At 64.4% G+C, this 229,763-nt stretch carries 192 protein-coding genes, 6 pseudogenes and 2 riboswitches (2 of these 200 only partly in view); of the genes and pseudogenes, 90 read left to right on the forward strand and 108 right to left on the reverse strand.

Features of this window, described 5'->3' with window-relative positions; translation table 11 throughout:
* The 8 genes and pseudogenes from ACIQYU_RS12415 to ACIQYU_RS12450 all read right to left on the reverse strand — a co-directional run.
* Positions 1-800, reverse strand: the 5' portion of a protein-coding gene (locus ACIQYU_RS12415) for a D-glycerate dehydrogenase (protein ID WP_207832637.1). The gene continues 163 nt to the left of window position 1, outside the view; only the first 800 of its 963 coding nucleotides appear in the window; the start codon lies at positions 798-800; its stop codon lies beyond the left edge, outside the window.
* A 12-nt stretch (positions 801-812) separates the two neighbouring features.
* Entirely contained in the window at positions 813-2,105 is a 1,293-nt protein-coding gene (locus ACIQYU_RS12420) for an MFS transporter (RefSeq protein ID WP_207832635.1), read from the reverse strand.
* Between the two features lie 58 nt (positions 2,106-2,163).
* Positions 2,164-3,114, reverse strand: a complete 951-nt coding sequence (locus ACIQYU_RS12425; RefSeq protein WP_233687682.1) for a sugar kinase — start codon at positions 3,112-3,114, stop codon at positions 2,164-2,166.
* Positions 3,107-3,895, reverse strand: coding sequence for a TIM barrel protein (locus ACIQYU_RS12430; RefSeq protein WP_207832631.1), 789 nt, complete (start codon positions 3,893-3,895; stop codon positions 3,107-3,109). Before ACIQYU_RS12430 ends, ACIQYU_RS12425 begins: the two co-directional genes overlap by 8 nt.
* 67 nt (positions 3,896-3,962) lie before the next feature.
* Positions 3,963-4,982 (reverse strand): transcriptional regulator PtxS, encoded by a 1,020-nt coding sequence (ptxS, locus tag ACIQYU_RS12435; protein WP_233687681.1) that lies wholly within the window; start codon positions 4,980-4,982, stop codon positions 3,963-3,965.
* Between the two features lie 272 nt (positions 4,983-5,254).
* On the reverse strand, positions 5,255-6,499 hold the full coding sequence (locus ACIQYU_RS12440; protein ID WP_063914174.1) for a cytochrome c: 1,245 nt from the start codon (positions 6,497-6,499) through the stop codon (positions 5,255-5,257).
* 12 nt (positions 6,500-6,511) lie between these two features.
* A pseudogene (locus ACIQYU_RS12445) lies at positions 6,512-8,296 on the reverse strand (GMC family oxidoreductase).
* A 3-nt stretch (positions 8,297-8,299) separates the two neighbouring features.
* A complete protein-coding gene (locus tag ACIQYU_RS12450) occupies positions 8,300-9,040 on the reverse strand; it encodes a gluconate 2-dehydrogenase subunit 3 family protein (RefSeq protein WP_063914176.1) in 741 nt (246 codons plus the stop codon).
* 276 nt (positions 9,041-9,316) lie between these two features.
* On the opposite strand from ACIQYU_RS12450, the gene ACIQYU_RS12455 reads away from it, so the two are divergent.
* The 8 genes from ACIQYU_RS12455 (at position 9,317) to ACIQYU_RS12490 (ending at position 18,030) form a co-directional block, all read left to right on the forward strand.
* Positions 9,317-10,006 carry a histidine phosphatase family protein gene (locus ACIQYU_RS12455; protein WP_233687680.1) on the forward strand — a complete coding sequence of 230 codons (690 nt, stop codon included), beginning with the start codon at positions 9,317-9,319 and terminating at the stop codon, positions 10,004-10,006.
* A gap of 2 nt (positions 10,007-10,008) precedes the next feature.
* Positions 10,009-10,827 (forward strand): phosphatase PAP2 family protein, encoded by an 819-nt coding sequence (locus tag ACIQYU_RS12460; protein WP_233687679.1) that lies wholly within the window; start codon positions 10,009-10,011, stop codon positions 10,825-10,827.
* Positions 10,828-11,145: 318 nt separating this feature from the next.
* Positions 11,146-12,474 carry a hypothetical protein gene (locus ACIQYU_RS12465; RefSeq protein ID WP_207832621.1) on the forward strand — a complete coding sequence of 443 codons (1,329 nt, stop codon included), beginning with the start codon at positions 11,146-11,148 and terminating at the stop codon, positions 12,472-12,474.
* Between the two features lie 32 nt (positions 12,475-12,506).
* Positions 12,507-14,744: an Ig-like domain-containing protein gene (locus tag ACIQYU_RS12470; protein WP_233687678.1), complete on the forward strand. Its 2,238-nt coding sequence runs from the start codon at positions 12,507-12,509 to the stop codon at positions 14,742-14,744.
* Positions 14,745-14,759: 15 nt separating this feature from the next.
* Positions 14,760-15,233 (forward strand): curlin, encoded by a 474-nt coding sequence (locus tag ACIQYU_RS12475; RefSeq protein ID WP_207832617.1) that lies wholly within the window; start codon positions 14,760-14,762, stop codon positions 15,231-15,233.
* A 16-nt stretch (positions 15,234-15,249) separates the two neighbouring features.
* Positions 15,250-16,695 carry a curlin gene (locus ACIQYU_RS12480; RefSeq protein WP_207832615.1) on the forward strand — a complete coding sequence of 482 codons (1,446 nt, stop codon included), beginning with the start codon at positions 15,250-15,252 and terminating at the stop codon, positions 16,693-16,695.
* A gap of 230 nt (positions 16,696-16,925) precedes the next feature.
* The gene (gene alkB, locus ACIQYU_RS12485) at positions 16,926-17,573 is read left to right on the forward strand and encodes a DNA oxidative demethylase AlkB (protein ID WP_207832612.1); all 648 of its coding nucleotides are present in this window, start codon (positions 16,926-16,928) and stop codon (positions 17,571-17,573) included.
* 169 nt (positions 17,574-17,742) lie between these two features.
* The gene (locus tag ACIQYU_RS12490; protein WP_207832611.1) at positions 17,743-18,030 is read left to right on the forward strand and encodes a hypothetical protein; all 288 of its coding nucleotides are present in this window, start codon (positions 17,743-17,745) and stop codon (positions 18,028-18,030) included.
* Between the two features lie 99 nt (positions 18,031-18,129).
* Here ACIQYU_RS12490 and ACIQYU_RS12495 read toward each other — a convergent pair whose 3' ends face one another.
* From ACIQYU_RS12495 to ACIQYU_RS12515, 5 genes are all read right to left on the reverse strand, one after another.
* On the reverse strand, positions 18,130-18,390 hold the full coding sequence (locus tag ACIQYU_RS12495; protein WP_063914185.1) for a DUF1652 domain-containing protein: 261 nt from the start codon (positions 18,388-18,390) through the stop codon (positions 18,130-18,132).
* Between the two features lie 184 nt (positions 18,391-18,574).
* Entirely contained in the window at positions 18,575-19,504 is a 930-nt protein-coding gene (locus ACIQYU_RS12500) for a DNA-3-methyladenine glycosylase (protein ID WP_233687677.1), read from the reverse strand.
* A 256-nt stretch (positions 19,505-19,760) separates the two neighbouring features.
* Positions 19,761-20,648 carry a pirin family protein gene (locus ACIQYU_RS12505; RefSeq protein ID WP_207832607.1) on the reverse strand — a complete coding sequence of 296 codons (888 nt, stop codon included), beginning with the start codon at positions 20,646-20,648 and terminating at the stop codon, positions 19,761-19,763.
* A 96-nt stretch (positions 20,649-20,744) separates the two neighbouring features.
* Positions 20,745-21,617 carry an alpha/beta fold hydrolase gene (locus ACIQYU_RS12510; RefSeq protein ID WP_233687676.1) on the reverse strand — a complete coding sequence of 291 codons (873 nt, stop codon included), beginning with the start codon at positions 21,615-21,617 and terminating at the stop codon, positions 20,745-20,747.
* A gap of 20 nt (positions 21,618-21,637) precedes the next feature.
* Positions 21,638-22,267, reverse strand: coding sequence for a LysE family translocator (locus ACIQYU_RS12515; protein WP_207832603.1), 630 nt, complete (start codon positions 22,265-22,267; stop codon positions 21,638-21,640).
* Between the two features lie 125 nt (positions 22,268-22,392).
* Between ACIQYU_RS12515 and ACIQYU_RS12520 the strand changes: the two genes are divergently transcribed.
* From ACIQYU_RS12520 to ACIQYU_RS12555, 8 genes are all read left to right on the forward strand, one after another.
* The gene (locus tag ACIQYU_RS12520; RefSeq protein WP_207832601.1) at positions 22,393-22,872 is read left to right on the forward strand and encodes a GNAT family N-acetyltransferase; all 480 of its coding nucleotides are present in this window, start codon (positions 22,393-22,395) and stop codon (positions 22,870-22,872) included.
* Between the two features lie 218 nt (positions 22,873-23,090).
* Positions 23,091-23,315: riboswitch (cobalamin riboswitch) on the forward strand.
* Positions 23,316-23,407: 92 nt separating this feature from the next.
* Positions 23,408-23,596 carry a CbtB domain-containing protein gene (locus ACIQYU_RS12525; RefSeq protein WP_025339304.1) on the forward strand — a complete coding sequence of 63 codons (189 nt, stop codon included), beginning with the start codon at positions 23,408-23,410 and terminating at the stop codon, positions 23,594-23,596.
* Positions 23,597-23,605: 9 nt separating this feature from the next.
* On the forward strand, positions 23,606-24,292 hold the full coding sequence (locus tag ACIQYU_RS12530; RefSeq protein ID WP_233687675.1) for a CbtA family protein: 687 nt from the start codon (positions 23,606-23,608) through the stop codon (positions 24,290-24,292).
* Positions 24,292-24,678, forward strand: a complete 387-nt coding sequence (locus ACIQYU_RS12535; RefSeq protein WP_207832597.1) for a cobalamin biosynthesis protein — start codon at positions 24,292-24,294, stop codon at positions 24,676-24,678. The genes ACIQYU_RS12530 and ACIQYU_RS12535 overlap by 1 nt, the downstream gene beginning before the upstream one ends.
* Before the next feature lie 31 nt (positions 24,679-24,709).
* Positions 24,710-25,489, forward strand: coding sequence for a precorrin-4 C(11)-methyltransferase (cobM, locus tag ACIQYU_RS12540; protein ID WP_207832595.1), 780 nt, complete (start codon positions 24,710-24,712; stop codon positions 25,487-25,489).
* Between the two features lie 39 nt (positions 25,490-25,528).
* Entirely contained in the window at positions 25,529-25,771 is a 243-nt protein-coding gene (locus tag ACIQYU_RS12545; RefSeq protein ID WP_013972792.1) for a DUF1272 domain-containing protein, read from the forward strand.
* Between the two features lie 221 nt (positions 25,772-25,992).
* Positions 25,993-26,607 carry a response regulator transcription factor gene (locus ACIQYU_RS12550; protein WP_233687673.1) on the forward strand — a complete coding sequence of 205 codons (615 nt, stop codon included), beginning with the start codon at positions 25,993-25,995 and terminating at the stop codon, positions 26,605-26,607.
* 13 nt (positions 26,608-26,620) lie between these two features.
* Positions 26,621-29,893, forward strand: coding sequence for a transporter substrate-binding domain-containing protein (locus ACIQYU_RS12555; protein WP_402800116.1), 3,273 nt, complete (start codon positions 26,621-26,623; stop codon positions 29,891-29,893).
* Here the strand turns inward: ACIQYU_RS12555 and ACIQYU_RS12560 are convergent.
* From ACIQYU_RS12560 to ACIQYU_RS12570, 3 genes and pseudogenes are all read right to left on the reverse strand, one after another.
* Positions 29,868-30,362 carry a methyl-accepting chemotaxis protein gene (locus ACIQYU_RS12560; protein ID WP_402800378.1) on the reverse strand — a complete coding sequence of 165 codons (495 nt, stop codon included), beginning with the start codon at positions 30,360-30,362 and terminating at the stop codon, positions 29,868-29,870. The genes ACIQYU_RS12555 and ACIQYU_RS12560 overlap by 26 nt on opposite strands.
* A gap of 42 nt (positions 30,363-30,404) precedes the next feature.
* Positions 30,405-31,223 (reverse strand): annotated as a pseudogene (locus ACIQYU_RS12565) (PAS domain-containing protein); the annotation flags it as partial.
* A 291-nt stretch (positions 31,224-31,514) separates the two neighbouring features.
* Complete coding sequence (locus tag ACIQYU_RS12570; RefSeq protein WP_207832587.1) at positions 31,515-32,534, reverse strand: LacI family DNA-binding transcriptional regulator; 1,020 nt, start codon at positions 32,532-32,534, stop codon at positions 31,515-31,517.
* Positions 32,535-32,740: 206 nt separating this feature from the next.
* Here ACIQYU_RS12570 and ACIQYU_RS12575 point away from each other — a divergent pair, with 206 nt between their 5' ends.
* The 3 genes from ACIQYU_RS12575 (at position 32,741) to ACIQYU_RS12585 (ending at position 35,122) form a co-directional block, all read left to right on the forward strand.
* Positions 32,741-33,280 carry a gluconokinase gene (locus ACIQYU_RS12575; protein ID WP_402800118.1) on the forward strand — a complete coding sequence of 180 codons (540 nt, stop codon included), beginning with the start codon at positions 32,741-32,743 and terminating at the stop codon, positions 33,278-33,280.
* 111 nt (positions 33,281-33,391) lie between these two features.
* Positions 33,392-34,744 carry a GntP family permease gene (locus tag ACIQYU_RS12580; RefSeq protein ID WP_063914215.1) on the forward strand — a complete coding sequence of 451 codons (1,353 nt, stop codon included), beginning with the start codon at positions 33,392-33,394 and terminating at the stop codon, positions 34,742-34,744.
* 84 nt (positions 34,745-34,828) lie between these two features.
* Complete coding sequence (locus ACIQYU_RS12585) at positions 34,829-35,122, forward strand: hypothetical protein (RefSeq protein WP_207832585.1); 294 nt, start codon at positions 34,829-34,831, stop codon at positions 35,120-35,122.
* A 170-nt stretch (positions 35,123-35,292) separates the two neighbouring features.
* Here the strand turns inward: ACIQYU_RS12585 and ACIQYU_RS12590 are convergent, their stop codons facing one another.
* From ACIQYU_RS12590 to ACIQYU_RS12605, 4 genes are all read right to left on the reverse strand, one after another.
* Positions 35,293-36,720, reverse strand: a complete 1,428-nt coding sequence (locus ACIQYU_RS12590; protein ID WP_207832584.1) for a sigma-54 dependent transcriptional regulator — start codon at positions 36,718-36,720, stop codon at positions 35,293-35,295.
* Entirely contained in the window at positions 36,689-38,182 is a 1,494-nt protein-coding gene (locus tag ACIQYU_RS12595) for a HAMP domain-containing sensor histidine kinase (protein WP_207832583.1), read from the reverse strand. Before ACIQYU_RS12595 ends, ACIQYU_RS12590 begins: the two co-directional genes overlap by 32 nt.
* A gap of 287 nt (positions 38,183-38,469) precedes the next feature.
* Positions 38,470-39,939: a HAMP domain-containing sensor histidine kinase gene (locus tag ACIQYU_RS12600; RefSeq protein WP_233687670.1), complete on the reverse strand. Its 1,470-nt coding sequence runs from the start codon at positions 39,937-39,939 to the stop codon at positions 38,470-38,472.
* Between the two features lie 175 nt (positions 39,940-40,114).
* Positions 40,115-40,699: a lytic transglycosylase domain-containing protein gene (locus ACIQYU_RS12605; RefSeq protein WP_207832581.1), complete on the reverse strand. Its 585-nt coding sequence runs from the start codon at positions 40,697-40,699 to the stop codon at positions 40,115-40,117.
* Between the two features lie 184 nt (positions 40,700-40,883).
* Between ACIQYU_RS12605 and gspG the strand changes: the two genes are divergently transcribed.
* The 7 genes from gspG (at position 40,884) to ACIQYU_RS12640 (ending at position 51,593) form a co-directional block, all read left to right on the forward strand.
* Positions 40,884-41,309, forward strand: a complete 426-nt coding sequence (gspG, locus tag ACIQYU_RS12610) for a type II secretion system major pseudopilin GspG (protein WP_063914221.1) — start codon at positions 40,884-40,886, stop codon at positions 41,307-41,309.
* Between the two features lie 11 nt (positions 41,310-41,320).
* Positions 41,321-42,511, forward strand: a complete 1,191-nt coding sequence (locus ACIQYU_RS12615; protein WP_402800130.1) for a type II secretion system F family protein — start codon at positions 41,321-41,323, stop codon at positions 42,509-42,511.
* 190 nt (positions 42,512-42,701) lie between these two features.
* The gene (mexE, locus tag ACIQYU_RS12620) at positions 42,702-43,943 is read left to right on the forward strand and encodes a multidrug efflux RND transporter periplasmic adaptor subunit MexE (protein WP_046614310.1); all 1,242 of its coding nucleotides are present in this window, start codon (positions 42,702-42,704) and stop codon (positions 43,941-43,943) included.
* Between the two features lie 12 nt (positions 43,944-43,955).
* Positions 43,956-47,135: an efflux RND transporter permease subunit gene (locus tag ACIQYU_RS12625; RefSeq protein ID WP_207832575.1), complete on the forward strand. Its 3,180-nt coding sequence runs from the start codon at positions 43,956-43,958 to the stop codon at positions 47,133-47,135.
* On the forward strand, positions 47,132-48,547 hold the full coding sequence (locus tag ACIQYU_RS12630; protein WP_207832574.1) for an efflux transporter outer membrane subunit: 1,416 nt from the start codon (positions 47,132-47,134) through the stop codon (positions 48,545-48,547). The genes ACIQYU_RS12625 and ACIQYU_RS12630 overlap by 4 nt, the downstream gene beginning before the upstream one ends.
* 276 nt (positions 48,548-48,823) lie before the next feature.
* Positions 48,824-49,879 carry a tetratricopeptide repeat protein gene (locus ACIQYU_RS12635; protein WP_207832573.1) on the forward strand — a complete coding sequence of 352 codons (1,056 nt, stop codon included), beginning with the start codon at positions 48,824-48,826 and terminating at the stop codon, positions 49,877-49,879.
* 79 nt (positions 49,880-49,958) lie between these two features.
* On the forward strand, positions 49,959-51,593 hold the full coding sequence (locus tag ACIQYU_RS12640) for a response regulator (RefSeq protein WP_402800137.1): 1,635 nt from the start codon (positions 49,959-49,961) through the stop codon (positions 51,591-51,593).
* A gap of 6 nt (positions 51,594-51,599) precedes the next feature.
* On the opposite strand, the gene ACIQYU_RS12645 is transcribed toward ACIQYU_RS12640, so the two are convergent.
* Positions 51,600-53,669, reverse strand: a complete 2,070-nt coding sequence (locus ACIQYU_RS12645; protein WP_402800140.1) for a response regulator — start codon at positions 53,667-53,669, stop codon at positions 51,600-51,602.
* 171 nt (positions 53,670-53,840) lie between these two features.
* Here ACIQYU_RS12645 and ACIQYU_RS12650 point away from each other — a divergent pair, with 171 nt between their 5' ends.
* Positions 53,841-54,527 (forward strand): type 1 glutamine amidotransferase domain-containing protein, encoded by a 687-nt coding sequence (locus ACIQYU_RS12650; protein WP_233687667.1) that lies wholly within the window; start codon positions 53,841-53,843, stop codon positions 54,525-54,527.
* A 133-nt stretch (positions 54,528-54,660) separates the two neighbouring features.
* Positions 54,661-55,467, forward strand: a complete 807-nt coding sequence (locus ACIQYU_RS12655) for a CSS-motif domain-containing protein (RefSeq protein ID WP_207832569.1) — start codon at positions 54,661-54,663, stop codon at positions 55,465-55,467.
* Positions 55,468-55,489: 22 nt separating this feature from the next.
* Here the strand turns inward: ACIQYU_RS12655 and hppD are convergent, their stop codons facing one another.
* Positions 55,490-56,566 (reverse strand): 4-hydroxyphenylpyruvate dioxygenase, encoded by a 1,077-nt coding sequence (gene hppD, locus ACIQYU_RS12660; RefSeq protein WP_025339331.1) that lies wholly within the window; start codon positions 56,564-56,566, stop codon positions 55,490-55,492.
* A 298-nt stretch (positions 56,567-56,864) separates the two neighbouring features.
* Here hppD and ACIQYU_RS12665 point away from each other — a divergent pair, with 298 nt between their 5' ends.
* Both ACIQYU_RS12665 and rarD read left to right on the forward strand, forming a co-directional pair.
* On the forward strand, positions 56,865-58,451 hold the full coding sequence (locus ACIQYU_RS12665) for an EAL domain-containing protein (RefSeq protein ID WP_207832567.1): 1,587 nt from the start codon (positions 56,865-56,867) through the stop codon (positions 58,449-58,451).
* 32 nt (positions 58,452-58,483) lie between these two features.
* A complete protein-coding gene (rarD, locus tag ACIQYU_RS12670) occupies positions 58,484-59,371 on the forward strand; it encodes an EamA family transporter RarD (RefSeq protein ID WP_207832565.1) in 888 nt (295 codons plus the stop codon).
* Here the strand turns inward: rarD and ACIQYU_RS12675 are convergent.
* Positions 59,334-60,905 carry a TerC family protein gene (locus ACIQYU_RS12675; RefSeq protein WP_233687666.1) on the reverse strand — a complete coding sequence of 524 codons (1,572 nt, stop codon included), beginning with the start codon at positions 60,903-60,905 and terminating at the stop codon, positions 59,334-59,336. The genes rarD and ACIQYU_RS12675 overlap by 38 nt on opposite strands.
* A 490-nt stretch (positions 60,906-61,395) precedes the next feature.
* Between ACIQYU_RS12675 and ACIQYU_RS12680 the strand changes: the two genes are divergently transcribed.
* A complete protein-coding gene (locus ACIQYU_RS12680) occupies positions 61,396-61,977 on the forward strand; it encodes a LysE family translocator (RefSeq protein WP_063914233.1) in 582 nt (193 codons plus the stop codon).
* Positions 61,978-62,104: 127 nt separating this feature from the next.
* Here ACIQYU_RS12680 and ACIQYU_RS12685 read toward each other — a convergent pair whose 3' ends face one another.
* The 3 genes from ACIQYU_RS12685 to ACIQYU_RS12695 form a co-directional block, all read right to left on the reverse strand.
* Positions 62,105-62,887, reverse strand: a complete 783-nt coding sequence (locus tag ACIQYU_RS12685) for an AraC family transcriptional regulator (protein WP_063914234.1) — start codon at positions 62,885-62,887, stop codon at positions 62,105-62,107.
* Positions 62,888-62,931: 44 nt separating this feature from the next.
* Positions 62,932-64,050, reverse strand: coding sequence for a glycosyltransferase family 61 protein (locus ACIQYU_RS12690; RefSeq protein WP_207832561.1), 1,119 nt, complete (start codon positions 64,048-64,050; stop codon positions 62,932-62,934).
* A gap of 73 nt (positions 64,051-64,123) precedes the next feature.
* On the reverse strand, positions 64,124-65,278 hold the full coding sequence (locus tag ACIQYU_RS12695; RefSeq protein ID WP_207832558.1) for a hypothetical protein: 1,155 nt from the start codon (positions 65,276-65,278) through the stop codon (positions 64,124-64,126).
* Positions 65,279-65,616: 338 nt separating this feature from the next.
* Here ACIQYU_RS12695 and ACIQYU_RS12700 point away from each other — a divergent pair, with 338 nt between their 5' ends.
* From ACIQYU_RS12700 to ACIQYU_RS12715, 4 genes are all read left to right on the forward strand, one after another.
* Positions 65,617-69,441, forward strand: coding sequence for a leucine-rich repeat domain-containing protein (locus tag ACIQYU_RS12700; protein ID WP_343584844.1), 3,825 nt, complete (start codon positions 65,617-65,619; stop codon positions 69,439-69,441).
* A gap of 148 nt (positions 69,442-69,589) precedes the next feature.
* A complete protein-coding gene (locus ACIQYU_RS12705; protein WP_207832554.1) occupies positions 69,590-71,209 on the forward strand; it encodes an NADP-dependent glyceraldehyde-3-phosphate dehydrogenase in 1,620 nt (539 codons plus the stop codon).
* Between the two features lie 110 nt (positions 71,210-71,319).
* Positions 71,320-71,793, forward strand: a complete 474-nt coding sequence (locus ACIQYU_RS12710) for a VOC family protein (protein ID WP_233687664.1) — start codon at positions 71,320-71,322, stop codon at positions 71,791-71,793.
* 56 nt (positions 71,794-71,849) lie between these two features.
* Positions 71,850-73,031 carry a hypothetical protein gene (locus ACIQYU_RS12715; RefSeq protein WP_207832550.1) on the forward strand — a complete coding sequence of 394 codons (1,182 nt, stop codon included), beginning with the start codon at positions 71,850-71,852 and terminating at the stop codon, positions 73,029-73,031.
* Positions 73,032-73,133: 102 nt separating this feature from the next.
* Here the strand turns inward: ACIQYU_RS12715 and ilvA are convergent, their stop codons facing one another.
* Both ilvA and ACIQYU_RS12725 read right to left on the reverse strand, forming a co-directional pair.
* Positions 73,134-74,693, reverse strand: a complete 1,560-nt coding sequence (gene ilvA, locus ACIQYU_RS12720; protein ID WP_402800155.1) for a threonine ammonia-lyase, biosynthetic — start codon at positions 74,691-74,693, stop codon at positions 73,134-73,136.
* A gap of 180 nt (positions 74,694-74,873) precedes the next feature.
* On the reverse strand, positions 74,874-75,305 hold the full coding sequence (locus ACIQYU_RS12725) for a PACE efflux transporter (RefSeq protein WP_063914242.1): 432 nt from the start codon (positions 75,303-75,305) through the stop codon (positions 74,874-74,876).
* Between the two features lie 193 nt (positions 75,306-75,498).
* Here ACIQYU_RS12725 and nrfB point away from each other — a divergent pair, with 193 nt between their 5' ends.
* The 4 genes from nrfB to ACIQYU_RS12745 all read left to right on the forward strand — a co-directional run bounded on the left by nrfB (position 75,499) and on the right by ACIQYU_RS12745 (position 82,747).
* Entirely contained in the window at positions 75,499-77,673 is a 2,175-nt protein-coding gene (nrfB, locus tag ACIQYU_RS12730; protein ID WP_207832544.1) for a cyclic di-3',5'-guanylate-activated glycosyltransferase NrfB, read from the forward strand.
* The gene (locus tag ACIQYU_RS12735; RefSeq protein ID WP_241105602.1) at positions 77,670-80,675 is read left to right on the forward strand and encodes a phage receptor; all 3,006 of its coding nucleotides are present in this window, start codon (positions 77,670-77,672) and stop codon (positions 80,673-80,675) included. Before nrfB ends, ACIQYU_RS12735 begins: the two co-directional genes overlap by 4 nt.
* Entirely contained in the window at positions 80,675-81,514 is an 840-nt protein-coding gene (locus ACIQYU_RS12740) for a DUF4434 family protein (protein WP_402800159.1), read from the forward strand. The genes ACIQYU_RS12735 and ACIQYU_RS12740 overlap by 1 nt, the downstream gene beginning before the upstream one ends.
* 141 nt (positions 81,515-81,655) lie before the next feature.
* Entirely contained in the window at positions 81,656-82,747 is a 1,092-nt protein-coding gene (locus ACIQYU_RS12745) for a diguanylate cyclase (protein ID WP_241105604.1), read from the forward strand.
* Positions 82,748-82,863: 116 nt separating this feature from the next.
* Here the strand turns inward: ACIQYU_RS12745 and ACIQYU_RS12750 are convergent, their stop codons facing one another.
* Both ACIQYU_RS12750 and ACIQYU_RS12755 read right to left on the reverse strand, forming a co-directional pair.
* Entirely contained in the window at positions 82,864-84,162 is a 1,299-nt protein-coding gene (locus ACIQYU_RS12750) for an ATP-binding protein (RefSeq protein ID WP_207832533.1), read from the reverse strand.
* Between the two features lie 6 nt (positions 84,163-84,168).
* Entirely contained in the window at positions 84,169-84,870 is a 702-nt protein-coding gene (locus ACIQYU_RS12755; protein ID WP_003259958.1) for a response regulator transcription factor, read from the reverse strand.
* Between the two features lie 272 nt (positions 84,871-85,142).
* Here ACIQYU_RS12755 and ACIQYU_RS12760 point away from each other — a divergent pair, with 272 nt between their 5' ends.
* From ACIQYU_RS12760 to mobA, 3 genes are all read left to right on the forward strand, one after another.
* Complete coding sequence (locus tag ACIQYU_RS12760) at positions 85,143-86,318, forward strand: efflux RND transporter periplasmic adaptor subunit (protein ID WP_207832532.1); 1,176 nt, start codon at positions 85,143-85,145, stop codon at positions 86,316-86,318.
* 11 nt (positions 86,319-86,329) lie between these two features.
* Positions 86,330-89,458: an efflux RND transporter permease subunit gene (locus ACIQYU_RS12765; RefSeq protein ID WP_233687662.1), complete on the forward strand. Its 3,129-nt coding sequence runs from the start codon at positions 86,330-86,332 to the stop codon at positions 89,456-89,458.
* 61 nt (positions 89,459-89,519) lie between these two features.
* Complete coding sequence (mobA, locus tag ACIQYU_RS12770) at positions 89,520-90,095, forward strand: molybdenum cofactor guanylyltransferase MobA (RefSeq protein ID WP_207832530.1); 576 nt, start codon at positions 89,520-89,522, stop codon at positions 90,093-90,095.
* A 129-nt stretch (positions 90,096-90,224) separates the two neighbouring features.
* On the opposite strand, the gene ACIQYU_RS12775 is transcribed toward mobA, so the two are convergent.
* From ACIQYU_RS12775 to peaA, 5 genes are all read right to left on the reverse strand, one after another.
* Entirely contained in the window at positions 90,225-91,898 is a 1,674-nt protein-coding gene (locus tag ACIQYU_RS12775; RefSeq protein ID WP_233687661.1) for a fatty acid CoA ligase family protein, read from the reverse strand.
* 138 nt (positions 91,899-92,036) lie between these two features.
* Positions 92,037-93,158, reverse strand: coding sequence for a quinohemoprotein amine dehydrogenase subunit beta (gene peaD, locus ACIQYU_RS12780; RefSeq protein WP_063914252.1), 1,122 nt, complete (start codon positions 93,156-93,158; stop codon positions 92,037-92,039).
* A gap of 32 nt (positions 93,159-93,190) precedes the next feature.
* Positions 93,191-93,514, reverse strand: coding sequence for a quinohemoprotein amine dehydrogenase subunit gamma (qhpC, locus tag ACIQYU_RS12785; protein WP_004375838.1), 324 nt, complete (start codon positions 93,512-93,514; stop codon positions 93,191-93,193).
* Between the two features lies 1 nt (position 93,515).
* Positions 93,516-94,946, reverse strand: a complete 1,431-nt coding sequence (peaB, locus tag ACIQYU_RS12790; RefSeq protein WP_025339352.1) for a quinohemoprotein amine dehydrogenase maturation protein — start codon at positions 94,944-94,946, stop codon at positions 93,516-93,518.
* 49 nt (positions 94,947-94,995) lie between these two features.
* On the reverse strand, positions 94,996-96,561 hold the full coding sequence (peaA, locus tag ACIQYU_RS12795; protein ID WP_233687660.1) for a quinohemoprotein amine dehydrogenase subunit alpha: 1,566 nt from the start codon (positions 96,559-96,561) through the stop codon (positions 94,996-94,998).
* A 494-nt stretch (positions 96,562-97,055) separates the two neighbouring features.
* Here peaA and ACIQYU_RS12800 point away from each other — a divergent pair, with 494 nt between their 5' ends.
* On the forward strand, positions 97,056-98,549 hold the full coding sequence (locus tag ACIQYU_RS12800; protein ID WP_402800173.1) for an aldehyde dehydrogenase family protein: 1,494 nt from the start codon (positions 97,056-97,058) through the stop codon (positions 98,547-98,549).
* 153 nt (positions 98,550-98,702) lie between these two features.
* Positions 98,703-100,016 (forward strand): hypothetical protein, encoded by a 1,314-nt coding sequence (locus ACIQYU_RS12805; RefSeq protein ID WP_207838216.1) that lies wholly within the window; start codon positions 98,703-98,705, stop codon positions 100,014-100,016.
* Positions 100,017-100,154: 138 nt separating this feature from the next.
* Here the strand turns inward: ACIQYU_RS12805 and ACIQYU_RS12810 are convergent, their stop codons facing one another.
* From ACIQYU_RS12810 to mdcA, 36 genes and pseudogenes are all read right to left on the reverse strand, one after another.
* Positions 100,155-101,447: an NAD(P)/FAD-dependent oxidoreductase gene (locus tag ACIQYU_RS12810; protein WP_233687657.1), complete on the reverse strand. Its 1,293-nt coding sequence runs from the start codon at positions 101,445-101,447 to the stop codon at positions 100,155-100,157.
* On the reverse strand, positions 101,440-102,117 hold the full coding sequence (locus ACIQYU_RS12815) for a peptidase S8 and S53 subtilisin kexin sedolisin (protein WP_207833375.1): 678 nt from the start codon (positions 102,115-102,117) through the stop codon (positions 101,440-101,442). The genes ACIQYU_RS12810 and ACIQYU_RS12815 overlap by 8 nt, the downstream gene beginning before the upstream one ends.
* The gene (locus tag ACIQYU_RS12820; protein ID WP_233687655.1) at positions 102,107-103,840 is read right to left on the reverse strand and encodes an ABC transporter ATP-binding protein; all 1,734 of its coding nucleotides are present in this window, start codon (positions 103,838-103,840) and stop codon (positions 102,107-102,109) included. The genes ACIQYU_RS12815 and ACIQYU_RS12820 overlap by 11 nt, the downstream gene beginning before the upstream one ends.
* A 1-nt stretch (position 103,841) precedes the next feature.
* Complete coding sequence (locus tag ACIQYU_RS12825; RefSeq protein WP_063914257.1) at positions 103,842-105,752, reverse strand: sigma-54-dependent Fis family transcriptional regulator; 1,911 nt, start codon at positions 105,750-105,752, stop codon at positions 103,842-103,844.
* A 456-nt stretch (positions 105,753-106,208) separates the two neighbouring features.
* Positions 106,209-106,955 (reverse strand): RHS repeat-associated core domain-containing protein, encoded by a 747-nt coding sequence (locus ACIQYU_RS12830; protein WP_402800179.1) that lies wholly within the window; start codon positions 106,953-106,955, stop codon positions 106,209-106,211.
* A 1,305-nt stretch (positions 106,956-108,260) separates the two neighbouring features.
* Positions 108,261-108,471: pseudogene (locus tag ACIQYU_RS12835) on the reverse strand (RHS repeat-associated core domain-containing protein); the annotation flags it as partial.
* 700 nt (positions 108,472-109,171) lie between these two features.
* On the reverse strand, positions 109,172-109,357 hold the full coding sequence (locus tag ACIQYU_RS12840) for a hypothetical protein (protein ID WP_325176034.1): 186 nt from the start codon (positions 109,355-109,357) through the stop codon (positions 109,172-109,174).
* 224 nt (positions 109,358-109,581) lie between these two features.
* Complete coding sequence (locus tag ACIQYU_RS12845; RefSeq protein ID WP_207833365.1) at positions 109,582-110,385, reverse strand: RHS repeat-associated core domain-containing protein; 804 nt, start codon at positions 110,383-110,385, stop codon at positions 109,582-109,584.
* A gap of 357 nt (positions 110,386-110,742) precedes the next feature.
* On the reverse strand, positions 110,743-111,591 hold the full coding sequence (locus ACIQYU_RS12850; RefSeq protein ID WP_207833363.1) for a CsgG/HfaB family protein: 849 nt from the start codon (positions 111,589-111,591) through the stop codon (positions 110,743-110,745).
* Positions 111,592-111,624: 33 nt separating this feature from the next.
* Positions 111,625-112,038, reverse strand: coding sequence for a curli assembly protein CsgF (locus ACIQYU_RS12855; RefSeq protein ID WP_087501724.1), 414 nt, complete (start codon positions 112,036-112,038; stop codon positions 111,625-111,627).
* Positions 112,035-112,436, reverse strand: a complete 402-nt coding sequence (gene csgE, locus ACIQYU_RS12860) for a curli production assembly/transport protein CsgE (RefSeq protein WP_207833361.1) — start codon at positions 112,434-112,436, stop codon at positions 112,035-112,037. Before csgE ends, ACIQYU_RS12855 begins: the two co-directional genes overlap by 4 nt.
* The gene (locus ACIQYU_RS12865) at positions 112,433-112,960 is read right to left on the reverse strand and encodes a type II secretion system protein (protein WP_063914262.1); all 528 of its coding nucleotides are present in this window, start codon (positions 112,958-112,960) and stop codon (positions 112,433-112,435) included. Before ACIQYU_RS12865 ends, csgE begins: the two co-directional genes overlap by 4 nt.
* Positions 112,935-113,309 (reverse strand): type II secretion system protein, encoded by a 375-nt coding sequence (locus ACIQYU_RS12870; RefSeq protein WP_063914263.1) that lies wholly within the window; start codon positions 113,307-113,309, stop codon positions 112,935-112,937. The genes ACIQYU_RS12865 and ACIQYU_RS12870 overlap by 26 nt, the downstream gene beginning before the upstream one ends.
* A 5-nt stretch (positions 113,310-113,314) precedes the next feature.
* Complete coding sequence (locus ACIQYU_RS12875) at positions 113,315-113,794, reverse strand: type II secretion system protein (RefSeq protein ID WP_015270589.1); 480 nt, start codon at positions 113,792-113,794, stop codon at positions 113,315-113,317.
* Positions 113,791-115,656: a secretin N-terminal domain-containing protein gene (locus ACIQYU_RS12880; RefSeq protein WP_207833358.1), complete on the reverse strand. Its 1,866-nt coding sequence runs from the start codon at positions 115,654-115,656 to the stop codon at positions 113,791-113,793. Before ACIQYU_RS12880 ends, ACIQYU_RS12875 begins: the two co-directional genes overlap by 4 nt.
* Positions 115,653-116,162 carry a hypothetical protein gene (locus ACIQYU_RS12885; protein ID WP_402800188.1) on the reverse strand — a complete coding sequence of 170 codons (510 nt, stop codon included), beginning with the start codon at positions 116,160-116,162 and terminating at the stop codon, positions 115,653-115,655. Before ACIQYU_RS12885 ends, ACIQYU_RS12880 begins: the two co-directional genes overlap by 4 nt.
* Positions 116,162-116,725 (reverse strand): type 4a pilus biogenesis protein PilO, encoded by a 564-nt coding sequence (gene pilO / locus ACIQYU_RS12890; protein ID WP_207833356.1) that lies wholly within the window; start codon positions 116,723-116,725, stop codon positions 116,162-116,164. The genes ACIQYU_RS12885 and pilO overlap by 1 nt, the downstream gene beginning before the upstream one ends.
* Positions 116,712-117,254 carry a PilN domain-containing protein gene (locus ACIQYU_RS12895; RefSeq protein WP_207833354.1) on the reverse strand — a complete coding sequence of 181 codons (543 nt, stop codon included), beginning with the start codon at positions 117,252-117,254 and terminating at the stop codon, positions 116,712-116,714. The genes pilO and ACIQYU_RS12895 overlap by 14 nt, the downstream gene beginning before the upstream one ends.
* Before the next feature lies 1 nt (position 117,255).
* A complete protein-coding gene (locus ACIQYU_RS12900) occupies positions 117,256-118,047 on the reverse strand; it encodes a hypothetical protein (RefSeq protein WP_207833353.1) in 792 nt (263 codons plus the stop codon).
* Positions 118,031-119,836 (reverse strand): GspE/PulE family protein, encoded by a 1,806-nt coding sequence (locus tag ACIQYU_RS12905; RefSeq protein WP_233694490.1) that lies wholly within the window; start codon positions 119,834-119,836, stop codon positions 118,031-118,033. The genes ACIQYU_RS12900 and ACIQYU_RS12905 overlap by 17 nt, the downstream gene beginning before the upstream one ends.
* 60 nt (positions 119,837-119,896) lie before the next feature.
* Entirely contained in the window at positions 119,897-120,430 is a 534-nt protein-coding gene (locus ACIQYU_RS12910; RefSeq protein ID WP_063914269.1) for a response regulator, read from the reverse strand.
* A 248-nt stretch (positions 120,431-120,678) separates the two neighbouring features.
* Positions 120,679-121,320: a SurA N-terminal domain-containing protein gene (locus ACIQYU_RS12915; RefSeq protein ID WP_207833351.1), complete on the reverse strand. Its 642-nt coding sequence runs from the start codon at positions 121,318-121,320 to the stop codon at positions 120,679-120,681.
* A 12-nt stretch (positions 121,321-121,332) separates the two neighbouring features.
* The gene (locus tag ACIQYU_RS12920; protein ID WP_233687650.1) at positions 121,333-122,823 is read right to left on the reverse strand and encodes an ABC transporter substrate-binding protein; all 1,491 of its coding nucleotides are present in this window, start codon (positions 122,821-122,823) and stop codon (positions 121,333-121,335) included.
* Between the two features lie 236 nt (positions 122,824-123,059).
* Positions 123,060-123,725, reverse strand: a complete 666-nt coding sequence (locus ACIQYU_RS12925; RefSeq protein ID WP_207833348.1) for an SCO family protein — start codon at positions 123,723-123,725, stop codon at positions 123,060-123,062.
* On the reverse strand, positions 123,722-124,378 hold the full coding sequence (locus tag ACIQYU_RS12930; protein ID WP_207833346.1) for an SCO family protein: 657 nt from the start codon (positions 124,376-124,378) through the stop codon (positions 123,722-123,724). The genes ACIQYU_RS12925 and ACIQYU_RS12930 overlap by 4 nt, the downstream gene beginning before the upstream one ends.
* Positions 124,375-126,351, reverse strand: coding sequence for a YncE family protein (locus ACIQYU_RS12935; RefSeq protein ID WP_207833344.1), 1,977 nt, complete (start codon positions 126,349-126,351; stop codon positions 124,375-124,377). The genes ACIQYU_RS12930 and ACIQYU_RS12935 overlap by 4 nt, the downstream gene beginning before the upstream one ends.
* A gap of 18 nt (positions 126,352-126,369) precedes the next feature.
* Positions 126,370-132,216: a manganese-oxidizing multicopper oxidase MnxG gene (gene mnxG / locus ACIQYU_RS12940; RefSeq protein ID WP_402800195.1), complete on the reverse strand. Its 5,847-nt coding sequence runs from the start codon at positions 132,214-132,216 to the stop codon at positions 126,370-126,372.
* Positions 132,217-132,781: 565 nt separating this feature from the next.
* Positions 132,782-133,546: a malonate transporter subunit MadM gene (madM, locus tag ACIQYU_RS12945; protein WP_024087229.1), complete on the reverse strand. Its 765-nt coding sequence runs from the start codon at positions 133,544-133,546 to the stop codon at positions 132,782-132,784.
* Positions 133,547-133,548: 2 nt separating this feature from the next.
* Positions 133,549-133,971, reverse strand: a complete 423-nt coding sequence (gene madL / locus ACIQYU_RS12950; protein ID WP_207833338.1) for a malonate transporter subunit MadL — start codon at positions 133,969-133,971, stop codon at positions 133,549-133,551.
* 201 nt (positions 133,972-134,172) lie between these two features.
* Positions 134,173-135,093 (reverse strand): malonate decarboxylase subunit epsilon, encoded by a 921-nt coding sequence (gene mdcH, locus ACIQYU_RS12955; RefSeq protein ID WP_207833336.1) that lies wholly within the window; start codon positions 135,091-135,093, stop codon positions 134,173-134,175.
* On the reverse strand, positions 135,090-135,704 hold the full coding sequence (locus ACIQYU_RS12960) for a malonate decarboxylase holo-ACP synthase (protein ID WP_207833334.1): 615 nt from the start codon (positions 135,702-135,704) through the stop codon (positions 135,090-135,092). Before ACIQYU_RS12960 ends, mdcH begins: the two co-directional genes overlap by 4 nt.
* Position 135,705: 1 nt before the next feature.
* On the reverse strand, positions 135,706-136,497 hold the full coding sequence (gene mdcE / locus ACIQYU_RS12965) for a biotin-independent malonate decarboxylase subunit gamma (protein WP_207833332.1): 792 nt from the start codon (positions 136,495-136,497) through the stop codon (positions 135,706-135,708).
* Positions 136,494-137,342: a biotin-independent malonate decarboxylase subunit beta gene (locus ACIQYU_RS12970; RefSeq protein ID WP_207833330.1), complete on the reverse strand. Its 849-nt coding sequence runs from the start codon at positions 137,340-137,342 to the stop codon at positions 136,494-136,496. Before ACIQYU_RS12970 ends, mdcE begins: the two co-directional genes overlap by 4 nt.
* Positions 137,335-137,634 (reverse strand): malonate decarboxylase subunit delta, encoded by a 300-nt coding sequence (locus tag ACIQYU_RS12975; protein WP_207833328.1) that lies wholly within the window; start codon positions 137,632-137,634, stop codon positions 137,335-137,337. Before ACIQYU_RS12975 ends, ACIQYU_RS12970 begins: the two co-directional genes overlap by 8 nt.
* 1 nt (position 137,635) lies before the next feature.
* Positions 137,636-138,580, reverse strand: a complete 945-nt coding sequence (locus ACIQYU_RS12980; RefSeq protein WP_243434207.1) for a triphosphoribosyl-dephospho-CoA synthase — start codon at positions 138,578-138,580, stop codon at positions 137,636-137,638.
* A complete protein-coding gene (gene mdcA, locus ACIQYU_RS12985; protein WP_207833326.1) occupies positions 138,580-140,241 on the reverse strand; it encodes a malonate decarboxylase subunit alpha in 1,662 nt (553 codons plus the stop codon). The genes ACIQYU_RS12980 and mdcA overlap by 1 nt, the downstream gene beginning before the upstream one ends.
* Positions 140,242-140,545: 304 nt before the next feature.
* On the opposite strand from mdcA, the gene ACIQYU_RS12990 reads away from it, so the two are divergent.
* The gene (locus ACIQYU_RS12990) at positions 140,546-141,616 is read left to right on the forward strand and encodes an enoyl-CoA hydratase/isomerase family protein (RefSeq protein ID WP_233694481.1); all 1,071 of its coding nucleotides are present in this window, start codon (positions 140,546-140,548) and stop codon (positions 141,614-141,616) included.
* Between the two features lie 16 nt (positions 141,617-141,632).
* Positions 141,633-142,784 carry an acyl-CoA dehydrogenase family protein gene (locus tag ACIQYU_RS12995; protein WP_207833323.1) on the forward strand — a complete coding sequence of 384 codons (1,152 nt, stop codon included), beginning with the start codon at positions 141,633-141,635 and terminating at the stop codon, positions 142,782-142,784.
* A gap of 162 nt (positions 142,785-142,946) precedes the next feature.
* Here the strand turns inward: ACIQYU_RS12995 and ACIQYU_RS13000 are convergent, their stop codons facing one another.
* Positions 142,947-143,879: a LysR family transcriptional regulator gene (locus tag ACIQYU_RS13000; RefSeq protein WP_207833321.1), complete on the reverse strand. Its 933-nt coding sequence runs from the start codon at positions 143,877-143,879 to the stop codon at positions 142,947-142,949.
* Between the two features lie 125 nt (positions 143,880-144,004).
* Between ACIQYU_RS13000 and ACIQYU_RS13005 the strand changes: the two genes are divergently transcribed.
* Positions 144,005-144,268 (forward strand): DUF2790 domain-containing protein, encoded by a 264-nt coding sequence (locus tag ACIQYU_RS13005; protein WP_233687646.1) that lies wholly within the window; start codon positions 144,005-144,007, stop codon positions 144,266-144,268.
* Between the two features lies 1 nt (position 144,269).
* Here ACIQYU_RS13005 and ACIQYU_RS13010 read toward each other — a convergent pair whose 3' ends face one another.
* Complete coding sequence (locus ACIQYU_RS13010; RefSeq protein ID WP_402800203.1) at positions 144,270-144,962, reverse strand: tRNA (adenine(22)-N(1))-methyltransferase; 693 nt, start codon at positions 144,960-144,962, stop codon at positions 144,270-144,272.
* 136 nt (positions 144,963-145,098) lie between these two features.
* Between ACIQYU_RS13010 and ACIQYU_RS13015 the strand changes: the two genes are divergently transcribed.
* Together ACIQYU_RS13015 and ACIQYU_RS13020 are read left to right on the forward strand one after the other, a co-directional pair.
* Positions 145,099-145,479, forward strand: coding sequence for a RidA family protein (locus tag ACIQYU_RS13015; protein ID WP_015270613.1), 381 nt, complete (start codon positions 145,099-145,101; stop codon positions 145,477-145,479).
* A gap of 204 nt (positions 145,480-145,683) precedes the next feature.
* Positions 145,684-147,684, forward strand: a complete 2,001-nt coding sequence (locus ACIQYU_RS13020; RefSeq protein WP_207833284.1) for a U32 family peptidase — start codon at positions 145,684-145,686, stop codon at positions 147,682-147,684.
* 112 nt (positions 147,685-147,796) lie between these two features.
* Here ACIQYU_RS13020 and ACIQYU_RS13025 read toward each other — a convergent pair whose 3' ends face one another.
* On the reverse strand, positions 147,797-149,122 hold the full coding sequence (locus tag ACIQYU_RS13025; RefSeq protein ID WP_207833282.1) for a sigma-54 dependent transcriptional regulator: 1,326 nt from the start codon (positions 149,120-149,122) through the stop codon (positions 147,797-147,799).
* 341 nt (positions 149,123-149,463) lie between these two features.
* On the opposite strand from ACIQYU_RS13025, the gene ACIQYU_RS13030 reads away from it, so the two are divergent.
* Complete coding sequence (locus tag ACIQYU_RS13030; RefSeq protein WP_013972506.1) at positions 149,464-149,730, forward strand: hypothetical protein; 267 nt, start codon at positions 149,464-149,466, stop codon at positions 149,728-149,730.
* Positions 149,731-149,836: 106 nt separating this feature from the next.
* Here the strand turns inward: ACIQYU_RS13030 and ACIQYU_RS13035 are convergent, their stop codons facing one another.
* From ACIQYU_RS13035 to cobW, 4 genes are all read right to left on the reverse strand, one after another.
* Positions 149,837-150,403, reverse strand: coding sequence for a VWA domain-containing protein (locus ACIQYU_RS13035; RefSeq protein ID WP_207833280.1), 567 nt, complete (start codon positions 150,401-150,403; stop codon positions 149,837-149,839).
* A gap of 101 nt (positions 150,404-150,504) precedes the next feature.
* On the reverse strand, positions 150,505-151,527 hold the full coding sequence (locus tag ACIQYU_RS13040) for an ATP-binding protein (protein ID WP_402800208.1): 1,023 nt from the start codon (positions 151,525-151,527) through the stop codon (positions 150,505-150,507).
* A 1-nt stretch (position 151,528) separates the two neighbouring features.
* On the reverse strand, positions 151,529-155,290 hold the full coding sequence (gene cobN, locus ACIQYU_RS13045) for a cobaltochelatase subunit CobN (RefSeq protein WP_233694467.1): 3,762 nt from the start codon (positions 155,288-155,290) through the stop codon (positions 151,529-151,531).
* A gap of 3 nt (positions 155,291-155,293) precedes the next feature.
* Positions 155,294-156,361 carry a cobalamin biosynthesis protein CobW gene (cobW, locus tag ACIQYU_RS13050; protein WP_207833274.1) on the reverse strand — a complete coding sequence of 356 codons (1,068 nt, stop codon included), beginning with the start codon at positions 156,359-156,361 and terminating at the stop codon, positions 155,294-155,296.
* A 99-nt stretch (positions 156,362-156,460) separates the two neighbouring features.
* Positions 156,461-156,674, reverse strand: a riboswitch (cobalamin riboswitch).
* Positions 156,675-156,863: 189 nt separating this feature from the next.
* Between cobW and ACIQYU_RS13055 the strand changes: the two genes are divergently transcribed.
* On the forward strand, positions 156,864-157,883 hold the full coding sequence (locus tag ACIQYU_RS13055) for a branched-chain amino acid aminotransferase (RefSeq protein ID WP_046614378.1): 1,020 nt from the start codon (positions 156,864-156,866) through the stop codon (positions 157,881-157,883).
* Positions 157,884-158,101: 218 nt separating this feature from the next.
* Here the strand turns inward: ACIQYU_RS13055 and ACIQYU_RS13060 are convergent, their stop codons facing one another.
* Complete coding sequence (locus ACIQYU_RS13060) at positions 158,102-158,530, reverse strand: multidrug/biocide efflux PACE transporter (RefSeq protein ID WP_233687643.1); 429 nt, start codon at positions 158,528-158,530, stop codon at positions 158,102-158,104.
* A gap of 92 nt (positions 158,531-158,622) precedes the next feature.
* Here ACIQYU_RS13060 and ACIQYU_RS13065 point away from each other — a divergent pair, with 92 nt between their 5' ends.
* Both ACIQYU_RS13065 and ACIQYU_RS13070 read left to right on the forward strand, forming a co-directional pair.
* The gene (locus ACIQYU_RS13065) at positions 158,623-159,477 is read left to right on the forward strand and encodes a LysR family transcriptional regulator (protein WP_233687642.1); all 855 of its coding nucleotides are present in this window, start codon (positions 158,623-158,625) and stop codon (positions 159,475-159,477) included.
* 323 nt (positions 159,478-159,800) lie between these two features.
* Entirely contained in the window at positions 159,801-160,133 is a 333-nt protein-coding gene (locus ACIQYU_RS13070) for a YegP family protein (RefSeq protein ID WP_207833267.1), read from the forward strand.
* 176 nt (positions 160,134-160,309) lie between these two features.
* Here the strand turns inward: ACIQYU_RS13070 and ACIQYU_RS13075 are convergent, their stop codons facing one another.
* A complete protein-coding gene (locus ACIQYU_RS13075; protein WP_233687641.1) occupies positions 160,310-161,203 on the reverse strand; it encodes a DUF2950 domain-containing protein in 894 nt (297 codons plus the stop codon).
* Positions 161,200-162,663 carry a DUF3300 domain-containing protein gene (locus ACIQYU_RS13080; RefSeq protein ID WP_402800215.1) on the reverse strand — a complete coding sequence of 488 codons (1,464 nt, stop codon included), beginning with the start codon at positions 162,661-162,663 and terminating at the stop codon, positions 161,200-161,202. The genes ACIQYU_RS13075 and ACIQYU_RS13080 overlap by 4 nt, the downstream gene beginning before the upstream one ends.
* Positions 162,664-162,868: 205 nt before the next feature.
* Between ACIQYU_RS13080 and ACIQYU_RS13085 the strand changes: the two genes are divergently transcribed.
* Positions 162,869-163,114: a hypothetical protein gene (locus tag ACIQYU_RS13085; RefSeq protein ID WP_207833260.1), complete on the forward strand. Its 246-nt coding sequence runs from the start codon at positions 162,869-162,871 to the stop codon at positions 163,112-163,114.
* Between the two features lie 11 nt (positions 163,115-163,125).
* Here the strand turns inward: ACIQYU_RS13085 and ACIQYU_RS13090 are convergent, their stop codons facing one another.
* The gene (locus ACIQYU_RS13090; RefSeq protein ID WP_207833258.1) at positions 163,126-163,785 is read right to left on the reverse strand and encodes a VIT1/CCC1 transporter family protein; all 660 of its coding nucleotides are present in this window, start codon (positions 163,783-163,785) and stop codon (positions 163,126-163,128) included.
* A 130-nt stretch (positions 163,786-163,915) separates the two neighbouring features.
* Here ACIQYU_RS13090 and ACIQYU_RS13095 point away from each other — a divergent pair, with 130 nt between their 5' ends.
* The gene (locus tag ACIQYU_RS13095) at positions 163,916-164,167 is read left to right on the forward strand and encodes a hypothetical protein (RefSeq protein WP_207833256.1); all 252 of its coding nucleotides are present in this window, start codon (positions 163,916-163,918) and stop codon (positions 164,165-164,167) included.
* Between the two features lie 113 nt (positions 164,168-164,280).
* Here ACIQYU_RS13095 and ACIQYU_RS13100 read toward each other — a convergent pair whose 3' ends face one another.
* Together ACIQYU_RS13100 and ACIQYU_RS13105 are read right to left on the reverse strand one after the other, a co-directional pair.
* Positions 164,281-165,153 carry a DMT family transporter gene (locus ACIQYU_RS13100; RefSeq protein WP_402800218.1) on the reverse strand — a complete coding sequence of 291 codons (873 nt, stop codon included), beginning with the start codon at positions 165,151-165,153 and terminating at the stop codon, positions 164,281-164,283.
* Between the two features lie 108 nt (positions 165,154-165,261).
* Positions 165,262-165,672, reverse strand: a complete 411-nt coding sequence (locus tag ACIQYU_RS13105) for a RidA family protein (RefSeq protein ID WP_063914306.1) — start codon at positions 165,670-165,672, stop codon at positions 165,262-165,264.
* Between the two features lie 222 nt (positions 165,673-165,894).
* On the opposite strand from ACIQYU_RS13105, the gene ACIQYU_RS13110 reads away from it, so the two are divergent.
* Positions 165,895-166,215 carry a hypothetical protein gene (locus ACIQYU_RS13110; RefSeq protein ID WP_207833252.1) on the forward strand — a complete coding sequence of 107 codons (321 nt, stop codon included), beginning with the start codon at positions 165,895-165,897 and terminating at the stop codon, positions 166,213-166,215.
* Positions 166,216-166,257: 42 nt separating this feature from the next.
* Here the strand turns inward: ACIQYU_RS13110 and ACIQYU_RS13115 are convergent, their stop codons facing one another.
* Positions 166,258-166,470: a PLDc N-terminal domain-containing protein gene (locus tag ACIQYU_RS13115; protein ID WP_063914308.1), complete on the reverse strand. Its 213-nt coding sequence runs from the start codon at positions 166,468-166,470 to the stop codon at positions 166,258-166,260.
* A 152-nt stretch (positions 166,471-166,622) separates the two neighbouring features.
* The gene (locus ACIQYU_RS13120; RefSeq protein ID WP_233694463.1) at positions 166,623-167,093 is read right to left on the reverse strand and encodes an FAD/FMN-containing dehydrogenase; all 471 of its coding nucleotides are present in this window, start codon (positions 167,091-167,093) and stop codon (positions 166,623-166,625) included.
* Positions 167,094-167,254: 161 nt separating this feature from the next.
* Here ACIQYU_RS13120 and ACIQYU_RS13125 point away from each other — a divergent pair, with 161 nt between their 5' ends.
* The gene (locus tag ACIQYU_RS13125; RefSeq protein ID WP_063914310.1) at positions 167,255-168,262 is read left to right on the forward strand and encodes a GlxA family transcriptional regulator; all 1,008 of its coding nucleotides are present in this window, start codon (positions 167,255-167,257) and stop codon (positions 168,260-168,262) included.
* Positions 168,263-168,408: 146 nt separating this feature from the next.
* Here the strand turns inward: ACIQYU_RS13125 and ACIQYU_RS13130 are convergent, their stop codons facing one another.
* Positions 168,409-169,092, reverse strand: coding sequence for a TetR/AcrR family transcriptional regulator (locus ACIQYU_RS13130; RefSeq protein ID WP_207833248.1), 684 nt, complete (start codon positions 169,090-169,092; stop codon positions 168,409-168,411).
* A 175-nt stretch (positions 169,093-169,267) separates the two neighbouring features.
* Between ACIQYU_RS13130 and ACIQYU_RS13135 the strand changes: the two genes are divergently transcribed.
* The 5 genes from ACIQYU_RS13135 to ACIQYU_RS13155 all read left to right on the forward strand — a co-directional run bounded on the left by ACIQYU_RS13135 (position 169,268) and on the right by ACIQYU_RS13155 (position 173,676).
* Complete coding sequence (locus ACIQYU_RS13135; RefSeq protein WP_402800225.1) at positions 169,268-169,426, forward strand: hypothetical protein; 159 nt, start codon at positions 169,268-169,270, stop codon at positions 169,424-169,426.
* Positions 169,427-169,621: 195 nt separating this feature from the next.
* A complete protein-coding gene (locus ACIQYU_RS13140; protein WP_402800228.1) occupies positions 169,622-170,566 on the forward strand; it encodes an aliphatic sulfonate ABC transporter substrate-binding protein in 945 nt (314 codons plus the stop codon).
* Positions 170,567-170,579: 13 nt separating this feature from the next.
* Positions 170,580-171,971, forward strand: coding sequence for an LLM class flavin-dependent oxidoreductase (locus ACIQYU_RS13145; RefSeq protein ID WP_402800231.1), 1,392 nt, complete (start codon positions 170,580-170,582; stop codon positions 171,969-171,971).
* A 106-nt stretch (positions 171,972-172,077) separates the two neighbouring features.
* Positions 172,078-172,914: a bifunctional allantoicase/(S)-ureidoglycine aminohydrolase gene (locus ACIQYU_RS13150; RefSeq protein ID WP_013972924.1), complete on the forward strand. Its 837-nt coding sequence runs from the start codon at positions 172,078-172,080 to the stop codon at positions 172,912-172,914.
* A 162-nt stretch (positions 172,915-173,076) separates the two neighbouring features.
* Positions 173,077-173,676, forward strand: coding sequence for an START domain-containing protein (locus ACIQYU_RS13155; RefSeq protein ID WP_207833242.1), 600 nt, complete (start codon positions 173,077-173,079; stop codon positions 173,674-173,676).
* An 86-nt stretch (positions 173,677-173,762) separates the two neighbouring features.
* Here the strand turns inward: ACIQYU_RS13155 and ACIQYU_RS13160 are convergent, their stop codons facing one another.
* Complete coding sequence (locus ACIQYU_RS13160; protein WP_207833240.1) at positions 173,763-174,185, reverse strand: Lrp/AsnC family transcriptional regulator; 423 nt, start codon at positions 174,183-174,185, stop codon at positions 173,763-173,765.
* Positions 174,186-174,372: 187 nt separating this feature from the next.
* Here ACIQYU_RS13160 and ACIQYU_RS13165 point away from each other — a divergent pair, with 187 nt between their 5' ends.
* On the forward strand, positions 174,373-175,425 hold the full coding sequence (locus ACIQYU_RS13165; protein ID WP_233694461.1) for an ornithine cyclodeaminase: 1,053 nt from the start codon (positions 174,373-174,375) through the stop codon (positions 175,423-175,425).
* A 51-nt stretch (positions 175,426-175,476) separates the two neighbouring features.
* On the opposite strand, the gene ACIQYU_RS13170 is transcribed toward ACIQYU_RS13165, so the two are convergent.
* The 3 genes from ACIQYU_RS13170 to pobA all read right to left on the reverse strand — a co-directional run bounded on the left by ACIQYU_RS13170 (position 175,477) and on the right by pobA (position 179,644).
* Positions 175,477-176,358, reverse strand: a complete 882-nt coding sequence (locus ACIQYU_RS13170; protein WP_063914323.1) for a LysR substrate-binding domain-containing protein — start codon at positions 176,356-176,358, stop codon at positions 175,477-175,479.
* 69 nt (positions 176,359-176,427) lie between these two features.
* Positions 176,428-178,218 (reverse strand): gamma-glutamyltransferase, encoded by a 1,791-nt coding sequence (gene ggt, locus ACIQYU_RS13175; RefSeq protein WP_207833235.1) that lies wholly within the window; start codon positions 178,216-178,218, stop codon positions 176,428-176,430.
* A 238-nt stretch (positions 178,219-178,456) separates the two neighbouring features.
* Positions 178,457-179,644, reverse strand: a complete 1,188-nt coding sequence (gene pobA, locus ACIQYU_RS13180) for a 4-hydroxybenzoate 3-monooxygenase (protein ID WP_133972016.1) — start codon at positions 179,642-179,644, stop codon at positions 178,457-178,459.
* 172 nt (positions 179,645-179,816) lie between these two features.
* Between pobA and ACIQYU_RS13185 the strand changes: the two genes are divergently transcribed.
* The 3 genes from ACIQYU_RS13185 (at position 179,817) to ACIQYU_RS13195 (ending at position 182,151) form a co-directional block, all read left to right on the forward strand.
* Positions 179,817-180,695 (forward strand): helix-turn-helix domain-containing protein, encoded by an 879-nt coding sequence (locus tag ACIQYU_RS13185; RefSeq protein ID WP_233687636.1) that lies wholly within the window; start codon positions 179,817-179,819, stop codon positions 180,693-180,695.
* Positions 180,696-180,833: 138 nt separating this feature from the next.
* Positions 180,834-181,232: a MerR family DNA-binding transcriptional regulator gene (locus tag ACIQYU_RS13190; RefSeq protein WP_013972930.1), complete on the forward strand. Its 399-nt coding sequence runs from the start codon at positions 180,834-180,836 to the stop codon at positions 181,230-181,232.
* Positions 181,233-181,251: 19 nt separating this feature from the next.
* Positions 181,252-182,151: a hydroxymethylglutaryl-CoA lyase gene (locus ACIQYU_RS13195; protein ID WP_207833229.1), complete on the forward strand. Its 900-nt coding sequence runs from the start codon at positions 181,252-181,254 to the stop codon at positions 182,149-182,151.
* A gap of 531 nt (positions 182,152-182,682) precedes the next feature.
* Here the strand turns inward: ACIQYU_RS13195 and ACIQYU_RS13200 are convergent.
* Positions 182,683-183,201 (reverse strand): MgtC/SapB family protein, encoded by a 519-nt coding sequence (locus ACIQYU_RS13200; RefSeq protein ID WP_233687634.1) that lies wholly within the window; start codon positions 183,199-183,201, stop codon positions 182,683-182,685.
* Positions 183,202-183,451: 250 nt separating this feature from the next.
* Here ACIQYU_RS13200 and ACIQYU_RS13205 point away from each other — a divergent pair, with 250 nt between their 5' ends.
* The 5 genes from ACIQYU_RS13205 to ACIQYU_RS13225 all read left to right on the forward strand — a co-directional run bounded on the left by ACIQYU_RS13205 (position 183,452) and on the right by ACIQYU_RS13225 (position 190,147).
* Entirely contained in the window at positions 183,452-183,691 is a 240-nt protein-coding gene (locus ACIQYU_RS13205) for a DUF3203 family protein (RefSeq protein ID WP_402800241.1), read from the forward strand.
* Between the two features lie 121 nt (positions 183,692-183,812).
* Positions 183,813-185,216 carry a cytochrome c oxidase accessory protein CcoG gene (gene ccoG, locus ACIQYU_RS13210; protein ID WP_207833223.1) on the forward strand — a complete coding sequence of 468 codons (1,404 nt, stop codon included), beginning with the start codon at positions 183,813-183,815 and terminating at the stop codon, positions 185,214-185,216.
* A gap of 50 nt (positions 185,217-185,266) precedes the next feature.
* Positions 185,267-186,676, forward strand: a complete 1,410-nt coding sequence (mapR, locus tag ACIQYU_RS13215; RefSeq protein ID WP_025338884.1) for a GntR family transcriptional regulator MpaR — start codon at positions 185,267-185,269, stop codon at positions 186,674-186,676.
* Positions 186,677-186,733: 57 nt separating this feature from the next.
* Positions 186,734-188,389 (forward strand): ATP-binding protein, encoded by a 1,656-nt coding sequence (locus tag ACIQYU_RS13220; RefSeq protein ID WP_333957253.1) that lies wholly within the window; start codon positions 186,734-186,736, stop codon positions 188,387-188,389.
* Between the two features lie 63 nt (positions 188,390-188,452).
* Positions 188,453-190,147: a response regulator gene (locus tag ACIQYU_RS13225; RefSeq protein ID WP_207833218.1), complete on the forward strand. Its 1,695-nt coding sequence runs from the start codon at positions 188,453-188,455 to the stop codon at positions 190,145-190,147.
* 9 nt (positions 190,148-190,156) lie between these two features.
* On the opposite strand, the gene ACIQYU_RS13230 is transcribed toward ACIQYU_RS13225, so the two are convergent.
* Together ACIQYU_RS13230 and ACIQYU_RS13235 are read right to left on the reverse strand one after the other, a co-directional pair.
* Positions 190,157-190,903: an SDR family oxidoreductase gene (locus ACIQYU_RS13230; protein WP_233694454.1), complete on the reverse strand. Its 747-nt coding sequence runs from the start codon at positions 190,901-190,903 to the stop codon at positions 190,157-190,159.
* 123 nt (positions 190,904-191,026) lie between these two features.
* Positions 191,027-192,043 (reverse strand): FAD:protein FMN transferase, encoded by a 1,017-nt coding sequence (locus tag ACIQYU_RS13235; protein ID WP_207833214.1) that lies wholly within the window; start codon positions 192,041-192,043, stop codon positions 191,027-191,029.
* 252 nt (positions 192,044-192,295) lie between these two features.
* On the opposite strand from ACIQYU_RS13235, the gene rsxC reads away from it, so the two are divergent.
* Positions 192,296-193,696: an electron transport complex subunit RsxC gene (gene rsxC, locus ACIQYU_RS13240; protein ID WP_241105620.1), complete on the forward strand. Its 1,401-nt coding sequence runs from the start codon at positions 192,296-192,298 to the stop codon at positions 193,694-193,696.
* Complete coding sequence (locus ACIQYU_RS13245) at positions 193,693-194,640, forward strand: RnfABCDGE type electron transport complex subunit D (RefSeq protein ID WP_207833210.1); 948 nt, start codon at positions 193,693-193,695, stop codon at positions 194,638-194,640. Before rsxC ends, ACIQYU_RS13245 begins: the two co-directional genes overlap by 4 nt.
* Positions 194,641-194,673: 33 nt before the next feature.
* Here ACIQYU_RS13245 and ACIQYU_RS13250 read toward each other — a convergent pair whose 3' ends face one another.
* From ACIQYU_RS13250 to ACIQYU_RS13270, 5 genes are all read right to left on the reverse strand, one after another.
* Positions 194,674-196,209 (reverse strand): DHA2 family efflux MFS transporter permease subunit, encoded by a 1,536-nt coding sequence (locus ACIQYU_RS13250; RefSeq protein WP_241105621.1) that lies wholly within the window; start codon positions 196,207-196,209, stop codon positions 194,674-194,676.
* Positions 196,206-197,399, reverse strand: a complete 1,194-nt coding sequence (locus tag ACIQYU_RS13255) for an HlyD family efflux transporter periplasmic adaptor subunit (protein ID WP_207833206.1) — start codon at positions 197,397-197,399, stop codon at positions 196,206-196,208. Before ACIQYU_RS13255 ends, ACIQYU_RS13250 begins: the two co-directional genes overlap by 4 nt.
* A gap of 30 nt (positions 197,400-197,429) precedes the next feature.
* Entirely contained in the window at positions 197,430-197,903 is a 474-nt protein-coding gene (locus ACIQYU_RS13260) for a MarR family winged helix-turn-helix transcriptional regulator (protein WP_207833204.1), read from the reverse strand.
* Positions 197,904-198,252: 349 nt separating this feature from the next.
* Entirely contained in the window at positions 198,253-198,891 is a 639-nt protein-coding gene (locus ACIQYU_RS13265; RefSeq protein WP_233687632.1) for a response regulator transcription factor, read from the reverse strand.
* A 6-nt stretch (positions 198,892-198,897) separates the two neighbouring features.
* Positions 198,898-200,304 carry a sensor histidine kinase gene (locus ACIQYU_RS13270; protein ID WP_233694450.1) on the reverse strand — a complete coding sequence of 469 codons (1,407 nt, stop codon included), beginning with the start codon at positions 200,302-200,304 and terminating at the stop codon, positions 198,898-198,900.
* Between the two features lie 194 nt (positions 200,305-200,498).
* Between ACIQYU_RS13270 and ACIQYU_RS13275 the strand changes: the two genes are divergently transcribed.
* The 3 genes from ACIQYU_RS13275 (at position 200,499) to ACIQYU_RS13285 (ending at position 205,323) form a co-directional block, all read left to right on the forward strand.
* The gene (locus tag ACIQYU_RS13275) at positions 200,499-202,121 is read left to right on the forward strand and encodes an acyl-CoA synthetase (protein WP_207833199.1); all 1,623 of its coding nucleotides are present in this window, start codon (positions 200,499-200,501) and stop codon (positions 202,119-202,121) included.
* A gap of 135 nt (positions 202,122-202,256) precedes the next feature.
* Positions 202,257-204,026, forward strand: a complete 1,770-nt coding sequence (locus tag ACIQYU_RS13280; protein WP_233694449.1) for an acyl-CoA dehydrogenase C-terminal domain-containing protein — start codon at positions 202,257-202,259, stop codon at positions 204,024-204,026.
* A gap of 289 nt (positions 204,027-204,315) precedes the next feature.
* Positions 204,316-205,323, forward strand: coding sequence for a FecR family protein (locus ACIQYU_RS13285; protein ID WP_333957249.1), 1,008 nt, complete (start codon positions 204,316-204,318; stop codon positions 205,321-205,323).
* Positions 205,324-205,337: 14 nt separating this feature from the next.
* Here the strand turns inward: ACIQYU_RS13285 and ACIQYU_RS13290 are convergent, their stop codons facing one another.
* Positions 205,338-206,657 carry a Na+/H+ antiporter family protein gene (locus ACIQYU_RS13290; protein WP_063914345.1) on the reverse strand — a complete coding sequence of 440 codons (1,320 nt, stop codon included), beginning with the start codon at positions 206,655-206,657 and terminating at the stop codon, positions 205,338-205,340.
* Between the two features lie 829 nt (positions 206,658-207,486).
* On the opposite strand from ACIQYU_RS13290, the pseudogene ACIQYU_RS13295 reads away from it, so the two are divergent.
* Together ACIQYU_RS13295 and ACIQYU_RS13300 are read left to right on the forward strand one after the other, a co-directional pair.
* Positions 207,487-208,452, forward strand: a pseudogene (locus ACIQYU_RS13295) (HAMP domain-containing protein); the annotation flags it as partial.
* 102 nt (positions 208,453-208,554) lie between these two features.
* The gene (locus ACIQYU_RS13300; protein WP_370464244.1) at positions 208,555-209,310 is read left to right on the forward strand and encodes a methyl-accepting chemotaxis protein; all 756 of its coding nucleotides are present in this window, start codon (positions 208,555-208,557) and stop codon (positions 209,308-209,310) included.
* A gap of 32 nt (positions 209,311-209,342) precedes the next feature.
* Here the strand turns inward: ACIQYU_RS13300 and ACIQYU_RS13305 are convergent, their stop codons facing one another.
* Positions 209,343-211,238 (reverse strand): S8 family peptidase, encoded by a 1,896-nt coding sequence (locus ACIQYU_RS13305; protein WP_233688289.1) that lies wholly within the window; start codon positions 211,236-211,238, stop codon positions 209,343-209,345.
* A gap of 164 nt (positions 211,239-211,402) precedes the next feature.
* Here ACIQYU_RS13305 and ACIQYU_RS13310 point away from each other — a divergent pair, with 164 nt between their 5' ends.
* The 5 genes from ACIQYU_RS13310 (at position 211,403) to ACIQYU_RS13330 (ending at position 216,365) form a co-directional block, all read left to right on the forward strand.
* Complete coding sequence (locus ACIQYU_RS13310) at positions 211,403-212,419, forward strand: ABC transporter substrate-binding protein (protein ID WP_207833188.1); 1,017 nt, start codon at positions 211,403-211,405, stop codon at positions 212,417-212,419.
* A complete protein-coding gene (locus ACIQYU_RS13315) occupies positions 212,416-213,264 on the forward strand; it encodes an ABC transporter permease (RefSeq protein WP_402800258.1) in 849 nt (282 codons plus the stop codon). The genes ACIQYU_RS13310 and ACIQYU_RS13315 overlap by 4 nt, the downstream gene beginning before the upstream one ends.
* Positions 213,265-213,393: 129 nt before the next feature.
* Positions 213,394-214,257, forward strand: a complete 864-nt coding sequence (locus ACIQYU_RS13320) for a LysR family transcriptional regulator (RefSeq protein WP_207833183.1) — start codon at positions 213,394-213,396, stop codon at positions 214,255-214,257.
* A 133-nt stretch (positions 214,258-214,390) separates the two neighbouring features.
* Positions 214,391-215,308: an AEC family transporter gene (locus ACIQYU_RS13325; protein ID WP_233688286.1), complete on the forward strand. Its 918-nt coding sequence runs from the start codon at positions 214,391-214,393 to the stop codon at positions 215,306-215,308.
* A 205-nt stretch (positions 215,309-215,513) separates the two neighbouring features.
* On the forward strand, positions 215,514-216,365 hold the full coding sequence (locus ACIQYU_RS13330; protein WP_085623371.1) for a CAP domain-containing protein: 852 nt from the start codon (positions 215,514-215,516) through the stop codon (positions 216,363-216,365).
* Positions 216,366-216,511: 146 nt separating this feature from the next.
* Here the strand turns inward: ACIQYU_RS13330 and ACIQYU_RS13335 are convergent, their stop codons facing one another.
* Positions 216,512-217,483 (reverse strand): GlxA family transcriptional regulator, encoded by a 972-nt coding sequence (locus tag ACIQYU_RS13335; RefSeq protein WP_207837757.1) that lies wholly within the window; start codon positions 217,481-217,483, stop codon positions 216,512-216,514.
* A gap of 105 nt (positions 217,484-217,588) precedes the next feature.
* On the opposite strand from ACIQYU_RS13335, the gene ACIQYU_RS13340 reads away from it, so the two are divergent.
* The gene (locus ACIQYU_RS13340) at positions 217,589-218,200 is read left to right on the forward strand and encodes a LysE family translocator (protein WP_233688284.1); all 612 of its coding nucleotides are present in this window, start codon (positions 217,589-217,591) and stop codon (positions 218,198-218,200) included.
* Between the two features lie 117 nt (positions 218,201-218,317).
* Here the strand turns inward: ACIQYU_RS13340 and ACIQYU_RS13345 are convergent.
* Both ACIQYU_RS13345 and ACIQYU_RS13350 read right to left on the reverse strand, forming a co-directional pair.
* Positions 218,318-218,446: pseudogene (locus ACIQYU_RS13345) on the reverse strand (MFS transporter); the annotation flags it as partial.
* Between the two features lie 72 nt (positions 218,447-218,518).
* Positions 218,519-218,799: pseudogene (locus ACIQYU_RS13350) on the reverse strand (LysR family transcriptional regulator); the annotation flags it as partial.
* Positions 218,800-218,916: 117 nt separating this feature from the next.
* On the opposite strand from ACIQYU_RS13350, the gene ACIQYU_RS13355 reads away from it, so the two are divergent.
* From ACIQYU_RS13355 to ACIQYU_RS13365, 3 genes are all read left to right on the forward strand, one after another.
* Complete coding sequence (locus ACIQYU_RS13355) at positions 218,917-219,267, forward strand: cupin (RefSeq protein ID WP_402800265.1); 351 nt, start codon at positions 218,917-218,919, stop codon at positions 219,265-219,267.
* A 217-nt stretch (positions 219,268-219,484) separates the two neighbouring features.
* Complete coding sequence (locus tag ACIQYU_RS13360) at positions 219,485-221,902, forward strand: glucose/quinate/shikimate family membrane-bound PQQ-dependent dehydrogenase (protein WP_063914359.1); 2,418 nt, start codon at positions 219,485-219,487, stop codon at positions 221,900-221,902.
* A 126-nt stretch (positions 221,903-222,028) separates the two neighbouring features.
* The gene (locus ACIQYU_RS13365; RefSeq protein ID WP_402800269.1) at positions 222,029-223,297 is read left to right on the forward strand and encodes a carbohydrate porin; all 1,269 of its coding nucleotides are present in this window, start codon (positions 222,029-222,031) and stop codon (positions 223,295-223,297) included.
* 119 nt (positions 223,298-223,416) lie between these two features.
* Here ACIQYU_RS13365 and argE read toward each other — a convergent pair whose 3' ends face one another.
* On the reverse strand, positions 223,417-224,577 hold the full coding sequence (argE, locus tag ACIQYU_RS13370) for an acetylornithine deacetylase (RefSeq protein WP_207837748.1): 1,161 nt from the start codon (positions 224,575-224,577) through the stop codon (positions 223,417-223,419).
* The gene (locus ACIQYU_RS13375; RefSeq protein WP_207837746.1) at positions 224,570-225,247 is read right to left on the reverse strand and encodes a DUF1028 domain-containing protein; all 678 of its coding nucleotides are present in this window, start codon (positions 225,245-225,247) and stop codon (positions 224,570-224,572) included. Before ACIQYU_RS13375 ends, argE begins: the two co-directional genes overlap by 8 nt.
* Before the next feature lie 304 nt (positions 225,248-225,551).
* Between ACIQYU_RS13375 and ACIQYU_RS13380 the strand changes: the two genes are divergently transcribed.
* Positions 225,552-226,871, forward strand: a complete 1,320-nt coding sequence (locus ACIQYU_RS13380; RefSeq protein ID WP_207837744.1) for an NAD(P)/FAD-dependent oxidoreductase — start codon at positions 225,552-225,554, stop codon at positions 226,869-226,871.
* Positions 226,871-227,287 carry a RidA family protein gene (locus ACIQYU_RS13385; protein ID WP_015270679.1) on the forward strand — a complete coding sequence of 139 codons (417 nt, stop codon included), beginning with the start codon at positions 226,871-226,873 and terminating at the stop codon, positions 227,285-227,287. The genes ACIQYU_RS13380 and ACIQYU_RS13385 overlap by 1 nt, the downstream gene beginning before the upstream one ends.
* Before the next feature lie 124 nt (positions 227,288-227,411).
* Here ACIQYU_RS13385 and ACIQYU_RS13390 read toward each other — a convergent pair whose 3' ends face one another.
* On the reverse strand, positions 227,412-228,254 hold the full coding sequence (locus ACIQYU_RS13390; protein ID WP_207837743.1) for an amidohydrolase family protein: 843 nt from the start codon (positions 228,252-228,254) through the stop codon (positions 227,412-227,414).
* 127 nt (positions 228,255-228,381) lie between these two features.
* Here ACIQYU_RS13390 and ACIQYU_RS13395 point away from each other — a divergent pair, with 127 nt between their 5' ends.
* Positions 228,382-229,317: a LysR family transcriptional regulator gene (locus tag ACIQYU_RS13395; RefSeq protein WP_207837738.1), complete on the forward strand. Its 936-nt coding sequence runs from the start codon at positions 228,382-228,384 to the stop codon at positions 229,315-229,317.
* A 209-nt stretch (positions 229,318-229,526) separates the two neighbouring features.
* On the opposite strand, the gene pgm is transcribed toward ACIQYU_RS13395, so the two are convergent.
* A protein-coding gene (gene pgm / locus ACIQYU_RS13400; RefSeq protein ID WP_207837735.1) for a phosphoglucomutase (alpha-D-glucose-1,6-bisphosphate-dependent) crosses the window boundary here: on the reverse strand, positions 229,527-229,763 show its 3' portion. Its footprint extends 1,401 nt past the window's final position; 237 of the gene's 1,638 nt are visible here — the last part of the coding sequence; the start codon falls outside the window, past its right edge; it ends in the stop codon at positions 229,527-229,529.

The following is a 229,763-nucleotide window of genomic DNA, read 5'->3' on the forward strand; positions in this document are numbered from 1 at the left end:
GGTTCCTGCACGAACACATCCAGGCCGGCGCCGCGTATGCGCCGGGCACGCAACGCTTCGATCAGTGCCGGCTCATCCACCACGCGCCCGCGGGAAATGTTCACCAGGATGGCCTCTGGCTTCATCAGCGCCAGTTCCCGCGCGCCGATCAGGCCTTCGGTGCTGGCACTCAGCGGCACGGTCAGGCAAACGAAATCCGCCTGCTGCAACAGTTCATCCAGGCTGCATTGACGCGCGCCATAGCGCGCTTCCACATCAGGCTTGGCACGCTGACTGTGATACAGCACCCGCATGCCGAAGCCAGCCGCGGCGCGCCGGGCCAGGGCCTCGCCGATGCGGCCCATGCCGACGATGCCCAGTGTCTTGCCGTGCACATCGCTGCCGAAATGCGCCGGACCAAGGTTGGCCTGCCAGTGACCTTCTCGCACCCAGCTCGCCAGTTCCACCACCCGCCGGGCAGTGGCCAGGATCAAGGCAAAGCCCGTGTCGGCGGTGGTTTCGGTCAGCACGTCGGGCGTGTTGGTCAACATCACGCCGCGCCGGCTGAGTTCGGCGATGTCGTAGTTGTCCACGCCGACCGAAACGCTGGACACCACTTCAAGTTGTGGCGCCAGGTCGAGCAGGCTGGCGTCCAGGCGCAGGCTAGCCCCCAGCAGCCCGTGTGCACCCGGCAAGGCGTCGCGCAGACGCGCCAGGCCATCGGGCTGGGTCGTATCCACCCAGGTCACCTCGACGTGCTCTTGCAGGCGTGCCATCAAGTCGTCGGACAGGCGTTTGTACAGGACGATTCGCTTCTTCATTGCAAAGATTTCCTAATGGTTCATGGCCAGACGCGAGCTGCCGCGCTTGGCCCGGCCAGGCGTCTGGGTAGTATTGAGTGCGGCGGTAAGCACCACTGCAGTCAGCAGCGCACCGCACATGAACAGGTAAGAGGCACCGGGCCCACCCGTGGCGCCATTGAGGTAGCCCACCAGCCACGAACCGCCGAACGAGCCCAGCGCGCCCATGCTGTTGATCAGCGCCATGGCACCGCCCGCGACGTTGGCCGGCAGGATCTCGGGCACGATCGCGAAGAACGGGCCATAGGGTGCGTACATGCAGGCGCCGGCGACCACCAGTAACGCGTACGACAGCCAGAAGTGCTCGCTGCCCAGGGCGTACGAGCCATAGAACGCCACGGCGGCGATCAGCAGTGGCGGCCAGACGAAGCGCTTGCGCTTCTGCAGGCGGTCGGACGCCCACGACACGCCGACCATGGCCAGCACCGCCACCAGGTAAGGTACCGACGACAGCCAGCCGGCCTGCACGATATCGAGGTTCGCCGCCTGCTTGAGGATCGACGGCAACCACAGCACGAAGCCATACACACCGATGCTCCAGCAGAAGTACTGCAGCGCGAGGATGATCACCTGCGGCGAGCGGAACGCCTCACGGTAGTTCTTCACCGGCTTGATGCCTTGCTGCTCGGCGGCCAGCGCCTGCTCCAGGTCGGCCTTCTCCTGCTCGCTCAGCCAGTTCACCTGGGCCGGGCGGTCATCCACAAGGCGCCACCAGAAGAACGCCCAGATCACCGCTGGCAGGCCTTCGATGATGAACATCCAGCGCCAGTCGTAATGCTTGACGAGGTAGCCCGACACCACCGACATCCACAGGATGGTCACCGGGTTGCCGAGGATCAGGAAGGTATTGGCGCGCGAACGTTCGGCACGGGTGAACCAGTGGCACAGGTACACCAGCATCGCCGGCATCACTGCCGCCTCCACCACCCCAAGCAGGAAGCGGATGCCGATCAGCATGTAGACGTTGCTGACCACGCCGGTAAGCGTGGCAAGGCCCCCCCAGAGGATCAGGCAGACAAAGATCAGCTTCTTCACACTGCGCTTTTCGGCGTAGATGGCGCCAGGCACCTGGAAGAAGAAGTAACCGAGGAAGAACAGTGCTCCCAGCAGCGAAGACAATGCGGGGGTGATATGCAGGTCTTCAGCCATGCCGGACGCGGCGGCGAAACCGTAGTTGGCACGGTCCAGATACGCCAGGCTATAGGTGAAGAACACGATCGGGATGATGTACCACCAGCGGCGAGGTGCCAGGCTTTGGCTTTGCATGGTTCGTTTCTCCTGAGCTTGTTGTTTTTGTTGCAACAGGTGTTTCGGGGTCAAGTGTTCACGCGCTTCTGCGCAGTTCGTGGGCTTGCAGTTCATGACGCAGCGGCAACCCTTCCATGTCGCCACGCGACTGCACGGCGCGGCTGCCGCACCAGTTGCCACGCGCCACTGCCTCGGCCACCGGGCGGCCCTCCAGCAGCGCGCTGAGCACGCCAACGGCAAAGGCATCCCCGGCGCCGACGGTGTCCACCACATGGCTGACCGGCACTGGCGCCACCTGGCCTTCACCCTTGGCGCTGCGGAAGTAGGCACCGGCGTCGCCCAGCTTGATCACCACCAGTTCCACCCCTTGGTCGAGGTAGAACGCGGCGATGTCTGCCGGAGTGTGCTGGCCAGTCAGCAGGCGGCCCTCTTCCAGGCCGGGCAGAACCCAGTCGGCCTTGGCCGCCAGGGCATTGACTTCACGCACCATGCTGCTTTGGTCAGGCCACAGCGAGGGGCGCAGGTTGGGGTCGAACGAAATGCTGCGCCCGGCGGCACGCATGGCGTCCATCAACGCGTGGGACAGCGCCCGGCAGCCCTCCGACAGCGCCGGTGGAATGCCGGTGGCGTGCAAGTGGCGGGCCTGCAGTGAGCCCGGACGCAGCAGCGCCGGCGACAGTCGGCTGGCCGCCGAACCACGTCGGAAGTACTCCACCGCCGGGTCGCTGCCGTCATCGCAGCGGGCCTTGAGCTGGAAGCCGGTGGGGTAGCTGGCATCCACCTCGACGCCGGAGCAGTCCAGGCCTTCGCGGCGCAAGCTGTCGAGCACGAACCGGCCCAGCGAATCGTCGCCCACCCGGCTCAGCCAGCGGACCTTGAAGCCCAGCCGCGCCAGGCCGATGGCCACGTTGCTGTCGGCACCGGCGATGCGCTTGGCGAACTGGCCGACACTGGCCAGGTCGCCAGCCTGCTCGGCGACGAACATGGCCATGGTCTCACCGAAACACAGCACGTCATGCTCATGCATGGCTCAGCTCCTCACTCGATACGCCCTGCCCCAGCGCCGCGAGGTCGCGCACCTGGGCACGGGTCAGCGCCAGCAGATCGTCGCTCACCAGCGGGTACTCGACAGCACGCACCACGCCGGGGGTGAACTCGGCCATCAGCTCAGCCCACTCCTGCAGGTCCGCAGTCTCTGGCGGGACGGCTACCAGGCGACCATCGGACCGGCGCCGCACGGCCTTGCAATGCACATAGCTCACCCAGCGGCCAAGTTGGCGTGCGGCGTGGCGGGCAGGCTCGCCCTGCCACTGCCAGTTACCGATATCGAAGGTCATGCCGAGGGCCAGCCCGAGTTCGTCGACGCGCTGGAAAAACTGCCGCAGCGGTTCGATTCGTCCACCTTGCGCGGTCTGGTCGTTTTCCACCAGCAGCAACGGCCCGTGCGCCGGCAACAGCGTCGCCAGGGCCGCGACGTCACAGCCCGCATGGTAGTGGCCCAGGGAAACCTTGAGCGCGACCGCGCCAAGGGCGCGGGCGGTGTCCAGCTTCTGCGCCAATTGCGGGTCTGGCACGCCTTGTGCGGTCCACAGCTCCAGGGGCGTGGAATACAGGCACTCCAGGCGCAGCGCGGCAATGGCTGAAGACAGCGCTGCAGTGTCTGGCGCACACGTGAACAGTTCTTCGCGCAGTTCCACGCGGGTAACGCCAGCGGCAGCCAGCAAGTCAAGGAACTGCTCCTGGCCACGTTGCCGGACACAGTCGGCGCCGTAGCTGGAAAGGCTGATGGAAACGGGGTTCGAGTGCATTGTTGTTGTCCTTATGAAACCGGTTTCATTTTTTGATGACAGCAGGCACGCAGGTGCCTGCTTGTGATTACTGTGGCTGGGTTGAACCTCGGATGATCAGTTCGGCCTTGAAGTCGATGCGCCGGGCTGCCCCGCTGTCGCCGCGCAGGCGGCCAAGCAGGCTCTCGAATGCTGCCACGCCGATTCGCTCGGTGGGCTGGGCCAGTGCAGTGATGCCACTGCCGACCAAGGGGTACCAGTCGAGGTCGTCGAGGGCGATCAGCCCGACGTCCGCGAACAGATTGCGCCCTGCCTGGTGCAGGGCCCGGCTCACGGCCAGGGTGGCGACGCCGTTGAAGGTGAAGATGGCCTGCGGGCCATGGCCACTGCCGGCGAGGAACGAAGCCAGTTGGCCATCCAGCCCGGTGCCGGTTTCCAGCACCTGCTGGCGCATGCCGGGGCGACGGCTGACCGATGCGCTGAAAGCCTGCACCCGTTCCAGGCGCGAACTGGTGCCATCGAGGGGCTCGGTTACCGCCAGGATGTCGCGGTAGCCTTGCGCTTGCAGGTGGTCGAGGGCCTGCTCGACCGCGTCGGCATTGTCCAGGCCCACCAGGTCGACATTCAGTTCGGGTAACTGGCGGTCGACCAGCACCATGGGGATGTCGCGCTGCAGGTTGAGCAATTCGCCGGGGTGATGGCCAAGCGTGTTCACGATCAGCCCTTCGACGTTGTAGGACTGCAGGGCCACCAGGTGGTGACGCTCCTGCTCGTCGTCGCGGTTGGTGTTGCACACCACCAGGCTGTAGCCGTGCTGGCGGCAGGCAGTTTCCACACCATGCATCACGGCCACTGAATAGGGGTTGAGGATATCGGCCACCAGCATGCCGATCAGGCGTGTCTGGCCGCGCTTCAGGCCACGGGCCATCTGGTTGGGGCGGTAACCGAGGCGCTCGATGACCTCTTCCAGGCGCTTGGCGGTGGCTTCGGCGAGCAACTGGCGGTCGCCACCGATGTAACGGGAAACGGTGGCCTTGGAAACGCCAGCGACACGCGCTACTTCGCTGATGGTGACCCGTTCGCGGGCATGGGCAGGCGCGTCGGTCATGGGCTGTCCTTATGATTGTTGTGATCGCGATGAAACCGGTTTCAATACAGCAAAATCACATGCGTTCGTCAACCTGCCGTTGGTCGGGAGTGCGATATTGATGCGTAGGAAATACAACAAGAATACGTTTTAACTAACTGATATGTATAGGAATGTACATGCGAAACCCTGTAGGAGCGGGTTCACCCGCGAATGCGATGTTGAATGTGCCGACGCATTCGCGGGTAAACCCGCTCCCACAGTGGATTGGGGGTGCAGACAAAGGGATGCAGTTAACGGAGGGCTTTCACATCACTGGCGGTGACGGCATCCCCTTGGTTACCCCAGCTGGTACGAATGAAATTCACCACCTCGGCAACCTCCTGGTCACTCAGGCGCCAGCCGAACGCCGGCATGGTGAAGTTGGACGGTGCCGTGTGCGTCGCCGGCACCGTGCCCCCCGCCAGCACCACGTGGATCAGCGATGTGGCATCCGCCGTCTGCACCACCGGGTTGCCGGCCAGGGCCGGGAACACGCGGGTATAGCCTTGGCCATCGGTACGGTGGCAGGCCGCGCAGTTGTCGATGTACACCGCCGCTCCGGGCTTGCTGTCGTCGCCCTTCCACAGCGCATCCGCCACCTGTTTGTCATAGACGTGCGGCTGGTCGTCAGGGTTGCTCGGCGGCAGCGTCTTCAGGTAGCGGGCGATAGCGGTCAGGTCGGCGTCGCTCATGTGTTGCATGCTGTGCTCGACCACGTCGCTCATGCCACCGAACACGGCGCTGCGGTCACTACGGCCGGTCTTGAGAAACTGCACCAGCTGCTCCTCGCTCCAGCTACCCAGGCCGTCCTTGTGGTCGCCACGCAGGTTCTTGGCAATCCAGCCTTCCAGCGGTGCACTGCCAGCCAGGAACTGCTCGCCATCCTGTGGGCTCAGTGCCTTTTCCTGCATGGTCAGCGCTCGCGGCGTATGGCACGCGCCGCAGTGCCCCAGGCCCTCGACCAGGTAGGCACCGCGGTTGACTACCGGGTCGGCCGCCGCCGACGCCTGCCAGGGCCTGGCCTCAGGCGCGAACAGCCCGCGCCAGATCGCCAGTGGCCAGCGCATGCTCAACGGCCAGGGAATGTCGGTGGCCTTGTTCGGCTGCTCGACCGGCTGCACGCCCTTCATGAAGTAGGCATACAACGCCTGCATGTCCTGTTCGCTGACGCGTGCATAGGACGGGTATGGCATGGCGGGATACAGGGTGCTGCCGTCCTTGCCGATGCCCTTGCGCACAGCCTGGTCGAAGTCTTCGAAGCTGTACTGGCCGATACCGCTGGCCGCCGGGGTGATATTGGTGGAGTACACCGTACCGATCGGCGTTTCCATCGGCAGCCCACCGGCGAACGGCTTGCCGCCCTTGGCGGTATGGCAGGCGACGCAGTCGCCTGCGCGGGCCAGGTACTCGCCCTGGCGCACCTGCGCATCGTCATTGGGCGCGGCCTGAGCAGCCACGCTGGCACCGAGCAGGGTTGCGATCAACATTGTCTTCATGTGCATCGCTCCTCAAGCCTGGACCAGCGGGCCAGGGTTTTTCAGGTACTGCTCGCGGATGGCGCGGGCCGACCAGTAGGTCAGCGCAGCCACCAGGCCGGTCGGGTTGTAACCCAGGCCTTGCGGAAACGCCGAAGCCCCCGGGACAAACACGTTGTGCACATCCCAGCTCTGCAGGTAGCGGTTCAATGCACTGGTTTTCGGGTCGGTGCCCATGATCGCGCCACCATTGAGGTGTGTGGTCTGGTAGCTGGCGGTGTTGAAATGGTCCTTGACCTTCTTGCCCAGCACGGCAATGGTCTTTGGGTTCATCGCCTGGGCGATCTGGCTGAGTTTGTCGACCATGAACTGGTTCATCCTGATGTCGTTTTCCTGCCAGTCGAAGGTCATGCGCAGCAGCGGCTGGCCATAGGCATCCCGGTAGGTCGGGTCAAGGTCCAGGTAGTTGCCACGGTAGGACTGGTGGGCGCCGTGTGCGTCCATCGACACCTGGTGGGTGTAGTAATCGGCAGTGGCCTTCTTCCAGGCGCTACCCCAGGCCGGTGTGCCAGGCGGAGTTGCGCCACCGGCAATCGGCCGTGTGCCGGCCTGGTTCACCCACATCGGTGAACCGCCGACGAAGCCGTGCGGGCCATGGTCGAAGTTGTCGGCGTTGAAGTCATCGATGGCAATGCCGTTGCCACCGGCGCCGATGAAGTTGTTGGTGTAGGTGTCCTTGTCGAAGAACGCCTTGACCGTACCCATGTTCTGGTAGGCGAAGTTACGCCCGACCACGCCTTCATTCTTGACGGGGTCGTACGGTTTGCCGATGCCGGACAACAGCATCAGGCGCACGTTGTTGAACTGGAACGCCGCCAGGATCACCAGGTCCGCCGGCTGCTCCACTTCCCGCCCCTGCGCGTCGATGTAGGTCACACCGGTGGCCTTGCGCTTGCTGTCGTCCAGGTTCACCCGCAACACATGGGCATTGGGCCGCAATTCGAAGTTTGGCACCTAGCGCAGCGCCGGCAGGATGTTCACGTTGGGCGAGGCCTTGGAGTACATGTAGCACACGTAGCCGCTGCAGAAACCGCAGAAGTTGCACGGCCCCATCTGCGCCCCGTACGGGTTGGTGTACGGCCCGGAAGTGTTGGCCGATGGCAGGTTGTAGGGCTTGTAGCCCAGGCTGGCCGCCGCCTTTTCGAACAGCCTGGCCGACACCACGTTTTTCTGCGAAGGCAGCGGGAACGGGCTGGAACGGTCCGGCGCATAGGGGTTGCCGCCCTTCCCTTCACCCACTACCTGGCCGTTGACGGTCCAGGCCTGGCCAGAAGTACCGAAAACCTTTTCAGCAAAGTCGAAGTGCGGCTCCAGTTCTTCGTAGGTAACACCGAAGTCCTGGATAGTCATGTCTTCAGGGATGAACTTGCGCCCGTAGCGTTCTTCGTAGTGGCTGCGCATGCGCAGTTCCATCGGGTCTACCCGGAAATGCACGCCCGACCAGTGCAGGCCTGCGCCACCGACACCTTTACCCGGCAGGAAGGCACCGAGCTGGCGATTGGGCAGTGCCACGTCATTCATGCCGTGGCGGATGGTGACGGTTTCCTTCGACACGTCGACAAACAGCTTCTTGCGCACGCTGTAGGTCAGCTCGTCGATCACCTGCGGGTAGCTGCCTTCCGGGTAGGTGTCCTGCATCGGCCCCCGCTCCAGGGCCACCACCTGCAGCCCGGCCTCGGTCAGTTCCTTGGCCATGATCGCGCCGGCCCAGCCGAACCCGACGATCACCGCATCCACTTTCTTCATCACGGTCGCCATGCCTCAGGCCCTCTCGCCACGGATCGAAACAGCCGGGAACGGGTAAGGCTCGTTGCGCTCGACCCAATCCATGAAATCGGCGCGAGCGCCGGGGAAGCCGATCTGGGTCCAGCCAACCATGCCTTTGTTGCCACCATGGATCGGGTCGCAGAAGAACCCTTCACGGGTGTTCTGCACCAGCAAGCTGAAAAACACCTTGGCCGGCACGGTGTCGAAAACCAGCTCTCCAGCTTCGACCTTGCTCAGAACATGGTCTCGGGTAGCGCTATCTTGCGCAGCAAAAACTTGCCCGGAGTTGGCCTTGCACCAGCCGTCCACGGCGGCGATGCCCAGGCGGTAGATCTGCTGTGGGCTGAGTTGCAGCTGGTAACCCAGTTCGGGCGCGGCGTCGGCCTTGAACGGGCCCTGCATGTACCACTGCGCGCCGGTTGCATAGGGGGTGTTCATCTGCCGGTCGATGAATTCGGCAGCGCCGGCTTCCAGTGCGCCGGGGCCAAGCTCGTCGGCCGGGATGATGCGCGAGACGGCCGCCTGCACGAAGGCCCACTCCTCGGCAGTGAAGAAAGTCGGCTGGTACTTGCCCGCTGGCGGCGTGGCAGGCACTTTGGGTTCGTGTTGCGGGGCCGCAAGCAGCTGACCGGCGCCCACGCCAAGCCCCGCGCTGGCCACGGTGACCACAGGGATCAAGGTCAAGGTCTTGCGCAGAAAATCCCTGCGCGGGTTGTCTGGGGCATGCTCAGGCATTGCGAGTCCTCATCGGCTGTGTGCGGCCTTGAAAAGCGCCATCTGATTTTCAATGTGGGGGGTGGTCTTGATAGGTCATCAAGAAAACAGCCGGATAATCTAGCGCGTTCAGAAATGTTTTGAAACCGGTTTCATCCTTGACTTCCCACTGCCTAAGCCACTTCCGCACTGCTGTCGGGCCAAGGCTTTTTTCACATCTGCCTCACTCTCTACCGACATCCCGCTACCTACAGTGCCGACGCTCTTGTGTGGAGCGAGCTGACTGGAGTGGCAAACATGCTGCAAGGCGTTATCGACAAATTCCCCGCCTCACGGCTTGCCCAGGTATACCGATTGCCTTGGGGCACGGCGCTATTCGCAGTCTTGTGCCTGCTGTTCATCCTTGGCGCAGCGGCAGCCTGGGCGCATACCCGCATGGCCATCCCCGACCTGGGCAACCCCCATCACCTGCAGCACAGTGGGCTCGAGGCCGCCTGGGCGAACGGCTCGGTGATTGTGGTGCTGCGCCATGCCGAACGCTGCGACCGCTCGCGCGGAGCCTGCCTGGGTGACCCAACCGGTATCACGGTCGCGGGCAGCCGGGTGGCCGCCGATGTAGGTCACGGCCTGCAACGCCTTGGCCTGGGCAAAGCCGATGTATGGGCCAGCCCGGAGGTGCGTACCCAGCAGACTGCACACGCCATGTTCGCTAAAACCATTGCCACGCAGGGCTGGCTCAAGCAGTGTGATGGCCAGTTTGCCGAGACCGCCTTTGCCCACAAGCGAATCGGCCACAACCTGGTGCTGGTCAGCCACAGCGGCTGTATGGAACAACTGGAGCGCACGCTTGAAGTGCCTGGCAGCGCGCGCTTGAACGGCTATGCCAGCGCCCTGTTCATCAGCCAGGGCAGCGATGGCAAAGAGAAGCTGCTGGGCCAGATGGCTGCCAGTGAATGGCGCGAACTCGTCGACAGCAAGGAGCTCTGAACATGCCACCGCGCGCCGCTTTCTACCGCAACAACCTGCTGCTGCCTCTGTTGCTGGCCGCTACCGTGTTCATGGCATTCGACCTCACAGAGCTCGATCGCTGGATCAGCAACCTGCTACTCGACCCGGTCACTGGCCAGTTCCCGCTGTTGCACAACCAGTGGTTCGAGAAAGTCACCCACAAGTGGCCAAGGGTCCTGCCGGACTGGACCGGTGAACTGGCGGTCATCGGCAGCGTGCTTTCGTTCATCTGGCCACGCCTGGCCAACCGCCCGCAAGCGTGCCTGACACGGTTACTGGAAAAATCCCGAATCGCACCGGCCTTACGCTTTACCACCAACCACCGCCGCGACCTGCTGTTCGTGGTGGTGGCGTTCGCCCTGAGCACCACGGTGATTCACTACCTTAAAAGCCATACCAGTGTGTATTGCCCGGTGGAAACCACGCTGTATGGCGGCTCGCACGCCCGGGTCGAATGGTTCGAGAACTTCTCCTGGTGGGGCAAGGCCGGTGATGGCCGCTGCTGGCCGGGTGGCCATGCCTCCAGCGGGTTTACCTTGTTGGCGCTGTATTTCGTGGCGTTGCGTCACCGCTGGGCGCATGCCCGCAAGCTCCTGGTGGCGATTCTGCTGATCGGGTTCGTGTACGGTACTACCCGGGTGTTGCAGGGCTGGCACTACATGTCCCATACGTTCTGGGCCGGTATTTTTGTCTGGTTTACCACCTGGATAACTGCGTTGTTCTTCTATGGGCGCATCGCTTTGCAAGCACCGGAGCACAGCCCTGCGATAGGTAGTACGCGGGCTCCGGACTTCGCGTAATACCTGTGGGAGCGGCTTTAGCCGCGAACACCGGCGCAGCCGGTGCCAGGCACCGTGTCGCCTGCTTCGCGGGCACGCCCGCTGCTACAGCGACCGCGTTCACGCAAATGTCAGGATTGGGTCGACACGACCTGCCCCAGTCCCCCAACCTTGGGGGCACGGTGCCCACCGGCAAACGCCTGCAAATCCCCTTGCAAGAGAATTGGATCCCTTGCCCTGCAAGGGCTACAGCACATTTTCCCGGGTTTGGCACGCCTATTGCCGATCTCCTGCCAGACGCCCCAAGTCCATGGGCCCGTTTGCAGGAGGAAATGACTCATGCACCGACCGATACCCCACCCGCTGGCAGTGGCGATTATCGCCGGCATGCTCCAGCTCCCGGCGCAAGCTGCCTTGAATGCTGTCGATCCAGGCGCCTATGTACCCGCCAACGGTAAATTCCCCGCCTGGTACCAGGACAGTCACGGTCGCACCCTCGACCTGTGCCTGACCAAGGCGGTGAGTTCCAGGGTCGCCGGCGCGCCCGGCGCACCGTCGTACATGTGCACGTTGCTGCCCACACCCGGCGTGTTCGACGATACCCAACCCATCGCCTTCCCCGGCAACTTCCCCGATGAGGCGTTCTGGTTCACCGCCGACGCCACCATCGTCGACGCAGCGCGCGGCATCAACCTGGGCTATGGCACGGCGATAGAAGCTGCGTTCAGCTCCGGAGACCCTGTCGATGGCGACCAGGTCAGCTTCGCCCGGGTGCGTATCCGGGTCGATGTCCCTACCGCCGGCACCTATGTGATCACCCACCCCTACGGCGTCGAAGTATTCGACGTGCCAGCCGGCGGGCGGCGGGCGATCAACATGACCCGCGACATCGGCATTGGCGGCGCAGGCGACTTCACCGGCGCCCTCAAAGGCGATGTCGGGCCATTCCTGCGCAGTGTCAACGGCCCCTACACCGAGGGCAGCGAGCGCTTCATCGGCGACCCGAACCTGGAAGAACGGGTGACCGGCAGCCCGTTCAACACCAACTATGTACGCATCGAAGGCCCCGGCGGCATCGACCTGCGCACCGAGCTGTTCGCGATTTCGGGCAAGCTTTCCGAAGTGGCCCTGCCAACCCCGCTGATGCCGCAACGCAGTACCTACTCGCGGCATACCGAGAACGGCGACCTGCGCGCCCAGCAGGACATCTTCGTCATGGCCCCGCCGCCACCGGCCAGCGTCGCCCTGACCAGCCAGACTCCCAACCTGAACCTCACCGAGGCCAACGGCACTGGCACCTGGTACGCCCAGTCGGTCCTCGACCCGGCTGCCGGGACGATCCTGACGCTGACCGCCAACAACAGCGTGGCGATCCCCACCAGCAGCCCGACCACCGCCAACGTGCCACTGACCGACCTGGTCACCATTACCCAGGCCCAGTACCGCCTGTCCACCGGCGAGCTGACCCTGGTGGCCAGCACCAGCGACGAAACCACGCCGCCGGTACTCACCGCGCACACCGGCAACGGCACGCTGATCGGCAACCTGAGCGGCAACGGCGCCGTGAAGACATTGAGCACCAGCCTGTCACCCATCCCGCCGGCCAAGGTGCAGGTCACCAGTGCCAATGGCGGTAGCGACACCGAAGACGTGGTGCTGGTGCCATGAACAGACAAAGGCTCAGCCTTCAAGGAGGCAGCATGAACACTTGGTCGCGCCGTGCGCTGTTGGCCGCCGGATTCTCCCTTACCGTTACCAGCGCTGCCTTTGCCGCGCTGTCTGATGTCGACCCGGGGCCCTACACCTTCGCCACCGGTGGCTTCCCGATGTGGTACAAGGACAGCCTCGACCAGTCCCTGGAGCTGTGCCAGTCACGTGCCGTCAGTTCGCGGGCCGCAGGCGCCCCGGGTACACCGGCCTACATGTGCACCCTGCTGCCCGAACCCGGCATCTACGACGACACCCTGCCGCTGGTGTTCCCGGACAACTGGCCACCGGAAATGTTCTGGTTCCTGGCCGAGACCTCCATCCCGGCCGTGGGCAACAGCGGCTATGAACTGGAAGTTTACGTCGCTGGCGTGGAAGCAGCCTTTGCCGCCGAAAACCCGGTGGATGGAGACCAACAGAGCTTCGCCCGCATCCGTATCCGCGTGTCGGTGCCCACTGCCGGTACCTACACCATCACCCACCCCTATGGCGTAGAGACGGTCAACGTCACCACACCAGGCCGACGGGCAATCAACATCACCCGCGACATCGGCATCGGCGCGCCGGGCAACTTCCGCGGAGCACTGGCGGGGGCGATCGGCCCTTGGCTGAAGGGGGTTGGCGGGCCTTACACCGAGGTCAATCCCGACACTGGCGCCACCGAAACCTACATCGGCGACCCCAACATCACCGAAGCGGTGACGGGCAGCCCCTTCAATACCAACTTCGTGCGCATTCAAGGCCCCGCTGGCACCATCCAGACCAACGCCTTCACTGTCTCGGGCAAGGTGCTGGACCCGCGCGCACAAACACCGGTCACCCTGGAGCGCGCCACCTACTCGCGCAACGCCACCGGCACCCGTACTGAAGTATTCGCCAAGGCTCCCAGTGCAGCCAGCCTGTGCATGCGCAATGGCATCGCCCTGGTCGGCACCCCGCCTTCGCCGTGCCAGTACACCCTCACCGCCGACAACAACGGGCTGTTCTTCCACCAGCAGTTCGGCCAGGTCGCACCGCCTGCGCTGGTGGTGGTCACCGCCAGCAACAGCGCCGGCGGCACCCAGCCGACCGCGCTGTCGAGCAAGCTCACCGATGTGGTCAAGGTCAGCACCGCACGCTATGACTGGGCCAACAAGCGCCTGCTGATCGAAGCCAGTTCCAGTGACGAGGTGGCAATCCCCGACCTGCTCGCCCAGGGCTACGGTCGCCTGTCCAAGGCAGGCACGCTGCAAAGCCTGACCGTCAACGACGTGCCGCAGCCACCGGCCACCATCACGGTCAAGTCGGCGCGTGGCGGCAGCGATGTCGAACCAGTGGTCGTGGTCGGCAACGCTCCGGTCGAGGCGGCCAACCAGCCACCGCTGGCCCAGGCCGATACCGGCAGCACCAGCGTCGGTATCCCGATCACCCTCAACCTGCTACAGAACGACAGCGATCCGGACGGCAACGTGCCGCTGACCATCAGCGACCTGACCCAGCCCGGTACAGGTCTTGGCGGCGTGGTGATGAACGGCACCACCTCGGTCACCTACACCCCGCCAACCGGAGCCACACAACCGGTGGTGGCCACCTTCAGCTATCGGGCGGTGGACGCCAAAGGGCTGAAGTCGGAACCGGCAACGGTCACCATCAACGTCGCGCCCAACCGGGCACCGACCGCCAACCCGGAAACCGTCGCCACCCTGGGCGTGCCATTGACCATCAATGTGCTGGCCAACGACACCGATCCGGAAGGCAACCTGCCGCTGACGGTGCCCGCTGCCTCCCTCACCCAGCCGGCTGCCGGCCGGGGCACAGTCAGCACCAACGGCACCACGGTGACCTACACCCCACCGGCTACGGTAACCACGGCCTTCACCACCACCTTCACCTACCAGGCACGTGACTCGCTGGGGGCGCTGTCCAACCCCGGCACCGTTACTGTCAACGTGTCGCCACGGCCTGCGGCCGAAACCTTCGCGGTCACGGCAGCCACGGTCACGGCGCGCTCCAACAACCGTTACAACTGGGACATCAGCGGCACCTCGTCGGTCACCACCGGCAACACCGTGACCGTACGGGTGACCACCACGACCGGCGTGCAGACCCTTGGCACCGCCACGGTAGCGCTGACCGGTCGCTGGCGCCTGGCAGTCAGCAATAGCACCACGATCATCCCGACCGCGGCACCAACGGCGACGATCACCACCAGCCAAGGCACCACGCGCACCGTCAACGTTGTGGTGCAGTGAAGGCCGGAGGTTGCAATGAAACGCCTGTACTCCCTGCTGCTCAGCCTGGCCTTGGCAGGCCAGGCCAGTTGGGCCGAGGACCTGATGGACAATGCCGACCTCGCACCCGGCAACGACCTCGGCGAACCGGTGATCATCCGCCTGCTGCCGGCCGGTGCCGGCCAGGCTGCGGTGATCGGGCAGCAAGGCTCGGGCAACCGCGCCGCCATCGACCAGAACGGCCAGGCCCTGCTGGGCCGCATCGTCCAGGCCGGTGGTGCACAGGAAGCGTACATCCTGCAGGAAGGCAGTGACCTGATGGCCATCATCAGCCAACAGGGAAATGGCAACAGCGCGTCGATCCGCCAGAGCGGCAGCAGCAACAGCGCAGCCATCGAGCAGATCGGCAACGACAACAGCGCCAGCATCGTGCAGTCCGGCACAGGCCTCAACAGCTCCGTGACCCAGGCCGGCAGTGGCCAGCATGTTCAGATCACCCAATACCGATAGACCTGGAGGCACCACCATGTACAAGCTCGCTCCGTTAAGTGCCGCTATCGTCCTGGCCCTTGCAGGTCAGGCCATGGCTGCTGACAGTACCTCGTCCCAGACCCAGGACGGCAAGGAAAACATCGCCGAAGTCAGCCAGACCCTGGCACCCTACGCCTCGGCCACCCAGACCCAGACCGGCAAGGGCCACAACCACATGGCGGTGCAGGCCGAAAGCACCAGCGATATCCGGCAGAGCGCCACCGGCCAGTACAACGCCGGCTACGCCGAGCAACTGTTCGAGAACGGCAGCCATATCACCCAGCACGCCGGCGGCAGCTACAACGATGCCTTCGCCAGCCAGTCGCTGGGCCTGGGCAACGAATCGCTGCAAACCCAGCAAGGCGCCGAGAACACCTCGACCGTGTGGCAGGACAGCCAGGAAGGCAGCAAGGCCACCACCTGGCAATCCGGCCAGCGTAACGAAGCCTTCATCGAGCAGACCTTTGGTGGCAGCAACAACCGCAGCAGCATCAACCAGACCGGCCAGGACAACTATGCCGCCGCAGAGCACCTGAACCACGTCGATGGCGATATCCAGATCTACCAGGATGGCCAGGGCAACTGGGCGTATGGCGACCAGCGTGACGGCACCGGCGGCACCATCGGCATTGGCCAGTACGGTGGCGGCAACTCGGTGGAAGTGTGGCAGGACACCCAGACCGGCAGCCAGGCATTCGTGACCCAGTCCGGCCAGATGAACGAAGGCTATATCGACCAGAGCTTCGGCATGAACAACAAGGTCAGCCTGTCACAACAGGGCACGGCCAACGCCAGCTGGTCGGACCAGTTCGAGACCAACAACTCGACCACTACCATCACCCAGACCGGTAGCAACAACCTGCATTTCACCTACCAGAACGGTGAAAACCTCAATTTGACCATCAACACCAAGGGCAATGGCAACAGCATCACCGCCAGCAACTGGAAAGGCGCCAAGATGGGCGGCCAGTTCGGTACCAACCACAACGCCACCATCAACCAGGACGGCAATGGCAACGGCGTCAACCTGACCCAGAACGGTGACAACCAGCTGGCCACGCTGACCCAGAAAGGCACCGGCAACCAGATGGAGACCAAACAGTCCGAGATGAACAACGAGCTGTACTTCGAGCAGAACGGCACTGACAACCTCCTGATCGCCGACCAGCGTGGCACCGACAACTATGCCTACGGCAACAGCCAGGGCAAGGACAACGTCATCAACCTGGACCAGTCCGGCTACAGCAACCAGAGCTACACCAACCAGCTGTACGGTAGCGGCAACGAAGCCACCATCAAGCAGGCTGACAGCTACAACATGGCCTATGTGACCCAGGGAGGCCAGGGCAACAAAGCGTACGTCGACCAGAGCGGTGTCAACCAGACCGCAACCATCAGCCAGCTGGGCAGCACGAACCTGGCCACTGTGACCCAGCAGTAGATCGCTCCCCCCTTGAACCGCGGTGCTCCTCTCCCTGGTGCCGCGGTTCCTTTTTATTCTCGTCAGAACTTCCTTTTCTTTGCCGGCCTGTTCGCGGGCACGCCCGCTCCCACAGGTACTCCACTGCCGTCAAAGCCTGTGCAAACCTGGTGGGCGCGGGCGTGCCCGCGAATTAGGCCAAGCCTGCCAAGGGCATTACAATGGACCCCACCCAACCCGATACAAAGCCCATGATCCAGTCCGACCTCGACCTGTTCGGCCCCCAGCCGCAACGCCTGGCCAGCCACACCGTGCTGCTGCCCGGCTTCGCCCTGACCGATATCGAGGCGCTGCTCGACGCCCTGCGTCCGGTGCTGCGTGCCGCGCCGTTCCGGCACATGCACACCCCGGGCGGCCTGCGCATGGCGGTCGGCCTGACCAACTGCGGCACCCTGGGTTGGGTCAGTGATGAACACGGCTACCGCTACAGCCCCTGCGACCCGCTCAGCGGCAAACCGTGGCCTGCCCTGCCCCCAGTGTTGCTCGACCTGGCCGCCCGCGCCGCGGCCATGGCCGGGTTCGACGATTTCGTGCCGGACGCCTGCCTGGTCAACCATTACCTGCCGGGTACCCGCCTGAGCCTGCACCAGGACCGCGACGAGCAGGACTTCGGCCAGCCGATCGTGTCCGTGTCGCTGGGGCTTCCGGCGGTGTTCCTGTTCGGTGGCCTGCAGCGCGTCGACAAGACCCGGCGCATCCCGCTGAGCCATGGCGATGTGTTGGTCTGGGGTGGCGAAGACCGCTTGCGCTTTCACGGCGTGCTGCCGATCAAGCCTGGCGTGCATCCGCGCCTGGGCGAGCGGCGGATCAACCTGACCTTGCGCAAGGCCGGTGGCTGAATCGGCCCCGCGCTCCGTCACCCGGCGCAAACAGGATGAACGCACATGAAACACGTTGAACATCTTGGCCAGGCAAGCTTCAAACGATAAGCCACGCCCTCTTCAGCCTGGAGCCCAGCATGCCCTGCAAGCCCTGTTCCCCGACCCTACACAGCGGAGCCGCGCGCCTATGAAAATGCCCTGCCGCGCACCCAATGCCTCGCTGCAACTCGATTACGTACGCGACACCCTGTTCGGCCCGGTGGCGCAGAGCGTGGTGTGCCAATGCCAGCTCGCCGCCCTCAACCTGCAAGGCCGGCCGGGGCTGCGCCTGCACATCTGCCCGCCGTTGCCTGACAAGGTTGACCGTGCCCACAGCGTGGCCTTTGTCTGGGACGGGCGCAGCTACCACGGTGTGGTCCGCGACCAGGGAAAATGCGGTGATGGCGGCCTGAACCTGCTGCTGGAGCTGCAGTGAGGCGATCGGCGAGTGTGCCTGAGCATGGGCAGTGCCGCACAACTGGCGGATAGATGCGCCCGGCCAGCCTGTGGGCTGAGCAGGGCGCGGTGGGCGTGCTCAGGCAATCGCCTTGAGCGGCGCCGGGTGGCTGTCACGCAGCGCGTGCAGCTGCCCGACCAGGTTGACCAGGTCACGGCAACTGTTGAGGCTTTGCAGCGGAACCCCGCTCAGGGTCACGCCCTCATCGAGACTCTGGCCCTGACCCAGGCGGATGGTCAGGTTGGCGCCGTCCGGGCAGCTGACTTCACAACGGTCGGGCAGGCAGGCCTGCTCGATCATCTGCCGCATTTCTAGCATCGAAACTCCTATCAACGACATGGTACGACCCTCTCTGTGGGATGGCCTGTTGTGTGAGTACGCCTTTGTCAGGCGAGGCGCCAATTGATATTGCGCATGCCCGGGCAGGCGTCCATGCGCCGGGGCAATGATCGTGCGGGGAATCCTCTAGCACCTTAGTGGAAGATCGCTTGCGCAGGCGGAGGGTTCGAACGCAATGGCAGACTTAACGACGAGCGGTCCCGGCAGGCCCCAGCGATGCCCACAGGTGCTGGGCCGCATAGGCCCGCCACGGTCGCCAGGCCAGGGCTCTTTGCGCCAGTTGGGCGTCATCGCCTTCGAGCAAGCGCAACGCCTTGACCAGCGCCACGTCGCCCAGCGGCAAGGCATCGGCCGCGCCGGCCTGGCGCAGCGCCAGGTAGTGCGCGCTCCAGGGGCCGATACCCTTGAGTTGGCACAGGTTGCGTAGCAATTCGTCCAGCACCTGCCCGCTGCGTAGCAGCCCCGGTTCGGCCAGCAAGGCACTGGCCAGCGTGCCCAAGGTGGCAGCGCGCGCCCGCGGCATGCCCATGCCGTCGAACTGCGCAGTTGCCAATACCGGCAGCGCCGGGAACACATGGCTCAGGCCCGGTGCGGACCGGCGCAGGGCCACGCCGTGGCGTTGCACCAGGCGGCCGGCCAGGGTCATTGCCCCGGCCACACTGACCTGCTGGCCCAGCACAGTGCGCATGGCCTGCTCACAGGCGTCCCAGCCTTGTGGCACGCGCAGGCCTGGGCGCTGCTGTATCAGGCAGGCCATCAGTGGATCGCGGGACAGTTCGGCATTGATGCGAGCGGGGTCGGCATCGAGGTCGAAGACCCGCCTCAGCCTGGCGACAAGGCCGGGTAGCGCAAGCGCCGGGACGCCTTCAAGGCGGACCCGCAGGTGCTGGCTGCCCGAAGGTGTCGCGTGCAGCACGGCGTGGCGGCCGGCAACCACCAGGGTACGCCGGTAGGTGCCATCGAAGCAGGTCTCGATGCCGGGGATGCAGCGTGCAGCAAGGAAGGCCAGGGTCGAGGGCCAGTGGTAAGGAGCACGGTAGCGCAGCCACAGGGTGTGGTGGCCGGGGGTGGGCAATGATCGGCGCACGGCGTGCAAAGGAGTTAGCTTGGGCATGGCTTCATCATGCCAGCAAATCTAATGCCTGTGCCGGCCCTGTCGCCGGCAAGCCAGCTCTCATGGAACTGCACATGACTCATTGAATTGGCAGGGCCCCTGTGGGAGCGGCTTTAGCCGCGAACACCGGCGCAGCCGGTGCCATGCACCGCGTTGGATTCTTCGCGGCTGAAGCCGCTCGCACAGGGTACGAGGATCGCTTGCAAATTCGGTTATCTGTGCGACAGGGCCGGACAAGCCATTCAATCAACCAGGGTCAATGCGCCGCACCGTCCCGCGCATCCTGCATCTGCCCGAACCGCCCGGCATGGAAGTCGTCGAACGACTCGGCAATCTCTGCCTGGCTGTTCATCACGAACGGGCCATAACCCACGATCGGCTCGTCGATCGGCTCACCGCTGAGCAGCAGCAGGCTGGCACCTTCCAGCGCTTCGACGGCAACGTCCTCACCGCTCCGGTCAAGCAGCACCAGGCTGGATGGGCCGGCTTCGCGCTCGCCGTTGATCCGCACATTGCCGCGCAACACCACCAGCGCCGCATTGCGCCCGGCGGCCACCGGCAACTGCAAGGCTGCACCGGCATTCAGGCGCAGGTCCCAGACATCCATGGCGGTAAAGGTCCGCGCCGGCCCAGAGTGGCCACGATAGTCACCTGCAATCACCCGCAGGCTACCGCCCTCGCCGTCCAGCGCCACCACCGGGATGTCCTCGGCCAGCAGCGTCTGGTAGCCAGCCGCTGCGCGCTTGTCCCGCGCCGGCAGGTTGACCCACAGCTGTACCATCTCCAGCGTACCGCCACTGCGGGCAAAACCCGGGGAATGGAACTCTTCATGGATGATGCCGTTGGCAGCCGTCATCCACTGCACGTCACCGGGGCCGATCAAGCCACCGGCGCCGGTGGAGTCACGGTGCTCCAGCTCGCCCTGGTAAACGATGGTCACGGTCTCGAAGCCGCGGTGCGGATGCTGGCCAACGCCGCGCCGCGCACTGGTGGGGGTGAAGTCATGAGGGCCGGCATAGTCCAGCAGCAGGAACGGACTGATCTTGCTGGCCAGGTTGTCGTAGGTGAACAGGCTGCGCACCGGGAAGCCATCACCTACCCAGTGGGCATGAGGACTGCGGTGAACACCCAGAATCGTTTTCATGAGAAGGCTCCTCTCTTGGTTGAGACAACCTTATCAATGACGCCAATCAGGCGGTAGCTGGCTGGATTGGCATTCATCGTTCCACCAATGGAACAATTAGCCTTGCAAGAAACCGAGCACCTGTTCGGCAGCCGTGGCCGGGTCTTCCTGCATGAAGCAGTGCCCGCCGGCAACCTGCTGTGCGGTCACGTTGTGGTTGAGCGCCGCCAGGCGGTTCACCGAATGGGGCACGAAGGGGTAGGTGTGCTCGCCATACAGCACCCGCGTGGGCGTGCGGATCGCCGTAAGGCTTGCCCACATGCGCTTGGGGAACGAACTGAAGATTTCCACTTCGCGGCTGGGCCGGCACTTGAGCACCACCGCTTCGCCACAGTCGCCAATGGCATGCTCGATGTAGGCCCGCAGCGCCGCATCGGTCCAACCCTTGAAGATCCCCCGCCCTTGCAGCGAAGCCAGGGCTGCCTCGCGGTCAGGCCAGTGGCTGCGACGGCTGGCGGCCTTGCGCGCCAGGGCATGACGCTGGTGCAAGCCGACCAGGGCTGCAACCCCCATTACACCCAGCATGCGCCGGCTGAACAGTACCGGGTCAAGCAGCACCGCACGCCTGAACAGTTGCGGTTCACTGGCCAGGATCAGGCCGGTCAGTACGCCACCGAAGCTGTGGCCCACGGCAAAGCGCGGCACGTCGCCATACTCGCCTCGTCCGGCTTCGAAAGCGTCCACTGCCAACGCAGCGGTACGGTTCCAGCCACGAAACACCCCGCCATGGTCACTGTCACCATGGCCCTGGACATCGCTGAGCCACAGGTCGAAATGCTCGCCCAGGCGCATCAGCAACGGTTGGTAGGCCAGGCAGCAGAAGCCGTTGCCGTGCAGAAAGTGCAGCAGCGGCCTGCCACTGGCCGGGGTTCGCCAACCACGCAGGGTGAAGCCTTCGGCGCATTCGTGGGACCAGGGAATCAACTGCATCGGCTTACTGTACTCGCAGGTCAGGAAAACGCCGATTCTACAAACAGCAGCGGGTACAGTGAAATCACCAGCAACAAGGCCATCAGGACATTGAACAGCATCAGCCAGCGCGGGTTCTGCAACAGGTTGCGCAGGGCACTGCCGAACATCACCCACACCCCCACGCTGGGCAGGTTGACCAAGGCGAACAAGGCGGCAATGACAATAACGTTGGTTACATAGCCTTGCGCCGGCGTGTAGGTGGTGATTGCCCCCACTGCCATCACCCAGGCCTTGGGGTTTACCCACTGGAATGCCGCCGCCCCCCAGAAGCCCAGCGGTTTGCGGGCACTGGACGAGGCTGTGCCGACCGGCCCGGAGGTGGCGATCTTCCAGGCCAGGTACAACAGGTAGGTGGCGCCGGTGTAGCGCAGAACCGTGTACAGTGGCGGCCAGGCCTTGAACACCTCGCCCAGGCCCAGGCCAACAGCCAGCACCATCACCATGAACCCGACGCTGATACCCATGGCATGGGGGATCGAGCGGCGCACGCCGAAGTTCACCCCCGAAGCCAGCAGCATGGTGTTGTTGGGGCCAGGCGTGATGGAAGATACAAAGGCAAACAGCACGAAGGCGGTCAGCAGGTCGGCAGAGGCAAGCATGGCAGGCATTCCACATTCTTTATGGGTCCTGTCACACTAATGGAGTCGCCCTCCTCTGCGACCGGTACAGTTCTACTAAATTATGTAGATACACATCGCTGTACCGCTACCACCAGACCAAGGAAGCCGTCACCATGAGTCTCACCATTCGCCCTGCCGTACGCGCCGATGCCGAGCAGATCCTGGCCTTCATTACCGAGCTGGCCGAGTACGAACGCGCCCGCCACGAGGTGATCGCGAGCGTTGCCGATATCGAATACAGCCTGTTTGGCGAGGGCAGCACCGTGCACAGCCTGATTTGCGAACGCGATGGCCGGGCAATCGGCTTTGCTGTGTATTTCTATAGCTACTCGACCTGGCTAGGTCGCAACGGCATCTACCTGGAAGACCTGTACATCACCCCTGAGCAACGCGGCGACGGCGCCGGGCGACAGTTGCTGCAACACATTGCCCGCGAGGCAGTGGCGAATAATTGCGGGCGGCTGGAATGGAGCGTGCTGGACTGGAACGAACCGGCGATCGGCTTCTACCAGAAGCTGGGGGCCGAGGCGCAGGATGAGTGGGTGCGCTACCGGCTGGATGGGGACAAGCTGGCGGCGTTTGCCCGGGGATAACCGGGGGCGCTTGCGTCCGGTTTCCGGTCAAGCCCGCTCTCCTGGAACTGCGCATCACTCGGCAGGGGCACTGTGGGAGCGGCTTCAGCCGCGAACACCGGCGCAGCCGGTGCCATGCACCGCGTTGGATTCTTCGCGGCTGAAGCCGCTCCCACAGGATGCCCGGAGCCCCCGCAAACTCAATTCTGGCAATTGACGCCAGCCCCGCCCCATGCTCTCCTTATGCCTCGCGTTCAGGTGCCCCCCATGGGGGTGAAACGGGAAACCGGTGCGTCGCAGGCCCTCCAGCAGGGCCGGACAAGGCCGGTGCTGCCCCCGCAACGGTAAGCGAGCGAAGCGTCTTTGCCACTGTGCCCGGTCACCCGGCATGGGAAGGTGACGCCTTCCAGGAGCCTGGCTCCTCCTCGCAAGCCCGGAGACCGGCCTGGCGTTCATGAACACCCCGCGGTGGGCGGGCGCTGTTGCATTCCCCTGGGCCGCCACGCTCGGGGCTGCCGCGCTTGCCCATTGCCCACAAAAAGCAGAGGAACGCGTCATGCCCGTCACCAGCGCCAAGCAACATAGCATCACCACCCCCGTCACCCTCAGCCAGCGTGTCGTCATCGCCGTGGGCGCCAGCCTGCTGGGCCTGTGCCTGGTGTACTTCGCCGGCTTCTCGCACATCGAGGCCGTGCACAACGCCGCCCACGACACCCGCCACAGCGCCGCCTTCCCCTGCCACTGAGTACGCCCGATGATCACACGCATTGCCCGTACCGCGGGCTTCAGCGGGCTACTGGCGGCCTTGCTGCTGACCCTGCTGCAAAGCTTCTGGGTCGCCCCGCTGATTCTTGAGGCAGAAACCTACGAGTCCGCGGCCCCGGCCGCCCAGCACGAACATGCTGGCGAAGTGGCCGCCCATGAACACAGCGCCGAAGCCTGGTCGCCGGAAGACGGCTGGCAGCGGGTACTGTCCACCACCGGCGGCAACCTGGTGGTCGCGGTCGGTTTCGCCCTGATCCTCACCGCCCTTTACAACCTGCGCGAACCAAAGCGTGCCGCCACCGGTGCGTTGTGGGGCCTGGCCGGCTTTGCCGTGTTCTGCCTGGCCCCGACCCTGGGCCTGCCGCCGGAACTGCCAGGTACCGCAGCCGCCGACCTGGGACAACGCCAGGCCTGGTGGGTCGGCACCGCCAGTGCCACTGCGCTGGGCCTGGCCCTGCTGGTGTTCGCCCGCCACTGGTTGCTGAAGGCGCTGGGTGCCGTGTTGCTGGTCATTCCCCATGTAATCGGTGCACCGCAACCCGAGGTGCACGAGAGCCTGGCCCCTGCCGCATTGGAAACCCAGTTCAAAGTGGCCTCCTGGCTGACCAACGCTGCCTTCTGGCTGGCCCTGGGCCTGCTTAGCGCCTGGCTGTTCCGACGCTCCAGCAAGGCCTGATGCCAGCCTTTTACGCCGGCATCGGCTGCCGCCGGGGTTGCCCGGCGGATACGCTGGAAACCCTGCTACGCCAGGCCCTGGACAACCAGGGCCTGGCGTTGGCCGACCTGCATGGCATCGCCAGCATCGGCCTGAAGGCCGACGAAGCCGGCTTGCAGCAGTTGGCCGAACGCCTCGACGTGCCCTTGGTGTTGTACGATACCGCGCAGTTGCAACCCTACGAACACCAACTCAGCCACCGTTCCGCCACAGCCCATACCCACAGCGGCTGCTGGGGCGTGGCCGAGAGTGCGGCGCTGGCCCTGGCAAGTCAGCGGCTTGGCACGGCCAGTTTGCTGCTGACGCGCCAGGTACTGGGCCCGGCCACCCTCGCCCTGGCCTGTTGAACGTTCCCCCTCTTTCTTGCAAGGACTTTCCATGACGGTCTACTTCATCGGCGCCGGCCCCGGCGACCCGGAACTGATCACGGTCAAGGGTCAAAGGCTGATCCGCCAGTGCCCGGTGATCATCTATGCCGGTTCGCTGGTGCCGGCCGCCGTGCTCGAGGGCCACCAGGCCGAGACCGTGATCAACAGTGCCGAACTGCACCTGGAACAGATCATTGCCGCCATGCGCAGCGCGCACGAGCAAGGTCAGGATGTAGCCCGGGTACACAGTGGCGACCCCAGCCTGTACGGCGCCATCGGTGAGCAGATCCGCCACCTGCAGGCGCTGGGCATCGATTACCAGATCATCCCCGGGGTCACCGCCACGGCGGCCAGCGCCGCCCTGCTCGGCTGCGAACTGACCCTGCCGCAGGTCGCGCAGACCGTTATCCTCACCCGCTATGGCGACAGTTCGCCAATGCCGCCCGGCGAACAACTGGGCGACCTGGCGCGCCACGGCAGCACCCTGGCGATTCACCTGGGGGTCAAGCACCTGTCGCGTATCGTCGATGAACTGTTGCCGCACTACGGCGCGCACTGCCCGGTGGCGGTGGTGCATCGCGCCACCTGGCCGGACCAGGACTGGGCACGCGGCACCCTCGGCGATATCGTCGAACGTGTCGCGGCCAAAGACTTCCGGCGCACCGCGCTGATCCTGGTGGGCCACGTACTGGGCGACACACCGTTTGCCGAATCAGCCTTGTACCGCGCGGGGCACGCCCACCTGTATCGCCCTGGCGACCAGGCATTGCCAGCTTCGCCGCGGACGTAGCAGACTCCAGGTTCCCGCCTGCAAACAGGAGTCATGCCCATGCTCGACCTACGCCCCAACTGCGAGTGCTGCGATACCGACCTGCCGGGTGACAGCCCCGACGCGCTGATCTGCTCCTTCGAATGCACCTTCTGCCGTACCTGCGCCGAAACCCGTTTCCAGGGCCGTTGCCCGAACTGCACTGGCCAGTTGGTGGCACGCCCGACACGGGTCGGCCAGGCGCTGGCCAACAACCCCGCCTCGACCCAGCGCGTGAGCAAATCGCACTCCGCCTGCGCTTGACCGACCTCAAAAAACAGACATTGCCGCTTTGGTAGGGTGATGTCTTTCCCCTTTTTTGTAGGACTTTTCAACAACAAGCGCGAGGACTTTCAACACTTCTATACTCGGCATTACCAAATTTCGGGAATGGTCGTATCGTGCAGCGCTTCCGATAACCCCACTTGCAGACGTATTCCTGAGTGATCCAGGAAGCGGACCACACCCCGACAGGAGTTTTCCTCATGACTACCGTGCTGATCGTCGACGACCACCCCATCGTCCGGCTGTCCTTGCGCATGTTGCTCGAACGCGAGCGCTTCCATGTCATCGGCGAGGTCGGCAATGGTAGCGAGGTGGCGCAGGTGGCCCGCGAACTGCGCCCGGACGTGGTCATTCTCGACATCGGCCTGCCCGGCCTGGACGGCATGGAAGTGATCAAGCGCCTGCAATGCCTGGAGCCGGTCCCCAAGATCATGGTACTGACCGGCCAGGCCACCGACCTGTATGTCCGGCGCTGTCTGGATGCCGGTATCGGCGCTTTCGTGACCAAGGAAGAAGACCACGAGGCGTTGCTGTTCGCCCTCAAGGCCCTGGTCAAGGGCTACTCGACCTTCCCGCAGATGTCGGTCAACAGCAACTCGCTGGAAAGCGAGCCGGTGCGCCTGGCCAGCCTGTCCAACCGGGAAATGGAAGTGCTGCGGCGCCTGGCGCGCGGCGAGAGCAACAAGTATATCGGCACCTGCATGAACCTCAGTGCCAAGACCATCAGCACCTACCGGGGCCGCATCATGGAAAAGCTCAAGACCGAATCGCTGGTTGAAATGGTCGACCTGGCCAAGCGCAACGGCATCTGCTGAGCACTTGACGGCGATGAAGCGCCTGCTGGCAAGCGCCCTCCTGGCCATCGGCCTGGCCGGTTCCGGCGCGCTGCTGGCCAACAGCGAACCTCGCCAGTTGCTGGCCCGCTCGGTCAGCGCCGCCGCCCCACTCGCGCTGTCCCACGACGAGCGGCAATGGCTACAGCAACGCCAGCACCTGGTGCTGGGCAGTTCGCGGCCCGACTACCCACCGCTCGAAATCAATATCAGCCAGCGCGACTACGAAGGCCTGAGCGCCGATTACGCAGGCATCATTGCTGAACAGTTGGGCATCCCTATCGAAGTGCGACGCTACGACAGCCGCCACGAAGCCATCGCTGCGCTACGCGAGGGCCGAATCGACCTGCTGGGCAGCTCCAACGCCTTCGAGGCGGCGGATGCCCAGCTCAGCCTCAGTGCGGCCTATGCCGACGACCTGCCGGTCATCGTCACCCGCGAGGGGCACAGCCTGAAAAACACGCCCGACCTTGCCGGCCTGCGCCTGGCCATGGTCGATCATTACCTGCCAGCCAGTAGCGTCCGCACCCTGTACCCCAAGGCGCAATTGAGCCTGTATCGCTCGACCCTGGCCGGGCTGGCCGCGGTCGAACTGGGCGAGGCCGACGCTTACCTGGGCGATGCCATCAGTACCGACTTCGCGATTGGCAAGAGTTACCAGGGCACGCTGAAGATCGACCATTTCTGCCAGGTCGCCCCTGGGGCGTTTGCCTTTGCCCTGGCCAGTGACAACCCGCGCCTGCGCCAACTGGTCGACAAGGCGCTGGCGCGCATCAGCGAAAGCGAACGCCTGAACATCCTGCGCCGCTGGGGCAGCGGCAACACCAGCCTGCTGCTGCAGCGCCACGTCACCGACCTGACCGCAGAAGAAGAAGCCTGGATCGCTGCCAACCCCAGCATCAGCGTACTGGTCAACACATCGCTGGCGCCGCTGACCTTCAACGACGCCCAGCACCACCCCAGTGGCATTACCCTCGACCTGCTCAAGCAGATCTCGCTGCGCACGGGGCTGCATTTCAAGCCGGTCGAAAGCACTTCGGCACAGGCAATGGTCGAGCGTCTGGCACGCGGCGATGCGCAGATGATCGGCGCATTGGGCTACGGTACGGACCGTTCGAAACAACTGCGCTATACCCGCCCCTACCTGGTCAGCCCGCGGGTGCTGGTCACCCGCGGCGACAACGCATCACCGGCGCAGGCCAAGGCGCTGGATGGCCAGCGCATCGCCCTGGTGCGCGGCTCGCCGCAACGGGCCCTGCTGCAACAACGCTACCCGCAGGCCAGGATGGTCGAAGTGGACAACCCGCTCGGCCTGATGGAAGCCGTGGCCAACGGTGCCGCCGACGTCGCCCTGAGCAGCCATATCAATGCCGCCTACTACATCAGCCATGTATTCAAGGACCGCCTGCGCATCGCCAGTGTGCTCGACGACGACCCGGCTGTCGCCGCCTTCGCCGTGGCCGCGGACCAACCCCAGCTGCAGGCAATCCTCGACAAGGCACTACTGAGCATTCCACCCGAAGAGCTGGACCAGCTGGTCAACCGCTGGCGCACCAGTACCCTGGTCAGTGACAGCCTCTGGCGTGACTACCGCACCCTGGCCCTGCAGGTGCTGGTGCTGTCGGCCTTGCTGCTGGCCGGGGTGGTGTTCTGGAACAGCTACCTGCGCAAGCTGATCAACCAGCGCACCGAGGCCCAGCACGCGCTGCAAGCCCAGTTGGCGCTGAGCCGCGGCCTGCTCGAACAACTGCGCCAGGCCAAGGACGACGCCGAACAGGCCAGCCAGACCAAGAGCACCTTCCTGGCCACCATGAGCCATGAAATCCGTACCCCGATGAATGCCGTGATCGGCCTGCTGGAGTTGGCCCTGGAAGACAGCCGCGGCGGCCGTTGCGACACCCAGACCCTGCAGACCGCCCATGACTCGGCCATCGGCCTGCTTGAACTGATTGGCGATATTCTCGACATTTCCCGCATCGAATCCGGGCATATCACCCTGCAGCCGGTGCCCACCAACCTGGTCGAACTGGTACGTGCCACCGTGCGGGTGTTCGAAGGCAATGCAAGGGCCAAAGGCCTGCATTTGCACAGCGAACTGCCGGCTGCGCCGGTCTGGGTGCTGGCTGATCCGCTACGACTCAAGCAGGTTTTGTCCAACCTGATCAGCAACGCCATCAAGTTCACCGATCGCGGCGAAGTCCACGCCAGCCTGCTGCTGCCCACGCCCCCCGACAACGACCACCTGGCAGTGGAACTGAGTGTGCGAGACACCGGCATCGGCATCAGCCCGGCCGACCAGGCCCGGCTGTTCAATACCTTCGTCCAGGCCGACGGCCCTCGAGCACGCCAGGGCGCCGGCCTGGGGCTGGTCATCAGCCGCACCTTGGCCGAGCTGATGGGCGGCAACCTGGGCTTGCAGAGCGTCGAAGGCGTTGGCACCAAGGTGCAGGTCAACCTGCAACTGCCCGCCTGCGCAGCACCGGAGCAGGTGCAACTGCACGCCCCGGTGCTGGAAAGCAGCAGCGGCCCGTTGAACATACTGGTGGTCGACGACTACCCCGCCAACCTGCTGCTGCTGGAGCGGCAACTGCAGACCTTGGGGCACCACGTGACGTTGGCGGAAAACGGCGAAATCGCTCTGGCGCGCTGGCAGGCAGCGCGCTTTGACCTGGTGATCACCGATTGCAGCATGCCGGTCATGGATGGCCATGAACTGACCCGCCGCATCCGCAACCTCGAGGGCGAGCGCGGCCTGGCGGCATGCCGGATTCTCGGCGTCACCGCCAACGCCCAGGCCGAAGAGCGTGCCCGCTGCCTGGCCAGCGGCATGGACGAATGCCTGTTCAAACCGATTGGCTTGCGCACGCTCAAGACCCACCTGCCCCAGGCCCTTGCCCGGCAACAGCCGCCGGCGCGGCCCGGCAGCGGCTTCAACCTGAGCGAATTGCGCCACCTGACCCAGGACGACGAACAACTGATTCGGCATTTGCTGGAACAGCTGTCGCAAAGCATCAGCGAAGACCTGGGCACCTTGCGTGCACTGGCAGCAGACGCCCCCGGCGAGGCGGTGCGCGCACTGGCTCACCGGATCAAGGGTGGGGCAAAGATGCTCAAGGTGCGCACGCTGGTCAAGGATTGCGAAGCCATCGAACAGGCCCACGGCCAAGGCCTGTCGACGGCTGACTTGCGCCTGCAATTACAAGCCAGCCTGGAGGCCTTGCTGGACGAGCTGGGTGATGCGCTCAGTTCAATTGAAGCGTCGAACTGATCTGGCTGATGGCATCCACCACGTGCCGTGAACCCTGCTGGATTTCCATGATCACCGTGCCAGCCTCGTTGGCCAGCGCCACGCCATCACCGGTGCGCTTCAGGCTCGACTGCATGCTGGCTACAGCCAACAGTGACAGGTCGTGGTTCTGCCTCACCACATCGACGATTTCCAGGGTTGCCTTGCTGGTTCGCGCCGCCAGGTTGCGCACCTCGTCGGCCACCACGGCAAAACCGCGGCCGTGCTCGCCGGCGCGGGCCGCCTCGATGGCTGCGTTCAAGGCCAGCAGGTTGGTCTGGTCGGCAATGCCCCGGATGGTCAACACGATCTGCCCGATCACATCCGACTGCTTGCTCACCGCATCGATACTGCGTGCAGCGTCGTCGAGCTCATGGGAAATCTGCTCGATCACCTGCACCGCCTGCTGTACCACCTCGGTGCCCTTGCGCGCACAGGCGTCGGTCTGCACCGAACTGGCATGGGCAGCATCGGCGGCACTTTGCTGGGTGCTGACCTGGCGGGTGATGTCGCTGGCGAACTTCACCACCTTGTACAAGCGGCCCTTGCTGTCGAAGATCGGGTTGTAGGACGCCTCCAGGTAGACCGTCTGGCCATGTTTGTCGATGCGCTGGAAACGGTGCGAATGGTATTCGCCTCGGTTGAGCGACGCCCAGAACTCGCGGTATTCGGCCGATTCGCGCTCATGCGCCAGGCAGAACAGCCCGTGATGGCGGCCGACCACCTCGTCCAGGCGATAGCCCATGGTGTCGAGAAAGTTCTGGTTGGCCTTGATCACCCGGCCCTGCGGCGTGAATTCGATCACCGCCATGGAGCGGCTGATGGCCTTTAGCAGGCTTTCGCTCTCGTGCTCCTCCACCACCCGCTGACTGATGTCGGATGCCACCTTGATCACACTGCTGACCTGGCGCTGCTCATCCAGTACCGGCATGTAACTGGCTTCCAGCCAGACTTCGCGGCCAGCCTTGTCGATGCGCTCGAAGGTACCGCTGATAGCCTTGCCCTGCCCCAGTTCACGCCACAGTTGCTGGTATTCGGCGCTTTTCGCGTAGTCCGGATCGCAGAACAGCCGGTGGTGCTTGCCGCGCAACTCATCGGCGCTGTAGCCCATGGCCTGGCAGAAGCGCTCGTTGGCATCGAGTATTGTGCCGTCGGGGGCGAACTCGATCATCGCCATCGAACGGCTGATCGCCGCCAGTTTGGCCTGCAAGCTGGCCAAGGCCTGATGACTGCGCTGGATCTCTACCAGGTCGGACTTGCGGTGGAAATCGAACATGACGCCGGGCTCCTGTATGCGCGGTGTCCTGAGCATAGTTCGCCTGGTGTAAGTCGTGTTTTTTGTGGCGCCTGTGAAATCGAGCGCCGCCCGCGCGGCGCATCGCGAGCGAAGCTCGCTCCTACATTTGTTTCGGGCCAGTAACGCCTGCACCAGCGCGCGCGACCGCCTTGTTTGTTTCGCACGATATCGAGGTGGACGCCAAAGGGCCGCGCGCCTCTGCCTCAGGAATAATTGGCCCGAAACAGATGTAGGAGCGAGCTTCGCTCGCGATGCGCCGCGCGGGCGGCGCTCGGTCTCGAAACCACCCCACCCCTCAAGACGAGCTCAGGAACTCTCTCGCACCATCAACTCAAAGCCCAGGTCCTGCTGCGCATTTGCTACCCGCTTGCCATCGAGCAACGCCAGCAGCGCCTGAGCCGCGCCGCGCCCCACGGCGGCCCGAGGCGTGCGAATCGAAGTCAGCCGCGGCACCATGTGCGCCGAAGCCGGCAGGTCGTTGAAACCGACCATCGCCACCTGTCGCGGTACCTCCACGCCCTGGCGCAATGCCTGCAGCACCGCGCCCTGGGCCAGGTCGTCGTTGCAGAAGAAGATACCGTCGACATCCGGCGCCTGCTGCAGCAGCTGGCTGAACAGCGCGCCGCCCAAGGCGATGGAAGAAGGCTCCGGCGCCAGCACCTCCAGCTCGGCCGCCTGCAAGCCGGCCTCGGCCAACGCCTGGCGGAACCCCTCGGCACGCTGCATCACCCGCGGGTCGAGCTGCGCGGCAATGAATGCCAGGCGCTTGCGCCCGCGCTCGATCAGGTGGCGGGCCGCAGCGCGCCCGGCCTGCTGCTGCGAAAAGCCGACCGACAAGGCCCCGGCCTCGCCATTCAGTTCCATCATGTGCACGCAGGGCACGCCACTGGCCGCCAGCATCTGCCGCGATCCCTCACTGCGCTCGAAACCGGTCAGCAGCATGCCGCAAGGCTGGTAGGCCAGGTAATTGCGGATCAGGTTCTCTTCCTCGGCAAGGTCGTAGTGATAGTTGCCGATCAGCACCTCGAGCCCGCGCGGGCGCATGACCTCATGAATGGCTTCCAGGGTGTCGATGAACAGCTGGTTGGACAGCGACGGAATCAACACCACCACCGACTGGCTGCGTGCCGAAGCCAGGGCCCGGGCCGCCGGATTGGCCACATAACCCAGGCTCGCTGCAGCCGCAACGACCTTTTCGACCAGCTCTGGCGCGACCGTGCTGACCCCACGCAGGGCGCGCGAGGCGGTAATCGGGGAAACCCCGGAAAGCTTGGCAACTTCTGCCAGGGTGGGACGACCTGTGGTACGGGAGCCGGTGCGGGACATGAGTGTTGTAATTTTACTACTTGCAAGGAAAGGGAACGGCCACTAAGGTAGCGCTGTCTCAGGACGCAGGCAATGTAATCTTTGGTAGCCGCCATCACGCGCTCGCCGCCAAGCGTCCATACTGCGTAAGGACAAGATCAATAACACCGGGGAGGTGGCTGTTCGTCGACGACGAGACAGCGCTGTCTCACCCGCAGGAGGTACTGATGAATTCTCCCCTGTCCGCCATCGTGGTGATGGGCGTGGCCGGTTGCGGCAAAAGCTGCATCGGCGCTGCCATTGCCGCCCGAAGTGGCGGCCGCCTGATCGAAGGCGACGCTTTCCACCCTGCCGAAAACATCCGCAAGATGAGCGCTGGCATCCCTCTGGACGACAGCGACCGTGCCGGCTGGCTGGTGCGTCTTGGTCAGGAACTACAAGCCACGACCCAGGCTGGGGACCGTCCGATCCTGACCTGTTCAGCCCTCAAGCGCCGCTATCGCGACACCCTGCGCGATGCCATGCCGGGGCTGGTGTTCGTGTTCCTCGAACTGTCGCCCGCCGAGGCCGAAAAACGCGTGCTGGCCCGCCCCGGGCATTTCATGCCGGCGAGCCTCATCGACAGCCAGTTCGCTGCGCTGGAACCGCCACACGGCGAACCCCTGACCCTGGCGCTTGACGCCACCCAGCCCATCGAAGCGCTTGCCGAAGCGGTGGACAGCTGGCTAAAGGGCCGCGGTGAGCGGGGCCTGGCACAAACGGCCTGACCTTGCCGACTTTCCTGGTTCACTAAAGACAGCGCTACCCTGCCCCGTAAACGCGCGCAAAGTTCCAAAAAAGCTACGCCAAAACAACGATAAGACCGAGGCCTTCAAACCATGTTCGGACTGGCTACTGATACCTTCCTGCTGCTCGACGCGCTGGTTACCATCGTCGGGCTGATCCTGCTGATCACCCACTTCAAAGTTCACCCCTTCGTCGCCCTCACGATCGCGGCCGGCTTCCTTGGCCTGACCTCCGGCATGCCGGTGGCCAAGGTCATGAAATCGTTCCAGGATGGGTTTGGCGGCGTGCTGGGCTTCGTCGGCATCGTGCTCGCCCTGGGTACCATGCTCGGCAAGCTGATGGCCGACTCCGGGGGCGCCGACCAGATCGCGCAAACCCTCATCCGCGCCTTCGGCAAGAAGAACGTGCACTGGGCCATGATGTTCGCCGCCTTCCTGGTGGGCATCCCGCTGTTCTTCGAGATCGGCTTCGTGCTGCTGATTCCACTGGTGTTCATCGTCGCCCGGCGCTCGGGCGTGTCGCTGATCAAGATCGGCATTCCGCTGCTGGCCGGCCTGTCGGTGGTGCACGGCCTGGTGCCCCCGCACCCGGGCCCACTGCTGGCGATCGGCATCTTCCATGCCGACATCGGCAAGACCATCTTCTATGGCCTGATCGTGGCATTGCCTACCGCCATCATCGCCGGCCCGCTGTTCGGTAACTTCATTTCCCGCTACATCCCGGGTACCCCGTCCCAGGAACTGATGGACCAGATCGCCAAGGAGTCCGACCAGGGCAACCTGCCGAGCTTCACCATCACCCTGGTCACCGTGCTGCTGCCGGTGGTGCTGATGCTGCTGAAGACCTTCGCCGACGTGGTGCTGCCCGCCGAGCACATCGTGCGCCAGTGGATGGACCTGATCGGCCACCCCATCACCGCCCTGCTCGCCGCCCTGCTGCTGGCCTTCTACACCTTCGGCGCGGCCCGTGGCTTCAACCGCCAGCAGATCATGAAGATGCTTGACCAGAGCCTGGCTCCGACCGCGGCGATCGTGCTGATCGTGGGTGCCGGTGGCGGCTTCAAGCAGATGCTGGTGGACACTGGCGTGGGCAATGTGATCGGGCAGATGGCCGTGCAGGCGGAGATTTCGCCGATCATGCTGGCCTGGCTGGTAGCGGCGGTAATCCGCATCGCCACCGGTTCCGCCACGGTCGCCACCATCACCGGCGCGGGCATCGTCGCACCGGTGATCGACCTGGTGCCGGGGGTCAACCGTGAACTGCTGGTGCTGGCCACCGGTGCAGGTTCCTTGATCCTGTCCCATGTCAACGACGCCGGCTTCTGGCTGGTGAAGCAGTACTTCAACATGACCGTGGCGGAAACCTTCAAGACCTGGAGCATGATGGAGACCATCCTGTCGATCGTCGGCATCATCTTCATCATGTTGCTGTCGCTGGTGGTGTAACCGTTGATCGGGGTAATGGCACCTTGAAGCTTCGGGTAGGGCCGAAGGTAAGTATCAGCCCTACCAGAAGCAAAGGAGCCTGCCATGCCCCGCTCAAGCATCCTGCTGATTGCCCTGCTCGCCACGCCGCTGGCCCTGGCTGCCGGCACCGGCCCCACCTACCCCGACGACCCGCACAACCCGGCGCCCAAGCCGGGCGCGGACAGCACCCTCAACCCGATCGAAAAGCCCATGCCGCGGGATACCGACCCACGCATAAAGGGCAACGACCCGGACAGCCCGCCAGCTGAACAGAATGACAACCGGGATTTGCCGGGGATGGATGGCAGTGGCTCGGAAGGTACCGGGCGGCAGGGAGCAGCCGATACCCAGCGTTGATCAATGATCCTGAATGTTTCGCGGCCCCTGTGGGAGCGGCTTTAGCCGCGAAGAATCCAACGCGGTGCATGGCACCGGCTGCGCCGGTGTTCGCGGCTAAAGCCGCTCCCACAGGGGCCCTGCTGGTTCAATGGGTTATGCGCAGCCCTGTACGCCCCTTTAGCCGATGCTCACCACTGGCGCTTGTCCGGCCTGGTCAGCCCCAGCTTCTCGATCCGGTAACGCAGCATGTCCCGCGACAGCCCGAGCATGCGCGCCGACTTGGTCACGTTCCAGTCCGTGCGGTCCAGGGTCTTGCAGACCAGATCGCGCTCCATGTCCGGCAGGCTGGTGCCGAGCTCCGGTTCGTGCCGGGGCATTTCGAACACCGCAGGCGCCGCCTGCTGCACCAGCGGCTCGTCGATCAGGGTCATGCACAGGTTCAGCTGATGCGCCTGTACCACCTCGTTCGGTGCCAGCAGCACGGTCTGCTCCAGCATGTTGCGCAGTTCGCGCACATTGCCTGGCCAGCTGTAACCGAGCATCAGCTTTTCCGCCTCGGCGCAAAAGCGCAGGTTCGGTTTGCCATAACGCCGCCCATGATGGGCCAGGAAATGCCGCGCCAGAAGCAGCACGTCCTGCCCGCGGGAATACAGGCGCGGCACCTTCAGGGCAATGATGCGCAGGCGGAAGAACAGGTCGCGGCGGAACTTGCCCTGCTGCACCATCTGCTCCAGGTTGCAGTTGGTAGCACTGATCACCCGCAGGTCGACCTTGCGCTCCTTCACCGCGCCGATCCGGCGGATGCTGCGGTCTTCCAGCAACTTGAGCAGCTTGGCCTGCAGCACCAGGTCCATCTCGCCAATCTCGTCGAGGAACAACGTGCCGCCATCGGCAGCTTCCACCAGGCCCACCCGACGCTCCTTGGCATCGGTAAAGGCGCCCTTCTCGTGGCCGAACAGTTCGGCCTCCAGCAGGTTGGCCGGGATCGAGGCGCAGTTGAACTCGATGAACGGCCCCTTGCTGCGCGACCCATCGAAGTGCAAGGCGCGGGCCACCAGCTCTTTACCGGTACCGGTCTCGCCTTCGATCAGCACCGGTGGCAAGTCGTCGCTGGCCATGCGCCGCTCGGCATCCAGCACCTGGCGCAGGGTGTGCTTGAGGGTGAGCATCGCCGGTGATTCGCCGATCAACGCCTGCAAACCGGACTTCTGCGCCTCGCGCTCCTGGTAGAACGACAACGTGCGCTCCATGCGTTCAGCGGCCAGCGCCTTGTCCAGGGTCAGCTTGAGCTCGGCCAGCACCACCGGCTTGCTCAGGTAATGGAAGGCACCCTCCTTCATTGCCTGCACGGCATCTTCGACATTGCCATAGCCGGTCATCATGATCACTTTCAGGTTCGGTACCTGCGCCACCAAGGTGCGCAGCAGGTCGTGCCCGCTCATGCCCGGCAGCGAGTTGTCGGTCAGCACCGCATCGGGCTGGGCCCGCTTGATCTGCTCCAGCGCCAGCTCCGCGCTGTTGCATACGGTGACCTCGAAGCCCTTGAGGCTGAGGTAGGTGCGAATGTTGTCGGCGAGAATTTCATCATCCTCGACTACCAGGATGCTGTGCTCCATGGTCCCCTCCCGCTGCGATATTGAATGTGAGGCTTACGCGGGTTCCTTCCTCTTCGCGGCTGCTCAGGCTGACCGAGCCGCCAAAACGTTCCATGATGCGTTTGACCAGGGCCAGGCCTACGCCGAGGCCGCCCTGCTTGGTGGTGTAGAACGGCTTGAACACCATCCGTTCCTGCTGCTGGCTCATGCCCTTGCCGGTATCGCTAAGGACGAATTCGGCACGCTGCCCATCCTGCGCATTGACCTGGGCGCGCAACATGCCGCCTTCGGGCATGGCTTCCAGGGCATTGGAGAACAGGGTGTTGAGAATTTGCGTGAGCTGTAGCGGCTGGCTGGCCACCCATTGTGACCCGGGCCCTTCGTAGCAGAAACGCACGCCGTTGCGTTCGATCTGCTGGGCGAAGGCCAGGTGGGTATCCTCTATGGCCGTCACCAGGTCTACGGCCTCGGCCTCGTCACTGGTCGGGCGCAACGACACCAGCAGGTCCCGCACCCAACGCGACATGCGGTCGACCTGGCTGATGATGTCGGTGATGTTCTTCTGCGCCGCGGGGTTGGCGATTTCCTGGGCCAGCTCGGCGCTGGAGCGAATGTTGGCCAGCGGGTTGCGCAAGCTATGCGCCACCGCCGAGGACATCTCGCCCAGGGCCACATAGGTTTCACTGGCCACCAGCCGGTCCTGCTGCAAGTGCAGCAACTGCGCCGCGCGGCGCACGATCCAGAACAGGCCGAAGTAGATCAGCGCCCCGCCCACCAGGGTCGAGGCCCAGATCAGCACGTAGCCGCGCTGGATGCGCCGGACCAGGTCCTGCGGCTCCTTGTAGATTTCCACCATGGCCAGCACCTGCTCACCCTGGCTGTCGAACAGCGGGATGTAGTTCTCGATGAACAGATAGCGTGGCTCACGCTGGAACTTCTGCTCTTCGCGATCATCCTCGGCCTGGTGGTAGCTGGCCGACACCGCCTTGCGCGAGCGGAAGGCGCGGTCGAGGTCGCCATCGGCCTCGATGCGCTCGCCGATCAGCTCCGGGTTGGTCGACCAGACGATGGTGCGGTCGCGGGCATAGACGTTGGCCAGCAAGATGTCCGGCAGGTGCTCGACATGGTCGAGGAACTCGACCCGGGTCGATTCGGCCAGCGCCGGGGTGAACTGCAAGTGCTGCTGGTCCAGGCGCGCGTCAAGCAACTCGCCCATGGTGGTGCCCGGCGGCAGCTGCGAATGGCGCACCTCGGCCTGGGCCATAGCCTGAATGAACTGGGCGGTGAGCATGGCATCGCGCTCGACGCTGTCGCGTACCACGAAACGTGTCGACACATAACCCAGCCCGCCCGCCACCGAAGCGATGATCAGCAGGCTGATGACCGAAAACCAGCGCAGCAGATTGAATTCGCGCAAGGGCACGGCCACACCGGTGGCGGTAGTACTGGCGTTGTCGGGAACTTTGTTTTCCAGCATCTGCATCGCATGCTTCCCGCGCAGGGCGTCCGTTCAGAAATGCATCAAGGCTACGAACAATAGCCAATTGATAGCACTCCACCCGTGCAGCCGCAGCTGCCATTTTGTCGTGTGTTGCGCTCTGCCTGGTCCATTGCAAGAACTCCGCCAGCCATCTGACAAATCATTTTTATTGTTATTTTTCAATCATTTACAAACAACTCATAAATTGACATGGAGGAACAACCCCCACATTTGGGGGTTTTTACCCAAAAAACATAATTTCTTTATAATCAATAAGATATATGCATTAATTAATGTAAATCATGAGTTTTGAACAACCGGAAACTCAACAAAACCCGGGTGCCATGGCCTTCACTGCTGCTGAGCCGGACGGTGCCGCCGAAACGTTCCATGATGCGCTTCACCAACACCAGGCCTACACCCAACCCTCCCTGCTTGGTGGTGAAGAAAGGCCGGAAGGCCATGCGCTGCTGCTCTTCGGTCATGCCTTTGCCGTTGTCGGACAGGCGCAGGGTCAGGCTACGCCGGTCATGGCGCACCACCTCGACCCGCAACCGCCCACCCTGCTCCATCGACTCCAGGGCGTTGGCGATCAGACTGCTGAAAATCTGCCGCAGTAACGCCGGGTGCCCCAGTACCTGCACCGCGGGTAACGGTTGCAGGTCCAGGCTCACGCCGCTGCGCGCAAGCGGCACCGCATAGGTCTGCAGGCTTTCCTGCAATGCCAGCGGCAAATCCACCGCCACTGCCTCATCGTTGAGCGGGCGCAATGACTGCAACATCTGGCGAATCCACTGCGACATGCGGTCGACCTGGCTGATGATGTCGTTGACATTGCGCTGCGCCGGGCCATCGTCGAACGCCTGGGCCAGTTCGGCACTGGAGCGGATGCTGGCCAGCGGGTTGCGCAGGCTATGGGCCACCGCCGAGGACACCTCACCCAGTGCCTCGTAGGTTTCGTTGTTGATCAATCGCTTCTGCTGCACCGCCAGCAGACGCGCGGCGCGGTGCATGATGCCGTACAGGCCGACGAAGACCAGGCCGGCGCCGACGGTGATCGCCAGCCAGATCAGGATCAGGCCATGCTCGATGCGCTCGATCAGGTCATGGGGCTCCTTGTAGATCTCGACCATCGCCGTGACCTGCTCACCATCAGCATCGAACAGCGGAATGTAGTTCTCGATGAACAACTGCTCAGGTGGGCTGACGAACTTCTGCTCGGCGCGGGCCTGTTCGAAGTTGTGGTAGCTGGCCGAGACTCGCATCTTGTACTCGAAGGCCTGCTCCAGGTCTTCGTCGCCTTCGATCAGCTTGCCAACCAGCGCCGGGTTGCTGGACCAGATCACCGTCCGGTCCGGGGCATAGATGTTGGCCAGCAGCATGTCGGGCAGGTGGGCGATGTGGTCGAGGAACTCGCCACGCGCCCTGCGCCGGGCGTCCGGGTCGACATCAAGCAGGTTGGCGCGGTCGGTGCGCGGATCGAGCAGTTCACCCATGGTGCGCACATTTGGGATCGACACATGGCGCACTTCGGCATCGGCGATGGAGGTGATGAACTGTGCGGTGAGCAAAGCATCGCGCTCGATGCTCTCGTCGATGATGAAACGGCTGGAAATCAGACCCAGCCCGGCCGCCACCGAGAGGATGATGGCCAGGCTGACCCAGGCGTACCAGCGCAGCAGGTTGAACGGCTTGCGTGGGGTGGCCAACTCGCTACCGGCAAGTACTTCCATAGTGTCGGAACGAGGGGCGATGTCCATGGCGGACTCCACAACTGGGCACCTTCAGAAGGTTATAGCCCACAGTTGGGGAAACCATCGGGTTAGCTTGGCGGCATCCGCCGAAGGGTATTGTTTCCTTCTCTTTTTTTGCGAGTGCGCCTGCCAGGTAGAAAACCCAGATGCTGGCGCGCTCCCACAGGGAAAGTTGCAAAGACTAATCACCCACCACCCCCTGCAACCTGCGGTACTCCCGCAGCACATTGGGCACATAGCGCCGGGTCTCGGCGAACGGCGGTACCCCGCCACGGCGCAGTACCGCGTCAGGACCGGCATTGTAGGCCGCCACGGCCAAGGTGATGTCATTGTCGAACAAGTTGAGCATGCGCTTGAGGTAGCGGGCCCCGCCTTGCACGTTGTCTTCCGGGTCCAGGCGGTTTTCCACGCCCATCTCGCGGGCGGTATCCGGCATCAGTTGCATCAACCCCACCGCGCCCGCCGGTGAACGGGCTTTGGGGTTGTAGCCGGACTCGGCCTTGATCACCGCATGCAGCAACGCCGGGGGCACATCGTAGGTGCGCGCCGCGGCGGCGACCAGCTTGGCGTACGGACGGCCGGTTATAAGCTGCGCATTGGCGGGGCCGGCCAGGGTCTTCGGCTCGCTGATCACCGTTTCATAGAGGCGCCCGGGTCGATGGACGTTGGTCAGTATGTAGCTGCCTTTGGCATCGATGGAAATGTACACATCGGCCTGGGCAGCACCTGCCACCAGCCAGATCAAACCGAGAATGAGTCCACGCATGTCGGTCGCCTCTTCGTGGTCCCCCAATGTTGGGGAATATGCCCCGGAAAATCCGCGGTCAATGACCACGACGCAAGCACTGTGCCGCTTTCCGTACCGCATGCTGCAAGGCCCCGAGGCAGGCGTGCACGGCTGTTGCATGGGGCCTGCAAAAGCTTGTCCCCATGCAGCGGAGGGCTTCACCATGCAGCGCAGAACCAACCCCCAACATGGTTTCACCCTGCTTGAACTCCTGGTGGTGCTGGTAGTGCTCGGCCTGCTGGCCGGTATCGTCGCGCCCAAGTACTTCAGCCAGCTCGGTCGCTCCGAGGCCAAGGTGGCGCGGGCGCAAATAGAGGGGCTGAGCAAGGCCCTGGACCTGTACCGCCTGGAAGTCGGCCACTACCCCAACAGTGAGCAAGGCCTGCAGGCCCTGGTGGTTGCCCCCAGTGGCGAAGCCCGCTGGACCGGCCCGTATTTGCAGAAGGCCGTGCCGCAGGACCCGTGGGGCCGCCCGTACATCTACCGGCAACCCGGCGAAAATGGCGGCGAGTACGACCTGCTGTCGATGGGCAAGGATGGCCAGCCCGGTGGCGATGGGGAAAACGCCGAAATCACCAGCTGGCAATAGGGGGAGCGGCCATGCGCTACAGCCTCAAGGCCCTGGGCAGGCAGGGTGTGGTGCAGTTGCAGATCGACGCCGAGGACGCCGACCAGGCCCGCCGCCAGGTCGAGGACCAGGGCCTGCGCGTGCTCAGCCTGCGTGGCCACGGCGGCGCCTTGCGCGGCATGGCCTGGCGCCGCGAGGCAAGTTTTGACCTGGTACTGTTCAGCCAGGAACTTTCGACCCTGCTCAACGCCGGCCTGCCGCTGATCGATGCGCTGGAGAGCCTGGCGGAAAAGGCACCCGCAGCCGCAACGCGCAAAGTGCTCGCCGAGCTGGTCCGCCAACTGTACGAAGGCCGCTCGCTGTCCCAGGCCCTGGGCCAGCAGCCACGGGTGTTCCCACCGCTGTACGTGGCGCTGGTGCAGTCCAGTGAGCGTACCGGCGCGCTCGGCGACGCCCTCGCCCGCTACATCAGCTACCGCCAGCGCCTGGACCTGGTACGGCAGAAACTGGTGGGTGCCTCGGTCTACCCGTTGCTGCTATTGCTGGTGGGCGGTGGCGTGGTGCTGTTCCTGCTTGGCTACGTGGTGCCGCGTTTCAGCCAGGTATTCGAGGGCATGGGCTCCGAACTGCCCTGGCTGTCACGGTTACTGATGCAGATCGGCCTGTTCCTGCATGCCCAGCAGCTGCCGCTGGCGCTGGGCAGCCTTGGCGCGGTCACGGCGCTGTGGCTGCTGCGCCGCCAGCCACGGGTGCGGCGCTGGGCTTCCTGCCAGGTCCGGCGCCTGCCGGCACTGCACCAACGCCTGATGATATACGAACTGGCGCGCTTCTACCGCTCGCTGGGCATCCTGCTGCAAGGTGGCATCCCCATCCTCACCGCCATGGGCATGGCCCGTGGTTTGCTCGGCAGTGCCTCAGCCCAGGGCCTGGAGCAGGCCAGCCAGCGGGTCGGCGAAGGGTTGCCGCTGTCCGACGCGCTGGAGGCCGGGCAACTGGTCACGCCGGTATCACTGCGCCTGCTGCGGGCCGGCGAGCAGTCCGGCAACCTGGGCGAGATGCTGGAGCGCTGCGCCGACTTCCATGACCAGGAAATCGGCCGCTGGGTGGAATGGTTCGTCAAGCTGTTCGAACCGCTGCTGATGACCTTCATCGGCCTGCTGATCGGCCTGATCGTGATCCTGATGTACATGCCGATCTTCGAACTGGCCTCGAGCATTCACTGAAGCGCCAGGCCCCAGACTGCCGCGCGCACAGGTTACGCGGCGCAAGGCCTGGGCCCGACACATGCCCAAGATCGATGATTGATCCACACATATCATTCATCGTGATAATAACCTTCGGCCCGTTCGATTCGTGCATCACGCGCAACACACTCACACTCCGCCCACTACTAATACATTGGCGGAGTTCTCCATGGAACAATCACTCAAACCCTTGCGCTTCCCCCTCGCTGCCCTGGCAGTGGTGGTGATCAGCGCTTGCGGTCGAACCCCCGACGCGGTGCAGGCTCCCGCCGCGCCGAAGGTCAGTGTGGCCAAGGTGATCGAGCAACCGATCAACGAATGGGATGAGTTCACCGGCCGCCTCGAAGCCCCGGAAACCGTCGAGGTGCGGCCACGGGTCTCCGGCCAGATCGACCTGGTAGCCTTCACTGAAGGCGCCCAGGTCAAGAAAGGCGACCTGCTGTTCCAGATCGACCCACGCCCGTTCCAGGCAGAGGTCCGCCGCCTCGAAGCCCAACTGCAGCAGGCCAAGGCCACCGCCATCCGCAGCGCCAACGAAGCCCGCCGTGGCGAACGCCTGCGTGACAGCAACGCCATTTCCGCAGAACTGGCCGAATCGCGTAGCAGCGCCGCCGCCGAAGCCCGCGCCGGGGTCGACGCGATCCAGGCCCAGCTCGACCTGGCACGCCTGAACCTCAGCTTCACCCGCGTTACCGCCCCCATCAGCGGCCGTGTCAGCCGCGCACAGTTCACCGCCGGCAACATCGTTACCGCCGATGTCACCCCGCTGACCAGCGTGGTTTCCACCGACAAGGTCTACGCCTACTTCGACGCCGACGAGCGCGTGTACCTCAAGTACACCCAGCTGGCCCGCGAAGGGCAGCGTGGCCAGAGCACCCCGGTGTACCTGGGCCTGACCAACGAAACCGGCAACCCGCACCTGGGCCAGATGAACTTCGTCGACAACCAGGTCAACCCGCGCACCGGCACCATCCGTGGCCGTGCGGTGTTCGACAACAGCGACGGCCAGTTCACCCCGGGCCTGTACGCACGCCTGAAACTGGTGGGCAGCGCCCAGTACCAGGCCGTACTGATCAACGACGAAGCCGTAGGCACCGACCTTGGCAAGAAGTTCGTGCTGGTCATGGACAAGGACAACAAGGCCGCCTACCGCGCCGTGGAGCTGGGGCCGAAGCTGGAAGGCCTGCGCATCGTGCGCAGCGGCCTGGGCAAGGACGACCGCATCGTGGTCAAGGGCCTGCAGCGCGTGCGCCCTGGCTCACCGGTCACCCCGGAAGAGACACCGATGGCCAGCGAACAGACCCTCGCCGCCCTCGCCCAGCAGCGCCAGGCCCTGGAGGCCAGCAACCCGGCGCCGAAGGTGGCGGGCAACAACGTGAAAGTCGCCAGCGCCCAGGCGCCACGCGGTTAAGGGACCACACCGATGAACTTCTCGAAATTCTTCATTACCCGGCCGATCTTCGCCGCGGTGCTGTCGCTGGTGCTGCTGATCGCGGGTTCGATCTCGCTGTTCCAGCTGCCGATCAGCGAATACCCCGAAGTGGTGCCGCCCACCGTGGTGGTGCGCGCCAACTTCCCCGGCGCCAACCCCAAGGTCATCGGCGAAACCGTCGCCGCGCCGCTGGAACAGGCCATCACCGGTGTGGAGAACATGCTGTACATGTCCTCCCAGTCCACCGCTGACGGCAAGCTGACCCTGACCATCACCTTCGCCCTGGGTACCGACCTGGACAACGCCCAGGTGCAGGTGCAGAACCGCGTCACCCGGACCCAGCCCAAGCTGCCCGAGGAAGTGACCCGCATCGGTATCACCGTCGACAAGGCCTCGCCCGACCTGACCATGGTCGTGCACCTGACCTCACCGGACAACCGCTACGACATGCTCTATCTGTCCAACTACGCCATCCTCAACATCAAGGACGAGCTGGCGCGCCTGGGCGGCGTGGGTGATGTGCAGTTGTTCGGCATGGGCGACTACTCGCTGCGTGTATGGCTGGACCCGAACAAGACCGCTTCGCGCAACCTCACCGCCAGTGATGTGGTAGCTGCCATCCGCGAGCAGAACCGCCAGGTGGCGGCTGGCCAGCTGGGCGCCCCGCCCGCCCCGGGCTCGACCAGCTTCCAGCTGTCGATCAACACCCAGGGCCGCCTGGTCAATGAGGAAGAGTTCGAGAACATCATCATCCGCGCCGGTGCCGATGGCGAAATCACCCGCCTCAAGGACATCGCCCGGGTCGAGCTAGGCTCCAGCCAGTACGCCCTGCGTTCGCTGCTGAACAACCAGCCGGCAGTGGCCATTCCGATCTTCCAGCGCCCAGGCTCCAACGCCATCGAGATCTCCGACGAAGTACGGGCGAAAATGGCCGAGCTGAAGAAGGACTTCCCCGAGGGCATGGACTACAGCATCGTCTATGACCCGACCGTGTTCGTCCGTGGCTCCATCGAGGCCGTGGTGCACACCCTGTTCGAAGCGCTGGTGCTGGTCGTGCTGGTGGTCATCCTGTTCCTGCAGACCTGGCGCGCCTCGATCATCCCGCTGATGGCCGTACCGGTATCGCTGATCGGTACCTTTGCCGTGATGCACCTGTTCGGCTTCTCGCTCAACGCGCTGTCATTGTTCGGCCTGGTCCTGGCCATCGGTATCGTGGTGGACGACGCGATCGTCGTGGTGGAAAACGTCGAGCGCAACATCGGCCTGGGCCTGAAACCGCTGGAAGCCACGCAAAAGGCCATGGGCGAAGTAACCGGGCCGATCATCGCCACCGCCCTGGTGCTGTGCGCCGTGTTCGTGCCTGCTGCGTTCATTTCCGGCCTGACCGGGCAGTTCTACAAGCAGTTCGCCCTGACCATCGCCATTTCCACGGTCATCTCGGCGTTCAACTCCCTGACCCTGTCGCCAGCCCTGGCTGCCGTACTGTTGAAGGACCACCACGCGCCGAAAGACCGTTTCTCGCGGTTCCTGGAAAAACTGCTGGGCAGCTGGCTGTTCGCCCCGTTCAACCGCTTCTTCGACCGCGCCTCCAACCGTTACGTCGGTGGCGTGCGCCGGGTCATCCGCTCCAGCGGCATCGCCCTGTTCGTGTATGCCGGCCTGATGGGCCTGACCTACCTGGGCTTCTCGTCCACCCCGACCGGTTTCGTACCGGCCCAGGACAAGCAGTACCTGGTGGCGTTCGCCCAGCTGCCTGACGCGGCCAGCCTCGACCGCACCGAAGCGGTGATCAAGCGCATGAGCGAAATCGCCCTGAAGCAGCCTGGTGTGGCCGACTCGGTAGCCTTCCCTGGCCTGTCGATCAACGGTTTCACCAACAGCCCCAACAGCGGCATCGTGTTCACCCCGCTCAAGCCGTTCGACGAGCGCAAGGACCCGAGCCAGTCGGCGGCGGCCATCGCAGCTGCACTGAATGCCCAGTTCGCCGACATCCAGGACGCCTACATCGCGATCTTCCCGCCCCCGCCGGTACAAGGCCTGGGCACCATCGGCGGCTTCCGCCTGCAGATCGAAGACCGCGGCAACCTGGGCTACGAAGCGCTGTACAAGGAAACCCAGAACATCATCGCCAAGAGCCACAACGTGCCGGAGCTGGCGGGCCTGTTCACCAGCTACCAGGTCAACGTGCCGCAGGTCGATGCCGCCATCGACCGGGAAAAGGCCAAGACCCATGGCGTGGCGATCACCGACATCTTCGACACCCTGCAGGTCTACCTGGGCTCGCTGTACACCAACGACTTCAACCGCTTTGGCCGCACCTACCAGGTCAACGTCCAGGCCGAGCAGCAGTTCCGCCTCGATGCCGAGCAGATCGGCCAGCTGAAGGTGCGCAACAACCTTGGCGAGATGATCCCGCTGGCGACCTTCCTCAAGGTCAGCGACACCTCCGGGCCGGACCGGGTGATGCACTACAACGGCTTCATCACCGCCGAGATCAACGGCGCCGCGGCACCGGGCTACAGCTCCGGCCAGGCGGAAGCTGCAATCGAGAAGCTGCTGAAAGAGGAACTGCCCAACGGCATGACCTTCGAGTGGACCGACCTGACCTACCAGCAGATCCTCTCGGGCAACACCGCGCTGTTCGTGTTCCCGCTGTGCGTGCTGCTGGCCTTCCTGGTGCTTGCTGCCCAGTACGAAAGCTGGAGCCTGCCGCTGGCGGTGATCCTGATCGTGCCGATGACCCTGCTGTCGGCCATCACCGGGGTGATCGTGTCGGGTGGTGACAACAACATCTTCACCCAGATCGGCCTGATCGTACTGGTAGGCCTGGCGTGCAAGAACGCCATCCTGATCGTCGAGTTCGCCAAGGACGAACAGGCCAAGGGGCTCGACCCGCTGGCTGCGGTACTGGAAGCCTGCCGCCTGCGCCTGCGGCCGATCCTGATGACCTCGATCGCCTTCATCATGGGTGTGGTTCCGTTGGTGTTCAGCTCCGGCGCAGGCTCGGAAATGCGCCATGCCATGGGTGTGGCGGTGTTCTCGGGGATGATCGGCGTGACCGTGTTCGGCCTGTTCCTGACCCCGGTGTTCTTCTTCCTGATTCGCCGTTTCGTCGAGCGTCGCCAGGCCCGCAAGGCCGAACACGTTCAAGTGCTGGAGAACCATGCATGAACCTGCTCAAACCCTTGACCCCGAGCCTGCTGGCGTTGGCCCTGGCGGCCTGCGCGGTAGGCCCGGACTACCAGGCGCCGGCCACCGAGCCCGCGCAGCTGGCCAGCGATGTACAGGCCAAGGCCTACGACCGTAGCCGCTTCGAAAGCCTGTGGTGGAGGCAGTTCGACGACCCGGTGCTGAACCAGCTGGTGCAGGCTTCGCTGGACGGCAACCGGGACCTGCGCGTGGCCTTCGCCCGCCTGAAATCGGCCCGTTCGATCCGTGAAGACGCCGAGAACGATCAGTTCCCGGTGGTCACCAGCCGCGCCAGCAGCGACATCGGCAAGGGCCAGATCCCCGGCCAGACCACGCAACGGGTGAACAGCGAGCGCTACGACCTGGGCCTGGACATGGCCTGGGAGCTTGACCTGTTTGGCCGCATCCAGCGCCAGATCGAAGCCAGCGAAGCCCAGGAAGCGGTGGCAGCGGCCGACCTGCAGCAGTTGCAGGTCAGCCTGATCGCCGAGCTGGTCGATGCCTATGGCCAGCTGCGCGGCGCGCAGTTACGCGAGAAGATCGCCCTGGCCAACCTCAAGACCCAGCAAGAATCGCGGGCCATCACCGAAACCCTGCGCGATGCCGGCGTGGGCAACGATCTCGATGTGGTGCGTGCCGATGCGCGCCTGGCCGGTGTTGAAGCCACCGTACCGCAATTGCAGGCGGAACAGGCACGCGCGCGGCACCGCATCGCCACCCTGCTCGGTCAGCGCCCGGATGCACTTGGCGTCGACCTGTCGCCCAAAGCCCTGCCGGCGATTGCCAAGGCGTTGCCGGTGGGTGACCCGGGTGAACTGCTGCGGCGCCGCCCGGACATCCGCAGCGCCGAACGCCAGCTGGCAGCCGCCACCGCCAATGTTGGCGTGGCCACCGCCGACCTGTTCCCCCGTGTCAGCCTCAGCGGCTTCCTTGGCTTTACTGCCGCCCGCGGCTCGCAGATAGGCTCCTCGGCAGCCAATGCCTGGGCGCTGGGCCCAAGCATCACCTGGGCCGCCTTCGACCTGGGCAGCGTGCGCGCCCGCCTGCGCGGTGCCAAGGCCGATGCCGAAGGGGCGCTGGCCAACTATGAACAGCAGGTATTGCTGGCCCTGGAAGAATCGGCCAACGCCTTCAGCGATTACGACAAGACCCAGCAGCGGCTGTTGTCGTTGATGCGCCAGAGCGACGCCAGCCGCAAGGCGGCGGAACTGGCCTCGATTCGCTATCGCGAGGGCACGGTGGACTACCTGGTGCTGCTCGATGCCGAGCGTGAGCGGCTGAGCGCTGAAGATGCGCAAGCCCAGGGTGAGGTCGAGCTGTACCGCGGCATCGTCTCGATCTACAAGGCCCTGGGTGGCGGCTGGCAACCGGAGACTGTCGCCAGCGCGCACTGATACCCCCGTTTCAACGACTCCTTTGGTTGGCTCCTCCCCCAACCGTTTGCCCCGCAGGCCTTGGTCCGCGGGGCTTTTTTATGTTTTTGGAAGTGTGTTTCGGGGTGGGTGTTCGCCACAATATTTTCATTGCCTGTGAGACCGTGCGCCGCGCGGGCGGCGCTCGATTTATGCCCCACCGCAAAACCCGAGGCAGGCGCCACGCAACCCTCACTCGGTTGCATTTACCCCCCAGCTAGCCCAAGCTCTGCCCTTCCCGCCGCCACGGATCATCCGATGCCCAGACGCAACCGCTACCTGATCGCCCTGCTGCTGTTGATCCTGGTATCGGCCCTGTTCGGCTACCTGTGGCGCGACGCCCCGTCAGCACCGCCAACCCTGCCTGCACACAGCTACGCCAAGGCCCTGCGTCAGGCCCATGACGGCCAGCCCGGTGCCGCCCGGGTGCTGTACCAACAGTTGCAACGCACCGACTTGCCCGCCATCCGCCGCGCGGCGCTGTACGCCGAGTTGCCCAACTACCCCTCGCCGCAGGCATTGAAACTCGCCCGTCAGGACCTGGAGCATGCCGACCCGCTGGTGCGCCGTGCTGCCATTGCCGGTATCCGACGCCTGCTGCCGGCAGCGCAGCGCAGCCTGGTACTCGGCCCGCTGCTGGACGACGACGAGCAAAGCGTACGCTTTGCCGCGGTAGATGCCCTGCTCGGCCTTGCCCCCGATGACATAGGCCTGTATTTCGGCCCGCTACAGGTTGCCTTGGAGCAATACCAGCAGGCCCTGGAGCAACAACCCGAGGATGCCGACGCCCAGGTGCACCTGGCGCGCCTGTACCTGCACGAAAACGACTTCACCCAAGCCGCCAACGCCCTGCAACGAGCGCTGGCCGTCGCCCCCGGCAACCTCGACGCATTGGCTACCCAGGTACGCCTGCTTGAGCGCCAGGGTCATCACGACGCTTCGCGCCAGGTGCTGGGCAAAGCCTTGGCGCTGAGCCCCGATTCAGCCTTTCTGCAGTACGAACTGGGGCTCTGGCTGATCCGCCACGAACAGCGCGAATACGCCTTGCTGGCCCTGTCCCGTGCCGTCGAGCTGGACCCGGACAACACCGACTACCGCTATACACTGGCAGTCACCCTGCATGAACTGGAACAACTCGACGCCGCGCAAAAGCAACTGGAAACCGTGCTAAGCCGCCAGCCGGCCAATCGCCGGGCACGGGTATTGCTGATCCAGTACTGGAAGGAAACCGGCCAGTTGCAGAACGTGCAGGTGCTACTGGCCGAGCTGGAGCGGCAGAACCCGGACGATCCCGTGCTGCAACAGGGCCTGTAGGCAACGCCCGAAATTTGTTGAACCCTGGGACTGCGCCCAAGGTCCAGTGGATATCAGACCACCTTGCAGGAGAATCGTTTTGGCCAGTTCGTTGGCGCTGGACGAACGCGTGTTGATCCTGGCGCCCCCGCCTTTAGCCGCGGATACTGCTCGCCTGCTCGCTTGCGCCGGCATCGACAGCCTGTGCGCGATCGACCTGGCCAACCTGCAAGCCTGCCTGGCCGAAGGCGCAGGCCTGGCGATCATTGACGAGCAAGTGTTCAACCAGGGCCCAAGCGCATTGCTGCAGGCATTCATCGACCAGCAACCGAGCTGGTCGGACCTGCCCATCGTGCTGCTCAGCCAGGGCAAGCAAGCGGCCATGGGCTCGACCAACCATCCGGTGGGCAACCTGGTACTGCTGGTTGCCCCGTTCGAAAACGCCCAACTGCTGCACATGGCCCAGTCAGCCCTGCGCAACCGGCGCCGGCAGTACCTGGCGCGCGACCAGTTGCTTGACCTGCAGCAACGCCTGGACGCCCAGACCGCGCCTGCGGGCGAAGACCACGAGCGCAGCGAGTTCGCCCGCCACCAGACACGCAAGATGGAAGCCATCGGCCAACTGGCCGGGGGGGTCGCCCATGACTTCAACAACCTGCTCACCAGCATTGGCGGCAGCTTCGAGCTGATCGACCGGCGCCTGCGCCAGGGCCGCAGCGATGGCCTGGACACCGTGCTGCGCATGGGCCGAGAGGCGGTGTCACGCGCCACCCACCTGACCCACCGCCTGCTGGCCTTCTCTTCCCGGCAATCGCTGCACAGCCAGCAGGTCGATCTGCACGGCCTGCTTCAGGCAAAGCGCCTGAAGGCCTGCCTGAGCCCGGCCGTGACCCTGCAGGTGCACATCGCCAAGGGCCTGTGGTCTGTCGAAGCCGATGCCCAGCAGTTGCAGGAAGCCCTCGACAACGTGCTGCTCAATGCCTGCGAAGCCATGCCCAATGGCGGCCAGCTGCGCATCGAGGCCACTAACCAGCACATCGGCACCGGGCAATTTGCCGGTGGCGCCCTGTGCGCCGGTGACTATGTGCACCTGCGCATCATCGATGACGGCCAAGGCATGGCGCAAAGCACGCTGGAGCATGCCTTCGAGCCGTTCTTCAGCACCAAGGCGATTGGCCAGGGCATCGGCCTGGGCCTGTCGATGGTGTACGGCTTCAGCAAGCAGTCCCACGGCCATGTCACCTTGCACAGCCAGATCGGCCAAGGTACCCGGGTGGACCTGTACCTTCCACGCCACGCCGGCAAGGCCCAGCCACCGGGCAAACCCGTGCAACCCACGCAACCCGCACAGCCCGTGGAAGGTAGCCGGGGCCATCACGTGCTGGTGGTCGAGGACGACCCGCATGTCCGCCAATTGCTGTGCCAGGCCCTGCGCGAGGATGGCCTCGCCTGCCACAGTGCCGCCGACGCCAACGAGGGCCTGAAGGTGCTGCGCTCGACACAACCGGTGGATTTGCTGGTTAGCGATGTCGGCTTGCCCGGCATGAATGGCCGCCAGTTGGCCAAGATTGCCCGCAGCCTGCGCCCCCGCTTGCCGGTGCTGTTCATTACCGGTTACGCGGAAACGGCAATGGCCCGCAAGGGCTTCCTGGAGGCGGGCATGCACCTGATTTGCAAGCCCTTCGAACTCAAGCAACTGCAGGCGCAGGTGACCCACATTCTGGGCAAGCCCTGAAACGTATTACGCCTCAAGCATGCGTAACGCCTGGTCGGCAAGGTCTGCCAGCGAGAACGGCTTGTTCATCAATGCCGTGCCCTGCTGTTCGAGCAACTGCGCTTCGATCGGCTGATCCGCGTAACCGGTGATGAACAGGATCTTCTGCTGCGGCAGCTGCATGCGCATGGCCTTGGCCACCTGGCGACCACTGAAACCACCCGGCAAGCCGATGTCGGTGATCACCAGATCGAACGGGCCGCCATGGCGGAAGCGCTCCAGCGCACTATTGGCGTCGCCCGCCTCAGTGACTTCGAAACCACGCTCGGTCAGGTACTCGCGCATCACCGCACGCAAACCGAGCTCGTCATCGACCAGCAACAGGCGTTCCCCCCCGGCCATGCGGTGCGAGCGCGGCGCCAGCGCGGGCGCCTCGGGTACCGGGTCATGCCACCTTGGAAAAAGCATGGAAACCTTGGTGCCCTGGTTTGGCGCCGACTCGATCCAGGCGTACCCCCCCGACTGGCCGACGAAGCCATACACCATCGACAAGCCAAGCCCTGAGCCACGCCCGATGGGCTTGGTGGTAAAGAACGGCTCAAAGGCCCTGGCAATGTCTACCGCCGACATGCCATGGCCATCATCCTCCACCTGCAAGGCAACGTAGTCGCCTGGCGGCAGGCCGTCCTCATCCGGAAAACACGTTTTCAACCGCTTGTTGACGGTACGCAGCGTGACATTGCCACGTTCCAGGCACGCTTCACGGGCATTGGCGCAAAGATTGATCAAGGCATTTTCAAGCTGGGAAACATCGAGGTTCACCGCCCACGGCGTAACATCCAGCTGCCAGTGCAAACGCATTTCGGCGCCCAGCGTACGCAGCAACAGGGGTTCGCTCAGCCGCAATTGCCGGTTGAAGTCCAGCGGTTTGGGAGCCAAAGGCTGATGACGAGAAAACGCCAGCAAGCGATGGGTCAGCTCCATGGCGCGCTGCACCGAGTCACGTGCCACCGCGACATAGGCCTCTACCCGCTCCAGTCGCCCTTCCTGCAGGCGCCGTTGCAGCAATTCGAGGCTGCCACCGATACCGGACAGCAAGTTGTTCATTTCATGGCCCACGCCGCCGGCCAACTGGCCAACCACCTCCAGGCGTTCGTTGTTGCGCATCAGGGCTTCGGATTGACGAGCAGCCTCTTCACGGTCCTCGGTGATGTCCCGGCCAACCGCAGTCAGCAGGGTGCCATCGAAGCGCGCGCTCCAGCGAAACCAGTGGTAATGGCCATCGCGATGACGCAGGCGGGTCTCCAACTGCTCGGTGTTGCTGTACTGCAGGAACCCGGACACGGCCACCTGTACTTCGGCGCGATCCGCCGGATGCACCAGTTCCAGTACCGGAACGTCCCGTACCTGCTCCTCGGCCCAACCCAGAATGCGGTACCAGGCGGGGTTAGCGGCATGCACCTTCAGCTCGGGAGTAACCGTCATCATCGCATCACGCGACAACTGCCAGAACTGCTCGCGCTCGGCCACATGCTGTTCGATCTGTCGCTCGAAGCCTTGCGCCTGCTCGCGCCAATGGTGGTAAGCCTCAATGCTCGCGGTGGTCTCGATCACCGTGTGCAGAAAGCCCGCCACGCTGCCCAGCTCATCACGAAGCGGCGCATAACCGAACGCACACCAAAACGGGTCCATGCCTTCGCCGCAGGCAATACGCAGTGGTGGGTCCTCGACAAAACTCGAGTGCCCTTCAAGCGCCTTGAATACCCAAGGCCCCATCGCCGGCCATACATCGCTCCACAGCGCATCGAAGGCCAGGCCCAATGCATCCAGGGCAACCGGCCGCAACGCCCGGTAGGCATCGTTGTGGACCACGCTAAGGTCCGGCCCCCAGACCACAGCACACGGGAACGGTGACAAGTGCATCATGTCGACGGCAATGCGCAACGAGGCCGGCCAGCGCGGCAATGGCCCGAGCGATGTGCGCCCCCAGTCGAAGCGTGCAATCCGCTCGGCCATCATGTCCGGCGCCAACACAGGCGCTTGCAGGATAACCTGCGGCGCAGGCTCGCGCGGCGTACCGTTTGCGACCACTATCATGACTCCAGCAGGGTTCAGGAAAGCGCACGGGCGCGCCCGTGGATGCCGTTCACGTTAGCACAACACACGCCACGCAATAATGGCGTACTCGCACCTGACAGCTATGCTCATTAGGTTTTCCCTCGGGCCAGGGAGCAACGGCCCATTCAGGTTGCCGACGGGAGCGTGGTCATGAGCAAGAAAATGCTGGTGGTGCTGACCAATACAGCCAAGTATCCGACCCTCAAGCGGGCTACCGGGTTGTGGCTGGGGGAAGCCGTGCACTTTGTCGAAAAAGTCGAAAATGCCGGCTACACGGTCGATTATGTCAGCCCGCAGGGCGGCTACGTACCCGTCGACCCGCACAGCCTGCAAATGGCCCCCGACCTGGACTGGCAGTGGTATGACGACAAGCGCTTCATGAGCCGCCTGGGCAACACCTTGAGCCCTGGCCAGGTGAAAGCCGAAGAATACAGCGTCATCTACTACACCGGCGGGCACGGGGTAATGTATGACTTTGCCGACAATCAGCCGCTGCAAGAGCTGGCACGCCGGGTCTACGAGAACAAGGGCATTGTCGCTGCGGTCTGCCATGGTGTTGTCGGCCTGCTGAACATCAAGCTCAGCGATAACAGCCTGTTGCTGAAGGACCGTCAGGTGACCGGTTTCTCCAATACCGAGGAAAAGCTGGTGGAACTGGACAAGGTGGTCCCTTTCCTGACGGAAAACGAGCTGGGCGCCCGCGGCGGTAACTACAGCAAGCATGATGACCCGTGGCAGCCGTATGTGGTTGCCGATGGTCGGCTGATCACCGGGCAGAACCCTGCCTCCACAGAATTGCTGGCCGAGAAAGTGCTCGCGAAACTCAAGGGCCGCTAGCGGCCTACGCCGGGCTTTCGGATTTCCCATAACGCGCACTGCACCCGGCCTACAGCCGGCCGGTCATTGAATACATAGGCTCAGGGTTCAACTGTTCACCACGAACAGTTTCGGACCGGAGAGCAATTGGCCTATGTCGAAAATCATGCACGCCGGGCGCAGCTTGCTGGAACTGCTGCTGCTCATCGCCTTGGGCCTGGTGCCCGTGGTTTCAGGGTTGCTGGTGATGGTGTTCCAACTGGAAACGAAACTCGCGGAAAACGCGAACATTTCGGTCCAGGAGGCAGTTTTCAGCGTTGATCAAGCGCTGGACCGCATGCACGAAACCGCTCTTCAGGCCCTGCCCCTTGCGGGCAAACCTTGCAATGACGTCATCGGCACGTTGCGGGACCAGGTGGCCAGCCGCTCCATGGTGCGTTCGCTGTCCCTGCTCAAGGACGACCAGGCCTACTGCAGCACCACCTCGGATTCACTGGCTGAGTTGTCGGCCTTTGCCCTGTCCGGCCGCCAGGTCGAACTGGCCTACGGCCCAGGGTCAGTGGCCAATAAATTGCTGGTCAACTTTTACCTGGGTGGCAAGGACAACGGTGTCATAGTGACCGCCTATGCCATGCAACTGCGCAACGAGCTGGACGCTTTTCAGGATGGCTTGACGCTGCTGCTGGCGTTTGGCGACCGGTACATCTGGAGCCACGGAGACAGCCGCGACAGGCAACGTCCCTCTCAGTCCGAGTTCACTGCAAGCGCGCATTCGGCCAAATATGGATATCAGGTCAAGGGTGGCTACGCCCAAGGCTATACCGCTCGGGAAGCCCGCCAGTCGATGCTGCAAATCATGCCTTCGCTGATGCTGGTGGGGATCGTGACAGGCTCGATTGTCTATCTGACCCTGTTCAGGGCGCGGGTCAACCGGCGTGGTACCGCCGCCAACCATGCATGACGGCGGCGGTACTCCAAGGGGATCAGTCGGTGCTCAGCACACCACGGCGCACCTGGTCGCGCTCGATGGACTCGAACAGGGCCTTGAAGTTGCCCTCGCCAAAGCCGTCATCACCCTTGCGCTGGATGAACTCGAAGAACACCGGGCCGAGCAGTGTTTCTGAGAAGATCTGCAGCAGCAGGCGCTTGTCGTCAGGCTGCGAGGCGCCATCAAGGAGAATGCCGCGCGCTTTCAGCTGGTCTACCGGCTCGCCGTGACCTGGCAGGCGCTCTTCGAGCATCTCGTAGTAGGTTTGCGGCGGTGCAGTCATGAAGCGCATGCCGAAGCCCTTGAGGGCATCCCAGGTCTTGAGCAGGTCATCGGTCAGGAAGGCGACGTGCTGGATACCTTCGCCGTTGAACTGCATCAGGAACTCTTCGATCTGCCCGGAGCCCTTGGACGACTCTTCGTTCAGCGGGATGCGGATCATGCCATCCGGTGCGGTCATGGCGCGCGAAGTCAGGCCGGTGTACTCACCCTTGATGTCGAAGTAGCGGATTTCACGGAAGTTGAACAGCTTCTCGTAGAAGCCCGCCCAGTACGACATGCGCCCGCGATAAACGTTGTGGGTGAGGTGGTCGATGATCTTCAGGCCGGCACCCACCGGGTTGCGGTCCACACCCTCGATGAACTTGAAGTCGATGTCATAGATCGAGCTGCCTTCCTCGAAACGGTCGATCAGGTACAGCGGCGCACCGCCGATGCCCTTGATCGCCGGCAGGCGCAGCTCCATCGGGCCGGTTTCGATTTCCACCGGCTGGGCGCCCAGTTCCAGGGCGCGGGCATAGGCCTCATGGGCGTTGCGCACGCGGAACGCCATGCCGCATACCGACGGGCCGTGTTCGGCGGCGAAGTACGAGGCGATGCTCTTGGGTTCGTTGTTCAGGATCAGGTTGATGTCACCCTGGCGATACAGGTGCACATCCTTGGAACGGTGGGTAGCCACCTTGGTGAAGCCCAGCATCTGGAATACCGGCTCGAGTACGCCAGGGGTCGGCGAAGCCAGTTCGATGAATTCGAAGCCCATCAGGCCCATTGGATTGTCGAAGATATCAGCCATGTTCGTGTCCTCATCTGCAGCGAAAATTATTGATTGCGTGGGATGTGGGACGTAAATGGTGGTGAGCACGGGATACCCCGCACGCTGCGGGCGAGGAAGTCACCTATTATCAGCTTGAACCCATGGTATGTCATGTGGACCCATTCTCGGCGGGCTTGATCCTTCGGTATCGAAGGACCTTATTGTTGTATTCGTAAATCGATTCTACATTGCGTAAAATGGTTTGTCGCGTTTTAGTTGCTCATGGGTTCCGACAAGCGGCTATCCTCTCGTAATCCTTTCTACAGATCAGGTCAGCATGCCCCTTACCGTCAAACGCCGCGCCGGCCTCGGCTGGCGCACCCTGTTGCCCTGGGTCGTCGGCGTGCTGCCGGTGGCGTGCGGCCTGGCCGTGATGAACTGGCAGATCGAGCGCGAAATGCAGGCCAGCAGCCAGGCCACCGCCCGCCAGGTGGTGGAGCACGTCGAGCGCATTCTCGACAACCTGTCCAGCGCTGCCAATGCCCTGCTGCCGCTTGTCGACAGCCCGTGCGACGAGGCTCAGCTCATGCTGCGCGCCCAGGTCACGCGCAACGCCTTCGTGCGCTCGACCAACCTGTTCCGGCACAACGCCCTTTATTGCACCTCGCTGTTCGGCGCATTCGACGAGCCGGTCAACCCCGGCGACTACGTCGACGGCAAGCTGTGGCTGATGGACGGCAACTCGGTCACCCCTGGCCACCCGCTGCTGGTTTATCGGGCCAGCGACGGCGACCGCGGCGCGATCAGTACGGTGGATGGCGAACACCTGCTGACGGCACTGCGCCTGATCGGCCCCGATGAAGTCCTGCAGATCCGCGTGGGTGATGCCTGGATGGGCAAGGATGGCATCGTGCACAAAGGTGTGCCACCTGCGGCAGCCAGCGCAAATGTGCTGCTGGGCTCGACACGCTACCCGTTCAGCGTGCATGGCGGTTATGGCGCCGACCAGCAGGGGCTGCTGTGGCGCAGCCATTACCCTGCCCTGTTCGGCTTGCTGCTGGTACTGGGTGCGGTGGCCGCCCTGGTGTGCCGCTGGCAGGTTCGTCGCGCCACCTCCCCGCGCGCCGAACTGCAACGGGCCCTGGAAGCCGACGAGTTCCTGCCGTATTTCCAGCCGGTGGTGCGCAAGGGTGATTACCGCTGGGCCGGCGCCGAAGTACTGATGCGCTGGAACCACCCGCGCGAAGGACTGGTACGCCCCGACCTGTTCATCCCCTATGCCGAACACAGTGGCCAGATCGTCGCCATGACCCGTGCGCTGATGATGCACACCGCGCAGAACCTTGCACCCTATGCCGGGCTGCTGGAAGACGGTTTCCATATCGGCATCAACATCACTGCCGACCACTGCCGCGACTTCAGCCTGCTGGACGACTGCCGCACGTTCCTCCAGCACTTCCCGCCAGGCCGGGTGGTGCTCACCCTGGAGCTGACCGAGCGCAAGCTGATCGAGGCCACACCGGTGGCCCTGGAACTGTTCGAGAAGCTCAACGCCATGGGTGTGAAGATCGCCCTGGACGATTTCGGCACCGGTCAGTCAAGCCTCAACTACCTGCGCCAGTTCAAGGTCGACTACCTGAAGATCGACCAGAGCTTCGTTGCCATGATCGGTGCCGACGCACTGTCGGTACACATCCTCGAGACCATCATCGAGCTGTCGGCCAAGCTGGGCCTGGGCATCGTTGCCGAAGGCGTGGAAACCGAAGCACAGCGCGATTACCTGGCCCGTCACGAGGTGGACTTCCAGCAGGGCTACCTGTTCGCCAGGCCCATGCCGGCTGCCCAGTTCCTCGAGGCGCTGGCGGCACGCCCGGCTGCATCGCGGTTGCCGCAAGCCGCGCCCCCTGAGATCATGCGCGGCTGATCCACCCGCTCAATTCCCTATTCGAGGCATTCGTGTCAAAAGGCATTCTCTCGTCGGTCATGGCGTCCTGTCTGTTCGCCGTGATGTACTTCTATACCTCTCTGCTCACGCCGCTCGATGGCGAGGAGATCTTTGGCTGGCGCACCCTGTTGACGCTGCCCTGCCTGACCCTGTTCATGCTTGTCTCGAAAGACTGGAAACGGGTGGGCGAACTGCTCGCTCGGGCAAGACGCACGCCGCTGCTGTTGCTGGGCATGGTCGGCACATCGTGGCTGATGGGCGTGCAGCTATGGCTGTTCCTCTGGGCCCCCCTGCACGGGCGCAGCCTGGAAGTGTCGATGGGCTACTTCCTGCTGCCGCTGGCCATGGTCCTGACCGGGCGGCTGGTGTATGGCGAGCGCCTGTCACGCCTGCAGAAGGTGGCCGTGGCCTGCGCTGCGCTGGGCGTGGGCCACGAGCTGTACCAGCATGGCAGTTTCGCCTGGGAAACCCTGGTGGTGACGATCGGTTACCCGATCTACTTCGTGTTGCGCAAGCGCTGCCGCACCGAGCACCTGGGTGGCCTGTGGTGCGACATGTGCCTGCTGTTGCCCTGGGCGTTGTACTTCGTGATCCAAGGCCCGCTTTCTCCTGCCGATCTGCAGGCACACCCCGGGTTGTATGCGTTGATCCCGATCCTCGGGGCGATCAGTGCATCGGCCCTGATCGCCTACGTGCTGGCCAGCCGCTTGCTGCCGTTCAGCCTGTTCGGCCTGCTCAGCTACGTCGAACCGGTGCTACTGGTCGGCGTGGCGCTGCTGCTGGGCGAAACCATCGGCCCGGACCAGTGGCTGACCTACCTGCCGATCTGGGCCGCGGTGCTGGTGCTGGTGATCGAAGGTTTCAAACACCTGCTGCGTCAACGCCGCCGTTCGGTGTAAGCCGAACCTGGCGCACTCGCCGCTCCTCGACCGCTTCCACGGTCAGCGTCCAGCCATTCCAGGCCAGGCGGTCACCCACCATGGGCAGGCGGTCGAGCAGGCTCATCACCAGCCCCGCGAGGGTCTGGTAGTCCTCGGTGGCGCGGGCGCTGAAGCCGGTACGCGCTTGTACCTGGCTCAGGTTCAACGCACCGCTGACCACAAAACCTTCACCTTCCGGGACGATACCCGGGCCTTCGACCTCGCTGGCATCCGGCAGCTCACCGGCAATCGATTCGAGAATGTCGGTCATCGTCAGCAGGCCGGTGAAGTCACCGAACTCGTTGACGACGAAGGCGATGTGCGTCGACTGGGCTCGCATCTGCTCAAGGGCGTTGAGGATACTGAAGCTCTCCAGCAGGTTCAGCGGTACCCGCGCCATGCCCTCCAGGTCGGGCTGGCTGCCTGACAGCAGTTCCTTGAGCAGTTCCTTCTTGTGCACGAAGCCCAGTGGCTCGTCCACGCGGCCATCGCGGATCAACGGCAGGCGCGAGTACGGCGAATGGGCCAGGGCCTGGGCAACGGCGTCGGCCGGCTGCGCCAGATCGATCACATCGACCTCGGCGCGGGCGGTCATCACTGTGCGGATCGGCCGCTCGGCCAGGTTCAGCACGCCACTGATCATTACCCGTTCGCGGCGGTCGAACAACACCTGCTCCTCACCACCTTCGACCAGGTCGGCGATTTCCTCGCCCACCTCGTCAGCCTCGACCCGGCGGCCACCCAGCAGGCGCAGCACCGCATGCGCGGTGCGCTCACGCAGTGGTCGGTGCTGCTGCAGGCTGCGCTTGCGGCGGGCACGGGCCAGCTGGTTGAACAGCTCGATCAGGATCGAGAAGCCGATGGCCGCATACAGGTAACCTTTGGGGATATGGAAGCCCAGGCCTTCGGCGGTCAGGCTGAAGCCGATCATCATCAGGAAGCCCAGGCACAGCATGATCACCGTGGGGTGGGCGTTGACGAAGCGGGTCAGCGGCTTGCTGGCAACGATCATGATGCCGATCGAGAAGATTACCGCGATCATCATCACCGACAACTGCTCGACCATGCCCACCGCGGTGATCACCGCGTCCAGCGAGAACACCGCATCGAGCACCACGATCTGCGCGACAATCGGCCAGAACGCAGCGTGGCGCACCACACCGCTGGCCTGGGCGACGTGGCCTTCCAGGCGTTCATGCAGCTCCATGGTGGCCTTGAACAGCAGGAAAACACCACCGAACAGCATGATCAGGTCACGGCCCGAGAAGCTCTTGTCGAACACCTCGAACAACGGCGCGGTCAGGGTGACCATCCACGAGATACTGGCCAACAGGCCCAGGCGCATGATCAACGCCAGGCTCAGGCCAATGACCCGCGCGCGGTCGCGCTGGTGCGGCGGCAGCTTGTCGGCAAGAATGGCGATGAACACCAGATTGTCGATACCCAGCACCAGCTCGAGGACGATCAGCGTCAACAGGCCCAGCCAGGCCGTGGGGTCGGCTAGCCATTCCATTAGCGGGTACTCACGAGGGCAGCGTCACGTGGACGGGAGAAGGAAGGCCGTAAAGGCCGGGGACTGGGGGGCTCCGCGAAGGTGCTCATATAGACCTTGATAGCAAATAGGAAGAATGATCCTACAAGCGCTGCAGCATTCCCTGATAGCGCAAAACTATTACAAAACCTGTAACAACATCTCGGAGCCACGCTCTCATAGAACTGCACATAACTCATTGAATTAGCGGGGACCCTGTGGGAGCGGCTTTAGCCGCGAACACCGGCGCAGCCGGTGCCATGCACCGCGTTGGATTCTTCACGGCTAAAGCCGCTCCCACAGAGTACGAGGATCGCTTGCGAATTCAGTTATCTGTGCGACAGCGCAGCCCAAAGGGCTGGGCAATCTCCCACAGGGAAATGCATTGGTCCGGAGTGGGTACTTTTCTTCAATACCACAGGCTGCCGATACCCGAGCATGGAGGCCCCCCTCAACCACACGGATCACCCTCATGAGCCTGTCCCTGTCCATGGCCGCTTTCGCACTGGCGGCCTCGATCTCCCCCGGCCCGGTCAACATCGTCGCGCTGGGCAGCGGTGCCCGCCATGGCCTGCGTGCCAGCCTTGCGCATGTGGCCGGTGCCACGCTGGGCTTCTGCCTGCTGCTGGTGCTGGTCGGGCTTGGCCTGCATCAACTGCTGCTGCGCTGGCCTTTGCTGGGCCTGCTGTTGCACTGGGGCGGCGTGGCGTTCCTGCTGTACATGGCATGGAAGCTGGCCAGCGACGACGGGCAGCTCGGCAGCGCACATCCCACCCAGGCCCCTTCGGCCTGGCACGGCGCGGCGATGCAATGGCTCAACCCCAAGGCATGGCTGGCAGCGGTGGCCGGGGTGGGTGCCTACACCGGCGGTGAGCAGCAGTTGCTGTGGCTGTTTACCTGGATCTACGGGCCGATCTGCTTCATTTCGGTGGCCAGCTGGGCGTGGGCCGGAAGCGTGGTTCGTCAGTACCTGGGCAACCCACGGCACATGCGCCTGCTGAATCGGGGCTTGGCGGCCTTGCTGGTGGGCAGCGCGGTTTACCTGGTCATTTAAGGCTGGCTGCACACCGGCCTGTCGCTGGCAAGCCAGCCCCCCCCCGGCCGCGCTGCCCTCAAGACCTGTGCAGTACCTGTGGGAGCTGGCTTGCCGGCGATAGGGCCATGACGGCCAACAGGGCAATTCAACCGAATGCGTTGCGGTAATGCCCCGGCGTCGCCGCCAGGTGCTGTTTGAAGGCCCGCTGCAGGTGCGCCTGGTCGGCAAACCCGGCCTCATGTGCAACCTCGGCAATTGCCCGGCCCAGGCGCAGTTGCGCCCTGGCCAGTTGCACGCGCTGATCGAGCAGGTAGCCATGCGGCGTCAGCCCGAAGCGTTGGCGGAACGCACGAATCAGGTACGAGCGCGACAGGCCGCAGGCCGCGCAGATGTCGTCCAGGCTCAGCGGATCGCTACGGTGGGCGCGTATGAACGCTGCCGCCGCGTCCAGCCGCGGGTTGCCCTCGTCGTTCACGCCAACATTACCGTCAAGCAAATCCGGCAGTGCGCCAAACAGCGCCGCCAGGCGGGCTTCCCGGTCTGGCACGCTGGCGTCGAACAGGTCGGCAAAGGCCTGCAACAGGCACCGGTACAACGCCGGCGAGCTACTCCAGGTCTGGGCCGGCAAGGCAAACCCCAGCGCCTGCAACCAAGGCATATCGACAAACAACATCAGGTAGGACCACGGCTCCCCGGCGATGGGGTTGCAGGCATGCACCACACCTGGGTTCATCAGCACCGTGGTACCGGCCTCCACCTTGATACGCTGGTCACCGTTGAGGTAGGTGCTGTGCCCACCCGTGATCACCCCGATGGAAAAGCTCTCATGGGAATGCGCGGCGTAGCACACCTGCCGCCCGTCCCCTACCCGCCGGGCTTCGACGAAGGGCAGCGCCGGGTCGCGCCAGAACCGTGATACCTCGATCATCCCTCACCCCGCTCGCAGCTGCCATGCGCCCGGATACTACACGCTTATCGCGGAAACAGGTCCAACGTCCGCTCCACTTCGCCAATATCGATCGTGAAACCATCGCCTTCGGGTATCCCGACCACAAAGCCGAAATGCTGGAGGTCACGGTCCGTCAGGTACTTGTAGTAGCTGACAAACCGGTTTGGCGGCTGCAAGGTCAGCAGGCAACCGCCGGCCTGCAATACATTCACCCCATGCACCAGCTGGCTACCCTCTACACCAATGACCACCCGTGCCCCGGCGCAGGCCGCGACGATACTTGGTACATCGGTCTTCAGCGGGTCGACGATGCGAAAGCCGCGGGTGGCGCGCAAGTGCTCGGCCAACGCCAGCTCATTGCGCAACAGGCGCAGGTCACCATCGCCACCACGCAGCAGAAACACCCCAGGGTGTGGGGCATACAGCACATGCGACAGCAACTTGTCGCCCATGGCCCGGTAGCGGGAATGCCGACTGCGGTTGTTGGCCAGGTCATCGAACAACACCAGCTCGCGGAAAAACGCACTGCGCAGGCGCAGCGGGTTCATCTCCAGCCAGTCTTCATAGGCCGGCGCCTGGGTAAACAGCGGGAATCTGGCCGAGGGCGCGGTGGTTACCGGTATACCTTCGTTACAGGCCAGCGCATAGGTCGGGCAATCCTCCATCAACCAGGTACCGAACCACGTATTGCCATTTTGCGTGCAATAGATGGCCGCACGGTCGATTTCATTGTCCACCATGATGGTCGGCAGGAGGCCCGGCTTCAGCGACAGCCAGTGGCTGGCGTTGCCCTTGTACAAGGCCCCGTCGACCAGCCACACCTCCTTGATCAGGTAACCGCGGGTTGGCCCTTGCAGCGTGCTGATACCGCCCTCCATGGTGCGTGCAGGGTGCACGTAGGGATAGAAACGCTTGCCTTCCCAGCCCGTCACCCGCTCCAGTTGGCCTGGCAGGTAAAAGGCCGGGGGCGAGACCGTGACTTCACCAGGGGCAATGTCCCAGCTCTTGGCCGCGATGCTCTTGAGGTCGATGGTGCTGTTCCCGCCCAGCCGTTTGCGCGCCATATAACGGTAGGCGGCCAAGGTCCAGGTGTGCTGCCTGTCTGCGGGCGCTGGACTGAACTGCGAGATGTCGCTTCCCATGAAGCGTCCTCCCTTGGTGACAAGGTCAAAAGCCTGACGCGAGGCGCCAGATCAACGCCTCCCTGGCATCCGTTCAGTTGCACATGACCCTTTCCATGGTGGGCGGTGACTGCAGGTTGGCGTAACGGCGACGCAAGCTTTCCACGAACGGTTCGCCCGCCCCGTTGCCACCATAGAAATAAATCTTGTGCAGGCCACCAAACACCATTTCCTGGTAGCGGCTGGCAACTTCCTCGTCACTCGGGCCCTCGGGCAACCCCAGATGCAGCGTGAGTTTGTCGCCTTCGAGCGCGAACATCGGCGTGTCCCAGAGGAACTTTGCCGTGCCGGTTCTGGGTAAGCGGACAAACAGACAGGCATGGTTACCCAGCGAATCGATATCGCCACCGCGACGGCGCTTCCATTTCAACAAACCGTCATCCGGGCGCGCCAGGCAAAGACCGATGTCGTAATAATCGAAGCCCTGCATCAACGCCCACTCAAGGGCCATGAAAGTGGTGATCGAGTTCACCTCACGCAACTTCCGTGCATCGGTAAACACCGCCTCGCAATAGCCGAAACGCAACGTGCTCCAATAACGCTTGCCCGCGCGTACCACTTCACAGCCAAGGTGGCAGCCGATCACTTCATCGCCCAAGGTGATCAAGTCGAGCCGGCCGACGCCCCTGGCAATGCGAAACACTTCTTCAGTGGGAAACTGCGCGGCATGGATACCCTGCCTGGCGCTGGCATAGGGGCGCAGCAGGTCGCGGTCGGCCATGGCGATCTCGTCGTCCGAGAGGGCCTGGCGCATCTGGTACAACGGGCGGTTCTTGCGGATGCTGCGCCGCAACTCGCTGTCGTAGCGCGCCGTGATGTCCTCCAGCGAGCGCCCGAGCGGCACCACGGCGCTCAGGTAATGCGGCACCGACAATGCCCCCGACGTCGGCATTTCGCTGACCACCACCACGTGGTTGGGCGCAATCGTCGCGCTTGCGCTGTCAATTACTGCAGCATTGCCCTGGCCCTTGCCGGCAATCAGCAGCTTGGCCATTTCCCGCTGCTGCTTTCGGCCGATATATAAAATTTCGTACGGGCTTTCCTGCTGCAGCCGAAACCTGGCAACTTCCCACCGCCAGAAACAGGCACGCGCCATCACTTCAAGCCCCTTGCTGGCCAGCTGTCTCATTTCGTAGCGTATTGAGGGCGAGATGAGTTTTCGCGCCACTGCCGTCAAGGTCGCTTTCATTTCTTCTTCGAGGTCCTTCGATGTGTACCAAGGTCTATCGGAAAAGGACAACAATTCAGCAAGAAGCACGTATCCTATTGATATTCAGGAATTATCCAGTAACCCCATGTCAACTAACAATTTAAGGTGCGCACAAACACTTTAGCAAGTGGCATTTTGATTGCATTTCATGAATGCGCCGGGAAGTTTTGCAAAGTTTCATGACGTCAAATTTCCTGCAGGAAAGGCTCACCCAACAAGCACTTTTCTATCGGTATATCCCATCCGCGCTATCCCATTACCACTTGGCTATAGAGAAATAACGTTTGATGCCTTCTTTGCATAGAAGGAGCATCAAGATGCCATCCAACCCCCATCAATCTTTGCTCCAGGCGCAATTGCCGCACTGGGCACGCCAGGCGACACCCAACCAGTGGGCCGCGTTGAAGCAAACACAGGTCGCCCCGTGGCAGGCGCAGGACTGGTTCGCCAACGCAGCCCCCGGCCTGCGCCAGGCAGTGCACGCCAGTCAGGCGCGGCTGATGCAGGCGCAAGCAGCCTTGGCCTGCTCACTCAAAGGCCTGAAACAGATCACTGAATTTGCCGAGCCATTGCTGCGCGCACGCCTTGCTGAACAAGGCTTTCACGCACCGCTGCGCAATACCCAACTGCTGCGGGTGGAGCGCAGCTGGCACTGGACCGTCCTGCGCTATATCTACCGCCATCGTCGTGACAACCTGCTACAGGGTGCCCTGCAGAACTTCGCTGACGACGAGGCGTTCTCCCCGGAAAGTGCCATTGCCCTGAGCGACAACATTCAGGTCACGCCGATGCGGGTACACGGCGCCTTCCCCCTCGGCATGCAAGTACCCGTGGCGCGCGTTGCGCTGGAGTCTGAGCGTTATCAGGTGGAACGGCTGCCCCTCGCGCCCGCCGCTTTCGCCACACTGTGCCGTGACCTGGACCTGGGTAACGCTTACCAGGCCCACCTGGAAGAACACTTCGCACGACCCGCTACCCGGGCATTGGCCATCAGGGTGCAAAAAGACCGCCTGCGCCTGGCAGCCGACCTTGCCTGTCTGCGGCACCTGCTTGACGGCAACGCGCGCGATCAGGTCGAACAGCTGTTGCAGAGCGGCGCAGTGAGGTGCTGGCAACTGGCGCTGTTCGGCACAGACCTGCACGAAGTCATGCTGATCGATGCCGGCCGTGCGGGTCTGGTGCTGTATTTGCCCGGCCATGACCCGGCCCTGCGTCAATGCAACAACCTGGACGCGGTACACGATACGCTGGCGACCTTGCTGCTGGAACCCGATGCCCGCCAGGCCTTCACGGCCTACATCAGGCAGGACGAACGCACGCACTTTCTCGACCTGCTGCAACAAAATCTCGACGCCACGGGCAGCACTGCCTACGACCGCCCTTGGCAGCGCGCGGCGCATGCGGACCTGCGCCCAACCCGCGTGGCCATCACGGCCGAGCCTTTCGGCCACTACCAGGACCTGCACCTGGCCCGCCTCAAGCACGAAGCCAGCCTGCTGGCGGTCCCGACAGCGACGGCCGATGCCAACGCGCGGGCCAGGCGCCAGGAGGAATGGGAAAGCCTTGGCCTGGACGCGCTCAATATCGCCGCGTTCTTCATTCCAGGTGCAGGCACCCTGATGCTGGCCGTCACTGCCTGCCAGCTGCTCGGCGAGGCCTTCGAGGGCTACGAGGCCTGGGATGAAGGCGACCGCCACCTGGCGCTGCGCCACCTGGAGGCGGTCGGCCTGAACCTGGCCGTGATCGGTGGCTTCGTGGCCGCGGGCAAGGTGATACCCAAGCTGTTCAACAGCCCGTTGATGGAAAACCTGCAGCAAATACGCGGTAACGACGGACGCTACCGGCTATGGAATGAAGACCTCACCCCCTACCGCAGTAGCGTGACACTGCCGGAAAACCTGCCGCCCAATGCACTTGGCCAGTACCTGTACGAGGGCCGGCGCTTCATCCGCATGGACGGCCAATTGTTCGAGCAACGCTTCGACAACCACCTGCAGCAATGGCGGGCCATTCACCCCGAGAAGCCCGATGCCTGGCAGCCACCGCTGGTGCACAATGCCCAAGGCGCCTGGCGTGGCCAGCATGAACAGCCCGGCCAGTGGCCATTCGCGAAGCTGGTGCGCCGTCTTGGCGAGGCCTATGCCGCGTACACGCCAGAACAGCTGGCGCAGGCCGGCCGACTCTGTGGCATCGACGCAGCGCGCTTGCGCCGGGTGCACCTGGAAGGCCAGCCAACGCCGCCGCTGTTGCTCGATGCCCTGCAGCGCATGGCGGCACAGGCTGAGGTAGAGGCGTTGGCCGACAAGGCCCCGCCGGGCCAGTTCGAGGAACGCTACAACGGCAGTGCGGCCAACACTCCGTCAATGCAGAAGCTGCTCGACGCCTATCCGCGGCTCTCCCCTGCCCTGGCCAGGCGTTTGCTGGCACCGCTGGGCGAGGCCGAATCGCTCGCGTGGCAACAGCACGGTCAGTTGCCCACACAGGTTCGCCAGTCGCTGGAGCAGGTGCACAGTGAGCTGCCCCTGGTACGCGCGCTGGAAGGCCTGCTGCAGCCAGCCCGGGCCAGCAGCGACAGCGAACGCCTGCTGTTCAGCGCACTGGATGCGATGCCCGACTGGCCTGCAGACCTGCGCCTGGAACTGCACGGCGCCAGCCCCGATGGCCCTCGGCTGGAGCATGTCGGCAGCGACCAGGCCACCACCCTGCGCTGCGTGATCAAATCGGCCGAAGGCTATGAGGTCGACCGGGGCGAGCGCCCTGCACCAGCGCCGCGAGATCCGGACCTCTGCCGCGCCGTAGAGCAGGCACTGTCTCGCTCGCAACGCGACAGGCTGGGGATCCCGACGGCCGATGGCAGCTCGCTACGCCAGCGTGTACTGGGTTGGGTCGACAAGCACAGGGAGACATTGGCCCAGCGGCTCTGGGGGCACCGGGCGCTGCTGCGCAAGCCCATGGGCCGCTTGCTCGGCGGTCGGCCGCTCGCCCCCGAACCGCCGCAGCCGCGCCTGGCAGGCTCGCTGGCCGGGGCCTATCGCCGCTTGTTCCCGAACGCCACCGACCAGGAGTTCGAAAACTGGCTCGGCAACGAGGAGGACAACCCGTACGTCGACGACATTCGCTCACCTACACAACGCCTGCGCGACCTGCAGCAGCGCCTGGATACCCTGCGCCGCGACCTGCAGGAATGGGCCCGGCCCGATCCGCAACGCCCTCACCAACGGCACCTGGCCATCCGCCCCATCCTCAACGCCTGGCGGCGGCTGTCAACCGTAGCGCTTGAAGGGGGTGGCCACCTGCACAGCCTGGACCTTTCCGACCTGGAACTGGACAACCAGGCCTTGGCCAGCCTGGCCCTGCCGGATGACTTCACCCATGTGGAGCACCTGGCACTCAGCAACAATCGTTCGCTCAGCCAGTTGCCGGCCGAATTCTATGAACGTTTCCCCAACCTCAAGCGCCTGCTGCTGACCGACTGCCGGTTCGACGCCGTGCCCCGCCTGGTCAGGCCTGAGCACCTCACCTGGCTGGACCTGGAAGGCAACCGCATTACCTGGGATGCCCGGGCCCAGCAAGCGCTGAACCGCTGCTCCGGGCTTGCAGTCCTGGACCTGTCGGGCAACCCGCTACTGCAGGCCCCGGACCTGCGCGGGCTGGCCTACCTGAAAACACTGTTCCTGAACGACTGTGCGCTCAGCGAATTGCCGCAAGGCCTTGACCAGGTGCTCGAGCCCCTCATCCTGGACATTGGCGACAACCAGCTGCTGCGGCTGCCAGACGGTTTCAACGTGCCACGGCCCGTTGCAGAGGCCCTGCGCCTGGAAAGCGACTGGCTGGGCGCACCCGTGCTTGCGCAGATCGAGGCCTACAACGCCGTGCACCAGGTGGACCTGCTGGTGTGCGCAGGCGACTACCTGGAATTCTTCGAACGAACCGGCCAGGCCGAAATGGCCCTGTGGCAACGGTTACCGCTGCAGTACCGCCGCGACCTCAGGCCCTTGCTCGAACTTGAACCGTTCCTGTCCCACCCGCGGTTTGCCCATACAGAGTTCTGGCGGCGCCTGACCTTGATCGACGCAGACCCCGTCCTGCGCCAGCAATGGTTGACGCACCCACCCTACGACCTGTTCAACCTACCGCTTTGACATTGACCCGGATGCCTGCCTGTCCGACAGGCAGGCACTTGCACCGATGTTAAGCCAGACTGGTGTTTTTCCGGCGGCCGGTGCATGCTCGCAGCTGAAGCGATTCACCTGGCTCGAAACCCGCCCAGCAATGTGAGGTGCAGTACCCATGGACCGTCTGCTCGATTCACTCTTCCCAAGCGCCGAGAACATCCCGGAAACCTGGCGCCTGGAAGCCCCCCTTGAACAACGCGACTACCTGGTGAACGGTGAACTCAGGCGCTGGGACGGGCCCCTGGCCACGGTGCGCAGCCCGGTCTGGCTCAAGGAAGGCAATGAAGAACGCCAAGTGGTGCTGGGCAGTGCCCCACTGCTCGATGCCGACACCGCGCTCAGCGCACTCGATGCTGCTGTGCAAGCCTACGACAAAGGCCGCGGCGCTTGGCCAAACATGCGCGTGGCCGAACGCATCCAGCACGTCGAAACCTTCCTGGCGCGCATGCGTGAACAGCGCCAGGCCGTGGTCAAGCTGCTGATGTGGGAGATCGGCAAGAACCTCAAGGATTCGGAAAAGGAATTCGACCGCACCTGTGACTACATCGTCGACACCATCAATGCCCTCAAGGACCTCGACCGCCGCTCCAGCCGCTTCGAGCTGGAACAGGGCACGCTGGGCCAGGTCCGCCGTGCGCCGCTGGGTGTGGCCCTGTGCATGGGGCCATACAACTACCCGCTGAACGAAACCTTCACTACGCTGATCCCGGCGCTGATCATGGGCAACACCGTGGTGTTCAAGCCGGCCAAGTTCGGCGTGCTGCTGATTCGACCATTGCTCGAAGCTTTCCGTGACAGCTTCCCGCCGGGGGTGATCAACGTCATCTATGGCCGTGGCCGGGAAACGGTGAGCGCGCTGATGGCCAGCGGCAAGGTCGATGTGTTCGCCTTCATCGGCACGCACAAGGCCGCCAGCGACCTGAAAAAACTGCACCCGCGCCCGCACCGCCTGCGCGCCGCGCTGGGCCTGGATGCCAAGAACCCGGGCATTGTGCTGCCCCAGGTGGACCTCGACAACGCCGTCGAAGAGGCAGTCACCGGTGCGCTGTCGTTCAATGGCCAGCGCTGCACGGCACTGAAAATCCTGTTCGTCCACGAGGACGTCGTCGATGCCTTCCTCGACAAGTTCCAGCGCAAGCTGGCCGCGCTCAAGCCCGGCATGCCATGGGAGCCTGGCGTAGCGCTGACACCGCTGCCCGAGCCCGGCAAGGTCGACTACCTTGACGGCCTGGTCGCCGATGCCACCGCCAAGGGCGCACGCGTGCTCAACGAAGGCGGCGGGCACAGCCGTGGCTCGTTCTTCTACCCGGCCGTGCTGTACCCGGTAAAGCCGGACATGCGCGTCTACCACGAAGAGCAGTTCGGCCCGTTGGTGCCAGTGGTGCCATACCGCGACCTGCAGACAGTGATCGACTATGTGCTGGACTCCGACTACGGCCAGCAACTGAGCCTGTTCGGCAATGACCCGGCAACCATCGGCAGCCTGGTCGACATCTTCGCCAACCAGGTCGGGCGCATCAACATCAACGCGCAATGCCAGCGCGGCCCCGACACCTATCCGTTCAACGGCCGCAAGAACAGCGCCGAAGGCACCCTGTCGGTACACGACGCCCTGCGTGTGTTCTCGATCCGCACGTTGGTCGCAACGCGCTTCCAGGAGGCCAACAAGGAACTGATCAGCGAGATCATTCGCAACCGGCAGTCGAGCTTCCTGACCACCGACTACATCTTCTGACGGCCGCGTTTATAGAGAATCGATCTATCAGCGCTGTCGATTTTCCATCCGCGAAAACGACTCTAAGCAACAGGGCGCCCACCGGCGCCCACTTCCAAGGAGAGTCGAACATGGCAGCCAAACCCATTCCCGAAGGCCAGCACAGCATCACCCCCTACCTGGCCATCAATGACGCCGCCAAGGCCATCGAGTTCTACAAGAAGGCCTTCGCTGCCGTCGAGATGTTCCGCCTCGACGCCCCGGGGGGCCGCGTCGGCCATGCCGAGCTGAAGATCGGCGACTCGTCGCTGATGCTTGGCGACCCCTGCGACATGGAGGGCGGTCTCACCGCCAGCCAGAAGCTCAGCGGCGCAGGCGTTGGCCTGCACCTGTATGTCGAGGACTGCGACAAGGTCTACGCCCAGGCCCTGGCGGCCGGCGCCACCCAGCTGAGTGCGGTGACGGACCAGTTCTACGGCGACCGCAGCGGCACCCTGAAAGACCCGTTCGGCAACATCTGGTTCGTTTCCACCCACAAGGAGGACCTGACCCCCGACGAGATCCGCGCCCGCGCGGCGAAAATGTTCAGTGCAACTGAGCGGTAAGTTGAAAGCGGCGCGACTTTGCTTGAAGCTTGGAGCTCGTAGCTGGGAGCTGCTTCATGCGAATCATCGACAAAACCGCCGCACAGGTCCGTAGCCTGACCCCCGCAGAAGAGGAGCTGCTGGTCGGCTTTGCCACCGGCAGCCTCACCGGCCCACGCCTGCTACAGGCCAACCAGCTGCTGATGAAGGTACGCAACGCCAACCAGTGGCTGGCCTGCGACTGCCGCAGCGATGCCTTGCCGGTGCTCAATGTCACCCTCAACGGCAACACCGGTACGCTGTTTCTCAAGAACAACCCGGGTACTGCCGAGCACGCGCCCGGCTGCCCGTTCACCAAGGACGAGCGAGAAGCGGCCGAACGCGAAAACGACCCCGCGCCACCCGCTGCCTGGCTACCGCCCGACACACCGTTGCGCCTGATCGGCGACTTCCGCAGCGGCACCACCAGTGGCGGCGGCGATGGCAGCGAACGCCGTGAACAACAGCGCCTGCTGTCACTGCTGCTGACCTGGATCGAAACCAGCGGCCTCAACCTGTATGCCACGCACCTGAAAAAGGACCTGACCGGGCAATTTGCCGAGTTGCGCAGCGTGGCCAGCCGCTATCCGCTGCTGGAACGGGTCCCCGCCAGCAACTATCTGGAAACCCGCCTGGACATGAAGCACATGATGATGCTCAAGTCCCGCCTGCGCGAAGCCACGGTGTTCGGCAACCATCGCCGCCACGGCCTGCTGCTGGACTGCGTGGACCAGATAAAAGGGCGCAAGCTGTTCAACAACCGCAGTGAAGACGGCTTCGACTTCCAGGGCCACCACCTGTACTGGGGCGGCAACCGCACCGCCGGGCCGTTACTGGCCTTGGCGCTGTACTCGCCGACCAGTGCCGGCAGCCATTTCTACGAGCTGATTCATGTGGCCAGCGTGCCGGTGCTGTCCCGCGCCCACCTGTTCCCGGTATATCGCGACGAAGAGCGCGAGCCGCTCAAGGCCCTGGTATCGCTGGTCGACTGGATGGCCAGCAAGGGTGTGAAAGTGCAAATGCGCCGCCCGGTGATCGGTGGCCAGGTGATGGATGAACTGGTGATGACCTCGGACCAGGACCGGGTATTGTCGGTGTCGTTGCTGGAGCAACCCATCGGGCCCGAACCGGATACCGAGAATTTCAAGCGCTACGCCGACTTCAAGAGCCTGGAAACCTTCCGCAAGTTCGTAGCGGGCTTCTTCATGCGCGAGCGCTGAGGGCCGTGGGCTCGCCTTGATCTTTATAGCGCCTGTCAGATCGAGCGCCGCCCGCGCGGCGCTCGATCTGACAGGCGCTATAAATCCCGTGGTGTACCGAAATCACCCCAGGAACAGCTTGTACGCCGGGTTGTCGGTCTCATCCCAGTAGCGGTACCCCATCTCATCCAGCGCCAACGGCAACCCCGTCAACTCATCCCGCGGCACTTCCAGCGCGGCGAAAACCCGGGCCTCTGCCGCACCATGGTTGCGGTAATGGAACAGGCTGATGTTCCAACGCTTGCCAAGCCGCTCCAGAAAGCCCAGCAACGCCCCGGGCCGCTCGGGGAATTCGAAGCGCAGCACCCGCTCGTCAGCCCCGGGCGCGGCATGGCCGCCCACAGTATGCCGTACATGCAGTTTGGCCAGTTCGTTGTCGGTCAGGTCCAGTACGCTGTAGCCCTGCTCGCGCAGGCTGGCCAGCAACTGCTCGCGTGGGTCGTGCAGCGGGTGTGTCTGCACACCCACGAACAGGCGCGCCTCCTTGCCAGGGTAATAGCGGTAGTTGAACTCGGTGATCTGTCGCTTGCCCAGGGCCTGGCAGAAGGCGCGGAAGCTGCCCGGCTGTTCCGGGATGGTGACAGCGATGATCGCCTCGCGCTGCTCGCCCAGTTCGGCACGCTCAGCCACATGGCGCAGGCGGTCGAAGTTGACATTGGCCCCGGAGTCGATGGCCACCAGGGTCTGCCCCTGCACGCCGTCGCGCGCCACGTACTTCTTGATCCCGGCCACGGCCAGGGCGCCGGACGGCTCGGTGATCGAGCGGGTGTCGTCATAGATGTCCTTGATCGCCGCGCACAGCTCGTCGCTGCTCACGGTGACCACCTCGTCAACGAAGTGCCGGCACAACTCGAAGCAATGGGCGCCGATCTGCGCCACCGCCACACCATCGGCGAAGGTGCCGACCTGCGGCAGGATCACCCGCTCACCGGCGGCCATGGCAGCCTGCAGGCAGTTGGAGTCCTCCGGCTCGACGCCGATCACCTTCACCTCAGGGCGCAGGTACTTCACATAGGCGGCAATGCCAGCAATCAGCCCACCGCCACCCACCGGTACGAAGATGGCATCCAGCGCCCCCGGGCGCTGGCGCAGGATCTCCATGGCCACGGTGCCCTGCCCGGCGATCACATCCGGGTCGTCGAACGGTGGCACGAAGGTGGCGCCTTCGCTGTCGGCCAGTTTCAGCGCGTGGGCCAAGGCATGGGGGAAGCTCTCACCGTGCAGCACTACATGGCCACCGCGCGAACGTACCCCTTCCACCTTCAGCGACGGCGTGGTGGTCGGCATGACGATGGTGGCCTTCATGCCCAGGTGGGATGCCGCCAGGGCCACGCCCTGGGCATGGTTGCCCGCAGAGGCAGTGATCACCCCGCGCTCGCGCTGCACGGTACTCAGGCGTGACAAGCGGGTGTAGGCACCGCGGATCTTGAACGAGAAGGTAGGCTGCAGGTCTTCCCGCTTGAGCAAAACCTGGTTGCCCAGGCTGGCAGACAACGCGGGCGCAGACTGAAGGGGCGTTTCGATGGCCAGGTCGTACACCGGGGCGGCAAGAATGCGCCGCACCTGCTCCGACAGCAGTTGCTGAGGGGTGACGGTAGAGCGAGGGCTGACGAAGCTGGTCATCGGTGACTCCTTGGCTGTGTTCACGTTGCCCAGGAGTCAGAGAGAAAAACCCGCCTCCAGGGCGGGTTCGGTGCACGTACGCGCTAGCCCGCCAAGCTGATAATGGCGGTAATAATAATGGCGTTGACGTGCGGGAAAGTATTCATGGGGTAGGAACTTAGCCGGTAGTGCGGCACAAAGTCAACACTTCGCCTGCTGCGCCGAAAGCGGCACATCGAACACCTTGTCGAAGCCCCACTGGAAGACAAACGCGTAAACGAAGAAGAACACGAACAACGCCAGGTTGGTCAGCAACGCCGCCCACAAGCTGACATCCAGCCAGTACGCCACCAGCGGCAGCAGGATCAGCACCAGCCCGCCCTCGAAGCCCAGCGCATGCAGCAGGCGCCGCAGGAACGTGCGCTCGCGCTGGAGCTGGCGCGCTTCCCAGCGCTCGAACACCCAGTTGTAGCCCATGTTCCAGCTCATCGCGATGCCCGACATCAGCACCGACAGCACGGTCGACTGCGCCATGCCGGCACCGAACGCCAGCTCCAGCGCGGGCGCCACGCAGGCGACGGCGATGGCTTCGTAAAGAATGGCCTGGACAATCTTGCGTGCCTTGCCTTGCATGTTCAGCTCCCTGGTTCAACGACCTGTAAAGCTACAAGAAGTGGCCCACAAGAAAAAGCCAGAAATTTGGACAAGCCTGCGTTCGGCTGCTTGTATCTATCCAGTACAAACGGCGACAAGTCGTACAACTTCGTCCAGGGAATCGAACGAGGATAAAGACGATGGCCCACCCCTTCCTGCCGGTGTCCGCCACATGAGCCTGGCATTCATCGATTTTCTCACCTACGTGCTGTTCGGCCTGAAGATCCTCGCGATCGTCCTGGCCTCGCTGATGTTCCTGCTGGGCCTGGATGACCTGTTCATCGACCTGTGCTACTGGGGCCGCAAGCTTATCCGGCGTTTTCGCATCTACGACAAGTACGAGAAAGCCGACGAAAAACGCCTGTACGAGGTACCGGAGAAGCCTCTGGCCATCATGGTCCCAGCCTGGAACGAAGTGGGCGTGGTCGGTGAGATGGCGCGCCTGGCTGCCTCGACCATCGACTACGAGAACTACCAGATCTTCGTCGGTACCTACCCCAACGACCCGCAAACCCAGGCCGATGTCGACGCGGTGTGCCTGCACTACCCCAACGTGCACAAGGTGGTCTGCGCCCGCCCCGGCCCTACCAGCAAGGCCGACTGCCTGAACAACATCATCGACGCGCTGCTGCGCTTCCAGCAGGACGCCGGCATCGAGTTCGCCGGCTTCATCCTGCACGACGCCGAAGATGTGATCTCGCCCATGGAACTGCGCCTGTTCAACTACCTGTTGCCGAACAAGGACATGATCCAGATCCCCGTGTACCCCTATGCACCGGAATGGAAAGGTTTCACCGCCGGCCACTATGTCGACGAGTTCGCCGAAAACCACGGCAAGGACGTGATCGTGCGCGAGGCACTGACCGGCCAGGTGCCCAGCGCCGGGGTCGGCACCTGCTTCAGCCGCCGCGCCATCAGTGCGCTGCTCGAGGACGGCGACGGCATCGCCTTCGACGTGCAGAGCCTCACCGAAGACTACGACATCGGTTTTCGCCTGAAGCAAAAGGGCATGAAGTGCATTTTTGCCCGCTATTCCATCACCGACCCGGCGCTGACCCTGAAGCAGGAATGGCGCCCGGGCATGAGCCGTGAATTCGCCCAGGTGATCTGCGTGCGCGAGCACTTCCCGCGCGACTGGCAGCATGCCATACGGCAGAAGTCGCGGTGGATTGTCGGCATCGTCTTCCAGGGCACCAGCAACCTGGGCTGGAGCCGCAAGGGCGCGCTCAACTACTTCCTCTGGCGTGACCGCCGCGGCCTGTTCGCCTACCTGCTGAGTTTCCTGGTCAACCTGTTGCTGCTGGTGTTGCTGGCCATGTGGCTGGTCACGGTGATTGCGCCAGAGTCGTGGCGCTTCATGTCGATCCTCAGCGACAGCTGGCTGCTGACCACTTTGCTGTGGCTGAACGGGCTGATGCTGTTCAACCGCCTGTTCCAGCGCGCCTGGTTCGTCACCCGCTTCTATGGCATCGGCGAAGGCTTGCTGTCGGCGCCGCGGATGATGTGGAGCAACTTCGTCAACTTCTTCGCCAACCTGCGTGCCCTGCGCCAGGTGATGGAAATGGGCGACTCGCGGCGTGTGGCCTGGGACAAGACCACCCACGAATTCCCCGCCATCGCCGCCCCCGCTCGCACGCCGCTGGGCCAGCGCCTGGTGGCCAAGGGTCTGATCAGCGACGAACAGCTGCAACAGGCGATCACCAGCCCGGTACGCCGGCGCCTGGGCCGCGAGCTGCTGCTGCGCGGCTGGCTGAACAGCGAACAGTTGGTGGCCACCCTGGCCGAGCAACTGGACCTGCCCTGGGCACCGCTCAACCCGTTCAAGCTCGACCCGCAACTGATCGCCAAACTGCCGCGCAAGCTGGCGACGCACTATGGCGTGCTGCCAGTGGCCGAAGACGGCGACACGCTGGTGCTGGCCAGCGAAAGCCCGGTGAGCCAGGTGTCGCTGGGGGTAATCAGCCGCCACCTGAAGCGCCCGGTCAGCGCCCGCCTGGCGCCCCAAGGCCGGGTGACCCTGGGCCTGCGCTACCACTACCCAAGCCCTTGGCAGAAGCCGGAAACCCGCGAGATGCTGGCCATCCTCGCACGCCACCAGGATGACGAAGCGCTGCTGGAGCGGGTCAGCCACCACCAGGTAATGCTCGGCGCGCTGCTGCAGGTGCGCGGCATGGTCCCGGTCACCCTGTTCAACCAGGCGCTGATCGACTTCGACCCGGAACACCAGAGCCTCGGCGAGCACCTGATCGCCCGCGGCATCATCACCGAGCAGGTGCTGCAGCAGGCCCTGACCGAACAGGCCAGCGAACAGCAGGCCGCCTTTGACCTGACCCGGGAGGTGGCATGAAGCCGCGCTTTTCCCTCACCTTCACTGGCCTGTTGCTATGCTCCGCCGCCCTGCCCGCCTCGGCTTCGGCGCCGATGACCGACTTCCAGCGGTTCACCAGCTACCCGTTCATGGAGCGCAGCTACCGCGAAGCGAAGAAGGACAACTGGGCCGAGGTCGAACGCCTGACCCGCCACGTGCTGGGCCGGGTACCGAACAACGACGAAGCCCGCACGCTGCTGGTGGAGGCCCTGGCTCACCAGCGCCGCTACAAGGAGGCCGAAGCCCTGGCCGAACAGCTGGACGGCAGCCCCGAATACGCCAACGCCCTGCTTGAACTGCGCCTGACCTGGATCGAACAGGACCCGCCGCCGGCCAGCCAGGTGGAACAATGGCTGGCCACCAGCGATGGCACCAATCGGGTGCGCCTGTGGCAGGCCTACAGCCTGAGCCTGGCGAAATTCGGTGGCGCCGCCAAGGCGCTGGACTGGCTCAACCAGTTGCCACCACAGAGGGACGGCCAGGTGCTGCGCCTGGCCCGGGCCAACTTCGCCGAACAACTGCGCAACTGGAAGGAAACCATCGAACAGCTGCAGCCGCTGGCCGACCAAGGCCAGTTGCCCGCGCAGGACTGGCAGCGCCTGGCCAATGCCTATATCCAGCAGGTGGATGAAAAAGGGCTGAACGCGCTGCTGCCCAGCGCCCCTTCCCCTGAAGCAGCCAACCAGGCCCGCCTGGCCATGGCCAACCGCGCCATCGCTGTCGGCCAGAACCAGCAGGCCCAGCGTTGGCTGCAAGCACTGCCGGCCGCGCAGCTGAACCAGCCAGAGCAGCGCCAGCAACTGTGGGAGCTGGCCCGCGAAGGCCACGACGCCCCCTTGGTACAGCGCCTGAGCAACCAACTGCAACGCCCCTGCCTGGAAACCGTCGACTGGCTGTCGCGCCGCGACCCGGAGCTGGCGCGCGAGCAGTTCAAGGGCTGCACCGCCAGCACCGACCCAAGGGCCTACGCCGTGCTCAGGCAACGCCTGTACGGCGACCCGCCACAGCCCCCTCAACCACGCACCGCCGCCGAATGGGAGCAACGCTATCGGCAGAGCGGCGACCTGGCCGCGCTGGAGCAGGCCACCTTCCTGCTGACGCAACAGGGCCACGGCGAACGCGCCCGGCAACTGCTGGAGCAAGCCTACGACCGTCACCAGGGCCGCCTTGCGCCGTCACTGCTGCAGCGCCTGGGCAACCTGTATGCGCGTAACGACGGGCCGCTGGACAGCCGCCGCATGCTCAGCCTGATCCCTCGGGTCGACGCCGGTACTCGTGCCCAGCTGCTCGGCCGCCTGGCCGAGGCTGGCCAGTGCGATGCCGTGCGCCAGGCCGTACCGGCTACCCCGAGCGAACCTGGCCAGTACCGCGCCCTGGGCCGCTGCGCCATGCCCGACCAGCCCGGCGAAGCGGTGGTCTACTACCAGGCCGCCGAGCGCCTGGGCGACAGCGGCAACCGCCTGCCACTGGCGTACGCCCTCGAGGCAGCCGGGGATTCCGAGGCCGCCCTGCCCATCTGGCGCAGCCTGCCCGACAGCGCCTGGACCGACAACGCCCGCCTCACCGCCGCCCGTGGCGCGCTGAACGCTGGCGACGCGCAAGCGGCCCGGCGCTATTGGGACGCTGCCGCGCACAATGGCGCCGACGACTGGGCCCTGGGTGCCGCCATCGCCCAGCGCCAGGGCGATTACCAGGCCGCGCTGGGCTTCCAGCGCCAGGCCCTGGCGCACAACCCGCGGGCTGACCACTACTACGCCGCCTCCAGCACCGCGCTACTGGCCGGCGACAGTGCCCAGAGCAGCGCCTGGCTGGCCGAAGCCGTGCGCCTGGCACCCGACCAGCCACGCTACCGCGCCGACTACGGCATGCGCCTGGCCGGCTCGACGGACAAGGTCCAGCGCCGCCAGTCGATCCCCTACCTGGAACGCGCCACCCACGACTTCCCCGAGGACTACCGCCTTGGCGAAACGCTGGCCCTGCGCTATGACGAAGCCGAAGACAGCGCTTCGGCGCGCCGGGAACTGCGCCGCATCCTCGATGTGGAGCAGGACCTGGTCGACGGCGACGACGAATACGGCAGCCTGGAGGCCCGCAAGTACCGCCAGCGCCGCGCCCACGAAAGCCTGTCGCGACGCGACACCATCACCCTGGCCAGCACCTGGTCGCCGGCCGGCACCTCGACCAACGACAAGTTCCTCGACAATGGCCAGCGCAGCGGCACTTCGCGCCGCGCGCAATCGCAGAACGTGCAACTGGCCATGTGGGACCACGCCCTGGGCGAAGAGCCCAGCCGCAACGGCAGCACCCTGTCGGTGTATGGCCGGGTGCTGTTCGGTGGGCAAAGCCGCACCGACTATGCGCAAAGCATGGGTACCGGCGTCGGCCTGCGCTACAAGCCACTCGGCCAGGCCAACCTCAATCTGTATGCCGAGCTGTACCACCAGCGACAGATCGACGAAGAGCACTACCGCGGCCTGAGCCTGGGCCAGTTGCTGAGCCCGGCCAAGGTCGGTGGCAACTGGGGCGATTTGCGTCACCACGCCGAATCGAGCAACGACCTGCTGTTGCGTGCCACCGCCTCGTTTCTCGACCAGGGCGACTGGCGCAACGACTGGCGCGTCGATGAAGACGACTGGAACGAGCGCTTCCTCTATCTCGACGCCGCCTGGTGGACCCGTGCCGGCGACCACGCCTGGCTGTCGCGCTACCAACAGGGCCACGCCTGGAAGCTGCCGGGCAGCTCACCGCAAACCATCATGCCCTATGGCTTTGTCGAGTTTTCCAGCCAGGACCCGAGCAACGACTGGCGCCAGGACACCCGGGCCGGGGTTGGTGTGCGCTGGCAATGGTGGTTCGATGACGATCGCTACAACGCCTACCGCGGTTCGCTGAAAGTGCGTGCCGAGTACCAGCAATCGCTGGGCGGCAATCTATACGAGCGCGCCAACGGCGTGCTGGTCGGTGCGGAGATGACCTTCTGATGCGTACGTTCCTGGCCCTCTGCCTGCTTGCTCTGTGCCTGCCGGCCAGCGCCGATCAGCGCCTGTTCTACCAACCCCTCAACCGCGATGCCAATGTCACCCCCGCCCAGTGGCAGCAACTGTGGCACGCCACCGTGGCCCAGGGCGGCAAGACCTTGATCGTGCAATGGAGCGCCTATGGCGACAGCGATTTCGGCGGCGCCCAGGGCTGGCTGGCCAACAGCCTGCGCAGCGCGCGTGCCCAGGGGCTGCAACTGGTGCTGGGGCTGTACATGGACCCGGCCTACTACCAGCGCCTCGACGAGCTGGATGGCGAAGGCCTGAACAGCTACTGGAAAGCGCAGCTGGGGCGCTCGCTCAGCCAGTACCAGCAACTGCGCCAGGGGTGGCAGTTGCCGGTGGACGGCTGGTACCTGCCCATGGAGCTGGACGACCATCATTTTCGCGAGGCCGAACGCCGTGATGCCCTGCACAGCCAGTTGCAGGCCTTCAACCGGCAGCTGGACAAGCCATTGCACATCAGTGCCTTCAGCGCCGGCAAACTGTCGCCGCGAGTCAATGCCGCCTGGCTGGATCAACTGGCCGGGCTGGGCTTGACTGTGTGGTGGCAGGATGGCGCCGGGACCGGGCGCTTGCCCGCGTTGGTACGCCAGGGTTACGAACAGGCCTTGCCATGCCGGGTGGGCGTGGTGCGCGAGGCGTTCCGCCAGGTGAGCGCGCCAGGGCAGGCGTTTCGGGCTGAGCCTTCCCAACCGAAGCTGACCGGCGGGTGCCATGCCGAGGCGGTGTTCGACCTGCGTTACCGGCCATGGGCCCGGGGTGTTCTGCCCACCAATTGAGTCTCCAGGCCCGGCCTCTTCGCGGGTAAACCCGCTCCCACAGGGACCGCACAGATTTCCAGTGCTGTGGGAGGCCTGTGGGAGCGGGTTTACCCGCGAAAGGGCCAGGCCTGGTAAAGCAGTACTCTCAGGAGCCCAGCGATGTTCAAGACCATCGAAGCCCACGTTCGCAAACAGGTCGCCCCCGCCGCCCTGCGCGCCGAATTCCGCCAGCACGAATTCGAAGCCATGCGCCCGTTCTGCCTGCTGGTGTTCTGCGTCAGCATCCTGATCTGGCTGGTGTTCGACCTGATCGTCAGCTTCCTCGGCGGCCAGGGTTTCACCTGGCTGTCCTATCTGTTCATCACCCTGCTCATCAGCCTCACCGTGGTGCTGCGCTTTACCCGTCGCAGCCATCACTTCGACGTGCTCAACCTGCTGTTCATCGCCACCATCACTGTGGGCATGCGCCTGGTGATCGATGGCATCCCGGTGACCCTGCGCCCGGTGTGGCTGGTACTCGGGGTCTCCACCGTGCTGTATGCGGTGTCGGTGCTCCCGGTTCGGCGCTGGTCGTTCTTCTGTGCCATGGCCATCACCTGGTTGGTGCTTAACCCGTTCTACCACACCCGTATCGAAGCGGACGCGCTCGAAGGCGCCATGCTGTTCAGCTACGCGGTGTTCCTCAGCGGCCTGGTCATCTACAGCTACCTGCAGATGCGCAAGGCCAAGCTGCACAACTTCTATCTGTCCAAGGTGCTGCTGGAACAGGCCTATGTCGACGCCCTGACCGAAATCCCCAACCGCCGCTCGTTCATGGCCCAGGCGGGCCGACAGCTGCGCCTGGCAACGGCCGAGCAGTACCTGGCGATGATCGACATCGACAACTTCAAACGGGTAAATGATCGTTTCGGCCATGACGTGGGCGATGAAGTGCTCAAGCGCGTGGCCCTGCATATCAAAGTGAGCATGGCCGGTTACGAGTTTGCCCGACTGGGCGGTGAGGAGTTCGCGATCTTTTTCCACGGGCTGGACCAGCAAGGCGCCGAGCAACGGGTGGCGGCGTTGTGCCAACGGGTGCGCGAGGACGTTGGCGAGCACCCGGTGACTATCAGCATCGGCCTGGCCCGGGTGGACCAGGGCGACAGCCTGACAACGGCGCTGGTGCGCGCCGACCAGGCGCTGTACGAGGCCAAGCACAGTGGCAAGGACCGCTTTGTGCTGTGGTCCAGCCAGCTGGCAGAGCAGGGTTAGCAGGCCCGGCCCTTTCGCGGGTAAACCCGCTCCCACAAGTGCGCCACAGTGGTTGAAATCTGTGCGGTCCTTGTGGGAGCGGGTTTACCCGCGAAAGGGCCGGCACAGGCAACCCATCACCCGGCAGGCAAGCGAATCCGGAACTGTGCCCCACCCAGCGCCGACTGCGCCACGGTCAAGGTGCCGCCTTGCCCCTCGATCGCCCGCCGGCTGATCGCCAACCCCAGGCCAAACCCGCCGGTATTGCGGTCGCGGCTACGGTCCAGGCGGTAGAACGGCTGGAAAATCCGTTCGCGCTCCTCCACCGGAATACCAATCCCGTCATCCTCGACCGTTACCAGGCAGGCACCATCCTCTTCCAGGCGCAAGCGCAGCAACAGGCTCTCGTCGCAGTAACGCATGGCATTGCGCACCAGGTTCTGCACCGCCCGTGCCGTCAGCCGCGGGTCCAGCACAAAACGCGGCAAATCACCCTCGGCCCGCACCTCCCACTGGATACCCCGGCCATCGAGTTCCTCGGCAAAGCCACCGAGCACGCTGTCGACCAGCTCCAGCAACGACACCTCGACCCGCTCGCGGGCCTGGTCGGCGTTGTACAGCCGGCTGTAGGACAACAGCTCCAGCACCAGCTCATCCAGCTCCCGCACATGCCCCACCAGCCCCAGCAGGCGTTTGCGGCTGGCCGGCGGCACTTCGTCGAACAGCAGCACCAGGCCGAAATCCAGCCGGGTCAGCGGCGTGCGCAGCTCGTGCGACACTGCATTGAGCAGCTCGCGCTGCTGGTTGACGTGGCGCTCCAGGTCACTGGCCATGGTGTCGAACACCCCGGCCAGCTCACCGATGTTGGAGTGCGGTGAAATGTGCGTACGCTCGGCCATCTGCCCCTGGCCCAGGCGCCGGGCGGTTTCCTTGAGGCGCTCCAGGTCGCGCCAGTGCGGCCATACCCACAGCAGCAGGCAGCCGAGCATGGCCGCACCGATCAGTACGGTCACGCCCCACGACAGCACGTTGATGTCCAGCGGGTCTGGCGGTGAGTGCAGGCGCACCAGCCATTCCTTGTCCAGCGGCGCCAGCACCGTCTCGTAATAACCCCATTCGGCAATGCGCACGGCGTACAGGCCGTGCTCCAGGCGCGCCTGCTCATCCTCGCTCAAGTCGGCCTGGTCCATGCGCAGCAGCTGCAGTTCCAGCGGCGCGAAATCACTGGCCAGCTCCTGCTCCACTGCCGGCCACTGCTCGCGCGGGGCCTGGCGGAACTGGCGCACGATCAACGACTGCACGCCCTTGGCCTGGTCCAGGTTGTAAGCCATGAAGCGGTCCTGGAACAGGCCGACGATGGTGTCAGGGATGAACAACAGCGCACCGGCATAGGCGACGATGATCACCAGGTACAGCCGCACCAGTATCTTCAGCATGGGCGGTCAGCACTCCCACTCGACGCGGCTGAACAGGTAGCCCTTGCCCCACACGGTCTTGATCTTGCGCGCTTCGCCGGCGTTATCGTCGAACTTGCGCCGCAGCTTGGAGATGGCTACATCCACCGAGCGGTCAGTGCCGTTGAACTCGATACCACGCAGCTGCTGCAGGATGCGGTCGCGGTTCAGCACTTCGCCAGCATTGCGCGCCAGTACCACCAGCAGGTTGTACTCGCCGCTGGACAGCTCCACCTCTTCGCCGCGCCAGCTCACGGTGCGCTCGGCCAGGTCGATGCGCAGGCCACCGATCAGGATCAGGTCGTTGTCCAGGCGCGGCTCGTTGACGCTGCTGCGGCGCAGCAGGGTGCGCACGCGGGCCAGCAGCACACGCGGCTCGCAGGGCTTGGTCACGTAGTCGTCAGCGCCCATTTCCAGGCCCAGGACCTGGTCGTGGCTGTCATCGCGGGCGGTCAGCATCAGGATCGGCAGGCCCTGCGACTCCTGGCGCAGCAGGCGGCACAGCTGCAAGCCATCGATGCCCGGCAGCATCAGGTCGAGGATGACCAGGTCAGGCTTTTGCCGACGATACTCGTCCAGCACATGATCGCCACGGGCGATCACCTGAACATGGAAGTCGTTGCGTTGCAGGTAACTGGCGATCAGCTCGGACAGGGCGCTGTCGTCTTCGACCAGGAAAATATTCGGCATAGGCGCTTGGGAATCTGGGTTGAGGTAGGCCTTGCCGGCCTCTTCGCGGGTAAACCCGCTCCCACAGGGACCACACAGTTTCCAGATGCTGTGCGGTCCCTGTGGGAGCGGGTTTACCCGCGAAGAGGCCGGCACAGGAATACTCAGGATATAGAACACTACAGGTAGACAGGATTGTTCTTCACACTTTTTCACACTCGTCCTACAGGTATTAACAGCCACCCAAGGAACGCCTGCCGTAGCATACAGGCGGTCATCATCGGAAGATCCGTATGTCTACTACCCTCCCCCCACGCCTGCGCCCATTGGCGCTTCTGGCGTTTCTGAGCCTGTCCCTGGCCGGCTGCGACGACAGCGCCGAACAGGATGAGCAAGCCCCCACCCCGCAAGTGCGGGTGGAAACCCTGCAACTGCAGCCACTGGCCATCAGCAGTGAGCTGAGCGGTCGCATCCTCGCGCCGCGCACCGCCGAAGTGCGCGCGCGGGTCGCGGGCGTGGTGCTCAAGCGGGTATACCGCGAAGGCAGCGACGTCAAGCAGGGCGATGTGCTGTTCCTGATCGACCCGGCACCGTTCAAGGCCGACCATGACAGTGCCCGCGCCACCCTGGCCAAGGCCGAGGCCACCCTGTACCAGGCGCGCCTGCAAGAGCAGCGCTACCGCGAGCTGGTCGACGACAAGGCCGTCAGCCGCCAGGAATACGACAACGCCAAGGCCAGCTACCTGCAGGCCGATGCCGCAGTGGCCGAGGCCAAGGCCGCTCTGGAGCGCGCCCGCCTCAACCTCGGCTACGCCACCGTGACCGCGCCGATTTCCGGCCGTATCGGCCGCGCCCAGGTCACCGAAGGTGCGCTGGTCGGGCAGAACGAGACCACGCCGCTGGCGACCATCCAGCAACTGGACCCGATCCACGCCGATGTCACCCAGTCGACTCGCGAACTCAACGCCCTGCGCCGCGCCTTGCGTGCAGGCGAGCTGCAGCAGGTCGGTGACGGCCAGGCCCGTGCCACGCTGATCCAGGACGACGGCAGCACCTACCCGCTGCCGGGCAAGCTGCTGTTCTCCGACATCAGCGTCGACCCCAGCACCAACCAGATCACCCTGCGCAGCGAGTTCCCCAACCCGGACCTCGACCTGCTGCCCGGCAGCTACGTGCGCGTGCGCCTGGAGCAGGCTGTTCAGCCCAAGGGCCTGAGCGTGCCGCAGCGCGCCATCCTGCGCGACAGCGCCGGCGTGCCCAAGGTGCTGGTGGTCGACCCGCAGGCCCGGGTCAGCGACCGCCAGGTCGTACTGGGCAGCGCCCAGGGCGACCGCTGGATCGTCAGCGAAGGCCTGGCCCCCGGCGAGCAGGTAGTGGTCGAGGGCCTGCAACACGTCAAGGCCGGTGACCAGGTGCAGGTCGACAACGCATCAGGGGCACCGCCCATCGCACAGCACACTGGCCAGTGAGGGCCTGACTCATGCCGCAATTCTTCATCGACCGCCCGGTATTCGCCTGGGTGGTCGCCCTGTTCATCCTGCTGGCCGGTGCCCTGGCCATCCCGCAGCTGCCGGTGGCCCAGTACCCCAACGTGGCACCGCCGCAGGTGGAGATCTACGCCGTGTACCCGGGCGCTTCGGCGGCGACCATGGACGAGAGCGTGGTCAGCCTGATCGAGCAGGAGCTCAACGGTGCCGACAACCTGCTGTACTTCGAGTCGCAGAGCAGCCTGGGCAGCGCCACCATCACCGCCACCTTTGCCCCGGGCACTAACCCGGACCTGGCCCAGGTTGACGTGCAGAACCGCCTGAAGGTGGTCGAGTCGCGCCTGCCACGCCCGGTGACCCAGCAGGGCCTGCAGGTGGAAAAGGTCTCCACCGGCTTCCTGCTGCTGGCCACCCTCACCTCCGAAGACGGCAAGCTCGACGAAACCGCCCTGTCGGATATCCTCGCGCGCAACGTGATGGACGAGATCCGCCGCCTCAAGGGCGTCGGCAAGGCCCAGCTGTACGGTTCGGAACGTGCCATGCGCATCTGGATCGACCCGCGCAAGCTGATCGGCTTCAACCTTACGCCCAACGACGTGGCCGAGGCCATCGCCGCGCAGAACGCCCAGGTGGCCCCCGGCAGCATTGGTGACCTGCCCAGCCGTAGCACCCAGGAAATCACCGCCAACGTGGTGGTCAAGGGCCAGCTGAGCAGCCCCGAGGAGTTCGCTGCGATTGTCCTGCGCGCCAACCCGGACGGTTCCACGGTGACCATCGGCGATGTCGCCCGGGTCGAGATCGGTGCCCAGGAATACCAGTACGGCACGCGCCTGAACGGCAAGCCGGCCACCGCCTTCAGCGTGCAGCTGTCGCCGGGCGCCAACGCCATGGAAACCGCCACCCTGGTGCGGGCGAAGATGCAGGACCTGGCGCGCTACTTCCCGGAAGGCGTCAAGTACGACATTCCCTACGACACCTCGCCATTCGTCAAAGTGTCGATCGAGCAGGTCATCAACACCTTGTTCGAAGCCATGCTGCTGGTGTTCGCGGTGATGTTCCTGTTCCTGCAGAACCTGCGCTACACCCTGATCCCGACGCTGGTGGTGCCGGTGGCGCTGATGGGGACCTTCGCCGTGATGCTCGCCATGGGCTTCTCGGTCAACGTGCTGACCCTGTTCGGCATGGTGCTGGCCATCGGCATCCTGGTCGACGATGCCATCGTGGTGGTGGAAAACGTCGAGCGGATCATGGCCGAGGAAGGCCTGCCGCCCAAGCAGGCCACGCGCAAGGCCATGGGCCAGATCAGCGGCGCGATCGTCGGTATTACCCTGGTGCTGGTGGCGGTGTTCCTGCCCATGGCCTTCATGCAAGGCTCGGTGGGGGTGATCTACCAGCAGTTCTCGCTGTCGATGGCCGTGTCGATCCTGTTCTCTGCGTTCCTGGCGCTCAGCCTGACCCCGGCGCTATGCGCCACCCTGCTCAAACCCGTGGCCAGGGGCGAGCACCATGAACGCAAGGGCTTCTTCGGCTGGTTCAACCGCCGCTTCGAAGGCATGAGCAACGGCTACCAGCGCTGGGTGATGCAGGCGCTCAAGCGCAGCGGCCGCTACCTGCTGGTATACGCGCTGCTGCTGGCGGTGCTGGGCTATGGCTTCAGCCAGCTGCCCACGGCGTTCCTGCCCACCGAAGACCAGGGCTACACCATCACCGACATCCAGCTGCCGCCAGGTGCCAGCCGCATGCGCACCGAACAGGTGGCGGCACAGATCGAGGCGCACAACGCCGAGGAACCGGGCGTGGGCAACACCACCTTGATCCTGGGTTTCAGCTTCTCCGGTAGCGGGCAGAATGCGGCACTGGCCTTCACCACGCTCAAGGACTGGTCCGAACGCGGTGCCGACGACAGCGCCCAGTCGATCGCCGACCGCGCAACCATGGCCTTCACCCAGCTCAAGGACGCCGTGGCCTACGCTGTGCTGCCGCCGCCGATCGATGGCCTTGGCGAGTCGACCGGCTTCGAGTTCCGCCTGCAGGACCGCGGCGGCATGGGCCATGCCGAGCTGATGGCCGCCCGCGACGAGCTGCTGGCCAATGCCACCAAGAGCAAGGTGCTGACCAACGTGCGCGAAGCCTCGCTGGCGGAAAGCCCGCAGGTGCAGCTGGAAATCGACCGCCGCCAGGCCAATGCCCTGGGCGTGTCGTTTGCCGATATCGGCACGGTGCTGGACGTGGCCGTGGGTTCCAGCTACGTCAACGACTTCCCCAACCAGGGCCGTATGCAGCGGGTGGTGGTGCAGGCCGAAGGCGACCAGCGCAGTCAGGTCGAAGACCTGCTGAAGATTCACGTGCGCAACGACAGCGGCAAGATGGTGCCACTGGGCGCATTCGTCCAGGCCAGGTGGGTCAGCGGCCCGGTACAGCTGACCCGCTACAACGGCTACCCGGCGGTGTCGATTTCCGGCGAGCCGGCAGCCGGCTACAGTTCGGGCGAAGCCATGGCCGAAATCGAGCGCCTGGTGGCTCAGCTGCCGGCCGGCGCCGGCCTGGAATGGACTGGCCTGTCGCTGCAGGAACGGCTGTCCGGCAGCCAGGCACCGATGCTGATGGCGCTGTCGTTGCTGGTGGTGTTCCTGTGCCTGGCAGCGCTGTACGAAAGCTGGTCGATCCCCACGGCAGTACTGCTGGTAGTGCCGCTCGGCGTGCTCGGTGCGGTGCTGGCGGTGACCCTGCGCGGCATGCCCAACGACGTGTTCTTCAAGGTCGGCCTGATCACCCTGATCGGCCTGTCGGCGAAGAACGCCATCCTGATCATCGAGTTCGCCAAGAGCCTGACCGACCAGGGTGTCGATGCCGTCGATGCCGCCGTGCAGGCCGCGCGCCTGCGCCTGCGGCCGATCGTGATGACCTCGCTGGCGTTCATTCTGGGCGTAGTGCCATTGGCCATCGCCAGCGGCGCCAGTTCGGCCAGCCAGCAGGCGATCGGCACCGGCGTGATCGGCGGCATGCTCAGCGCCACCCTGGCGGTGGTGTTCGTGCCGGTGTTCTTCGTGGTGGTGATGCGCCTTGCCAAGCGATACCAGGCGGGTAATGCCGACACGCAGGCCGTGACCCGCGAAAGCTGACTGGACAAGCCCCGCGTGAAATGGGAGGGTTCCCGGCAATGACTGCCCGGAACCCTTTTTCATGCCTGATGCCCTGCCCTCCTGCTCCATCCTCATTCTCGCCGGTGGCCGCGGCCAGCGCATGGGCGGCCGTGACAAGGGCCTGCTCGACTGGCAGGGCGAACCGCTGGTGGCGCATGTGCAACGCGTGGTACGGCCACTCAGCGATGATCTGGTGATTTCCTGCAACCGTAATCAGGAGGCCTACCGGGCGTATGCCGACCAGTTGGTGGGCGATGCCGAGGCTGACTACCCCGGGCCGCTGGCGGGGGTGATTGCCGGGCTCAAGGTGGCGCGGCATGAATGGGTGGTGCTGCTGGCCTGTGATGCGCCGCTGGTTGACCGGGAGTTGATCGAGGACCTGCTGCGCTTGGCGGTGGCCAGTGACAGTGCGGCCATGGTGCGCCAGAGTGGGTACTGGCAGCCAATGTTCAGTGTGCTGCCACGCCGGGTATTGCCGGTGCTGGAGCAGGCCTGGGCGGCGGGTGAGCGGAGTTTGCAGAAGGCCTTGCTGCGTGAGGCCGTGCAGGGGCTGGCATGTGCCGACAATGATCGCAGGTTGAGCAACTTCAACAGCCCGGAGTTGTTGCAAGGCTGAGGTCATCTACTGCCTGTGTTGGCCTCTTCGCGGGCACGCCCGCTCCCACAGGTTCTCCACTGCTCTTGAGGCCTGTGCAGTACCTGTGGGAGCAGGTTTACCCGCGAAGTGGTCGGTACAGGCAACACATCACCCGGCAGACAGTTCCTCGACACTGATCTCGCGCATGCGGAACTTCTGCACCTTGCCGGTCACCGTCATCGGGAACTCATCGACAAAGCGGAAGTACCGGGGCACCTTGAAGTGCGCAATCCGCGCCTTCGCCCACTCGCGCAGTTCCTCCGCGCTGGCCGTATGCCCCGGGTGCAGCCGCACCCAGGCCACGATCTCTTCGCCATACTTGCTGCACGGCACGCCAATCACCTGCACATCGGCCACCGCCGGATGGGTGAAGAAGAACTCCTCCAGTTCGCGCGGGTAGATGTTCTCGCCGCCGCGAATGATCATGTCCTTGCTGCGCCCGACAATGCGCACATAGCCCTGCTCATCCATCACCGCCAGGTCGCCGGTGTGCATCCAGCCTTCTTCATCGATGCTTTCGGCCGTGGCCTTGGGGTTGTTCCAGTAGCCCAGCATCACGCTGTAACCCCGCGTGCACAGCTCGCCGATCTCGCCACGCGGCACGGTGTTGCCGTCAGCATCGATCACCTTGTTCTCCAGCCGCGGCTGGGTACGCCCGACGCTGGTCACGCGGCGCTCCAGGTCGTCGCTGGCGCCGGTCTGCAACGACACCGGGCTGGTCTCGGTCATGCCGTAGGCAATCTGCACCTCGGCCATGTGCATCTCGCCGATAACCCGGCGCATCACTTCGATCGGGCAGGTGGCACCGGCCATGATCCCGGTGCGCAGGCTCGACAGGTCGAACTCGCCACGCTGCGGGTGGTCCAGTTCGGCGATGAACATGGTCGGCACGCCATACAACGCAGTGGCCTTTTCTTCCGCCACCGCACGCAGGGTGGCCAGCGGGTCGAAGGCGTCGTTGGGGTAGATCAGGGTGCTGCCGTGGGTCATGCAGCCGAGATTGGCCATGACCATGCCGAAGCAGTGGTACAACGGCACCGGTACCACCAGCCGGTCATGCTCGGTAAGGCCCAGGCTTTCACCGACCATGTAGCCGTTGTTGAGGATGTTGCTGTGGCTGAGGGTGGCGCCTTTGGGGAAACCGGTGGTGCCCGAGGTGTACTGGATGTTGATCGGGTCGTCGCCGCGCAATTGTGCCTGGCGCTCGGCCAAGGCTTCACGGCTGACGGCGTGCGCTCGGGCTTGCAGGTCGTGCCAGGCGAGGAAGCCCGGCGGTGGCGCGGCGGCCAGGCTGACCACGCCGCGCAGCTCGGGGAAGCGCTCGCAGATCAGGTTGCCCGGCTGGCCGCTGGCCAGGCCCGGGACCAGGCCCAGCAGCATGGCGTGGTAATCGGAGGTCTTGAATGCGTCGGCGCAGATCACCCAGCGGCAGCCGGACTGGCCAAGGGCGTAGTCCAGTTCGCTGGAGCGGTAGGCCGGGTTGATGTTGACCAGGATTGCGCCGACCTTGGCGCTGGCGAACTGGGTAATGCACCAATCTGCGCAGTTGGGCGCCCAGATGCCGAGGCGGTCACCGGGCTGCACGCCCAGCGCCATCAGCGCGCGGGCGTGCTGGTCGACGGCTGCGGCCAGTTGCCGCCAGCTGTAGCGCAGGGCCTGGTGGCGGACTACCAGGGCTTCGCGGTCGGGGAAGCGTGCGACGGTGGTGTCGAAGGCGTCGCCGATGCACTGGGTAAGCAGGGGTTTGTCCTGATTGCCCTGGGAGTAGCTTGGCTGGGGCATGGGCGGTCTCTTGTTGTTCTTGTGTTGATTGAGCGGGCCTCTTCGCGGTAAACCCGCTCCCACAGGGACCGCACCACATTCAGCCCCTGTGGAGCTCCTTGTGGGAGCGGGTTTACCCGCGAAGAAAGCAACACCGGTTTAACGGATGAACACCTGCGGCGTGGTGGTGGACATGTCGCCACCCGGCAACTTGATGTTCTTCACCTTCTCCAGCGTATCCGGGTTGAACACCGCCAGGTCGTTGAAGGTGCCACCCAGGTACAACTTGTCGCCCTTCTTGTCGAAGGCCACGCAGTAGTAAGTGTGGTCCAGATTCGCCGCCTTGATCAGCTTGCGCTGTTTGAGGTCGTACTTGGCCAGGCGGTTGAGCACGCCGTAGATCTGGTTCGGGTCTTTCGGCGAAACCAGCCCGGTGAAGTACAGCTCGGTCAGGTCGGCGAACTCCTGGGTGTGAGTCTTGCCGGTCTTCAGGTCGACGCTCAGGTAGCCATACAGCAGCTCGGCGGTGGCCGGGTCCTGCTTGTCATCCTTGAACCTGGCAATGGTGTACAGCATCGAGAACTCGTGGCGCGGGCTCTGGTGCGGCCAGAAATACAGCACGTCCGGGGCGCTGTAGCCTTTACGGTTCCAGTTGCGCAGCGGCAAGGCTACCGTGTACTTGCCGGTCTTCACGTCCATCTTGTAGATGTCCGGCCCGGCGACGTACAGGCTGCCATCGTCCGCCGCACGCATCAGGTACACCTGGCGCGGCATCGGGAAGGTGCGTACCGGCTTGGCCTCAAGGCCATCGGCGGTGCTGAACACCTCCAGCCGTGGTGGCTTGACCACGTAGTGGTCGTTCAGGCGCTGGGTCGGGTTGACCGTGGCGTACACCTCCTTGCCGTCCGGGCTGATGGCGAACGAGTACATCGACCGGCCCACCTCACCCGGCACGCTGGACAGGTTGGCGTGGAAGGTATTCTTGCAGGTGTCCAGGTCGATGCCGTAGATGTCGCCGTAGTGGTTGTTGAGCACGTAGGCGGTGCGGTTGTCCGGCGCCATCATCGCGGTGCCGGGGCCGAACTTGTCGGGCATGACGCAGCTCTTGTACACCGTGTCACTGGCCACATCGACCACGTGCAGGTTGTTCGGGTAGTTGGTCACGATCATGTATTCGTGGCCAGCCTTCAGCGCCGGCCCGGTGTCGGCGGCCTGTACCAGCCCGGCGCAGGCCGTGGCGGCGATGGTGAGCGCGAGTGACGCGCAGCGTCCAGCTTTCATGCGGTTTCCCCTTGTCGTTCTTGTTGGGCCGGTCACTTGTCTTTCGGGAACACGGTGCCGAGGTTGCGCCAGTCTTCGGCGGAGTTGCTCGCCTGGGCGTTCCAGTCCTGATAGGTGCTCATCATGTCCGGCACCTGGGCCGGCCACCAGCAAGGGTCGGAGCAGCCATACAGGTCGGCCTCCATCGGCTGGCACAGCGAACTCACGCCACCAAAGGCGTCCACTTCCCAGCCCGGGTCGGTGGTGGCGGTGCAGCCTGCCACCGCGCTCATGGCCATGACTTCTTCGACGCGGTCTTCGGCGGCGGCCTGCTCGAGGATGCGCGCCTTGTTGTTCAGGGGCTTCAAGTGCTTCATGTCAGTGCGCCTTCCGCGGGGTGATGTAGCGATCGATGAAGGCCGGGTTGGCGGCCATGATGCGGCTGTAGACTTCAATGCCAAAGTCGACCCAGTCGCGCATCAGTTCGCAATAGTGGTAGGTCGGGTGCTGCGGGTCGCCGTAGCGGGCATAGCTTTCGTGGTAGCAGCCACCGGAGCACAGGTTGCGGATGCGGCAGCTGTCGCAGCCGGTGTTGCTGCGGTCCAGGCGCTGCGACAGGAAGTCGTTGAGCTGTGCCTGCTTCACGCCCTGGTGCACGTTGCCGAAGGTCGGCAGGCTGGAGCCGGTGAAGCGGTGGCACAGGTTCAGCTCGCCCTCGTGGTCCACTGCCAGCATCTTCAGCCCGGCACCGCACGGCAGGGCCTTCTTGTGGCCTTCGTGGATGTCGGTGATCAACTGGTGCAGGTTGGAGAAGCCGATGTTGCGGTGCTCCAGCGCAGCCTCCAGGTAGCGTCGGCCCAGCGCCTTCATGTTGGCGAACACCTGCACCAGTTCTTCGCCGGTAAGGTTGAAGTTGGCCATGTCGCCGGAGGTAACCGGGGCAAAACCGACTTCAGCGAAGCCCAGCTCGTTGAACAGGTGGTTCCAGATGGTCTCGACGTCGGTGATGCCACGGGTCAGCGTGACCCGCGCCCCCACCGGGCGGCTGTGGTAGCGCGACAGCAGCATGTCGACCTTGCGCCGCACCACGTCATAGGTGCCCTGCCCGCCCACGGTGATGCGGTTGCGGTCGTGCACGGTCTTGGGGCCGTCGATGCTGATCGACAGGCCGAAACGGTGGGCGTTGAGCCAGTCGATGATCTCTTCGGTGAGCAGCGTGGCATTGGTGGTCATGATGAACTCCACCTGCTTGCCCGCCTCGGCGAAGCGCCGCTCGCAGTAGGCAACCATGTGCTCGATCAGCGGCCGGTTGGACAGCGGCTCGCCACCGAAGAACACCACGCTGTAGCGCTCCTCGTCGGGCGACTCCTTGAGCAGCATCTCCACCGAGGCTTCAGCGGTGGCGGTGCTCATCTTCTTGCCTGCGGACGGCTTGTCCAGGTCTTCCTTGTAGCAGTAGGTGCAGCTGAGGTTACAGCCGGTGTTGACGTTGAGCACCACGGTGTTCAGCGCAGTGCGCTCGACCTGCTTGAGGGCGATTTCAGGGGTCAGCGGCGAGCCGTCGCTGACCAGTTCCAGCGCGATCAGTTCGCGCAGGGTGTCCTGGATATCGTCGCCGGCAAACTGCTGGCCAAGGCGCTGCATCAGCTCCTCGGCCGAGCAGCCTTGCTGGCGCAGGGTGTCGATGATGCCGCCGGTCACCGCGTCGGCGGTGAACAGCGAACTGCTGGGGATATGGAACAGCATCCGGTCGGCATCGACCTGCACTTCATGCAGGTTGCGTTCGACCAGGTTCAGTAGTGCGCCCATGGCGACCTCCCGATAATCGATCCGTTGGAAAACCGTAAGCCCCCTGCCGTTACGGCAGCGGCGGGTTGTTCCAGCGCTGAACGGTGACGATCATGTGCCCTTCGCCCGTCTGGCCACCGTCGGCCAGGGTGGCGATGACCTTCAGGTTGCCAGCGTTGTTGGTCATCATCTTGCGCTCGGGGTTGGGGCCAGCGCCGCCGGGCACGAACACGCCATCAGCCTGCATCTTCCCGGCGAACTTGACGTCTTCGTCCTCGACCGCACGCTCGTTGAACGGCTCGACCTTCCAGCTGGCCGGCAGGTAGCCGATGCGCAGCGGCTGGCCATTGGCGTCCTTGCCCCAGGCTTCGGCCTCGAAACGGCCCTGCACCTTGGGCACCGAGGCGCCGTTTTCGCCGATGCGGGCGATGGAGAATGCCGGCACCACCTTCACTTCCTCGACCTTGTCGTAGACCGCCAGGTTGACGCCCTTGAGCGCACCTACGGCGACTTCGCGCTGGCCAGGCTTGGCATCGGCTGCAGCGCGGGCCTTCACCCGTACCAGGGTCGGGGTCTGCTCCAGTACTTCGGTCACCTCCACACCAGCGCCCAGGTCCGGTTTGCCGGCCAGGCCGCTGCCGACCAGGGTGATTTCGCTTTCGCCACCGACCTTGATGAATGCCGGCTGTACCGCCAGCAGGCGCGCCTTGCCCTCCTTCACTGCAGTGAAGTCCAGGCCACGCTCATCGTGGTCGGCCTCGAACATGCGGCCCTTCATTTCGCCATCCAGCGCGGCGAACACCTGGCGCAGGTTGGCGTCGCCGACCTTGACGTTGCCACGCCATTCATAGCCGTTGTAGAGGATCGCCGAGCCACTGCCATTGAACGGTGTGCCGTCGGCATAAGCGCCCTTGACCTCGACCTTGAAGGTGTCGCCCTGGTCAGGCGTGACACTCATCACCCCGCGCACATCGCCCTTGGCCAGCATGTGGCCGCTGAATGCCCACTGGCCCGGCAGCGCATCGGCCTTGGGCCTGGCCTTCTGCCATTCCGCCCACGCCGCGCTTTCCAGCGGGTAGCGCTTGGCAAGGTCGGGCACCACTTGCTGCAGGGCGATCGGCAACCAGTCGCGGTCACGCGCCTGGGCCTGGTATTCGAGGGATGGCCACTGGCCGAGATGGAAGTTGACCAGGTGCTCCCATTCCTTGGCCGGGCGCCGCTGCAAGGCGACACGGGCACCGGAGTGGCAACGGCCACAGGTTTCGCTGAGCCGGGTGTCGAACTGCTCGACGGTGTTCAGCCGGCGCTCCATGGCATAACGCACGCCATCGGTTTCGCTGGGCGCCAGGCCCTGCTTGTCGGCCAGGTACTTGACCAGGGTGCGGCGGTCATCGTCGCTGATCTGCAGGCCGTGCATCACCTGCATGCGGGCGATGCTCATCAGCCAGCCTTCCGGGGTCTTGCGCTGGTGGCTGATACGGCTGTAGGTGTCGTTGCCTTCGGGGATATGGCACCCCATGCACTTGTTCTGCAACAGGCTCGGGCCCTGCTCGGCCGCCATGGCCTGGGTGCTCAGCAGCGCGGCGGCGACCAGCGCCAGTTTGCCCGCATGCCGCCGGAGTCGAGTCGTCTTCAAGGTCAGACCTCCACGGTTGTTGTTCTTATCGTTGTCGCACGCTTTGGTACAGCAGGTGTGCATGTGACAGTTGCGATACAGGAACTGTGCCAGGTGCTGTAAAAATGTTTCCTTTCAAGCTTTTAGCTGGTTTTCCGGGCTTTGCTGCCAGCAGAGATGGCCAATTGCAGCGTGCCATTTCGCGACAGGGTGTTTCATCCTGAGACAGGGGCCTGCTGCGCAGGCCTTCGCGGGCTTGCCCGCTCCTACAGGTATCGCATCGGCCCTAGGCATTGCACATTCCCTGTGGGAGCGGGCGTGCCCGCGAAGAGGCCGGAACAGCCACTGTTTCACCACCGTCTCACAGCGTCTCAATGTGCAACAGCGCAACCCTGCAATCCCGACCTTGCACCAGGACAAAACCCAACCCGTTCAACGGCTTGCGGCCATCTGCCGACCTTGGCACGCCCATTGCGCCTGTGCCCGTCACATCCAATGACAAGAGGCACCGTCCCATGCTTTCCGAACTGCCCATCCTGCCCGCCACCCGCGCCTTTCTCGAACGCAAGCTGAAGATGCGCATCGGCGCCGACTGGCAGGACGCCGCCAGCGGTCGCACCCTGTCGTTCCGCAACCCGGCCACTGGCGAGGTGCTGGGTGAAGTGCCCGCCGCCGAGGCCGAAGATGTCGACCGCGCGGTGCGTGCCGCACGCCAGGCCTTCGATGATTCGCCGTGGAGCCGCCTGCGCCCGCGCGAACGGCAGAACCTGTTGTGGCGCCTGGCCGACCTGATGGAGCGCGACGCCCGCCAACTGGCCGAGCTGGAATGCCTGAACAACGGCAAGAGCGCCACCGTGGCCCAGGTGATGGACGTGCAACTGGCCATCGACTTCCTGCGCTACATGGCCGGCTGGGCCACCAAGATCGAAGGTAGCACCGTTGAAGCTTCGATGCCGTTGATGCCCAACGACCAGTTCCACGGCTTCGTCCGCCGCGAGGCAGTAGGTGTGGTCGGTGCCATCGTCGCCTGGAACTTCCCGTTGCTGCTGGCCTGCTGGAAGCTCGGCCCGGCCCTGGCTACCGGCTGCACGGTGGTGCTCAAGCCCGCTGACGAAACACCGCTGAGCGTGCTCAAGCTGGCTGAGCTGGTGGACGAAGCCGGCTACCCGGCTGGTGTGTTCAACGTGGTCACCGGCACCGGCCTGAACGCCGGCGCCGCGCTCAGCCGCCACCCTGGCGTGGACAAACTGACCTTCACCGGCTCCACCGAGGTCGGCAAGCTGATCGGCAAGGCGGCCATGGACAACATGACCCGCGTCACCCTGGAGCTCGGCGGCAAGTCGCCGACTATCGTCATGCCCGACGCCAACCTGCAGGAAGCCGCCGCCGGCGCGGCCACGGCGATCTTCTTCAACCAGGGCCAGGTGTGCTGCGCAGGCTCGCGGCTGTATGTGCACCGCAAGCATTTCGACAATGTGGTGGCCGACATCGCCGGCATCGCCAACGGCATGAAGCTGGGCAGCGGCCTGGACCCGGCGGTGCAGATGGGCCCGCTGATCTCGGCCAAGCAGCAGGACCGCGTCACCGGCTACATCGAGCTTGGCCGCGAGCTGGGCGCGACCATCGCCTGCGGTGGCGAGGGCTTCGGGCCGGGCTACTTCGTCAAGCCGACGGTGATCGTCGATGTCGACCAGCGCCACCGCCTGGTGCAGGAAGAGATCTTCGGGCCGGTGCTGGTGGCAATGCCGTTCGATGACATCGACGAAGTGATTGGCATGGCCAACGACACCCCCTATGGCTTGGGTGCGAGTATCTGGTCCAACGACCTGGCCGCCGTGCACCGGATGATCCCGCGCATCAAGTCGGGGTCGGTGTGGGTCAACTGCCACAGCGCCCTCGACCCTGCCTTGCCGTTTGGCGGCTACAAGATGTCCGGCGTCGGCCGTGAGATGGGGGCCGCTGCCATCGAGCACTACACCGAGCTGAAGTCGGTGTTGATCAAGCTCTGATCTTCAGCCTGTACCGGCCCTTTCGCGGGTGAACCCGCTCCCACAGGATCACCACAAGCCTGAACATTATGAGGTCCCTGTGGGAGCGGGTTCACCCGCGAAGAGGCCGGTACAGGCAACCCCGAAAACAACAACAAAAACATGGAGCACACCATGAGGCACACTCTCGCCTGCACATTGGCCCTGCTGTTCGCCGCCCCCGTCACCCAGGCCTACGAGCTGTACAACCACGACGGCACCACCCTCAACGCCGACCTCGAAGCCCTGTTCGGCGCCTTCCACAGCGACGAAAGCTTCAACCTGGCCGGCAACCGCAAGCCCGGCAGCACCGCCTGGCAGGAAGGCTACGTCAAGTACGGCCTCAGCGGCAGCCAGGCCCTGGCCGACAGCGGCGCGCTCTACGGCGCCTTCAACCTGCTCAGCTCCGCTACCTGGGGCGATGGCGACGCCGCCGGCCTGACCCTGGGTGACGAGCGCCGCACCGCCGTCGAAGACCTGTACCTGGGCTGGCGCTCGGCCAACCTGTTCCCGGCCCTGGGTGAAGACGGCGTGGACATTTCCGGCGGCCGCCAAGTGGTGACCCTGGGCGACGGTTTCCTGATCCAGGGCGACCCGGTGAACCTGGGCAAGGTCGACCTGGGCGCCAACTTCGACCGCGGCGGCGCCTACTACCTGGCCGCACGCAAGGCCTTCGACCGCACGGCCGTGCTGCGCCTGGGCGGCAAGCAAGGCTGGCGCAGCGACCTGATGTGGCTGAAGTCCGACAACCACTACCAGGCCGACACCTCGCTGGCGGTGGCCAACCTGGAACACGTCACCGACGCCGGCACCGTGGGCCTGAGCTGGATCCGCGGCCTCGACGTGGACCAGCGCTACGCGCAGATCATGGGCCTGGAACACCGCGACGGCATGGACACCGCCAGCTTGCGCGGGCGTGGCAACCTGGGGGTGAAAGACCTGGAGCTGGCCGCCGAGTACGTGACCCAGGACAAAACCGGCGGGCGGGAGAACGCCTGGTACCTGGAGGGCAACTGGACCTTCTCCGAACTGCCCTGGTCACCCACCGCCACCTACCGCTACAGCCGTTTTTCCGAGGATTTCGACCCGCTGTTCTATGGCCTGAGCCGTGGCTATGGCACCTGGTTCCAGGGTGAAGTGGCGGCCAACTATGCCGGGCCGTTCAACAGCAACAGCCAGGTGCACCATGTGGCGCTCAAGGGCAAACCACGGGACAACCTGACCGTGGGCGCACTGTATTTCGACTTCGATACGCTGGACACCGACCAGGGCAACCTGGGCGGGCGGGAGCTGGACCTGTATGTAGAATGGATGGTCAACGACCACCTGTTGATCAGCCCGCTGGTAGGGTTCTACAAACCGGAGCGCAGTGCGGCCGATGGCGGCACGCAGCTGGGTGGGCGGGATGCCGGGACCTACATGCAGTTGATCGTCGGGACTTTCTTCTGATTCGAGATCCCGGGGCTGCTGCGCAGCCCATCGCGACACAAGGCCGCTCCCACAGGTACAGCGCTGCCCTCAAGGTTTGCGTTAACCTGTGGGAGCGGCCTTGTGTCGCGAAAGGGCCGCAAAGCGGCCCCGGCAATCTCAAGCCAGGCCCTGCTCCAACAACCACCGCCGCACCATTCTCTGCTGCTCCCCCGACAGGCCAGACACCACTGCCTCAAGAGGCCGACCAGCCTGCAACTCCAGCACCACCGGCGCCAGCTCCACCCCCTGCAAATGCCAAACCCCCAACGGCTGATCCGCCGTCACCACCACCTCGGCCGCATCCACCAGCCCGTCACGCAACACCGGCCGCCGCTCGACCCTCACCGCGCGCCAGTCCGCCGCCACGTGCAATGCCTGCATGTCCGGCCACCCCTGCCGCCGCGCCCAGAACGGCTGCCCCACCCGCCCCTGCTCCTGTCCATAGAAATCGCGCCCGATCCGGGCAAAGCGCAAAAACAGCTGCTCGATCCGCTGCTGGTGAAACTGCCGCGCCACCCCTGCCCGCTCGGGCCTGCGCAGCAAGGTATTGATCACCACCGGCGCCTGCAACGCCGAAGACAGCGACTGGAAGATCCCGTTGCCCGACAGCGGGTCAACGGCCATCGCGGCATCGCCCACGCGTATCCAGTCCTGCCCGACGCACTCACCGGCCAGAATCGCGGTGCTGCTGCGCGCATGCACCTGTGCCGGTACCAACGCCTGGGCATCGAACAGCTCGGCCACCAGTGCACTGCGAGCACGCCGTGCCGCACAGAAGTCCGCCAACCCGGCCTTGCCCGGCAGCCCGGCGGCGTCCAGGGTGACTTGCCAGTAGCAGCGGCCATCTTCCAGGCGCGCCATCCACGCCCAACCATCCTCCAGGCTCTCCACCGCCGACGCTGGCGCACCAGGGTTGGCCTGCCAGACATTCAGCAAGCTGACCGTCTCCGGCCCGCGCAGGCGATCTGCGGCAAGCGGGGCCTGGCGGCCTCGGGCTTCGACCAGGAAATCGGCCTGCAGTACCTGCCCATCGTCCAGGCGAACAAGATGACCGCCCTCGTGCGCGACCTCGCGTACCCGCCCCTCGATCACGCTCACACCCGCCCGCTGAAGGTCGTCGCGCAGCGCCCGATCAAAACGTTGCCGGTCGAGCAGAAACTCCTGGTTCAGTTGCAGTTGCTGGCCGTTCCAGTGCACCTGCCGAGTGGCCGGTATGGCCGCCTGGCTCAAGGCACCTCCAAGCCCCGCATGACGCAAGCCTTCAAGCACCCGTTGCGATACCCCCTCGACCGCCGCGAACCGGCGCCACTCGGACACCACCGTGACCGCGTAACCCAGCCGCCGCAGGCCAATGGCCGTGGCCGCCCCCGCAGGGCCTGCCCCCAGCACCACAATGCGCGGTTCAGCCATGGCCGGCACCTCGTCGCTCGGGGCCGGCAAACGCCGCGTGGTGGCGCAACCAGTCATGCACCTGCTGGCAGTCCATGCCTGGCGCCTCACGCAACAACGCCGCAATCCTGCCGCTCAAGGCCGCGCACCCCAGGCTCGCGCCCGCCCTGTCGCCCGTCCCCACATAACCGCCAAAGTCTGCCTGTCGGCTACCCAGCCAAGACCACTGGCCCGGCGCGCACCGGGCATCGCCGGTGACCCGGATCACCCCGGGGTAGTTGGCCGGATACACTGGCCCGCCCTGGGCCGGGCTGGACGCGCACAACAGCACACCCGCGGCCAAAGCCTCGGCGCAGGCCTGGTGCAACACAGGCCGGTCCTGCTGCAGGCCAAGGCTGAGGTTGACCAGCGTAGCCCCCGCCTCCACCAGCCACAGCAGCGCGGCCGCCACCTGCAAGGCGCTGGTGCTGGCCTGGGCGCTGAACACCTGGGCCAGCAGCACGGGCACCGGCCCGGCCTCCCGCTGCAAGCCGGCGAGCACCGCGCTACCGTGCCCAAGCTGGTCGGGCAGCATTTCACCTTCGCGCAGCTGGCCGTCCTCCAGCCAGAAGCGACGCGCGCCCAGCAAGGCGCTGGCCTGCTCCGGCGAGCAGCCACTGTCGATGACACCAACGCGCAAGTCAGTGCCCATGCTTGATCACCTCCCTGGGCAGCACCTGCAACTGGCCATCGTGCAGCTGCAGGTGCAGGTCGGCATCGGCCAGAGTCGAAGCACGGTGGCTGATCAGGATGCGCGTGCGGCCGGCGAATAGCTGGTCGATGGCCGCAATCACTTCGCGCTCGGTGGCTTCGTCCACCGCCGAGGTGGCCTCGTCCAGCACCAGGATCGCCGGCGCCTGCAGCACTGCGCGGGCGATGGCAATGCGTTGTTTCTGCCCGCCGGACAGCTGCTGGCCGCGCTCGCCCAGCAGGCCGTCCAGGCCCAGCGGCAGGCTGTCGACCAGGCTGTCCAGCCGCGCCAGGCGCACCACCCGCTGCAGTTCCGCACGGCTGGCCTCGGGCACGCCGTAGGTCAGGTTCTGCGCCAGGGTGCCACGGAACAGCACGATATCCTGGCTGACCACCGCGATGCGCCGACGCAGCGCGGCCAGGTCCAGCTCGCGCAGGTCGGTGCCATCCAGCAGGATGCGCCCGGCGTCCGGGTCGTAGAAGCGCTGCAACAGGTCGATCAGGGTCGACTTGCCTACCCCCGAGGCACCGCTGATGGCTACCTTGAGGCCACCCGGCACGCACACCTGCACGTTGTTCAGCACCGCGCCCTGGCGCCCTTCATGGGCAAAGCTCACCCCTTCCAGACGCAATTCGCCCGGGCCATCGGGCATGGGCTGCGGGTTGACTGCAGGGCGCACAGCCACGGCCTCCTGCTTCAGTTCCATCACCCGCCCCAGGCTTACCGCCATGCGCTGCACCGCCACGTACAGGCCCAGCAGGCTCTGCACTGGCCCTACCGCCATGCCCATGTAGGTGGAAAAAGCGATCAGCGCCCCCAGTTGCCAGGTACCCTGGATCACCCACCAGCCGCCGACCAGAAACGCGCAGGCGCGGCACCATGAGGTCAGCGTGCCGGGAATGGCCTGGGTGAAGAATTCGGTCACCTGCACCTTGAGCAACTGGCGCATGTAGCCCTGGCCCAGCTGGTCCAGGCGCCCCGCCTCACGGCCTTGCTGGCCGGCGGCCTGGATGAACTTCATCGCTGGCAGGGTTTCGACCAGGAACGACGACACATCCGCCGAGCGTTCGCGCAGACTGCGTACTTCGCGCTCCACCTTGCGCCGCATCCAGCGCAACCACAGCACTTCGATCGGCACCAGTAGCGCCAGCAGCAGTGACAGTTGCCACGACAGCATCAGCATCAACACCACCGCGCCCACCAGGCCGATCACCGCCGACACCGCCGAAAACAGCGAATCCACGGCAAAGCGCTGGATTTCCGCCACATCGCCATCCAGCCGCGAAAGGATGTCACCGATGCGCCGCCGCCCGTAGAATGTCGGCGACAACTGCTGCAGGTGGCGGTACAGGTCATCGCGCAGGGCAAACAGGATGCGCCCCGACAAGCGCGTATGCAGGTAGCGGTTGACCCCGGCCAGCACGGTACCCAGCAGGCCCGCAGCGATCATGATTGCCGCCATGTGCCAGAGGGTCTGGTAGTCCTTGGCCAGCAGCCCCTCGTCGATCAGCGTCTTTACCAGCCAGGGTTGCGCCAGCGCCAGCAACGAGGCGCCCAGCGACAAACCGAGCAACAGGCCGATGGCGCGCCGATGGGGGCGTACGAAGCCATACAGCCAGGCCAACGCCTGGCGCATCAGTACAGGGTCGCTGGATTCCACCAGCCGGGCGAACAGGCCGCCCATGTCAGCCGCGCAACTGCTTTAGCTTGCGGTACAGCGTCGCCCGGCTGATACCCAGCGCCTCGGCCGCCGCGGACACGTTGCCCTGATGGCGCGCCAAGGCGCCACGGATCAGCTCCAGTTCGTTGTCCTTGAGGCTACCGGAGGGTGCCGTGCCGCTGGCCAGTTCGTCCAACAGGCAGTCGGTGAGGTGGTCGAGGGTCAACACCTGCTCACCGTCCTCGCGCATGGCCAGCGCCGTGCGCACGACCATTTCCAGCTGGCGGATGTTGCCCGGCCAGTCAAAGCCTTCGAGCAGCGCGGTCAGGGCCGGGTCCAGGGTCACGCCCCGGGCATCGGACTTGTCCAGCAGCCCCTGGATTATCGCCGCCAGGTCATCGCGCTCGCGCAGCGCCGGCAAGCGCAGCGACACACCGTTGACCCGGTAGTACAGGTCTTCGCGAAAGTGCTGTTCCTGCACCAGGCGCTTGAGGTCGCGGTGCGTGGCACAGATCAAGGCCACGTCGATGTCCTGCTCGTCGCCGGCGCCCAGCGGCGCTACACGGCGCTCCTGCAGTACCCGCAACAGGCGCGCCTGCAGCGCTAGCGGCATGTCGCCGATCTCATCGAGGAACAGCGTGCCACCATGCGCCTGCATCAGCCGTCCGACCATGCCACCCCGGCGCGAACCGGTGAACGCACCTTCACGGTAGCCGAACAGCTCGGACTCGATCAGCCCTTCGGGAATGGCCGCGCAGTTGACTGCCACAAACGGCTTGTCGGCTCGCGGGCTGGCCTGGTGCAGGGCTCGGGCGACGACCTCCTTGCCGGTACCGGTCTCGCCCAGCAGCAGCACCGGCAGGCCATTGCCCAGCCCCTGGCGGGCCATGCGCAGGTTGCGCGCCAGGCGCGGGTCACCACCGGCCAGGGCGTCGAGTGCCGGCGACTGCTTGCCCAGCGCCGGCTTGCTCACCGGCGTGCTGCCGTTGACCCGGCCATGGCGCGGCAGCTGCAGGGCGCGGAAGTAGAACTCGCCCTTGGCCGTTTGCACGCTGCTCACCCCGCCCTGCCACAGGCGCGCGATGAAGGCCGGTGAACGCTCACCCAGCAAGTCGCTGCTGCGCCGGCCCAACAGCTCATGGCGCGGCACCTGCAACAGCTGGCAGGCGCTGTCGTTGGCAGCCAGCACTTCACCGTCCAGGCTCAGCGCCAGCAGGCCATGCCAGGCGCTGTTGAGGTACTGCGGGCGGCTGTGGAAGGCCAGCACCAATTGCTCCGGGTGGCACAGGCCAAAAAGACGGCTTTCGATGTTGCCGGCGGCCAGCATCAGCGTCGACAGGCTGTCCTGTGGCTGCGCCATCACCCCTTCGCGGGTGATATCGAGCACACCGATCACTTCGCCGCGCGGGTCGCGCAGGGGCACGGAGGTGCAGGAGAACGGGCTGAGGCGGTCGAGGTAGTGTTCGCCGCAATTGATCAGCGTCGGCCGACCTTCCACCACGGCAGTGCCGATGGCGTTGGTGCCACGCAATGACTCGCTCCAGCAACTGCCCGGGTGCAGGTCGCGCAGGCCCTCGCGGCTGAGCACGTGGGTCTGGCCTTCGATGGCCAGCACGTTGGCCTGGGCATCGCCGAGGATGACGATGCCGGCCTTGCCCTGGCGCGCAACCAGGTAGTCCAGTTCGGGGGTAACGGCGTCGACCAGCAGGCGGTTGCGCTCCAGCAGCATGCGCAGGTCATGGCCCTGCTCCAGGCCCAGGCCGACCTGTTCACCTTGCAGGCAATCCAGGCCATGGCCCAGGCTGCGGCGCCAGGAAGCGTCAATCTCGTCGCGCAGCATGCCCAGCGGCAGCTCGCCTTCGCTGGCCAGTTTCAGACGGGCCTGGCGGGATTCGTGCAGCGGGTCGTGGGCGTTTGTTATTAGTTGTCGCGCCATTTTCTGCTCCGGCTGTGCCCCGCCAAGGTGGCGGGGAACGGGCTTGGGAATTTTCCGCAGTGTGCGGGAGAAATGGCTGGGCGTCATCTGGTTGATGGATTGGGGATGGCCGGGGTGTATGGCTTGGGTTTTGGGTAAGGGCCGAAATCGAGCGCCGCCCGCGCGGCGCTCGATCTCACAAGCGCCAAATCTCTACCGCCAAACACCTCGTAGTCCACCCCCGAACGCACGGCAAACAACGGCGGATGGCTGCACTCGCACGTGGAGAAACTGGAGGACGCCGTGGTGGCGCGTACAGAGGTGCCCCACGCATAGCCGCCATAAAACGAAACAGCTGGGCACAAAAAAAGCCAACGGTATCGCAGAGCGGACGCTTGTGCGCTTTTGATATTTTGAGTGAGCTTGTGACAATTGAACATCGTGATCACACACCGAATGAGGTGATCACTTAGTCCCTCAAGGAGCAGGCACTGTACCTTGCTGCCGAATCTCCATTGCTTTATCCGATTCCTCCTGTAAACGAAATGAATCTCTACGAACAATAGGCATTCTTACTTCTGCTCGAACAACAACCTTCCCAAACAACGAGCTACCAACCCTCATCGTATATTCGGACCTAACATAGTTGCCGGAAATACCTTTACCTTTGCGAAAGTTCAGGAAACTTTGCTTTTTTGCATACACTCCGTAAACATGCGGCGTGAGACCTCTGTCAGCAGCATAACCAGCATATTCCGCAGCCACTTGAAATTTGGAAGCAAAATAAAACCCTTCCCCCAACACCGCCCGACCGCTGGACCTATAAAAAAACTTGGAGCTTAGCCCGGCTTCTAATGAATTCTTGTCTTCAAGCGCACCGCCATGATAACCAATCAACGAATAGCCTTTAGGCACTTTACTAGAGTCTCCAAACAAACCTGCAAAAAATCTCCCTATTCTAGAACGCCCTGCTGGATCTTGAAAATTCACAGGATCCCCGCAACAGTACGCGTATGCATTCATGCCACCTGCGGAAAATGGGCTCATACTGTCTGAGCTATTGAACCGCATCAATGATGCGTTGTATGCTCGATATCCATTGCCCAATATATAAAGCCCACTCACTTGATCTATTTTCTCACCATTAAAATTAAGCAGGCCCAATCGATTCGGACTATACCCATAAACCGAGTATGCGGAAAATCGTGAAAACTTCTTAGGCATCACCATTGACCTCCCCACCAAATAACAGACCATTAATGTTCCAGACTTAAATTTCAAAGAGGCGAAAGAGACGCAACAAAAGCAAACACCCACTTACTAGTTACTGACGGCAGGCAAACTTTCCGACATAAACATGCCGAGCTTAATCACAAACACCAATACAGCCATCACAACCCGCCCACCACCAACCATTAACCTAGAGTAGCCGCTTTTAAAAACAGCTCAACTGGCAATTTTGATAGTTGCAGAATTCAAATTTCAGCCAATTGAAATTATCGGCGCAGCTTCTTTCTAATTTGTATGGTCGTTGCCGAAGTCGGAAGTCAGTAGCTACACCTCACGCCCGCTGATTCTGGGGGCATCTGCTGGCGCAGGGGATCGAACGGCGGTTGTGGCAGGTGGCGGGGGATGCAATCCTTGTGTGGCTTGCCGGCGATCACCAACGCAGCCGGTGCCATCCACCGCGTCGGCTGCTTCGCGGGCTAGCCCGCTCCCACAGGGATCGCGCCAAACCAAGTCCCCTCGGCAGGTACCAACATCACGGGACTGTATTGCGGGTCGCATTAAAGTAAGCACAGGAGAAGCGTATAGGCGAAGGTCTGCACCGACGTCTGCTGCCTGCCTACATTTAGCCTGACTGAGCTATTACGGATCGTTGACATGCTCCTTTTTTACCAAAGAACAGTCACAATAAAAATTTAAACATGCACAAGACACATTGACACGAACTCTTCGCGAAGCCCCTGCATTTACCAGATCATTAAAAGGGTGCCTCATTCGACTTAGCAGGCACTACCGCCCTGCCTTCTTTACCAGATCGGACAGCAATCAAATTATACGCGAACTCTCTGATCACAATTTCGCCATACTTCCGTTCCATAGGGAAACTCTCGCGCACCCTAAAGGAGTAATCCCGACCTAACTTCAGGCGACTAAAATTTTCAGTATAAACACCATACACCTCAGACTCATGCCCTTTCTTCTTAAGGTCCTGAGCATATTCCAACGGCCTCTTCTTATCGGGAGCCAGATAGAAACCCTCACCGAAACGCTGTGCATAACTCGACCCTTGAAAACGCACATTTAATCCAGACTTCAGACTGGGACCATGCGCCTTGGTGCTTCCATGATACCCTATCAGGTCCCAATTACTGGGGACCTCGACAGGTAAAGCAGTAGTCAGGGATCGCATGGAGCCATAGATTGGCCTTGACGAGTCAAAATAAACTTCCTTGCTTACACTAACAACAGCCTTAACTAACCTCCCCGCCCCATTCGCACGCGGTAAACCCCCGTGCAACCTTGAATGTCCATCTGGATCTCGAAAATTTATTGGGTCACCAATGCAATAGCCATACGAATTCAGACCTCCTGTTTCGAACGGGCTCATACTGTCTGGGGAATTGAAGCGCATCAAGACAGGATTGAACCCTCGATAGCCATTACCCAACAGGTAATGCCCAGTTATTGGATCTGCTCGCTCACCATTAAACGCGAGCAATTTTGAACATCCCGAGCGATACCCATAAGGTGTATAGCTGAGAGCCCGCCACAACTGTCGCTGACATTCATTCAGGCCATTTGTATTTTTGCGCGGCATTAGCATGTACCACACGAGCTGTCATTAGCGCGAGCTTCTCACAATACATCTGAACTCACCACTGGCATAAATGCCAGTTTTCATGCTGTTACATTCATGCTAGTCCTGTAACGCTGCTATACCCAGCGTCGGCAGAACAGAGGGCAGATCATGGGTTCCAGGCACAATGACAATGTGATCTATTTGATGGGCTGTTATCTGGCAGAAATCCGAGTTCTGTCGAAATCTACCCATTAAAACCAGCATGGACTTGGAGGATTCTATCGCCTGCATTGGCCTCTTCCCGGGTAAACCAGCTCCCACAGGGACGGCGTCGCACTTGAGATCACGCGGTACCTGTGAGAGCGGGCATGCCCGCGAATACCGGCAAAGCCGGTGCCATCCACCGCGTCGTCTGCTTCGCGGGCGCGCCCGCTCCCACAGGGACGGCGCGGGCTTCGAGTTGACGCTGATCCTTTGTGGGAGCGGGCATGCCCGCGAACACCGGCAAAGCCGGTGCCATCCACCGCGTCGCCTGTTTCGCGGGCACGCCCGCTCCCACAGGTACTGCGCTAGCTGCGAATTGACGCGGTACCTGTGGAGGCGGGTTTACCCGCGAAGAGGCCCTCAAGGTCAATCACGGCTGCCGCTTGGCCAACTGCTGCCTCTCTACCCCATCCAGCAACGCTTCCACCACCGCCTTGGCCGAATCCAGCCCATGGTCATTGCTCAACAACAGATCACAGCAGGTCCCCTTGGCCAGCTCCAGTGCCTTGAGATTGGTCGCAAATGCCCCTTTGAGCAGTATGGACAGATGCACCAGCGCATCTTCTTAGTCCACCCCCGAACGCACGGCAAACAACGGCGGATGGCTACATTCGCAGGTGGAGAAACACTTCCGTTGCCGCCCCTCACTCATCACCGGCTGACGCAATCCATGCTGGTAGCCCATGCAGGGGCTCTGGTCAGCAACAGTGGCTACACCTGCGGCAGGGAATACAGCTTGATGGTGCTGAGCCACTTTTTGCTGGGCCTGGGCTGAGGTGATCACGTAGTTCCCCATGGGTCAGGCCCTTTACCTTGCCTCCAAAGCTCCATTGCTTTATCCTTCTTCTCCTGCATATAAAATGAACTCCTACGAACAATAGGCATTCTTACTTCTTCTCGAACGACAACTTCCCCAAACAACGAGCTATCAATCATCATTGCGTTTCCGATACGCGCATAGTTGCCGTCAACACCTTTGCGAAAGCTCTGGAAACTCCGTTCTTTTGCATACACTCCGTAAACATGCGGCGTGAGACCTTTAGCAGCAGCAAGACCAGCATATTCCGCAGCCACTTGAAATTTGGAAGCAAAATAAAATCCTTCCCCCATCAGCGCCTGACCGCTGGCGCTACCAGAGAACTTGGAACTTAGCCCAGTTTCCAGTGAATTTCTGTTTTCAAGCGCCCCACCATGATAACCAATCAATGAATAGCCTTCAGGCACTGTTGTAGGTTGCTTAGCGGGCAAAATATTAGATGCTGAACCAAATGCTTTTCTAGCGCTTCGAAACAAACCTGCAAAAAACCCTCTTACGGAATGCCCTGCTGGATCTTGGAAGTTTACAGGATCCCCAAGGCAGTAAGCATATGCATTAATTCCACCAGCAGAAAAAGGACTCATACTGTCTGGACAATTGAACCTCATCAATGATGCGCTGAATGCTCGATACCCATTACCCAACATATAAAATCCGGTTGACCGATCTATTCGCTCGCCATTAAATCCCAGAAGAGTCAGTCGACTCGGGTTATACCCATAAACCGAGTAAGCGGAAGACCGCGACAGCTTATTATGCTTCATCATGTTGACCGCCCTCTATCAAGCAACAAAACACCAGTACGCAGACTTCGCGCCCGCCATTAGAGCTGAGAGCTGCAAATCGAAACATGCGAAAACAAAAGCGAACATCGACACCGCTCACCACCTTCCAACAGCAGGCACATTTTCTCACACAAGCATGCCGACCTTAACTATAAAACTGATGCAGCCATTGCAACCTAACCATTACCAGCCATACATCCACAGTAGCCGCTCTTGAAAAAATGCCAACTGGCAATTTTGATAGTTGCATTCCTCAAATCTCAGCCAATTGAAATTATCGTCGCAGCCTCTCGCTAATTTGTAGGGTCGTTGCCGAGATGGTAAGTCAGTAGCTACACCTCACGGCTGCTGATTCTGGCTCAGGTACTTGTCCACCGTAGCCTTGCCATCCGCTGGATCCCCCGCCACCTGCCACAGCCGCCGCTCGATCCCCTGCGCCAGCAAATGCCCCACTGCCGCCTCGATCGCCGACAGCACGCACAGCTGCGCCGGTTCGTTGGTGGTGTACCCCACCTCAGCCTCCAACAACTTCTTGAACTCGATGAACTTGAACACCCCGGCATTGCGGCCGACCGAGTAGATGGTCTTGCTGGTCATCACATTGGCCAGTACCTGCCCGGTGCGCACGTCCACCGCACGCAGGTTCACGGTCACCTGGTCGACGCGGTACTCGCGGGAGATATCTATGCCCAGGTAACGAGCGCCCTCGCCGCCACTGCGCACGTTGGTGTCGTAGGCGATGATGCCGCCCTCCAGCATCAGGTTGGCGGCCTGCAGCGGTGGCAGTTCGCCCATGATGTTTTCCGGCACGTCGGGCTTTTTCTGCGAAGCACGGATGATCTTGCGCTCGGTCAGCAGGTTCTGCAGGCCTTCACGCTCCAGCACCACGAACCAGCCACTGGCGTTCAGGGCGTCCATCAGCATGCTTGCCGCGCCCTGGGTGACGCTGGTGGAGAACGAACTGGCCGGGGTCGGCTTGTACTGCCCGGTCTGGTCGCGGAAGCCATACACCACCGCCATCAACCGGCCCTTGGGCCGTGGCATGTTGATCAGGTCGTAGTAGGTCGACGCCCGTGGGGTCAGGGTCGGGGTTTCCGAGTCCTGTTCGGCGGGCATCGGTTCGCGCAGGCCACAACCGTGCAAACCCAGGGCGGTGAGGATCAGCAGCGTGCTCAGCAGACGTTTCATGGTGTTCTCTCCCCAACAAAAAGCCTTTCCCCCTCAAGGGTTCAGGCCACTGACCTCAATGATCGAAATTTCTCCTGTGGCGCGATCGGTGACCTTGATACTCAAGGCCCCGGAATCGTCGATGACGTCGATGAGAAACGCATCGGTCGCCATGCTGCCGGTGTTGCCGTTACTGATGTTGTCCAGCAACTGCGACAACATCCGCGACTCCAGTTGATTACTGAAGCGCTCCAGGGCCGTGGTGCCGGTAAAGGCCGAGGCACGGTCCTTGAGGTCGGGGTCGTCGTAGTCGTTCTGCGCCTGGGCGTTGTTCAGCAGCCAGGTGCCATTGAGCGGGTTGCCGCCAAAGGCCGGGTTGATCGGGGTGTACACCAGCTCGGTGGCCTGGGCGGCACATGCACTGGCCAACAGGCAGGCGGCGATGCAACGGGGTATGTGGTGCTTCATAGCTCGTCCCTCTCCAGATCGGTGGTGTCCTGCAGCAGGCGTTGCAACTTGCGCTGAATGATTTGCTGCTTGACCAGGTCGGCTGCTGCAACGGCCTCGTCCTTGAGCTCGGTGGTGTTCGGTGGCAGAAAGCGCCGGTACACCACCTCGCGCTCGAATTCCACGGTGACCAGGCTGCCCCAGCGGGCATCCGGGCGTTCGCGCACCACCAGGTTGAAGTCCAGGCGGCTGGTGGCGCGCAGGCGGTCGGCAAAGTAGTAGTAAAAGTCGTGGCCGATGTGCGAGATGGTGTTGTCGACGATGAAGCCCTGCATCTCGTCCTCGTTCCCGCCCCTGGCCGAGGTGGCCAGCACGGCCACCAGCAGCAGACCCAGGCACTGCACGGCCAGGCGGCTCATGGCGTGTCTCCCGGGCCGGCATGGGTCTGCACGCCACCGGCACTTTCGGTAAATGCCTGCTCGGCGACGAACTGCCAGTCGCTGTAGTGCTCCAGCCCTTCAAAACCGCTCCATTCGGCGCTGAAGCCACTGCGCTTGAACGGGGTGGCGTCCGAGCGGCTGTGCACACCAGTAATGCGGCCGTCGATCGAGCGCAGCAGGCCCCATTCGTCACTGTTGGTGATGGGGTCGGGGTACAGCCGACGAATGTGCCGCCTGGCCTGCGGGAAGCGGTTGTCCTGCAGCAGGTCGGCCAGCTCCTGCGGATACTGGGCCAGCCCCGGTGAGGCGCGGTAATAGCTGCGCAGGGCCTGGGCGTACTGGCTGCCCACCCACAACAGCTGGCGTTCGCGGTCGCGCTGGGCAGCACTGGTCCAGAGCGTGCCGGTGGCGGCCAGGGCCACACTGCTGACCGCAATCAGCAGCAGCACGCCCAGATAGGTGAAGCCACCGTTGGCCTTACCATTCCGCGTACAGGCTGCCATCCCGCGCCCTCCCTGTGGCACCGCTCTTGATATCGGCTACGCCACCGGCCACGCCTTCGGGCGGTGGTACCAGCTGCCAGGCATCGCTGCGCTCGGTGATCGGGTCGACCGGGGTGTTGCGCAGGTAACGCTGCTCCACCAACTGTTCCAGCGAGTCAGGGTAGTGGCCGGTGTCGCCGTAGTAGTGGTCCAGCGCCTCGCGCAGCACCGCCAGGCTCTGGCGCAGGGTGGCTTCGCGAGAGCTTTCCAGGCTGTTGAAATAGCGCGGCATGGCGATGGTCATCAGCGTGGCGATGATCGCCAGCACCACCAGCAGTTCGATCAGGGTGAAGCCTTGGCGGCGTTTCATGGCTGTCACCATTGCCCGTAGGGGATGTTGTTGAGGCCTTTGCCGCGGGCCTTGGAATACACGTCAAACACGTCTTCGCCTTCACGCGGGTTGTCCGGGCTGCTGTCGTAAGCGCGCAGCCCCCAACCGCCTTCGTCCTCACCCTTGGCCGCCACCAGCGGGTCGTGCGGGATGCGCCGCAGGAAGTAGAACTTGGCGCCCTTGGCACTGCGCACATCACGCACACCGTCGACCAGCACCTGCAGGTTCGGCGGGTAGCCACTGGCGTCCAGGCGCTTCTCGATGTAACCGGCATCGAACGCTCGCTTGTAAGCGTCGATAGCGTCGCGAATCTGGTACAGCGCCTCGCGCAACTGTTGTTCCTTGCCGCGGCGCACCACGGTTTCGGTCAGCGGCGCAGCCATGCTGGCGAGCAGCCCGAGCAGTGCCAGGGTCAGCACCACCTCGATCAGGCTGAACCCCTGCATGCGGCGCTGCGCGATCATGGCCGTGGGCTCCCTTTGGCCGGGGCGACCGCCATCTGGCTGTCTGCCACCGGGGTATCGGTGGTCGGGGCATTGCCAGGTACATCTGCCGGCGGCAGCGGCGCCATTTGCCGCACCTGCATGGCCGACTCGGTGCCGGTGGCGAACTCCATGTCCGACGGGCTCTGGTACGGCAGGTTGCGCACGATGCGCGGAGTGATCGCCAGCACCAGCTCCGACTTGCTCATGTCGTCCTTGTTGCTGCCGAACAACCGGCCCAGGCCGGGGATGTCGCCAAGGCCCGGGATCTTGTTGCCGCTGGCGTTGTGGTCGTTGCGCACCAGGCCGGCCAGCACCTGGGTTTCGCCATCGTGCAGGCGCAGGGTGGTCTGGGCGTTGCGGGTGTCGACCTGGACCGGGATGGTGCCTTGGCGCGTGGCTTCCAGCGGGGTGGCGTTGCTCACCTCCAGGGCTACCTTGATCGCCACTTCGTTGTTCAGGTGTACGGTAGGCTGCACTTCAAGCTTCAGACCCACGTCCAGGTAGGTCACGCTCTCGGTAATCACCGGGCCCTGGGTGGACGGCACCGAGGTGGCACTGATGATCGGTACCCGCTGGCCGATGTGGATGCGCGCCTGCTCGCGGTTGCTGACGCGGATCACCGGGCTGGCCAGGGTGTTGATGTCCTTGTCCTGAGCGTTGATCTTGGCCTGCGGCGCCGGCGCGATGCTGATGCGGCTGGAGTCGATGCCCTTGAGCTGGTCGAGCACGCTGACCGGCTGGCCGTCGGAGCTCAGCACGCCGAAGGTGTTGGGCCATTGCAGGCCAAGGTCGAGGATGCGCGAGGTGGCCACTTCCATCACCTCCACTTCCAGCACCACCTCGGGGTTGGACTGGTCCTGCGACTGCAGCAGCTTCTCGGCCATGCGCACGGCATCGGGGGTGTCGCGCATGGTCAGGGTGTTGAGGCGTTCGTCGACGAACACGTCGCGGGTCTTGAGCATGGTCTTGACCATGTTCAGCGCGGTGTTGGAGTCGATGCTGGTCAGGTAGAAAGTGCGCATGACCAGTTCCTGATAGTCCTTGGTCTTCTGCGGCGAGTCGGGGTAGATCATCAGGGTGTTTTCATTGACGATCTTCTGCCGCAGCTGGTTCTGCTCCAGCAGCAGCGCCACGGCGTCCTCGATGCGCAAGTCGCGCACAAAGATGGTGGCCTTCATGTCCGGGCGCATGTCCTTGTCGAAGATGAAATTGATGCCGGCGACCTGGGACAGCACCTCGAAAATGGTCTTCAGGTTGGCATCGCGAAACTCCAGGGTCACCGGCCGTTCCAGCTTGCTGCGCAGCTGCGGGAAGGGTTGCGCGGTGCGCGCCTGGACGTTCTCGATGTCGCTGCGCAGGGCCACGCCCTTCTGGTTCTGCGGGTCCAGGCGCAGCACTTCGCGCATGTAGCGCTCGGCACCGAACAGGTCGCCCTGGCGCAGCGCCGCCTGGCCCAGCGCCACGCGCTCGTCGAGGGTGCGGATCAGCTCCAGCTGGCGGATGCCTTCCTGGGCGCGACGGTTGTTCGGCTCCAGGGTCAACACCCGGCCATAGCCCATGCGGGCGCCAGCGAAGTCGTGGCGAATGCGGTCGGCGTCGGCCTGGGTCAGCAGTGCCTCGACCGCGGCCTGGCGGCTGTGGGCCAGGGCGATGTTCAGCTCGGTGTCACGCGGGTCCTCGCGCAGGGCTTCTTCCAGGCGGGCGATGCCGGCTTCGTACTGGCCCTCCTTCATCAGTTGGTCGCTGTCCTCGCGTACCGCACTGGAGCCGCAGCCGGCAATGGCCACGCACAGCGCCACAAGCAGGAACGGAGCCGGGTTGCACAGCTTTGACGACTTCATGGTGCGCTCCCTACAGACAAAGTCTGCGACTGATGCAAAGGCAGGTAGACCAGGTGCAGCTCGCTGGCCGATACCCGATCGAGGCGATAGGTGTCTTCGATCACGTCGCCCTGGCGCACGACGTAGAGTTTTTCGCCGCTCTGCAGGAAGATCTGCAGGTCGTCGCGGTCGCCGATGCGGCCGATGAACTGGAATGGCAGGTCCGGGGCGGTCGGGGCTGCGGGTACGGCAGGCGCGGTGACCACGGGTTGTTCGGTGACGGTGGCCAGGGCTTGGGGTTTGGTCCATTGCTGGGTTGGGAAGAGATCTCTTGAGGCCTGTTCCGGCCTATTCGCGGGTAAACCCGCTCCCACAGGAACCGTGGATACCGCCGGTTCTGTGGGAGCGGGTTTACCCGCGAAGGCCGTGACGCCGTCGTCCCGGCCAAACCAGTGCCCCGGGGCCCAGGCCAGCGCCGCGCTCACGCCGAGGAAGCCAACCCAGATGACAGCACGTTGTGTGTTCATCACGACCTCGACAGGTAAAGGGTCATGCGCAGGCGGGCGTTGAGCTCGCTGTCGCCAATGCGTTTGCGTTGCAGCTCCAGGTCTTCCAGTACCAGGGTCGGCAACTGCTTGAGCAGCCCCTTGAGGAAGCCACGAATCTGCGGGTAGCTGCCGCGTACCGGCAGCACGATCTGGTAGCGCGCCAGTTGCGTCTTGGGGTCGATGCCCAGGGCGTATTCGCCACGCGCGAGGCTGATGTGCTCGGCGCTGGCCAGGTGGTACAGGCGCTCGATCAGCGCGCTGGCCTGGGGCTGCCCCGGCAGTTGCTGGCGCAGGCTGTCGAGGGCCTGCTGCTCGGGTTTGATGGCAATCTTCAACTCGCCACGCCTGACCCGCTCGACCTGCACCCTGGCGTCCGCTTCGCTGGCGCGCAGTTCGCGCAGGTTCTGCCATTGCGGCAACACCCCGACGCACAGCACGCCCACGGCCAGCAGGCCCACCGCAACCGCAGCCAGGCCAACCGGGCCGACGCGACGCAGGCGCTCCTGGAGGATCAGGCTGTTCAGCGATTCACGGGCGCGCATGGCCGGTCTCCCAGGTGGCGGTGAGGGTGAAACGCACCGGGTGCTCGGGCTGTGCGGCCAGCACCTCATGGTTGAGCAGCGACACATCGCTGAGCTCGGCACTGGCCTCCAGGCGCTGGTGGTACTGCAGCATCGCTTCCAGGTTGCGCGCCTCGGCGGTGATGCGCAGCTGGCCTTTGCGCGCGTCGGGGGCCAGGCTGAGCAGCGCCACGTCGTCCTGCGGCTGCGCTTCGAGCATGGCGAACAGTTGCTGCCAGGGCCGTTGCAGCTGCTGCGAGACGCTTTGCATCTGCGCCAGGCGCTCGGCCTGTTCGCGGCTGGCGGTGCTGCTCAGCGGTGCGACGGTGGCCGGGCGACGGCCCAGTTGCTGCTCCAGGCTGTGCACGCTGGCCTCCCGTTCGACCTGCTCGGCCTGCAAACTTTGTTGCAGCAGCACCAGGCCTGCGACCATGGCGCTCCCCACTGCAAGCAGCGACCAGGCCAACGGGCTGCTGCGCCGGGGCTGGAATTCCAGGTCGAGGCGGCGCATGTCAGGCCACCGCCCGCCACATGGCGCACAGCGGGTCGGCGTCGGTGGCCGGCTGGCACAGCTGCACCGCCGCCAGTTGCGGCACGTCGCCCCGGCCCGGGGCATGCAGGTAGACCCGTGGCAGGTGCTCGCCGTACAGCTCGCAAGTACGCTCGATCAGTGCTTGCAGGGCCTGGTCGCTATCGGCGCAGCCTTGCGCCAGCACTTGCTGCCAGGCCCCCCCGGCAGCCAGCAGCAGCACGCTGCGGCGCGGTTCGGCCAGGACGAACAGGAAGTCGCCCTGCTCCAGCTGTGCCGAGCAGCGGTTGTAGGCAGCCATCAGGTACGGCTGCACCGAGCGCAGGCTCAGGTGGCTTTCCCGGCCCAGCGCCTGCAGCCGCTGCAGCAGGGCTTCGGGCAGCGCCGTGGCGATGCGTGCGGCACCGGCCGGCTCGGGCGAGAGCACGATGCGCCAGTCGTCCAGCGGCTGACCGTAGAGGTTTTCGAAGCAGGCCCGGGCGTAGGCATCCAGTTCGCGCGGGTGGCTGATGGCATCACTCCAGGGCACCAGGCAGAACCGGCTGTAGCGGGCCGACAGCAGCACCCGCAACTGGGCACCGCGCACGGCATGCTCGGCCAGCAACGTGGCCAGGGCGTCGACGGCGGCTTCCCAGGCCGGCTGGGCGGCATCACAGGTGAAGTCACGGCTGCCCAGCCACTGGTGGTGGTTGGCGTGCCAGCTACCCAGGCCTACACCTTCGGCACCGAGTACGGCGCTGTATCTATAAGAGCCACGATCAGATGAATGTGACACGGTTGATCTCCTCGAGGGTGGTACGGCCATCACGGACCAGGTCCAGGGCCGAGGCCCGCAGCAAGCGCAGGCCGCGCTGGCAGGCGAGGGTCTTGATCTGCGACAGGGGGCGGCGCTCGACGATCATCTGCCGCAGGTCGTCGTCCAGGTGCAGCAGTTCGGCGATGGCGCTGCGGCCGCGGTAACCACTGCCGCGGCACTGGCCGCAGCCCTGGGCGCGGACGAACCTCCAGCCAGCCACGCCCTCACGGGTCAGGCCCGCGCCATACAGGGTTTCGTCATCCACTTCGCACGGAGTCGCGCAGTGCGGGCAGGCCAGGCGGATCAGGCGCTGGGCCAACACCGCATTGAGCGCGGAAACGAAGCTGTAGGGGTCGACCTGCATCTGGCTGAAGCGGCCGATCACATCGAACACGTTGTTGGCGTGGATGGTGGTGAACACCAGGTGGCCGGTGAGCGCCGACTGCACGGCAATCTGCGCGGTGTCCGGATCGCGGATTTCGCCGACCAGGATCTTGTCCGGGTCGTGGCGCAGGATCGAGCGCAGGCCGCGGGCGAAAGTCAGGCCCTTCTTCTCGTTGACAGGGATCTGCAGGACGCCGGGCAGCTGGTATTCGACCGGGTCCTCGATGGTGATGATCTTGTCCACGCCGTGGTTGATCTCGCTGATCATGGCGTACAGGGTGGTGGTCTTGCCGCTGCCGGTGGGGCCGGTGACCAGGATCATGCCGTAGGGTTCGGCCGCCAGCCGGCGCAGGGCGCGCAGGGTTTCCTCGGCAAAGCCCAGGGCCTGCAGCTGCACGCCGCTGACCCGGTCGGACAGGTCCTGCTTGTCGAGTACCCGCAGCACCGCGTCTTCGCCAAAGATGCTGGGCATGATCGATACCCGGAAGTCGATTTGCCGGTCGCCCACGGCAACCTTGAAACGGCCGTCCTGGGGCACGCGCTTTTCGCCGATGTCCAGCTCGGCCATTACCTTGATGCGCGAGATCACCTGGTCGGCGAAGGCGCTGCCGCTGGCCTTGCCAGCGCCGTTGAGCACGCCGTCGATGCGGTACTTGATGGTCAGGCCCTGGCCGGTCATGCCCAGGTGGATGTCGCTGGCGTGCAGCTTGAGGGCGTCGTACAGGGTGGAGTTGACCAGCTTGACCACGCGGCTCTGGTCCTCGCTGATGCTGGCCAGCGACAGACGTTGCAGCGGGTCGCTTTCGCTGCTGGCTTCGGTGTCGTGGTCTAGGGCGTCCACGGCGTGGAAGCTTTCTTCGTGGCGGGCCAGGAAGGTGGCCAGGTCTGCGGCATGGGCCAGGTACAGCGGTGCGCCTTGCAGCACATCGTCGACCCAGGCCAGGCGGGCGTGGTCGAAGGGGTCGGCGAACACGCCCAGCAGTTGACCGCCCTGCTCGATCAGCACGAATTCACGCTTCAGGCACATCGCCAGGCTGACCTTGTCGAAGCGTGGGGTGCTGGCCAGCAGCGATTGGCTGTCCAGCACCGGGTAATGCAGGGTCAGGCCCAGACGCTGGGTGAAGGTATCGGGGGTGTCGCAGGCCAGCTGTTCCAGGCGGGTGAGCAGGCGTTCGTCGCTGGTTTGCAGGCGGGCCTGGGCCAAAAGGTCGCGGGGGTAGGCTGAATGTTCTGTGGCCTGAGCTGGCCCTTTCGCGGGTGAACCCGCTCCCACAGGATTCCCGCTGCCTTCAAGATTGCAGTGTACCTGTGGCAGCGGGTTTACCCGCGAAGAGGCCGGTGCAGGCGGTAGAGCTTCCTGGGTTGCATCGAATGCTTCTGGCATGGCCTGCGACTCCGCTCAGGGGCGCGTCGCAGGCTGGCTCGGCCAGGGGTGCGGGCGCCGCTATTCCCCTGTGAGCAGTTGATCGTCGTCGGGCCCTGGGGGCTTGGCGCCATTACGGCGGCGGTCGGCCAAAACCCAGCTTCCATCGTACAACTGCAGGGGGAACGATTCGTTCCTGTTCTGGCGTCGTTCGACAAACCCTTCAGCCGGGTTGTCCGTGGCCCTGCGCCGGCGCTCGATGCCCATCAGGTCGAAGATTGCACGGGCCAGTTCCACCAACGGGAACGGCTTGAACAGGACATGGCTCACACCCAGTTCGGCGGCCCGCTCACGCACTTCGACGGTGGGGTGGGCGGTAATCAGCACGAAGTGGCACTGCCTGTTCTTGCGTACGGTCTCCAGAACCTGAAAACCCTCCATGTCGGGCAAGCGGTAATCCAGCACGATCACTTGCGGTGCCAGGCTTGCAGCCTGTTCGATACCACTGGCACCGTCGTGGGCAACATGAACTTCCAGGCCTTGCGCCTGCAGGTACGCTTGCAGGTTCTGCGCAAGAGTCTGTTCGTCATCGACTACCAATACTCTGTTCACCAAGGTCGACTCCCAAGAACTGCCCGGTTACCCGGTTTGCGAAGTGCGCCCCTGTACAGGCTTGAGCAGGCTTCGTGCCAGGCGTGAATAGTCATGCTGCACCACTGTAAGTCATTGATTTACCAAGGGCGCCGATCAACACCCGTAAGGCGGCGGGCAGGCACACCCGCCCGGTTCCCCATATGCGGGGAAAATGATGGCACACTGCCATTTCTTTATTCCCCAGCATTGGGGAAACGCCATCACGGGCCTCAGTCGGCAATCTCCACGGTAGCGGACGCACGCAAACGTTGGCGCACGGACTGGCGCGCCTGCGCCTCCCGCTGCCCGATGAGTGTGGCCCTGGCCAGGACCAGCCCCTGTTCGCGTATGATCGAAGGCTTGTCACTTTGTTGCTGCGCTCCTTGCAGGGTTTCCCGGTTGGCATCATAGAATGCCTCGACTTCGGCCTGGCTGGGCGCGGCGACCGCGCTGAGCAGGGCATACACCTGCTGCGCGGCCAGCTCGTGCCGGGTGTAGTCATTGTACTGTGCCCTATCGAAACCCGCTTCCGCCAGCCGCCGTTCAAAAATTGCCGGGCTGCCAGACGCGGCCTCGACTTCGCCGACATGCGCCGACACCTGCTCGTCGCTGATGGCTATGCCGCGGCGCTGGGCCTCCTGCCACAACAGCTCCTTGTCGATCAGTTCATCCAGGGCCTGGTCGCGCAGGCGCTTGTACAGCGTCGGGTTGCGGATGCTGGCTACCGTGCGGCCCTGGGCGTCCAGGTACTCGCTGAAATAGCGCTCCAGGCGCGCCACTTCGATCTCCACACCGTTGACCCGCGCCGCCGCCACATCGGCCCAGCTTGCCTTGGCCAATACCTGCAACAGGCACAACAACAGAACACGCATGGCAACCTCCGCTCAAGGGCTGTCCGGCACTGGCCGGTAGGGGGTGACCGCGGTGAAGCGCGGCCCGGGCAGGGCCACCGCCACCACATGGGCACCGGCCATGCCCTGGCGGCGACCGGGGCCGAAGCCCAAGGCCGGGGTCAGGCCGGTGGGCACATCATGCAGGCCTTCCAGCGCGGCAATCAGCTGCTCGCGGCTGGTGTCACGGCCAGTCTGCTTCAACGCTTCGCTCAACAGCCGCAGGGCGCACAGGGTGTTGACCTGCAACGACGCCTGGCGTGGGTCGAGGCCTTGGCGCTGTTGCAGGCCGGCCAGCGCGGCCAGGCCCTGCCCGGTCCAGTCCTCGGGCACGTAGGGATACGCCAGGAACACCCGTTGCGACCACGCCTCGGGCAAGTGCGCCACGGCGCTGGTCACCTGGCTGGAGGCGGCAAACAGGTACGGCTGGCGGCCAGCTGCATGCAGCGCCGAGGCCAATTCGGCAAAGGCCTGGGCACGGCCGAGGAAGACAATGCCCTGCCCGTCCACTACCTGGCCAGCAAAGACCTGGACGGCGGGTAGTGCCCAGCCCTGCTGAAGCAGGCGTTCGCGCACTTGCTCGGCCAACGCCGCTTGCTCATTGCCGGCATACACCACACGCAGGTCGCCCGCTGCCAGGCCCAACGCCGCACGGGCGTGACCTGCCAGGCTCAGCAGTTGCGCGGGCAAGCCGGGCAAGGGGTCAAAGATCTGTACGCTGCCGCCACTATGTGGGGTGCTGCCGATCAGCGGTACATTCTGTGGCGCCAGCAAGGTTGTCAGGCGCTGGTCGAGCATGGGCGCCAATGGCGCGATCAGGGCGAACACCTGCTCCTGCTCCAGCAACTGCTGCAGCGCCCGTTCGGCGCTGGCCGGGTCGAAGCCCGGGTCGAGCACTACCAGTTCCAGGCGTCGCCCGTGGATGCCGCCCTGCTGGTTGAGCTGCGCCAGGCCGTCTTCCAGCACCGCACGCACCACCTGCCCGGCCTCGGCCAGCGGGCCAGACGCCGGCAGCAAGGTACCCAGGCGCAGCACACCCTCCTCCACGCCAGGGTCGCGGTCCTGGGCCAGGCGCTTGAGGTAGGCCGTAAGGTTGCGCTGGTCGGCCAGGGTCAGCTCGAAGCGCGGCATGGCCGGGTCCAGGCGATTGCCGGCCGGGTCGACGCCTTGCTGAATGGCCCGGGCCAGGCTGCTGTCGGTGTATGCCGGGTAGCGGCGGCCGTTGCTTTCGCGTTCGCCTTGGCCTTGCGCCAGGCGCTGCCAGTCTAGGCTGGGTGGCCGCACACCACCTTCGGCACGACCGCGGCCATCGTTGCCGTGGCAGCTGGCGCAGGGCAGCACGCTGGCGGGGACCGTCATGTCGCTGGCGCCGACCCGGGCTTGCAGCTGTGCGTCACTGCTGGAGACGCCCTCGCGGTAGAGGCGTTTGCCGGCTTGTTCATGTTCGGTCAGGTCCAGGGCAAAGGCAGAAAAAAAGGGTGCCATGCCGAGCAACGCCAACCAGATCGCAAGCCCTGTGGGAGCGGTCTTTGTGGGAGCGGCCTTGCGTCGCGAAAGGGCTGCGCAGCAGCCCCAGCGATAGTTGCACCAGCCCAGAAAACGGGGAGCGCTTGGCGCTCCTTTCGCGACGCAAGGCCGCTCCCACAAAGACCGCATCCACAAAGGGAGTTCCCAGAGTGGCAGATGCCACAGAGGCCAATGCCGCAGGGATCGCATGATACTCACCGGTCTGCCAAAGGCAGGGCCAGCAACTGCATGCGCTGGGCAATCGCCGCGGGCGGTGCATCCGGGCGGATCTTGCTCCAGCGCTTGCCGGCCACATCGCCGGCAATCAGCTGTGTGGAATGCTGCTCGGGGCTGGGCAGGAACTGGCCAATGCGCCCAAGCACCAGGTCGACATTGGCCTTGTCGCCGGTCAGGAACAACCAGTTGGGCCCATCCACGCCCTGCTTCTCGGCAAACGCCTTGAGCACCTCGGGGGTGTCGTTGAGCGGGTCGCTGCTGATCGACACGAAGGTCACCTGGCTGGCCAGCTGTGGCCCCATGGCCTCACGGACTTCGCGCAACTTGCGGGTAATCAGCGGGCAGGCGTCGGTGCAGTGGGTGAAGATCACGTTGAGCATCACCACCTTGTCCTTGAGCACATCGCTGTAGAAGCGCAGCTCGCGGCCGTTCTGGTCCTTCACCACAGTGTCGGTGAACCAGGTCCGGGCATCGCGGGTGCCGCCGCCACTGGTCATCGCCTGCGGTGCCGGCTGCGGTTCGGGCGCCTGCGGGGCATGGCCCTCATGGGCGAACGCCACCGAAGCGAGGATCCACAGGCAGCCTCCCAGCACCAGCCAGTCAAAACCGCGCATCCCGACGCGGCGGGAGCTTACCTGGCTCATGGTTGCACCTCGTGATGGTCGGCAATGGCCGTGCTCTTGGCATGCACCCGGCGGGCGCCCAGGCGGTTGATTTCGTCGATCAGCACAGCCGGGTCGGTAAACCCGTAGTAGCGCGTCCAGTGCCCGGTGCGCCCGTCACCCACCAGGATCAGCGGCGGGTGCTGGCTGAGGTCGGCGCTGAAGCTGCCCAGGCCCTTGAGGGTTTCGCTGATGGCGTACGGCGTGCCGGTCAGCCAGCTCCAGCCCGGCCCCTTCTGGAAAGCCTTGGCGTAGTCTTGCAGGCGCTTGGCGTCGTCACGCTGCGGGTCGACGCTGATCGACACCAGATGAATCTCTTGCCCTACCCGGCCACCCAGTTGCTGCTGGACCTTGCCCATGATCGAGGACACCACCGGGCACACCGTGGTGCAACTGGTGTAGATAAAGCCCATGACCACCAGGTGGTCGCCCACCAGGTCTTTTTCCAGGCGTACCGGCATGCCGTCCTGGTTCAGCAACGATACATCGGCAAAACGCACGCTGGCCTTTTCCTGGCGCGCCGCCGGCGGCTGTTCGGCGTGGCCGTTGTGGTCGTGGCCGCCATGGGCCAGGGCCAGGTTGCTGGCAAAGGCCAGGCTCAGGGCCAACAGTTTGCAAGCATGCTTGGCGTTCATCGCAGATTCCTCACGTCAGTCTCGGAAGCGTTGGACGTTGTGGCCGGCAGGACACGCAGGCTGGTGTAGTTTTCTTCGGCGAACCTGCGCCCCAGCGACGGCGACTGCACATGCAGGTACCAGGCGCCGGCTTCGGGCAGGGTCAGGGCCGCTTGATAGATGCCCTCGCCCACCTCCTCCAGCTGCAGGTTGCGCGGCATCGACGAAGGCGCCAGGAAGTAGCGCAGGCTCAGGTCGCTCAGGCCCAGGCGCGGCAGGCCGTCGTCGCCGACAATGCGCACCCGGGCGGTAATCGAGCTGTGCTGCGCCAACGGCCGGTCCAGGCCGATGAACTCGGCGTGCGCGCCCTTGCGCTTGCCGGCATTCGGCGCTTCGGCCACGTCGGTGCTGAAGCAGTGGATGATCTGCGGCTGGTTGAGCAGAAACGCCACGTCGAACTTGCCGGCCGCGGGCATCTTCACCGTCGAGCCGTACACGCCCGGCGCCAGCTCGCGCAGGCTGCGGTCGACGACGATGGCGGCGCGGGCCTGGTGGCCACGGTTGTTGTAGCCGGACATCGGCGCGTTCATGCCTTCGGCGTAGAAGTAGGTGGTGTTGTCCACCGGGTTGACCACGAACACCGAATTGTCGTCACGCGACACCGACAGCCCCTGGGCCAGCGGCAGGTCACCGGCCTGGCGTGGCGCCGCCGGGCCGGCCTCGAAGCCCTGGACGATCGGTGAGCGCCCTTCGCCCAGGCTGGCCAGGTTGATCATGCTCACCTTCGGCGAAGCCAGGCCGCGCACGTAGGCATAGCCCTTGGTGAAGGTCAGCTGGTAGGGTTCGGCCGCTACCGGGATATGGTGGATCAGCTTGTCGGTACTGGCGTCGATCACCAGGGCCTGGTTCTCCAGGGTGTTGAGCACGATGCCGTAGCGGCCATCGCTGCTGAAGCGCATCGGCCCCAGGCCCTGCTCCGCCTGGACCATGTGGCGCAGCTGGTGGTTGCGGGCATCGAACACCCGCACGCTGCCCTCCTCGCCATCGACCACGTACACCGCCTGGGACAGCGCCGAATAGCTGACCGACAGCGGGTGCGGGCCAACCTTGATAGTTTTGACCAGGCGCATTTCCGGGATGTCGATGACGCTCAGGGTGCCGCTGTCGCGGTTACTGACATAGGCGTAGCGCGAGTCGGCGCTGAAGGCGATTTCGTGGTGCCCGCTGCCGGTGTTGAAGGTTTTCAGGGTGTTGCGCCCCGGCACATCGATCACCGTTACGCCGCCCTTGGCCGGATCACTGCTGTTGTTGCCCACCCACAACCGGTGCTGGTCCGGCTGCAGGGCCACGCGCAGCGGCTGGTCACCGGCGTCCAGGTCAGCCACGCGGGTGAAGGTTTCGGTGTCGATCACCGAGACCTTGCCGCGCTCGGGGATGGACACGAACACCTGTTTGTCGTCACCGGTGGCCACCCAGTCCATGGGCCGCCCAGGCAGGTCGATGCGGGCCAGGGTGCTGGTCACGCCCCCCACCGATACGGTCGGGTCGATTACCGTCAGGCTGGCGTCCTTGTTCATCATCAACAGGAAGTAGCTGTTCAGGTCGAGCAACGGCCGGGCGCCGATGCTGCTTTTGAGGAACAGCGCGACACGGGCCTTGCAGCTCTGGTCGCGGTCGCCCTCCGGGGCCGACTGCGTCGGGTCGATCCACGCCCCCGGGGCCATACCCGACAGCGGCTGGCCACTGGCCTGGTCGCTGACCTTGAAACGGATGTTGGCGAAACTGCCTTCCTGCAACTCGCCCCCCGCCAGCGGCCGGGCCTCGAACTCCACGGTCACGCCGTCCCGGCTGAGCCGGTGCAAGGCCTGCGGGTCGGCAGACTCCTGCAACAGCTCACGCGGATCGCACCAAAGGTTTTCATACGCCACGCCCAGGCCGATCAGCGCAACTCCCAGTGCTACCCCCAAGTAAGCAGGGCGAGTCTTCTTGTTCATGCTCGCACACCCCTTCCGTCACTGCGCCGGGGCCGTTGCCGGTGGCGCTTCATTGGTCACCCGCAAGATCCCCCACAGCCCCGAGAGGTTGCCGTAGGCGGCGTAGTCGCGGAACAGGTAGTCACCTGTCACCGCGTTGGCGCCCCCGGCACTCGGCAGCATGAAGCTGAAGTGCGCCGCCGGCAGCACGCTTTCCTGGGCACCGATGAACATGGCCATCGGGTTGTAGCCGAAGCGCACCGAGCCGATGCCGGGCAGGCTCAGCGGGTAGCCGTCAACGTCATTCTTCTCGGCCTGGTAGTTGTGCAGTGGCCAGACGTGGCCATCCAGCTGGTAGACCATGCCGCGGCTGCCACCACTGGGCATCACGATGTGGTTACGCACGGGCTGGCCAGGTTTGGCGTACAGCACCGGGGTTTGCGGATCGCCACCGACCAGGGCGTTGGCATAGGCCATATGGGCGTTGGGCACATCGCCAAAGCCCAGGCCAGCGGCGCGGCCGAATGGCGAGTCGGGGGCCATGCCGAAGCGCAGCCACAGGGGTTCGGTCTTGTAGTTGACTGCCATGTTGCCGTTGTCCTGCGGGTCGCCGGTGGCGCCGTTGCCTTCGGTATTGATGCCCTCCACCGGTCGGCCATCGGCCCAGCGCATGTTCAGCGCACGCTGCCAGACCGTGACGAAGTCGCGGTAGTCCGGTTGGCCTGTGACCTTGACCGTGGCCTGGGCACGGGTAGCGGTGTCCTCGGTCCAGGTGGCGGTCTGCGGCAAGATGCTCATGGCACCCACCAGGCCTTTCTGCGGCTGCTTGATGAAGTCCGACGGGGTCAGGTTGAGGCCGCCGAACTCGATGGCCGTGGTGTTGATGTTGTCCACCGTGCGGCCCAGTTGCGACACCGGCTTGCCTTCACGCTCCAGGTGGCCCGCATAGTACTGGTAGGTGCGGGTCGGCCAGGCGCCGCTGGTACCGGCACGCGGGGCCACGGTCTGCACCGGGTTGAGGCCGACGTTGGCACCGTCGGACTTGGTGATGTCGTAGGCCAGCAGCTGCGCATGCAGGCCCACGTGGCTGGACGGCCGCATCAGGTTGTTGGCGAAGGCAGTGGCCCCCTCGCTGTCGAAGCGGTCGCGCTTGACCACGTTGTGCATCACCGCAGTGCTGGGCAGGTCCGGCATTACCAGTGGCAGGCGGTTTTCCAGGGTGATGCTGATGCACTCGCCGGCGTTGGCGCGCAGCACCAGCGGCTCCACGGGCACGCCCGCCTTGAGCTTGCCGGTGGTGACGTCCAGGTCGGCCTTGCGCACATACAGGATTGCGGTCGGGTCGTGCAGCGGCGCGCTGTGGCCACCGATGGTGAAGGGTTCCCCATCTTCGGGGTCTACCCCACTGACCAGCGGGATGGTGGTCTTGCGGCTGTTGAACACCAGGGTGCCGCCGTTGGCCTTGAGCGGGCCGCCGACATGCTGGCCGACACCGGCCGGGTCGTTGATGCTGACCCCGTTGCGATTCTCGAGGATGTCGTTGGCCAGTGCCGCGACGATCTCGTAGCTACGCTTGACCGTGGGGCGGCTGCCGATGCCATTGGGATTGGCCGTGGTTTTCGGGCAGATGCCATCAAAGTTCACGGTGTTGCGCATGGCCACCGGCTGTGGGTTGTTGGGCAGCGGGAACAGGTCGGCACGCTGCGTGGTGTAGTTGCGCATGATGCCCCAGATGCCGTTCCAGTAGCCTTCCAGGGCCGCATCCAGCGAATACAGGTAGTCACCATTGGTGGCTGCCGAGCTGGAGATCATCGACACCGGCGCCATGAAGCCCAGTTGCTCGGAAATACCGATCATCTGCGATGACTTCCAGCCCGAGTTGGAACTGTTGCCATAGCCGGTGCCGTTCTGCAGCCACTTCACGCCATGCAGGGTGACGTTGTGCTCCTCCTCATGGCCGCCGGCGTGCATGCGCAAGCGCACGTTGTCGCCGGAGTAGGTGCGCAGCATCGGGGTAAACGGGTCGCCCGGTTCGCTGCCGGCCTTGTTGATGTGCGGCGGGAACAGCGTGGTGCCGCCGGTGGGGCCGACCGCCGAGGTGATCGCCGACGGCGCCAGGTTCAGCGCCGGGATGGCGCGGTCGGTACGGGTTTGCAGGGCATGGCTGAGGTCGCCGGCCAGGCCGTCGGCCTGCATGCCACGCTTGCCATCCGGGCCGACCTTGTTCGGGTCGAACACACGCAGGGCCAGGGGCTCGTTGCGGTAGTTGACGACGAACATGCCCGGGTCATCCACCGAGATTGCCTGCGGGCAGGGCCGGCTTGGGCAGCCTGGGTTGATGCCGCCGCGTTCCTCGACGATGGCCTCCAGCAGGTTCGACGCCTTGCCGCGCACCGGCGGGTTGATGGCGTAGCGGAAGCTGTCGGCGGTGGCCGGGTACGACTGGGCATTGGGAATGCCGTCCGGCCCGGCACCGACGTACACACCGGCTTCATAGGCGTGCTGGAAGTCGCTGTATTCCAGGAAGAACTCGCGGTAGCTGTCGTTCTTGCCGTCGCCATCGTGGTCACCGGTCTGGATCACCGCCTGCCACGAGGTCGGGCCTCCGTCCTGGCGCGTGGCCGGGTTGTACAGCTTCTCGCCGGTTTCGGCGTGATACCAGGTGGAGTTGGCCGGTTCGGCCAGCACGGTGGCATACAGCCCAAGCTGCTGGTGGGTCGATGGGCCAAGGTGGTCATGGGTGAAGATGGTGCCCAGGCCGCGGTCGACGTTGTACACGTTGACCAGCGGGTCGGCGAACCAACGCTGCATGGCCGTGCGTGCGCCCAGCCAGTCGGCCCGGCCGAAGCGGCCGAAGTACGGGTGCTGCCGGGCTTGCGGGCAGGCGGCGGTGCCGTCGCGGCTATCGCCCTGGGTGCAGCCGTTATAGGCACGAATGGCCTGTATCCGCTCGACCACGCTGCCGGGCGAGAGAATGCCGTCTTCGTAGTTCCAGCCGTTGGCCGAGCCGTCGGCAGCGGTCAGGTCCCACTTGGGCAGGTGGATGTGCTGGCCGATCACGTCGGTCGGGGTGCGCACCTGATAGTCGTCCATCTCATAGATGTTCGGGATCAGGTTGGTATGCTGGTACATGGTGCAGTCGAAGGTGTTCATGCGCATCACCAGCGGCTCTGGCGGGCGCTGCTTGGTGATCACCGGCCAGGCGTCTTCCCACAAGGCGATGATACGGGCTTGCGGGAAGTGGTAGCCGACCTTGTTGTACACCGCGTCGAACTGTATGTTGGCGCCCTTGTAGATGCGTGGGCGGTCGGCGGTGAAGGCCGAGGAGCCACGGAAGTTCAGGCCCGACAGGCTCTCGCCGCTGAAGAACTCGCCTACCCCGGAGGACTGGGTCAGGCGTTTGCCCCGGTCATCCATGCACGGCTCGTAGAACGGCGCGCCGGCAGTCGGCAAGGCGCCGTTGGTGCGGAACGCCTTGGCCACCGGCTCGCTGCCCGGGATCAGGGCAAAACTGGGGTGTTCGGCCAGGGCGTGGAACTGCATGGCCGCCTGCTCGACATCGGTGCCTTCTTCCGGCAGGTAGATCGGCTTGGCCTTGTGTACCACCTTGGTGAAATCGAGCTTGGTGGTGGTGGTTTCGGCTTCACCTCCGGCGGATACACCGTCCAGCGCGTGGCGCCCCAGGCCACCGTCCCAGCCATCGACCTGGTTCGGGTCGAGGTTGGCCCAAAGTGCCTTGCCGCTTTCCTTGAGCTGGCGCGCCATGGCCGGGTCGAGCATGTCCAGTGGTGGGGTGGGTGGACGGTTGCCCACGCTGCTTTCCATACCGCCGATCCAGAACGGGTAGCCAGGGTTTTTCAGGGTGCCGTCGGCGTTGCGGTTGGCGTCGCTGCGATCGACCAGCGCCAGCGAGCCGATGGCCTTGCGTACCGGCACCTGGTTGGCTGGCTCTTCATCCTCGTCTTCATCAGGCTCGTCGTCATCATTGGCGGCAACCAGCGCTTCGGACAGCTTCGGTACCACCACCACCTTGCCTGGCATCGGCGCCATGGCCTTGCCGGGAAGCGGCACGATGGCCGGGATCGGCGTGCCGGCAACGATCTCGCCATCGGGCAAGGCCCGGGCGCCAACCGCCGGCTTGCCACTGCGCAGGGCGAACGGGGTGCTGTGGAAGCCATTCTCGCCCTGCCCGCTCACCTCCAGGCGGGTGCCTTCCTCGAACACGTCGTGCACCCGCCACATGGCCCACATGCCCTGGGCGAAGTGCGGGTAGAAGTGGCAATGGTAAATGGCATCGCCCGCCACCCGGTTGCGGTTGCCCGAACCGCCGTTGGCGATTTCGTAGGTGTAGCCGACCCCCGCGCCGATGCCCTGGGCATCGATGTAGTCGGAATTGTCGTCATTGGGGTTGAACAGCCACTGGTGGCCATGCAGGTGGAAGATGTGCTGCTCATGGCCGTTGTGCGTGTTGCGGAACTTGGTGAAGTCACCAATGTAGCTGTGGTGCACGTTGGCAGGTTCGGCCGGATACAGGGCCATGCTGGCCTTGACCCCGACGGCACTGGCCGGCGGCACCTCGCCAGGGCGGATGTGCTCCAGGCCGACGTTGGCCGGCACGTCCACCAGGGTACCGACGTCGCCGACAGTGTGCGCACTGAGGAAGAACTCCTCATAGGCGCACGACAGGCAGTCGTGCATCGGTCCCACGCCCAGGCGGTTGGCCACCACTTCGGCGCCCATGCCACCGGAACCGTAGTTGATCATGAACGAGTCGCGGGTGGGTTCCAGCACATGGCCCATCACCGGGTCGGCCCAGTAGCCAGGGAACGCCTGGGTGCCAGCGACCTCGTCGGCGAATTGCGAGGCGAAGTCACGGAACGCCTCCAGGCGGTTGGGCAGCGCCGGGTTGCGCTTGCCCAGGCTTTCCAGCGGGTAAGTGGATTTGGGGAAGCTGCCATCCGGGTTGGGGCCCATGACGATGGCATCGGTTTCGCTGTTGATGATTTCGTTGCCGTCGACCATGGCAATGATCGGTTTGCCGGCCTTGCCTTCGGCGATCCAGGGCTGCATTTGCGGGTAGCGCGCTTCGTAGTCGATCACCGGCTGGCCGGTGGCGGTGCGGCCGGTGGTGGCCAGGCGCATTTCTTCTTCGGTAAGGGTATTGCGGTAGGTGCGGCCGAGCTTGGGCACCACCACTACCTGGCCGAACAGGCCGTTGGCAACGTTCCCCGCAGTGCCCTCGCCGCCGAAGGTGGCGGCCTTGCTGGTGGCGGCGAAGGCGCCTTCGCGTTCGGCGTACAGGGTGTAGCTGCGGGTGCTGCCGGGGCTGACGAAGAAGTTGCCGTTGCGCCCGGTGTAGGCAGAAATGTCGGCGATGCTGTTGACCGCCTGCATGCCGTTGACCTGGAAGCCGACCATGCGCTCGGCCACCTGTTCGTCAGCGACGAAGCCTTCGGCGGCTTCATTTTCGAGCTCCGGCCCCTCCTCTTCGCCCTCAGGCTCTTGCGCCTCGATGCCGTGCTTGTTGGGGTTGGCCTGGTAGTCGAGCAGGTTGGTCAGGTTGACCGTCAGGCAGTCACCGGCGGCCACCCGCAGCACGATGGGCCGAGGGCGCTTGTCCGGGCGCAGGGTGACCTTGCCCGGTACCGCCGCCCCGCCGATGCTGAGGGGGACACTCTTGTCGTCCACCACATCCTCGCGCAGGGCGAACATCATGCCATTGGCGTTTTGCGCGCCAAGGCGGTTGAACATCAGGGGCTGGTCCAGCGCCACCACGTTGGCGACCAAGGTGCGCTGGCACTGCACGGCCGCTTCGCTGGTCGACTGCCAGCCGAGCAAAGCCAGAACGAGTGATGACAGGATGGGGCCTTTGAGTGGCGTAGACATGCCGCACCTCCGGGACACAGGATCTCTGCGTGGAGCTGGAGCAAGGTGTATGCCAGGCGAAAATTTCTTTTATTTACAATTGGTTGCAGTTGCAAACGAAACAGATTGGGGAGGATCCCCCAGCGGTTTTCCCCGAATCGGGGGGCGGCTTGCAGGTGTTCGTCACAAGATTTTCAGTGCCAGTGAGATCGAGCGCCGCCCGCGCGGCGCATCGCGAGCGAAGCTCGCTCCTACATCTATTTCGGGCCAATTATTCCTGAGGCAGAGGTGCGCGACCCTTTGGCGTCCACCTCGATATCGTGTGAAACAAACAAGGCGGTCGCGCGCGCTGGTGCAGGCGTTACTGGCCGGAAACAGATGTAGGAGCGAGCTTCGCTCGCGATGCGCCGCGCGGGCGGCGCTCGATCTCACAGGCACCGACAATGTGGTGGCGAGCCCATGGCGGCCCTAACCCAATCCCCCACCCTGCACCTCACAAACAACAAGTCGCTACCTGTACCAGCCTCATCGCCGGCAAGCCAGCTCCCACAGGGATCTGCGCCGGCTTCCAGGTTTGCGTTTACCGTCAACCGACCAGGGCACGTACGCAGAAGTACAGGATCGACGGCCCCATCAGGCAGCCCAACCCGGTATGGAAGGTGGCTGTCAGCGCCCCGTACGGCACCAGGCGCCGGTCGGTCGCCGCCAGCCCGGCCGTCACCCCCGATACCGTCCCCGCCAACCCGCCGAACACCATCGCCGAACGTGGGTTGTCCAGCGCCAGCAGGCGCGCCGATACCGGGGTGAACACCATCACCAGGATCGCCTTGATCAGCCCGGTGGCAATCGACAGCGCCATCACGTCCGAGCTGGCCCCCAGCGCCGCCCCGGTCACCGGCCCGACGATATAGGTCACCGCACCCGCACCGATGGTGGTCATGCTCACCGCATCACGGTAACCGAAGGCATAGGCCACCGCCGCGCCGACAATGAACGGCAGCACCGTGCCGAGCAGCAGCGCCACCGCGCCGATCATCCCGGCCCTGCGCGCCTCGGTGGCCTGCACCTCGAAGGCCGTGGCGACAATGGCGAAGTCGCGCAGCATGGCCCCACCCATCAGGCCGATGCCGGAGAACAGCGCCATGTCGGCCAGGCCTTTCTGGCCACCGGTTATGGTGCCACCGACCCAGGCCAGCACCAGGCCGATGACGATGGCGATGGCCGAGCCGTGCACGCGGCCGAAGGTCAGGTACTTCGACAGCACCACCGACAACCACATGATCGCGCCCACCACCGCGAAGGCAGTGATCAAACCGTTATGTTCCAGGGCATTGTCAATGATCGGCCACATGATCAACGCCCTCCTGCAGGGGCAGCCTGCACCTTGGTTTCGGGGCCGGCTTCCAGCGCCGGCAGGGGTTCGCCGCGGTGGCTGCGGCTGATCAGGGCAATGGTCGCACCGCACACCAATACCGCACCTATCGCCGCCAGCAGTGCTACCGGGCCACCGTGCAGGGCAGTGACCACGTTCTGCTGGGCGGCCATGGCCACCACCACCGGGATATACATGGCGCCCCAGAAGCCCACGCCGAACTCGCATTCCTTGCTCATGCCGCCGTTGCGGTGCATGTAAAGGCGTGCGCAAATCAGCAGGATCATGGCGATGCCGACCCCGCCCACATTGGATTTGACGCCCAGCAGCACGCCCAGGAAGTCGCCGACGATGACGCCGGCAAGCGTACAGACCGCCAGCAGTGCCACACCATAGATGATCATTGTTGTTGCCCTCAGGTAGTGTCGAAGTTGCTTGTTGTTGTTCTTCGCCATCAGTAAACCTGCAAGCACCGCGCTGGCTTCTTCGCGGGTAAACCCGCTCCCACAGGTACTGCAAATACCTTGAGCCCTGTTTGATTCCTGTGGGAGCGGGTTTACCCGCGAACACGGGCGCAGCCCGTGCCATCCGCCGCGGTGTTGCCGTCATCGATCGTTGGCCACCTCCTGGCGCAGCAGCGCATCCAGGCTGTCCCAACGGGTGCCTTCAACAGCTACCACCCTGCCCTGCTCGAACACCGGCCGGGCCAGCCCGCTGAGCACGTTGCCGGGCGGCAGTTCCAGGTGCAGGCGCACGCCACGCTCGTAGGCGTTGCGCAACGTGGCACGCCAGTCGACCATCCGCGCCATGTTGCCGGCCAGGTCGTCACGCAGACGCTGCGGGTCGAATACCGGCCGTGCGCTGCTGCCGCTCAGGTAGGTGATACGCGGTCGCTGCAGCTCGACCGTGGCGAAGGTACTGGCCAGTTCGGCCGCCGGACCATCCAGCAACGGGCAATGCGACGGCACGCTGACCGCCAGGCGCCGGGCCGTACCTTGGCCCAGGCGCCGTGCTCTGGTGGCAACCGCGGCCATCGCGCTATCGCTACCGGCGATGACGATCTGGTTCTCGCTGTTGAGGTTGGCGACATACACCTCGCCGCCCACATCGCTCAGCAAACGCTCCACGCTGGCCAGGTCCAGGCCACTGAGCGCGGTCATGCCGTAGCCTTGCGGATAGGCGCGCTGCATCAGCTCGCCACGCAGGGCAACCAGGCGCACGGCATCGGCAAATGCCAGGGCGCCCGCCGTAACGGCTGCCGGATAGGCACCGATCGACAGGCCGGCCACGTAATCCGGCGCGGGGCTGCGCTGCATCAGCCAGCGCGCCCAGGCCACGCCAGCCAGCAGCAGGCACAGCTGCACGGCACGGGTGGTCTGCAGGGCCTGCTGGCTGTCCAGCGCCTGGGCCTGCTGGCCGAGGGTGTCACTGGCCTCTTCCAGCAGCTGCCCGGCCCCCTCCGGCAGGCGCTGCAGCATGCCCACCTGCTGGGCGCCCTGGCCGGGGAAGGCGAACAGGCTGCTCATGCGGCACGCTCCATCGCTGCCCAAGGGTCACTGATCAGGCGTGGGCCATGGGCCGACTTGAGCAGCACGCGACGGGCGAAACCGGCCCACTCACGCAGGGCAACAGCACCCGCCGGGGTCTCCAGCTGCAGATCGATACGACAAGGTGCGCAATCGAGGATATCCAGCAGCTCACGTGCCCGCGCCCGGGCCAGCGGTTGCGGCGTACGCAGCAGCAAGTCCAGGTCGCTCTCGGCGTGCACCACCTCCATACCCGTGGCGATCTGGTACCCCACCCCGCCTGTCGGCCCCCAGGCCAGGCCACTGGCATCCAGTACCGGCGCGACCGAGGCCAGGGCCTGCAACGCAGGCCAAGGGCTTTCGGCTAGCCAGTGCAGCGTTTCGGGGCCTTGCTGACGCTGGATATCGGCCAGGCACATCAACGCACCCAGGCGCTGCGCCCGGCTCTGACCACGCAACCCGACAGCTACCCAACCGCCCTCACAGACGGCACGGCGTACCACTACCGGCTGACCGCTGACCAACACGTCCTGCGCCCACTGCGGCGCATCGGCAGGCAAGCCCGACACAGGCATCCCCCAGAGCAGGTCGTGCGGCCTTGGCGCGTTCATCTCAAGCGCCCTGCCATTGACGGCGCAGCTGTTCGCGCACGCGGCGCGAGGCACTGCGGTTTTCGCCGGCCAGCCGCGACGACAGATCGCTCGAGCTGCCGATGTCGCGCACCGCCTCAGCCAGGCAGGCACGTACCTGGGCGATGTCGGAGCTGCTCGGCGTCTCGGCATTGTCCACCTTAAGGCGGCGCCACAGCAGGCCCAGCGAGGCGTAGCTGGCCAGGTCGTAGGCCATCGGCGGCACCTCGGCGGCCAAGGCCTCCAGCTGCTCGACGCTGCGCAAGGTGATGCGCGCCGCTGCCGCCTTGCCCATGGCGTGCACCATGACCCCGGCATCGTCCAGGGCGATCAGACGCTGGGCCTGGTAGCCGTGGGCCAGGAAGGCACCAGACATGGCCTTGCCGACCAGCAGGCCGATCACCGGGTGCCCGGCCAGCCGCGCCTGGGCATAGGCATGCACCGCAGCGGCCAGCGCCTGATGAATGCCCAACGCCTCCTCGCGGCGGCCATAGGCCTGGCTGGGTACGTCGATCACCGCGACGATCGCCCGCTTCTGCCTCTGGCGGTCAGCCTCGACCGCTTCGCTCACGGCCTTGGCCAGGCCCCAGCCCTCCAGCAGGCCGACTTCGCCCGAGCGCGCACGGGGGAACGGGTTGCCAGCATCCGGGACCACGGCGATGAAGCGCACCAGGCGGTTGTCCAGTTCGCCATCGATTACCCGCAACGACGCGGGATAACCCGGCAAGGCTTGCCCGCCGGCCAGGCCCGGCAGCCAGTTCAAGGCACGGTTCATTTGGCTTCTCCTTGGTAAAGGTCGCGCACGGCAGCGGCATCCAGTTGCGGGCAACCATCGCCCAGCCGGGCCAGGCGTTCGAGGAACCAGGCGTGTTGACTGGCACGATCCCTTGAAGGTTCGTCGAGCAGTTGCAGCAAGCGTTCGCGCAAAGCCTCGATGTCGTCAGCCACATAGGCATCGACCAGCCCGCTGGCGTGCCGCTGCTCGCCACCGGTCAGGCTCCAGATAAAGGGGCGGTCCTTGGCATCGTATTCACCAATGCCCGCTTCCTGTTCGATCACCTGCGGGCCATTAAGGCCCAGGCGCGCTTCGCGGGTGACCAGCAAGTGGCTGCACAGGCCGGCGGCGATGGACATGCCGCCGAAACAACCGACCGAACCTGCAACCAGGCCGACCACCGGCTGCCAGGCCCGCAGTTCGACAATCGCCGCCTGGATTTCGGCAATCGCCGCCAGGCCCAGGTTGGCCTCCTGCAGGCGTACACCACCGGTTTCCAGCAGTAATACGGCGCAGGTGGGGATGCCGTTGCGGTTGTCTTCAATGGCCAGCTCCAGCGCGCCGGCGATCTTGGCACCGCCCACCTCGCCCATGCTGCCACCCTGGAAGCCGCCCTCGATGGCAGCGACCACAGCGTTGCGCCCATTCAGCAGGCCCTTGGCAATGACCACGCCATCATCGGCCTGGGGCACGATGCCCTGGCGCGGCAGCCACGGCGACATCAGCCGGTCGAACGGGCCAAGCAGTTCACGGAAGCTACCCGGGTCGAGCACGGCGCGGGCGCGCTGACGGGCGCCCAGTTCGACAAAGCTGCGGCTACGCAGCAAGCGTTCGGTGTCAGTCATGAGCAATCTCCTCGAAGCCTTGCTCCAGGCGCAGACGCACCACGCCTGGGGTGGCGCCGAAATCATGGATGTCGATGTTCACCGCCGGCCAGGTGCGGCCCTCGAACAGGCGCTGGAACAGCTGCGCCCAGCGTGCAGCGCTGCCGTTGACCGAGGTCACTACCTGTATTTGCAGGTTGCCGGCGCTGCCGGGTTCGATCAGCACTTCAAGGTCGCCGGAGCTGACACAACCCACCAGCGTGCGGCCGCGCCCCGGTTCGGCGGCGGGGAAATTAAAGGTCAGGGTTTCCATGTCACAGGCTCCCGGCTTTGTCGAGGAACAGGCAGGCGGCCAGCAGATCGGCGGCGCCGCCCGGTGAGGCATTCAGGTGCAGCAGGTGCTGGTCCAGCCGACGCAGTTGCCGGCGCCCGGCCAGTGTGGCGCTGCCGCCTTCGGTGAGCACGGCACGCGCGCCTTGCTGGACGGCAGCCAACCCGGTCGGGCCGCTGCGCCAGAGCACGCAGGTGTCGCTGAGCACGGCCATGATCGCCAGCAGCGCGTCGAGCCGGGCGTTCAGCTCGCTGGCACCGGCGGCGCGGCTGCGCTGCAGTTGCGGCAGGCCGTGACCGATGACGGCGGGGAAGCCTTGTTGCGCCTGCTCGCGGGCGCCGCCAGTGCCATAGCGGCGGCGTACCTGCAGGCCATGGCTGTCTTGGCTGGTCATGGCGGGGTCGTCGAACAGTGCGATGCGACCGGCACGGGCAGCCAGGGTGTTGGTATCGGCCTGGGTGTCGAGGGCCTTGGATGCTACCAGCAGGCCGAGGGCCCAGATTGCGCCGCGATGGGTGTTGACCCCGCCGGTGGCGGCCAGCATCGCCGCCTCGCCTTCGCGGCCGAGCTGGCCCAGGGTGGCGCGCAGGGGCTGGCCGATGGTGCCGATGGCCTTGGCGGCTTCGGCCATGTTGCGCAGGCATGGCCACAGGGCCAGGGCCGAGGCGTGCATCAGGGCCAGGGTCATGTCGCGGTGGGCGCCGTTGCCACGGCGGTCGACCAGGCCGGGCTTTGGGGACAGGTCGGCTTCGTCGATCAAGGCTTCCACGGCCAGGTCGGCCAGGTGGTCGGCCAGGGGTAATTCGGTTGCCTGTGCAGGCCTCTTCGCGGGTAAACCCGCTCCCACAAGGATCGTGCGATGTTCAAATGCGTCACTATTCCTGTGCTTGCGAAGAAGCCCATGCGGTTGCAAGTCGAGTGCTTTCATCACCAGCTCCTGAACCGTGCAGGCGGGTTGTAGAGGCCGCCGGACCATTCGACCAGGTCAGCGATGCTGCGCGCAGCCAGCAGTTCGCGGCTGGCATCGGTGCGGCGGATGCCGAGGTCCTCGGGCAAGGCGACCAGGCCTTGCTGACGCAGGCGCAAGGTGTCCTTGGGGTCGTGCCGCAGGCCGATGGCGGTAACCCCGGCCACGGCGGCGATCATCTGCTGGCGCTCTGCAAGGTTGCGGGCCTTGTACAGGTAGGCAACGCCCTCCTCGGTCAGCAGGTGGGTGACGTCGTCGCCATAGATCATCACTGGGGCCAGCGGCATGCCGGCTTTCTTTGCCACGTCCACGGCATCGAGCGTTTCCACGAAGGTGGGCTTGCCGCCTTCCTGGTAGGTCTCGACCATCTGTACCACCAGCTTGCGACCGCGTTCGAGCATTGTTTCCGGCACGGTCATGTCGAGCCAGGCCGGGGTCGCGTGGCGTCGGCCACGCGGGTCGTGGCCCATGTTCGGTGCTCCGCCGAAGCCGGCCAGACGGCCGCGGGTCACGGTCGAGGAATGGCCATCGCCATCTACCTGCAGGGTGGCGCCAATGAACAGGTCGACGGCGTACTGCCCGGCCAGCTGGCACATCATGCGGTTGGAACGCAGCGAGCCATCACGGCCAGTGAAGAACACGTCCGGGCGCTGGGCGATGTAGTCCTCCATGCCCAGTTCGGTGCCGAAGCAGTGCACGCTTTCCACCCAGCCGGTCTCGATGGCCGGGATCAGGGTCGGGTGTGGGTTGAGTGTCCAGTTGCGGCAGATCTTGCCCTTCAGGCCCAGGGACTCGCCGTAGGTAGGCAGGATCAGCTCGATGGCAGCGGTGTTGAAGCCAATGCCATGATTCAGCGACTGCACCTGGTGCTTTTCGTAGATCCCGCGAATGGCCATCATCGCCATCAGCACATGCACCGGCTTGATATGACGCGGGTCGCGGGTGAACAGCGGCTCTATATAGAAAGGCTGGTCGGCAACCACCACGAAATCGACCCAGGACGCCGGGATATCGACCCTGGGCAGGTCATCCACGCGGTCCACCAACTGGTTGACCTGAGCGATGACGATACCGTCGCTGAACGCGGCCGGCTCCACCAGTGCCGGGGTGTCTTCGGTGCTGGGGCCGGTGAACAGGTTGCCATCGCGGTCGGCCATGAAGCCAGCCACCAGAGTGACGTTCGGGATCAGGTCGACCAGCAGCCGCGAGTACAGCTCGATATAGGTGTGGATGGCACCGACCTCGAGCAGGCCGTCTTCCAGCAGTTGGCCAATGCGCAGGCTTTGCGGGCCGGCGAAGGAGAAGTCGAGCTTGCGGGCAATGCCACGTTCGAACAGGTCCAGGTGTTCGGCGCGGCTGACGCTGGGCATGATCATGTGCAGGTCGTGCAGGCGCCCCGGGTCGACCCTGGCCAGCGCGCGCGAGAGGAAATCTGCCTGCTTCTGGTTGTTGCCTTCGAGCACTACCCGGTCGCCGGGTGCGAGCAGCAGTTCCAGGGCTTCGACGATACGCTCGGTGGGCAGCACCACGCCGTCGGCGAGGTGGCGGACCCGGTCAAGGCGACGCAGCTTTTCGGCGCGTCGCCGGGACCATTGCGGCGGTGGATTCTTGGTTGTTGTCATGGTGACTCCACGGGTTCGCTGTCGTGGGGTCACCTTAGGGCTGGGGGGTTGGGCTATCAATCAAGCTCAGTCGCGGATCGTTACGACCAGGTTAACGATCTAGCTGATGTACAAGGGCGATAGGGCCAGCCCTGCCAACCTGAAACCTTGCTAGAGTGGCGATATCGCCGCCCAAGGCAAAAATGCAGAATCCCCCTGCAGATTTGTCGATTGTGCAAGGCAAATTCGCATGACAGGATCCTGCGATCCTCCAGCGAACTCCAGACTTCACTTGGAAAATCAATAACAAAGCAGGGAGAACGCAATGACTGCGCACGCTCATACCTCGGCAACCGACCATGTGCTGGCCGAGGTCCGCAACCAGATTGGCCACCTGACCCTGAACCGTCCCGCCGGCCTCAATGCCCTGACCCTGGATATGGTCCGCAGCCTGCGCCAGCACCTCGACCTGTGGGCCGAAGACCCGCAAGTGCGCGCCGTGGTACTGCGTGGCGAGGGCCCCAAGGGCTTCTGCGCCGGTGGCGATATCCGCTCGCTGCACGACAGCTTCAAGGCCGGCGATACGCTGCATGAAACCTTCTTCGTCGAGGAATACGCCCTCGACCTGGCCATCCACCGCTACCACAAGCCCGTGCTGGTGCTGATGGACGGTTTCACCCTCGGTGGCGGCATGGGCCTGGCCCAGGGCTGCGACTTGCGCGTGGTCACCGAACGCAGTCGTCTGGGCATGCCCGAAGTAGGAATCGGCTACTTCCCGGATGTGGGCGGCAGCTACTTCCTGTCGCGCGTCCCCGGCGAGCTGGGCATCTATCTGGGCGTCAGCGGCACCCAGATCCAGGCTGCCGATGCGCTGTACTGTGGCCTGGCCGACTGGTACCTGACCAGCGACCAGCTGGCAGCCCTCGACCAGGGGCTGGACAAGCTGCGCTTTGGCGACCACCCACTCAAGGACCTGCAGAGCCTGCTGGCCAGGCTCGGCACCCAGGTGCTCGACGATGCGCCGCTGGAAAAACTGCGCCCGGTCATCGACCACTTCTTCGCCCTGCCCGACGTGCCTGCCATCGTCGAGCAACTGCGTGCAGTGAGCATTGGCGACAGCCACGCCTGGGCCGTGGCCACCGCCGATCAGCTGGAAAGCCGCTCGCCATTGGCCATGGCGGTTACTCTGGAGATGCTGCGCCGTGGTCGCCAGCTGGGCCTTGACGAGTGCTTTGCCATGGAACTGCACCTGGACCGCCAGTGGTTCCAGCACGGCGACATCATCGAAGGCGTACGCGCGCTGATCATCGACAAGGACAAGCAGCCACGCTGGAACCCGCCGACCCTGGCCGCACTGCAACGCCAGCGGGTCGACCAATTCTTCGAAGGCCTGTGAGCCCGGGAGTACACAGATGCAAGACCTGGAACTGAACGAAGAACAGATCATGATCCGCGACATGGCCCGGGACTTTGCCCGTGGCGAGATCGCCCCGCATGCCCAGGCCTGGGAAAAGGCCGGCTGGATCGACGATGGCGTGGTGCGCAAGATGGGCGAACTGGGCCTGCTGGGCATGGTAGTGCCGGAAGACTTCGGCGGCAGCTACACCGACTACGTCGCCTACGCCCTGGCGGTAGAAGAGATCGCCGCCGGCTGCGGCGCCACCGGGGCGATGATGAGCATCCACAACTCGGTGGGCTGTGGCCCGCTGCTGGCCTACGGCACGGCCGAACAGCAACAGCAGTGGCTGCCACGCCTGGCCACCGGCGAGGTGATCGGCTGCTTCTGCCTGACCGAGCCACAGGCCGGTTCCGAGGCACACAACCTGCGCACCCGCGCCGAACTGGTGGATGGCCAGTGGGTGATCAACGGCGCCAAGCAGTTCGTCAGCAACGCGCGCCGCGCCGGATTGGCGATCGTCTTCGCAGTGACCGACCCGGAGCTGGGCAAAAAGGGCCTGTCGGCGTTCCTGGTACCCACCGACAACCCGGGCTTCAAGGTTGATCGCAGCGAACACAAGATGGGCATCCGCGCCTCCGACACTTGCGCGGTCACCTTCGACAACTGCCGCATCCCCGCCGCCAACATCCTCGGTGAGCGTGGCAAAGGCCTGGCCATCGCCCTGTCCAACCTCGAAGGCGGCCGTATCGGCATTGCGGCCCAGGCGCTGGGCATTGCTCGCGCCGCGTTCGAGGCGGCGTTGGCCTACTCGCGCGATCGGGTGCAGTTCGGCAAGCCGATCAACGAGCACCAGAGCATCGCCAACCTGCTGGCCGACATGCAGGTGCAGGTGAATGCCGCGCGGTTGCTGATCCTGCATGCCGCGCGCCTGCGCAGCGCCGGCAAGCCGTGCCTGTCGGAGGCCTCGCAGGCCAAGCTGTTCGCCTCGGAAATGGCCGAGCGGGTGTGCTCGATGGCGATCCAGGTGCATGGCGGCTATGGCTACCTGGAGGATTACCCGGTGGAGCGCTATTACCGCGATGCGCGGATCACGCAGATCTATGAAGGGTCTAGCGAGATCCAGCGGATGCTGATTGCGCGGGAGTTGAAGCACTATCCACTTTAAAGCCTTGCGCAATCCCTGCAGGAGCGGCCTTGTGTCGTGAAAGGGCTGCGCAGCAGCCCCAGGATTCTAGCGCAGATGCAAAAATTGCTGGGGCCGCGTTGCGGCCTTTTCGCGACACAAGGCCGCTCCTACAAGGGCCAGCGTTAACCGCCCCACACTCGGCTATCGCCAATAGCGCGAATCATCCACCACCTTGGCATGCCCCTCGAACAGCGCCGGCAGTTGTTCCTTGAGGTAGTCGATCCAGGTGCGCACCTTGGCATCCAGGTAATGCCGTGACGGGTAGATCGCATATAGCGCGCTTTCACGCAGGCGATACGGTGCCAGCAACCGGCACAACCGCCCCTGCTCGATCGCCTGGCTGGCGGTGTAGAACGGCAGCAGGCCAATGCCCATGCCCAGCTCGCTGGCCACCAGCATGGCGTCGGCGACGTTGGTGGAGAAACTGTCGTTCGGCGCGATCACACACTGGTCCACACCTTGCGGGAACACCCAGTCACCTTCGTACACCGGATAAGCCATGCGCAGGCAACGGTGCTGATGCAGGTCCTCGGGGCGCTCGGGCACCCCATGGGCCACCAGGTAGCTCGGCGCCGCGCAGGGGATGCTGAATATGTTGCCCAGCGGCACGGCGATCAACTGCGAGTCCGGTAACGCCCCGTCAACGGTAATCACCACATCGTGCCCTTCGGCCAGCGGGTCGGGGTTGCGCTGGGACAGGGTCAGCTCGATCACCACTTCCGGGCACAATGCGTTGTAGCCGGCCACCAGCGGCATCAGCAACAGGCCCAGCCCGTGCGGGCAATGCAAACGCAGGCGGCCGCGGGGCGTGAGGTGCGCACCACGGGCTTCGCCCACCGCTTCTTCGGTCAGCAGCATGATCTGCCGCGAGCGCTCGAGAAACCGCTCGCCCGCCTCGCTCATGCGCAAACGCCGCGTGGTGCGGTGCAGCAGGCGGGTCTGCAGCTGGTTTTCCAGCTCGGCAACGATGCGCGAAACCTGCGCCGCAGAAATGTCCAGGGCATTGGCGGCCGCAGCAAAGCTGCCACATTCCACCACACGGGCGAAGGTACGCATGGCATGCAGCATGTCCATGAAGGTGTGCTCCTTGTTCGGTCTTATTCTTGCGTTACAGGCAGGAATCTATCACGGGTTAGACCATTTATTGTGGATGACCAATGAATGGATCATTAGCCATACATTGAAAAAAGGAGCCTGCCATGAAACGTTCGATCGCTGTCCTTGCCGTTGCCGCTACCCTCGCCTCGTTCGGTGCCTTGGCCGACGCCAGCAGCAATCAACCGGTCAGCAGCGGCAACTACGAATACGGCATGCCGCTGGACATTGCCAAAGTCATCTCCATCACCCCGGCCAGCAACGCTGCCGACTGCCAGGTTGGCACCGCGCACATGGTGTATGTCGACCACCAGGGCCAGAAGCGCGAAGTCGACTACCGGGAAATGGGCAACTGCTCGCAGCAGTGAGTCAGGCCAGCGCCTCGGTGATCCAGCCGACCTGTTGCCTGAAGTCATCGATTTTCGCCTGAGGCACCGCATCGCGGGCCCGCTCGAAGTTGGCCAGGGTCTGCTGCTTCTGCCGCAGCATGCGCCGCCACTTGACCAGAAACGCCTCGCTTTTCCCCTGCAACAATACCGGGCCGAAGTACAGCTGTTCAGCGGTATACACCGCCCCGCCCGGCTCGGCGACGATGATCTCGTAGTCGAAGCGGTTTTCCCGCAGCAGTTCTTCGCTGACGATCCGGTAACCATTGCCCATCAGCCACTGGCGCAGTTCGCGCTCAGCGCCATTGGGTTGCAGCACCAGGCGCGTGACACCCGCCAGGCGCTGTTTGCCGGCCTCGAGGATCTCGCACATGGTGTCGCCGCCCATGCCGCAGATGCTGATCACCGAGATGCGATCTTCCGGCTCGACCGCTGCCAGGCCGTCGGCCAGGCGCACGCCGATTCGGCCTTCCAGGCCATTCCTGCGCACGTTGCGCTGGGCCGAGGCGAACGGCGTCTGCGCCACCTCGCCCGCGACCGCCGCTTCCAGCACCCCGCGCAGCATCAGGGCCACCGGCAGGTAGCCATGGTCCGAGCCGATGTCGGCCAGGCGCGCGCCTTGCGGTACTTGTGCCGCCACGCGCTCCAGGCGCCTGGACAATGTCTGTTCGTTCAACGTAAACCCCTGCTTTGCAATCGGCCGCGATTCTGACGGCGAACGCCGCGCATTTCAAACACCGGGCCGCCCTCGACCGGGCCGGCGCGCTCGCGTAGGCTTGCCGCTTTCCTTCCGTAGCAAGGCAAAACACACCATGGCACAAGCAGACATCATCTACACCCCGGACCCGGACGCCGAGTCGATTTCCTCCGACGTCGCCGAATACAACGGCGTGCTGGTCACCACGCAGATCCCGACCCACGCCGATGGCAGCCTGGAGCTGGGCGGCATCGTCGAGCAGAGCGAGTGCACCCTGCAGGCGCTGAAAGTGGCGCTGGAGAAGGCCGGCAGCGGCATGGACCGCGTGCTGCACCTGACCATCTACCTGACCGACATGGCTGACCGCGCTGCGTTCAACGAGGTGTACCAGCGCTTCTTCAGCAAGCCCTGGCCGGTACGCGCCGCCGTGGGTGTGGCTGCACTGGCATTCGAAGGCATGCGCGTGGAAGTCACGGCAATGGCCGCCAAGCGCTGATTCACCTTCAAGGGCCCTATCGCCGGCAAGCCAGCTCCCATCTCGACCGCGCGGCCCTCAGGCCTGTGCAGTACCTGTGGGAGCTGGCTTGCCGGCGATAGGGCCGGTGCAGGCAGTACACCTCTCGGCACCCCGATGATGCCGCCAGCCCGTTTCGTCGCTACAATGCCCGCCTAAACCGTGACAGCCCGAACCTATAACGACATGTCCCTTCCAAAGAATCACCTGGAACTGCTCAGCCCTGCCCGTGACGTGACCATCGCCCGTGAAGCGATCCTGCACGGCGCAGACGCCATCTACATCGGTGGCCCGAGCTTCGGCGCGCGCCATAACGCCTGCAACGAAGTCAGCGATATCGCCGAGCTGGTCAAGTTCGCCCATCGCTACCATGCACGCGTGTTCACCACCATCAACACCATCCTCCACGACAACGAACTGGAGCCTGCGCGCAAGCTCATCCACCAGTTGTACGACGCCGGTGTCGATGCGCTGATCGTGCAGGACCTGGGGGTGATGGAACTGGACATCCCGCCGATCGAGCTGCACGCCAGCACCCAGACCGACATCCGCACACTGGCGCGAGCCAAGTTCCTCGACCAGGCCGGCTTCTCCCAGCTGGTACTGGCCCGTGAGCTGAACCTGCAGCAAATCCGCGCAATCGCCGCCGAAACCGACGCCGCCATCGAGTTCTTCATCCACGGTGCGCTGTGCGTGGCCTTCTCCGGCCAGTGCAACATCTCCCATGCGCAGACCGGCCGCAGCGCCAACCGTGGCGACTGCTCGCAAGCCTGCCGCCTGCCCTACACCCTGAAGGATGACCAAGGCCGCGTGGTCGCGTTCGAGAAGCACCTGCTGTCGATGAAGGACAACAACCAGACCGCCAACCTGGCTGACCTGGTCGATGCCGGCGTGCGCTCGTTCAAGATCGAAGGCCGCTACAAGGACGTGGGCTACGTGAAGAACATCACCGCCCATTACCGCAAGGAACTCGACGCCATCCTCGAAGGCCGCCCGGAGCTGGCCCGCGCCTCCAGCGGCCGCACCGAGCACTTTTTCGTGCCCGACCCGGACAAGACGTTCCACCGCGGCAGCACCGACTACTTCGTCACCGACCGCAAGGTCGACATCGGTGCCTTCGACTCGCCAACCTTCACCGGCCTGCCGGTGGGCGTGGTGGAAAAAGTCGGCAAGCGTGACATGCAAGTCGTCACCGAGGTGCCACTGACCAACGGCGACGGGCTCAATGTGCTGGTCAAGCGTGAAGTGGTGGGCTTCCGTGCCAACATCGCCGAACCGCGTGGCGAGTTCGAGGAAGACGGCGAGAAGCGCTACCGCTACCGCGTCGAGCCCAACGAAATGCCCGAAGGCTTGCACAAGCTGCGGCCCAACCACCCGTTGTCGCGCAACCTCGACCACAACTGGCAGCAGGCCCTGCAACGCACCTCGGCCGAACGCCGCGTCGGCGTGCAATGGCACGCGGTACTGCGCGAGCAACGCCTGGTGCTGACTGTCACCAGCGAGGAAGGCGTGAGCGCGCAAGTGGCACTGGACGGCCCGTTCGGCCCGGCCAACAAGCCGCAGCAGGCGCTGGACCAGCTGCACGACCTGCTCGGCCAGCTGGGTACCACCATGTACCACGCCGACAGCATCGAGCTGGACGCTCCGCAGGCGTACTTCATCCCCAACTCGCAGCTCAAGGCCCTGCGCCGCGAAGCCGTCGAGGCGCTGACTGAAGCACGGGTGCAGGCGCACCCGCGTGGCGGGCGCAAGGCCGAGACCACCCCACCGCCGGTATACCCCGAGTCGCACCTGTCGTTCCTGGCCAACGTCTACAACCAGAAGGCCCGCGACTTCTACCACCGCCACGGCGTGCAGCTGATCGACGCGGCCTACGAGGCCCATGAAGAGCACGGCGAAGTGCCGGTGATGATCACCAAGCATTGCCTGCGCTTTTCCTTCAACCTGTGCCCCAAGCAAGCCAAGGGCGTGACCGGCGTGCGCACCAAGGTGGCGCCGATGCAGCTGATCCAGGGTGATGAAGTGCTGACCCTGAAGTTCGACTGCAAACCGTGCGAAATGCATGTGATCGGCAAGATGAAAAGCCACATCATCGACCTGCCGACCCCGGGCAGCGCGGTGGCCCAGGTGGTGGGGCACATCAGCCCGGAAGACCTGCTGAAGACCATTCCCCGCGGGCCGCATTGATCGGTAGCCTGTAGGGGCCTCTTCGCGGGTATGCCCGCTCCCACAGGAACTGCGCGTACCTGTGGGAGCGGGTTTACCCGCGAACACCGGCGTAGCCGGTGCCATCCACTGCTCAGCGCATCTGATGCTTGTGCAGCAACCGATAGAAAGTCGGCCGCGATATGCCCAGCACCTTAGCCGCCACGCTCAGGTTGTCACTGTGCCGGCTAAGGACATCGCACAACGCCTGGCGCTCGGCCCGGTGCTTGTACTCCTCCAGCGTACCCAGCGGATGCTGCACCTGGTCAAGGGTCTGCAACCCCAGGTCCTGCGCCTCGATTTGCCGGCCTTCGGCCAGCACCAGCCCGCGCCGTACCCGGTTGGCCAACTCGCGGACATTGCCCGGCCAGTCATGCCGGCCCATGGCCGCCAGGGCATGGTCGCTGAACGAACGGGGTCGGCGCCCGGTTTCCAGGCTGTAGAAATGGGCAAAATGACTGGCCAGCATCGACAGGTCGCCATGCCGGTCGCGCAAAGGCGCGGTCACTACCTGCAACACGTTCAGGCGGTAGTACAGGTCTTCGCGAAAGCGCCCTTGCTCGATGGCCCTTTCCAGGTCTACGTGGGTAGCCGCCAATACCCGCACATCCACCGGGATCGGCTGGCTGCCGCCCACCCGCTCAATGTGTTTTTCCTGCAGAAAGCGCAGCAGGTTGGCCTGCAACTCCAGCGGCAGGTCGCCGATTTCATCGAGGAACAACGTGCCACCATGGGCCGCTTCGATGCGCCCGGCTTTGCGCTGATGAGCACCGGTGAAGGCGCCCTTCTCATGGCCGAACAGTTCGGACTGGATCAGGTGCTCGGGGATCGCCCCACAGTTGATGGCAATGAACGGTTGCTCGCTGCGCTGCGACTGACGGTGCAGGGTACGCGCCACCAGTTCCTTGCCGGTACCACTTTCACCACAAATCAGCACCGGCGATTCGGTGGGCGCCAGCTTGCCCAGCAGCTTGCGCAGCTCGCGGATCGGGCGGCTTTCGCCGAGCAGTTCGTGGCTCGCTTCATCCACCCTCGCCGCCCCTTTGCCACGCAGGCGTGCCATGCCGAAGGCCCGGCCCAAGGTGACCTGCACGCGGGAAACGTCGAACGGCAGGGTGTGGAAGTCGAAGAACCATTCGCAAACAAAATCGCCGACAGCCGGCATGCGCAGCTGTTCGGCACTGAGCACGGCAATCCATTCGGTATTACTGCGCTTGATCAAGTCCTTGACCCCGTCCGGGCGCCTCAGGTGCGACGCCTGCAAGCGCAACAGGCCCACATCGCAAGGATGATCCAGCGCGGCACCGAGCATGCAGCTGTCCACATCCCAGCCTGCGCTACGCAAACCAGGCAACAAACGGTGACAGTCATCGCAGGGGTCGACAATGAGCAAACGGCGTTGGACGGCAGGCTGCTGCATGACCAATCCTTGGCGCCAGTTTTAGGTTTCTTGAAATAAAACAGTAAGTTGTGGCGCCCGATTAACAGTAGCAACGAATTTGACGGTTCCCAGTACCGTCTGTCTGCCGAATCATTTTTTTACAATGCGTGACGGGAATTTTCGCACTTTATCGACATCACATGGCGGCGTGGGCCAGAACGGATTCGACCCTGCAAAAATTTTTTACAACCAATGTGTGACTTGCCCCCGGACAACGAGCATCAGTACACATAACCCCGCGCTGCACTTCGCGATAACCGAGGCGACTTTGAAGCAACGCGGACTCACTTCGATGTTTGGGACCATAGAGAGACCGAACCATGAATGCCCCGCTCCGTGTCAACGAAGCACTGCTGATTGCCGACCACGCCTTCGAACCTTTCCAGTGCGTAGCCTGGGATGCACCCAACGGTACTGGTGAACTGAGCCTGGCAGTGATCGACCGGACCAGCACCCGCATCGGCAGCAAGCAAGTGTCCTCGCGTATTTACTCCGACCCGGCCCAGTGGGCCAGCCTGATCGAGGAAGTGCGCGCCGAACTGTGCGAAAAAGGTTACGACCTGCAACCGTGGTCGATGCCGAAATAATATCGGCTGGCAAACCAAGTGCGTGCGCAGCCACGCACTTGTACAACTTCCGGGTTGCTGTTCTGGCAACTTTCCTAATTGCGACATAGTGTCGCATCGATACTTTTCAATCCATCAGCCTGAACTGTTGCAGGTGCTGGTAATCGGCCTGTAGTTGTTGCGCCAGGCGCTGCGCACGGCCCAGGCGCACCGGCGCCAGTTCCATATCCACCAGCAACGTGGCACACGGCATCGGCTGCACGGCGTTCCAGTGCTGCAGGCGACCGTCGGTAAACACCAGACAGCGCAGCGCCTCTTCGGGGTGGGCCCGTTGCCGCGCCAGTAACCAGTGCCGAGCCTGTTCCAGTGCAGCGATCAACGGGGTTCCGCCACCGGCCCCCAAGGCTTGCAGCCAAGGTTGCAAAGCGGCCGAGGCCTTCAGGCCGTGGCGCTGCCACTGCGGCGTGCGCCCACTGGCGGTAAGCAGGGCCAGCCGGGCACGCTGGCGGTAGGCCTGGTCGAACAGCGCCGCCAGCAGCCCTTTGGTTTGCGCCAACGCCTGGTGGCGGCGGGTCGAGGCCGAAGCATCGACGATGACCAACCACAGTTCTGCGGGCCTGGCCTGGCGTTGCTGCCAGCACAGGTCCTGGCGCTGGCGTGGCCGGCCTTTGAGCAGGGTCGGCAGCCAGGCCACCCGACCGGCCGCGGCACTGCGCGCCCGGCCCCGGCTGGCGCCGTACTGCTCACCTGAGCCTGCTTTGGCATCCGCCCCTTTGGCAGGTGGCTGGGGGATGCTCAGGGCTTTTTTGCCCAGTTCGGCACCTCACGGCGGGCGCCGCTGGCCACCGGCTGCGCTGGCATTGCGCCCCAGTCACCCTGGCCACCCTGTTCGCCAGGGTTACCTGCGCCTTGCTGACCGGGCTGCTGCTCAGGCTGCGGCGGCGCGGAAGGCGGGTTGGCCTGGGGCGTAACGCGGCGGCGATGGCGCAAGGCGAACTCGGCCACTGCATCGACATCGGCTTCTTCGATGGCCGCGCCGCCGCGCCAGGCACAGTGCGCGCGTGCGGCGCGCAGCCAGACCAGGTCGGCGCGCAGGCCGTCGACCCCGGCGGCGTAGCAGCGTTCGGTGATCCAGGCCAGCGCCTGGTCGTCCAGGGCAATGCCGGCCAGGGCGTGGCGCGCCGCCTGGCAGCGCTCGCGCAATTGCGCCTGGGCCTCGGCCCATTGCGCGCAGAAGGCCTGCGGATCGCTGTCAAACGCCAGGCGGCGGCGAATGATCTGCTGACGCGCCTCAGGCTCGGGCCAGCCTTCAAGCGCCACATTCAGGCCAAAGCGATCGAGCAGCTGTGGGCGCAACTCGCCCTCCTCCGGGTTCATGGTGCCGATCAGCACGAAACGGGCACTGTGCCGGTGCGAGATGCCATCACGCTCGACGCGGTTGGTGCCACTGGCGGCCACGTCGAGCAACAGGTCTACCAAGGTGTCAGGCAGCAGATTGACTTCATCGACATACAACACGCCACCATCGGCCTGGGCCAGCACACCCGGGGAAAACTGCGCCTTGCCCTGCCCCAGCGCGGCATCCAGGTCGAGGGTGCCGACCAACCGTTCTTCGCTGGCGCCCAGTGGCAGGGTGACGAACGGTCCCTCACCGAGCAGGTCAGCCAGGCCTCGGGCCAGGGTACTCTTGGCCATGCCGCGCGGCCCCTCGATCAGCACGCCGCCGATCTTCGGGTCGATGGCAGTCAGGCACAGCGCCAGTTTCAGGTCGTCCGCACCGACCACGGCGGCCAGCGGAAATTGCACGGGTTCACTCATTTCAAGCCTGTTCCTCGCCGTCGAGCAGTTGTTCCTCAAGGGCTTCGCGGTACTCGCCCGGCGCCTGCCACAGGCCGCGCTGCTGGGCCTCCAGCAAACGCTCGGTAAGGTCGCGCAGGGCCTCGGGGTTGTGCTCGCGCATGAAATCGCGGGTCGCCGGGTCGAGCACGTAGGCATCGGCCAGCGCCTGGTAATGATGGTCGTCGATCAGTTGCGTGGTGGCGTCGAAGGCGAACAGGTTGTCGACTGTCGCCGCCATCTCGAAGGCGCCTTTGTAGCCATGGCGCTTGACCCCGTCGATCCACTTCGGGTTCAACGCCCGGGCACGGATGACCCGGTTCAACTCTTCCTTGAGGGTACGGATGCGCGGCCGGTCGGCCTGGCTGTGGTCGCCGTGGTAGCTGGCCACTGCCGCACCGGACAAGGTTTCCGATGCCGCCAGCATGCCACCCTGGAACTGGTAATAGTCGTTGGAATCGAGCAGGTCGTGCTCGTGGTTGTCCTGGTTCTGCAGCACCGCCTGCACCTTGGCCAGGCGCTGGGCGAACTGGGCGCGTGCCGGGGTACCGTCGTCGCTGGCGCCGTAGGCATAGCCACCGTGGTTGAGGTAAACCTCGGCCAGGTCGTCGCGGCTGTGCCACAGGCGCCCGTCGATGGCGTTCTGCACTCCGGCACCGTAGGCCCCGGGCTTGGCACCGAACACCCGCCAGCCGGCCTGGCGCGCAGCCTGCTCGGCGTCAACGCCCTGCGCCTGCAGCGCGGCACGCTCGCTACGCACGCGGGCGGCCAAGGGGTTGAGCTCATCGGGTTCGTCCAGCGCGGCCACCGCCTGCACTGCCGCATCGAACAGGCGGATGAGGTTGCCGAAGGCATCACGGAAAAAGCCGGAAACGCGCAAGGTCACGTCCACCCGCGGGCGGTCGAGCAGGCTGAGCGGCAAGATTTCGAAATCGTCGACCCGCTGGCTGCCGGTGGCCCACACCGGTCGCACGCCCATCAGCGCCATGGCCTGGGCGATGTCATCGCCGCCGGTACGCATGGTTGCCGTGCCCCACACCGACAGGCCGAGCTGGCGCAGGTGATCACCGTGGTCCTGCAGGTGGCGCTCGAGGATCAGGTTGGCCGAGGCGAAGCCCAGGCGCCAGGCGGTGGTGGTGGGCAGGTTGCGCACGTCCACGGTGTAGAAATTGCGACCGGTGGGCAGCACGTCCAGGCGCCCACGGCTGGGCGCGCCACTGGGACCGGCGGGCACGAAACGCCCGGCCAGCGCCGCCAGCAGGCCATGCATTTCAGCGCTGCCGCAGGCGTCCAGGCTGGGGGCCACCGCTTCGCGCAGCGCCTGCACCACGTCGTGTACCGGCTGCCATTCGCTCAGGGCCGGTAACTGGGCGGTTCCGCCCAGCGCCTGGTCGATCACCTGCAGCGCCAACAGCTCGAGGCGTTCGCGGGTATCGCCACAGGTGCGCCAGGGCTCGCTGCTCATGGCCTGCAACTGCTCAGGGCGTGCGCCCTGCCATGGCTGGCCAAGTTCGCAATCGAGCGGGTCAAAGCCCGGCACCAGCGCCTTGGCCAGGGCCCGCAGCAGGCTGGCATTGCCGCCGCGACCGTCGCCGCGCTCGACCCGCAACAGCGCCAGCAAGGTATCCAGGCGCAGCCGGCCCTCAGGCGATTGGCCGAACACATGCAGGCCATCGCGAATCTGCGATTCCTTCAAGTCACACAGGTAGGTATCCAGGCGCGGCAGCCACACGGCGGCATCGTCCAGTTGGCCTTCCAGCTGCAGTTCGCGGTCGATGTGGTTGGCCTTGACCAGCTCGAGAATGTCGCGTTGCAACTCGCGGGCCCGCCGCGGGTCGAGCAGCTGTGCTTCGTAGAACTCGTCGGCCAATTGCTCCAGGTGGCGCAACGGGCCATAGGTTTCGGCACGGGTGAGCGGTGGCATCAGGTGGTCGATGATCACCGCCTGGGTGCGGCGCTTGGCCTGGGCCCCCTCGCCCGGGTCGTTGACGATAAACGGGTAGATGTTCGGCAACGGGCCGAGCAAGGCGTCCGGCCAGCACTGCGCCGACAACCCGACGCCCTTGCCGGGCAGCCATTCGAGGTTGCCGTGCTTGCCGACGTGGATCACCGCGTCGGCGGCAAAGGCATGGCGCAACCAGAAGTGAAACGCCAGGTAACCGTGCGGCGGCACCAGGTCGGGGTCGTGGTACACCGCGCTGGGATCCACCTGGTAACCCCGCGCCGGCTGGATGCCGACGAAGGTCAAGCCAAAGCGCAGGCCGGCCACCATCAGCCGGCCACTGCGGTACATCGGGTCCTGCTGCGGCGGCCCCCAGCGCTCCAGCACCGCCTGGCGGTTGGCCTCGGGCAGGCGCTCGAAGGCGGCCTGGTAGTCGGCCAGGCTCAGGCTCTGCGCGCAGGGGCGCAGGTCCAGCTGGTCGAGGTCGTTGGTCACGCCGCCGAGCAACTGGTGGATCAGTTGCGTGCCGCTGCCCGGCAAGTCGGCCAGCGGGTAGCCTTCGGCCTGCAGGGCCTTGAGGATGTTCAGCGCGGCCGCCGGCGTGTCCAGGCCAACGCCGTTGCCTATGCGGCCATCCCGGGTCGGGTAGTTGGCCAGCACCAAGGCCACGCGCTTCTGGGCATTCGGCAGGCGCGCCAGCTCGACCCAGCGACGGGCCAGCTCGGCGACAAAGTCCATGCGTTCGGGGTGAGCGCGGTAGCAGACCACGTCGGACTGGCTGCGCTCGCTGCGCCAGGCCATGTCCTTGAAGCTGATCGGGCGGGTGATGATGCGCCCGTCCAGTTCGGGCAAGGCAATGTGCATGGCCAGGTCACGCGCCCCCAGGCCCTGCTCGCTGGCCTCCCAGCCGGGCTGGTTGTCTTGCGCGCAGATGGCCTGCAGCACCGGAATGTCGCGACGGAACGGGCGCAGGTTGGGGCGTTCGGGGCTGGACAGGGCAAAGCCGGTGGTGTTGACCAGCACCTCGGCACCCACCTCGTCCAGCCAGCCTTCGACCTGCTCCAGGCAGGCACTTTCCTTGAGGCTGGCCACGGCGATCGGCAACGGGTTGAGCCCGGCGGCCTGCAGGCGCTGGCAGAACACGTCGATGAACGCGGTGTTGGCCGCCTGCAAGTGCGAGCGATAGAACAGCAGCGGCGCCACCGGTTGCTCGGGGTGCCACTGCGGGTACCAGTCCTCCAGCGTGGCGCTGCCCTTGGCCGGGTGATACACGGCGGTGCGCGGCAAAGGCTGCGGCTCGTCCCAGGCATAGTCGCGGCCCAGCCACTGGCTGGCCAGACAATTGAACAGGTTGATGGCGTTGGCCTTGCCGCCCTGGCGCAGGTAATGCCAGAGGCGCTCGGCCTGCTCGCCGCTGACGCTGCCCAGGCTGGTCAGCTCCGGGTCCGGGCGGTCGTCGCCCGGTACCAGGATCAGTTGCACGCCACGGCCGGCCAGCTCGACCAGCTGCTCGACGCCATAGCGCCAGTAGCCGACGCCACCGTGCAGCGACACCAGGATGACCTTGGCATGGCGCAGTACCTGGTCGACGTACAGGTCGACCGAGGCATGGTTCTGTACCTGCATCGGGTTGGCCAGGCGCAGGCTGGGGTAATCCTCGGGCAATTGCTCGGCAGTATCGGCGAGCAATGCCAGGTGCGAATCGCCGCTGCAGAGAATCACCAGCTCGGCGGGTGTCTGGCCGAGGTCGGCAATGCTGTCATCCGGCACGAAGCCGCCGGGCTGGGTCCGCAGCAGGTGCACGGGTCAGGCGCCCAGGGCCTGGCGCAGGCGCGCTTCCAGCTGGACAGCGTCGAGGTCCTGGCCGATCAGCACCAGGCGAGTGATGCGCGGCTCGTCGGCTCGCCAGGCGCGGTCGAAGTGCTTGTCGAAACGGGTGCCCACGCCTTGCACCAGCAGGCGCATCGGCTTGCCCGGGATGGCAGCGAAACCTTTGGCGCGCAGGATGCCGAACTCCACTACCAGCTGGGTCAGAGCGTCGAGCAGCAGGCTTTCGTCAGCTTCGGGCAGGTCGATGGAGATCGAATCGAAGGCGTCGTGGTCATGATCGTCATGGTCATCGTCGTCATGGTGCGAATCGTGGTGGGTACGGCGGCCATCGATGTGCGCCTCGGATTCGGCGCCTACGCCCAACAGCACTTCCAGCGGCAGCTTGCCGCTGCTGGCCTCGATCACCTTGACTGCCGGCGGCAGTTCTTCGGCCACTTCGGCGCGGACCTTGGCCAGGCCTTCGGCGTCGATCAGGTCGGCCTTGTTCAGCACCACCAGGTCAGCGCTGGCCAGCTGGTCGGCGAACAGTTCGTGCAGCGGCGATTCGTGGTCCAGGTTAGGGTCGAGCTTGCGCTGGGCATCGACCTGGTCCGGGTAGGCGGCGAAGGTGCCGGCTGCCACGGCCGGGCTGTCGACCACCGTGATCACCGCGTCGACGGTGCAGGCATTGCGGATTTCCGGCCACTGGAAGGCTTGTACCAGCGGTTTGGGCAGGGCCAGGCCGCTGGTTTCGATGAGGATATGGTCCAGGTCGCCACGGCGTGCCACCAGCTCGCGCATCACCGGGAAGAACTCTTCCTGCACGGTGCAGCACAGGCAGCCGTTGGCCAGCTCGTAGACGCGACCGCTGGCTTCTTCCTCGGTGCAACCGATGCTGCACTGCTTGAGGATTTCGCCGTCGATGCCCAGTTCGCCGAACTCGTTGACGATCACCGCAATGCGGCGGCCCTGGGCGTTGTCGAGCATGTGGCGCAGCAAGGTAGTCTTGCCCGAGCCGAGGAAGCCGGTGACGATGGTGACGGGGAGCTTGGCCAGTGTTTTCATGTCGCATTGCCCTTGGCAGATTGGCGCGGGCATGCAGGACGACAGCCGCAGGCCAGGCCGGCCGGGCTTGTTCGCCACCGGATCACCCCGCCCGGTTGAAAGTCGAAAACGTGACGAGGCAGGTCTCCTGGCTCGCACCGTTCCATGTGCCCGCTGGTGCAGCAGGCTGGCGGGATGACGCCTTCCCGCGCGCGGGCGCAGTGGCTGTGTCGATCCGTTGTCGGTGCTTACAGTTGCGGGGGCAGCCGCGGCTTGTACCGCGTTCCCGTCTTAGCTTCGGCCTGGCCGAAGAACCTCGAACTGGCAAGGCTACGCAGTGGCTGGCGGGTGGTCAACCATTGCTGCTGGTGCTTGCCTCGATATGTTCAGCGCCTGGAAGACCTCCGCCGGCAGGAGTTTCGTGACTGGCCGTTCCCGATCCGCCACGGATGTATTATGGTGGCGTGGTGCGCATATAACAGCAGCCCGAGCGATCGGGCACTTGCAAGACAATGAGGGTGTCATGAGCAACGAAAGCATTAATTGGGACAAGCTGGGTTTCGACTACATCAAGACCGACAAACGCTACCTGTCCGTATGGCGCAATGGCGAGTGGGACAAGGGCACCCTGACCGAAGACAACGTACTGCACATCAGTGAAGGCTCCACCGCCCTGCACTATGGCCAGCAGTGCTTCGAGGGCCTGAAGGCCTACCGTTGCAAGGACGGTTCGATCAACCTGTTCCGCCCGGACCAGAACGCTGCCCGCATGCAGCGCAGCTGCGCCCGCCTGCTGATGCCGCAGGTGCCGACCGATGTGTTCATCGAGGCATGCAAGCAAGTGGTCAAGGCCAACGAGAAGTTCGTGCCACCGCACGGCAAAGGCGCCCTCTACCTGCGTCCGTTCGTGATCGGCACCGGTGACAACATTGGCGTGCGCACCGCCCCCGAGTTCATCTTCTCGATCTTCGCCATCCCGGTTGGCTCGTACTTCAAGGGCGGCATGAAGCCGCACAACTTCCAGATCTCCAGCTTCGACCGCGCCGCCCCGCAAGGCACCGGTGCGGCCAAGGTCGGTGGCAACTACGCGGCCAGCCTGCAGCCGGGCGCTGAAGCGAAGAAAGCCAACTTCGCCGACGCCATCTACCTCGACCCGCTGACCCACACCAAGATCGAGGAAGTCGGTTCGGCAAACTTCTTCGGCATCACCGCCAACAACGAGTTCGTCACCCCGAAATCGGCCTCGGTGCTGCCAGGCATCACCCGCCTGTCGCTGATGGAACTGGCGCAATCGCGCCTGGGCCTGACCGTGATCGAAGGCGATGTGGAAATCAACAAGCTGGACCGTTTCGTCGAAGCCGGCGCCTGCGGTACCGCTGCGGTGATCACCCCGATCGGCGGCATCGAGTACAACGGCAAGCTGCACGTGTTCCACGACCTGGAAAAGGTCGGCCCGGTTACCCAGAAGCTCTACAACGAGCTGACCGGTATCCAGAGCGGTGATGTGGAAGCACCGGCAGGCTGGATCGTCAAGGTCGCCTGAGGCGCTTTAGCGGTTTGAAAAACGGGGCATGCCAGCAATGGCATGCCCCGTTTTTCATTGGTTGACGCGGGCACCATTGTGGGAGCGGCCTTGTGTCGCGAAAGGGCCGCAAAGCGGCCCTCGGAATTCAGCGCAGTTGCATAAATGTCTGGGGCTGCTCTGCAGCCCTTTCGCGACACAAGGCCGCTCCCACAATGGGGCCTGCATCGGCAAAACATTTATGCAAGGCGGCGCTGCATCAGCAGGTGCCGGGCTTTGTCGAAGGCCCAGTTGTACAGCACGGTGTAAGGCAAGATGATCACGAAGAAGCCCAACTCCACCATGAACGCCTGCAGCAACGAAATCTCCAGCATCCACGCCGCCACCGGCAGGCACCACACCACCAGCCCGGCCTCGAAGCCCAGGCCGTGCACAAAGCGTGCGCTAGCCCTCCAGTGTATGCGCTCGACCCGCACGTAGCGGTCGACCAGCGCGTTGTAGACCATGTTCCACAGCATGGCGATGACCGACAGGGTCACCGCCAGCGCCCCCGCCGTCGCCAGTGACTTGCCCATGATCCAGGACAACAGCGGCGCACACAGCAGCACGGCGAACACTTCATAACCGACGGCGTGAACCAGGCGTTCGGTGAAAGACACGTTTTTCATTGCAAATTCCATCCATTGCGTGAGACGTGCTTCCTATTTTCTTTGACAGAACCGATACTCGCGAAATAGCTACCATCGGTTTTATCAATAGCATGCGCTACTCACCCGAAGCTCTGGTCGCCTTTGTCGAAGCCGCATCGCTGGGTTCGTTTTCCGCTGCGGCGCGCAAGCTGCGCAAAAGCCAGTCCACTATCAGCATTGCCATCGCCAATTTCGAGGCCGATGTGGGTTGCCCGCTGTTCGACCGTGGCGGCCGCCACCCCTCGCTGAACGAGGCTGGGCGGCAGGTGCTGAGCCATGTCGAGGCGATCCTCGATGCCAGCGCCCGGCTCGATGCCCTGGCGGTGCGCCTGGCAGAAAATGTCGAGGCACTGGTCTCGGTGGTGATGTCGGACAGCTACAGCGTGACCTTCCAGGGCGCGGTGATGGCCCGCTTCGCCCAGCACTATCCGCATACCGAACTGCGCTGCGGCCCGTCGGAAGATGCCGATGTGATCGAGCTGATCCAGCAGGGCCTGGCACACATCGGCATTCTTGCCACGCAACCCAGCTACCCCGCAGACGTTGCCGTGGCGCGCTTGCCCGAGCAGGCCGAGTTTGGCGTGTACGTGGCCAGCGGGCATTCATTGGCAGCTTTGCCTCAGGTGCAGATGCAGCACCTGGAGAGCGTACGGCAGCTGTATATCAAGACCTATGCCCCCAGCCTGCACCACGGTCGCGGCCAGGCCTGGTCGGCACCGGATTACCTCACCCTGCTGGAGTTCGCCGTGCGCGGGTTCGGCTGGGCCGAACTGCCCAGGGCGCTGGTGGCACGGTTTGGCAGTGGGCTGGTGGAGTTGCAGGTGGCCGGGTACCCGCGACGGGTTGACATGGACGTGGCCTGGTCGAGCCGGCGCGCGCTCGGGCCAGCCGGGCAGTGGCTGGTGCGGCAGATGTTGGGGCGGTAGGCTTCTTTCAATTTCACGATTCTGGGGTGCGAGTGGAGCTACCGCATCCGCGCAAGCGGCACGCGCCGCGTTTGCAAAAGCTGCGGGACGAACTGCTGGCGGAACTGACCGGGCCCTGATCATATGGCGGTCAAACAAGGAACCTCGTTCTTCCAGGTAACACCGGGAATCTTTCAGCACCTTGTCGCTGAAGTCCTGACCGAACTCGATCAAATAGGTCAGCCCAATACAATGAAAAGTTCCCATACTTCATTCATACTGACCCTGCTTAAAAAACACCTACATCGATGTATCAGACAGTAGCTGTGAGCTAGGGAGCCTGTATGACTGGTTGGTTTGAACTGAGCACAAGCAGTAATGGACAATACCGGTTTGTTCTGAAAGCAGGTAACGGTGAGACTATTCTCACCAGCGAGCTGTATACGAGCCGGCAGGCAGCGGATAATGGAATCGCGTCCGTTCAGGCCAACAGCCCGCTGGCTGAGCGTTATGAAGAGCGAGTCTCCACTAACGGGAAAGTTTATTTCAACCTGAAAGCCGCCAATCACCAAGTCATTGGCACCAGCCAAATGTACGCAAGCACACAGGCACGTGCTGTCGGTATTGCTTCGGTGAAAACCAACGGCCCTTCGAAAACCGTAAAAGATCTCACCTGAGAGAACCCGTTCGAGCCAGGCCGATATGGCTTGGCTCGCGGGCATGCTCCTGGAACTGTACATAACTCATTGAATTAGCAGGGACCCTGTGGGAGCGACTCTAGCCGCGAACATCGGCGCAGCCGGTGCCGTGCACTGCAGACGCACCAAAAGCGTTTCGCATTGAGCATGCAGGGTCAATCCCCCGCCGCCACATCCACCACCTTCCAGCTGTCATCCGGGTCAAAGCGTTTCATCTCCTTGGCCAGTTTGTCCCCGTGCGGCCCGAGGTCTTTCTCGAACACCTCGCCGTCATGGCTGATCATGAAGCTCATCACCCCGGTGTCATCGTACTTGGCCGGCCAGGCAACCATGGCGAAGCCGCGACTCATCTGGTTGCCGATCAGGTAGCTATAAGCACCGCCGGGGGCAGATGGGCCTTGAGCATCGAGGATGCGGAAGTGATAGCCATACCAGGCGTCGCCGACCATGTCCTGGCCGAACAGCGGGCCCAGCGGGCTGACCTGGCCGTCGCCGTCGTCAGCCCAGTACAGCCCGTCATGCTTGCCGGGCTCGCTGAAGATCTTCTGCGCGTATTCCAGCGCACCGTTGCCATTGTGGTCCTGGGTGGCGTAGTCCATCTGCGCATCGTGGTAGGCCAGCATCGACTGCATGGCACCCAGCTCGTTGCGGCCAATGCGCCGGGCGCGGATTTCGGCGCTGCCGGCCTTGAGGTCGAAACGCCACCCCTGGTTGCCTCTGGTCAACGGTATGGGCAACGTCCAGTGATCACTGCCCACCGCGAGAATGGCCTTGCTCGCCCCCGACATGTCGATGCTGTGCTGCGCACGATACTGTTCCAGGAACGTGTCCACGTCACTGCGTTGCACACCTCCACGCGGTATGTAGGTACGCCAGTCATCGCCCAGCAACTGGGCCAGGCGGGCTTCATCAGGCTTCTCTTGGCCCAGCGCCGCAACAAAGGCGTCCACGGCCTTCTCCGGCGTCGGGAAGGCTTCCTGCGCAGCGGCCTGGGTCGACCAGGCCATACCGGCTGCGAGTACCAGTGCCGCTATCGATTGACGGTTCATCGACGGCCACCTCCCCCGCGGCGTGCGGGCGCACTGGGCCGGGAAATCTGGTGACCGGCAGCACGCGATGCGCTCGGGCGCTGGGCGAACGACTGGCTGGTACGGCCGCGGCTGGCCTGCGCGCTGGTGCGCGAGGGTGAACGCACACCGTCGAAGGCATTGTTACGCGCCCGGCCAGCGGTATTGGAAGGCCGGTTTTGCGCCAGCTGCCGCCCCTGGCCTTCGCCTTGCCTGCGTTGATTCACCTGGTTGTTCTGCTGCCGTGCCTGGGTATGGCGGGTTTCCTGTCGGCGGTCGGTTGCCCTCGGGTTGTCGCTGCGGGGCTGCATGCGGTTGCCGACCGAATTACCCGCCTGCGCTTCGCGCATCTGCTGGCGTGCCTGCCGGTTGCTGGTGGCCGGCCGTTCGATGCCGGCCCGATCCATCGACGCCCTGGCCTTGTCCCGCGCCTGGGCGCGCTGGGCGTCGTCACCGCGGAAGGCAGTACGCTGGGTGGCTCCGTCCAGCTGGCGGCCGTACTGTTGGCGGCTACGGGAGTCGCGGTACGGCACGCCGTCGCGGTTGGCGGCGTTGTGCTGCCATTTTTTCTGGTTGTTGGTGATGCGGTTGTTGCCGTTGATGTTGTTGTAGCGGTTGACGTCGATGTCGATGTCGTTGTTGCCCCAGTCACAGTCGCCCCACAGCGAGGCGACGATTGCCACGCCGGTACCGAAGGCGAGGCCCGCCACCAGCGCGGAACCAGGGTAGTACATGGGCGGTGGCGGATAATACGCTGGCGGCGAGGCCGGGTAGGCCCAGGTGCCGTAGGTGGTGGTCGGGTTGTAGCTGGGCACGTACACCACCTGCGGGTCGGCCGGCTCGATGATGATGGTGGTGGGCGGGCTGCTGGCAGTGACCACCTGGGTGCTGCTGCCGCCGGAGGCCGGTGCTGGTGCGGGCGCAGTCTGCACGGTCACGTTCTGGTACTGGTTGCTCTGCAGGTTGCCGGCGGCCTGGGCCTGGTGACGCAGGCGCTGCACGCCGCCCATGACATCGTCGGGCTGCGCGAGGAAGGCGTCGCCCAGGCGCTGTACCCAGACCGGGTCCTGACCCAGGGTTGCCAGCACCTGCGGGAAGGCCACCAGCGCTTGTACGCTCGGGTCCCAGGGCTGGCTCGCCACCTTCTTGACGGCATCGTCGCCGGAGGCCTTGGGGTTGGCCTTGGACCAGGTCACCGCTTCGCTCACCTGCCCCGGATAAGTCGAGGCCATCAATACCTGGGCCAGCAGCGCATCAGGGTACAGCGCGATGGGCGCGAGCATCTGGTCCAGTTGCTCCTGGGTGAACACCGGGTCCTTGGCTACGACCGTGTCGGCTTGTGGTGCCGGGTCGGGGGCAGGTACGTCTTCTGCCAGCACCAGGCCGGGCATAGCGCTCAGATACAGGACCGCCGACAGGACCGCTGACAATGGCATGCGCATCGCTTCTCCCCTGAGGTCAGAGCACGTGGGTTAAGGGTAGCAACGGCACTGCTTTTGGCCAGATGCGGGGGCCAAACTGTTCGCGCTCTAAGGGTGGGGGTGGTTGCTGCTTTTGAATCTATACCGGGACTGGGCTGACATCTGTAATTGACTGTACCGGACCTTTCGCGGGCACGAGGCCATATTCAAAAAGGAGCCCATCCCGATGAACACGCCCCGCCTCATCGCCGTCATCATGCTCGCCGCGCTCTGCACCTCGGCCTGGGCGGCCACCGACCGCGCCGAACGGCGCCGCGAGGCCCGTGATGTACGGCAGGAAACCCGCCAGGACGCGCGGCAGACCAAACAGGACTGCCGCCACGCCGACCAGCAAAGCAACGCCGGCTGCCGGCAGGACAAACGCCACACCAAGCAGCAAGGCCGTGAGCGCGCCCGCGACATAAAATACTGAGCGGGCGATGCTCAGCCGCCCAGGGCGATGATCGCCATGATCAGCGCCGCCCCGACCGCTGCCAGGACCACGCCGGTCAACAGGGTGCGGCCACCGGAATAGCGTGCCAGCAACCAGCCCGCAAGGAAGAGCATGGCCAGGGCGACCAGGTTCGACACGCGAATGGCCGTACCGGTGGTCTCGATCAGCAGGAATGGAATGACCATCGGGAAGGTTGCCAATACCACCAACAGGAAAGTGGCCAGGGCTGCCTTGAGATCATCCAGCCCCAGGCGTAACGGCAGCGGGCGGGCAGCATCACGCAGCATCCGCCCGCGCAGCATCTCCAGGCCGTCTTCATCCAGTGCCAGGCCGATGCGCTCTGGCAGCGCATCGGCAATCAGCCTGCGCCCCTGGCTGGCTTCACCGGCTTGCAGGCGGGCCAACAGGGTCCGGCTACGGGTGCGCTCGGTCCAGGTACGCAGTAAATAGATGACCGCATCGGCCAGGCCCCAGGCCAGGTTGCAGCCGAACGCGGCGATCAGCATCAGCCGGGCATCTTCGCGCCCGGCCGTGGCCACGCTCAACGAGCCAATGAAGGTCATCGCCATCAACAGGCCGAAGATGACTTCGGTGATACGGTCGATCGGTTCCAGTACGCCCCATTTGCGCGGTTGCTCGGCTTGCCCCATCGCACCCTCCCGGTTCCCCTGGAACCATCGATAGTCACTATCGAGAATGGCAATTTCTGCCGAACCACATGGCCGAATAACCTAGCTCCATCGACTCGCCGCTCACGACCCCGGCCCCTGGAGCTACCTGATGAACACCTTGGCCCGCCAGCTGTCCGCCACCCTTGCCGTTTTTGCCATCGCCATCATCAGCGGCTGTGCCAGCCACCCCGAACTGCGCCCCTACACCGCCGAAGAAACCCGTCAACTGCAACTGGAAGCGCTGCAACGCCGCGGCCTGTCGCTGGACGACTATGAGCAGCAACGGCGGGTGATCCAGCGTGCCGGCAACCTGCCTGTGGTGACCGAAGCCACCGACGCTGACCGTTCGACCAGAGGCTGAGTGAATCGCCAGCGGATGCCTCCCGTAACGGGCTACGAGGTGAGGTTGATCCATTATAGTCAGCCATACACTGCGGGCCTCGACAGCCATGCCCTGCCACGTTCCTCACCCCTTCAACGGCGCGGCGCCAGTGCCAGGGCGATACCGCCCAGCACCACCACGCACGCCACCAGCAAGCGCAGCGACAATGGCTCACCGATCAGGCCAACCCCGCCCAACGCCGCAATCACCGGGACGCTTAGCTGCAGGGTCGCCGCCTGCTGCGCACTGACCTGCCTGACCACGCCGTACCACACGGCATAGCCCGCACCCGAGGCCAGCACGCCGGAGCCCAACGCATACAGCAAACCGGGCGGAGTCAGGTGCAAGCCGGCCCCCAGCGACAGCATAGGTACCAGCAGCACCAGGCAAGGCAGGCTCCGTGCGAAATTGCCGGCAGTATCGGCCAGCGGCCTGGGTGAGCCTTTGCCCAGCAGTGTGTAAACGCCCCAGGCCACGCCGGACAGGGCCATCAGCAAAGCACTGGCAAAGGGTGGCGCCGAGGTACCGGGCAACAGCAGCACCAGCAGGCCGGCAAAGGCGATCAGCATGCCCAGCAGCATCCGCGCGGTGATGCGTTCACCCTTGTACCAGGCGAAGCCGAACATGGTGATCTGCACCGCACCGAACAGCAGCAACGCACCCGCGCCTGCGCCCAGCTGCAGGTAGGCTGCAGAAAACAGGAACGCGTACAGGAACAGGGCCAGGCCGCCCCGCCAGCTGCCCCCCATGGCGAGCGCAGGTTTGCGCAGGCGGAGCAACAGCAGCAGGAACAGTGCACCACTGGCCAGGCGCACCACGGTGAAGGATGCCGGATCGATGGCCCCATCCTTCAGCGCCAGCCGGCAGAACACCGAATTGGCAGCGAAGGCCACCAGGCTGAAAAGTGCAGGCCACACCCAGGCCCGGGTCTTGCGGTCAGCGAGCGTGGTGGTGCCGGTGCTCATGGTGTGGTCACCTCTGAGATCAATTGTTGTTATAGCGGCCATGCTGCTAGGGCCAGCACCGATATACAACACTGTGTTTAGCTGGCGCTACCACCGAATCACCTACATCTACAGCGCTGCTACCGCCTCGATCTCCACCAGCATGCCGTCCAGCGCCAGCCGGGGTACCGGTATCAGCGTGCAGGTCGGTTTCATGGACGAGCCCCAGGCCTTGTCAGCCTCGATTACCCACTCACGCAGGCGCGTTTCGGAATGCTCGACGATCAGCAGGGTCAGCTTGAACACCTGGGCCAGGCTGGCGCCTTTCGAGGCCAAGGCAATCTCCAGGTTGGCCAGCGCCTGGCGCGCCTGCTCGGCGAACAGCGGCGACAGTTGCCCGTTGCGGTTCTCCCCGCCCTGACCGGCGATGAACAGCAGGCGGCTGTCAGCATGAACTTCGGCGACATGGGAATAGGCATTGCCGCTGGGGTCGTACAGGCCTTCGGGGTTGCTCAGCTGGAACGCGGTTGAATGACTCACGGTAAGCCCTCGATCAGTTGAAAGAACGACGGAGTATCGGACCTTGAGTTAACTTGAGGTCAAGCGCGAAAGAGACGGCTAACGCGAAGCGCGGCACCGCAGTGTAGGACGTTTCGCACAGCGCCCTGGCTTTCGTGAACCACGCGTCTGTATGCGCAGTGGCCATCAGGCGCTAGATTGCAAGGCCCGGCATGGAGGCCTGCATGCAACAAGGAAAACACCATGAGCAAACATGAATTTCTACTCGCCTACACCATCAAGCCACGCGACCCGCAGCGGGACGAATACGATGCGGCACAGGCGCGCCAGCATCTGCGCGAGAACATCGGGCTGGACACCGTGGAACACATCGAAACCACCCTGCTCGGGCTGGTGGAACTCGCCGCCATTTCAAAGTCTGACAAGGCCCTCGAAGCCGAGAGGCTTGTCCGTGATCGCATCCACGAGGAGCTCAAGGGCCTGCGGGTATTGTCGAAAGTGAAGTTCTACGGCTGCCTGATGGTGGATGGGCTGGGGCCAGCAATCCGCTTCGACATTGCCTAGCGTATGAGCGGCATCAGGCCCACAGCCTGATGCCGCACACCGTCATTTTTCCTGCAGTACTGCCCTGCCCTTCACCGCGCGAGGCCCGCGCCAGGCCCAGAACAACAAGCCGGGGAATGGCGCGTAGACCACGAAGACGATCCACAGCATCTTGCGCTCGGCGCGCCGGTCACTGCCGATGATGTGCCAGATGGCCCAGATTTCCAGCAGGACCACAAAGGCCGCGATGACGATCCAGATCGTTCCGATTTCCATGAGCGCTCTCCCATTTGGCATGTAATGGGTTGGGTTGCAGAGGCTGCCGAGGGTTCAGATTGATTTGGCTGATCGTACGGCTCCAAGGTATGCGCTCCCACAGGTTGCGCACATGAGTGCCATCTCCACAGGACGCAACGCAGGGGCTTCACTCAATGCTGTGGTGCATTCTCCAGCGCCGCCTTCAACGCCGGCGCATCGGCAAACGCTCGCTGGCTCACCAGCTTGCCCTGCTCCAGCTGCAACCACTGCACCTGGCCATCCTGCCCGGGATAACGGCTGGCCACCCGCCCTTCACGGTCAAGCAGCACCCGGTAGTTGTAATCGCGCATGGCGGGGATGGCGAACAGCTTGCTGATCAGTGCCGGCATGCGCTGGATGTCGGCAACAAACACCGCATCGCGCGCTTCCAGGTAACCCTTGGGCTGTTCGGCCAGTACCGCCTTCACCAGCTTGGCACCGTCCATGTCGCGCGCCACCAGCAGAATGTGTGTACCGGCGTCGAGGCTGTAGGCCTGGTCGTACTGGTCCAGCAGCGTCCACGGGGCGAGCTTGTCGCCGGGTTCCAAGGCACTGGCCAGCAATGGCATCAGACAAAGCAACAGGGCAGCGGCGTATTTCATCAGGGGCATCCTCAGTGACGGGAGCATCAGCATAGCGGCAACGTGCCAAGCCAGACAGGTTGCCTGAATACGACCTGGAATACGACATGGCCACCCGGGAGATTGTCTTTCCCCCGACCTACCGCCACACTCTCCAGGCCAGCCAGGAAGCGGAGTCCAGAGTGCCCACGCCACGCCAGTTCAGCAAGAAGACCAGCACCAGCAACATGCTGCGGCTGAAGTCCACCAGCGCCAATGCCCAGGCCCCCTATCGGGTCGATTTCGTATTGCTCGAACACTTTTCGATGGCCAGCTTCACCGTGGCCATGGACGTACTGGTCACGGCCAACCTGCTGCGCGCCGACAGCTTCCAGTTCACCCCGCTGTCGCTCGAAGGCGACCGCGTGCTCAGCGACCTGGGGTTGGAGCTGGTAGCCACCGAGTTGTCTGCCGAGGCGCTGAAGGAGCTGGACCTGCTGGTGATCTGTGGCGGCTTGCGCACGCCCTTGAAGTACCCGGAGCTTGACCGGCTGCTGGACGATTGCGCGGCCCACGGCATGGCCCTGGGAGGGTTGTGGAATGGCGCGTGGTTCCTCGGCCGCGCCGGGGTGCTGGACGACTATGGCTGCAGTATCCACCCCGAGCAGCGCGCCAGCCTGTCCGAGCGCAGCCCGCAAACGCGGATCACCCCGGCCAGCTTCACCCTCGACCGCGACCGCCTCAGCGCCGCCAGCCCCAATGGCGCCATGGAGCTGATGCTCGGCCTGGTGCGCCGGCTGTATGGCGACGGCCTGGCCGAAGGCGTCGAGGAGATCCTGTCATTCTCCGGTGCCCGCTACCGCCAGGTCGGCCCGGGCGCGAAGAAGTCCATGAGCCTGCACCTGCGCACCATCGTCGAGCTGATGGAGAACAACCTCGAGGAAACCCTCAGCCTCGACCAACTGGCCGCCTACAGCGGGCGCTCGCGCCGGCAGATCGACCGCCTGTTCCAGGCTCAGCTGGGTACTTCGCCGCGACGCTACTACATGGAGTTACGCATTACCAAAAGCCGCCGCCTGCTGCAGTATTCCGACCTGTCGGTGATGGAAGTGGCAGTGGCCTGCGGGTTTGTTTCGGTGTCGCACTTCAGCAAATGCTATGCGGCATACTTTGGCTACCCGCCGTCGCGTGAGCAGCGGTTGGGCGAGTGAGGTTCAAGGCTTGTTGAGGTGTCGCCTGGGCCGGCCCTTTCGCGGGTAAACCCGCTCCCACAGGTACTGTGCGAATCTTTGGGACAGCGGTGATCCTGTGGGAGCGGGTTTACCCGCGAAGAGGCCAGCCAGGCACTGGAAAACCTTCAGGGGCGGCGCTCGATCTGGATGTACCGCAGCACAGCATCACAAATCATGACCTTGTGACGCAGCTTGACCTGCTCATCGGACAGGTCGATCTGGAAGATCTCGCCAAAGGTGTGGCGGTTCGACACCCGGTAGAAGCAGAACGCGCTCATCAGCATGTGCAGGTCGATGACCTCGATACCGGCGCGGAACACACCTTCCTGTACACCGCGACGCAGGGTATTGCCCAAGGCCTCGAGCACCAGGCTGCTCATTTCGCGAATGGCCGGCGACTGCTTGACGTACTCGCCATAGTGGATGTTTTCGGTGCAGATGATCCGCACGAAATCGACGTTGCGGTCGTGGTGATCGAAGGTGAACTCCACCAGCCGGCGAATCGCCTGCTCGGCCGGCAGCGACTCCAGGTCCAGGCTTTGCTCGGTCTTGCGGATATCGCCGTACAGCTTGACCAGGCACTCGCAGTACAGCTGCTCCTTGCTGCCGAAGTAGTAGTAGATCATGCGCTTGGAGGTGGCGGTGCGCTCGGCGATGGCGTCGACGCGGGCACCAGCCAGCCCTTGCTGGACGAACTCGTGGATGGCGGCCTGGAGGATGTCCTCGCGCGTTTTCTCGGGGTTGTTCTTGCGCGTCTTGCGCCCCCCTTCGGTTTCAGGCTGGCCGAGGCTGACTACGGAATCACTCATACCCACTCACAGGCTGTTTATTGGAATACGGGGATTATCCGCGAGCGCGGCCATGCAGGGAAGCGCGCTGTTGGTCGGGTAGCCATCACCCACGGCTGCTGGGGGGCATGCCTTTGGCCGGGTTGGCGCGGTCAGCCAGCGGGCACTGATTGCCGGCGCCACCCGCGCCATCAGCATGGAACTCGTGGTCACGCTGGTGGCAGTGCTGGTCGGTGCCTTGCTTCCCGATGAAGCCGTGAGCCTGTTGCAGGCCGCCGGAGGCCTGGTAATCCTGCTTGGCTGCATGCTGGTACTGGGCCTGCTGCCCACACGCAAACGGCGCCTGCCCAACTGAACGCAGGGGGCAATCGCCTTTGGGCGACGGCCCTGATAAAACAAAAGGATATAAAAATAACAAAATAATCTAACAAACATGCATATTAAAAATTGAAAGCCAAACGCCACCTCCTTAGTCTGGGCACATCGTTTTCCAGCCGATTCAAGGAGCAATACCCATGTCCGCCCGTGCCTTCTCCCCCTGCGCCGTCTGTTGATCGGCGGCTTGCTGGCCAGTGTCGCCAGCACCCTGCTGCCCTGGTCCCAAGCCCTGGCCGACGAAGCCAAGACCCTGCGCATCGGCTACCAGAAATTCAACAGTATCAACATCCTCAAGGGCAGCGGCGCCCTGGAGAAGGCACTGGCGCCGCAAGGCGTGAAAGTCAGCTGGCACGAGTTCGCCGCCGGCCCGCAACTACTCGAAGCCCTGAGCACCGGCGCCATCGACCTCGGCCATGCTGCCGATGCACCCTCGGTGTTCGCCCAGGCCGCGGGCAAGCCGGTGGTGTACCTGGCCGCCGAGCAACCCTACCCGCGCGGCATCGGCCTGGTGGTGCGCGAGCAGGATCACCTGAGCAGCGTGCAAGACCTCAAGGGTAAGCGCGTGGCCACCGGCCGCGGCTGGAACGCCCAGTACCTGCTGGCCGTTGCCCTGGAACAGGCCGGCCTCAGCTACCGGGACATCACCCCGGCCTACGTCAACAACGCCGCCGATGCCGTGGCGGCACTGCAATCGGGCAGCGTCCAGGCCGTGACCCTGTGGGACCCGTTCCTCGCCGCCGCAGAAAGCCAGCCGGGCCTGAAGAACCTGCGCGACGGTAGCGGCTTGTCCAACAACCGCACCTTCTACCTGTCCACCGCCAGCTTCGCCGACCAGCACCGCGCGTTGCTGAAGATCTTCTTTGCCGAACTGGGCAAGGTCAGCCAGTGGGCCAATGCCAAGCCTGCGGAAGTCGCCGCGCTGCTGGCCCCGCAATTGGGGATCAATGCCAACGTACTGCAAGTGGCCAGCGAACGACGCAACTACAACGCCGTGGCCATTACCCCGCAGATCGTTGCCGAGCAACAGAAACTGGCCGATACCTTCCAGGACCTGGGCCTGATTCCACGCAAGCTGCAGGTGGCCGACGCGGTCTACCCGGCTTCCGTCTTGCCTTGAGCGGAGCGCCCCCATGCCCCGCCCGATCCGCTTCAACGCCTTCAGCATGAACGCCGCCAGCCACCAGTCCCCCGGCCTGTGGCGCCACCCGCGCAACACCAGCGTGGCCTTCAACCGCCTGGGTTACTGGACCGACCTGGCCCGCCTGCTCGAACGCGGCCTGTTCGACGCCCTGTTCATCGCCGATGTGCTGGGCATCTACGACGTCTACCAGGGCGGCCCCGAAGCCGCCCTGCGCGGTGGCGTGCAGGTACCGGTCAACGACCCGCTGCTGCTGGTACCAGCCATGGCCGGGGTTACCGAGCACCTGGGCTTCGGCGTCACTTTCTCGCTCACCTACGAACACCCCTATCCGTTCGCCCGGCGCATGTCCACGCTCGACCACCTGAGCAATGGCCGGGTCGGCTGGAACATCGTCACCGGCTACCTTGACAGCGCCGCGCGCAACCTGGGCCTGGCGCACCAGCTGGGCCACGACCAGCGCTATGACCTGGCCGAGGAATACCTGCAGGTGCTTTACAAACTGTGGGAGAAAAGCTGGGACGACGACGCTGTGTTGCTGGAGCGTGACAGCGGGCGATACATCGAACCCGCCCGGGTGCACCCCATCAACCATGTGGGCGAGCACTTCCAGGTGCCAGGCATGCACCTGTGCCAACCTTCGCCACAACGCACGCCGGTGCTGTTCCAGGCAGGTGCTTCGGCACGCGGCCAGCAGTTCGCGGCGCGACATGCCGAATGCGTGTTCATCAGCGGGCCGACGCCCACGGTACTGCGCCGCTACGCCGACGGCATCCGCGAGGCCAGCGAGGCGGCCGGGCGTGGCCGGGACGAGGTGCTGATCTACGCCCAGGCACTGTTGATTGTCGCCCCCACCCGGGAGGCGGCCGAGGCGCGCTTCGCCGAATACCGCCGCTATGTCGACCTGGACGCTGCCCTGGCGCTACTGTCAGGCTGGACCGGCATCGACTTTGCCGGCCTCGACCCCGATGCGCCCATCGAATACGTCGAGAACGATGCCGGTCGCGCAGCCCTGGCAGCCTTCACCGCTGCCGACCCGAACCGCCGCTGGACCGTGCGCGAAGCCGCCGAGTTCGTCGGCCTGGGCGGCCGTGGCCCGGTGCTGGTAGGTGCTGCCAGCGAGGTGGCCGACCAGCTGGAAAGCTGGCTGGACCAGACCGGCATCGATGGCTTCAACCTGACCTACGCGGTGCAACCGGACGACCTGGCCCAGGTGGTCGAGCTGCTGGTGCCCGAACTGCAACGCCGTGGCCGCTACCCGCTGAGCTATGCCGACGGCACCTTGCGCCACAAGCTGTTCGGCCAGGGCGACCGCTTGCAGGAAGGGCACGTTGGCCGCCAGGTTCGCATTCAGCCAGCAAATACCGGGTATTCCAACATTTAATTTGTAGATGGCGCGCGCTCGACCCTATTCTGTCGCCACATCCCCTGCGCCGCACCGGCCGGTGCGGTTCACGGCATGGGGAGAGAACAACAAGTCGAGATCGTCCATGTCGAACCATTCGTACTTCGCCCCCCACGGTGGGCACCCGGCTCAGACCGAGCTGCTGACTGACCGTGCCATGTTCACCGAAGCCTATGCCGTCATCCCCAAGGGCGTGATGCGTGACATCGTCACCAGCCACCTGCCGTTCTGGGACAAGATGCGCATGTGGGTCATCGCCCGCCCGCTGACCGGCTTTGCCGAAACCTTCTCCCAGTACATCGTCGAAGTGGCTCCGGAAGGCGGCAGCGAGCGCCCTGAGCTGGACCCGAACGCCGAAGCCGTGGTGTTCATCGTCGAAGGCGAACTGGACATCACCGTCGAAGGCAAGCACCACACCCTGGTACCGGGCGGCTACGCCTTCCTGGCCCCGGGCGCCGAGTGGAGCCTGCGCAACAACAGCAAGTCCAACGTCACCTTCCACTGGCTGCGCAAGCACTACCAGAAGGTCGAAGGCCTGGACGTTCCCGAGTCGTTCGTTACCCACCGTGACAACGCCACCGTCATCGAGATGCCGGGCACCGAAGGCCGCTGGGTCACCACCCGCTTCGTCGACATGGCCGACATGCGCCACGACATGCACGTGAACATCGTCACCTTCCAGCCGGGCGGGGTGATCCCGTTCGCCGAGACCCACGTGATGGAACACGGCCTGTACGTACTGGAAGGCAAGGCGGTGTACCGCCTGAACCAGGACTGGGTCGAAGTGGAAGCCGGCGACTTCATGTGGCTGCGCGCCTTCTGCCCGCAAGCCTGCTACGCCGGCGGCCCAGGCAAGTTCAGCTACCTGCTGTACAAGGACGTGAACCGTCACGTGCACCTGACGCTGAACCCTAAGCGTTGATGCATTGGGGGGCGCTTTGCGCCCCTTTCGCGACACAAGGCCGCGCCCACAAAAGTACGGTGTATGCCGAACCCTGTGGGAGCGGCCTTGTGTCGCGAAAGGGCTGCAAAGCAGCCCCAGTAGCCGCATACTGAAAATCCTGCCACCCGCGCGGTACCAGCCATGAACCGCTGCCTGCTGCTCGCCGCCCTGCTGCTCTGCCCCCCCGCCCCAGCCGCCGATGACTGGAACCTGGCCTACGACCGCGAAGGCATCCGCGTGTACCTGAGTGGCGTGGCCGACTCGCCCTACCAGCAATTCCGTGGTGTCAGCACCATGAAAGCCAGCATTCGTACGCTCACCGACCTGCAGGAAAACCTGCGGGTGGCCTGCAAGTGGCTGTACGCCTGCGCCGAGATGCGCTTGCTGGATGTGCAAGGCGAAAACACCTGGGTGTACCTGACCACCAACCTGCCGTGGCCGACGATGCCGCGGGACATCGTGCTGAAGGTCACGACCGAACGCCTGGACGACGGCACGCTGCTGCGCCACCTGAGCGCCGAGCCCGGCAGGATCCCCAAGGTAAAGGGACTGATCCGGGTACAGCAGCTCAGCGGCGAGTGGCGGATGAAACCACTGGGGGAGCGCAAGACCGAAGTGACCTACCAACTGCAGGCCGACCCTGCCGGAGATGTGCCGGGGTGGCTGGCCAACCGGTTTGTGGTGGATGCGCCAGTGGTGACGTTGCGTACCTTGCGGGCGGTGGCCGAGCGCCAGCCCTAGAGGGTATTGAAATGCCTGCGCCGGCCCGCGTTCCACCGCAAGTGAAAGTTTGCGCAATGCACCTGCCAGAAGGCTTGCCCCAGCGGTCACATCTTGTAGGTCGAGAGCAGGATACTGGTCTCGGTGTTTTCGATGTGCGGTATCGAGCGGATGGCGTTCAACGCCCGGTCGAAGGCCTCCAGGGTGTCTGCACGCAGCTCTGCCATCAGGTCCCAGCGGCCATTGGTGCTATGGATGGCCACCACGTTGGGATGCCCGCGCAGCGCGTGCTTGACCTCTGCGGCGTGGTGGCCGCTGATGCCGATGCTGGTGATTGCCCGCACGCCCTGCTCCAGCGCATCGGCGCGCAGGCGTACCGTGTAGCCGATGATCACGCCCTGCTCTTCGAGCCGGGTGATGCGGTTTTGCACGGTTGCCCTGGCCACCTTGAGCTTCTTCGCCAGGGTCAGCACGGGGATGCGCGCGTTGTCGCGCAACAGCGCAATCAATTCCCGATCGATAGTATCCATGGATGCCTGCCAGATAATCAGATTGCCATGCTTGGGTGACAAATTGTCTAGAAAGCTGATGAAACTGGCAACCTGCTCTCTTCATCTTGACGCAGCCTGTCATCAGAATGCTCACGTCACTCCAACAATCTCAGGCGTTCGTCCTCCAGGTCAGCGGGGTGACGGCGCAATAACAAGGTGCAAGAGCATGACGTATTTCATTGATGTTCCAACCATGTCGGACCTGGTACATGACATTGGCGTAGCGCCGTTCATTGGCGAACTGGCCGCAGCCATTCGTGAAGATTACAAACGCTGGCAGGAGTTTGATAAATCCGCACGTGTTGCCAGCCATTCGGAAGTCGGCGTGATCGAACTGATGCCGGTCGCCGACAACAGCCGCTACGCCTTCAAATACGTCAACGGCCACCCGGCCAACACCGCCCGCGACCTGCATACGGTGATGGCCTTCGGCGTGCTGGCCGATGTCGACACCGGCTACCCGGTGTTGCTGTCCGAACTGACCATCGCCACCGCGCTGCGCACCGCAGCCACCTCGCTGATGGCAGCCCAGGCGCTGGCCCGGCCAAACTCACGCAGGATGGCGCTGATCGGCAACGGCGCGCAAAGCGAATTCCAGGCACTGGCCTTCCACAAGCACCTGGGCATCGAAGAAATCGTCGCCTACGACACCGACCCGCTCGCCACCGCCAAGCTGATCGCCAACCTCAAGGAGTACAGCAGCCTCACCATCCGCCGCGCCGGTTCGGTGGCAGAAGCGGTGAAAGGCGTGGACATCATCACCACGGTGACCGCCGACAAGGCCTACGCCACCATCATCACCCCCGACATGCTCGAACCCGGCATGCACCTGAATGCCGTGGGTGGCGACTGCCCGGGCAAGACCGAGCTGCATGCCGATGTGCTGCGCAACGCCCGGGTGTTCGTCGAGTACGAGCCGCAAACCCGCATCGAAGGTGACATCCAGCAGTTGCCGGCGGACTTCCCGGTGGTCGACCTGTGGCGCGTGCTGCGCGGTGAAGCCGAGGGCCGCCAGAGCGACAACCAGGTCACCGTGTTCGACTCGGTGGGCTTCGCCCTGGAAGACTACACCGTACTGCGGTACGTACTACAGCAAGCCGAAAAACGTGGCATGGGTAGCAAGATCGACCTGGTGCCATGGGTGGAAGATGACCCGAAAGACCTGTTCAGCCATACCCGCGGCCGCGCTGCCAAGAGCCGCATCCGACGCGTTGCCTGACGACCCTGCACACGCCGATCTGCGATGGGCCGCCAAGCGGCCCCAACCCTGTCAGATCCCGCCGCCTGCAAGCAATTGCGTCATCACCTCGGCCAGCGCCTTGACCATCACATCCGCCGTCGGCCGGTGGACAATGACGATTTCATAGCTGTCTACCTCCGGCAGCCCCTGTTCGGCCCCCAGCACCCGGTGCTCGCCAGTGGCCGCCCGTGGCGGCAGCAGGCTGACGCCCATGCCATCGGCGACTGCAGCCTGGATACCGCTGAGGCTGGAGCTGGTGAAGCTGATACGCCAGCGCCGGCCGATGCCTTCGATGGCCGTTATCATGTCGTCGCGGTACAGGCCACGAGGCGGGAACGTCACCAGCGGGATCGGGTCCAGCTCGAAGGCGGGCGTGCGCGCACTGTCGATCCACTGCAGGCGCTCGGGCCAGCAGGCCACACCTTCGCGGCTGTTGCGCCGCTGCTTGAGCAACACCAGGTCGAGCTCACCGTTGTCGTAGGCCTGGCTGAGGTCGCGGCACAGGCCGCTGGTCACTTCCAGCTTCACCTGCGGGTGCAGCCGACTGAACGCCGACAGCGCATTGGTGGTACGCCCGCCCACGAAGTCCTCGGGCACGCCAAGGCGCACGGTCACGCCAACCATCGCCCCGGCCAAGGCTTCGAGCATCTGGTCGTTGAGGGCCAGCATGTGCCGGGCATAGCCGAGCAGGGTCTGCCCGGCATCGGTCGGCAGCACATCGCGATTGCCACGCACCAGCAGGCGGTGGCCAACCATATCCTCAAGGCGGCGCACCTTCTGGCTGATGGTCGATTGAGTGGAGTGCAGACGGGCTGCAGCCGTGGTGAAGCTGCCGCAGTCAGCCACCACGACAATGGCGCGCAACAGGTCGAGGTCGAACAGGGCCCTATTCGATTTCACGCTGATGGACATCTTGGTATTCGACTTCTGAATGACAAGACTGACTTCTATCACGCCACCTGCTGCACCGCAATGCGCCGGCTAGTCGCCGAGTGCCACGCCTTCGCGCCGGGGGTCGGCACCGCCCGACCAGCCCTCGCCACTGCGCTGGATGATCTGCATGCCACTGGTCATGGTCATCGGCGTCACCTCATGCCCCCAGGCCGCCAACTGCCGGATCAGCGCCGGGCTGGCCAACCCCGCCTCTACTTCGGTGCCGGCATTGCGGCTGCCGAAGTTGGGCAGGCCAGCGGCCTGCTGCGGATCAAGCTGCCAGTCCAGCAGGCCGATCAGTGCCTTGTTCACGTAGCCGATGATCTGCGAACCGCCGGGCGAGCCAAGGCTGGCCACCAGCTCGCCAGAAGCTCGCGAGAACACCAGGGTCGGTGCCATTGCCGACAGCGGCCGCTTGCCCGGTTGCACCCGGTTGGCCACGGGCTTGCCCTGCTCCTGGGGGATGAACGAGAAGTCGGTCAGGTGGTTGTTGAGCAAAAAGCCCTTGACCATCAGGTGCGAACCGAACGCTGCTTCCACCGAGGTGGTCATGGCCAGGGCCTGGCCACGGTCATCCACCGCGCTGAGGTGCGAGGTGGAAATACGCAGTGGCGAGCGGTCAGGCGCCAGGGCCAGGTCGGCGCCCTGCGGCTGGCCCGGGCGGGCGCGCTTCATGCTGTACTCGCCAATCTGCGCGGCACGGCTGGCCAGGTACGCAGAGTCGGTCAGGGCCTTGAGCGGAACCGGCACGTAATCGCTGTCGGCCAGGTACTGGGCGCGGTCGGCATAGGCCAGGCGCTCGGCCTCGGCAACCAGGTGCACGGCCAGCGGCGGGGCCTCCAGCCCGGCCACGGACGAAGTGCGCAGCGGTCGCATGACGGCAAGGTCGCGTTGTGGCGAAGCCTGCTGCAGTGCTTCCAGGATGCCCAGGGTCTGCAGCACCGCCACCCCGCCCGACGACGGCGGCGGCATGCCACATATACGCCAGGCCTTGTAAGGGCCGCACAGCGGCTCGCGCGCCTTGGCCTGGTACTGCTGCATATCCTGCAACGACAGATAGCCGGCATTGGCATGGCTGCGCACCTTGGCGACGATGGCTGCGGCGATCTCGCCGCTGTAGAACACCTCGGGACCCTGCGCGGCAATCTGCTCGAAGGTTTGCGCGAGTTCGGGGTTGCGCAAGGTAGCCCCCACCGCCAGCGGCTTGCCCTGTTCATCCAGAAAGTAGCGGGCCATGGCCGGTGAGCGGGCAATGAACGGGTCGCCCGCCACCAGGGTGTGAAGGCGTTCGGAAACAGGGAAACCGTCACGTGCCAGCGCAATGGCCGGGGCGAACAAGTCGCGCCAGGGCAGCTTGCCGTGCTGCTCATGGGCCAGCTTCAGGGCACGAAGAACCCCCGGTACGCCCACCGAACGCCCGCCAATCTGCGCCGCCCTGAACGGCATCGGTGAGCCATCGGCTTGCAGGAACAGGTTTTCCGTCACCGCCGCCGGGGCTGCCTCGCGGCCGTCGAACGCCTGCACGCGCTGGCCATCCCAGTAGAGGATGAACGCCCCGCCGCCAATGCCGCTGGATTGCGGTTCGACCAGGGTCAGCACCATCTGCATGGCGATGGCCGCGTCGATGGCGCTGCCACCGGCACGCAGCATCGCTCGCCCCGCTTCGCTGGCCAGCGGGTTGGCGGCGGCGGCCATGTGCCGGCTGGCATGCACCGACTGCAGGCCACTGCGGTAGCCGGAGGCCAGTTCCGGTGGCGCGGGCAGCACCTGGTCGGCGCAGGCCCAGCCACTGGCAGCTACCAGGCACAAGGCGCCGATCAGGGGTGTGGAGAATGTCATCGTTGTGCTTCCTGCCATTACCTATTCAGCCAGGCACTGTCGGTCATGCGCAAACTTGACTTCAAGCCCTGGCGTGTTTTTCCAGGATGCCTGCGCTGCACCGCGTCGCGAAAGGGCCGCAAAGCGGCCCCAGCAATATGGCAGGAATACGAAGACCCTGGGGCGCTTCGCCCCCCCCTTTCGCGACACAAGGCCACTCCTGCAGGCATTGCGCGTTGGCCAGGCTTTCACGTGCGGGTCAGGCCACTTCTTCGAACGGCAGCCCTACATAGTTCTCGGCAATGTTCACCAGCCCCGCCGGCGAGGTCAGGAAGTACTCGCGGTCGGCCTCCTGCATCTTCTGGTCCCAGGCGTCCTTGTGGCTGCCGAAGTCATGCAGCAGTTGGGTCATGAACCAGCTGAAGCGCTCGCCTTTCCACACCCGACGCAGGGCCAGCGGCGAATACTGCTGCAGCAGGTCGGTGCGCCCTTCGCGGTACACCTTGACCAGGATACGGTACAGGTAATTGACGTCCGATGCCGCCAGGTTCAGGCCCTTGGCGCCGGTCGGTGGGACGATATGCGCGGCGTCACCGACCAGGAACAGGTGGCCATACTGCATCGGCTCGACCACCAGGCTGCGCAGCGGCGCGATGCTCTTTTCCAAAGCCGGGCCGGTGACCAGACGCGCAGCCACGTCTTCCGGCAAGCGTGCCTTCAGCTCCTGCCAGAAGCGCTCGTCGGACCACGCCTCCACCTGCTCTTCCAGCGGTACCTGCAAGTAGTAGCGGCTACGGGTGTGCGAACGCTGGCTGCACAGCACGAAGCCGCGCTCGTGGTGTGCGTAGATCAGTTCGTGGTTGACCGGTGGCGTATCTGACAGCATGCCCAGCCAGCCAAACGGGTAGACCCGCTCATACTGCTTGAGGATACCTTCCGGAATGCTCTGCCGCGAAACACCGTGGAAGCCGTCACAGCCGGCGATGTAGTCGCAGTCCACCCGATGCACCTGGCCGTCTTTTTCATAAGTCAGGTAAGGCCGTTCACCCTTGAGCTCGTGCGGCTGGACATTGCTGGCCGAATAGATGATCGGCGCGCCGCTGGCTTCACGTGCCTGCATCAGGTCACGGGTGACTTCGGTCTGGCCGTACACCATCACCGTCTTGCCGCCGGTCAGGGCCTTGAGGTCCAGGCGTTGGCGGCGCCCGCCGACCAGCAGCTCGACACCTTCGTGTACCAGGCCTTCACGGTCCATGCGCTCGGCCACACCGGCCTCACGCAGCAGGTCGACGGTGCCTTGCTCCAGCACCCCGGCACGGATGCGCCCGAGCACGTACTCGGGTGTCTGCCGCTCGACGATGACCGTATCGATACCGGCCTTGTGCAGCAGTTGGCCCAGCAGCAGGCCAGACGGACCTGCACCAATAATTGCGACCTGAGTTTTCATTGTTGTTGTCTCTGTGCGGACGATGCCGCCCCTGGACTGGCAGCGGGGCGACATCTGCTGTTAGGGTTTGCCCTTGCATTTTTACTGGCAAAAACAGCCATTGAAGTGTGCTATTCCATGCAAAACTTGCACTTTTACAAAAATCGTTCGATTACCGGACAGGTAAACCCGCATGAAATCCAACCTCCCCGGCGTCCCTTTGTTCAAGCTGTATGGCGAAAACCAGGCCTGGCCCGGCACCGACCTGCTGCACTGCGAGTCGATCCCGGCGCGTAGCCGCCTGCACCACTGGGAGATCAAGCCGCACCAGCATGCCGAACTGTTCCAGCTGCTGTACGTGCAGCGCGGCCGTGCCGAGGTGGAGATCGAGGGGGTGCGCAGCACCATCAGCGAAGCGGCGATCCAGGTAGTGCCACCGATGACCGTGCACGGCTTTCGCTTCAGCGCCGATATCCAGGGGCATGTGCTGACCTTTGGCACGGCCCTGGTGGCGAACCTGGAGCAGCGCCTGGGCGCACCGCTGGCGGTGCTGGCGAAAGCCGCGTGTTACCCGCTGGGCCAGGACCGGGTACGCCTGCGCAACCTGATCGATACTCTGCAGCAGGAGTACCAGGGTAACGCCCCGGCGCGTGCTGCCTTGCTCGAGGCACTGGTGACGGCGCTGATGGTTTGGATCAGCCGCCGCCAGCAGCTGGGGCAGGCGCCGCGCAACCGCGATGAGCGTGACCGCCAGTTACTGGGGCAGTACCTGCGCCTGGTCGAGGCGCATTACCGTGAGCACCTGTCGGTGGAGGAGTTTGCCGCGCGGCTGAATATTCCGAGTTTGCAGCTGAACCAGCTGTGCCGGGCGCTGAGTGGGCAGACCGCGCTGCAGGTGGTGCACCAGCGGTTGCTGCTGGAGGCGCGGCGCAACCTGATCTATACGCGGATGAGTATCGGGCAGTTGTCGGATAGCCTGGGGTTTACCGACCCGACGTACTTTGCCCGGTGGTTCAAGCGGTTGAGCGGGCAGACGCCGAATGGGTATCGCAGGTCGGGGTTGTCTGAGTAATTTTTTCGCCTGTGCCGGCCTCTTCGCGGGTAAACCCGCTCCCACAGGTAGTGCACGCCGTCCCTGAACTGCACCCCTGCTTGACGTATACGTCAAGCTACCCTCAGGATACCCGCATACCCCACGCCGAGCCCCAGCATGAGCACCCAGACCTACAGCATCTCCGACCTGTCCCGCGAGCTGGACATCACCACCCGCGCCATCCGCTTCTATGAGGAACAGGGCCTGCTGAGCCCCGAGCGCCGAGGCCTGGAGCGCATCTATTCGGCGCGTGACAAGGTCAGCCTGAAGCTCATCCTGCGCGGCAAGCGCATCGGTTTTTCGCTGGCCGAATGCCGCGAGCTGATCGAGTTGTACGACCCCTCCAGCGGCAACCTCAAGCAGCTCAACAGCATGCTGGCGAAAATCGCCGAACGCCGCGCCCAGCTGGAACAGCAGATGCTCGACATCCACCAGATGCAGCTGGAGCTGGACACCGCCCAGGAGCGCTGCGAACAAGCCCTGGCCGCCACCCTGAACAACAAAGACAACCGCTGAACGCCACAGGAAACCCGCCATGTCCTTGCCCAAACACGTCCGCCTGGTCGAAGTAGGCCCCCGCGACGGCCTGCAGAACGAAGCCCAGCCCATCAGCGTCGCCGACAAGGTGCGCCTGGTGGACGACCTCACCGAGGCGGGCCTGGCCTATATCGAAGTGGGCAGTTTCGTCTCGCCCAAGTGGGTGCCACAGATGGCCGGCTCCGCCGAAGTGTTCGCCGGCATTCACCAGCGCCCGGGTGTTACCTATGCGGCGCTGGCGCCCAACCTGCGCGGTTTCGAGGACGCCCTGGCCGCTGGGGTGAAGGAAGTGGCGGTATTCGCCGCCGCCTCCGAAGCCTTCTCGCAACGCAACATCAACTGCTCGATCAGCGACAGCCTCAAACGCTTCGAGCCGATCATGGAGGCCGCGCGCAATCACGGTGTGCGTGTGCGCGGCTATGTGTCGTGCGTGCTCGGCTGCCCCTATGAAGGCAAGGTCAGTGCCGAGCAGGTCGCCCCGGTGGCCCGCGCCCTGCATGACATGGGCTGCTACGAGGTATCGCTGGGCGACACCATCGGCACCGGTACTGCCGGTGATACCCGGCGCCTGTTCGAGGTGGTGTCGGCACAGGTGCCGCGCGAGCAACTGGCCGGGCACTTCCACGATACCTATGGCCAGGCCTTGACCAACGTGTATGCCAGCCTGCTCGAAGGTATCAGCGTATTCGACAGCTCGGTGGCCGGGCTGGGCGGCTGCCCATACGCCAAAGGGGCCACCGGCAATATCGCCAGTGAAGACGTGGTGTACCTGCTGCAGGGGCTGGGCATTGAAACCGGCATTGACCTGGACCGGCTGATCGCCGCCGGCCGCCGCATCAGCAGCGTGCTGGGCCGCGACAACGGGTCGCGGGTAGCACGGGCGCGCAGCGCGCATTAAGTCATACGGGTGTCACATACGTGTGGGTGGAGTGTTACCGCCCCCACGTTTCACAGCAAAAAATCGGGTAACAGGGAAACAAATCGGCAGAATTTCAGGCCAGGCGATTTTGATGAAAATCTCCAAGTGATTGTTTTTAAAGGATTTTCAAAAGTTGGCACGCACCCTGCTATATCTCTGGTACAACAACAAAAAAAATGTGACACCCAATAAAAACAACAGGTAACGGCTCTGACATAACAAGAACAACACGGCAGAGGCGTAGCAAGCAGATTTTTTTGGAGTCGACACGCTTTTCAGGGGTACGCCCCGCGGTCTGGCACAGAACAATAAAACTACCTCCAGGTAGCGGCAGCCAGGTTCGGATCAGCAATGATGAAGGCAGGTCAGCGCTCAAAAAAATACGTTTGCTCTTGACCCCGCATGGGGTCGCCCGCAACACCAGGACAGGCTGACAAAAACAACAAAAGGCCGGTCCCAATAATAAAAAAAGAGCAGGCAACAACGCTTTGAGGGGAGCTTCGGCTCCCCTCAGTGCTTCCTGCCCTCTTCCTCCTTCTGCTTTCCCTCATCCTGCCCCTCGAGCTTGTCCACCAGCAACGGCATCGTGCCCAGCACCAGCAGGGCCAGTATCGTGCTGATCAACGCCGTGGCTTCGCGGCCCATTCCGGCTGCCGTACCAATGGCGGCGGTCATCCACAGCCCGGCGGCTGTGGTCAGGCCCTTCACATGGCTGGTGTCCTGGCCGTTGCCCTTGAGAATGGTGCCCGCACCCAGAAAACCGATACCGGCGACAATGCCCTGGATCACCCGGCTCAGCGCCTGCTCATCGGCCCCGGCCATACTCGGCGCCAGCACGAACAGCGCAGCGCCCAGCGAAACCAGCATATGCGTGCGCACCCCGGCGGACTTGCCTTTGTGCTCGCGCTCGAAGCCCAGGACGGCGCCGAGCAGGGCTGCCATCAGCAGGCGTACGAGGATTTGCGTGACCTCGCGCTCATCGGTGATGTCGGCGAATTCGGCCTGGATGGCTTGCCAGATGAGGTCCATGGCGTTATTCCCATGCTGAGCATTGTGTTGGCTGGGCCGGCCTCTTCGCGGGTAAACCCGCTCCCACAGGGTTTGCACAAGTTTCAATGCAATGCAGTACCTGTGGGAGCGGGTTTACCCGCGAAAAGGCCGGGCCTGCCATCTGCAAGGGTTGACCTCCGAGCAAATGACAAAGTGCCGCTCAGCTTCCGGATGCAGCAACCCGCCCCTCCCTGTGGTCCACCCTGTAACCCCCCAGGAGGACCACTCCATGCCCATTGAAATCGACGAAACCACCCGCCGCTGCACCCTGCTAGGCGAAGGCCTGCGCATCGAAGGTGATGGCCCGTCCATCGAAATCGTCACCGACGAACAGCTGCGCATGTCAGTGGCCCTGCTCGCGGGCCAGTGTGTGCCCATCACCGAAGCCGAGGCCGACGCACTGACAGTTGCGGGTGCGGTGGATAGCCGCAGGCATCTGAAGGCCAGCACGCCAGGCTCGGTAATCTGAGGCCTGGCGGGGCTTACCCGAAAATCTGATATGGTTTTTATCGCAAAATCTGAGCCTGTGCTGATAACAGCCTCAGGGCCATAGTGCTCATGCCTGATCGAGGCCTGATGAGCACCGAGCCATGAACGATAGAATCCCTTTCACAGAGATCGCCACCGCCCCAGCCAGCCCCCAGCCACGACGCGCCGACAATGGCATCCATACCCGTAGTTTCACCGGGCTGTACCGCAACCTGCGTATCGGCTTCGCCGGCGCCCTGTTCGTGCTGTTCTTCGGCACCGCCTGGCTGAACTGGAACGGCCGTCAGGCCGTGCTGTGGGACCTTGGCAACAGCAAGTTCCACATCTTCGGCGCCACCTTCTGGCCGCAGGACTTCATCCTGCTGTCGGCACTGCTGATCATCTGCGCCTTCGGCCTGTTCGCCATCACCGTGTATGCCGGCCGCGTGTGGTGCGGCTACAGCTGCCCGCAGAGCACCTGGACCTGGCTGTTCATGTGGTGCGAAAAGGTCACCGAGGGTGACCGCAACCAGCGCATCAAGCTGGCCGCCGCGCCCTGGAGCCTGAACAAACTGGCCCGTCGCACATTGAAGCACAGCCTGTGGCTGGCCATTGGCGTGCTCACCGGGCTGACCTTCGTCGGCTACTTCACCCCGATCCGCTCACTGGCCGCAGAACTGTTCACCTTGCAACTGGGCGGCGTGGCGCTGTTCTGGGTGCTGTTCTTCACCGCCGCCACCTACATCAATGCCGGCCTGCTGCGCGAAGCGGTGTGCCTGCACATGTGCCCCTATGCGCGCTTCCAGAGCGTGATGTTCGACAAGGACACCCTGGCGGTCGCCTATGACCCGCGTCGCGGCGAAGCCCGTGGCCCGCGCAAGAAAGGCAGCGACGCCCGCGCCCAGGGCCTGGGCGACTGCATCGACTGCACCTTGTGCGTGCAGGTGTGCCCCACCGGCATCGATATCCGCGATGGCCTGCAAATGGCCTGCATCGGTTGTGCGGCGTGCATCGATGCCTGTGACGGGGTAATGGACAAGATGGGCTACGCCCGTGGCCTGATCGGCTACAAGTCCGAACACAGCCTGCAAGGTGGCACCACCCATTGGCTGCGCCCGCGCCTGCTGGGCTACGCCGCCGCGCTGGGGGTAATGATCGCGGCGCTGGTGATAGCCTTGCAACTGCGTCCGATGGTGTCGCTGGACGTGATCAAGGACCGCGGCCTGTTCCGCGAGAATGCCCAGGGCCAGATCGAAAACATCTACCTGCTCAAGGTCATCAACAAGACCGAACGCACTCGGCACTACGAACTGCGCCTGCTGGACGCCGACGGTTTCAGCTTGCAGGGCAAGACATCATTCACGATCCCGGCCGGTGAAATGAGTGAACTGCCGGTGTCGGTGGCGATGCTGGCCGAACGCCCGGCCAGCAGCTCGCAGACGCTGAGTTTCGAAGTCAGCGAACGCGACGACCCCGCCATCCGCAGCGTGGCCAACAGCCGCTTCGTCGCACCGATGAACCGTTGATCCCTTACACTGATCCCACCTTGCCTGCCAGGCTTCGACAGAAGGCCAGAATGAAACGCTACGAACGCTTTGCCGACGATATTGCCGAACTGATCCGCTCCGGGGTGCTGGGCCCCGGCCAGCGGGTGCCCTCGGTGCGTTATGCCAGCCAGACCCACGGGGTCAGCCCGTCCACCGTGTTCCAGGCCTACTACCTGCTGGAAAGGCGCGGGCTGATCCGCGCCCGGCCGCGCTCAGGCTACTTCGTCAACGCCCACGCCCCGCGCCAGTTCAGCGAACCGCAGGCATTGCAGCCGGTCAGCGAGTCCACCGACGTCGACGTCAGCGCGCTGGTGTTCTCGATCCTCGACTCGATCAAGGACCCCAACACCGTGCCGTTCGGCTCGGCCTTCCCCAGCCCCGAACTGTTCCCGCTGCAGCGCCTGTCGCGCTCGCTGGCCAGCGCCAGCCGCAGCATGGACCCACGCATGGTGGTGACCGACCTGTCACCCGGCAACCCGCAGCTGCGCCGGCAGATTGCCCTGCGCTACATGGTCGGCGGGCTGATGCTGCCGATGGAGGAGCTGCTGATCACCAACGGCGCGCTGGAGGCCCTGAACCTGTGCCTGCAGGCCGTCACCCAGCCAGGTGACCTGGTGGCCATCGAAGCCCCCGCCTTCTATGCCTGCCTGCAGGTACTGGAGCGGCTCAAGCTCAAGGCGGTGGAAATCCCTGTGCACCCGCGCGAAGGCATGGACCTGGGCGTACTGGCGCAGACCCTGGAAAAGCACCCGGTCAAGGCCGTGTGGTGCATGACCAACTTCCAGAACCCGGTGGGCGCCAGCATGCCGGAGGCAAAAAAGCAGGCATTGGTGGAGCTGCTGGCGCGTCATCAGGTGCCATTGATCGAAGACGACGTGTACGCTGAACTGTACTATTCGCAGCAAGCCCCCAAGCCGGCCAAGGCCTTCGATACCCAGGGCCTGGTGATGCACTGCGGTTCGTTCGCCAAGAGCCTGGCACCAGGCTACCGCATCGGTTGGGTGGCGGCCGGGCGCTTTGCGCAGAAGATCGAGCGGCTCAAGCTGATGACCTCGCTGTGTGCCTCGATGCCGGCGCAGGCGGCGATCGCCGACTACCTGCAGCACGGCGGCTACGACCGCCACCTGCGCAAGCTGCGCTATGCCCTGGAAGGCCAGCAGGCCAACATGCTGGCGGCCATTGCCCGGCACTTTCCGGCGCAGACACGGGTCAGCCAACCGTCCGGCGGCTACTTCCTGTGGCTGGAACTGCCCGAACAGATGGACGCCCTCAAGTTGTTCCACATGGCCCTGGCCCAAGGCATCAGCATCGCTCCCGGGCCGATCTTCTCGCCCACCCGGCGCTTCGGCAACTGCATTCGCCTGAACTATGGCAGCCCCTGGCATGAGGATGCCGAACGGGCCATGGAAACCCTGGGGCGGATCATCCGCTCGTTCTGATGGCTGATGACCCGGTGGGCGACTATAGTTGCCCGATCCTCTCACCGGGCCCTCGCCATGCAAGCAGATTCGCTCCCGTCATTGGCACAGCTGCAAGCGCGTGTCGCAGAACTGGAAGCTCGCCTGGCCGAGCGCGAAGACACTGCACATGCCCATAACCAGCTGCTGGGCGAACTGCTCGACAACAGCCTGGCCAACGTGTTCGCCGCAGACCGCAAGATGCGCCTGGTGGCGATCAACCGCATGGCCAGGGAAACCTTTGAGCGTTACCGTGGTTTCGTACCGAAGATCGGCGATTACGTGCCGCAGTTCCTGGTCAACCAGCCTGACATCATGGGCCGCCTGGCACCGGTGTGGCCACGCGTGCTGGCCGGCGAAGCTTTCATCGATACCATCACCTTCGGCCCGCCTGACGCCCCTCGCCATTACGAGATCCGCTACCACCCGCTGCGCGATGCGCAGCAGCGGATCCAGGGCGGGTACATGTTCGCCTATGACATCACCGAGCGCATGGCCGAACAGGAACGCCTGCGCCAGGCCGAAGAAGCCCTGCGCCAATCACAGAAAATGGAGGCGGTCGGCCAGCTGACCGGTGGCATCGCCCACGACTTCAACAACCTGCTGGGCAGCCTGCTTGGCGCGCTGGAGCTGGCAGAGCAACGCCTGGGTCAGCAACGCTTTGCCGAAACCGCCCGCATGCTCGAACTCAGCCGCAGCAACGCACTGCGGGCCGCTGCCCTGGTGCAGCGGTTGCTGGCCTTTTCACGCCAGCAGATGCTGGTGCCCCAAGCGGTCGATGTGCAGCGCCTGGTGGCCGACATGCATGACCTGATCCGCAGTTCGACCGGCCCGCACATTGACTTCCAGGACCAGACCCTGGCCGCGCAATGGTCGATCCTCATCGACCCGCAACAGCTGGAAAACGCCTTGCTCAACCTGTGCATCAATGCCCGTGACGCCATGCCGCTGGGCGGCACCCTGCGCATCGGCTGTGAAAACGCCAATCTCTCAGCGGCCGAGGCCAAGCGCCTGGGCCTGCCGACGGGCCACTATCTGCACATTCGTGTCGAGGACACCGGCCTGGGCATGTCCAGTGCGGTGCGGGAGCGCGCCCTCGAACCCTTCTTTACCACCAAGCCGCTGGGCCAGGGCACCGGCCTGGGGTTGTCCATGGCCTATGGCTTTGTTCGCCAGTCCGGGGGGCAGTTGCTGATCGACAGCGTTGTCGGGCAAGGCACTTGCGTTCACCTGTACCTGCCCCAGCACAAGAGCGCTACCGCAACCTGCCACGACGAGCCAGCCGCAGCCCCCACCGAGCCGGTGCAGCCGCACGTGCGCCGGATCATGCTGGTGGAGGATCAACCGGCCCTGCGCCTGGTACTGGTTGAAGTGCTGACGGAACTGGGCCACCAGGTGCAGGCTTTCGAGGGTGGCGGCCCGGCGCTTGAAGCGCTGCAGGAAGGGCCGCCACCGGACCTGCTGATTACCGATGTCGGCTTGCCTGGGCGGGTCGACGGCTACCAGCTTGCAGGGGCCTACCAGGACCTCGTGGTGCATGCCCCGGTATTACTGATTACCGGCTATGACACCATCGATACGGTGCCCTGTGCCCGGCCCGACAGGCGCACGGAGCTGCTACACAAACCCTTCGACCTGAACACCCTCGGCGAACGGGTCGAGCGGCTGCTGGGCATTGCGCCGCACTCGCCTTGACTGGCTATTCGCCTGCTGGCGAACACGTTAAAGTCTGGGTCTCCTCTTTTGTCGGACCTCGGCATGCCTTCCCGTGACCTGCTTTCACTGCGCCAACAAGTCGAAGCCCTGCAGCGGCAGAACGCGCTGCTGGAGGCCCGCCTGGCAAGCCATCAGGAACACGACCAGGACTTTTACCGCTCGCTCTTCGACACCATGGATGAAGGCTTCTGCATCATCGAGTTCTTCGACGGCCCGCACGGCCCGCTGAGTGACTATGTGCATGTGCTGGCCAATGCGGCCTATGCCAAGCACGCCGGCATCCCCAATGTGGTCGGGCAGAAACTGCGTGAGATGGTGCCCGATGAGGCCGATGACTGGGTCGCCCGTTATGGCGCGGTTCTGCGCACGGGCGAGCCCCTGCATTTCGAGCAGGAGCTGGTCGCCACCGGCCATGTGTTGTCGGTGACCACCTTCCGGGTGGAGCCTGCCGAAAAGCGCCAGGTGGCGGTACTGTTCAAGGACGTTACCGAACGACGGCGGGCCGAGCTTGCCCTGCAACGCCTGAACGAGGAGTTGGAACAACGGGTGAATGCGGCATTGGCAGAACGGGCCAAGGCCGAGGAGGCCCTGCGCCAGGCACAGAAGATGGAAGCGGTCGGCCAGCTCAGTGGCGGCATCGCCCATGACTTCAACAACCTGCTGGGCGCCATCCTGAGTGCCCAGGAGCTGATGCGCCAACGCCTGGAGCAATCCCGTTTCGACAGCCTGGAACCCTTGCTGGAGCTGTCCAGCGGCTCGGCGCAGCGGGCCTCTTCGCTGGTACACCGGCTGCTGGCATTCTCCCGTCAGCAGACCCTGCAGCCCTGCTCCACGCAGGTGGCGACGCTGGTGGGCGGCATGGAAGAGCTGCTGCGCCGTACCATTGGTCCTTCCATCACCCTGACCAGCCAGTTCCCCTACCCGCTGTGGCCGACCTTCATCGACCCGCCGCAACTGGAAAGCGCCCTGCTCAACGTGTGCATCAATGCCCGCGATGCCATGCCTGCTGGCGGTGCGATCGATATCCTCGGTGACAACCTGCTGCTCGACGACGAGCAAGCCCATGCACTGGGACTGCCAGCTGGTGAATACATAAGGCTGAGCATCATCGACAACGGCAATGGCATGTCGACGGAGGTGGCCGAGCGCGCAGTCGACCCGTTCTTCACCACCAAGCCGATGGGCCAGGGCACGGGCCTTGGCTTGTCGATGACCTACGGTTTCGTGCGCCAGTCGGGCGGGCAGCTACGGGTGTTGTCGACGCTTGGCGAAGGCACCCGCATCGAGCTACTGCTCCCCCGCCACCACGAGCTCCCCGAAGCCCCGGCACCCAGGCCGCGGCGCACACTGCTGGAAAGTGGCAGCACGGCCGCACAGCGTATCCTGCTGATCGAAGACCAGATTGCCTTGCGCGTGGTCGTCTGCGAGGTGCTGGAGGAACTGGGTTACCTGGTCGACGCGTTCGAGAATGGCCCGGCCGCCCTTGCCCACCTGCAAAATGGCGAGCGGCCAGACCTGCTGCTGAGCGATATCGGCCTGCCCGGCGGCCTGAATGGCCGCCAGTTGGCTGAACGTTGCCGCGAGCGCTACCCCGACCTCAAGGTGCTGTTCATTACTGGCTACGACGAAAGCGCGGCGCTCAGTGACGGCCAGTTGTTGCAAGGCACACAGGTGCTGACCAAGCCGTTCGAGCTGGAAGTGCTGGCCGAACGGGTACGCTCGCTGCTGGAGGATTGACGGGCGCGCTCAGCGCCCGCCGCCCAGGTCGATGAAGCTGCCGGTGGAGTACGAGGCTTTGTCCGAGAGCAGCCAGAGGATCGCCTCGGCCACTTCCTCGGGGCGCCCACCACGGCCCATGGGCAAGCCGGGCTCAAGCTTGCTGACCCGGTCGGGGTCGCCGGACAGCGCATGGAACCCGGTATGAATGTAGCCTGGCCGTACGCCATTGACCCGCACGCCCTCGCCTGCCACTTCCTTTGCCAGGCCAACGGTGAAGGTGTCGAGGGCGCCCTTGGAAGCGGCATAGTCCACGTATTCGTTGGGCGAGCCCAGGCGTGCGGCTACCGACGACACGTTGACGATGGCCCCGCCCTGCCCGCCGTGCCGGCGCGCCATGCGCAGCAGCGCGTGCTTGGCACAGAGCATGGGGCCGACGATGTTGGTCTTCATGACCTTGAGCAGGCGAAATTCGGACATGTCCTCGACCCGGCTTTGCTGGCCAATGGTGCCGGCGTTGTTGACCAGCGCGGTGACCGGGCCGAGCTCTTCGTCCACGCGCTGGAACAGCTGGATGATCTCATCTTCGACGCTGGTGTCGGCGCGTACGGTGATGGCCTCGGCACCCTGGGCACGAACCTGGTCGAGGATGTTCTCGGCGGCCTGGTCGTTGGTGTGGTAGTTGATGCAGATGCGGTAGCCCTGGCGGGCGGCCAGCAGTGCCGTGGCGGCGCCGATGCCACGGCTGGCACCGGTGATCACGATGACTTTCTCCATGGATATGCCAATCGTTTGGGAAGGGAGCATCGACAATAGGGGAAAAGGCTGCGCATGGGAATGACCAAGGTCAGCTCAGCCGCCCCATCGGCTCTTGCCCCTGGGCGATGTGTATTCCTTCAATTACTGCCTGGTCTGGCTCTGCCTCGGAAACAACGACTCGAATCGCGGCGTCGCCCGCGCAACGAAACCCAGGCCCTGGTGCATGATGAAATAGGCGGCGACGTCATGCCGCTCGGCGAAGGCATAGCCTTCCTCCGGGCCGAGCACCATCAACAATGTATCCAGGGCATCGGCACGCAGCACCGAAGGGTCGACCACCGACACTGCCGCCAGTGCGTGCCTGACCGGCCTGCCGACACGTGGATCGAAGGTGTGCGAATAGCGCTGGCCACCTTCCTCGAAGTAGTTGCGGTAGTCGCCGGCGGTGGCAACGCCGTAGCCATCCAGGGCAATGGCGCGCTCCACTTGCTGCTCGCCCTCGCCACTCGGTACCTCTAGGGCGATGCGCCAGAGCGAGCCATCCGGCTTGCGGCCGACCCCCTTGAGTTCGCCGGTGATCTCGACCAGATAGGCCTGGATACCCAGGGCCGAAAGCCTCTCGCCGACCCGATCCACGGCATAGCCGGCGAGCATGCTGTCGAAATCCAGCTGCGCCGCGACATCCTTGCACAGCTTTTCTCCCTCCAGGTGCAAGTGCTGGAGCCCTACCCGGGCCTGCTCCCGTGCCAGCGCCTCGGCGTCCGGCACCTGCCGCCCTCGTGACTGCGGGCCGAAGCCCCAGAGGTTCAACAATGGCAAAACCGTCAGGTCGAAAGCCCCGCCACTCTCGCGGAACAGCGACTCACCGTACACCAGCAAGTGCCGCATCTCTTCCGGCACCGCCTGACAGGCGCCGGCCGGCAGAGCGTTGAAGCGGGAAACCACAGAGTCGCCGCGCCAGTTGGAAAACTGCCTGTCGAGCGCCTCGAGCATCATCTCGACTTCGGCCTTTACCTGCTGCGCACCGGGCGTCTGCGCGGTGGGTACGTACTGGATCGAGTACGTGCTCCCCATGGTCGGCCCGGAAAAGCGCTCGATCCTTTCGCCGCAGCCATACAACAACATCAACAGCATCACCAGCAGGCTTGCGCGCATCATTCGACACCTCGCAGAGTCTGGCCGCCCTTTCGCGGCGCAGGCTATTTCACCAGAAATTGCAAGATGGCAATTGGCCTACCGTTCATCAGCAAGTCTGGTTAAAAACCGAACAAATTCCTCGTTTTACACTCAGAAGTGCGCGGGTGATCAACCATCCCCCTCCCTTTCCGCTAAACGTCCCGGAAGCAATAAAAACCATTGTGCGCATAAGCGCACACGGGCGTTCTTTGCCCCAAAATTGGAGGACAGAATATGTCTAGCCATTCGTTGCAGAGCGTCGAACGCCTGCAGAGCCGCATCCGCGCCCAGCGTCAGCCACAACAGAAACCTCTCTGGCGGCGCCTGCTGGCCATCGCCTCATCGTCTCAGCGTAGTTGGCACGGAGGCATTGAGCTCAAGGGATACAAGGAACTGTCCAACGCCACGCCGGTTGCCCCGGTCGCGGTCGGAAAAATCCAGCTGGCGATTCCGCTCGGGCGGGGTCGCCGGTTTGTCCAGCCTTGCGTGCAGCCGGGACAGCATGTGCGCAAGGGCGAAGTGATCGGTATTGGTGACGACACCACCGCTTGGGTGCATGCCAGCACTTCCGGCATCGTGGAACGGATTGATCTCGCCTTCGCGGCCGACTCGGCCGAGCCAGTCATGGCTGTCATTCTGAACGCAGATGGCCTGGATGAGTGGGTCGAACGCCCGGTGCAGGGGCTGCCGCAAACGCCAGAGGCACTGGTCGAACGCGCATTGCAGATGGGCATCGTCGGCCTTGGTGGGGCGGGTTTCCCGACGGCCCTCAAGCTGGCCGACGCCCGGCAGCCCGACCTGCTGCTGATCAACGGTGCCGAATGCGAGCCCTTCCTTACCTGCGATGATCGTCTCATGCGCGAAAATGCCGAAGCGTTGATCGAGGCCGCCGACTATGTCGCCACGCTGCTGGGAATAACCACGACCCGCTTCGGTATCGAAACCAACAAACCGGAGGCGATGGCCACGTTACGTGCCGCCGCTCGCCAGGCGCACACCCAGGTCGAGATATGTCCGCTTCCGGAGCGTTACCCGGCAGGTGGGCAGCCGTTGATGATCAAGAGCCTCAGTGGCCGCAACCTGGCGCCAGGGAGCCGACCTGCCGATATCGGCGTCCTCGCACTCAATGTCGCAACGCTCTATGCACTGGGCCAGGCCGTCTTCCAGGGTGAACCACTGATAAGCCGCGTGCTCACGCTGACCGGGGATTGCGAGCACCCCGGCAATGTCCGGGTGCCGGTGGGTTACCCGGTCAGCGAACTGCGCGCGATTGCTGGCGCGGCCCCCACAGGACAGTTGACCCAGGTCGGCGGCCCGATGATGGGGCAGCCGCTACCGGACGCCACCGCCGCCGTCAGCAAGACCAGCAGTTGCCTGATATTCGGCGCTGAACGCTACCTGCCGGCAACCCGCCCCGCAGGCAGTTGCATTCGCTGTACGCGCTGCGTGGATGTCTGCCCGATGTCGCTCAGGCCGCTGGATCTCTATGCTGCTGCCGAACGCCTGGACAAGGCCAGCCTGCAGGAACTGCGCCTGGATGCCTGTATCGAATGCGGCAGCTGCAGCAGCATCTGCCCGAGCAATATCCCGCTGCGCGAACGCTTCCGCCAGAGCAAGACGGAGATGCGCGCATGAGCCTGATACGCCATCCCATTCCGCAGCGGCTGCGCACGGTGATGCTGCTGGTCATTTTGTGCCTCCTGCCGGGCACCGTCCTGTATGCCTGGCAATTTGGCGTTGTGGTCTGGTTGCAGACCTTCTGGTGCGTGCTGTTCGCCCTGGGCTTCGAAGCTGCCCTGCTGCGCCTGCGCGGGCGTAATGTCCGCGAGGGTTTGAGCGACCTCAGCTGGCTGGTGCTAGGCCTGATCCTGGCTCGGGCATTACCGCTGCTGGTGCCACTGTGGATGATCGCCCTGGCCAGCTTTGCCGCTCTTGCGCTATGCAAGCATGCCAGTGGAGGCCTTGGCCGCAACCGCCTCAACCCTGCCATGGTTGGTCTGGGGATCGTTGCCATCTGCTTCTACCAGCAGTTGTACCCTGCACCCTCGAACCATACCCCCTGGACCGCAACCCTGGGCGCCAAGACGGTTCTTCTACAACAGCTACAGTTGGTGCCACGCCTTGATCTCGATGCGTTCGCCGGCGCCACCCAGTTGGCGCAGAACGAATTCACCCATATCACCCACAACCTGTCGGGGTACGGCTACATCGCCGGCGGCCTGATACTGGCTTCGCTACGGGTGATCCGAATCGAGATTCCGCTGGCGATGCTCGCGAGCACCGTATTGCTGTGTATGGCCGCCGGCCATAGCCTGCAGGAAGCCGTGTACAACCTCAGTCTCGGTGGCTACCTCTTCACCGCCTTTTTCATCGCCACCGATCCGGTCACCAGCCCCAATACGCGTGCCGGTCGCATGCTCTTCGGCGTGACCGTTGGCACGCTCACCGAACTGATTCGCGAATTCGGGCTTTATGCCGACGGCCTCTGCTTCGCCGTGCTGGCCGCCAACCTGCTGGTGCCGCAAATCGACCGGTTGGTGCTGCGCATACAGCGTCCCTGGTACGCAGCGAGTACCTGACGCGGGATTTGCCGGGCCTGCTTCTGGCCCGGCTCAGTGCCCTGCCGACGCGGGCCCCGCCTTGGCGGTAAAGGGCGGTTTGGCGAACCACACCAGCAGGATCAACCCGGCAAACACCCAGGTCATCAGGGTGAAGTAATCCACCGTCGACATCATGTACGCCTGCCCGTTGAGTATCTGCTCCAGCTGCGCATAGCCCTGCGGGTTGGCCCCGCCCAGTTGCTCCAGGGCATGCCGCGTGGCCGGGTCGAACTGGCTGATGTGCTCGCTCAGGTAGGCATGGTGCTGGTCCGCCCGGCGAATCCAGATCCAGGTCGTCAGCGACGCCGCAAAACTGCCGCCCAAGGTACGCAGGAAGGTCGCCAGCCCGGAGCCATCGGCAATCTGGTGTGGAGGCAGGTCGGACAGCAGGATGCTCAGGGTCGGCATGAAGAACAGCGCCACACCAATACCCATGAACAGCTGCACCAACGCCACATGCTGGAAGTCCACCTCGCTGGTGAACCCGGCACGCATGTAGCAACTGCTGCCGATCGCCAGGAACGCCAGCCCGGCCAGCACACGCAAGTCAAAGCGGTGCGCGTACCTGCCCACGAACGGCGACATGAGCACCGGCAACAGGCCGATTGGTGCCACCGCCAGGCCTGCCCACGTCGCGGTATAGCCCATCTGTGTCTGCAACCACTGCGGCAGGATCAGGTTGATGCCGAAAAAACCCGCATAGCCCCCGACCAGCACAATGGTGCCGACGCGGAAGTTGCGGTGCGCGAACAGGCGCAGGTTGACTACCGGGTGACGGTCAGTCAGTTCCCAGATCACGAACACCGCCAGGAACACCACCGAGATCAGGCTACCGACGATGATGAACGACGACTCGAACCAGTCCAGATCATTGCCCTTGTCCAGCACCACCTGCAAGGCGCCGACACCGATGACCAGCGTCAGCAGGCCGATGTAGTCCATCGGCTGGCGGCTGGTGACCACCGGCCGGGTGCGCATCTGCTGGCGCACCACGGCAGCGGCGAACAGACCGATGGGCACGTTGATGAAGAAAATCCACGGCCAGCTGTAGCTGTCGGTGATCCAGCCCCCGAGGATCGGCCCGGCAATCGGTGCCACTACCGTGACCATTGCCAGCAACGCCAGGGCCATGCCGCGCTTGGCCGGCGGGTAGACAGCGATCAGCAAAGTCTGGGTCATCGGGTACAACGGCCCGGCTACCACGCCCTGCAACACGCGAAAACCGACCAGCTCCGGCATTGACTGGGCAATACCGCACAGGAACGAGGCCAGTACGAACAGCAGCGTGGCCCAGATGAACAGTTTCACCTCGCCAAACCGCCGGCTGAGCCAGCCGGTCAGCGGCAAGGCGATGGCGTTGCTCACCGCGAACGAGGTGATGACCCAGGTGCCCTGCTCGTAGCTCACCCCCAGGTTGCCGGAAATAGTCGGCAAGGCCACGTTGGCGATGGTGGTGTCGAGCACCTGCATGAACGTCGCCAGCGACAGGCCGATGGTGGTCAGCAACAGGCTCGGCGGCGTGAACTGGGCAGCAGCACTGTTGCTCATCGCTGGACCGTCTTGCCGGGTGCGCTGTTTTCGTGGATCAGCCGGGCGATCAGGTTGTCGGCTTCGACCAGCTGGCGGTCATACACCTGGGTGGTGTAGCTGGCCTGCTGCGGTGGTTGCTGGGCCAAGGCCGGCCCGCTCTGGTCGTGCAGGTCGACCTCGACCACGGTGGACAGGCCGATACGCAGCGGGTGGTCCTTGAGCTGTTCGGGGCTGAGGTGGATGCGCACCGGCACACGCTGGACGATCTTGATCCAGTTACCGGTGGCATTCTGCGCCGGCAACAGGGCGAAAGCGCTGCCGGTGCCAGCGCCGAGGCTGTCGACCGTACCGCTGTACCTGACCTCGCTACCGTACAGGTCGGCGCTGATTTGCACCGGCTGGCCGATACGCATGTCGCGCAGCTGGGTTTCCTTGAAGTTGGCGTCGATCCACACCTGGTCCAGCGGGATCACTGCCATGGTCGCGGTGCCCGGCTGCAGGCGTTGGCCCAGTTGCACGGTACGCTTGGCGACGTAGCCGGTGACCGGCGCCACCAGGGTGGTGCGAGCGTGGTCGAGGTAGGCCTGGCGCAGGTCGGCGGCGGCAGCCATCACCTCAGGGTGCGAGGACACCACGGTGTCGTCGACCAGCGCGCTGCTGGTGCTGAGTTGCTGGCGAGCACTGTTGACGGCAGCCTCGGCCACGCTCAGGTCATCGCGGGCATGGGACAATTCTTCCGCAGCAATCGCACCGCTGTCGGCCAGCACCTTGCGTCGGTTGAAGTCTTGCCGGGCCTTGCGCAGTTCGGCCTGGCGGGTTTCCAGCTGGGCCTTGAGCGAGTCGACGTTGCTGTACAACCCGCGCACCTGACGCACGCTACGCGCCAGCCTGGCTTCGGCGGACTGCAAGGCCACCTCGCTGTCGGCCGGGTCGAATTGCAGCAATACCTGGCCGGCATGGACCAGGTCGCCGTCATCGGCGCCGATGCTGGTGACGGTGCCGGTAACCAGCGGGGTGATCTCGACCACGTTGCCGTTGACGTAGGCATCGTCGGTGCTTTCGTGCCAGCGCCCGACCAGGCTGTACCAGGCCCAGGCGCCGACACCGGCAAGAATCAGCAGCAACAGCAGGCCAAGCAGCCAGGCCTTGCGCTTGCGCGACGGCTCGGGCGCGGCGGAGGAAGTCGGGGTGTCTGCGGGAGTGGCCATGACAATACCTTGGATAATTCGTGACAGGGATCAACGATCGCCGAAGCGGCGGATCGTCAACGGGTCGCCGGCAGCAAGCAGGACCTTGGCCAGCAGGCCTTCCAGGGTCTTGAGCTCTTCGGGTGCCAGCGCACCGCACAACTCGTTCATGGCCGCCGCGCCGATTTCCGGCAGGCGGTCAGCCAGGCGCTGGCCATCGGCGGTAAGGGCCAGGCGCACCAGGCGGCGGTCGTCCGCGCAGCGGTTGCGCACGATCAGCTCCTTCTGCTCGAGGCGGTCGAGCATGCGGGTCATCGACCCACTGTCCAGGCCCAGGTAGCGACACAGCTCGGCCGGGGTATCCACCTGGTACTGGGTGACGATGATCAGCACCTTGAACTGCGCGGCGGTGACACCTTCGGATTCGAGGTGCCAGTCGAGAATGCGGTCCTTGAGGATCGCCGCGCGGCCAAGCAGCATGCCGATGGCACAGGTCTGGAAGTTTTCGGGGGAGAAATGGGCCATGGGAGACTGCTCGAGTATTTGTGTAAAAATATTACTGCTTAGGCAGTGAATGTCAAAGCCTTGATTAGGCTGCTATGTAAAATTTCATGATTCTCTCCTTTTCTCGCTTGCCGAGGGAGGCTTTTGTGGGAGCAACTGTCTTGCTCAATTTCTAAAAGCTGGCGCGCCTCACCCTGTGGGAGCGGGCTTGCCCGCGAACACCGGCGCAGCCGGTGCCATGCACCGCGTTGGATTCTTCGCGGCTAAAGCCGCTCCCACAGGGAACGCAGACTGCTTGCGATTTCAGTCATCTACGCGCCAGCGCAGACCAGAGGGCTGGGTCATCTCCCACAGGGAACTGCGACTGCTGTCACTGCCGCGCTTGCAGGCCCAATGCTTCCACCGCCCCGCAGGCAATGGCCATGCCTACCAGCTCGGCCAGGCTATCCGCCTGCAGCCGCTTCATCACCCGCCCCCGGTACAGGTCCACCGTCTTCACGCTGACGCCCAGCCGTTCGGCAATCTCGCGGTTGCTCAACCCCTGGGCCAAAGGCACGAACACGTCACGCTCGCGCGGTGTCAGGCCATCGATGCGCAACTGCACCTCGGCCAGTGCCTGGTCGCCCTGGCGTGCCCGCCCGGCACGCTCCAGCGCGGCCTGTACGCTGTCGAGCAGCAACTGGTCGTTGTAGGGTTTTTCAATGAAGTCGCAGGCGCCAGCCTTGAACGCCCGCACCACGATCGGTACATCGGCATGGCCGCTGACGAAGATCACCGGCAACCCCAGGCCACGCTCGCGCATCGCCTGCTGCACCGCCAGCCCGCCCAGCCCCGGCATGCGCACATCCAGCAGTACACAGGCCGGCCCATCGTCGACGCAGGCGTCGAGAAACGCCTGCCCGCTGGCGAACGGCAGTGCCTGCAAGCCGACCGACTGCAGCAGCCACACCGTCGAATCCCGCATACCCTGGTCGTCATCGACCACATACACTTTCGCTTGCACCGCCATCTCCCCTTATCCCCTGCTGACCGCCAGGCGGCAACACAGTACCAGACCGCCGTTGTCACCGGCTCGCGCCCACAGGCTGCCGCCAAAGCCTTCAATCAGGCTGCGGCTCATGCTCAGGCCCAGGCCCAGGCCGTCGGCCTTGCTGGTGGTGAACGGCGTGAAGATTTCATCCAGGCACTCGGGCGCCACGCCCGGGCCCTGGTCGGCCACCTCGACCAGCACGCCGTCGCCATCGCGTGCGGCGCCGAGCAGGATACGTGACGGCCGCTCGCCATGCTGCTCACGGTTGGCATCGATGGCGTTGCGCAGCAGGTTCAACAGCACCTGCTCCAGCAGTACCCGGTCGGCATACACCGAGGGCAGTTGTGCGCTCATGCGCAGCTCGACCACCACCTGGTCACGCGCGGCCTCCCAGGCGCACAAGCGCATGGCTTCGCCCGCCACTTCGGCCACGTCCAGCGCCTGCAGGCGGCGCGGCCCTTTGCGCAGAAAGGCGCGCAGGCGGCGGATCACTTCGGCGGCATGGGTGGCCTGTTCGCTGATGCGCTGCAGGCCCTGCCCTACCAGCTCTCGGGCCTGCGGGTCGCGCTCCAGGCCCTGCAGGTAGCGCTGGCTGGCGTTGGCGTAGTTGACCACTGCGGCCAACGGCTGGTTGATCTCGTGGGCGATGCCCGAAGCCAGCTCGCCCAAGGTGGCCAACCGGGCACTGTGTGCCAGGCTTTCCTGGGCTTCGATGCGCAAGGTGATGTCGCGGGACACGCTGACCACCTCCACCACTGCGCCGGTGTAGGTTTCGCGGATGGCCCGGCTGGCGATTTCGAACCAACGGTAACCGCCTGTGGCCTGGCGCACCCGACAGGTCATGGTGTGGTAGCCGTCCTGATCCAGGGCGGCGGCGGCCTGGCGCAATACCTGGCGGCGTTCGCGCGGATGCAGCAGGGTATGCACGGCCATGCCACGCAACTGCTCGGGCCACAAGCCAAGCAGGCGAAATGCCGCCGGCGAGGCATCGAGGAAACGGCCATCGGGGCTGTGTCGGGAGATCAGGTCCGTGGTGTTCTCGATGATCAGCCGGTACAGGCGCCGGGCGCGGCTGGCCTCACGTGCGTCGCGGCGCTCGTCACTGGCTTCGCGGCAACGCGCCAGTACCTGCTGGCGCTGGTCGTCAGGGATGAAGCTCCACAGCACGATGCGTTCGCCGACCTGCACTTCGACATCGGCAATCGCCCGGTGCTGGCGCAGGCAGGCGCGCACCAGGGCGGCACAGTTGCCCGGCAGCCAACTGGCCAGTGCCGGGCCTTCATCGACCCAGGCCTGCAACGCCGGGTTGAGTGCCAGCGGCCTGGCATCGCCGGCCAGCATCAGGCTGGGTTGTGGGTCCTTGGCGAGCAAGGGATAGGCAGTGTTGTCCACAATAGGCGGCTCGTTGTTATAGTAGTTTTACTATATTGCTATAGTCGATATTCCTAATACCATAGCGACTCGCGTAAAACTGCGACAAGGGGAGCGGCCCACCGTCCGCCTCCCTGCACCCTGAACAGAGCTAACAATCAGCCACCGGGGGCCAAGCGCACAGGTCGTGCCTGCCTCCCTTACAGGATTACCGCATGTCGATCTATGCCCAGGGCCTGATGCCCGCTGCCGTCAACCATGTCGCCCTCACCCCGCTGAGTTTCATCGAACGCACCGCTGCCGTGTATGGTAACTATCCGGCGGTGATCCACGGTGCCATCCGCCGCAACTGGCAGCAAACCTACCAACGCTGCCGGCGCCTGGCCAGCGCCCTGGTGGGCCGGGGAATCGGCCGTGGCGACACCGTGGCGGTGATGTTGCCCAACATTCCGGCCATGCTCGAAGCCCACTTTGGCGTGCCCATGACCGGCGCCGTGCTCAATACCCTGAACGTACGCCTGGATGCCGAGGCCATCGCCTTCATGCTGCAGCATGGCGAAGCCAAGGTGCTGATAACCGACCGCGAGTTCCACACTGTCATCGAGGCGGCCCTGGCCTTGCTCGAACACCCGCCGCTGGTGGTGGATGTGGATGACCCGGAGTACGGCGAAGGCCGTGCGGTCAGCGAACTGGACTATGAAGCGTTCCTCGCCGAGGGTGACCCGGACTTTGCCTGGGAATGGCCCGATGACGAGTGGCAGGCGATCTCGCTCAACTACACCTCTGGCACCACCGGCAACCCCAAGGGCGTGGTCTACCACCACCGTGGTGCTTACCTGAATGCCCTGGGCAACCAGATGGTCTGGGCCGTGGGCCATCGCCCGGTGTACCTGTGGACCCTGCCGATGTTCCACTGCAACGGCTGGTGCTACCCGTGGACCATCACCGCGTTGGCGGGCACCCATGTGTTCCTGCGCCGGGTCGACCCGCAGAAGATTCTGAACCTGATCCGCGAACACCGGGTCAGCCACCTGTGCGGGGCGCCGATCGTGCTCAACGCCCTGGTCAACATGCCCGAGGCGGCCAAGGCGGCCATCGAGCACCCGGTGCAGGCCATGGTCGCCGGTGCCGCGCCACCTGCCAAGGTCATCGGCGCCGTGGAAGAAATGGGTATCCAGGTCACCCACACCTACGGCCTGACCGAAGTCTACGGCCCGGTGACCGTGTGTGCCTGGCATGACGAATGGGATGAACTGTCGCTGGAGGATCGCGCACGGATCAAGTCCCGCCAGGGCGTGCGCTACCCGACTCTCGACGGCCTGATGGTCGCCGACCCGCAAACCCTCGAGCCGGTGCCGCGTGACGGCAATACCCTGGGCGAGATCTTCATGCGCGGCAACACGGTGATGAAGGGCTACCTGAAGAACCCCGAGGCCACTGCCGAAGCCTTCCGTGGCGGCTGGTTCCACACCGGCGACCTGGCCGTGTGGCACGCCGACGGCTATGTCGAGATCAAGGACCGGCTCAAGGACATCATCATTTCCGGTGGCGAGAACATCTCCACCATCGAGGTCGAGGACGCCCTGTACAAGCACCCGGCGGTGCTGGAAGCCGCAGTGGTAGCACGCCCGGATGAAAAATGGGGAGAAACCCCGTGCGCCTTCGTTGCCCTCAAGCCGGGCCGCGAAGACACCCGCGAAGCCGACATCACCAGTTGGTGCCGCGAGCACCTGGCCGGGTTCAAGGTGCCGAAGACCGTGGTCTTCGGCGAACTACCCAAGACCTCCACCGGCAAGATCCAGAAGTACGTGCTGCGCGACCGGGCCAAAGCCCTTTGATTCCGTAGTGGCCTCTTCGCGGGCACGCCCGCTCCCACAGTTACAGCAACAGGCTCAGGTTTGGTGCGATCCCTGTGGGAGCGGGTTCACCCGCGAAGAGGCCAGCCCGGATTTCCCACTTTTCAAGAGCTACCGATGACCACCTACTCCGCCCCCCTGCGCGACATGCGCTTCGTCCTGCATGACCTGTTCAACGCCCCGGCCCTGTGGGCCCGCCTGCCGGCCCTGGCCGAGCGCATCGACGCCGAAACCGCCGACGCCATCCTTGAGGAGGCAGCCAAAGTCACCGGCCAGCTGATTGCCCCGCTCAGCCGCAACGGTGACGAGCAAGGCGTGCGCTTCGACGCAGGCGAAGTCACCACCCCTGACGGTTTCCGCGAGGCCTGGCACACCTACCGCGAAGGCGGTTGGGTCGGCCTGGGCGGCAACCCCGAACATGGCGGCATGGGCATGCCGAAAATGCTCGGTGTGCTGTTCGAAGAAATGCTTTACGCCGCCGATTGCAGCTTCAGCCTGTATTCGGCGTTGAGCGCTGGCAGCTGCCTGGCGATCGATGCCCACGCCAGCGAAACGCTCAAGGCCACCTACCTGCCGCCCCTGTACGAAGGCCGCTGGGCCGGCACCATGTGCCTCACCGAGCCCCATGCCGGCACCGACCTGGGGCTGATCCGCAGCCGCGCCGAACCCCAGGCCGACGGCAGCTATCGCATCAGCGGCAGCAAGATCTTCATCACCGGTGGCGAACAGGACCTGACCGAGAACATCATCCACCTGGTGCTGGCCAAGCTGCCGGATGCGCCCACCGGCGCCAAGGGCATCTCGCTGTTCCTGGTGCCCAAGTACCTGGTCGAGGCCGATGGCCGCCTGGGTGCGCGCAACGCCGCCCATTGCGGCTCGATCGAACACAAGATGGGCATCAAGGCCTCGGCGACCTGCGTGATGAACTTCGACAGCGCCGTCGGCTTCCTGGTGGGTGAGCCGAACAAGGGCCTGGCGGCGATGTTCACCATGATGAACTACGAACGCCTGTCCATCGGCATCCAGGGAATCGGCTGTGCCGAGGCGTCCTACCAGAGCGCCGCCCGCTACGCCAACGAGCGCCTGCAAAGCCGCGCCGCCAGCGGCCCGCAGGCACAGGACAAGGCTGCCGACCCGATCATCCACCACGGCGATGTGCGGCGCATGCTGCTGACCATGCGAACCCTCACCGAAGGCGGCCGGGCGTTTGCCGCCTACGTTGGCCAGCAGCTGGACCTGGCGCGCTACGCCGAAGACGCCGGCGAACGTGAGCATGCGCAGCGCCTGGTGGCACTGCTGACGCCGGTGGCCAAGGCGTTCTTCACCGACAACGGCCTGGAAAGCTGCGTGCTCGGCCAGCAGGTGTATGGCGGCCATGGCTACATCCGCGAATGGGGCCAGGAGCAGCGGGTGCGCGACGTGCGCATCGCGCAGATCTACGAAGGCACCAACGGCATCCAGGCCCTCGACCTGCTCGGGCGCAAGGTGCTGGCCGACGGTGGCCAGGCGCTGGCCAGCTTTGCCGCCGAGGTACGGGCCTTCAGCGTGGATGCACCGTTGCACCGCGAGGCCCTGCAAGCGAGCCTGGCGCGGCTGGAGGCGACCAGCGCCTGGCTGCGGGCGCGTGCCGGCGAGGATGCCAACCTGGTCAGCGCGGTGGCGGTGGAATACCTGCAGCTGTTCGGGCTGACTGCGTATGCCTATATGTGGGCGCGGATGGCGGCGGTGGCATTGGCCAAGCGCGACGAGGATGCCGCGTTTCATGGGGCCAAGCTTGCGTGTGCCGAGTTCTTCTTCCAGCGGGTCTTGCCGCGGGAGTTGGGGCTGGAAGCGAGTATTCGGGCAGGAAGTGGCAGCCTTTATGGTTTGGAGGCGGCGCAGTTCTGATGAGCCGCTGGGGGTGCTGTGCGCCCCTTTCGCGACACAAGGCCGCTCCCACAGGTACAGCGCTGCCCGTTGGGTTGGTGCGATACCTGTGGGAGCGGCCTTTTGTCGCGCTGGGCTGCGCAGCAGCCCCAACGATTTCAGCCTGAATTTGCGTGCGCGAAGGGTTCTCAAACGCTGGAAAACCATTGCCAATCCGACGAAAAACCGGCACAACTGATAGTCATTCGCCATTACCTCGGTTCTCGGCAGCCCTCCTGCAAGGGTAGAATGCGCAAAACCCGGAGCCGCAATGAACCACGACCGCCTCAATCCCAGCCCAGACGATGCCATCACCGACGCCGCCGCGCACTGGTGCATGCGCCTGCACGCCGAAGATTGCACGGCGGCCGAGCGCGAGGCGTTCGCCCGCTGGCTGGCGGCCGACCCGCGGCATATCGAGGAATACCAGGCGATGCTGGAAATCTGGCAAACCGCCGACCTGCTGCCGCGCAACGCCACCGTCATCGACTTCAACCCGCCCGTGCACCCGGCTGTGCGCCCGCGCAACTGGCGGCCGCTGGCGTCTGCTGCCGCCATCGCCCTGGCGGTGTTGCCGCTGGCCGGCTGGGTGGGCTGGGAACAAGGCTGGCTGCCCAATCACTACCAGCACTTCGAAGCCGGCGCGCACATGCAGACCGTGCAACTGAGCGACGGCAGCACGGTACAGCTCAACCTGAACTCCGAGCTCACCTACCTCAACTACAAGGACCAACGCCAGGTCACGCTCAAGCGTGGCGAGGCATTCTTCAAGGTAAAGCACGACAGCAGCCACCCGTTCATCGTGCATGCCGGTCGTGGCCAGACCCGCGTCACCGGCACCCAGTTCAACGTGTGGAAATACCAGGACCAGGTCAAGGTCACCCTGGTAGAAGGTTCGGTACTGGTGTCCAGCGCCGGCAGCGCCGGTGGCTACCGCCTGGGCCCAGGGATGCAGGCCAGCTATCACAAGGGCGACTTCGAGCCGCAACTGGAGCAGAGCGACGACTACAGCAACAGCCTGGCCTGGCGCGACGGCAAGCTGGTCCTCGACAACCTGAGCCTGGAACAGGCGCTGCCAATGATCAACCGCTACCTCGATGCGCCATTGCTGCTGGCCGATGCCAGCACCGGCCGCATCCGCATCAGCGGCATCTACAACACCCGAGAGGTGGGGCGACTGGTCAACAACCTGCCCAAGGTGCTGCCGGTCTACCTGACCCGCAGCAAAGACGGCAGCACCGTACTCAACCGCATCTCGCCGCCGCCCGACAAGGGCTGACGCCCCTCCCCGCCTTACAGCGTCATCGCCGCCAACCAGCCGAACGCCAGCAGTGGCAGGTTGTAGTGGATGAAGGTGGGCACCACGGTGTCCCAGATATGGTGGTGCTGGCCATCCACATTCAGCCCCGAGGTCGGGCCCAGGGTCGAGTCCGAGGCTGGCGAACCCGCGTCGCCCAGGGCACCGGCGGTACCCACGATGCACACGGTGGCCAGCGGGTCGAAGCCCAGCTGCACGCACAGCGGCACGAAAATCGCGGCCAGGATCGGCACGGTGGAGAACGACGAGCCGATGCCCATGGTCACCAGCAGGCCCACCAGCAGCATCAGCAAGGCACCGATGCCCTTGCTGTGATCGATCCACTGCGCCGAGGCTTCCACCAGGCTCTTCACCTCACCGGTGGCCTTCATCACGTCGGCAAAGCCAGAGGCGGCAATCATGATGAAGCCGATCATGGCCATCATCTTCATGCCTTCGGTGAACAGGTCGTCAGTGTCTTTCCAGCGCACGATGCCCGATAGCGAGAAGATCAGGAAACCGACCATGGCGCCGATGATCATCGAGTCCAGCCACAACTGGACGATGAACGCCGAGGCAATCGCCAGCCCGGCCACCAGCAGGGTCAGCGGGTTGTACTGCACGCTCACCTGCTCCACCTGTTCGATGCGCGCCAAGTCGTAGTCACGCTTCTTGCGGTAGCTGATGAATACCGCCAGCAACAGGCCGGCCAACATGCCAGCGGCCGGGATGGCCATGGCGTGGGTGACATTCACACCACTCACGTCGACACCCGCGCGGGCAACGTTGGCCAGCAGGATTTCGTTGAGGAAGATGTTGCCAAAGCCCACCGGCAAGAACATGTAAGGGGTGATCAGGCCGAAGGTGATCACGCAGGCGATCAGCCGGCGGTCGATGCGCAGGCGGGTCAGCACGTACAGCAATGGCGGCACCAGCAACGGGATGAAAGCGATGTGGATAGGCAGGATGTTCTGCGACGACACCGCCACCACCAGCATCAGGCCGACCAGCAACCATTTGACCTTGCCGCCATTGGCATGGCCCTGGCGGTCGATCATGGCCAGGGCGCGGTCGGCCAGGGCATGGGCCAGACCGGACTTGGCGATGGCCACGGCAAAGGCGCCCAGCAGTGCATAGGACAGTGCCACCGTGGCCCCGCCGCCGAGGCCGCCATTGAAGGCCTTGAGCGTACCCTCGATGCCCAGGCCGCCCACCAGCCCCCCGGCCAGGGCCCCGATGATCAGGGCGATGACCACGTGCACGCGGGACAGGCTGAGTATCAGCATGATGCCGACCGCGGCGATCACTGCATTCATGGTTGGCTTACCTCATTGCGACAGAAAAAAAGCGCGCACTCTGAAGCAGTGGGCGGCAGATGTCAAAAGCGCCATGTTGCGGCGCATTACACAGAGGGCAGAAATTTAAATTGAATGTTTGAATAAAGAAAAAATTGTGCGGGCCGATATAGCAAGGAGGCTGGGAGGTGCTTGGCTGGGGATGTGTGTCGCCTGGGAGATCGAGCGCCGCCCGCGCGGCGCATCGCGAGCGAAGCTCGCTCCTACATTTGTTTCGGGCCAGTATCGCCTGTGCCAACGCGCGCGACCGCTTGTTCGTTCGACGCGATATCGAGCCATACGCCAAGGCGTTCGCGCACAATTCCCACAGGAATAATTGGCCCGAAACAAACGTAGGAGCGAGCTTCGCTCGCGATGCGCCGCGCGGGCGGCGCTCGATCTCCCAGGCGACACACATCCCCAGCCAAGCCCCAGCCCAACCCAGATCCAAAGCCATAACCCTTACTGTCCAAAAAAGGGATACGCCCCCATGCCTTTGCGACAATTCTCCATCCAGTGGAAGATCACCCTGCTCGCCGGCCTCTGCCTGGCCGGCATCGTCACCCTGCTCGTCGGCCTGTCGCTGTACCGCATGGACCACAGCTCGGACCTGGTCAAGGCCAGCAGCATGCAGATGCTGACCGAGTCGGCGCAGTCGCGCATCGAGTCGCAGGGCGAGGTGCAGGCGCTGAACATCCGCCGCCAGTTCATGGACGCCTACCAGTACGGCGCCGGTTTCGCCCGTCAGGTGCTGTTCCTGCGCGAGCAGGCGGAAAAGCGTTTTCTCGATGCCTTCGACCTGCGCGAGGACATGACCCGCCAGGTGCGCGCAGCCTTGCAGGCCAACCCCGACCTGCTCGGCCTGTCGCTGGTGTTCGAGCCCAACGCCCTGGACAACAAGGACAGCCTGTTCGCCGGCAAGGCGGAGCTGGGCAGCAATGAAACCGGGCGCTTCGCCCTGTACTGGTCGCAACCGCGTGTCGGCCAGCTGACGGCCATGGCCTTGCCCGAGCATGACATGGCCAACACCGAGATCGGCCCCAGCGGCCAGCCGGCCAACACCTGGTGGGTGTGCCCGCGCACGTCCGGCAAGGTGTGCGTGGTGGAGCCGTATTTCTATGAAATCGATGGCCAGCAGGTGCTGATGACCAGCATCGTCTTCCCGCTGACGGTCGACGGCAAAGTGATCGCCACCCTGTCCATCGACATCAACCTCAACAGCCTGCAGGCCCTGAGCCAAGAGGCCAGCCGCAGCCTGTACGAAGGCCGCACCACGGTCGGCATCCTCAGCCCGGTCGGCCTGCTGGCCGGCTACAGCGCCGATGCCAGCAAGCTGGCCCAGCGCTTCGACCAGGTCGACACAGCCAAAGGTGCCGAGCTGGTGCGCAAGCTGGCCGATGGCAAGCTGACCATCGTGCACGACCAGCAGCGCCTGAAGGTGCTGGCGGCGTTCCGGCCGATCCCGGACGCCCAGCCCTGGGGCGTGCTGCTGGACGTGCCGGAAAACGCCTTGACCGGGCCGGCCGATGCGCTGAAACAGGAACTGGACGCGCTGAACACCAGCGGTACCCTGCTGGAACTTGGCCTGGGCCTGGCGGCGGCGATTGCCGGCCTGCTGATGGTGTGGCTGATGGCCCGTGGCGTTACCCGGCCGATCCTCGGCGTGGCAAGCATGCTCAAGGACATCGCCAGCGGCGAAGGTGACCTGACCCGCCGCCTGACCTACCAGAAGCAGGATGAACTGGGCGAACTGGCCGGCTGGTTCAACCGTTTCCTCGACAAGCTGCAGCCGACCATCGCCGAGGTCAAACGCTCGGTGCAGGCCGCGCGAGGCACCGCCGACCAGTCTTCGGCAATTGCCACGCAGACCAGCGCCGGCATGGAGCAGCAGTACCGTCAGGTCGACCAGGTGGCCACCGCCTCGCACGAGATGAGCGCCACCGCCCAGGATGTCGCCCGCAGCGCAGCGCAGGCAGCGCAGGCCGCCCGCGACGCCGACCAGGCCACCCGCGAAGGCCTGGCGGTGATCGATCGCACGACCCACAGCATCGATGCCCTGGCCGCCGACATGAGTAATGCCATGGCCGAAGTCCAGGGCCTGGCGCAGAACAGCGAGAAGATCGGTTCGGTGCTGGAGGTGATCCGCTCGATTGCGGAACAGACCAACCTGCTGGCACTCAACGCTGCCATCGAGGCGGCCCGCGCCGGTGAAGCCGGCCGTGGTTTTGCCGTGGTGGCAGATGAGGTACGCAACCTGGCCCAGCGTACCCAGGAGTCGGTGGAAGAAACCCGCCAGGTGATCGAGGCATTGCAGAACGGTACCCGCGAGGTGGTCGGTGCCATGGACAACAGCCACCGCCAGGCCCAGGGCGGCGTGCAGCAGGTTGGCCAGGCCGTCACCGCGCTGCAGCGCATCGGCCAGGCAGTGACGGTAATCACCGACATGAACCTGCAAATCGCTTCGGCCGCCGAGGAGCAAAGCGCGGTGGCCGAGGAAATCAACAGCAACGTGGCGACCATCCGTGATGTCACCGAGTCGCTGTCGGGGCAGGCCAACGAGTCGGCGCGGGTCAGCCAGTCGCTGAACAGTCTGGCCAACCAGCAGCAGGCGCTGATGGACCAGTTCCGCGTGTGAATGGCTCAGGGCCGGCACCTGCCGGCCCTGGCTCAGGCCGCGAACCGGCCGCCGCCGAGGATGCGGTCCAGCAGTACCAACGCACCATGCACATTGGGTCGGGCGCCCATCGGCATCACATCGGTATCCGGTAGGGTGGCATCGTCGTAACCAGACTCCATGACCAACTGGTGCATCTGGTTGCCATTGAGATAGACGTGATGCTGCTCCAGGGCGTAGGACTGAATCAGGCTCAGCGCGCCGCACACCATCGGCGTAGCACTGGAAGTGCCAGCATAGCTGTCTGTGTAGTCCCTGCCCTCACCAGACAAGTCCTGCAAGTCCCCATAGGAAAGCGTGACTACGCTATCGCCCCAGGCATTGAGCATGCGGTAAGGGTAATGGTGGTTGGAGTAGGTATGGGGCTTGCCGTCATACGAGCGGCTGGCGCCCACCAGAATGGTGCCCGAATCGCCGTGGTCATTGAAGTAGCGCCAATTGGCCAGATCCACGCCGTGCCCTTCAAAGGTATTTCGTTCTGCAAGGGTCTTGCTGCTGCCATTGGCCGCGGCATTGACCACCACCGCACCGCGCTGGCTCAACTGCTGCATGACGGTCCACCAGGCCTTGTCGTGCAAGGACGGCAGCCGCGTGCTCAGCACGTCGACATTTGCAGCTTGGCGATTGATGCCGACGATGTCCCCGGGTTCTACATTGCGCAGCAGATCCTTGAGCGCCTGGAAATTGCCCTGGGCATCTCTCGCGCGGTTGTTGTACAGGTACAGCTCGCTGTCATGGCTGATCCCCGTGGCGCCGAACCCGTTACGCTTCGCCAGAATGATACCCACTGAAGCAGTGCCATGGCGCGGATCATGGTTTGGCTCAAGCGACACGACGCTCAAGGCCGGGTTGCCACGCAGGTCTTCATGCCCAACATGCAAACCACCGTCGCTGAAGTGAATCCGCGCGCCCTTGCCCGTCACCTTGCCGGCCCAGGCCTTGCGTGCATTAAGGCCCTTCCAGCGGGGGCCGGGCTCGTCGAGGTAGTTCTGGCGTGGTTCGAAGTCGGGCGTGGGTTGGGCATTTTCATCAGCCCTGCTGCCTGCCACCACTGCAGTACCTGTCAGCAAGGTTGCCAACAGCCCCGCCAGCACGAATGCGACAAGGTTTGGTTCCGACGTTACCGGCAACACCTGCATGGATACTACGTAATCCAGCGCGGCCAACGACTTGAGCAATGCCAGATAGGTGTCATTGAGCATGCTGTCAGGCTGGTCGAGGTAATAGTACTGACGGAGTACCTGAAGCCTGTCATCGTCCATTTCATGTTTGTCCAGGACAGGCCTGGGCGCGATCACCGACTTCAGGTTCGGCCAGTAACGCGACAGGGCAGAGCCCGAAGCGGGCTCCAGGTCTCGAAGGAAGTGCTCATACCCCCCGACACTGAACTCGATGACCAGGGTCGGGTACGAGGTGCCTGGTGCCAATAGGGGCAGCGCAGGGTCGGCCACGTCCGCGGACGCCAACGCCCGCTTGCGACGCCCACTATCAGAGGGCAACGGAACCTTGTCCAGCACACTGCGGTTGAGTTCCTCAGCCTTGATGTCGAGTACCAGCGGCGGCATGTCGATGACACCGGCCCCTCCGACAGGCCGGTTCATCGCCCGCGCATGTTCATCCCGCAACACCACCCTTGGCCGAATGGTGTAGACCCCCGCCTCCTCCTCGGCGAGTAATGTGGCTGGGCAGCCGTGGTCACTGAGTTTTCCGGTGTGGGCCTGGGAATAGGCCGAAACCCCTCTGAAGGACACCGGGCCATCAGGGCCGGCCCGTTCCAGTTCGTAGCGAATGCGACCGACCTTGTGCAGGTCTGCGCCACTGCAACGAACGTGTAGCTTTCCATCAAATCGGAAGTTGCGGTAATAGACGAAATTCAAGTCCAGCGTCATCAGGAATGCCTCGCAAAATGTGCTTGCCAAACGGCACTACGCACCTTTGCAAACCGCGGCCCCCGCTGGCAGCAGGAGCCCGTTCCCTACCGCCGTCGGCAAGGCGCGGGAGGGGTCGTCTACACTTGCCCGCACCTACCCCACGGCAACCGACGAGGGCCCTGATGAAGAAAATTCCAACGCTGCTGGCCGGCCTGCTGCTCGCCGTAGGCCTGGCCAGCACCGACAGCGCCGCGTCGGCAGAGCGCAGCGAGCCCATCCACTTTGGCGCCATCGGCTGGGAAAGCGGCGCACTCACCACCGAAATCCTGCGCCTGATCGTCGAGCGTGGGTATGGCTACCCCACCGACACCCTGCCCGGCAGCACGGTCAGCATGGAAGTGGCGCTGGCACGCAACGACCTGCAAGTGATCGCCGAGGAATGGGCCGGGCGCAGCCCTGCCTGGGTCAAGGCAGAAGCGGCCGGACAGGTGTTCGCGCTGGGCGACACGGTCAAGCATGCCGAAGAAGGCTGGTGGGTACCGGCCTATGTGGTCGAAGGCGATGCCACGCGCAAGCTCAAGCCCATGGCACCCGACCTGCGTAGCGTCGATGACCTCAAGCGTTACCCGCAGGTGTTCCGTGACCCCGAGTCGCCCGACAAAGGGCGTTTTCTCAATAGCCCCAGCGGCTGGACATCCGAGACCGTCAACAGCCAGAAACTCAAGGCCTACGGGCTGAGCGACCTGTATACCAACTTCCGCAGCGGTTCCGGGGCCGCCATGGATGCCGAAATCGGCTCGGCCATCCGCCGTGGCCAACCGGTGCTGTTCTACTACTGGAACCCGACCCCGTTGATGGGCCGCTACAAACTCATACGCCTGGAAGAGCCGCCGTTCGATGCCCAGGCCTGGGCGACCCTCACCGATGCCGGAAACCCCAAGCCCAAGGGCAGCCGCTCGCTGCCGGCCAAATTGTCGATTGGCGTGTCCAAGGCCTTTCGTGACGGCTACCCGGAGCTGGTGAGCGTGTTCGAGCGGGTCGACCTGCCCATCGACCGCCTCAACAAGGCACTGGCCGACATGAGCGAAAAACGCACGCCGCCCCGCGATGCTGCCCTCACCTTCCTGCGCGATAACCGCGAGGTGTGGAAAGCCTGGTTGCCTGCGGACATTGCCACCAAGGTCGAGGGCAGCCTGTGAGCGGCGGCTTCCCCCAAAGCCTGCAGTTCTCCTTTGCCGACAGCGTCAACCGGCTGGTCGACTGGCTGGTGCTGAACTACGGCGATCACCTGCGCAGCCTCTCTGACCAGTTGCTGCAACTGCTGGTCGGCCTGGAAACCCTGCTGCGCCTGCTGCCGTGGTGGCTGCTGCTATTGCTGACAGGCCTGCTCGCCTGGCATGCCAGCCGTAGCTTGCTGCGCAGCGCGGTACTGGTGGCGCTGCTGGCCCTGATCGGCATGCTCGGGTTGTGGGACAAACTGCTGCAGACCATGGCTTTGGTGCTGGTAAGTACCGGCCTCTGCGTGCTGGTGGGCGTGCCGCTGGGCATCCTGCTGGCTGCTCGGCCGCTGGCGAAGCGGTTGCTGTTGCCGGTACTGGATGTGATGCAGACATTGCCGGCCTTCGTTTACCTGATTCCGGTGCTGATGCTGTTCGGCCTGGGCAAGGTGCCCGCCGTGTTCGCCACGCTGATCTATGCCCTGCCACCGCTGGTGCGGCTGACCGAACTGGGCCTGAGCCAGATCGACCCTTCGCTGCTGCAAGCCGCCCATGGCCTGGGGGCCAGCCGCTGGCAGCGGCTGCGGCGCATCGCCCTGCCCCTGGCGCTGCCGAGCATCATGGCCGGGCTCAACCAGTCGGTGATGATGGCCCTGTCGATGGTGGTGGTGGCTTCGATGATCGGCGCCCGCGGGCTGGGCGAGGACGTGCTGGCGGGGATCCAGACCCTGAATGTCGGTCAAGGCGTCGAGGCCGGGCTGGCGATCGTCGCCCTGGCCATGGTGATCGACCGGATCAGCCAGGCCTATGGCCGTAATGCACGTTGAACAGCGTTGCCTGCCCGGCCCTGTCGCCGGCCAGCCACCACCGGTGAAGTACCTGTGGGAGCTGGCTTGCCGGCGATAGGGCCGGGCCTGACAATGCAGCCCTGTCAGCTTGAAACCGGACCCATCCGCATGTCCCTCAAAGCCCTGCGCACCCTGGTGACCATCGCCCGCCACGGCACCTTCGCCCGTGCCGCCGACCTGCTCAGCCTCACCCCTTCGGCGGTGAGCCTGCACATCAAGACCCTCGAAGACGAGCTACAGGTGACCTTGTTCGACCGCAGCCGCAGGCAGGTGGCGCTGACCGAAGCCGGCCAGTTGGCGGTGGCCCGCGCCGAGACCATCCTGGGGGCCTACGACGAGCTGGCCGACGCCCTGGCCAGCGGGCCGAGCCTGCGCGGCCGCCTGCGCCTGGGGGCGATCCACACGGTGCTGGCCCGGCGCCTGCCCAAGGCGCTGGTGTGGATAAAGGCGCACCACCCACAGCTGCATGTCAGCGTGGCCTCAGGCATGTCGGCAGAGCTGGCACGGCGGGTGGAAGACGGCGAACTCGATGCAGCGATCACCACCGAGCCGGTCAGCCCCTACCCGCAGAGCCTGGACTTCACGCCGTTGTTCGAAGACCGCTTCTGGGCCATCGCCAGCCCCGAGCTGGCCGGGCAAAGCGTGCCGCAGCTGCTGGCCAGCCAGCCGTTCCTGCGTTTCGACAAGCGTGCCTGGGCCGGGCGACAGATCGAGCAGGAACTGCGCCGGCAGCATTTGCAGGTAAGCGAGCAGATGGAGCTGGACAGCCAGGAAGCGCTGGCGCGCATGGCGGTGATGGGCCTGGGCGTGGCGATCATCCCCATGGCCGATGACGACCTGCAACGTTTGCCACCGGCCACCTGCCTGCCGTTTGGCGAACCGCAACTGACTCGGCGGGTGGTGTTGCTGGAGCATGAGAAGAGCCAGCGGCGGCATTTGAGTGCGGTATTGAAGACTGCGCTGGAGGCGTGAGACTACCGGGGGCACAAAGCGCCCCCAGAGCAAACATGCATTTTTCCTCAACAGTCAGTAAAGAAAACAACGTTTTTACAGATCGATCCGCACCAGTAGTCTGTGCCCCGTACCCGACCACGGAACGTCGATCATGCTCCACTTGCTGCTGACCACCCTGCTGCCGATCATCCTGCTGATTGCCCTGGGCACTTTCCTGCGCCTGCGCGGCTTCCTCGCCGATAACTTCTGGCCCGGCGCCGAGCGCCTGAGCTATTACGTATTGCTGCCGTCGCTGTTCCTCCACGGTCTGGCCACCGCCAACCTCGATGGCGTACCGGTGCTGGGCATGGTCGCCGTGCTGATGCTCTCGACCCTGGCCGGGGCCGTGCTGCTGGTGCTCTACCAGGGTGCAATGAACCACGATGGCGCCGACTTCACCTCGGTGTTCCAGGGCGGCATCCGCTTCAACAACTACATCGGCGCCACCCTTGCAGCCGGCATCTATGGCAGCGCCGGCATCGCCCTGGCGGCGGTGGCCAACGCTGCCATCGTGCCCTTGGTCAACCTGCTTTGCGTGCTGGTGTTCGCCCGTTTCAGCGCCCGCCATAGCTCACCAGGCACAGTGCTGCGGGCGATCTTCGCCAACCCCTTGATCGTTGGTTGCGCCGGAGGGTTGCTGCTGCGCGCCAGCGGGCTAGGCTTGCCAGCAGGTATCGAACCTACGGTCAAGGCCTTGGGCCAGGCCGCCCTGCCGCTGGGCCTGCTGTGCGTCGGCGCCGCCCTGGGTGGCGCCCGCCTGGGCCAACAGGTGCACCCGCTGATGGCGGCGTCGGCATTCAAGTTCCTGATCATGCCGCTGACCACCTGGGCCCTGTGCCGCATGCTTGGCCTGGGTGGCCAGGCAGCGGTGGTAGCGGTGCTGTTCCAGGCACTGCCGACCGCGTCATCTTCCTATGTGATGGCCCGGCAAATGGGCGGTAACGCACCGCTGATGGCCACCATCATCGCCCTGCAGACCGTGGTGGCTGCCGCCACCCTGCCTTTGGTACTCATGCTTGCGCTTGGCTAGACTGTGACGGCTGCAAGGTACGGTGTGATACGAATGATTACCAAGTCATCGCACTTTTCCGCCGACCAGTGGTCTACTCCCTCTTTTGCCGCCAGCAACGAATGCCGGCGATTTCATTGCTTTGCACGATCCCGGGCCAAAAGCCCTGGGCTTGTGTAGGATGAGCAGCGCAAACCACGACGCTGCCAGTCATAGGGAGATCCACATGCGCGTCCTGTCATCCGTTGCCGCCTTGTCGCTGGGCCTGGTCGTCTCGACCGGGGCACTGGCTGCCACCGGCGAAGAGGCGCAACTGATCGATTCGATCAATGTCTACCGCAGCAAGGCCCAGCCCTGCGGTGGCGAAGCGTCGTTGGAGCTGCCGCCGCTCAACAGCGATACCCGTCTGGCGCTGTCGCCAGAGGGTACCCGCGACCTGCAGCAGGCCATGACCCGCGCCGCCTACCCAATGGTCAACGTGCAGGCCATCAGCCTGTCGGGGCCACGTGATGCGCGCGCTGCCATGCACGCCATCGAAGAGAGCTTCTGCCAGGTGGTGCTCGACCCACAGTTCGTCGATATCGGCGTCAGCCAGGAAGGCCGCGACTGGCGCATCGTGCTGGCGCGGCCGCTGCTCAGCGGCCGCCTGGGCGACTGGCAGGCCGAGGGGCAGAAGGTGCTGCAGGAAATCAATGCCGCGCGCAAGGTGCCGCGCCAATGCGGTGGCCAGCCCTTCGCCGCCGCCCCCGCGCTGAGCTGGAGCACGGTGCTGGCCGGGGTCGCCGCCAACCACACGCGGGCCATGGCCAACCAGAACTTCTTCGACCACATCGACAAGGATGGCCGCACCCCCGGTGACCGGGCAGAACTGGCCGGCTACCTGTACCAGCAGATCGGCGAAAACATCGCCGCCGGGCGTGACACTGCGCGCAAGGTGGTCGATGGCTGGCTGGATAGCCCGGGGCATTGCGCGACGCTGATGAACCCGGACTTCCGTGAACTGGGCGCTGCGTATGCGGTGGACCCGAAGAGTGATGCGGGGATTTACTGGACCGGGTTGTTCGGGACGCCGCAGTAAACCCGCTTTCATAGGACTTATTGAATTAGCAGGGTCCCTGTGGGAGCGGCTTCAGCCGCGAACACCGGCGCAGCCGGTGCCATGCAGCGCGGCGGCTTCTTCGCGGGTAAACCCGCTCCCACAGGGTACGTGGACAGCTTGTGAATTCAGCTTTCTACGTGACAGCGCAGTTCACGGGCCGTGCAACCAAACCGTCGCCGCACGCACTTGCCCAGGTAACTGGCATCGCCCAAGCCCACTTCATCGGCAATCTGCGCCAGGCTGTGGCTGGAGTTGAGCAAGCGCCAGCGCGCCTGTTGCAAGCGCATCTCCAGCCACCAGGCCTTGGCGCTCATGCCATGGCTGGCGTGAAACTGCCGGTCCAGCTGGCGCCGGCTGATGCCCAGCTCCGCCGCCAGTTGCTCCACCGCCAACGGCGTACCCAGGTGATGACGCATCAACGCCTGCGCGCGCTGCACCTGCCGCCCCTGCCCGGTCCCCTGCTCCAGCGAGCGCAAGGCATGGCGGCTATCGCGGGTTTCGTCCACCAGCATGTCGGCCAGGCCCTTGAGCGCCCGGGTCCGCCCGCAGGCGCGTGACAACAGCGCAACGGCCAGGTCGATGGCCGCGGTGCCACCGGCGCAGGTGATGCGGCTACCGTCGATGCAATACAGCTGCTCACTCAGCACCTGTAGGTGAGGGAAAGCCGCACGAAATTCGGCTTCGTGGCGCCAGTGCACCACCACCTTGTGCCCCTGCAGCAATCCGCAGGCGGCCAACAGGAAGGCGCCGTTGTCGACGCCCACCAGTTTGACGCCCGCTTTGCCGGCCTTCCTGAGCAAGGCCTTGTAGCGAGGCGCCAGCGCGGCAGTGGCCATGGCATTGCGCCCACCGAACACCACCAGGTAGTCGAAACTGTCCAGCTCAAGCTGGCCAGCCATGGCCTCGACTTGTACCACCGCGCCACTGCTCGACGGCACCGGGTCGAGGCTTAGCCCTGCCACGGTCCAACTGCAGTAGCGCTGCTGGCTGTAGTCCTCGTCGTCGGCGCTGAAACGCAACTTGTCGAGAAAGGCACCGAACGGGAGCAAGGCAAAATCCGGTAACGGCAAGATCAGCAAGCGGATATCGGGCAGCATGGCGTTGCGTCCAGAAACAACTATTAAATGTCCAGATCATACCCTTCCTGAACGAAACCGGCGCCATAGACTGGCGTCCTCCTTATCAACAAGGCATTTCCCACCATGGCACTCGACACCTGGCTCATCTACCTGCTGGCCAGCATCGGCCTGTCGCTGACCCCTGGCCCCAACAGCCTGCTGGCCCTGACCCACGGTGCGCTGTATGGCACACGCCGGACGTTGTTCACCATCGTCGGCGGGGTATTTGGCTTCAGCGCCCTGATCGCCTTGGCCATGTTCGGCCTCAGCGCGTTGCTGCAGACCTCGGCCTCGGTGCTGAGCGTGCTCAAATGGGTGGGTGGTGCCTATCTGATCTGGCTGGGTATCCAGCTGTGGCGCAGCCCGGGCCTGTACCTGGAACTGACCGCGCAAAGCGCGCGGCTGGGCAATGCCGGCCTGTTCCGCCAAGGCCTGCTGTCGGCCATGGCCAACCCTAAGGTGTTGCTGTTCTATGGTGCTTTCCTGCCGCAGTTCATCGACCCGCAGCGTGGGTTGCTGTTGCAGTTCGTGGTGATGGCGACAACCTTTGCCTGCGTCGAGTTCCTGGTCGAATACCTGCTGGCACGCCTGGCGTTTCGCATCCGGCCATGGCTGGCCAAGGGCGGCAAAGGCTTCAACCGCTGCTGCGGCAGCCTGTTTGCCTTGATTGGTGTGGCATTGCCGCTTGGGCGATAGCGTCTGATACAGGCGTGTGCAGTTTTTTGTGGGAGCGGCCTTGCGTCGCGAAAGGGGTGCGAAGCGCCCCCAGGATCTTCGCATCACTGCAAAATTGCTGGCTCCGCTTGCTACCGTTCAACCCCGGCGCGCGTTGGCCAGGAAGATGAGCAAGGCCACGCCCGGTAACCCCGCCCCCACCAGCGCCACACCTTGCCAGCCAAACTGGCTGAACAGCGCACTGGCCACCGCCGACCCCTGCGCCCCGCAGGTACAGGGCGTTGATGCTGTCATTGGCCGCGCCAGGGTCGCCCTTTCTGCCCATAGCGAAAGCGCAGGCAGGTCATCCAGGCGGTCGCTGAGGTCGATGTCCAGCTCCAGCGCCGGGTGCTGCGCCAGAAACGGCCCCAGGTGCGGGGCGATGACCCGCCTGCCGAACTCCACCGGCAAGCACACTGGCGGGTGGAGCGGTTGAGCAAGGTGGCGCCCAACGCCGTTTCCAGGGCATCGCCCAGGCGCGTCACCGACGATGTCGCCAGCCCAAGCCGGCGGGCGGCGGCAGAAAAGCCCTGAGCATCGACGGTGGCCACGAACATCTTCATCGCCAGGAGTTTGTCCATTTGCTGCCCGTCTTTCAAATCTCGGAAAGCTCTTACAAACAGCCGGGCGGGTCAGGAAGCGCGGTGCGCGGCAATTGCGTCCATAGTGGAACTACCCCCATCCAGACGAGGCTTTCCATGACACCGACCAACCTGCTGACCACACTGCCCCCTTGCGACCCCACCTGCGCCGAACAGGTCGACGAGCTGCTCAGCCGCCCGGGCGTGCGCGTTGAGCGCATTGTTTCCAGCGGCCAGGCCAGCCCGCCTGGTTTCTGGTACGACCAGGCCGAAGGTGAATGGATCGTGCTGCTCAGTGGAGCCGCCGGCCTGCGCTTCGAGCACGAGAGCCACACCCGCCTGCTGGCGCCGGGCGATTGCCTGGACATCCCGCCGTACTATCGCCACCGCGTGGAATGGACCGCTCCCGGCACAGCCACCGTCTGGCTGGCGGTGTTCTACAGCAGCGCCACTCCATGGCCAGCGTGAACCCGGTCATTCCCTGTCCGGCTAAAGTCGAATGCAGGTTACACAACCGGCATGAACACCCTGATTACTGCAATTTTAAGCACCTGATCTAGACTTTTAGCCACACCTTGACGAGTTCATCCCTGCGACAATCCGCCCCACAAAATTATGTACCAACTTGTTAATTAGCAAGCTAAGAGATTACACTGCGCGCATTCCACCTGCTGAGATCCCTGGCATGAAAGAAACACCGCGCGCCTCTGGCGCCACAAACATCATCCTGGTCGGCCTGGGCGTGATCATCGCCCTGCTCGGCCTGCTCCTGGCTGCGGGCGGCGTCAAGCTGGCCGGCCTGGGCGGTTCCTGGTACTTCCTGACCGGCGGCCTGGCCATGGCCATCGCCGGTGTCCTTATCGCTCGCCGCAAGCCGGCTGGCGCCTGGCTGTACGCGGCGTTCCTGGTCGGTACTGCCATCTGGGCGCTGGTCGACGCTGGCCTGGTGTTCTGGCCGCTGTTCTCGCGCCTGTTCATGTTCGGCGCAATCGGCATGGTGGTGGCGCTGGTCTACCCGCTGCTGGCCCGTGCCAACGGCGCCAGCACCGGCCGTGGTGCCTATGGCGTTGCCGGGGTGATGGCCGTGGTGCTGGTGATCGCCGCCGGCAACATGTTCGTTGCCCACCCCAGCGTCGCCCCCACCGGCAAAGGCCCGGGCATGACCCCGGTCGAGGCCGACAAAGCGCAGAAGGACTGGGCCCACTACGGCAACACCGAAGGTGGCAGCCGCTTCGCCGCGCTGGACCAGATCAACCGCGACAACGTCAACAAGCTGAAAGTGGCCTGGACCTACCGCACCGGTGACGTGGCCCTCAGCGACGGCAACGGTGCCGAGGACCAGCTGACCCCGCTGCAGGTCGGCAACAAGGTGTTCATCTGCACCCCGCACAACAACCTGATCGCCCTCGATGCCGACACCGGCAAGGAGCTGTGGAAGAACGCGATCAACGCCCAGTCCAAGGTCTGGCAGCGTTGCCGTGGCATGGCCTACTTCGACGCCACAGCCGCCATCGCCCAGCCGACCCAGCCGAACAGTTCGCCGATCACCGTTGCGAGCGTACCGGCCGGTGCCAACTGCCAGCGTCGCCTGCTGACCAACACCATCGACGGCCGCCTGATCGCCGTCGACGCCGACACCGGCGAGTTCTGCCAGGGCTTCGGCAACAACGGCCAGGTCGACCTCAAGGCCGGCCTGGGGAATGTACCGGACTCCTACTACCAGCTGTCCTCGGCACCGCTGATGGCCGGTACCACGGTGGTGGTCGGCGGCCGCGTCGCCGACAACGTCCAGACCGACATGCCAGGCGGCGTGATCCGTGGTTTCGACGTGATCACGGGTGAAATGCGCTGGGCCTTCGACCCTGGCAACCCGGAGGATCGCCAGGCGCCGCAGGGCGACAGCACCTATGTGCGCAGCACCCCCAACAGCTGGGCGCCAATGTCCTACGACCCGGCGATGAACACCGTGTTCCTGCCGATGGGCTCGTCGTCCACCGACATCTACGGTGTTGAACGCAGCAAGCTGGACCATACCTACGGCGCTTCGGTACTGGCCCTGGACGCCACCACCGGCAACCAGAAGTGGGTGTTCCAGACCGTGCACAACGACCTGTGGGACTTCGACCTGCCAATGCAGCCGAGCCTGATCGACTTCACCAAGGACGACGGCCAGTCGGTCCCTGCGGTGGTGATCGGCACCAAGGCCGGGCAGATCTACGTGCTCGACCGTGCCACCGGCAAGCCACTGACCCAGGTCGACGAAGTACCGGTCAAGCCAGGCAACATCCCTGACGAGCCGTACTCGCCAACCCAGCCGAAGTCGGTGGGCATGCCGCAGATCGGCGCGCAGACCCTGACCGAGTCGGACATGTGGGGCGCGACCCCGTACGACCAGCTGCTGTGCCGCATCAACTTCAAGAAGATGCGCTACGACGGCCTGTACACCGCGCCAGGCACCGACCTGTCGCTGAGCTTCCCGGGGTCGCTGGGTGGCATGAACTGGGGCAGCATCTCCACCGACCCGGTACATGGTTTCATCTTCGTCAACGACATGCGCCTGGGCCTGTGGATCCAGATGATCCCGTCGCAGAACAAGGGCAATGCTGCTTCCGGTGGCGAAGCGCTGAACACCGGCATGGGCGCAGTACCGCTCAAGGGCACCCCGTATGCGGTGAACAAGAACCGCTTCCTGTCGGTGGCTGGCATTCCGTGCCAGGCGCCGCCATTCGGCACCCTGACCGCCATCGACATGAAAACCCGCCAGGTGGCGTGGCAGGTACCGGTAGGCACCGTTGAAGACACAGGCCCGCTCGGCATCCGCATGCACCTGCCGATCAAGATCGGCCTGCCGACCCTCGGCGGCACCCTGTCGACCCAGGGCGGCCTGGTGTTCATCGCCGGCACCCAGGACTTCTACCTGCGCGCCTACGACAGCAGCAACGGCAACGAAATCTGGAAAGCTCGCCTGCCAGTGGGCAGCCAGGGCGGCCCGATGACCTACGTCTCGCCGAAGACCGGCAAACAGTACGTGGTGATCACTGCTGGCGGCGCGCGCCAGTCGACTGACCGTGGCGACTACGTGATTTCTTACGCCTTGCCGTAAGACCGCGTCGCCTTCTTCGCGGGTAAACCCTCCCACAGGATAAGCACTGCCCTTACTGATGGTGCAGTCCCTGTGGGAGCGGGTTCACCCGCGAAGAGGCCCAAGAAGACAACCCGAGATTCAGCAATGCCATCCGCAATTCGCATCACACCCACCCTGCTCCTGGCCCTGGCCAGCACTTCTGCCCTGGCCGACGGCGACCTGATGACCCGCAGCACCCTGACCGGTGACTGGGGCGGCCTGCGTCACCAGCTGGAAGAAGACGGCGTCAGGTTCACCGGCGACTACAGCGGCGAAACCGCCTACAACGCCCATGGCGGCCTGCACCGTTCGGCGCGCTACTCGCAAAACCTGAAACTGGGCGTGCAGTTCGACCTGTCGAAACTGTATGGCCTGGACAACGGCGGCAAGGTCCAGCTGACCATCAACGACCGCCGCGGCAATAGCGCCTCGGAAGACCTGGTGGGCAACCGCCTGCCGATCCAGGAAAACTTCGGCGGCCTGTACACCCGCCTGACCGAACTGAGCTACGAGCGTACCCTGTTCACCCCGGCGCTCAACGTCAAGCTCGGCTACATGGCCATGGGCAACGACCTCGGTGGCCTGGACAGCGGCATCCTGTGCAACTTCATGAACGCCGGCTTCTGCGGCCACCCGCTGAACATGTCTGGCGGCAGTGGCTGGACCAACTACCCCAATGCCCACCTGGGCGTGCGGGTGAAGTACGACCTGTCGCCGTCCTGGCAGCTGCGTGTGGCAGCGTTCAACGTCGACCCGGAAAGCAACGGCAACTCCAGCCGCGCCTGGCACCTGGGCCCCAAGCACACCACCGGCACCGTGGTACCGGTAGAGCTGGTGTACAAGCTGCAGGGCGAGCTGCCTGGCGAGTACAAACTGGGCTATTACTACGACAGCTCCGACGTGAAGCGCATCGGCAGCGACGAGGAAGTGTCCGGCCGTGGCGGCCACTACCTGCTGGTCGACCAGGCCGTGTGGAACGACCAGGGCTCGCCGGGCCGCAGCCTGCATGCCTTCGGCCAGTACTCGGCGTCGAGCAAGGCTGCCTCACCGTTCACCAAGTGGTATGGCGCCGGCGTGGTGCTGTACAAGCCGTTCGCAAGCCGCCCGAAGGATACCGTGGCGCTGGGCTATGGCCGTGCCGTGCCCAACCCGCGTAGCCGCGACGTGCTGGAAGATGCCGCGCTCAATGCCGGGCAGTCGTTCCCCGACATCGACAGCGCCGAGCAGTTGGTCGAGCTGAGCTATGGCTACCAGGCCACGCCGTGGCTGAACCTGCGCCCGGATGTGCAGTACATCATCGAACCGGGCGCGTTCTCCGGGAAGGACATCGACAACGCGCTGGTGGTTGGCCTGCAGGTCAAGGCTACCTTCTGAATACCCGGGGCCGCGCTGCGGCCCATTCGCGGGTGAACCCGCTCCCACAGGTACTGCACAGGCCTTGAGACTGACGAGATCCTGTGGGAGCGGGTTTACCCGCGAAGAGGCCAGCGCAATCAACCCTGCCTGAGGTAGTCCACCAGCCTCAGCAACATGGCATCACACCCCCGCAACTGCTCGACACTGACGAACTCATCCGGCTTGTGCCCCTGGTCCATGCTCCCTGGCCCACACACAACAGTCGGGATCCCTGCCTGGTCGAACAACCCGCCTTCGGTACCAAACGCCACCGTACCGAACTGATCCGAGCCACTGAGCAACGCCACCAGGCGAGCCGCCTCACTATCCGCCGGCGTGGCCAGCCCCGGATACGCACTCAACGGCTGCAGGCGAATGGCGCTGGTCGCATTGACCCTGCGCATACGCGGCAGCAATTCAGCCTCGGCATAGGTCTGCAGCTGGTCGGCCACTGCCTGCGCCTCGAACCCCGGCAAGGCCCGCACTTCGAAATCGAACTCGCATTCCGCCGGCACGATGTTCAGTGCCCTGCCCCCTTTGATCACACCGGTCTGCACAGTGGAGAACGGTGGGTCGAAGCGTTCGTCGTGATGCGCCGGCAATGCCAGGGCATCGCCGATCTCACCCAGCTTGCCGATCAGCTTCGCCGCATACTCGATGGCATTCACCCCATAGGGCGCATACGCCGAGTGGCACGCCGCACCCTGCACCTGGCAGCGCATCGCCAGCTTGCCTTTGTGCCCCAGCACCGGCTTGAGCTCGGTGGGCTCGCCAATCAGGCACAGCCGCGGCTTGTGCGGACGCTGCTCGAGCGCGGCCAGCATCGAGCGCACACCCAGGCAGCCGACTTCTTCGTCATAGGAGAACGCCAGGTGCACCGGCAGGCGCAACGGTTGGGCAAGGAACGCGGGCACAGCCGCCAGTACCGAAGCGATGAAGCCCTTCATGTCAGCCGTGCCACGGCCATACAGGCGCCCGTCGCGTTCACTCAGGGCAAACGGCTCGACCGTCCAGGCCTGGCCGTCCACCGGCACCACATCGGTATGCCCGGACAGCACCACGCCGCCAACGTCCCTGGGGCCGATGGTGGCGAACAGGTTGGCCTTGGTACCCTCCGGGTTATGGAACAACTCGCTCTGCACGCCCAACCCGGCCAGGTAGTCGCGGATGAAGGCAATCAGTTCAAGGTTGGAATCCCGGCTGACCGTGGCAAAGCCGATCAGCCGGGCCAGCAGCGCGCGGCTGGCAAATTCATTCATCGCCCGGCACCCCGTAGCTTGGCGCGGCAGTCGGGTTGAGGGCACGGGTGACGTAATCCTGCATCTGCGGCCGGTACGCCTGCCACAGGCCATCGAGTGCAGCGATCGGGTCCGTCTCGGCCCAGTCCACGCGCAGGTCCACCAGCGGCCAGGTCAGCTCGCCGGCGATCTTCAACGCCGCCGAGTGCACCGGCCCGGCCTCGCCGCCTGCGGCCATCGCCGCGTGCATGGCGGCCAGCAGGCGGTCGGCCAGATGCCCGCCGGCTTGTTCAAAGGCCTGTACCATTGCCTCGATCACCTGGGTCGAGGCCAACAGGTTGCCTGCCGCCGCGCATTGCTCACCGACCACGGCGTGGTGCGTGCCCAGGGCTTCCTTACCGGTGAACAGCGCCACCTGGCCATGGCTGTCGATCACCGTGACCTGGCGGTACTCGCTCCAGCCATTGGCGCTCAGCACCCGGTCCAGCGCTGCGGCAGGTGGCAACTGCCCCTGTTCCAGGGCATCGAGAATCTGCGGGCCCAGCGCCGGCAAGGTGATGTTCTGGGTGGCGACCGCGCCCACACCGGCACGTACCCACGGGCAGCGGGCGCCCACGGCGATGCTCGAAGAGCTGATGGCAATACCGACCTGGCCGGTTTCCTGGCAACGACCAATGATGGAAAAAGTCATGTCATGGTTCCTGTTGTGCTGTGCGATGTACGGCATTCTGGGTGGAACCTTCCGGCAGGCGAAACGACCTTTTTCCGAGGGTTTGCCGAGGAAAAAACTATGACCACGAAGCGCTTGAAAAAAGCGCCGGCAAAACCGCCCCTGGAACCGCTGCAGGCGGCAGGATTCAAGGCCTTCGCCGTTTTATCGGCAAGCCCCAGCTAAATACTATTTTCGCCATTTCCACAGCATCCCTAGTCTGGCCCCAGGCAACGGCGGTCCTCCAAACCGACCTGACAAAAACCGCCTGAACAAGGGCTCGGACATGACACTGAACAACCTCGAAATCGACACCCTCGTCGTCGGCGCCGGCCAGGCCGGCGTGGCCATGAGCGAACACCTGAGCAAGCTTGGCGTGCCGCACCTGGTGCTGGAGCGCAAGCGTATCGCCGAGGCCTGGCGCACTGGCCGCTGGGACTCGCTGGTAGCCAACGGCCCGGCCTGGCACGACCGCTTCCCGGGGCTGGAATTCAACCTCGACGCCGATGCCTTCGCCGGCAAGGATCAGGTGGCCGACTACTTCGAGCAGTACGTACGCAAGTACAATCTGCCCGTACGCACCGGCATCGAAGTGAAGAAAGTGCTGCGCAACAGCGACCGCCCCGGTTTTACCATCGAAACCAATGAAGGCGTGATTCGCGCCAACCGCGTGGTCGCCGCCACCGGGCCGTTCCAGAAGCCGGTGATCCCGGCCATCGCGCCGAAAGACAGCAACCTGCACCAGATCCACTCCGCCGCCTATTACAACCCCGAGCAACTGCCCGAAGGCGCTGTGCTGGTGGTAGGCGCCGGTTCCTCCGGCGTACAGATCGCCGAAGAACTGATGCGTGCCGGGCGCCAGGTGTACCTCTCGGTCGGCGCCCACGATCGCCCGCCACGCGCTTACCGCAACCGCGACTTCTGCTGGTGGCTGGGCGTGCTGGGTGAGTGGGATGCGGAAATCGCCAAGCCTGGCCGCGAGCACGTGACCATTGCCGTCAGTGGCGCCCGTGGCGGCCACACCGTGGACTTCCGCGCCCTCGCCCACCAGGGCATGACCCTGGTCGGCCTGACCCAGTCGTTCGACAACGGCGTGGCGCGCTTCCAGGACAACCTGGTCGAAAACATCAACCGCGGCGACGACAACTACCTGGCCCTGCTCGATGCCGCCGATGCCTACATCGAACGCAATGGCCTGGACCTGCCGGAAGAGCCCGAAGCCCGCAAACGCCTGGCAGACCCGGAGTGCATGCGCAACCCGCTGCAGCAGCTGGACCTGGCCAAGGCCGGTGTCACCAGCATCATCTGGGCCACCGGTTACGGCGTCGACTTCAGCTGGCTGCAAGTAGACACCTTCGACGCCAACGGCAAGCCCCAGCACCAACGCGGCGTGGCCCGCGAGCCGGGCGTGTACTTCCTTGGCCTGCCGTGGCTGTCGCGCCGCGGCTCGTCGTTCATCTGGGGCGTGTGGCACGACGCCAAGCACGTCGCCGGCCACATCGCCACGCAACGCACCTATGCCGCCTACCGCGACCGCGAACAACGCGCAGCGGATGAGCAGCAACAGCCCAAGATCAGCAACGTCAGCACCCTCGGAGCCCACTGATGCCTACCCATACCCGCATCCGCATGTTCAACACCAAGGCCACCTACCCCAACCAGACCCTGGACAACGACCTGTGCCAGGCGGTGCGCGCCGGCAACACTATCTACGTGCGCGGCCAGGTCGGCACCGACTTCGAAGGCAACCTGGTGGGCCTGGGTGACCCACGGGCGCAGGCCGAGCAGGCGATGAAGAACGTCAAGCAACTACTCGAAGAAGCCGGCTCGGACCTGTCGCACATCGTCAAGACCACCACCTACATCACCGACCCGCGCTTCCGCGAGCCGGTGTACAAGGAGGTGGGCAAGTGGCTCAAGGGGGTGTTCCCGATTTCCACCGGGCTGGTGGTGGCCGGGTTGGCCCAGGCCGAATGGCTGATGGAGATCGACGTGATCGCGGTGGTGCCTGATTCGGTCTGATCGGCTTTTTATGCGGTCAATTGCAGAAGCGGCCTTGTGTCGCGATGGGCAGCGCAGCCCATCGCGACACAAGGCCGCTCCTGAAAGAGTCAGCGCAAGACCTGGCGATAAATGCAAAACAACTTCAGCTCACGCCGCCCGTGGTAAAGCCGAACAGCCGTCGTGGGGTGTCCCACATCACACTGCGACGCAGCCGGGCGTCCGGCATCAAGCGTTCCGCCAATTTCAGCAGCGGACCGTAGTCCACTCGTGAGCGCTGGCGAATGAACGGCCAGTCCGAACCCCATACACAACCCTGCGCACCAAAGGCTTCGAGCAGCGCGTGCACGTAGGCACGGCTTTGCTCCAGCAATGCATCGGCCGCGGCGAACTTCTGCATACCCGACAGCTTCACCCAGGCCCGGCCACTATCGGCCAGCCGCAGCAGGGCGCGGAAACCATGCTGCTGCACACCAGCCGCCACATCTGGCCGGCCGCAATGGTCGATCAGCAGGCGCGCACGTGAGCCCTGCAGCAGGCCACGCAGGTCCGGCAACTGGTCTTTGCACACCTGGACCTGCGCGAACAGATCGAGTTCGGCGAGCTTGCCGAACAGCCCTTCAACGCCCTTGAGGCTGGCGACCCCGTACAGCGCGGGGTTGAAGGCGATACCGACTACCCCTTGCGCCTGCAGTGCGGCCAGCGCGTCGAGGCCGATATCCGGCTCGACCACTGCTATGCCCTTGAACCGCCCCTGCCCGCTGGCCAGCGCATGCAGCAGGCAGCGATTGTCAGTGTGGTAGCCGCTGTTGGCCCCCACCAGCAAGGCGTGCTGTACACCGTAGGCGTCCATCACACGGCTGAACTGTTCCTGGGTGGCAACCTCCTGACCGGAAGGTGCATAGGGAGCATCGGGGTGGTAAGGGAAACGCGCAGGGTCAAACAGATGGTTATGGCAATCAATCTTCGCTTCATCAAAGATGCTCACGCAGCACTCCCCGGCAGATGTTGTTATCGTAAGCCACAAGGGCGATCAGGCTGGGCTCAGAGTACTGCGTAGTGCAAAGGTGGCGCTCATACCCAGATGGCGCAGACCATAACCTAAGGTAATACACATGTTGCCTGGCAACGAAGGCACGGACGCCAGCCCGATGGTGTTCAAACTGCGGCACATGGAAGTGTTCCGGGCAGTGATGCTGACCGGTTCGATCAGCGCGGCGGCCAAGCTGCTGTATGTGTCGCAGCCGGCGGTGAGCAAGCTGATCCAGTACATCGAAGGGCGCCTGGCCTACCCGCTGTTCGAGCGCATCAACAACCGCCTGGTGCCGACGGCAGAAGCGCAGGTGCTGTTCCGCGAAGTCGAGCGAGTGTACCAGGCAGCGCTGGAGGTCAACGAGTGCGCCGTGGCACTGGCCGCCGGCGGCCAGCGCAAGCTGCGCATCTCGTGCAGCGCGTCGTTGTCCACGGTAGTCATCCCGATCGCCCTGGCCCAGCTCAAGCGTGAGTCACCGTCGCTGAACATCGAATGGCAGACCTCGCTAATGGGCGAAATGCCCAACCAGATCCTGTCGAAGAAGGTCGACCTGTCTATTGCCGCCCTGCCGGTGGTGCATGACCACCTGCATTCGCAGGCGTTCATGCGTGGGCGCATGGTGGTGGTGATGCCACCCGGCCACCCTCTGGCCGGGCAACCCGAACTGACCTTGCAACAGCTGGAGGGCCATGCCTTGCTGCTGTTCCGGCCCGACATGCCGTTTGGCAAACTGCTGGCCGAGCATATCGGGCGCTGCGGGGTGCAGCTGAAATCACTGTTGTCGTTTACCAATGCCAACGAGGCAGTTGCCTTGGTCAAGCAAGGCATGGGCATCAGCGTGATCGACGAGTTCGTCGCGCAGGACAGCGGGCTCGCGGTGGTACCACTGGCCGACGAGATTCACTTCGATATCAGCTTTGTCTATTCACGGTTCGAGCCGCCGTCACATGCAGCGATGCATTTGATGCGGGTGCTGCTGGGCCAGGCGCAGAAGCTTGGGCGGGCGATTGTAGGCTGAGGCCTTTGGGGCAGACGCGATTCCTGGGGGAGCAACAGTCTTGTGTAACCTGTCAGGCCTCATCGCCGGCAAGCCAGCTCCCACAGGGATAGCACAGCCCTTGAGGCCAATACAGTTGCGGCGTCGATCATGGGGAAAGCCCTGCGGCGGTGTAAATAGGACTATTTCCAATTTACACCATGCCGCAGAACCAAGCGGCTTGTTACCTGTCAGGCAATCGCCGCATCCACCAGCACCTGTGCTTCCTGCACCAGGCGCTGCAGGTGCGCCTCGTCGATGAAGCTTTCGGCGTAGATCTTGTAGATGTCCTCGGTGCCCGACGGGCGCGCGGCGAACCAGCCATTGGCGGTCATCACCTTCAGCCCGCCAATCGCCTGGCCGTTGCCCGGTGCATGGCTGAGGATCTGCACGATCGGCTCACCCGCCAGCTCGGTCGACTTCACCTG

Origin of the sequence: Pseudomonas sp. NPDC096925 (genome assembly GCF_044762545.1) — a bacterium.
Lineage (GTDB): Bacteria > Pseudomonadota > Gammaproteobacteria > Pseudomonadales > Pseudomonadaceae > Aquipseudomonas.

Excerpts from the sequence above, each read along its gene's own strand:
- ACIQYU_RS12420 (WP_207832635.1), bottom strand. The coding sequence starts at position 2,105 with ATGCAAAGCCAAAGCCTGGCACCTCGCCGCTGGTGGTACATCATCCCG.
- ACIQYU_RS12425 (WP_233687682.1), bottom strand. The coding sequence starts at position 3,114 with ATGCATGAGCATGACGTGCTGTGTTTCGGTGAGACCATGGCCATGTTC.
- ACIQYU_RS12430 (WP_207832631.1), bottom strand. The coding sequence starts at position 3,895 with ATGCACTCGAACCCCGTTTCCATCAGCCTTTCCAGCTACGGCGCCGAC.
- ptxS (WP_233687681.1), bottom strand. The coding sequence starts at position 4,982 with ATGACCGACGCGCCTGCCCATGCCCGCGAACGGGTCACCATCAGCGAA.
- ACIQYU_RS12440 (WP_063914174.1), bottom strand. The coding sequence starts at position 6,499 with ATGAAGACAATGTTGATCGCAACCCTGCTCGGTGCCAGCGTGGCTGCT.
- ACIQYU_RS12450 (WP_063914176.1), bottom strand. The coding sequence starts at position 9,040 with ATGCCTGAGCATGCCCCAGACAACCCGCGCAGGGATTTTCTGCGCAAG.
- ACIQYU_RS12455 (WP_233687680.1), top strand. The coding sequence starts at position 9,317 with ATGCTGCAAGGCGTTATCGACAAATTCCCCGCCTCACGGCTTGCCCAG.
- ACIQYU_RS12460 (WP_233687679.1), top strand. The coding sequence starts at position 10,009 with ATGCCACCGCGCGCCGCTTTCTACCGCAACAACCTGCTGCTGCCTCTG.
- ACIQYU_RS12465 (WP_207832621.1), top strand. The coding sequence starts at position 11,146 with ATGCACCGACCGATACCCCACCCGCTGGCAGTGGCGATTATCGCCGGC.
- ACIQYU_RS12470 (WP_233687678.1), top strand. The coding sequence starts at position 12,507 with ATGAACACTTGGTCGCGCCGTGCGCTGTTGGCCGCCGGATTCTCCCTT.
- ACIQYU_RS12475 (WP_207832617.1), top strand. The coding sequence starts at position 14,760 with ATGAAACGCCTGTACTCCCTGCTGCTCAGCCTGGCCTTGGCAGGCCAG.
- ACIQYU_RS12480 (WP_207832615.1), top strand. The coding sequence starts at position 15,250 with ATGTACAAGCTCGCTCCGTTAAGTGCCGCTATCGTCCTGGCCCTTGCA.
- alkB (WP_207832612.1), top strand. The coding sequence starts at position 16,926 with ATGATCCAGTCCGACCTCGACCTGTTCGGCCCCCAGCCGCAACGCCTG.
- ACIQYU_RS12490 (WP_207832611.1), top strand. The coding sequence starts at position 17,743 with ATGAAAATGCCCTGCCGCGCACCCAATGCCTCGCTGCAACTCGATTAC.
- ACIQYU_RS12495 (WP_063914185.1), bottom strand. The coding sequence starts at position 18,390 with ATGTCGTTGATAGGAGTTTCGATGCTAGAAATGCGGCAGATGATCGAG.
- ACIQYU_RS12500 (WP_233687677.1), bottom strand. The coding sequence starts at position 19,504 with ATGCCCAAGCTAACTCCTTTGCACGCCGTGCGCCGATCATTGCCCACC.
- ACIQYU_RS12505 (WP_207832607.1), bottom strand. The coding sequence starts at position 20,648 with ATGAAAACGATTCTGGGTGTTCACCGCAGTCCTCATGCCCACTGGGTA.
- ACIQYU_RS12510 (WP_233687676.1), bottom strand. The coding sequence starts at position 21,617 with ATGCAGTTGATTCCCTGGTCCCACGAATGCGCCGAAGGCTTCACCCTG.
- ACIQYU_RS12515 (WP_207832603.1), bottom strand. The coding sequence starts at position 22,267 with ATGCCTGCCATGCTTGCCTCTGCCGACCTGCTGACCGCCTTCGTGCTG.
- ACIQYU_RS12520 (WP_207832601.1), top strand. The coding sequence starts at position 22,393 with ATGAGTCTCACCATTCGCCCTGCCGTACGCGCCGATGCCGAGCAGATC.
- ACIQYU_RS12525 (WP_025339304.1), top strand. The coding sequence starts at position 23,408 with ATGCCCGTCACCAGCGCCAAGCAACATAGCATCACCACCCCCGTCACC.
- ACIQYU_RS12530 (WP_233687675.1), top strand. The coding sequence starts at position 23,606 with ATGATCACACGCATTGCCCGTACCGCGGGCTTCAGCGGGCTACTGGCG.
- ACIQYU_RS12535 (WP_207832597.1), top strand. The coding sequence starts at position 24,292 with ATGCCAGCCTTTTACGCCGGCATCGGCTGCCGCCGGGGTTGCCCGGCG.
- cobM (WP_207832595.1), top strand. The coding sequence starts at position 24,710 with ATGACGGTCTACTTCATCGGCGCCGGCCCCGGCGACCCGGAACTGATC.
- ACIQYU_RS12545 (WP_013972792.1), top strand. The coding sequence starts at position 25,529 with ATGCTCGACCTACGCCCCAACTGCGAGTGCTGCGATACCGACCTGCCG.
- ACIQYU_RS12550 (WP_233687673.1), top strand. The coding sequence starts at position 25,993 with ATGACTACCGTGCTGATCGTCGACGACCACCCCATCGTCCGGCTGTCC.
- ACIQYU_RS12555 (WP_402800116.1), top strand. The coding sequence starts at position 26,621 with ATGAAGCGCCTGCTGGCAAGCGCCCTCCTGGCCATCGGCCTGGCCGGT.
- ACIQYU_RS12570 (WP_207832587.1), bottom strand. The coding sequence starts at position 32,534 with ATGTCCCGCACCGGCTCCCGTACCACAGGTCGTCCCACCCTGGCAGAA.
- ACIQYU_RS12575 (WP_402800118.1), top strand. The coding sequence starts at position 32,741 with ATGAATTCTCCCCTGTCCGCCATCGTGGTGATGGGCGTGGCCGGTTGC.
- ACIQYU_RS12580 (WP_063914215.1), top strand. The coding sequence starts at position 33,392 with ATGTTCGGACTGGCTACTGATACCTTCCTGCTGCTCGACGCGCTGGTT.
- ACIQYU_RS12585 (WP_207832585.1), top strand. The coding sequence starts at position 34,829 with ATGCCCCGCTCAAGCATCCTGCTGATTGCCCTGCTCGCCACGCCGCTG.
- ACIQYU_RS12590 (WP_207832584.1), bottom strand. The coding sequence starts at position 36,720 with ATGGAGCACAGCATCCTGGTAGTCGAGGATGATGAAATTCTCGCCGAC.
- ACIQYU_RS12595 (WP_207832583.1), bottom strand. The coding sequence starts at position 38,182 with ATGCAGATGCTGGAAAACAAAGTTCCCGACAACGCCAGTACTACCGCC.
- ACIQYU_RS12600 (WP_233687670.1), bottom strand. The coding sequence starts at position 39,939 with ATGGACATCGCCCCTCGTTCCGACACTATGGAAGTACTTGCCGGTAGC.
- ACIQYU_RS12605 (WP_207832581.1), bottom strand. The coding sequence starts at position 40,699 with ATGCGTGGACTCATTCTCGGTTTGATCTGGCTGGTGGCAGGTGCTGCC.
- gspG (WP_063914221.1), top strand. The coding sequence starts at position 40,884 with ATGCAGCGCAGAACCAACCCCCAACATGGTTTCACCCTGCTTGAACTC.
- ACIQYU_RS12615 (WP_402800130.1), top strand. The coding sequence starts at position 41,321 with ATGCGCTACAGCCTCAAGGCCCTGGGCAGGCAGGGTGTGGTGCAGTTG.
- mexE (WP_046614310.1), top strand. The coding sequence starts at position 42,702 with ATGGAACAATCACTCAAACCCTTGCGCTTCCCCCTCGCTGCCCTGGCA.
- ACIQYU_RS12625 (WP_207832575.1), top strand. The coding sequence starts at position 43,956 with ATGAACTTCTCGAAATTCTTCATTACCCGGCCGATCTTCGCCGCGGTG.
- ACIQYU_RS12630 (WP_207832574.1), top strand. The coding sequence starts at position 47,132 with ATGAACCTGCTCAAACCCTTGACCCCGAGCCTGCTGGCGTTGGCCCTG.
- ACIQYU_RS12635 (WP_207832573.1), top strand. The coding sequence starts at position 48,824 with ATGCCCAGACGCAACCGCTACCTGATCGCCCTGCTGCTGTTGATCCTG.
- ACIQYU_RS12645 (WP_402800140.1), bottom strand. The coding sequence starts at position 53,669 with ATGATAGTGGTCGCAAACGGTACGCCGCGCGAGCCTGCGCCGCAGGTT.
- ACIQYU_RS12650 (WP_233687667.1), top strand. The coding sequence starts at position 53,841 with ATGAGCAAGAAAATGCTGGTGGTGCTGACCAATACAGCCAAGTATCCG.
- ACIQYU_RS12655 (WP_207832569.1), top strand. The coding sequence starts at position 54,661 with ATGTCGAAAATCATGCACGCCGGGCGCAGCTTGCTGGAACTGCTGCTG.
- hppD (WP_025339331.1), bottom strand. The coding sequence starts at position 56,566 with ATGGCTGATATCTTCGACAATCCAATGGGCCTGATGGGCTTCGAATTC.
- ACIQYU_RS12665 (WP_207832567.1), top strand. The coding sequence starts at position 56,865 with ATGCCCCTTACCGTCAAACGCCGCGCCGGCCTCGGCTGGCGCACCCTG.
- ACIQYU_RS12675 (WP_233687666.1), bottom strand. The coding sequence starts at position 60,905 with ATGGAATGGCTAGCCGACCCCACGGCCTGGCTGGGCCTGTTGACGCTG.
- ACIQYU_RS12680 (WP_063914233.1), top strand. The coding sequence starts at position 61,396 with ATGAGCCTGTCCCTGTCCATGGCCGCTTTCGCACTGGCGGCCTCGATC.
- ACIQYU_RS12685 (WP_063914234.1), bottom strand. The coding sequence starts at position 62,887 with ATGATCGAGGTATCACGGTTCTGGCGCGACCCGGCGCTGCCCTTCGTC.
- ACIQYU_RS12690 (WP_207832561.1), bottom strand. The coding sequence starts at position 64,050 with ATGGGAAGCGACATCTCGCAGTTCAGTCCAGCGCCCGCAGACAGGCAG.
- ACIQYU_RS12695 (WP_207832558.1), bottom strand. The coding sequence starts at position 65,278 with ATGAAAGCGACCTTGACGGCAGTGGCGCGAAAACTCATCTCGCCCTCA.
- ACIQYU_RS12700 (WP_343584844.1), top strand. The coding sequence starts at position 65,617 with ATGCCATCCAACCCCCATCAATCTTTGCTCCAGGCGCAATTGCCGCAC.
- ACIQYU_RS12705 (WP_207832554.1), top strand. The coding sequence starts at position 69,590 with ATGGACCGTCTGCTCGATTCACTCTTCCCAAGCGCCGAGAACATCCCG.
- ACIQYU_RS12710 (WP_233687664.1), top strand. The coding sequence starts at position 71,320 with ATGGCAGCCAAACCCATTCCCGAAGGCCAGCACAGCATCACCCCCTAC.
- ACIQYU_RS12715 (WP_207832550.1), top strand. The coding sequence starts at position 71,850 with ATGCGAATCATCGACAAAACCGCCGCACAGGTCCGTAGCCTGACCCCC.
- ilvA (WP_402800155.1), bottom strand. The coding sequence starts at position 74,693 with ATGACCAGCTTCGTCAGCCCTCGCTCTACCGTCACCCCTCAGCAACTG.
- ACIQYU_RS12725 (WP_063914242.1), bottom strand. The coding sequence starts at position 75,305 with ATGCAAGGCAAGGCACGCAAGATTGTCCAGGCCATTCTTTACGAAGCC.
- nrfB (WP_207832544.1), top strand. The coding sequence starts at position 75,499 with ATGAGCCTGGCATTCATCGATTTTCTCACCTACGTGCTGTTCGGCCTG.
- ACIQYU_RS12735 (WP_241105602.1), top strand. The coding sequence starts at position 77,670 with ATGAAGCCGCGCTTTTCCCTCACCTTCACTGGCCTGTTGCTATGCTCC.
- ACIQYU_RS12740 (WP_402800159.1), top strand. The coding sequence starts at position 80,675 with ATGCGTACGTTCCTGGCCCTCTGCCTGCTTGCTCTGTGCCTGCCGGCC.
- ACIQYU_RS12745 (WP_241105604.1), top strand. The coding sequence starts at position 81,656 with ATGTTCAAGACCATCGAAGCCCACGTTCGCAAACAGGTCGCCCCCGCC.
- ACIQYU_RS12750 (WP_207832533.1), bottom strand. The coding sequence starts at position 84,162 with ATGCTGAAGATACTGGTGCGGCTGTACCTGGTGATCATCGTCGCCTAT.
- ACIQYU_RS12755 (WP_003259958.1), bottom strand. The coding sequence starts at position 84,870 with ATGCCGAATATTTTCCTGGTCGAAGACGACAGCGCCCTGTCCGAGCTG.
- ACIQYU_RS12760 (WP_207832532.1), top strand. The coding sequence starts at position 85,143 with ATGTCTACTACCCTCCCCCCACGCCTGCGCCCATTGGCGCTTCTGGCG.
- ACIQYU_RS12765 (WP_233687662.1), top strand. The coding sequence starts at position 86,330 with ATGCCGCAATTCTTCATCGACCGCCCGGTATTCGCCTGGGTGGTCGCC.
- mobA (WP_207832530.1), top strand. The coding sequence starts at position 89,520 with ATGCCTGATGCCCTGCCCTCCTGCTCCATCCTCATTCTCGCCGGTGGC.
- ACIQYU_RS12775 (WP_233687661.1), bottom strand. The coding sequence starts at position 91,898 with ATGCCCCAGCCAAGCTACTCCCAGGGCAATCAGGACAAACCCCTGCTT.
- peaD (WP_063914252.1), bottom strand. The coding sequence starts at position 93,158 with ATGAAAGCTGGACGCTGCGCGTCACTCGCGCTCACCATCGCCGCCACG.
- qhpC (WP_004375838.1), bottom strand. The coding sequence starts at position 93,514 with ATGAAGCACTTGAAGCCCCTGAACAACAAGGCGCGCATCCTCGAGCAG.
- peaB (WP_025339352.1), bottom strand. The coding sequence starts at position 94,946 with ATGGGCGCACTACTGAACCTGGTCGAACGCAACCTGCATGAAGTGCAG.
- ACIQYU_RS12800 (WP_402800173.1), top strand. The coding sequence starts at position 97,056 with ATGCTTTCCGAACTGCCCATCCTGCCCGCCACCCGCGCCTTTCTCGAA.
- ACIQYU_RS12805 (WP_207838216.1), top strand. The coding sequence starts at position 98,703 with ATGAGGCACACTCTCGCCTGCACATTGGCCCTGCTGTTCGCCGCCCCC.
- ACIQYU_RS12810 (WP_233687657.1), bottom strand. The coding sequence starts at position 101,447 with ATGGCTGAACCGCGCATTGTGGTGCTGGGGGCAGGCCCTGCGGGGGCG.
- ACIQYU_RS12815 (WP_207833375.1), bottom strand. The coding sequence starts at position 102,117 with ATGGGCACTGACTTGCGCGTTGGTGTCATCGACAGTGGCTGCTCGCCG.
- ACIQYU_RS12820 (WP_233687655.1), bottom strand. The coding sequence starts at position 103,840 with ATGGGCGGCCTGTTCGCCCGGCTGGTGGAATCCAGCGACCCTGTACTG.
- ACIQYU_RS12825 (WP_063914257.1), bottom strand. The coding sequence starts at position 105,752 with ATGGCGCGACAACTAATAACAAACGCCCACGACCCGCTGCACGAATCC.
- ACIQYU_RS12830 (WP_402800179.1), bottom strand. The coding sequence starts at position 106,955 with ATGCCTAAGAAGTTTTCACGATTTTCCGCATACTCGGTTTATGGGTAT.
- ACIQYU_RS12845 (WP_207833365.1), bottom strand. The coding sequence starts at position 110,385 with ATGATGAAGCATAATAAGCTGTCGCGGTCTTCCGCTTACTCGGTTTAT.
- ACIQYU_RS12850 (WP_207833363.1), bottom strand. The coding sequence starts at position 111,591 with ATGAAACGTCTGCTGAGCACGCTGCTGATCCTCACCGCCCTGGGTTTG.
- ACIQYU_RS12855 (WP_087501724.1), bottom strand. The coding sequence starts at position 112,038 with ATGAAGCACCACATACCCCGTTGCATCGCCGCCTGCCTGTTGGCCAGT.
- csgE (WP_207833361.1), bottom strand. The coding sequence starts at position 112,436 with ATGAGCCGCCTGGCCGTGCAGTGCCTGGGTCTGCTGCTGGTGGCCGTG.
- ACIQYU_RS12865 (WP_063914262.1), bottom strand. The coding sequence starts at position 112,960 with ATGGCAGCCTGTACGCGGAATGGTAAGGCCAACGGTGGCTTCACCTAT.
- ACIQYU_RS12870 (WP_063914263.1), bottom strand. The coding sequence starts at position 113,309 with ATGAAACGCCGCCAAGGCTTCACCCTGATCGAACTGCTGGTGGTGCTG.
- ACIQYU_RS12875 (WP_015270589.1), bottom strand. The coding sequence starts at position 113,794 with ATGATCGCGCAGCGCCGCATGCAGGGGTTCAGCCTGATCGAGGTGGTG.
- ACIQYU_RS12880 (WP_207833358.1), bottom strand. The coding sequence starts at position 115,656 with ATGAAGTCGTCAAAGCTGTGCAACCCGGCTCCGTTCCTGCTTGTGGCG.
- ACIQYU_RS12885 (WP_402800188.1), bottom strand. The coding sequence starts at position 116,162 with ATGAACACACAACGTGCTGTCATCTGGGTTGGCTTCCTCGGCGTGAGC.
- pilO (WP_207833356.1), bottom strand. The coding sequence starts at position 116,725 with ATGCGCGCCCGTGAATCGCTGAACAGCCTGATCCTCCAGGAGCGCCTG.
- ACIQYU_RS12895 (WP_207833354.1), bottom strand. The coding sequence starts at position 117,254 with ATGCGCCGCCTCGACCTGGAATTCCAGCCCCGGCGCAGCAGCCCGTTG.
- ACIQYU_RS12905 (WP_233694490.1), bottom strand. The coding sequence starts at position 119,836 with ATGCCAGAAGCATTCGATGCAACCCAGGAAGCTCTACCGCCTGCACCG.
- ACIQYU_RS12915 (WP_207833351.1), bottom strand. The coding sequence starts at position 121,320 with ATGCGTGTTCTGTTGTTGTGCCTGTTGCAGGTATTGGCCAAGGCAAGC.
- ACIQYU_RS12920 (WP_233687650.1), bottom strand. The coding sequence starts at position 122,823 with ATGGCACCCTTTTTTTCTGCCTTTGCCCTGGACCTGACCGAACATGAA.
- ACIQYU_RS12925 (WP_207833348.1), bottom strand. The coding sequence starts at position 123,725 with ATGAGCCAGGTAAGCTCCCGCCGCGTCGGGATGCGCGGTTTTGACTGG.
- ACIQYU_RS12930 (WP_207833346.1), bottom strand. The coding sequence starts at position 124,378 with ATGAACGCCAAGCATGCTTGCAAACTGTTGGCCCTGAGCCTGGCCTTT.
- ACIQYU_RS12935 (WP_207833344.1), bottom strand. The coding sequence starts at position 126,351 with ATGAACAAGAAGACTCGCCCTGCTTACTTGGGGGTAGCACTGGGAGTT.
- mnxG (WP_402800195.1), bottom strand. The coding sequence starts at position 132,216 with ATGTCTACGCCACTCAAAGGCCCCATCCTGTCATCACTCGTTCTGGCT.
- madM (WP_024087229.1), bottom strand. The coding sequence starts at position 133,546 with ATGTGGCCGATCATTGACAATGCCCTGGAACATAACGGTTTGATCACT.
- madL (WP_207833338.1), bottom strand. The coding sequence starts at position 133,971 with ATGATCATCTATGGTGTGGCACTGCTGGCGGTCTGTACGCTTGCCGGC.
- mdcH (WP_207833336.1), bottom strand. The coding sequence starts at position 135,093 with ATGAGCAGCCTGTTCGCCTTCCCCGGCCAGGGCGCCCAGCAGGTGGGC.
- ACIQYU_RS12960 (WP_207833334.1), bottom strand. The coding sequence starts at position 135,704 with ATGAACGCGCCAAGGCCGCACGACCTGCTCTGGGGGATGCCTGTGTCG.
- mdcE (WP_207833332.1), bottom strand. The coding sequence starts at position 136,497 with ATGAACCGTGCCTTGAACTGGCTGCCGGGCCTGGCCGGCGGGCAAGCC.
- ACIQYU_RS12970 (WP_207833330.1), bottom strand. The coding sequence starts at position 137,342 with ATGACTGACACCGAACGCTTGCTGCGTAGCCGCAGCTTTGTCGAACTG.
- ACIQYU_RS12975 (WP_207833328.1), bottom strand. The coding sequence starts at position 137,634 with ATGGAAACCCTGACCTTTAATTTCCCCGCCGCCGAACCGGGGCGCGGC.
- ACIQYU_RS12980 (WP_243434207.1), bottom strand. The coding sequence starts at position 138,580 with ATGAAAGCACTCGACTTGCAACCGCATGGGCTTCTTCGCAAGCACAGG.
- mdcA (WP_207833326.1), bottom strand. The coding sequence starts at position 140,241 with ATGACAACAACCAAGAATCCACCGCCGCAATGGTCCCGGCGACGCGCC.
- ACIQYU_RS12990 (WP_233694481.1), top strand. The coding sequence starts at position 140,546 with ATGACTGCGCACGCTCATACCTCGGCAACCGACCATGTGCTGGCCGAG.
- ACIQYU_RS12995 (WP_207833323.1), top strand. The coding sequence starts at position 141,633 with ATGCAAGACCTGGAACTGAACGAAGAACAGATCATGATCCGCGACATG.
- ACIQYU_RS13000 (WP_207833321.1), bottom strand. The coding sequence starts at position 143,879 with ATGGACATGCTGCATGCCATGCGTACCTTCGCCCGTGTGGTGGAATGT.
- ACIQYU_RS13005 (WP_233687646.1), top strand. The coding sequence starts at position 144,005 with ATGAAACGTTCGATCGCTGTCCTTGCCGTTGCCGCTACCCTCGCCTCG.
- ACIQYU_RS13015 (WP_015270613.1), top strand. The coding sequence starts at position 145,099 with ATGGCACAAGCAGACATCATCTACACCCCGGACCCGGACGCCGAGTCG.
- ACIQYU_RS13020 (WP_207833284.1), top strand. The coding sequence starts at position 145,684 with ATGTCCCTTCCAAAGAATCACCTGGAACTGCTCAGCCCTGCCCGTGAC.
- ACIQYU_RS13025 (WP_207833282.1), bottom strand. The coding sequence starts at position 149,122 with ATGCAGCAGCCTGCCGTCCAACGCCGTTTGCTCATTGTCGACCCCTGC.
- ACIQYU_RS13030 (WP_013972506.1), top strand. The coding sequence starts at position 149,464 with ATGAATGCCCCGCTCCGTGTCAACGAAGCACTGCTGATTGCCGACCAC.
- ACIQYU_RS13040 (WP_402800208.1), bottom strand. The coding sequence starts at position 151,527 with ATGAGTGAACCCGTGCAATTTCCGCTGGCCGCCGTGGTCGGTGCGGAC.
- cobW (WP_207833274.1), bottom strand. The coding sequence starts at position 156,361 with ATGAAAACACTGGCCAAGCTCCCCGTCACCATCGTCACCGGCTTCCTC.
- ACIQYU_RS13055 (WP_046614378.1), top strand. The coding sequence starts at position 156,864 with ATGAGCAACGAAAGCATTAATTGGGACAAGCTGGGTTTCGACTACATC.
- ACIQYU_RS13060 (WP_233687643.1), bottom strand. The coding sequence starts at position 158,530 with ATGAAAAACGTGTCTTTCACCGAACGCCTGGTTCACGCCGTCGGTTAT.
- ACIQYU_RS13065 (WP_233687642.1), top strand. The coding sequence starts at position 158,623 with ATGCGCTACTCACCCGAAGCTCTGGTCGCCTTTGTCGAAGCCGCATCG.
- ACIQYU_RS13070 (WP_207833267.1), top strand. The coding sequence starts at position 159,801 with ATGACTGGTTGGTTTGAACTGAGCACAAGCAGTAATGGACAATACCGG.
- ACIQYU_RS13075 (WP_233687641.1), bottom strand. The coding sequence starts at position 161,203 with ATGAACCGTCAATCGATAGCGGCACTGGTACTCGCAGCCGGTATGGCC.
- ACIQYU_RS13080 (WP_402800215.1), bottom strand. The coding sequence starts at position 162,663 with ATGCGCATGCCATTGTCAGCGGTCCTGTCGGCGGTCCTGTATCTGAGC.
- ACIQYU_RS13085 (WP_207833260.1), top strand. The coding sequence starts at position 162,869 with ATGAACACGCCCCGCCTCATCGCCGTCATCATGCTCGCCGCGCTCTGC.
- ACIQYU_RS13090 (WP_207833258.1), bottom strand. The coding sequence starts at position 163,785 with ATGGGGCAAGCCGAGCAACCGCGCAAATGGGGCGTACTGGAACCGATC.
- ACIQYU_RS13095 (WP_207833256.1), top strand. The coding sequence starts at position 163,916 with ATGAACACCTTGGCCCGCCAGCTGTCCGCCACCCTTGCCGTTTTTGCC.
- ACIQYU_RS13100 (WP_402800218.1), bottom strand. The coding sequence starts at position 165,153 with ATGAGCACCGGCACCACCACGCTCGCTGACCGCAAGACCCGGGCCTGG.
- ACIQYU_RS13110 (WP_207833252.1), top strand. The coding sequence starts at position 165,895 with ATGAGCAAACATGAATTTCTACTCGCCTACACCATCAAGCCACGCGAC.
- ACIQYU_RS13115 (WP_063914308.1), bottom strand. The coding sequence starts at position 166,470 with ATGGAAATCGGAACGATCTGGATCGTCATCGCGGCCTTTGTGGTCCTG.
- ACIQYU_RS13120 (WP_233694463.1), bottom strand. The coding sequence starts at position 167,093 with ATGAAATACGCCGCTGCCCTGTTGCTTTGTCTGATGCCATTGCTGGCC.
- ACIQYU_RS13130 (WP_207833248.1), bottom strand. The coding sequence starts at position 169,092 with ATGAGTGATTCCGTAGTCAGCCTCGGCCAGCCTGAAACCGAAGGGGGG.
- ACIQYU_RS13135 (WP_402800225.1), top strand. The coding sequence starts at position 169,268 with ATGGAACTCGTGGTCACGCTGGTGGCAGTGCTGGTCGGTGCCTTGCTT.
- ACIQYU_RS13145 (WP_402800231.1), top strand. The coding sequence starts at position 170,580 with ATGCCCCGCCCGATCCGCTTCAACGCCTTCAGCATGAACGCCGCCAGC.
- ACIQYU_RS13150 (WP_013972924.1), top strand. The coding sequence starts at position 172,078 with ATGTCGAACCATTCGTACTTCGCCCCCCACGGTGGGCACCCGGCTCAG.
- ACIQYU_RS13155 (WP_207833242.1), top strand. The coding sequence starts at position 173,077 with ATGAACCGCTGCCTGCTGCTCGCCGCCCTGCTGCTCTGCCCCCCCGCC.
- ACIQYU_RS13160 (WP_207833240.1), bottom strand. The coding sequence starts at position 174,185 with ATGGATACTATCGATCGGGAATTGATTGCGCTGTTGCGCGACAACGCG.
- ACIQYU_RS13165 (WP_233694461.1), top strand. The coding sequence starts at position 174,373 with ATGACGTATTTCATTGATGTTCCAACCATGTCGGACCTGGTACATGAC.
- ACIQYU_RS13170 (WP_063914323.1), bottom strand. The coding sequence starts at position 176,358 with ATGTCCATCAGCGTGAAATCGAATAGGGCCCTGTTCGACCTCGACCTG.
- ggt (WP_207833235.1), bottom strand. The coding sequence starts at position 178,218 with ATGACATTCTCCACACCCCTGATCGGCGCCTTGTGCCTGGTAGCTGCC.
- pobA (WP_133972016.1), bottom strand. The coding sequence starts at position 179,644 with ATGAAAACTCAGGTCGCAATTATTGGTGCAGGTCCGTCTGGCCTGCTG.
- ACIQYU_RS13185 (WP_233687636.1), top strand. The coding sequence starts at position 179,817 with ATGAAATCCAACCTCCCCGGCGTCCCTTTGTTCAAGCTGTATGGCGAA.
- ACIQYU_RS13190 (WP_013972930.1), top strand. The coding sequence starts at position 180,834 with ATGAGCACCCAGACCTACAGCATCTCCGACCTGTCCCGCGAGCTGGAC.
- ACIQYU_RS13195 (WP_207833229.1), top strand. The coding sequence starts at position 181,252 with ATGTCCTTGCCCAAACACGTCCGCCTGGTCGAAGTAGGCCCCCGCGAC.
- ACIQYU_RS13200 (WP_233687634.1), bottom strand. The coding sequence starts at position 183,201 with ATGGACCTCATCTGGCAAGCCATCCAGGCCGAATTCGCCGACATCACC.
- ACIQYU_RS13205 (WP_402800241.1), top strand. The coding sequence starts at position 183,452 with ATGCCCATTGAAATCGACGAAACCACCCGCCGCTGCACCCTGCTAGGC.
- ccoG (WP_207833223.1), top strand. The coding sequence starts at position 183,813 with ATGAACGATAGAATCCCTTTCACAGAGATCGCCACCGCCCCAGCCAGC.
- mapR (WP_025338884.1), top strand. The coding sequence starts at position 185,267 with ATGAAACGCTACGAACGCTTTGCCGACGATATTGCCGAACTGATCCGC.
- ACIQYU_RS13220 (WP_333957253.1), top strand. The coding sequence starts at position 186,734 with ATGCAAGCAGATTCGCTCCCGTCATTGGCACAGCTGCAAGCGCGTGTC.
- ACIQYU_RS13225 (WP_207833218.1), top strand. The coding sequence starts at position 188,453 with ATGCCTTCCCGTGACCTGCTTTCACTGCGCCAACAAGTCGAAGCCCTG.
- ACIQYU_RS13230 (WP_233694454.1), bottom strand. The coding sequence starts at position 190,903 with ATGGAGAAAGTCATCGTGATCACCGGTGCCAGCCGTGGCATCGGCGCC.
- ACIQYU_RS13235 (WP_207833214.1), bottom strand. The coding sequence starts at position 192,043 with ATGATGCGCGCAAGCCTGCTGGTGATGCTGTTGATGTTGTTGTATGGC.
- rsxC (WP_241105620.1), top strand. The coding sequence starts at position 192,296 with ATGTCTAGCCATTCGTTGCAGAGCGTCGAACGCCTGCAGAGCCGCATC.
- ACIQYU_RS13245 (WP_207833210.1), top strand. The coding sequence starts at position 193,693 with ATGAGCCTGATACGCCATCCCATTCCGCAGCGGCTGCGCACGGTGATG.
- ACIQYU_RS13250 (WP_241105621.1), bottom strand. The coding sequence starts at position 196,209 with ATGAGCAACAGTGCTGCTGCCCAGTTCACGCCGCCGAGCCTGTTGCTG.
- ACIQYU_RS13255 (WP_207833206.1), bottom strand. The coding sequence starts at position 197,399 with ATGGCCACTCCCGCAGACACCCCGACTTCCTCCGCCGCGCCCGAGCCG.
- ACIQYU_RS13260 (WP_207833204.1), bottom strand. The coding sequence starts at position 197,903 with ATGGCCCATTTCTCCCCCGAAAACTTCCAGACCTGTGCCATCGGCATG.
- ACIQYU_RS13265 (WP_233687632.1), bottom strand. The coding sequence starts at position 198,891 with ATGGCGGTGCAAGCGAAAGTGTATGTGGTCGATGACGACCAGGGTATG.
- ACIQYU_RS13275 (WP_207833199.1), top strand. The coding sequence starts at position 200,499 with ATGTCGATCTATGCCCAGGGCCTGATGCCCGCTGCCGTCAACCATGTC.
- ACIQYU_RS13280 (WP_233694449.1), top strand. The coding sequence starts at position 202,257 with ATGACCACCTACTCCGCCCCCCTGCGCGACATGCGCTTCGTCCTGCAT.
- ACIQYU_RS13285 (WP_333957249.1), top strand. The coding sequence starts at position 204,316 with ATGAACCACGACCGCCTCAATCCCAGCCCAGACGATGCCATCACCGAC.
- ACIQYU_RS13290 (WP_063914345.1), bottom strand. The coding sequence starts at position 206,657 with ATGAATGCAGTGATCGCCGCGGTCGGCATCATGCTGATACTCAGCCTG.
- ACIQYU_RS13300 (WP_370464244.1), top strand. The coding sequence starts at position 208,555 with ATGGAGCAGCAGTACCGTCAGGTCGACCAGGTGGCCACCGCCTCGCAC.
- ACIQYU_RS13305 (WP_233688289.1), bottom strand. The coding sequence starts at position 211,238 with ATGACGCTGGACTTGAATTTCGTCTATTACCGCAACTTCCGATTTGAT.
- ACIQYU_RS13310 (WP_207833188.1), top strand. The coding sequence starts at position 211,403 with ATGAAGAAAATTCCAACGCTGCTGGCCGGCCTGCTGCTCGCCGTAGGC.
- ACIQYU_RS13320 (WP_207833183.1), top strand. The coding sequence starts at position 213,394 with ATGTCCCTCAAAGCCCTGCGCACCCTGGTGACCATCGCCCGCCACGGC.
- ACIQYU_RS13325 (WP_233688286.1), top strand. The coding sequence starts at position 214,391 with ATGCTCCACTTGCTGCTGACCACCCTGCTGCCGATCATCCTGCTGATT.
- ACIQYU_RS13330 (WP_085623371.1), top strand. The coding sequence starts at position 215,514 with ATGCGCGTCCTGTCATCCGTTGCCGCCTTGTCGCTGGGCCTGGTCGTC.
- ACIQYU_RS13335 (WP_207837757.1), bottom strand. The coding sequence starts at position 217,483 with ATGCTGCCCGATATCCGCTTGCTGATCTTGCCGTTACCGGATTTTGCC.
- ACIQYU_RS13340 (WP_233688284.1), top strand. The coding sequence starts at position 217,589 with ATGGCACTCGACACCTGGCTCATCTACCTGCTGGCCAGCATCGGCCTG.
- ACIQYU_RS13355 (WP_402800265.1), top strand. The coding sequence starts at position 218,917 with ATGACACCGACCAACCTGCTGACCACACTGCCCCCTTGCGACCCCACC.
- ACIQYU_RS13360 (WP_063914359.1), top strand. The coding sequence starts at position 219,485 with ATGAAAGAAACACCGCGCGCCTCTGGCGCCACAAACATCATCCTGGTC.
- ACIQYU_RS13365 (WP_402800269.1), top strand. The coding sequence starts at position 222,029 with ATGCCATCCGCAATTCGCATCACACCCACCCTGCTCCTGGCCCTGGCC.
- argE (WP_207837748.1), bottom strand. The coding sequence starts at position 224,577 with ATGAATGAATTTGCCAGCCGCGCGCTGCTGGCCCGGCTGATCGGCTTT.
- ACIQYU_RS13375 (WP_207837746.1), bottom strand. The coding sequence starts at position 225,247 with ATGACTTTTTCCATCATTGGTCGTTGCCAGGAAACCGGCCAGGTCGGT.
- ACIQYU_RS13380 (WP_207837744.1), top strand. The coding sequence starts at position 225,552 with ATGACACTGAACAACCTCGAAATCGACACCCTCGTCGTCGGCGCCGGC.
- ACIQYU_RS13385 (WP_015270679.1), top strand. The coding sequence starts at position 226,871 with ATGCCTACCCATACCCGCATCCGCATGTTCAACACCAAGGCCACCTAC.
- ACIQYU_RS13395 (WP_207837738.1), top strand. The coding sequence starts at position 228,382 with ATGTTGCCTGGCAACGAAGGCACGGACGCCAGCCCGATGGTGTTCAAA.